This window comes from Herminiimonas arsenitoxidans (assembly GCF_900130075.1).
Taxonomy (GTDB): Bacteria; Pseudomonadota; Gammaproteobacteria; order Burkholderiales; family Burkholderiaceae_D; genus Oxalicibacterium; species Oxalicibacterium arsenitoxidans.
Genome location: NZ_LT671418.1, coordinates 2878566 through 3108101 on the forward strand (window position 1 = coordinate 2878566; position 229536 = coordinate 3108101).

A 229536-nucleotide genomic window follows, 5' to 3' on the forward strand; every position below is an offset into this window, starting at 1 on the left:
CACAGTCCGCGCTTTGTGACCGGCGACATGATGGCTTTGAGCGATGCTGCTATGTCTGGCGTTGGCATCGTGCAATTGCCAACGATGATGATTAGTGAGCAGCTGACCTTGGGCAAGTTAATCCGTTTGTTGCCGGAGTGGGCGCCGCGACGGGAAATTGTTCATGCAGTGTTCCCTTCACGACGCGGTGTGTTGCCATCGGTTCGGGCCTTGATAGATCATCTCGCAGAGCATTTTCAAGTATTAAACGAGGACTGATGTGGTTGCCGGATCAATCTGCGTGCAGAAATGGGTTGGTGTTTGATGGGCTGGGCTGAAAGTGTTGTCAGTCAGGTACTGCATAGTATGGAGTTGTACATTCTTATATTTGTGCGATGCGGTTGCTAATTGCATGTAAAAGAGTAGCAAATCGGCGTATCCAGCATTGTGATAAATTTTTCCTTTGTGTTTTATTTAACTTAAAACTAGTCCTGGAACTTCAGAAATTCGTTAAATGAGGGATTTTGTTTTTATGCTGCAATCTTTTCTATTCTTTTCGTTTTCCGTGCATTAAGATTTGAGAGTTACGTTTTCATATTTTTACATTTCCATGCTTGAGATTTATCATTTGATCTGGCATGGAGTGCTGTACTCTTGTTATAAAAATAACTGGCGCATGGCTGCACAAGCCGGTTGCCTCGATCCGATTAATACTCTAGCCGTTTAAGCATGCTTCCAAAGCGTAACGATTCATCCGATAACCAGTTGTCTAGCTTGATGGAAATTGCTGGTGAGCTCGTGTTGCGACTCAACACGGCAGGCGAGATACTTCACGTCAGTAAGCGTACCAACGATGTGGTCGGCCATGGATCGTCGTTGGTAGGCATGAAGCTGTTTGAGTTAGTACGTTTATCCGATCGCCACGCGATCGAAGCCTCGTTGCGACAAGCAATTGCCTCCCTTGAGGTAACACGTGTCAGCGTGCAGATGGCAACGCGCGCGGTGTTGCGTTGGTTTGAGCTGCAATTGAGCGCTTATGAAGGCGATGACGGAATCGAGGTTCTGGTTGTCGGTCACGATATATCTGGCCAGCAAGCGACCGAAGAGCGTTTGCGCCACATGGCCACGCACGATGAGTTAACTGGCTTGCCGAATCGCTCTTTGTTGGCGGATCGTTTGCGCATGGCAATTGCACAGTCACGCCGTACTGAGCGTGGCTTTGCGGTCGTTGCGCTGGATCTTGATGGCTTCAAGAAGGTGAACGATGCTTTGGGGCATCCGGTTGGCGATGCTTTGTTACGCGTCGCGGCTGTTCGTTTACGTGAGACCTTGCGGGATGTCGATACCTTGGCGCGCGTTGGTGGCGATGAATTTGTCGCGGTGCTGCACGGTGCCGTGGATGAAGTGGAAATCCAAAACGTGGCGCGCCGTATGATTGCCGCGATGCAGTTGCCGTTTGAAATTGACGGCAATGCACTGTATGTCAGCACATCCATAGGTGTCGCGATTTATCCTGCGCACGGCGAGACTGAGGTCAAACTGTTGGCGCACGCCGATACTGCGATGTATCGTGCGAAGGAAACCGGCAAGGCACGCTGCATTATCTATAACCACCTGAATTTCAATCAGGTTGAGCATGATGTGACGATGGAAGCGGCGATGTTTGAAGCCGTCAGAAATGGCGAATTCCTGCTGCACTATCAGCCCATCGTCGATGCACGCACACGCCAAATCATGGGTTTTGAGGCATTGATGCGCTGGATGCGTCCTGATGTCGGTCTGGTTCCGCCGAATCAATTCATTCCTATGGCGGAAAACAATGGCCTGATCAATCTGCTTGGTGCATGGGCGTTGAAATCGGCATGCGTGCAATTAAAACGCTTTGAAGAAGCCGCCGGCCGGAAGCTTTATGTATCGGTCAATGTCAGTCCGCGCCAATTCCGCAGCGACCAGTTTCTCAGCATGATGGATGATGCGATTAAATTGTCAGGTCTGGAAGGTAGTCAACTGTTGTTGGAAATCACCGAAGGCATTCTGATGTCGGATCCAGAGCATGCCGAAGCCTTGCTGACGAAAATCGCATCGCGCGGCGTGCGTATTGCGATTGATGATTTTGGTACCGGTTATTCATCGCTGGTTTATTTGAAGCGATTCCCGATTGCGGCGCTCAAGATAGACCGTGCTTTTATCAAGGATTTGCCTGACTCCATCAAGGATGCGGCGATCTGCAATGTGGTTCTCAGTCTTGCCAATCACCTGAGCTTGTTGACGGTAGCGGAAGGCGTAGAGAACGAGCGACAAATGGAATTTTTATCTGCACAGGGTTGTTCTCTGATTCAAGGTTTCCATACCGGCTATCCATTATTGCCGGACGCCTTGATCGATATTCTGAAAGCAGATGCCTTGGCTCTGCAAAATTAACCCGCCAAGACACAAGATACTGATTCATGATGAAACAAATTAGCCCATCGATTAATCCTGAGAAAACACTGGATTTGCTGTGGACGCGTGTCCGGCAGCGTGGTGATTTACCTGGATTCTCCAAGGTCGTAACGGCGATCGTCGGCGCCATGCAAGGCGAAGATGATCGTGAATTCAATATGACCAAAACGGTCTTGTCCGATCCCGCGTTGACGCAACGTGTGCTGCGTTTGGCGAACAGTGCCATGTATTCAGCGTTTGGGCAGGGCATCAATACGGTGTCGAAAGCAGTGATCGTATTGGGCACAGAAACTATCGGCCATTTGGCGCTGGGTTTGAAGTTGATCGACGGCTTGTCGGCGGCTTCGCTCGGTACGTCATCGGACACTCGCAATGAAATGGAAAAGGCAGTCTTGGCTGGGCAGATTGCGCGCCAAGTTGCATCCTCCACGACCCGACGTGATACCGAAGAAGTTGTCGTTTGCTCGATATTGCATTCGCTGGGACGTTTGATGGTGTCCTTCTATTTGCCTGACGAATGGTTAGAGGTGCAGGCGCGTGCAGTGGACAACGGTATTTCGGAAAACGAAGCCGCATACGATGTGCTTGGCCTTGGACTGGATGAAATAGGTCGATTAATCGGTAAGCGCTGGGGTTTGCCGAGTGGGCTGGTCGCGAGTTTGAAAGATATGCCGCCACGTGCGGATATCGGCGTGTCGCATGAGCCTTTGGAGCATTCTGAGTGGCTGGCGGCAGTGTCGACTATGTCCACGCGCTGTGCCGGCGTGTTGTGTGAGGATGACGATACTGCCGCGGTCGATTTGACTGAAATTGCAGAAAATTATGCGGAAATGCTGGGCCTCGATTCTGCGGTGGTTCTTTCCGCTGTCGATGCTGCGCAAAAAGTTGCGGAAGACGAGTCTCTATTAGCGGGGCAGGGCAAACAGACTGACGAGCCGGAAGCGCAACTATCTTTGCCTTTGGGTAAGCCTGCGGATTCGATCAATATTCTCAAGCGTGGTGTGGGAGATATGCGCGATGAAGTCGCAACAGCCAGCACCGGTCAAGTCATGACCGTAGCGTTGGAGACTGTATATCAAGGTCTGGGTTTGAGTCGCGCTATTGCCTTTTTGCGAAATCATGATGAAGGCAAGTATGTGGCGCGTATGTGTTTTGGCGATTGTTCGGAAGAGTTGTTGCCGCGCCTGACATTCAAGGATGCGTATCAGCCGGATGTTTTCCATGCCGCCTTGGCGAACGACAAGATGATTTTCGTCGAAGATGCGCAGGCGCCAGGATTCATGAATAAATTGCCGCGCTGGTGGCGCGATGAGTTATCTGCGTCGCGCAGCTTTGTCATCTTGCCTTTGATGGTGAATTTCCACCCAGTAGGATTCATGTACGGCGATTGGGATAATTCTTTGCCTGCAGCCAAGATCGCACCGCAGGAAGTTGTCTTGCTGGATGAGTTGCGTGCACTGGTGGTCAAAGCGATCGAATATCGCAGCAAATTGGAGCCATCCTGGACGCGTGCAATGCGCTAATCCTGTTAAGCAGGGCAATATCGGGATAAAAAACAACCATTGGGGTCAGAGTCGATTTAAGATGATCTAAATTGACTTCCCATGGTGACCTATGGCCCGGCTCCCTCGCCTTGTTATTCCCAATCAACCGCATCACGTTATCCAAAGCGGTAATGACGGATTGGTCATTTTCCGCGACCTCGCTGATCACACCGCATTTCTGAGTCGCCTGAAAGATGCTTCCCGTCAATTCAAGGTCGCCATTCACGCCTATGTGTTAATGCCTACGCATCTGCATTTATTGCTGACGCCTAGTGATGCAGACGGTTTGGGCAAAATGATGCAGTGGATAGGCCGCTCTTACGTTCCTTACTTCAATCAAAAATATTCGCGCACCGGCACGCTGTGGCAGGGTCGTTATAAAGCGACGGTGATCGATCCTGAGCACTATTTCATGACTTGTTCTGCCTACATTGAGTTGAATCCAGTACGCGGCGGGATAGTGCATACGGCGGGCGAGTACCTGTGGTCTAGTTATCAACACCATATCGGGATTCGGCCTGATCCTATTATTTCCGACCATCCTTTGTATTGGTCATTAGGCAATACGCCGTTTGAACGCGAAGCTGCCTACAAGGCGCGTGTGGAAAATGGGGTGAATGAGGATGAGGTGCGCCGCCTGACGGAGGCGACTTTGAAAGGCTGGGCTTTTGGCTCGGAGCAATTCCAGTCATCACTGGAGAAGCAGGTGGCGCGGCGCGTTCGCCCGGCAAAGCGAGGTCGTCCAGCAAGCAAACTGGCTGAGGATCGCACCAAAATATACTAAGCCCCACGTCGAATTGGCATAATTTGGTGCAAAATCCTTTACTCTGTCCCCATTTAATTCTTCGTTAAAATTTGTGGTTATTTTAATTTACTCTGACCCTAATTATTGATGTTGAATTTAGCGTTGCGCTGCACTATCCTTCAGGCTCATTGAAAAGTAGTGGAGAAGGCTATGCACGCGCAAGGTTTGTACGATCCGGCTAATGAACATGATGCTTGTGGCGTAGGTTTTGTCGCCCACATCAAAGGCAAAAAGAGCCATTCTATTGTTGAGCAAGGTTTGCTCATCCTCAAAAATATCGACCATCGCGGCGCTGTTGGTGCCGACAAGCTGATGGGCGACGGTGCCGGTATCTTGATTCAGATCCCGGACCAATACTATCGCGAAGAAATGGCGAAGCAGGGCGTCACCTTGCCGCCAGCAGGTGAATACGGCGTAGGTATGGTTTTCCTGCCTAAGGAAAACGCTTCCCGCATCGCTTGCGAACAAGAACTCGAGCGCTCGGTGCTGGCTGAAGGTCAGGTCGTTCTGGGTTGGCGCGATGTCTTGGTCGACAAAGAAATGCCTATGTCGCCGACCGTACGTGAAAAAGAACCTGTCATTCGCCAGATATTCATCGGTCGTGGTCAAGACATCATGGTCACCGATGCGCTGGAACGCAAACTGTACGTGATCCGTAAAGCTTCCGGTCACGCGATTCAAGCATTGAATTTGTTGCACGGTCAGGAATTCTTCGTGCCATCGATGTCGGCACGCACCGTTGTCTATAAAGGTCTGCTGCTGGCTGACCAAGTCGGCGAATACTATAAAGATCTGCAAGATCCGCGCTGCGTTTCCGCGTTGGCCTTGGTGCATCAACGTTTCTCGACCAACACTTTCCCTGAGTGGCCATTGGCTCACCCATATCGTTTGCTCGCGCATAACGGTGAGATCAATACCGTTAAAGGTAACTTCAACTGGATGCGCGCACGCGAAGGTGTGATGAAGTCGGCCGTGTTGGGCGACGATCTGAAAAAACTTTTCCCGTTGATCTATGAAGGTCAGTCGGATACCGCATGCTTCGACAATGCGCTTGAACTGCTGGTGATGGCTGGTTATCCAATCGCGCAAGCGATGATGATGATGATTCCTGAAGCGTGGGAAAACCACACGACGATGGATGACAACCGCCGCGCCTTCTATGAATACCACGCTGCGATGATGGAGCCATGGGACGGCCCAGCTGCGATGGCCTTCACTGACGGCCGCCATATCGGCGGTACTTTAGATCGCAATGGTTTGCGTCCAGCGCGTTACATCGTGACCGACGACGATCTGGTCGTGATGGCATCGGAATCTGGCGTATTGCCAATTCCAGAATCCAAAATCATTCAGAAATGGCGCCTGCAGCCAGGCAAGATGTTCCTGATCGATCTGGATGCTGGTCGCATCATCGACGACAAAGAACTGAAAGATACTTACGCGAACGCCAAGCCATACAAACAATGGATTGAATCGGTACGTATCAAGCTCAACGAACTGAATAAAGAAGCAGCAGAAGCCAAGCCGACCACGGCCTTGCTCGATTTGCAGCAAGCATTCGGCTATACACAGGAAGATTTGAAATTCCTGATGTCGCCTATGGCTATCACGGCAGAAGAAGCAACCGGCTCCATGGGTAACGATTCGCCGTTGGCTGTCATGTCGAACAAGGACAAGACGCTGTACAACTACTTCCGTCAGTTGTTCGCGCAAGTCACCAACCCGCCTATCGATCCGATACGCGAAGCGATGGTGATGTCGCTGGTTTCCTTCATCGGCCCTAAACCTAACCTGCTCGACACCAACAACATCAACCCACCGATGCGTTTGGAAGTGTCGCAGCCTGTGCTCGACTACGCGGATATCGCCAAGTTGCGCAACATCGGCGCACACACTGGTGGCAAGTTCAAATCGCATGAGCTGAACATTTGCTACCCGACCGCATGGGGCAAGGAAGGTATTGAAGCGCGCCTGGCTTCGCTGTGCGCGCAGGCAGTCGATGCAGTGCAATCCGGCCACAACATTCTGATCATCTCCGATCGCAAGATCGATGAAAATCACGTCGCGATTCCAGCTTTGCTGGCAACCTCGGCTATCCACTTGCATCTGGTCAGCAAAGGTATGCGTACCTCGACCGGTCTGGTGGTTGAAACCGGTTCGGCACGTGAGACACATCACTTTGCATTGCTCGCCGGTTACGGCGCAGAAGCGATTCATCCATACCTCGCGATGGATACCGTCAGCGCAATGGCAAAAGGTTTGCCAGGTGAGTTGTCGCCAGAAAAAGCCATCGCCAACTTCCAGAAAGCCGTCGGTAAAGGCTTGATGAAAGTTATGTCGAAGATGGGTATTTCGACCTATATGTCGTATTGCGGCGCGCAGATTTTTGAAGCCATTGGCCTCAACAAATCGCTGATCCAGAAATACTTCAAAGGCACATCGTCGAACGTTGAAGGTATCGGTGTATTTGAAGTGGCAGAAGAAGCCTTGCGTCTGCACAAGTCGGCATTCAGTGCTGACCCAGTACTCGCGCATTCACTCGACGCTGGTGGCGAATATGCATACCGCGTACGTGGTGAAGAGCACATGTGGACGCCGGATGCGATTGCAAAACTGCAGCATTCGACCCGTGCCAACAACTTCAGCACATATAAAGAGTACGCACAGATCATCAATGATCAATCGAAGCGTCACATGACACTGCGCGGCTTGTTCGAATTCAAGTTCGATCCAGCTAGCGCTATTTCTCTGGATGAAGTTGAGCCAGCAAAAGAAATCGTCAAACGTTTTGCTTCCGGCGCGATGTCACTGGGTTCGATCTCGACTGAAGCGCATGCAACCCTCGCGATTGCGATGAACCGTATCGGCGGTAAATCGAATACCGGCGAAGGCGGCGAAGATACCAAGCGTTATCGCTCGGAACTGCGTGGCATTCCTATCAAGGACGGTTCGACCTTGGCATCGGTCATCGGTAAAGACGTGGTTGAAGTTGATATGCCATTGTTGCCAGGCGACTCTTTGCGTTCGAAGATCAAGCAAGTTGCATCAGGTCGTTTCGGTGTCACTACCGAATACCTGACGTCGGCTGAACAGATTCAGATCAAGATGGCGCAAGGTGCAAAACCAGGCGAAGGCGGTCAGTTGCCAGGTCACAAAGTGTCCGAGTACATCGCACGTCTGCGTTTCTCGGTACCTGGCGTAGGTTTGATTTCGCCGCCGCCGCATCACGATATTTATTCGATCGAAGATTTGGCGCAGCTGATTCACGATTTGAAGAACGTCAATCCGCAAGCTTCGATCTCGGTCAAACTGGTGGCAGAAGTTGGTGTCGGTACAGTTGCAACCGGTGTAGCCAAAGCGAAAGCGGATCACGTTGTGATTGCTGGTCATGATGGCGGTACTGGTGCATCGCCATTGTCATCGGTCAAATATGCTGGTTCGCCGTGGGAATTGGGTCTGGCTGAAACACAACAAACACTGATCTTGAATGGTTTGCGCACACGTATACGCGTACAGGCTGATGGTCAGATGAAAACCGGCCGTGACGTAGTCATCGCTGCGCTGTTGGGTGCGGATGAAATGGGCTTCTCGACAGCGCCGCTGGTCGTTGAAGGCTGCATCATGATGCGCAAATGCCATCTGAATACTTGTCCGGTCGGCGTTGCTACGCAAGATCCAGTCTTGCGCGCCAAGTTCTCCGGCAAGCCTGAGCACGTGGTTAACTACTTCTTCTTCATCGCTGAAGAAGCACGTCAAATCATGGCGCAATTGGGTATTCGTACATTCGACGAACTGATCGGCCGTGCTGATCTGCTCGACAAATCGAAAGCGATTTCGCATTGGAAAGCCAAGGGCCTGGATTTCAGCCGCATGTTCTATCAACCTGCGGTGGCTGAAGGCGTTGCACGCTATCACACCGAAGGTCAGGACCACGCTTTGGAAAAAGCGCTGGATAACAAATTGATCGCACAAGCCAAGGCTGCGATTGAAAACGGTGAAAAAGTTTCGTTCATTTCGCCGATCAAAAACGTCAACCGTACTGTGGGCGCAATGTTGTCCGGTATGGTCGCGAAGAAATACGGTCACGAAGGTTTGCCTGACGACACCATCCACATTCAGTTGCAAGGTACTGCAGGCCAATCGGCTGGCGCGTTCCTCGCACACGGTATTACGTTGGATCTGGTCGGCGAAGGTAACGATTACGTCGGTAAAGGTTTGTCGGGCGGTCGCATCATCGTGCGTCCTAACACCGAGTTCCGCGGCCGCGCAGTAGAGAACATCATCAGCGGTAACACCTTGTTGTACGGTGCGGTTGCTGGTGAAGCCTTCTTCAACGGCGTTGCAGGTGAACGTTTTGCGGTCCGTAACTCCGGCGCGATTGCCGTGGTCGAAGGTACTGGCGATCACGGTTGTGAATACATGACAGGCGGCACGGTTGTTGTATTGGGCGAAACCGGACGTAACTTTGCTGCTGGTATGTCGGGCGGTATCGCGTATGTCTACGATCCAAAAGGCGATTTCGCGAGCAAGTGCAATATGGCGATGGTTTCTCTGCATGCAGTGCAGACCGCGGCCGAACAGGAAGACAAGGCAGAACACAATTCCTGGCATAGCCATGTACGTGGTGCTGATGCGCAAACCGATGAAGCAATTCTCAAAGGTTTGATCGAGCGTCACTTCAAGTACACCGGCAGCACACGTGCACGCGCGCTGTTGGACGAGTGGAGCACCGCACGTAGCAAGTTCGTCAAGGTATTCCCATCGGAATACAAACGCGCATTGGCTGAGATGCATGCTGCCAAGGCTGAGCAGGCAGTGTCAACCAAGGTCGCTGTGTAAGACTGCATAAACACAGTCAACAAACGATGTCATGGCCCGATTGCATAGCGATCGGGCCGAAACGAATGGTTTAGAAGGCGAGAGAAACATGGGAAAGATTACCGGCTTTATGGAATTTCAACGCTTGAAAGAAGCAAGCGAAGAGCCGCAAAAACGTACCAAGCATTACAAGGAATTCACCGTTCATTTGAGCGATGCGGAAGCAAAAGTGCAAGCTACACGCTGCATGGATTGCGGTATTCCGTTTTGCAATAACGGCTGCCCGGTCAATAACATCATTCCTGACTGGAATGATCTGGTGTTTAGCGGCGCATACAAGCAAGCGCTGGATACCCTGCATTCGACCAACAACTTCCCTGAATTTACCGGTCGCATTTGCCCGGCACCATGCGAATCCGCATGTACCTTGGGCATCAATGAAGATCCGGTCGGTATCAAATCGATTGAGCATTTCATCATCGACAAAGGTTGGGAAAGCGGCTGGGTTGTGCCGCAACCACCTAGCGTGAAGACCGGCAAGAAAGTGGCTGTCGTCGGTTCCGGTCCTGCCGGTATGGCCGCTGCACAGCAGTTGGCACGCGTCGGCCACGATGTCACCGTGTTCGAGAAAAACGATCGCGTCGGCGGTTTGCTGCGTTACGGCATCCCTGACTTCAAGATGGAAAAATCGCACATCGATCTGCGCGTCAAACAGATGGAAGCTGAAGGCGTGAAATTCCGTACCAGCGTCTTGGTCGGCAAGGATTTCCCTGCGAACATCATCAACTGGGCGAAAGAAACCATCTCGCCAGAGCAGATCAACAAAGACTTCGATGCAGTCATCATCGCTGGTGGTGCAGAACAGCCACGCGATTTGCCAGTTCCAGGTCGTGAGTTGAAGGGCGTGCATTTCGCGATGGAATTCCTGCCATTGCAAAACAAGGTCAATGCAGGCGACAAGATCAAAGATCAATTGATGGCAACCGGCAAGCACGTGGTTGTGATCGGTGGTGGTGATACCGGTTCCGATTGCGTCGGTACCTCGAATCGTCATGGCGCTGCATCAGTTGCGCAATTTGAATTGCTGCCGCAGCCACCGGAAGAAGAGAACAAGCCTATGGTCTGGCCTTACTGGCCAACCAAGCTGCGCACTTCGTCTTCACATGAAGAAGGTTGTGAACGTGATTGGGCCGTAGCGACCAAGCGTCTTGAAGGCAAAAACGGCAAGGTTGAAAAACTGATCGCCGCACGTGTCGAATGGAAAGATGGCCGCATGCAAGAAGTGCCAAATTCGGAATTCGAAATGAAGGCTGATCTGGTTTTGTTGGCAATGGGCTTCGTTTCGCCAGTGGCGCAAGTGTTGGATGCTTTCGGTGTCGACAAGGATGCACGCGGCAATGCCAAAGCGACTACGGATGGCGAAGCTTGCTACCGTACATCAGTCGACAAGGTTTTTGCCGCAGGTGATATGCGTCGCGGTCAATCGTTGGTGGTGTGGGCGATCCGAGAAGGACGTCAGTGCGCACGTGAGGTTGATGCGTTCTTGATGGGCGAATCGGTACTGCCGCGCTAAGCAGCAATCTTTTTGTACAGAAAACCCACTGCGTCGCAAGATGCAGTGGGTTTTTTTACAACGTTTGGTGTATGTAAGCTGCCCAAAAGAAATGGACGCGGGAGCGTTTTCGTTTTCTGCACTACAATTATGACATTGCAAAAGAAATACTCCCCTAGTGCCTAATCTTGTTGAAATCCGCGATCTACATTTTGGCTATGGTGAGCGTCCGATACTGTCGGCGCTCAACATGGATTTCCCGCGCGGCAAGGTTATTGCCGTTATGGGTGGTTCCGGCTCAGGTAAAACAACCGTTCTGCGTTTGATCGGCGGTCAGTTGCAGCCGCAATCAGGCCAAGTCGCGGTCGATGATCAAGTTGTCCATAAGCTGGAAACCAAAGCGCTGTATCAGTTACGTCGCAAGATGGGCATGCTGTTTCAGCATGGCGCGCTCTTTACCGATATCTCGGTGTTCGAGAACGTTGCCTTCCCGTTGCGCGAACATACGGACTTATCCGAAGAGTTGATTCGCGATCTGGTCTTGATGAAGTTGCATACAGTTGGCTTGCGCAATGCTGCACAACTGATGCCAGCCGAAATTTCCGGTGGCATGGCGCGTCGCGTGGCATTGGCGCGTTCGATTGCGCTTGATCCGCAACTCATCATGTATGACGAACCGTTTGCCGGCCTTGATCCGATTTCGATGGGTATGACGGCCAATCTGATACGCAAGCTCAATGATGCTTTGGGTTCGACCACGATTTTGGTGTCACATGATGTGCATGAGTCGTTTTCGATTGCCGATTATGTGTACTTCCTGTCGAACGGCGCGATTGTCGCGCAGGGTACGCCGGCAGAAATGACCGCATCCAGCGATCCGTATGTGAAGCAGTTCGTCAATGCCGAACCGGATGGTCCGGTGCCATTTCATTATCCAGGCAAGTCCCTGGCTGACGATTTGGGCTTGGGAGTGCGCTCATGATTGTTTGGTTTCTAGAGACAATCGGGCGTTTGGTGCGCGAGTTTGTTGTCAATCTTGGTTTCGCTACACGTACTTTCTTCGGCATTCTTGGTGCCTCCGGCAGTCTGTGGCGTCGGCCGCGATTGGTGGTGAGCCAGATTCATTTTATTGGTAACTATTCGCTGGTTTTGATCGCGGTTGCCGGTTTGTTCGTTGGTTTTGTGCTGGGCTTGCAAGGTTATTACACACTGAATAAATACGGTTCCGAGCAGGCGCTGGGTTTGTTGGTTGCTCTGTCGCTGACGCGTGAGTTGGGACCGGTCGTGACTGCCTTGTTATTTGCCGGTCGTGCGGGCACTTCGCTGACAGCAGAAATTGGTTTGATGAAGGCTGGCGAGCAATTGTCGGCGATGGAAATGATGGCGGTTAATCCGCTGCAGCGCGTGTTGGCACCTCGTTTCTGGGCTGGCGTGATTGCAATGCCGGTGTTGGCGGCGATTTTCAGCGCGGTCGGCATCATGGGCGGTTATATCGTCGGCGTGAAATTGATAGGCGTCGACGAAGGTGCATTCTGGTCGCAAATGCAGGGTGGCGTCGATGTGGTGAATGACATCCTGAACGGCGTGATCAAAAGTATCGTATTTGGCTTCGCAGTAACATTTGTTGCCTTGTATCAGGGATATCAAGCACAGCCGACGCCGGAAGGCGTTGCTCGTGCAACGACGCGCACAGTGGTAATCGCATCGTTATCGGTGCTGGGGCTGGATTTCCTGATGACAGCGTTGATGTTCAGTTAAAGGGTGTGGAGCGGGCATGGCACTTTTCAATTAGAATGTGCGCCCCCTCAACGCTTTGTTCGTGTGAATGGATGAGGATGATCTATTCTTAAGAAATAGCGCTTTCTCCCATATTTGAGGTATCTGTTTATGCAACGAAAATCATTAGACTTATGGGTTGGCCTTTTTGTGCTGCTGGGCGCTGCTGCTTTGTTCTTTCTGGCGATGAAAGCCGGGAATATGAGCTCCCTGTCATTCGAGCAGGTTTATCCAGTTGTCACGCGATTTGACAATATCGGCGGGCTGAAGCCACGCGCGCCGGTGAAAAGTGCTGGCGTGGTAGTTGGGCGCGTAGCCGACATCTCGTTTGACGATAAAAGTTATCAGGCAACCGTCACGTTGAATATTGAAAGCCGCTATCTTTTCCCAAAAGATAGCTCGGCCAAGATTTTGACTTCGGGCTTGCTAGGCGAGCAATACATCGGATTGGAACCGGGCGGTGATACGGTCAATTTGGCAGCAGGTGACAGAATTACAATGACGCAATCGGCGATGGTGCTGGAGAACTTGATTAGTCAATTCCTCTTTAGCAAGGCAGCCGAAGGGAAAGAAGATCAAAAATGAAAAATATAAGCAAAACACTTGTGCTGGTTTCAGCATTGTTTCTGAGCGGATGCGCGACGACGAACACTAATACGCCGGGCGATCCATTGGAAGGCTTCAACCGTACAATGTTCGACTTCAACGATACCGTTGATCGCGTTGCCTTGAAGCCGGTAGCGACTGCATACCAGGATGTGTTGCCATCGTTTGCACAAACGGCAATCGGCAACTTTTTTGGCAACCTCGGTGATGTCTGGACGATGGTTAACAATTTCCTGCAAGGGAAAGGCGAAGCCGGTATGTCTGACGTGATGCGTGTGGCCGTCAACAGTACTTTTGGTCTGGGCGGCATGCTCGATATCGCATCCGAAGCCGGTATTCCAAAGCATAAAGAAGATTTTGGTCAAACCTTGGGTCGCTGGGGCGTGCAGTCAGGTCCTTATGTGGTCTTGCCACTTTTTGGTCCATCGACGTTGCGTGATACCGCTGCATTGCCAGTCGACTTCTATGGCGATGTCTGGACATATGTAGACTCGGTTCCTGTACGTAACAGCGGTTACGTCGTGCGTGCCATCGACCAGCGGGCAGCGGCGCTGGGTGCGACTAATTTGCTGGAAGATATCGCAATTGACCGTTACTCATTCGTGCGCAGTGCTTATTTGCAACGCCGCGAGAGCCTCGTGAATGATGGCAAGATCAAGGACGATGCGCCGGATACCAACAAGCCTTTAGCACCATAAAGGAGAGTTCTTGTGCGGTGCTGGTGGCGGCTGATTTTGTTACCAATCGTTTCGCGCTTGAACCCGACGTGTTAAAACCGGTCGAAATGCCTGTAAACAACGATGTCGCATCGTTTTCATGATGTGGCAATGTTTCCACGGCAATAAGTAATTCCTGATTGAATCGGAGAGAAATGAATATTTTTAAAAAATTATCGCTGGCGCTGATAGCGTTGACCTTTGCGGGATATGCCGCTGCACAAGATGTGGAAGCGCCTGATGTATTGATCAAGCGCATTAGTGAAGATGTGATGGCGACTGCGAAGGCAGACAAGGCTATCCAGAGCGGTGATTCGCGTCGTATTCAGCAACTCGTTGATGAAAAGATTCTGCCTTACGTTGATTTCCAGCGTATGACGGCATTGGCTGCTGGTCGTTACTGGCGCGATGCCACGCCGGATCAGCAAAAGCAATTGACGACAGAATTCCGCAGCTTGCTGATGTACACCTACTCTGGTGCCATTGCACAGATCCGTGATCAAAAGCTGGAATATCGTCCATTGCGCGCCAGCCCATCTGATACGGAAGTCATCGTGAATACGCAAGTTTTGCAACCGCGCGGTGAGCCGATTCAGTTGAGCTACCGTTTGGCAAAATCACCTGCCGGCTGGAAAATTTATGACGTAAATGTACTCGGCGCATGGTTGGTCGAGACATATAAAGGCAGCTTTGCTGCAGAAATCAGCAAATCCGGTATCGATGGCTTGATCAAAACGCTGTCGGATAAAAACAAGAAACTTGCCGGCAGTATGGCAAAAACAGCTAAGTAATCATCAGTATGTTTCAACCCGGCGAATCGCTCACCTTCAATAATGCCCAAGTAATATTGGCAAATGGCTTGCAGGCAATCGCCGGCGGGCAGACGGTGATCGACTTCTCCAATGTCGTGACTGTAGACTCCTCTGCGGTTGCGGCGATGCTGGTTTGGCGGCGCGCGGCAACCGCGCGTGCCGCATCACTGGCTTTCAATAATTTGCCGGCTAATCTGAGCAGTCTGATTTCTTTGTACGACGTCAAGACCTTGCTCGATGCCAGCCTTCCGCGCGCAGATCTGCCACATCATTGACCTTTTGTTAAGGTCGTCTCCCTCGCACGCGCCTCATCCGCATCCTAATCCAGCGTTCCATAGCGAAAATCCAATATAATCAAGGGTTTCGCCATTCGGTTAGCGCGAACTGCGCTTCGATCAGCGTTTTATTTTCCGTAAAGTGTCATTAGCCACCATGGCTGCAATTCAAATAAATAATGTCGAAAAAAGCTATCGCGCTCTGAAAGCGTTGAATGGCATTTCACTGTCTATTGAAGAAGGTGAATTTTTCGGCCTGCTCGGCCCTAACGGTGCGGGCAAGACTACATTGATTTCCATCATTGCCGGCTTGAATCGTGCGGATTCGGGCAATGTCACCATCCACGGGCATGATGTCGTCAGCGACTATCGCCAGGCGCGCAAACTGCTCGGCGTGGTGCCGCAGGAATTGGTATTCGATCCTTTCTTTACCGTGCGCGAGACTTTGCGCATGCAATCCGGCTATTACGGCTTGAAGAATAACGATGCGTGGATAGATGAAGTCATGCATCACCTTGACCTGACCGGCAAGGCGGACGCGAATATGCGCGCGCTGTCGGGCGGCATGAAGCGTCGTGTACTGGTAGCGCAAGCCTTGGTGCACAAGCCGCCTGTGATTGTGCTGGATGAACCGACTGCCGGTGTCGACGTTGAGTTGCGCCAAACTTTGTGGAAATTCATTTCACGTCTTAATCGTGAAGGGCACACCGTCGTCCTGACCACGCATTATCTGGAAGAAGCGCAAGCCTTGTGCAATCGCGTCGCGATGTTGAAAGCGGGGCAAGTAGTTGCCTTGGATACGACTTCGACCTTGATTAAGCGTATCTCCGGATCGCAACTGGTCGTGAAGCTCGCTTCGGGCACGTTGCCTGACGAACTGAAAGAACTGGTGTCGCATCCGGAAGAACTGATGTTTGGTAATAAATACACTTTGCGTGTGAATGATTACAGCGACGTTGAACCGATACTCGCCAAGCTGCGTTTGGCTGGCGTGGTGATAGAAGACATGCAATTGCAACAAGCGGATCTGGAAGATGTCTTTATCCAGATCATGGAAGGTGAGAAATGATCGGCTTCCAGACACTGTTTTATAAAGAGATGCTGCGCTTCTGGAAGGTCGCGACGCAGACTGTTGCTGCTCCTATTCTGACGGCTGTCTTGTATCTGTTGATCTTCGGCCATGTGCTGGAAGATCATGTGCAGGTATATCCGGGCGTGAAATACACAGCCTTCCTGATCCCTGGTTTGGTGATGATGAGTGTTTTGCAAAACGCATTCGCCAATTCGTCTTCGTCACTGATTCAATCGAAGATCACCGGCAATCTGGTATTCGTTTTGTTGCCGCCGCTGTCGCACTGGGAATTGTTCAGTGCGTATGTAATGGCTGCAGTCGTGCGCGGTCTAGTCGTAGGGACTGGCGTGTTTATCGTCACCGCCTGGTTTGCGGATATTACGTTTGTTGCGCCATGGTGGATTGCGATTTTTGCGATACTTGGTGCGGCGATGCTGGGCACCATGGGTTTGATTGCTGGTATTTGGGCTGAAAAATTTGATCAGCTTGCAGCGTTTCAAAATTTCCTGATCATGCCGGCGACGTTCTTATCAGGGGTATTTTATTCAGTGCATTCCTTGCCGCCATTTTGGCAAACGGTCTCGCGTCTGAATCCGTTCTTTTACATGATAGACGGCTTCCGTTACGGATTTTTTGGTCAGTCCGATGTGAATCCGCTGATCAGTTCTACGGTCGTTGCATTTTTCCTGGTGCTGCTGGCAGGTGTCGGTATGTCGCTCCTGAAGAGCGGTTACAAACTGCGCCATTAACACTCGCGTGCACCCTATTTATTCATCCCATCATCACCATATTAGATAAAGGCAGAATCATGTTGCCCACACCAGAATTAGTTAAAAGTTATATCGCCGCCGGACTGGATTGCTCGCATCTCGAAGTCAGTGGCGATGGCGCACACTTCGAAGCCGTGATCGTGTCACATGCATTTGCTGGCAAGCGTTTAATCCAGCGTCATCAATTGGTATACGCCGCATTGGGCGATCGCATGCGTGAAGAAATTCATGCTTTGTCGATGAAGACACTGACGCCTGAAGAATTCCAGAAGTAAGACTCACCTATCTGAACGGATACGCTTTAAATGGATAAGCTCTTAATACAAGGCGGTCATCGCCTCTCCGGCGAAATCGCTATTTCCGGCGCGAAGAATGCGGCATTGCCGATCTTGTGCGCAGGTTTGCTGACGGCCGATGCTGTGCAATTGAGCAATGTGCCGAAGCTGCAAGACGTGGCGACGATGTTGAAGTTGTTGCGTCAAATGGGTTTGCAGGCAGAGCAGGACGGCGACAAGGTGACGTTGAACGGTAGCGCTATCGACAAGCTGGAAGCGCCGTACGAGATGGTGAAAACCATGCGTGCGTCGATTTTGGTGCTCGGGCCTTTGCTGGCACGCTTCGGCGAGGCAAAAGTATCGCTGCCCGGCGGTTGCGCGATTGGCTCGCGTCCGGTCGACCAGCACATCAAGGGCTTGCAGGCGATGGGTGCCGAAGTCACGATAGAAGCCGGTTATATTCACGCCAAGGCGAAGAAGCTCAAGGGTGCGCGTATCGTTACCGATATGATTACCGTCACCGGTACTGAAAACCTGCTGATGGCAGCGACGCTGGCAGATGGCGAAACAATTTTGGAAAACGCTGCGCGCGAACCGGAAGTTACCGATCTCGCACACTTGCTGGTCGCAATGGGTGCGAAGATCGAAGGCATAGGCACCGACCGTCTGGTGATCCAGGGCGTAGAGCGCTTGCATGGCGCATCGTATGCAGTGATCCCGGACCGGATTGAGACTGCAACCTTTATGTGTGCAGTCGCTACCGTCGGTGGTGACGTTACTTTGCGTAATGCGCGTACTGATACGCTGGATGTAGCTTTTGATAAATTGCGTGAAACGGGTGCGATTTTGACTTCCGGCGATGATTGGATCCGTGTCCAAATGGCATCGCGCCCTAAAGCCGTGAGCTTCCGTACTACCGAATACCCGGGCTTTCCGACCGATATGCAGGCGCAATTCATGGCGATGAACTGTATCGCTGAAGGCAGCAGCCGCGTGATTGAAACGATTTTTGAAAACCGCTTCATGCATGTGCAAGAGATGAATCGTCTCGGCGCCGCCATCACGATCGAAGGCCATACTGCAATCATCACGGGCGTCGACAAGCTGGTCGGTGCACCGGTAATGGCAACCGATCTGCGCGCATCTGCCTCGCTGGTCATCGCTGCATTGGCGGCAGAAGGCGAAACACTGATAGACCGCATTTATCATCTGGATCGCGGTTACGATCGCATGGAAGTCAAACTCTCCGCCGTCGGCGCACATATTCAGCGAGTGAAATAATGACGCAAGAAACACAACAACTGACACTGGCGCTATCGAAGGGCCGCATCTTCGAAGAAACCCTGCCGCTGCTGGAAGCTGCCGGCATCAAGGTCACCGAAGATCCGGAAACGTCGCGCAAGCTGATACTGCAAACCACTGATGCCAATGTGCGTGTGATTATCGTGCGTGCATCGGATGTGCCGACTTACGTGCAATACGGCGCAGCTGATTTTGGCGTGGCCGGTAAAGATGTTTTGCTGGAGCATGGCGGTGAAGGTTTGTATCAACCCATCGATTTGAATATCGCGAATTGCCGCATGTCGGTCGCGGTCAAGGATGGTTTTGATTACGAGAACGCAGTGCAACAGGGTGCGCGTTTGCGCGTGGTCACCAAGTATGTACAGACTGCACGTGAGCACTTCGCGGCCAAAGGCGTACACGTCGATTTGATCAAATTGTATGGTTCGATGGAGCTGGGCCCGTTGGTTGGTCTGGCCGATGCGATCGTCGATCTGGTCAGCACTGGCAGTACCTTGCGCGCCAACCATTTGGTCGAAGTCGAACACATCATGGATATTTCATCGCGACTGGTTGTGAATAAGGCAGCCTTGAAACTGAAGCGTGAGCGCTTGCAGCCTATACTTGAAGCATTTGAAAAAGCATCGAAACGTTAATCTTGAGTTGACGCTTTTAATTGATGTTTGTAATTGATATTGGAATAACGGAATTCGATTCCACATGGCTTGATTGAGAAAAATGATGTCCATACAGATACGCAAATTTGATTCCACGCATCCCGACTTCAAGTCGCAACTTGCGGCTGTGCTCGCTTTCGAGGCGAGCGAAGATGAAGCGATAGATCGCGCCGTGCAACGCATTCTTGAAGACGTCAAGGTACGTGGTGACGTGGCTGTGCTTGAATACACCAAGCAGTTCGATCATGTGAGTGCAGACAGCATGGATGTATTGGAAATCAAGAGCGATGCATTGCAAGCGGCACTGGCGCAATTGTCGCCAGTACGTCGCGCTGCTTTGCAGACGGCGGCAGATCGCGTGCGTGCGTATCACGAGCGCCAAAAAAATGCGATTGGCTCCGATGGTTTTACTTATACCGAAGCTGATGGCACTGTACTTGGTCAAAAAGTGACGCCACTGGATCGCGTGGGTATTTATGTGCCGGGCGGTAAGGCTGCGTACCCATCATCGGTATTGATGAATGCGATTCCGGCCAAAGTGGCTGGCGTGCAAGAAGTCATCATGGTGGTGCCTACGCCGAATGGCGTGAAGAATGAATTGGTGCTGGCTGCTGCTGCGATGTCTGGCGTTGATCGTGTATTTACCATCGGTGGCGCGCAAGCAGTTGCGGCACTGGCTTACGGCACCGCTACGATCCCGCAAGTCGACAAGATCGTTGGTCCGGGTAATGCTTATGTTGCTGCCGCCAAACGTCGCGTGTTCGGTACAGTCGGCATCGACATGATTGCAGGGCCATCCGAGATACTGGTGATTTGCGACGGCACCACCGATCCAGATTGGATCGCGATGGATCTGTTTTCGCAGGCCGAGCATGATGAGTTGGCGCAATCGATTTTGATCTGCCCTGATGCCGACTATATCGAAGCAGTTGCAGCCAGCATCAATCGCCAATTAGCCGACATGCCACGCAAGGATGTGATCGCTACTTCGCTGACGAATCGTGGCGCGATGATCAAGGTACGCGATATGGATGAGGCGTGTGAAATCGCCAACCTGATTGCAGCCGAACATCTGGAAATTTCAGCCGAAGATCCACAGCAGTGGGCGGACAAGGTTCGCCATGCAGGTGCGATGTTCCTTGGCCGTTTTTCTTCCGAGTCGCTGGGTGATTATTGTGCTGGTCCTAACCACGTATTGCCGACTTCGCGTACTGCACGTTTTTCTTCGCCGCTGGGTGTGTATGACTTCCAGAAGCGCTCCAGCATTTTGCATGTGAGCGAAGGTGGTGCGCAGACGCTGGGCAAAGTTGCCGCAGAACTCGCGTACGGCGAAGGTTTGCAAGCGCATGCGCGTTCCGCAGAATATCGACTGAAATGAAGATCATTCGGACTCAGCGATGACAGATTGGCGCGATCGCATATTCTGTGAAGATGCGCTGGCTGGTCTGGCGCGTATTCCCGATGGTGTGATCGACGTGATCATTGCTGATCCGCCGTATGGTTTAGGCAAGGATTACGGCAACGATTCCGACAAGCTGGATGCAGATGCTTATCTGCAATGGATGGAGCAGTGGATAGATGCTGCCATCCCCAAGCTCAAGGCTAACGGCAGTTTCTATATTTTCCTGACCTGGCGTTATTCGCCGGAAGTATTCGTCATGCTGAAGAAGCGCATGACGATGCTGAATGAAATTGTCTGGGATAGGCGCGTGCCATCCATGGGCGGTGGCACGCGCAAGTTTTCTTCGGTACATGACACCATCGGTTTCTTCGCCAAGGCCAAGGATTACTATTTCGATCTGGACGCTGTACGTATTCCTTACGATGCGGAAACCAAGAAGGCGCGCTCACGCTCCATCTTCGTTGGTGCCAAATGGCTGGAAATGGGCTACAACCCGAAAGATGTCTGGAGCGTATCGCGTCTGCACAAAGAACATCGCGAACGTGCCGACCATCCAACACAAAAGCCGCTGGAAATTATCGAGCGCATGTTGAAAGCATCTTGTCCACCCGGTGGCGTTGTCCTCGATCCTTTCATGGGGAGCGGTACGACGGCAGCGGCGGCCAAACGTTGTGGTCGTCACTTTGTCGGTTTCGAATTGAATGCAGAATATTGCGACTTGATCGAAAAACGATTGGCTGCGCTGACGCCGGCAATTGAAGAAAATGTGGCATCACCAAGTGAAGACCTTGGAAAAGTGTCAGAAGAAATCTGATCAATATGACATTTAAATTCTTGGTAATGCCTGTTTTCAGCTGATTCTGCGCTTTGTGAGCGATAAAAATCGCGAGGATGCGCCCAATCGAGGCTGGAACGCAAAGTACACACCGAAATGTGGGTAAAATGCATGTGTTGCCGGAAAGTTGTTGAAGGTTTACCTTAGACGCTAGACGAAACACCTAATATCTACATGCTGTCCCAGCATCACTCTCACCGTTACTACTGGTTGTTAATCGAATATGTCTACGCCACGCACTGCAGAAATCACGCGCAATACCAACGAGACGCAAATCCGCGTTGCGATCAATATCGATGGTACCGGTCAGCAAAAGCTGAATACCGGCGTGCCTTTCCTTGATCACATGCTGGATCAGATCGCGCGTCATGGCTTGATCGATCTTGATATCGATGCCAAAGGTGATTTGCATATCGATGCGCATCACACGGTGGAAGACGTCGGTATTACGCTGGGCCAGGCATTTGCCAAAGCCATAGGCGACAAAAAAGGCATCCGTCGTTACGGTCACTCCTATGTGCCGTTGGATGAAGCCTTGTCGCGCGTCGTGATTGATTTCTCCGGTCGTCCTGGCTTGGAGTTCCACGTGCCGTTCACACGCTCGATGATCGGTACCTTCGACGTCGATCTGACGCATGAATTCTTCCAAGGCTTCGTCAATCACGCCTTGGTATCCTTGCATATCGATAATTTGCGTGGCGAAAACGCACATCATCAGTGCGAAACCGTATTCAAGGCATTCGGCCGCGCATTGCGCATGGCTGCTGAACTGGATCCGCGTTCCGTTGGTACGATTCCATCGACCAAAGGCAGTCTGTAAGCTGCTCGCGGCCTGCAAGAACGTTTCAATTCACTGAAGTTTGAATCAACCGGTATGAACAAAATAGTTGTAGTGGATTACGGCGTGGGCAATCTGCGCTCAGTCGCACAAGCCTTGCGTCAAGTTGCTCCGGAGGCGGATGTGCGGATTTCGGGCGAAGTTAGTGATATCCGTGCTGCTGATCGACTGGTTTTGCCAGGGCAGGGGGCGATTCCGGATTGCATGCGTTCCTTGCAGGAATCTGGTGTGCAGGAAGCATTGCTGGAAGCTGCGCGTAACAAGCCTTTATTCGGTGTGTGCGTCGGTGAACAACTGATGCTCGATTGGAGCGAGGAAGGCGATACGGCTGGCCTCGGCTTGTTTCCCGGCAAGGTTGTGAAATTCCGTTTTGATCAGCAATTGCAGGAAGATGGTTCACGTTTTAAAGTCCCGCAAATGGGCTGGAACCGTGTGCGCCAAGCGCAGTCTCATCCTTTGTGGAATGGAATTGCTGACGACAGCTACTTCTATTTCGTGCATAGTTATTACGCTGTTCCTGCGGATCGTGCGCATATCGTTGGCGAAACGCCGTACGGTGCACCATTTTGCAGTGCGATTGCGCGCGATAATATTTTCGCGACACAGTTTCATCCGGAGAAAAGCGCCTCAGCCGGACTGCAGCTCTACAAAAATTTTGTTCATTGGAATCCGTAAGCTTTTGTTCTAAATCGCTTTCTTTTCTATCTAAAACCTCACACTCCAAACGTATCCATGCTGCTCATACCTGCCATCGATCTTAAAGACGGTCACTGCGTTCGCCTGAAACAAGGCGATATGGACCAAGCTACCGTATTCTCCGAAGACCCAGCCGACATGGCGCGGCACTGGTTGGAACAAGGTGCGCGACGTCTGCATCTGGTTGATTTGAACGGCGCATTTGCCGGCAAGCCGAAGAATGAATCGGCCGTCAAATCGATCTTGCAGGCCGTACGCGAATACGCGGACAAACACGGCATTGAAGAAATCCCAGTCCAACTCGGCGGCGGGATACGTGATCTGGATACGATTGAGCGCTACCTTGATGATGGTTTGAGCTACATCATCATCGGTACTGCGGCAGTCAAAAATCCAGGTTTCCTGCACGATGCTTGTAGCGCTTTCCCTGGTCAGATTATCGTCGGTCTTGATGCCAAAGAAGGCAAGGTTGCAACCGATGGTTGGAGCAAGCTGAGCGGTCATGAAGTGATCGACCTGGCGAAAAAATTTGAAGATTACGGTTGTGAATCGATTATTTATACCGACATCGGCCGCGACGGCATGATGGGTGGTGTGAACATCGAAGCCACCGTCAAGCTGGCACAAAGCATGACGATTCCTGTCATTGCCTCTGGCGGCGTGCACAACATCAAGGATGTTGAATCATTATGTGCAGTGCAGGACGAAGGCATCGAAGGCGTGATTTGCGGTCGTTCGATTTACGAAGGCACGCTGGATTTGCGCTCGGCGCAGGATAGAGCAGATGAGCTGAGTGGCTTGGAACCGGAAGCAGACGAATGACATTGGCAAAACGCATCATCCCTTGTCTTGATGTGACCGCAGGTCGTGTCGTCAAGGGCGTTAATTTTTTGGAGTTGCGCGACGCCGGTGATCCGGTTGAAATCGCCAAACGCTACGATGGTCAAGGCGCGGACGAGATTACTTTTCTCGACATTACTGCCACTTCGGATGGTCGTGATTTAATCCTCGACATCATCGAGGCAGTCGCTTCGCAAGTCTTTATTCCATTGACGGTAGGTGGCGGTGTGCGCGCTGTTGATGATGTACGTCGTTTGCTGAATGCTGGTGCGGACAAGGTTGGCATTAACAGTTCGGCAATCAGTAATCCACAACTGGTGTTCGACGCATCGCAAAAATACGGCTCGCAATGCATAGTCGTTGCCATCGACGCGAAGAAGGCATCGGATGGTCGCTGGGAAGTGTTCACACATGGTGGTCGTAAGGCAACCGGTCTGGATGCCATCGAGTGGGCGAAAAAAATGGAAAGTCTGGGCGCAGGGGAAATTCTGCTAACCAGTATGGATAGAGACGGCACCAAGATTGGTTTCGATCTGGATCTGACGCGTTCGGTATCGGACGCGATCAGTATTCCGGTGATTGCTTCCGGTGGTGTTGGTGGACTGCAAGATTTGGCTGATGGCGTCAAAATCGGACGCGCAGATGCAGTGTTGGCCGCAAGTATTTTCCATTACGGGCAGCACACAGTGCAGGAAGCCAAGCGTTTCATGGCAGATCAAGGTATTCCAATGAGGTTGGTATGAGCAGCAATGCAAAATGGCTGAACAAGGTTAAGTGGGATGAACATGGCTTGGTGCCGGTTATCGCGCAAGAAGTAGGTAGTAACGACGTGCTGATGTTCGCGTGGATGAATCGTGATGCCTTGGCAAAAACCATAGAGACGGGCGAAGCCATCTATTGGAGCCGCTCGCGCAAGAAGTTGTGGCACAAAGGCGAAGAGTCCGGCCATACACAAAAAGTGCACGAAGTCCGTCTTGATTGCGATGAGGATGTGGTCTTGCTGAAGGTTGAGCAAGTCGGCGCGATCGCCTGCCATACCGGACGTCATTCCTGTTTCTTCCAGAAATTTGAAGGCGACGCGAAAGAGGGCGACTGGGAAACGGTCGAACCTGTGCTGAAAAATCCGGAAACGATATACAAGTGAAGGCAAATCAGCAATGAGTGAAACCTTGAAACGTTTGTCGGAAGTGATTGAATCGCGTAAGCCGGCAAACGGTGGCGATCCAGAGAAATCGTATGTAGCGCGCTTGTTCAGCAAGGGCGACGACGCGATTTTGAAAAAAATCGGTGAAGAAGCAACAGAGCTCGTCATGGCTGCCAAGGATGCGCGTGTCGGTGCTGATAAATCCAAAGTCTTGTATGAATGCGCTGACTTGTGGTTTCACTCGGCAGTGTTGCTGGCACAATTCGATTTGACGCCGCAAGACGTCCTCAATGAGTTGGCACGCCGCGAAGGTATTTCCGGCATTGAAGAAAAAGCAGCACGCAAAGCTGACTAATTATCATCGCATCTGATACGCTGGTGTTGAGATTCAACCACGATGGAGTTTCATTTGGATAATTGTATTTTTTGTAAAATTGCTGCGAAACAAATTCCCGCGCAAATCATTTATGAAGACGACGATATGCTCGCCTTCAACGATATCAATCCGGCTGCGCCTGTTCATTTTCTGATTGTTCCTAAAAAACATCTGGCAACATTGGCTGATTGCACGACAAATGATGCTGCTTTGTTGGGTAAAATATCGCTGCTCGCACCGAAGTTGGCGCAAGAGTTGGGATGTGGTTACAGCATGGACGAGAAGGGCGTTGCCACAGGTGGTTTTAAAACGCTGTTCAATATCGGGCCGGATGGTGGGCAAGAGGTGTACCATCTACATATGCATGTGATCGGCGGACCACGTCCGTGGCGCAGATCGTTGGCTTAAAAAAAATAATTCTGGATTCAGGGCGGCGACGCTTACAAGGAGAAGATGATGGGTTCATTTAGTATCTGGCACTGGTTGATTGTGCTGGTCATTGTGATGCTGGTATTCGGCACCAAAAAACTTGGCAATATGGGTTCAGACGTCGGCAAGGCTGTTAAAGGTTTCAAGGACGGCATGAAAGGCGAGGACGACAAGCCAGCCGCTCAGAACGCTGCACCATCACAGGTTGCAGACAAAGGTACAGTTGACGTTGAAGTGAAAGAGAAGTCGAACAGCTGATCATCTTGTGTGTAAGGACTCGGCTCATCGCCGTTCTGTTACGCACATTATGTTCAGCCTATCGCTAATCGTATGATCGATATCGCCTTCTCCAAGCTTGCGATCATTGGTGTTGCGGCACTGGTTTTCATCGGACCGGAAAAATTGCCGAAAGTGGCGCGTATGGCGGGCACTTTGTTCGGTCGTGCGCAACGCTACATCAATGATGTGAAATCCGAAGTAAGCCGCGAGATGGAACTGGACGAATTGCGCAAAATGCATCAAGACGTGCAGGATGCTGCCAGCGATGTCGAGCGGTCCATTACGCAGAATGTATCTCAGGTCGAAAGCAGCTTGCATTCTGCCTGGGATGATTCGGATACGAACCTCAATTCATTGATGGAGCCGCCGACTTTCGATCAGTCATCGGTCAAATCGAAAAATTTCCGCAGGAAAAAATTGGCGCATACCTCGGCTATACCGTCCTGGTACAAGCGTCAAAGCGGACAAAAATCGCGGGTTATTTCCGGCGCTGCGCGTATGGCAAAACACACGCCTGCGAATGCGCGTAAATCATCGCCTTTTTTTAGCTGATCTATCCGACGCACCTTACCTGTTGTGTCGGTTTATATGCCACTATCCAATTCCCGGGTACATGAAATGAATGTCGTCGCGCCACAATGACTGAAGAAAAGAACATGACTGGTAACGAAGATTCGTTCATTTCTCATTTGATCGAGCTGCGCAGCCGGCTGATGAAAGCCTCCATCGTGGTGATCGTGATATTCCTGTGCCTGATGCCGTGGGCTGGTGATATCTATGATTTGCTGGCGCGGCCGATGATGCATGCCTTGCCCGAAGGTAGCAAGATGATCGCGACTGGCGTGATCACGCCTTTCCTGATTCCGGTCAAGGTAACGATGCTGGTGGCCTTCCTGATCTCTCTGCCGTGGGTGTTATACCAACTGTGGGCATTTATTGCGCCTGGTCTGTACACACACGAGAAGAAGTTGATTGCGCCGCTAGTGGTGTCGTCGTCGGCGCTGTTCGTTGTTGGCGTGGCATTTTGCTACTTCTTCGTCTTTGGCGTCATCTTCCACTTCATTAATAATTTCGCGCCAAAATCGATTTCGGTTGCGCCAGATATCGATAGCTACTTCGGTTTTGTCATGACGATGTTTATCGCCTTTGGTCTGACCTTCGAAGTGCCGGTGATTGTGATTGTGCTGGTGCGTATGGGTTTGGTGTCAGTCGAAAAGCTGAAGCAAATCCGCCCTTACGTGATCGTCGGTGCGTTTGTTATTGCCGCAGTGGTAACGCCACCGGACGTCATGAGTCAGCTATTGCTAGCGGTGCCTTTGTGCCTGCTGTATGAGGTGGGTCTGTTGCTGGCGCCAATGTTCGTGAAAATCACGCAGGCACCAAAAGAATCCGAATCGATGTAACTCAAGCTTGGCGCAGCCAGGCTATCAATGGGTAAGCATCCTTGAAGCCTGATACCAGTGCCTTTTCCAGATCAGCGACCTGCTTGATCTGGAATTCATTCCAGACAATAAAGCTTTTCAACTTGATGTATTCAAGATGCGGTGCATCTACATCGAAGCCTTTGGGCGGACGTATCAATTTCCCTTCCTGCTGCAAATCGCCGTAAGTCTGTACCAGTGCTTTGTTTTTCAATAGTTTGGCAAATCCAGTCTTGTCTGCGATTACGTGCTGACGTATGGCGCGTAAGCGGTCAGGTGGTGGCATCCATTCGCCACCAGCAATCAGCAAGGTGCCAGTCTGGTCGATGTGGAAGTAGTAAGTTGGACCACCGCCTTGACTAGGTTTTTTCAGGCCGCTTGCATTGATTGCGGCAGAAAAATGCGTTTTGTACGGGATTTTTTCTTTGGAAAAACGCATGTCGCGGTTAATGCGAAACAGCGCTTTCTTCGGATTGCAGCCCGCAACGGCCGGATCGAATTTGCTGATATCGCGGATCAACTGCGTTACCAATTCGAGAAATTCCGCACGCAGAATATCGTAGCGCGGCTTGTTCATGACGAACCATGCCCGATTATTGTTCTCGGATAGTTCGGCTAAAAATTGCGTGAGATCGCGAATATGCATGGTGCGTGTTACCTGTTATTCCTCGGAGCGTTGCGGCGCTTTGGGCCGCATGCCTATCGTGACATTGAGGACGTTTTCCTGATTGCGGCGCAGTACAGCTATCTTGGCTTTGGTGCCAGGAGCAAGTTGCGCGATCTGATTGAGCATGTCTGCCATATCGGCAACAGCTTTGCCTTCTACCGAAATCAGTATGTCGCCCGGCTGCATGCCAGCTTTGTCTGCCGGGCCACCTTTCAAGACGCCGGCAATGATGGCACCTGAGCTTTTCTTCAAACCGAAACTCTCGGCCAACTCTGGCGTGATGTCTTGTGGTTCAACACCGATATAGCCGCGTACAACGCGACCATTCTTGATGATCGCATCCATGACCGATTTGACGGTACTCACAGGGATGGCAAAGCCGATCCCGAGTGAGCCACCGCTACGGGAATAGATTGCAGTGTTGATGCCAAGCAGATTGCCATTGGCATCGATCAATGCACCGCCGGAGTTGCCGGGATTGATCGCGGCGTCAGTTTGGATAAAGTTTTCAAACGCATCCAGAATGCCTAAGTGATTGCGGCCCAGCGCTGAGATGATGCCCATCGTGACCGTTTGGCCAACACCGAATGGATTGCCGATTGCGAGGACGACATCGCCAACACGCGCTTCTTCAACGCGACCGAGCGTAATCGCAGGCAGATTATCCAGATTGATTTTGATGACGGCCAGATCGGTTTCTGGGTCGGCACCAACGACTTTGGCTATCGCTTTGCGGCCATCGGTCAGTGCAACTTCGATTTCATCTGCTGCTTCGACTACATGATTATTTGTGAGGATGTAACCTTCTGCGCTGACAATCACACCGGAGCCGAGGCTGACCTGTTTGTCTTGCTGTTCATCAAAACGATCGCCGAAGAATTTTCGGAAGAAGGGATCGTCCATGAACGGGTTTTGCGATGGGGTCGCGGTTTTACTGGTAAAAATATTCACCACCGAAGGCATCGCTATTTTTGCAGCATCGCGGAATGAGCCTTGCGTCGGCGCTGCATTCAATGGCGCTTCGAGCATGGGCACTGATGTCGTGCTGCGCACCTTTTGTGTTCCGCCCAAGACGCCGCTTGCCCATTCAGGCTTCAAGGTCGTTACAATGAATAAAATTGCTAAACCGACAGTTACGGTTTGCGCAAACAACAGCCAAAGACGTCGCATAAAAGGTAGGAAAAGTGGATCAGAAAACGATAGATAGAGACGATCTCGCCAAATATCTAGCTAGAACGCTTGATATTACCCGTTTTCGAGATTTTTGCCCAAACGGCTTACAAGTTGAAGGGTGCAGATCGATTAAAACATTGGTCAGCGGTGTCACGGCCAGTGTTGCTTTGCTTGAAGCTGCATTGGAAAAAGGTGCCGATGCAATTCTTGTACATCACGGTTATTTTTGGCGTGGTGAAGATATGCGCGTGATCGGACAAAAGCATCGGCGCTTGAAGATGTTGTTGACGCATGATGTGAATTTGTTTGCCTATCATTTGCCGCTCGATATGCACCCAGAGTTTGGCAATAACGCGCAATTGGCACGTCGATTGGGTTTGCGGGCTGAGTCGCGTTTTGGCGAAGATGATTTGGGCTGGCTTGGGACGATGTCCGATCCTGCACTTGTTTCGGTAGGCGATCTTGCCATGCAAGTTGAGAAGCGCTTGGGCAGAAGGCCATTGATCATCGGTGATCCAGCTCAGAGGTTGGGTCAAATTGGGTGGTGTACGGGTGCTGCGCAAAGTTTGCTTGGTGATGCCATTGCTGCGGGTGCCAATGTTTATTTAAGCGGAGAAATTTCCGAGCCGACGGTGCATCTGGCGCGCGAAAGCGGTGTCGCCTATCTCGCATGCGGTCATCATGCGACCGAGCGTTATGGCGTCCAGGCTTTGGGCGAACACTTGGCAGCGACATTCCATATCAATCATCACTTCATCGATATCGATAATCCTGTTTGAAATATTTCGTGTTGATCGATTGCAAGATATGAATGAATGTCGCAAGTGATCATGCCGCATAGCAATTTGCTATGGTATAACTACAAATATTGGCAAAAAATACAGGGCATGCAATTCTCGCGTGTCAGGGCATAGATAGGAGTACAGATCAATATGCTGGAACCGGTAGCCGATGGGCCGATCACTGTGTTGGTTGTTGAGGATGACGCTGTTACGCAGCGCGCCTTGTGTCTCGCAATTGGCAAAGAGCCATCACTCAAACTGCTTGATGCGCTGAGTTCGGTAAAATCCGCATTGGCGTGGTTGGAACTACATTCCGCCGATCTCTTACTGGTTGATCTTGGTTTGCCGGACGGTTCCGGTATCGACATCATCCGTTTTTGCGCGCAACGTTATCCTGCGTGCAATATGATGGTCATCACGACTTCCAGTGATCAAGATAGCGTGCTCGATAGTATTGAGGCGGGTGCATCTGGTTATGTATTAAAGGATGTGGACCGTTTGGATGTTGCGCGCTCGCTACTGGATTTGCATGCAGGCGGTTCGCCTATCAGTCCGATGATTGCACGTAAAGTGCTGGGTCGCATGCGTGACGGGAAAGCGCCAGTTGATGTCGTGAATGATCAGAATGCAGATGATCAGGTATCTTTGACTAAGCGCGAATCAACGATTCTTGATTTGATTGCGCGTGGTGATAGTTACGGAGAAGTGGCGCGCCAACTTTCTCTTTCTGTTGGCACCATACAAACGCATATCAAAAACATTTACGATAAATTGTCCGTGCATTCACGCGGTGAGGCCGTGTATGAGGCAAATCGTCGTGGTTTGCTGCAAATGGATCAATTGAAGTCTAAAAGATAAAGCGTAAAACGTTGTTTGTTTACCACTCGTCTTGTCTGCCTACATTTCATAAAAAAGCCGCCAAATTTGGCGGCTTTTTTATTTATTTCTTCAGTGAATCGCGAATTTCGCGTAACAGCAAAACATCTTCAGGCGTTGCTGCTGGGGCTTCTGCCGGCGGATCGTTCTTTTTCAACTTGCTCAGCAAACGCACCATTTGGAAAATGATGAAGGCAAGAATGATGAAGTTCAGCGCAATTGTAATGAAATTGCCGTAGGCGAGGACTGCGCCCAGTTTTTTTGCCTCGACCAGCGTCAAGTGCGGATCCTGATTGTTCAGTGCAAGGTAGTAATTACTGAAATCCAAACCACCGAAAATTTTGCCAACAATCGGCATGATGATGTCTTGTACCAGCGAATCGACTATCTTGCCGAATGCGGCGCCAATTATGACTGCGACAGCCAAGTCGACTACATTTCCCTTGACTGCGAAAGCCTTAAATTCCTGCATCATGCCCATGGCAATCCTCCGTTTAACTTGTTTGTAAAAGTGCAATGTGCCAATGTATCCTAATTTTTAGCGCTATAAACGTCAAATTAAATTTCCTCTTTTTTGTGCAAATTCGATGGATAATGCGACGCAAATAAGCCGATGCGGCAACGGGATGCTCCAAAAGTTCCGTAAAAATTGACTTTAAGCATGTCTATTTGCTTTAAAACAAGCGTTAGCTCCGTTATAATCTAAGGTTGCTAGAAGTTTCGTACACATTTCGCATTTTGACTGATTGGGGTTGGTATGAGTAACGAAAAGCAGGTCGACTCTGGTCGACGGGGCTTGCTCGTCGCTACGTGTGCGGCGGGTGGCGTGGCTGGATTAGCCACAACTGGTATGTTGGTCTCAACTTTTCAGCCGTCCGAGCGAGCAAAAGCCGCTGGTGCGCCAGTTGAAGTTGATATCGCAAGCCTAGCCCCAGGTGAGATGAAAACTGTAGAGTGGCGCGGAAATCCAGTCTGGATTTTGAAGCGTACGCCAGAGCAAGTGGCGGAGCTTGGAAAATTCGATGCTGAACTTGCCGACCCCGAATCTGTACGAACACAATTTTCGACCACGCCAGAGTACGCAATGAACGAATGGCGTTCACGGCAAAAGGATCTGCTGGTCGTTGTTGGTATCTGCCCACACTTGGGTTGCTCGCCAACAGCCAAATTCCAGACTGGTGCACAACCATCGTTGCCGGACGACTGGCATGGTGGCTTTCTCTGCCCGTGCCATGGTTCGACTTTCGATCTGGCCGGTCGCGTCTACAAGAACAAGCCTTCGCCAGACAATCTTCAGGTTCCGCCATATATGTTCGAAGGCGACACCAAGCTGGTTATCGGCAAAGATGAGAAAGGTGAGGCGTAATCATGGCTTTCCACGAAAAACAACTCCCTGCCGATGCACCGATTGCTGACAAAGCATTGAACTGGGTAGATGCCCGTTTCCCTTTGTCATCGACCTGGAAAGCGCATCTCTCCGAATACTACGCTCCAAAGAATTTCAACTTCCTCTACGTTTTTGGCTCACTCGCACTGTTGGTGCTGGTCATCCAAATCGTTACCGGCATTTTCCTCGTCATGCATTACAAACCGGACGCAACGCTGGCGTTTGCTTCGGTTGAATACATCATGCGCGATGTGCCTTGGGGCTGGCTGGTGCGTTATATGCACTCGACCGGTGCGTCGGCATTCTTCATCGTGGTGTATATCCACATGCTGCGCGGCCTTTTGTACGGTTCGTATCGCAAACCACGTGAACTGGTCTGGTTGTTCGGCGTTGCGATCTTCTTGTGCCTGATGGCAGAAGCGTTCTTTGGCTATTTGCTGCCATGGGGCCAAATGTCGTATTGGGGGGCACAAGTTATTGTTAACTTGTTTGGTGCGATCCCATTCATCGGTCCTGACTTGTCTTTGTGGATCCGTGGTGATTACGTCGTCTCCGATGCAACTCTGAACCGTTTCTTTGCATTCCACGTGATTGCAATTCCACTGGTCTTGATTGGTCTGGTTGTGGCGCACATCGTTGCTCTGCACGAAGTAGGTTCGAGCAATCCTGATGGCGTTGAAATCAAGGAAAAACTGGACGCAAAAGGCGTTCCGCTCGACGGCATTCCATTCCATCCTTATTACTCGGTGCACGATATTTTCATCGTGACGATTTTCTTGTTCGTGTTCACTGCTGTTGTGTTCTTCGCGCCGGAAATGGGTGGTTACTTCCTCGAGTACAACAACTTCGTTCCGGCTGATCCGCTGAAAACGCCGCCGCATATTGCGCCAGTTTGGTACTTCACGCCGTTCTACTCGATACTGCGTGCGACCACTTCGGACTTCATCATTTGGCTGGTAGCAGGTGTTGCTGCTTATGTCGCACTGATCATTCTGAAAACCCGTCTGGCAAGCAAGTTCAAAATTGCTGCAGCGGCAATCGGTTTGGCAGTGATCGCCGGCATGTTCGTCTTCGATGCAAAATTCTGGGGCGTAGTGTTGATGGGCGTATCGGTCATGATCATGTTCGGTCTGCCATGGTTGGATGTGTCGCCGGTCAAATCAATTCGTTATCGTCCTACCTGGCACAAATACGTGTACATCGTGTTCGGTATTGCCTTTGTCGTTCTCGGTTATCTGGGCGTGCAACCACCAACAGCTGTTGGTACTGCAATTGCACAGGTCGGCACCTTTATCTATTTTGGCTTCTTCCTCTTGATGCCATGGTGGAGTGCCATGGGAACATTCAAGCCTGTACCGGATCGCGTTGTTTTTCATCCGCACTAAGCCGCAAAGGGATAAGAGAATCATGACATTGATGAAAAAACTGATCGCGGCTTTGGTGCTGTTGCCAGGCTTGGTGCTGGCGTCGGAAAGTGATTTCCCGCTGGATCATGCACCAGACCGTACCAAAAATCTCGCTTCGTTGCAGAACGGCGCCAGACTTTTTGTGAACTACTGTTTGAGCTGCCACTCCGCATCGTCATTGCGTTATAACAAGTTGCAGGATCTCGGTCTGACCGAAGAGCAAATCAAGAATAACTTGCTCTTCACCTCGGACAAGATCGGCGGCATGATGACGATTGCAATGGCACCGAAAGATGCCAAAAACTGGTTTGGTGCGGTACCACCAGATTTGTCGGTGATCGCACGTGCCAAGGCTTCTGGCGCTGGTACTGGTCCGGATTGGCTGTATACTTATCTGCGTTCGTACTACAAAGACGACACACGTGCGACGGGCTGGAACAATATGGTGTTCCCGAACGTCGGTATGCCTCATGTTCTGTGGGAACTTCAGGGCATACGTGATGCCAAATTCGTAGATGAAAAAGATCCACATGACCCAAACAAGGTTGTGCACAAATTTGCCGGCTTTGAGCAAGTCACACCGGGGACATTGACCCCGTTGGAGTACGATACAGCTGTTGCCGATCTGGTGTCATTTATGACCTGGATGGCTGAGCCGGCACAAAATACCCGGAAACGCCTCGGCGTCTGGGTATTGATGTTTCTGGGTGTATTCATCGTAATCACCTGGCGCTTGAATGCTTCCTATTGGAAAGATATCAAGTAATTTTCTTGCCCGCAGTTTGCGGGGTTTGTTTTAGGGTGAGCCGTAAAACGTCTCACCCTTTTGTTTCTAAGGAACTATAAAAATGATGGTTCTCTATTCGGGTACAACCTGCCCATTCTCTCAACGTTGCCGCCTGGTTCTGTTTGAAAAAGGCATGGACTTTGAAGTTCGCGACGTAGATTTGTTCAACAAGCCGGAAGATATTTCGACGATGAACCCGTACGGCCAAGTGCCGATTCTGGTTGAACGTGATTTGATTTTGTATGAATCGAACATCATCAATGAATACATCGATGAGCGTTTCCCGCATCCACAATTGATGCCGGCAGATCCATTGATGCGCGCGCGTGCACGTTTGATGTTGTTCAATTTTGAAAAAGAATTGTTCATCCACGTTCATACGTTGGAAAACGACAAAGGCCGTAGCGGCGAAAAAATTCAGGAAAAAGCACGTAACGAAATTCGTGATCGCCTGACAACGCTTGCACCGCTGTTCTTGAAGAACAAGTACATGCTGGGTGATGAATTCTCGATGCTGGACGTTGCAATCGCACCGTTGCTGTGGCGTTTGGATCATTACGGTATCGAGTTGTCGAAAACCGCTGCACCGCTGATGAAATACGCAGAACGCATCTTCTCGCGTCCTGCTTATATCGAAGCACTGACACCTTCTGAAAAGGTTATGCGCCGTTAAAAATTGCGTCGTGTTGTTCCGATGATGTCTGTTGAGTGAAAGCTTGTATTTCAATCAACGACATCGTTAGGGTTTCATGGCACACTTTTTAGCCGTGTAGAGCTGATCGCAATCATGTCTGAAACTTCAACAAAACCTTATTTGCTGCGTGCCATTTACGAGTGGTGCACAGACAATGGCTACACGCCGTATATGGCTGCGGTAGTGGATGGCGCGACACGTGTGCCTATGGAATTCGTCAAAAACGGCGAAATCGTGCTCAACATCAGCTTCAGTGCAACCAGTGGCTTGAAGATGGAGAACGATCTCATTCGTTTTAGTGCGCGTTTTGGCGGTGTCTCACGTGATATTTCTGTGCCTGTCGATAACGTCGTTGCCATTTATGCGCGTGAAAACGGGCAAGGTATGGCGTTTGAAGCGAGTAATAAGTCGAGCGATGAGCAAGCTGATGATGCCGATGCCGCACCAGCAGATCAAGCTCCTGCGTCTTCTGCGCCTGCATTAACCTCAGTTCCGACGGCACAAAACAAGCCGAATGACAAAGATGAGGACGATGCTGGTTCAGACGATGTGCCAGATCCACCAAAAAAAGGTGGAAGACCTACACTTACTCGCATCAAATAGAGTATAATTCTGCTCTGCAAAAAGTTTAGCCGACTTAGCTCATTTGGTAGAGCAGTTGATTTGTAATCATCAGGTGGCCAGTTCGAAACCGGCAGTCGGCACCAAATAAAAGCCCTTTATAGCGCAAGTTATAAAGGGCTTTTTCTTGTCCGTTCACTTCCCATAGCGTGCAGATTTCGGTCTTGTGCTGATCTGCGGATAGAATGAAGCCATTCATTTATTCTGCAATGGCTCCATGAAATCACGTTCCTTCATTTTCCCTTTACTGATCGCATCTGCAGCCTCGCTGGTGCAGGCACAGGAAGTACAGATCGTCAAAATCGGACTGGCCGCACCGCTGACCGGGCCGCAAGCCTTTTATGGCAAGGATAGCCAGAATGGTGCGCGCATGGCGGTGGATGAATTGAACGAAAAGAAACTCATCGTTGACGGGCGACAGCTGCGATTTGAATTGTTGTCCGAAGATGATGCTGCGGATCCCAAGCAAGGTGCGGCAGTCGCGCAACGCTTTTGCGATCTGCATGTGAATGCGGTGATCGGGCATACGAATTCTGGCACTACCATCCCGGCTGCGCGGATTTACAACCAATGTGGCTTGCCTAATCTGACGCCGTCTGCGACCAGCCCGGAACTGAGCAAGTTCGGCTACAACACCACCTTCCGCATGCTGGCAAATGACAGTACATTGGCGCAGGCGATTGCAGCCTATACGGTGAATGTATTGAAACTCAAGACGGTGGCAGTGATCGATGATCGCAGTGCTTACGGTCAGGGACTGGCTGATGCGTTCAAGACGGCATTGCGTAATACGCCGGTGACGGTAGTGACGCAGCAATACACCAATGACAAGGCGGTTGATTTCAGCGCGATCCTGACTGCGGTCAAAGCACTTAATCCGGATGGTATTTTCTTTGGTGGCATGGATCCGCAAGGTAGTGCGATGTTGCGGCAAATGGAGCAGCTAGGCCTGACGCGGCAAAAATTCCTGGGTGGCGATGGTATCTGCACGCAGGGTATGGAGCAGCGTACCGCAAGCTTGAAAATTCAGGACAATGTGGTGTGTGCACATAGCGGCATTGCACTGGATCGTACGGCGGCGAGCCGTGATTGGAAGAAGCGTTATGACGCAAAATTCCCGGGACAATTCCAGATGCATGGCCCGTATTCCTACGACGCTGTGCTGGCTGTCGCCAAAGCCATGCAGGCTGCCAATAGCATAGAGCCGCAGAAGTATTTGCCGGCGATGAGCAAGGTGCATTTTGCTGGCGTGATGTCGAACGTGCAGTTTGATGCGCGGGGCGAGATCAAGAATCCGACCATCTCCGTCTACACCTACCAGGATGGCAAACGTCGACTGGCGAACTGAAACAGTTGAATTGAGTCAGTCCTTCAGACCGTTCCAGCGTGGCGTCAGGCTATGTTGGATCTCGAATAAATCCAGCACGCGTCCTACTGTGTGATCGACCATTTCCGCAATCGATGCAGGGCGGTGATAAAAACCGGGTAGCGGCGGAAAGATGATGCCGCCCATTTCCGTGACGGCAGTCATATTGCGTAGATGCGCCAGATTGAATGGCGTTTCACGCACCATCAGTACCAGACGACGGCGCTCTTTTAAAACGACATCGGCCGCGCGTGAGATCAGGTTGTCGGAGAAACCGTGGGCTACTGCAGCGAGTGTCTTCATCGAGCAGGGCGCGATGATCATGCCATCGGATTGAAAAGAACCGCTGGCAATAGCAGCGCCTACATCGCGCACGTTATGCACGACATCAGCCAGCGCTTCCACATCCTTGCGCTTCATATCGAGTTCTTGATGCAGATTCAGCACGCCTGCTTCGGATATCAGCAGATGTGTTTCCACATCTGCGATATCGCGTAGCACTTGCAACAGACGTATGCCGTAGATGACGCCGGTAGCGCCGGTGATGGCGATGATTAATCGCTTCCGGCGTGGCGCAGTGATAGCGTCAGCAGACGCTGTCACATCAGGCTTTCAACAGGGCTTGCAGTTCGCCAGATGCAAACATCTCGTTCATGATGTCGGAGCCGCCGATAAATTCACCGTTGACGTACAACTGCGGTACGGTAGGCCATTTCGAATAGTCTTTGATGCCTTGACGGACTTCAGCATCATCCAGCACGTTGACCGTAATCAGATCGGTTACGCCACTTTCTTTCAGCAATGCAATCGCCTTGCCGGAAAAGCCGCACTGTGGAAATTGTGCCGTGCCCTTCATGAATAAAACGACTGGATTTTGGGTTACGGTTTCTTTGATCCAGGATTGTACGTCGTCGCTCATTGCTGCCTCACTGTAAGTTAATGCGCCATTATAAGAAAAACCGGGGAAACTTGCTGCTTATCCCTTCAGTTTGGCAAAAGCTGCTGCCATTGCGCTACCGCTGTCTGGCTGACGGCTCTGCTGATTCTGGTGTTGTGACAGGCGGCGACTGTCATTACGATCAGCGCGCTGCTCTGGTTTGCTGCCAGCCACCGGTGCGGAATCCGACAAGCGCATTGTCAAAGCGATACGTTTACGCTTCTCGTCAACTTCCAGCACTTTCACTTTGACAACTTGTCCGGCCTTGACCACGGTGTGCGGATCTTTGACGAAGGTGTTGGACAGCGCCGAAATATGTACCAAACCATCCTGATGCACGCCGATATCGACGAAGGCACCGAAGGCAGCGACGTTGGTGACCACGCCTTCCAGAATCATGTCCGGGCGCAAATCCTTGATCTCTTCCACGCCATCCTTGAAGGTGGCGGTGGTGAATTCCGGACGCGGATCGCGGCCTGGTTTTTCCAGCTCTTTCAGGATATCGGTGATGGTCGGGATACCGAATTTTTCATCCGCGTATTTGGCCGGGCTCAACGACTTCAAAACCTTTTCATCGCCGATGATGCTCTTCACATCTTTTTTGATATCGGCAAGGATTTTTTCCACCAGCGGATAGGATTCTGGATGGACTGCCGATGCGTCCAGCGGATTCTCGCCTGACATCACGCGCAAGAAACCTGCCGCTTGTTCAAACGTTTTGTCGCCCAAGCGTGGTACTGCGCGCAGATCGGCGCGCGAGGTAAACATGCCTTTCATATCACGATAGCTGACGATGCTTTGCGCGACGCTATTGTTTAAGCCCGATACGCGCGCCAACAGCGGTGCAGAAGCAGTGTTGACGTCTACACCTACCGCATTCACGCAATCCTCAACAACGGCATCCAGCGAGCGCGCTAATTGAGTCTGGCCGACATCATGCTGATATTGACCGACGCCGATAGACTTCGGATCGATCTTCACCAGTTCCGCCAATGGATCCTGCAAACGACGTGCGATGGAAACCGCGCCGCGTATCGAGACGTCCATATCCGGCAATTCGCGCGAAGCGAATTCGGATGCTGAGTACACCGACGCGCCGGCTTCGGACACCACGATCTTGGTCAGCTTCAATTCTGGACGCATCTTGATCAAGTCTTGCGCCAGCTTGTCGGTTTCGCGCGAAGCAGTACCGTTACCGATCGAGATCAGTGCGACTTTATGTTTCTCGGCCAGTTGTGCCAGCGTATGCAGCGTGCCATCCCAGTCGTTGCGTGGTTGATGCGGATAAACGGTGGCGGTATCAACGACCTTGCCGGTGGCGTCGACAACTGCGACTTTGACGCCGGTACGCAAGCCAGGATCCAAGCCCATCGTTGCACGTGGGCCAGCTGGCGCTGCCAGCAGCAGCGCTTTCAGATTCAGTGCAAATACATTGATCGCTTCGACTTCCGCTTTTTCACGCAGATTAGTCATCAGCTCTGTTTCCAGATGCATGAAGACTTTGACGCGCCAGGTCCAGCGTACCGTGTCGGCCAGCCATTTATCTGCCGGGCGGCCTTGGTTGCTGATGCCGAAACGAGAGGCGATACGACCTTCGCATGGATTGTGTGGCGCATCCCATTTCGGTTTTTCTTCTTCTGTGTCTAGGCGCAAATTGACGTTCAGCATTTCTTCGCGGCGACCACGGAACATGGCCAGTGCGCGGTGCGATGGGATGGTGCTGATGGTTTCCGAATAATCGAAATAATCGGAGAACTTCGCGCCGGCATCTTCTTTGCCTTCAACCACTTTGGATTCAACGATGCCGTGTTCAGTGATGTATTCACGCAAGGCTTGCAGCAGCGCTGCATCTTCGGCGAAGCGTTCCATCAAAATTTGGCGCGCGCCGTCGAGCGCTGTTTTGGTATCGGCGACACCTGGATTGTCGATGCCGTCTACTGTGAAAGCAGGTTTCAGATATTTGACGGCTTCTTCTTCCGGATTCAGCATCGGGTCTGCGACCAGTGCATCGGCCAATGGCGTCAGGCCGGCTTCCACTGCGATCTGCGCTTTGGTACGGCGTTTTTGTTTGTACGGCAGGTACAAATCTTCCAGTCGTGTCTTGTCTTCTGCGTGCATGATCGCGTCGAGCAAGACTGGTGTCATTTTGTTTTGTTCTTCGATAGAGGCAACAATCGCAGCGCGTCTATCTTCCAGTTCGCGCAGATAGCGCAGGCGCTCTTCCAGCAAACGTAATTGAATATCGTCGAGGCCGCCTGTTGCTTCTTTGCGGTAACGCGAGATAAACGGCACGGTTGCACCTTCATCCAACAGGGCAATGGCAGCAGCGACCTGGATAGGTTTAGCGGCAAGTTCGAGGGCGAGACGTTGTTCTATGGAAGGCAGCATGAATAATCAGAGTAAAGAAAGACGACGAGCGCTAGATGATACGCAATTGACGCGAATGCGCCAGTCTTGACAGCAGAGAAAAACCCGGAGGAATAAGCAGACGTTTTCTATGTTGCAACTATTCGGGGGAATGCATACGACGCGAGGGGCGTCGTATGCAAGGCGGAAGCGACTGAAGGGATGCGTGTGTTTATTTCAAGGAAAAATCCACGCGACTTGCTTTGGCTGCAGCAGCACCGTCTTTCGCCGCCGCGCCACCGGATTTGGAGGCAAGGATGAAAATGCGGTCTTCAGGGATCTTGCCGGTTTGCAGCAGCCAATCCTTGACGACTTGCGCACGACGATTGCCGAGCGCAGTCAGATCATCATCGCTAACGGTGGCGTTGGTGACCATCAGTTTTTCCATCTCTTCCACTGGCAAATCTTTTTGCAAACCGACCATATTGCGCGGTTTAGGGAATTTCTCATCGCTATACACGCGTTTCAGTAGAGCGGGATATTCCTGCGGTGTGACTGTCAGGCTGTCCAGATCGCCGGATTGACCACGTGCCACCATGTCTTTCAATTTCAGTGCGCGTACTTTGCGTGTGATGGATGCGTGTTTCAAACCTTCACGATCAGCTTCTGGATCGGTGCGGCCGGTGATTTCCAGTTTCAATGCTGGACGGTCTGTCAGCATTTTTGCCATGGTCTTGAGTTTGGTTTCACCAGCATCGTTGATGGTGGCGAAGCCCGGAGCGAAATCCAGATTCGATAATTCTTCGCCGCCACCAAACAATGAACCCAGTAATGCAAATGGTGCCGTGACTGCTTTGGTGATGACATTGACGATGACTTTGATGATGATGCCGCCGATCGAAAATTGCGGATCGTCGAGTGAACCACCGATAGGCAGATTAATGTCGATCACGCCATTACGATCGCGCAGCAATGCCAGTGCAAAATGCACCGGTAGATTGGTCGCGGTCGGACTCTCGACCTTGTCGCCTAGTGTGAGCTGTTCCAGAATCAAACGATTCTGTGCGCTGAGTACGCGATCTTGAATCTTGTAGGCGACTTCAAACGAGAGTTTGCCTTTCTCTATGCCATAGCCGATGTAGCGGCCGGAATACGGCGACAGCGGTGCCAACTCCATGCCGTGTACTTCCGCCTTGAGATCCATGGTCAGATCGCCTTTGAGCGGGTTGATGGTGCCGGCAACGGCGAGTGGTGCGCTATTGACCTGACCTTTCAAGTCGACGTTGGCATTGCTATTGGCATCGGACGATAAGCCGGTAACGACGCCGCCGAATTTCATCAGGTTGGCGGTGTAATTCGGTTTGATGAAGTTATCGGTAAAGCGTACTTGACCACCTTGCAGGGTCAGCTTCTTGATTTTGATAGGCGGAATGTCGCTGGCCTTTTTGACTGGCGGCGGCAAGGTAACGGTGTTTTTATTCGCAGCGACGGGTGGTGTAGCCGGTGCTGCTTTGTGCTCTTCCGTTACGCTTTTCTGACCGGTAGCTTCATTGATTTTCACATCTTGCAAATTGATACGGCCAGTTGGGTCGATGATGATGCGCGCGAAGAAGTCGCTGAGCGCAACTTGATCTATGCTCAATGAGAATGGTGCAAGTTTCACATCCATGCCGCCGAAGTACAGCGATTTCCAGCGCAGGAAATCATTGGTGCTGAGTTTGTCCACTGTGGCTAGATTGCCCAGCGTGAGATCGCCCTTGAAGCCGCCGATCAACGCATCGCCTTTGCCCTGATCGATTTGCAGTTTGCCTTTGCCGGAGATGTCGGCGCGCGTCAGCAGTATGTTGACCTGATCAGTGAAGTAAGGCTGCAGCTGCATGATGTCCACGCTCTTGAAATCCAGCGCGAGATCGGTGTGCAAAGGCGTCATGCCTACGCTGCCGTTGACGGCGAGTTGGCCGTTCTTGTTGACTGAAGCTTTCAGGTCTATCTGTCCACGCGCATTCGGTTTGGTGGACAGATTTTGCAAGGACAAGGCCAGCGGGTCGATGACGGTGACGGCTGGTTTTGGCAAGCTGCGATCTTCCAGACGTGCAGACCAATTCGCGATGCCGACTTTGTTGATGTCTACGGTGTAGGCCGCATCATTGGTCTGGGCTGCTGCTTTGCTTTTTGTCGTAGCGTGTGTCTCGCTGGTTTTATTGCTTGCGCTTGTCGCACTGCGTGGTTTGCCTTGCTGCAAAGAGAAGCCGGCTTGATTGGATGTGACCTCATCGACGATCACGGTTTTCTTGCTGGTGTCGACTTCAACCTTGCGTACCGTCAGATTGAATTTGTCTATGCTGGCGAGTACAGGGCGCGCCGCTTGTGCATCGGCATAACGCAAAGCTGCATTGCTGATGTCTAGCTCTCCCAGCGCAAAGGTAAAGGCGGCAGGAGCTTTGGGCGCGGTAGCAGCGGGAGGTGCTGTTGCTGCGGGCGCAGCTTCAGCTTTCGCCGTTGCCACAGTTTTGGATGGCGCTGGTGGCGTCAGCAGATTATCAAAATTAAACTGGCCGTTTGCATTGCGTGCGATATCCGCTTCGATGCCGTTGATCGCCAGCTTGGCAACTTCAAAGCGTTCGCTCAAGACTTTGGCATTGTCCAAGGTGATCGCCAACTCTGGCAGCTTGACTATTGATTTGCCATTTTGGTCATCGAGTTGCAAGGACTTCAGTTTGATATTGCCGCTCAGGAGCAGGGCCGGAGCCTTGTCTTTTTCCTGACGGAAATTGGCGGTCATGTGCAGGTCGAGCTTGGCGCTAGGCACCTTGAAGTGCGGCGTGCCAGGCACGTATTTCAGATAGCCGGTCAAATCCACATCGTCGAGATTGAGATCGACGACGGCATCGACCGGGTCGGCAAATGGATGTGCCTTGCCTTTGATCAGCAGTGGCGAACCGTTGACGGTGGCGCTCAGCAAAGGCTCGACAGTGACTTCAACCTGCGACGGCAGCGATGAAATGAACGGTACGCCTATCTTCAGGTCGGCAACGTGATGAATCGTTTGCGCGGGTTTGTCATTGAGTTCGATGCGCCCTTTATCTACTTCGATATTGAAGACGGAAAAGCGTGCCGGTTCAGGCGATGGCGGCTGGCTGTTGATCAGCTCGATGATGTCATCGATGTTGTAGTGAGTTGCATCCTTGCGCACCAGATGGACGTAAGGCGCGCTGAGCTGTACTTGCTTCACGACTGGAGCAAAGCGCAGTATCGATTTATACGAGGCATTGACCATCAGCTTCTCGAAGCTGGCGAAGACGACATCGCCTTCCGGCTCCATCAACTTCATGTCATGGATGGTGACGCGCATCGCGTAGGGGTTGACCTCAACCTTGCCTATCGTGGTCTGGCGATGCAGTTTTTCCGTGATCAGTTTTTCTGCTTGCGATTTGATGATGCCCGGCAAGGCAAAGAAGCCGAACAGGCCGATCAACACCACAAATAGGACAAGCCCGATGAGGGTGCGCCGAACTACCGGTTTACCCGAGAAATTGCGAGCGGATTGCGCTAGCTGCTGAGTGCGTGAGTTTGGCATGGGAGTTCAGCATAAGCCGGAGTGATGGGTAATTCGATTCTACCAGTCGGATGGGCGAAATGTTGCTGATTTGAATACGTTGAATGTGAGCTTATGCAAACGCTCCAACGGAGGGGGAAGCCGTGCTGATAGTGGGATTTCGGGCAGAGGGCGAGTGCGGAGAGAGACTGGAAATGCAAAAATTGAGCGCGTTCTGCGCCCAATTTTCAGCGTAGGCTTACTTTTTGTCGGGGAAGCGGTAAACCTCACCAGAATCCGCGCCCGCATCCCGCTTGCCGGCGCGTAAATCCCGATAGACTGCCGCGCGCATGATCAACATGGACACAACTGGTGCCGTTAGCATGATGAAGGCAGAAATAATCAGTTCATGTATCACCAGTCTGGACTGCAATACGCTGAAATACAGCATGGATGCGATTAGCAGGCAGCCCGCGCCTAGCGTCACCGTGATGGCAGGGCCGTGAATACGCTGATAAAAGCTGGGTAGACGCATCAAGCCTAGCGCGCCGATGAAGATGATGGCGCCGCCGAGGATCAGCAACAAGGCAACAATGAGAGCTGCCCATGCCGGCAGGTTTTCAAGTCCGTTCATTCAATAATCTCCCCGCGCATCAGGAATTTGGTCAGGGCTATGGTCGATACAAAGCCCAGCAGCGCAATCATCATCGCCGCCTCGAAATAAATCAGGTCGCCAAAGCGTATGCCCAGCATCAATGCCAACAGCATGGCGCACATCCACAAGGTGTCCAGTGCGAGCACACGGTCATGTGCAGTCGGGCCGATCAGCAGCCGGACAGCACAGAACAGCATCGCCAGGAGGATGCAGATGAGGGCGAATTGGACAGCCCATCCCAGCAGTATCGTCATGTGCACATTCTCCTATTCAAAAACTTCAATCAGCGGCTTTTCATAGCGCGTCTTGATCGTATCTATCCACCACTGTTCGTCATGCAGATCGAACACATGCAGTGCCAGTTCGTGGCTGTCCGGCAGAATCTCTACCCATACCGTGCCCGGAGTTGAATTGATCAGGCACGACAACAGCGCTAGGCCGTAGGGATCGCGGATGTCGAGCGGAACCTTGATGAATTGCGAATTCAGTTTGCCTGGACGGGGAGACAAAATGAGCCAACTGACGTTGAAGCAGGAACGCACAATTTCGACCAGCGCCATTCCTAACAAGCGGAGCAGCGTGAAAGGCTTGGATAGTCGCGGATAACCCAAGGGTTGCAGTCGCTGTGTCAACAGTGGCATCGCAATGGCGAAAATTGCTCCCAGTAATACTTGTGCTGGTTCTATGCTTTCATTCAGCAGCAGCCAGAACAGCAGCAATACGCATGACATCATCGGTGAAGGTAGCCAACGCTTCATGGGCGACTCCCTTCGTTTTGGATGCGCGATACAGCCGGTTCGGAAATAACCCGATCTATGTATTGCGCAGGTCTATGCAAATCGTTGCTGGTACGTTCCAGATAGGCGAAGACCGGCCCTGCTTGTATGGTGAGTACTACGCATAGCAAGAGCAGAACACTGATAGGCAGCACTTCCGTTACATGCAGGCGCGGTGAAGTGATTGCGCCTGATGCCCAGAATGTTCGTACGCCAAAACGCATCAGCGAAATAATTGCAGCAAAACCCGACAGCACGATCAGTACCATCAAGGCCCAAGTGGCCGAGGTAATGACGATGCTGCTCGAATCAGGATTGAGCAGCGCATGGAACAAACCGAATTTGGCGACAAAGCCAGACAAAGGTGGCAAGCCGGCGATGATCAAGGCGCAACCAGCGAAGGCCAGACCAAGAAAGGCCATCGCGCCCGGGATGCCGACACCGGCGGTTTCTTCCGGTTTTTCTTCAATCGCAAATGCTTCCATCGTCAACGCCAACATATTCGCGCCGGGTGAGCGTATGCGCTCCACCAGTTCGATCAGCAAGACAAAGGCCGCCATCGCCATGGTGGAGCCGATTAAGTAATACAGGCCGGCAGTAACCAGCGAGGCTTGGCCATAACCGATGACGGCCAGTAGCGTGCCGGAAGACGTGATGGCGCCATAACCAGCTATGCGTCCCAGGTTTTCGCTGGCAAGCATGCCGGCGGCACCGAACACGATAGTAGCCATGCCTCCCCACAGCAACGCGTCATAACCATAACCGGCTACTGCGCCAGCATCCGGTGAAAAGATCAGCAACCACAAACGAAGAATGACGTAGGCACCGACTTTGGTCATCAGCACCAGCATGGCAGCGACCGGTGGAGATGCCGCTGCATAGGTAGTTGGTAGCCAAAAACCGAGTGGCCACATTGCACTCTTCACGAGGAAGGCGATGGCAAGTATCGCGACACCGATTTTCAAGAAGACCAGATCGCTCGCTTCGACCTGCGGCAGACGTGCTGCCAGATCGGCCATATTCAAGGTGCCGGTGCTGGCATAGATCAGCGCAACGCCGATCAGGAACAGCAGCGATGCCGCCAGATTGATCGCGATGTATTGCATGCCGGCGCGTATGCGGGCGGTGTTATAGCCGTGCAGCACCAGACCATAAGATGCAGCCAGCATGACCTCAAAGAAAACGAAGAGGTTGAACAGATCGTGCGTCAGGAAGGCGCCGTTAATTCCCATCAACAGGAACTGGAACAGTGAGTGGAAATGCACGCCTATGCGACTCCAGCGCATCATCGAATACAGTAGCGCCGCGGTAGCGAGCAAGGCCGTCAGCAACAGCATTAATGACGCGAGACGATCGGCGACCAGCGAGATACCGAATGGTGCAGTCCAGTTCGCAGCCAGATATACGCCTATGCCATCGACCCAATGTCCACTGTCCGTCAGTTGTATCAGCACGACGGCAATCACGAGTTGCAGCAAGACAGAGGTCAAATTCACGAAGAATTTGAACTGATGGCGACTTTCATTGATCAGGATCAGCAGCGCGCCGCATAGCAGCGGCAACAGTACCGGCAAAATGATGAGATGTTGCATCCAATCCAGCTTCATTAATCAGACTCCTCACCATCGACGTGATCGGTGCCGGTCAAGCCGCGCGAACCAATCATCACGACCAGATACAGCGCCGTGGTGGCAAAGCCGATCACAATCGCCGTCAAGACCAGCGCTTGCGGCAATGGGTCACTGAACATTGCCGGGTCGGGCGCGGTGCTGCCCAGCGTCAGTGGCGGACGATTGACCCACAAGCGCCCCATGATGAAGATGAATAGATTGACTGCATAAGACATCAGCATCAAACCAGTCAGTACCTGGAAGCTGCGCGGACGCAGAATCAACCAGATACCTGATCCAAACAGTACGCCTATGGCGAGAGAGATAACAATTTCCATCAGACGGCCCCTCGCTTGTTGCTTGCAGCAGGTTCGGACGCGCCGCCCTGTTGCGGACGTCGGCTACGTATAGTTTGATGTGCCAGCGCGACCAGAATCAACATGGTTGCACCGACCACCACCACGAACACGCCGAGGTCGAAGAAGAAGGCACTCGGGACATGAATTTCACCGAGTACAGGCAAGTTTAAATGTGCGGTATGGCTGGTCAGGAATGGATAACCAAACAGCAGCGCACCCAATCCAGTCAGACAGGCAATGACCAAGCCAAACGAAAGCCAACGCAGTGGACGCAGATGCAAATGCGATTCCACCCAGGTTGTACCCGCCAGCATGTATTGCACGATGATGGCGACCGCAAAGATCAATCCGGCAACGAAGCCGCCACCCGGTAGATTATGTCCGCGCATGAAGAAGTACGCGACGATCATGCCCATGAATGGCAGCAGGAAGCGCAGATAAACACCAGGAACCATCAAGTAACCGCTCTCGACTTGTTCCACTGGTGTTTGTCGCGCGGCTGGATCGATGTCGTTGATTTGCTGTTCTGGCGGCGCCATGCTTTCGGGCGAAGGGCGGAAGCGACGCAACAGTGCATAGACCGTCAGGGCCACAATCGAAAGTACGGTGATTTCACCCATCGTATCGAAGCCGCGGAAGTCCACCAGCAAGACGTTGACAACATTGGAGCCACCGCCTTCCGATAGCGCGCGCAACAGGAAGAAGTCACCTATGCTTTTTGGTTGCGGATGCGTTAATACGGCATAGCTGACGGCAGCGATACTCAGCCCGCCGACGACTGCCAGCGCCAGATCGCGTGAGCGATGCAGCCAGACGGTACGCGGTACTTGCATATTGAGTTCTTTCGGCACCAAACGGCGTGGCAGCCAACGCATGCCGAGCAGGATGAGTACGGCGGTGACGGTTTCCACCATCATTTGCGTCAATGCCAAGTCGGGTGCTGACAACCACAAGAAGGTCATGCTGACCACTACGCCTGTACCGCCAACCAGAATCAGTGCAGCGAGTCGGTGATATTTCGCCTGCCATGCCGCCGAGACTGCGCATACGCAACCTATGAACCACATCGTGGCAAAGAGCGGATCGATATTTGCAAACGATGCTGCATTCAATGTCGGCAGCGGTCGCACCATCAACAAAGGCACGCCTATCATCGCGGCCATCATCAGGAATAACTGTGGTTGCAGACGGCGCGTACCTAGCCATTTCACCAGGAAGGCTGCGCCTGAGGACAGACGAAGCATCGCGGTTTCATACACTTGTGCGCCGCTGAAATGTCGGAACAGCGGCACGCTATCCCTTGAAGCCAGGTAGAAGTAGCGGCGCAAGATGATGTAAAACAGAATCCCGCCGCCCAGTGCGATGAAGCTCATCAACAGCGGCAAATTAAAGCCATGCCACATGCCCAGATCGTACTCAGGGGTTTGCACGCCAAGTACGGAGACGACAGCGCTATTCAAAAATGGTTTGACGCTCAAGCCAGGAGCAATGCCGACAATCAGGCAGAGCAGTACCAGCAGCTCAACCGGGAAACGCATCCAGCGCGGCGGTTCGTGCGGTGTTTTTGGTAGGTCCTTAGGTAATTGACCGAAGAAAACGCTGATGAAACGCAGCGAATAAGCCACGCTGAAAATTCCCATCGCTACTGCGGCATACGACATCCACCAGTTTTCTGTGCCGCCTACGTGCAGAGTTTCGGCAAAGAACATTTCTTTCGACAGAAAGCCGTTGAGTAGCGGTACGCCAGCCATCGAAGCACTGGCAACAATCGCCAGCGTCGCCGTAATCGGAATCGCATGGCGCAAGCCGCGCAGCACGCGCATGTCGCGTGTACCGGTTTCATGATCGATGATGCCAGCCGCCATGAACAATGATGCTTTGAAAATCGCGTGATTCAGCGTATGGAAAATTGCCGCTACCACGCCCAGCGGCGAGCCGATGCCGAGCAATACTGTGATCAAGCCCAGATGGCTGATGGTGGAATACGCCAGCAAGCCTTTCAGATCGTGCTGGAAAATCGCAACGAAGGAACCAATCAGCAGCGTGGTCACGCCAGCGCCAGCGATGAGCCAGGTCCATTCTTCGGTCCCGGATAATGCAGGCCAGAAGCGTATCAACAGAAAAACACCTGCTTTCACCATCGTCGCGGAATGCAGATAGGACGATACCGGTGTAGGTGCTGCCATCGCGTGTGGCAGCCAGAAATGGAAAGGGAATTGCGCACTCTTGGTCAGCGCGCCCAGCGCCACCAGCACCAGCGCTGCTACATACCAGTCATGTGCACGTATTTTGTCGCCAGCGGCTAATACAGTATCGAGATCGTAGCTGCCGACGATGTGCCCCAAAATTAGTACGCCGCACAGCAAACATAATCCGCCCGCAGCCGTGACGGTGAACGCCATACGCGCGCCACGTCGCGCATCGATACGATGGTGCCAGTAACCGATGAGCAGGAATGAAGTCAGGCTGGTCAATTCCCAAAAGACCACCAGTTGAATCAGATTGCCGGACAGGACTACGCCCAGCATCGACCCCATAAATGCCAGCAAGAAAGCGAAGAAGCGTGGCACCGGATCTTCCGGTGACATGTAATAACGTGCGTACAGCACCACCAGCAAACCGACACCCAGTACCAACATCGAGAACAACCAGGCCAAACCATCCATGCGCAATGCGAAGTCCACGCCTTGCATAGGCAGCCACGCAGCGTGGTAGCGCACTATTTCGCCGTCACCGACTTGCTGATATAGATACGCCGATATGAGTAAACCGTATAAAGCGATGCCGCCAGCCAACAGAGATTCGCGGTTACGCGCATTGGCAGGCATGCAGGCAGCGATCACGCTACCGATAAAGGGAACGATGACGAGGGAGAGTAAAGGTAAGGAGTCTGGAATAAGTCTATACATGCGCAGGAAAACATTCAGGAGAAATGGCGAGTCGGGTTATAGCCGCGACCGGCGGACCGTATGTGTTCAAGATGTTAAAGGCATAGGCATTTATTCCATCAGGTTGAGTCAAAGTCAGTGTTCTAATTCGCCATTCGATGGACATCATCTCCATCAAGGCTGTTTGATCAGGCGGCAGCACGCTGGAAAATCGACATGTGTACATGGACAATCCCACTTTGTACGCGAACGAGCGGCAAGGAAGTCTAAGCAGAAAATGAAACCATCACTTCTCGCTTGAACCTGCTGCATGAACGAATCAAAATTTAATGCACAAGAAAGTCAAAACGGCTGCACAGCATGAGCAAAATTCTTGCCTGCTTTTGCTACGCGCACCGCAAGTTCATTTTGCACTTGCAATTCGCATGTGCAAAATTACCTTGTATTTCTTCCTTGAACATCCTGAACGTATCTGGATACACATGGCGTTGTACCGACGGATGGTCGCCATTGGCCCATCTGGTACTGACCGGTGGTCAGCATGTCTACTCGTGCGCGCGCATGTTGCGCACCGCTTATAAAATCTTGTTGCCGATTTTTTCAGCCCGTCAATAATAACAGACTTGCTTTGTGTGCTTGCGCGCAACTTTTTGTTGCGGTGCACAGATTTCATCGTTGGTGATGATGTGTGTTTCGTTTTGTATGTGCAATCGTGTTTCTGATTTGCAAAGCCTGACGTTGGATTGCATCCACTTCAGAACGCTTCATATCGCGGCGATGCGCTCGCGAAAATTTCAATTCAGGTATGCTACGTACAGCATGGAATGCTTCTGCAAAAGAAACATTCCATGCGAAGGTTTAACGCAACAGCGGTCCTAGCGTACCGATGACGATAGTCACCAATCCGAGTATCAAATTAATGCCTACCAGTTTGCGGATCGTGGCCATTGCGGCTCCGCCGGCTTTCCATTCCTGTGCTGCGACTGCACGTAACAGGCGACGGTAGGGCGCGAAAAAGATGTGTGCAAAGATCAGCATCATGATGATGCCGAGCACGAACATCAGGGTGACGTAAAGCGGTGGCTTGCCCATCAAGGCCATCATATACATCCCGCTACCGAGTATCAGTGCGACCGAAACCCAGACCCACGCGAAGAACTTGGAAAATACACCCGCCAGCAAAGTCAGGCGTTGTGGCGGTTCCAGTACGACAGCTGCGGTAGGGCGCAGTGCGTTATGAGCGAAGAACATGCCGCCGACCCAGACGGTGAATCCGAGTATGTGTAAGAATTTCGCGATGATCATGAGGTTCTCTTTGATGAAATGATATTGAGAGCCATAGGGTAGCCGAAGGTGTGCGGATTACAAAGAAAATTGAATAGCACGCTGCGCCCTTGCTGTCGTCGTTAATGCGCAGTTGTAGTAATAAATACATGGGAAGTGGATTCCCACATCCTGTTTTTGGAGAAATGAATGTTTGTTTGGTTTGAAAAAATGCTGCACCCGTATCAGGAAGATGAGCTGACTCCGCCGCCGAGCGGGTTCATCGCATTTGTCTGGACGTGTACCAAAGGTGCGCGTCGTTATATTGCGGCCATGACGTTGCTGACTGCAGCCATAGGCGCATTTGAGGCGTTGTTGTTCGCGATGATGGGACGCATTGTTGATTGGCTCAGCACGGTGAAGCCGGCATTGCTGTGGACGCAGGAGCGAGGAAGTCTGTTGATGCTGGCTGGCGTGATTACACTCAGTATCGTATTGGTGGCCTTGCAGACGCTCTTCAAGCATCAGGCATTGGCTGGTAATTTCCCTATGCAGTTGCGCTGGAATTTTCATCGCTTGATGCTGAATCAAAGCATGGGTTTTTATCAGGATGAATTTGCCGGACGCGTTGCTGCCAAAGTTATGCAAACGGCATTGGCCGTGCGCGATGTCTGCATGATCATGGGCGACATCCTGGTGTTTGTGATTATTTATTTCGTCACACTGGTGAGCGTGGTCGGCACCTTCAATCTGTGGATGCTGGTGCCTTTCTTGAGCTGGGCGGTGTTGTATGGCGTGGCCTTGCGTTACTTCGTGCCGCGTTTGAGCCGTGTCTCCAGAAAGCAAGCGGATGCACGTTCGCTGATGACTGGTCGCATCACCGATGCGTACACCAACATCGGCACGGTTAAATTGTTTTCGCATGCGGGGCGCGAAGCGAGTTATGCGCGCAATGCGATGCAAGAGTTTTTGGCGGCCGTGCATAACCAGATGCGTCTGGTCAGTGGCTTTGAAGTCGTGAATCACGCGCTGAGTATGCTGCTGATTCTGAGTACTGCAGGCGTGGCACTGTGGTTGTGGACATTGGGCGAGGTTGGCGTCGGTGCGGTGGCGGCAGCGACCGCGATGGCTTTGCGCCTGAACGGTATCTCGCATTGGGTGATGTGGGAAATGGCAAGTTTGTTCGAGCAAGTCGGTACGGTACAGGACGGTATCAATACTTTGTCGCGCGCGCATGCTGTGACGGATGCGCCTGATGCCCAGCCTCTGCATGTAAGCAAGGGCGAACTGCATTTTGAAAATGTCAGCTTTGCTTACGGCGGCACGCGTCCAGTGATTGAGCAACTGAATTTGACGATACATCCGGGAGAAAAGGTTGGTCTGGTTGGTCGTTCGGGCTCCGGTAAATCCACCATCGTGAATCTGTTGTTGCGCTTTTACGATCTGGAGGACGGTCGGATTCTGATCGATGGTCAGGATGTTGCGCATGTGACGCAGCATAGTCTGCGTGCGCAGGTCGGTATGGTGACGCAAGATACATCGTTGCTGCATCGTTCTGTGCGCGACAATATTTTGTATGGACGTCCAGACGCGACAGATGCGGAAATGATCGCGGCAGCCAAGCGTGCAGAAGCGCACGAATTCATTCTGACGCTGAGTGATGCCAAAGGACGTACTGGCTACGATGCGCATGTGGGCGAACGCGGTGTGAAACTGTCTGGCGGTCAGCGCCAGCGTATTGCGATTGCACGCGTGATGTTGAAGGATGCGCCGATTCTATTATTGGATGAAGCGACTAGCGCGCTGGATTCAGAAGCGGAAGTGGCGATTCAAGCCAGCTTGTATCAATTGATGGAAGGTAAAACGGTGGTGGCAATTGCCCATCGTTTGTCCACGATTGCTGCGATGGATAGATTGATCGTGCTCGATAAAGGCGAAATCGTCGAGGAAGGTTCGCATCGCGACCTATTGGCGCAGAACGGTTTGTATGCGCGCTTGTGGGCGCATCAGAGTGGTGGTTTTCTGGGTGAGGAAGATGACGATGAAGAAATTGCGGTTAACGCATAAGTTGTCTTGAGTTCGTGATGTAAAAAAATCCGGTGTGACGGTTGGGCTTTTGCAAGCCAACCATCACACCGGATTTTTATTTATGCGTGCTGCAATCCAGCTTATGCCATCAGGAGTGAATTCAGGATGGCGTGAGCTCTGCTTCAGTGATGGATTTTTGTTTGCCTACCATCAGCAAAGCAACCAAGGTCAACAAGGCCGCACCGGAAAGATAAACGCCGACGTAAGACAGGCCGTAATTGGTCGCGAGCCAGGTGGCGATATACGGAGCCAACGATGCGCCTATGATGCCGCCCAGATTGAACGTCAAGGAAACACCGGTGTAGCGAATTTCTGTCGGGAATAATTCAGACAACATCGTACCCAGTGGGCCGTATGTCATGCCCATCAGCGCCAATCCGAGCGAGAGGAAAACTGTCACACCGACCATGTCGTTGGCTGTAAACATAGGCGCGATCAGCAAGCCGAAGAATGCAATCGCGACGGATACCAGAATCATCGTGATGCGTCGGCCATATTTATCTGCCAGCAAAGCGGAGATAGGAATCGTCAGTGCAAAGAATACGACGGCAAACAATTGCAGTATCAGGAATTGCTTGCGCGAATAACCGAGCGCAGTCGTACCCCAGCTCAATGCAAATACCGTCATCAGATAGAACAGCACAAAGGTTGCGGTGGCGATGATCGTGCCTAATACCAAGATGCGGCTGTGCTCACGGAATATGGTGGCCAGCGGTACTTTGACGCGCTCGTTCTTATCCAATACTTTTTGGAAGACTGGTGTTTCAGTAATCTTCAAGCGTACATACAAACCGACCAATACCAACACTGCGCTGGCAAGGAAAGGAATACGCCAGCCGTAGCTGAAGAATTGTTCATTGGTCAGTGTTTCACTCAACAACAGGAAGATACCGCCGGAGAGGAAGAAGCCGAGTGGAGCACCCAATTGCGGGAAGCAACCATACCAGGCGATTTTGCCCGGCGGTGCATTCTCGGTCGCCAGCAATACCGCGCCGCCCCATTCACCACCCAAGCCCAAGCCTTGACCGAATCGGCACAAAGCCAGCAGCAAAGGCGCCCAGGTACCGATGCTTGCATAAGTTGGTAGCAAGCCGATGACCACGGTGGATATACCCATCGTCAACAGCGCTGCCACCAGCGTTGCCTTGCGGCCTATGCGATCACCGTAATGACCGAAGACGGCAGAACCGACTGGGCGCGCGAAAAATGCGATCGCAAAAGTCGCCAGCGACTGCAGCATGGCCGCAGTCGGACTCGACGATGGGAAGAATAGTGTGGGAAATACGAGAACTGCCGCAGTGGCGTAGATATAAAAATCGAAAAATTCAATTGTTGTGCCGATCAGACTGGCAAACAACACGGTGCCCGGCGAATTTTTTTTCTCGGCACCGGCGTTACTTTGACTCATTATTACTTTCCTTCTTCCCTGATGATTATCCGCACTGCGGATTACTTGCTTAACTGATCGCTTTGGCCGCTAGTCACGCCATGTGCCTGCTGATCGGCATGATAGGAACTGCGTACCATTGCGCCGACAGCCGCATGGGCGAAGCCCATTTTGTACGCTTCTTCTTCATACATTTTGAAAGTATCGGGATGAACGTAACGACGCACTGGCAAGTGGTCGCCGCTAGGCATCAGGTATTGACCGATCGTCAGCATGTCCACATCGTGTGCACGCATGTCACGCATGACTTGCAATACTTCTTCGTCGGTTTCGCCGAGGCCGACCATGATGCCGGATTTGGTAGGGGTGTTTGGATGTTGCGCCTTGAAGCGTTTCAACAGATTCAATGAGTATGCGTAATCGGAACCTGGGCGCGCTTCCTTGTACAGGCGCGGTGCGGTTTCCAGATTGTGATTCATTACGTCTGGTGGTGCTGCATTGAGGATTTCCAGCGCGCGATCCATACGACCACGGAAGTCTGGTACCAGAATTTCGATACGGGTATTCGGCGACAGTTCGCGGACGCGGCGTATGCATTCGGCAAAGTGACCAGCACCGCCGTCGCGCAGATCGTCGCGATCGACTGAAGTGATGACGACGTAATTCAGACGCAGCGCGGCGATAGTCTTGGCCAGATTTTCTGGCTCATTGACGTCGAGCGGATCAGGACGGCCGTGACCGACGTCGCAGAATGGGCAGCGGCGTGTGCACTTGTCACCCATGATCATGAAGGTGGCAGTGCCTTTGCCGAAGCATTCACCGATGTTAGGGCAGCTTGCTTCCTCGCAGACGGTGACGAGGTTGTTGGCACGCAGGATGTCTTTGATTTCGTAGAAGCGGGTCGATGGCGATGCCGCCTTGACACGTATCCAGTCAGGTTTTGGCAGCCGTTCCATCGGGATCACCTTGATAGGGATGCGTATGGTTTTGGCTGCGCCTTTTTGCTTTTCGCTTGGGTTGTAGGCGGGCGTAGAAGGTGTGGACGCTTCTGGATTGCTATCGATTGTCATTAGGCTGGTCGCTCTTTATCAGGTGTCGCTATGTCAACGCTGGGTGCGGCGCTGGATAACAACGCGTGGCGCCGACGTTCGTCTTTGCCACGATGAAAATGGATATTACGGGTACAAAGCGGTGATACAGCAGAGTCTATCGAGACAGGCTCTTGCTCAATTTTTCTGCCAGTGCATTTTGCACGGCACTAAGTGTCGTCTGCGCGCCCAGGCTTTGCATATCTATGGTGGCCAGGTCTTCATAACCGCAGGGATTGATCCAGGTAAACGGAGTCAAATCCATCGCAACATTCAGCGAGACGCCGTGATACGTGCAACCGTTGCCCCGTATCTTCAGGCCGAGTGCAGCGATTTTGGCGCCTTGCGCCGGTCCATCCGACAGATAAATGCCGGGTGCGCCGGGTTTGCGTTCGCAGGCAAGATTATACGCTGCCAGCGTATCTATCACCGCCTGTTCGATTTTATTGACCAGTTCTCGAGCGAAGAGGCGAGCATCGGCCTTGTGGCGGCGCAGATCCAGTAATAGGTAAATGACAACTTGGCCGGGGCCGTGATACGTGACTTCGCCGCCGCGGTCGGTTTGTACTACCGGGATATCGTGTGCATTGAGCACATGCGCCGTATCGGCTGCGAGGCCTAGCGTGAAGACAGGTGGATGCTCGACGACCCACAGTTCGTCAGCGGTTTCTGCCGTGCGTGCATCGGTAAATGCGCGCATGGCGGCAAAAGTGGTTTCGTAAGCTTCCAGTCCACGCTGCAGAACAATGGGCTGGTTGAGAGCGGACATATCCACTTGCTTAGAGGACGTACTTCACCATAGGGTGCGACGACAACGCACGGTATAGATTGTCGAGTTGCTCGCGGCTGGTGGCGCGTACCGTCACGGTCAGCGACAGATAGTTGCCAGCCGAAGACGGGCGTTGTTCTATCCGGCCTTCGTGGAATTCCGGGTCGTGAATTGTCACCAGTTCAACTATCGTAGGTACAAATTGATCGTGCGTCAGGCCCATGACTTTGATGGGGAAGTCGCTAGGATATTCGATCAGGCTTTCGGTTGGGTCTAGTGGTTCTGTCATGATGAGTTGCTCTTGAATATTGCCGTTCGTGCAAGAGAGCACAAAGGCCGGTAATAAAAATGAAACGAGAAATCAGGCGAATTTGGCTTTTTGGTAAGCCTTGTATAGTTTTTGATAAATGGGGCCGGGTTTGCCGTTTCCAATGGTTTGGTTGTCGATGCTAGTCACCGGCAGTACTTCCTTGGAGGCGGATGACAATAATACTTCGTCGGCAGCAAATACTTCGTCGCGGCTGATGCGGCGAGCCTGAAACGCAATATTATCCGCCGCGCACAGCTCTTCTATCAAGCCGTAGCGTATGCCTTCCAGTATGAGATTGTCTTTGGGCGGGCCCAAGAGTACATCGTTTTTGACGATCCAGACATTGGAAGCTGATCCTTCGGTCAAAAAACCATCGCGAAACTGTATAGATTCAATCGCATCATTCTCCGCTGCATTCTGTGCGGCCAGTACATTGCCCAGCAAGGAAATGGACTTGATCTCGCAATGCAGCCAGCGCTTGTCTTCCATGGTTACGCAGGCAACGCCATTTGCGCGTGCTTGCGCCGATGGCAAGGTGAGCGGATTGCTCATGATGAATACAGTGGGCGTCAGCTCGATATTCGGAAAAGCATGGGTACGTTTGGCTACGCCGCGCGTGACTTGCATATAGACCAGTTGATCATCTGCCGGATCAGCGCGGATAACTTTTTCTACCAAACCCAGCCATTCTTGCTCTGTATATGGATTGTCTATGCCTATGGAATTGAGGCCGCGGAACAGACGTGCCAGGTGTTGCGTGGGGCGAAATGGTTTACGCTCATAGATGGGAATGACTTCGTAGATGCCATCGCCAAAAATAAAACCGCGATCCAGTACGGAAATTTTCGCCTCGGAGAGAGGTGTCATGATGCCGTTCAGGTAGACGAGTGGATCGTTGTCCATGGCAGCTTTTCCCATCAGTGTTGAGAGGCTAATTTTGGCACAAACACTAAAGCGGCGTTTCCCTATCGCGGCAAGCGCTCACGATGAAGCAGTTTGACGTATAGAAACTTGCACAAACAAAAACGGCAGGATCAACATGAAGTTGAGCCTGCCGTCAGATTATTACGTATGGTCAACCCATACTCATGTCGTCAATCAATGCACCCACAGGCGGATCGAATCCAGTGCGCGACCGAACAGGCCGGCTTGACCAACTTGCTCCAGCGCGAGGACTGGCAATTCGGAAACAACTTTGCCGTCAGCCGACATGATTTTGATGGTGCCGACTTGGCTGTTCTTGTCGATAGGCGCGACCAGTGGATCTTTGCGTGCCAAAACTGGTTTCATTGAATTGGCTACACCTTTTGGTACGGTGATAAAGACATCGCGGGTGAAGCCGATCTTGATGCTGTTTTGTGTGCCTTTCCAGACATTAGGCGTAGCGATAGGCTCGTTCTTCGCATACAGCTTGACCGTGTCGAAGTTCTGGAAACCCCAGTTCAACAGTTTTTGGCTTTCTTGTGCACGTGCCTGATCGGAAGCGGTGCCGAGTACAACGGAAATCAGACGACGTTCGCCGGTGCCGTTAGGACGTTTCGCGGTCGAAATCAGGCAATAACCCGCACCTTGCGTGTAGCCGGTTTTCATGCCGTCCACAGTTGGGTCCAGCCACAGCAAGCGGTTGCGGTTAGGTTGCTTGATGTTGTTGTAGGTAAATTCTTTGGTCGAATAAATCTTGTAGAACTCAGGATGATCGTTGATCAGGTGCGATGCCAGTATCGACAAATCACGTGCGGTCGAATAGTTGCTGGCGCTAGGCAAGCCGTGCGGATTGGCGAAATGGGTGGACTTCATGCCCATACGTTCGGCTTCACGATTCATCAGCGAGACGAAGGCATCTTCGGTGCCGGCGACTGCTTCGGCAATTGCCACAGCAGCATCGTTACCGGATTGCACGATCAGGCCGTACAGCAGATCGTTGACCTTGACTGGTACGCGCGGTTCGATAAACATTTTCGAGCTGCTTGGATCGACTTTCCACGCATTGGTGGAAATCGTGATCATTTGATTCAAGTCCAGTTTCTTGTCCTGAACTGCGGTGAACGCGACATAAGCCGTCATCAGTTTGGTCAGCGATGCCGGTTCAATGCGCATATCAGGCTCATTTGATGCGAGCACCTGATTGCTGGTTGCATCCAGCAATAACCATGATTTGGCATTGATGGTAGGCGAAGGAACACTTTGGGCAAAGGCGGTGGAAAGCGATAGGACGGTAGCAGCGACGGCCGCAAGTAATTTTTTCATTGGACTCTGTGGTGGATGCTCGCAAACTGGGTGCGAGCGTCGATTTGGAAAAAGTTATCGGATTATAGCGCTGCGCAGTTGCGCTGATCGATGAACATTTATCGATACATGCGAATTAACGCAGCCACATTTCGACAACGTGATTCTTGATATGTTGCAATTTTCGATTAAAAAAATGATCGCAGCCCGGAACCACCAGTACCGGCAGGTCTTGCGGGCGTGCCCAGTCGAATACATTTGTCAGCGGAATCGTGTCGTCCTGCTCGCCGTGGATCAGGATGGTTCCAGCTGGAACCGTAGGCAGCGGCCATTTTCCGGCTGCTGTGCCAACTAGTACCAAGCGTTCAGCAGACGTGCCTTGTGCTTCCAGGCGTTTTTGCAATTGCGCCTGAACAAAGGTGCCGAAGGAAAAACCAGCGAGTGCAAATGGCAAGTCTGGATATTGTTCTTGCATGTGTGCCAACAGTTGCGCCATGTCGTCGGTTTCACCTGCGCCGCCATCGTGTGTGCCGCCCGATGCGCCGACGCCGCGGAAGTTCATGCGTGCTGCGGCATAGCCGAGTGTGACAAAGGAGCGCACCAAGGTATGCACGACTTTATTGTCCATGGTGCCACCGAAGAGCGGGTGCGGGTGCGCCACCAGCGCGAAGCCGCGTGGTGCATCCGCCGGCAGATCCAGTGCGCACTCGAGTGAACCGGCGACGCCTTGCAATGAGAAATATTGTGTTTGTGCGTTCATGGTTTAACGGTCTATGACGATAGGTGCGATTGCGGCAACACTGGCTGCGTGCTGCGCTTTAGATTTTCAGGCGTTCGACAATTTTGCCGCCGACCAGATGGACGTCGATGATTTCATCGATATCTTCATTGTCGACGTAGGTGTACCAGGTGCCTTGCGGATAGATCACGAGAACCGGTCCTTCTTCACAGCGGCCGAGGCAGCCGGATTGATTGACGCGTACGTCACCGCTACGGCTCAAGCCTAATTCCTTGACGCGTGCTTTCAGGTGCCTCTGTGCGGCATGAGCGCCTTTTTCGGCACAACATTCGCGGCCATCATCGCGTTGATTCATGCAAATGAATAAATGCTGGCCAAAAAACTGTTTATCTTCAGACATGAAATGGGTGTGCGCGTTAAAGAGCGAAATGATACACCCGCATCATTTTCGCTTCACGCGATGGATAGAATGTAGCAAGAACCATAATCCTGCGCATGGCCACAACAGCGAGAGAAATTGTGCCGCGCCATTGAAGTTAAGGAATTTTCCTTGCGACCAGGTTTCCAGTGTCGCGACAAAATAAGGATTGGCTGGCGCGATATTGACGGCGATGAGGCTGACGATCAGCAGAAATACAGCTGCACGCCTCTGCCAGGTCGACGACAGGAAAGCTAGACCAGTCAACAAGGCGAGGCCCAGCAGCAAGCCGCCTTGTGCGCCAGGTGTGAGCCAGATAAAGGCCGTGTCTGGTGTAAAGAAAATAGCGGTGGCGAGTGCTTTCACAGCCAAGGCGGACAGCAATAATGCAAGCACCAGTACCAAACGCGGTGCCTTGTCGCGCAACATGCAGAGCAGTGCGAGCAAGACGCCGCTGGTACTGCAAGCGGTGATGATGGCTTCTGCCAGCCAGTATTGTTCTGCGGTGAGTTGTATGCCGTTGCGTAAAAAGCTGCTTAGATCAATCGGCGTTGCCAGCCAATCCGACAACCAATCAGAAAAAATCGGCAGCAATTGCCCATTCCCGAACAAATAGCTTTGCGGATAAATCTGTGCCAACGGCCATAGCGCAAAAATGGTCAGACCACGGCTTGCTTCGGCGGTAAACCAGCGATGCCGCAAGTGACGCAAACGGCTGCGTTCCAGCATGAGATGGCTGGTCGCACTGCCTATCAATGCACCTATCAATGCACCGACACTGTTGGTGAGTAAATCCAGATTCGATGCAACACGACTAGGCAAGAACGCTTGCGTGGCTTCCATCGAGCCAGACAGTACGATGCCGAGGAGCGCCGCCAGCACAATTGCCAGCGTGCGCCGGATCTTGGGATACAGCGCATAGACGGTCAGAATGCCGAGCGGAATATAGCCCAGAATGTTGGTAACCAGATCAAAGCCGGTCCAGTAACGTGGCGGAATGGGTGCAAACAAATACGTTTGCAGCGGTACGCCCACGTCTTGCCAGCCTGTGAATGGATACAGACTGGCGTAGACAATCAGAAACAGATACGCCAGCAAGCCACCGCGCGAAAACGTCGATGCTTGTAATGCCGGCGCCTGCGCAGGATTTATTTTTTCGGTGGAAGTGTCGCTAACCATACTGCCATTTCATTAATGATTGCATCGCTGACCTTGGCGAGTGCAGCAGCACCGCCTTGTGCGTCTGCGCTCGCAGCGGGAAGCTGCTTGATAAATGTTTTTTGCGCGCGCAGGTTACGGCCATCGAACAGCGATGCACGTACCGCGATATGCGCGCTGCTGCTATTTGCGCTCTCGAATAGCTGGGAAAAATCATCTGCTTCTATCCGCAGCACCGGCAGATTGATGGCGCCATCGGATGCCGGGACGACGATGCCGCCGGCTTGAGACAGACGCGCTTTCAGCCGTTGTGAAAATAATTGTGCCGGTGGCATCGCCCATTGGCTATTCGCGTATGGACGCGGTTGCTGATTATTGGCGTAGTTGAGTCGATAAAACATCATCTGACTATCGAGCCAGGACGGTGCATGTATGTCGGCCACGCTGATAGCAGGCAAGTCTGATGCGCTTGCCGCATGCTGTGCCGGCAAAGGGCCGAGATCATACAGCGTCATCGACGGCGCATTAGTGGCGCAACCGCTGAGCAAGGCGCTACCAGCCAAGACAAGTGTAATGAATAGCCTGCGTGTGATGGTCATCATCGGAATCCTTGTGCAGTGATCTTATGGTGCCGGTGCGCTGAAACCCGCTTCACCCGGGCCAGGTTGCGCGCGACCGGGGCCGAACAGAATACCTTGCGGACGCTGGTTAAATGTTTCCAGTGTGCGATTCAATGAACGCATGGAGGTACGTGTTTCGTCTATCAATGGTGTCGCCTGATATTCAACCACGGATGCCGCCGATCCGACTTTATTGACTGCGTCGTCAAAGCCGCTGAGCGGTCCATCGGGCGCATTCAGTTTGTTGGTAACCCGCAGTGCGTCATCGGATAATTTATTGATGGAATTCAATGCGGCATCAGCCTTGTTGGCGAGCGCAGGTAATTTGTCCAGCGTAGGTTGCAACTGTTGTGGAATTTGTCCGACCTTGTTCGCGGCGGCACTCACATCAGTGAAAGCACTCAGAATATTTTTCTGATTTTGCTCGGACAGCATCACGTTGAGCTTCGATGTTATCTCTTCCGTTTGCTTGAGAATTTCCAGGCCGCGTAGTTGCAAGGTATCAAGCAGGCTGGCGCGTAATGTGATCCGTGCAACCTTGTTCTTCGAAGACGGCATCAATGTCGGTTGTGTATCGTCGTCGTCCAATTGCACGTAAGCGAGGCCGGTTACACCTTGGTAATTGAGTGTGGCAAAAGTGGAGTGCGTGATCGGTGTGTCTTTCGATACGCTGAAGCGAATCAGAATCTGGCCTGGTTTTTTCGGATCAAACATGACAGCATCGACGCGGCCTACATCCAGCCCGCGATAACGCACGCCGGCCTGCGGATTGAGGCCGGGAACGGATAGAGTTGTGGCGATTTCGTAAGGCACACGTTCTACGCGATCCTGATTGAACCAGAGCGCGATCAACACGGCAGCGATCAAAAGAACGATGGTGAAAATGCCCGCCATCAATGCATGAGCTTTATTTTCCATAATTGATCATTAGAGTGTATGCGACTCTCCTCCCTGAAGGTTTTCCTGCTTGGAGGGCAATGCCTCGAACGCACGTTGTCCGCGCTCGCCACGGAAGAAGGTTTCAATAAACGGATGCTTGAACTCAACTACCTTGTCCGGTTTGCAATAAGCAATGATGTGCTTGTCGGCCAATACGGCAACACGCGATGACAATGAAAATAAGGTATCCAGATCGTGCGTGACCATCACAACGGTCAAGTGCATTTCATCGCGCAGTTCACGTATCAGATTGACGAAGCTTTCCGACGCGTTGGGGTCCAGACCGGCAGTGGGCTCATCCAGAAAAACCAGCTCCGGCTCCAGCGCCAAGGCGCGTGCCAATGCGACGCGCTTGATCATTCCGCCTGATAAATCCGATGGCATCTTCAGCGCATGTTCCGGGCCTATGCCTGCCATTTGCAACTTCATCAATGCAGCATCGCGTATCAATTGCTTGGGCAATACGCGTAATTCGCGCATCGGTTGCGCCACATTATCGAAGACAGTGAATGCAGAAAACAACGCGCCTTGCTGGAACAGCATACCCCAGCGAGTGCGTAACTGCTGCAGACGTTGTGCATTGATGGCGTTAATGTCCTCACCAAATATGCGCACAGTGCCGCTGGCTGGACGTGCCAAGCCCAGCATTTGTCGTAGCAATACGGTTTTTCCCGAGCCGGAGCCGCCAACCAGCGAGACGATTTCCCCCTGATTGATGCTCAAGTTCACATGTTCATGCACGACCACATCGCCGAATCGCGTGCTCAGATTCTTGATCTGAACGATAGGTGTTGCTTCGGTCTGAGTCGTGGTCGTATCCATTAGAAACCTACTCCGGTGAAGACGATGGCAAAAACCGCATCCGCGAGAATCACGACTGTGATGGCAGTCACTACAGAGATGGTCGTACCTGCACCCAGACTTTCTGTATTCGGCTTGATGCGCAAACCAAAGTGACAGGCCACCAATGCAATCAGGCTGCCGAATACGACGCCTTTGCCCAGACCTATCCAGTAATTAGCGAGAGGAACCGCATCTGGTAGCTCACGCAGAAAATATTTGTACGACAAGCCTAACTCCATATTGGCGGCAACCATGCCACCGATCAAGGCCATGGCATCGGTCCATATCACCAACAACGGCATCGAGATCGCCAGCGCAATCACTTTAGGCATGATCAAGCGATAACCGTGCGGTAGTCCCATTACCAGCATCGCATCCAGTTCTTCCGTTACGCGCATGACGCCGAGCTGCGCCGTGATTGAGGAGCCGGAGCGACCGGCGACCAGAATCGCCGCCAGCAGTGGTCCCAGTTCCCGAATCACGCTCATGCCGAGTATGTTGACCAAAAAGATATCGCCGCCAAATTGATGCAATTGTTGTGCCGATAGATATGACAGCACGACACCGATCAAAAATCCCACCAGCGCAGTAATTCCCAGCGCCTGATATCCGGTATGAAAAATATTCGCGGAAATTTCTTTCCACGGTCCACGTTGCGGTTGTTTGAAGAATTGGCCGAGATCCATCGTCAACTGGCCGATCAGGCTGATAAAGCCGATCAGATGATCCAGCATATTCAGCTTGAACTGGATCAGCGTACACAGCGAGTACCAGTGATTCTTGGGCGGCCTCTTCATGACCAGCGGGCCGGTTTGTTCCAGTCGCCGAAAGAAGTTTTCGTATTGCGGCGCGAGCGTTAGTTGCGCCGGGCGTTTTTTGCCCCAGGCATTCCACAACAATTGCGCGCCTATGTAATCGAGCGCGTCGATCTGCGATAAATTCCAGTGCGCTTTATCTGCATTGCGTACGGACTGCAATGCGGCGGTAATTTTTTCCATCGCGCCGGGATGCGTCAGCGCACGCACTTGCCACGATCCAGCTGCGGTCACAGTAGCCGGGTCGTTCTGCGTGTAGCTGAGAGTGGGCGATGCGAAGTTATGCATGCAGGCAAGTGTAAGGGAGAATAGAGTTTGCGTCACGCCAGTGGCCGAACGCTACATATTTGGCGCAGAGTTCCGTTTCACAGGTGCAAGCATCCCGCTACAATGTGCACATGACATTTTTTCCTTCAGCACAAAGACTGGCCAGCCTGTGCGACTCCAGTGCGCAAAACATCGCGATTGATATCGTCGCAGAAACAGGCTCTACCAATGTCGATCTACTGGCAAATGTGCAGCATCTGCAGCAACCGACCTTGTTATGGGCGCAGACGCAGACGGCAGGAAAAGGCCGTGCCGGCCGTAGCTGGTACGCATCAGCCGATACGGCACTGACTTTTTCTCTGGCATGGAAATTCACCTTGCCGGTGCAAGAACTGATCGGTTTGCCCTTGGCGGTTGGTGTCGTGATTGCAGAAGCATTGCGTTCTTTGGGTGTAGCTGCGAGCTTGAAGTGGCCTAACGATGTATTAAAGGATGACGGAAAATTAGCCGGCATCTTGATTGAAACGGCAGTCGATAAAGCAGATCGGTTCTCGACATGGGCGATCATCGGCGTGGGTATCAATATTGCACAAGCAGATGGATTAAGCGCGCAAACGGGCCGTGTGGTCGCTGATGCGCCGGAGTTGGCGTCTGAGCGGGAGCGTGCGATGGCGGCATTATTGAATGGCTTTGCACAGGCTTTGCCTTTGTTCGAGCAAAATGGATTTACATCTTTTGTCGCAGCGTGGAACGCACTGGATGCCTATGCCGGCAAGCAAGTGAATATTCTCGATCAAGGGAAAATATTGCATAGTGGTCATGCCGCTGGTGTCGATGAAACAGGGCGCTTGTTGCTCGATACCGCGCACGGCCGCATCGCCATCGTGGCTGGCGATGTCTCGTTGCGGATCAAGGAGGATTGAGGCGATGCTATTAATAGTCGATGCGGGTAATACGCGTATCAAATGGGCACTGGTTGATCGATCTGCCAGTGATCAAACACCAGGCCATTGGCTGCAATCGGGTAGTGTCGCGCGCACGGATGCGCATCTGCTGGCGGATGCGTGGCGCGGTTTTCATATTGGTCGCGTCATGTTGTCGAATGTGGCTGGTCAAGAGTTGCGTGGTGAGCTGGAAAATGCAGTGCTGCACGTACTCGGTACCAGACCCGTGGCGCTGGAGTGGTTTACTTCTGCGGCGGAGCTGGGTGGTGTGCGTAATCTGTACCTGAATCCAACGCAATTGGGCGCTGACCGTTTTGCCGCAGCGATAGGTGCACATGCCTTATTCCCGAATCGCCCTTTGGTGGTGGCGACTTGCGGCACGGCGACTACAGTGGATGCGGTGAGTGCGGATGGTCATTTTATCGGCGGCATGATCTTGCCGGGATTGGGTTTGATGGCGACTTCGCTGGCGAAAAACACGGCGCAATTACCGCAAGTCGCTTTGCAAACCAGTTTGACGCAACCGTTCGCAGATAATACAGATGCCGCGATCGTCAGCGGTTGTCTGGCGGCGCAGGCTGGTGCGATCGAGCGTGCGATGGCGGCGCAAGCACGGGCGTATCCAAATGAGACAGTCTCTTGCATTCTGGCTGGCGGCGCGGCAGACTTGATTGCACCGCATCTTTCGATAGCCTACACACGTGTCGATAATCTGGTGCTGATCGGCTTGCACAAGGTAGCAACCCAACATTCTCCAACATGCTAAAAATTCTGTTCGGCTCATTGTTACTGATTAACGGCGGCTTGTTCGCCTTTCAGCAAGGCTATCTGGATAGCTTGATTCCTCCTAGCCATGAGCCGACGCGCCTCAAGCAGCAATTGAATCCGGATCAACTCAAATTAGTTCCTTTGGCTAGCGATAAGCCAGTGACTGAAAAAGTTGCGACTGCCGAGCCTGAAAAAACTCCTGAGCGCGTGGAAAAGGTTGCGGAAGTATTGGCCTGTACCGAGATAGGTAACTTTGATGCAACGGAAGCTAAAAACTTCGAAACGAAACTGACAGCATTGGCACTCGGTGATCGTTTGGCACGTCGCCCGATTCAAGAAAATGCGCGCTATATGGTCTACATCCCGCCGTTAGCGAATAAAGAAGCAGCAGATAAAAAAGCCGGTGAACTCAAGCGTATGGGAGTGGATGATTTCTTCGTGATTCAGGATCACTCTGCCTTGCAGTGGGGCGTGTCGCTGGGTATTTTTAAATCGGAAGAAGCTGCGCGCAACCATCTTGCTGCGCTGAATCAAAAAGGTGTGCGCAGTGCCCGTGTAGGCACACATAGCGTAGCCGCCAATAAATTCGCCTTCCAGCTGCGTCGTATTGATGCGGCGACCAAGAGTGGTGTGGACAAGATCAGAGAAGGTTTTCCACGGCAGGAATGGCGCGAGTGCAGTAATCCGCCTGCAGCTTGATTTGGCAGGCTTGGCTTTGAGCGAGTCAGAGTTGGGCGGAGTTATCTTTTTCTAACGAGCGCCGCGCACGTAAGGCAGCTAGACAATCCGGACACATGCAGGTTTTGGCATTGCCGCTTGTATCACGCACTACGCTGCTGATTGCCGCAGTCGGCAAGGCGGTGCACCAGCAAGCTTCTGTTGATGTTGTATCGACCATCCCACATGAGAACGTCGCGTTGCATTGTGAGCAATAGCTCATTTTTCTTTCGATTCTGTTGGATCAATTGACGGTAATTTTCGCATCGCCTTGCGTAGTATCGCCATCTGTCCATTGAAGGTACGACAAGCGTCGCAGACCAGCAAATGTAGGCGCATGCGCAAATGCTCAATCATCGTTAACGGACGATCCAGTTTTTCCGATGCCAGTCTGTGTACTTCTTTGCAAGTGGGAAGTCCCATGCCAATTCCAGTGGTGTTGCGTTATTTAACGGGTTGCGGCTGATTGCCGAACCAGTTCAGATCCAGACATTCGCGCAAGCGTAGCCGCGCACGATACAAGATCACCCATGCATTAGACGTGGAAATATCCAGTTCCTTACAGATTTCCTCGGTTTCCAGTTCCAGCCATTCGCGCATCATGAAGATGCGTGCTGTCTTGGCCGGCAGTTTCTCCAGGCAAATTTCCAGTACTTTGAAGAAGTCCTGTTCCTGCAAACTGGCCGCCGGATCACCCCAGGAACGTGGCATCTCTTGCGTATGACCATTTGCGGTGAACAGTGCATCGATCATGTCGTCGTCAGATTGATCGTCCTGCGTGGCTATCTGGCGCATGCGTTTGCCAGCACGCAGGGCGTCGATGATCTTGTATTTCATGATGGCGGTCACATAGGTGCGCAATGACGACTGCCCGGAAAAACTGTCTGGCTTCTCCAGTACGGCGATCAAGGCATCCTGCACTACGTCTTCTGCCAGCGCCTGATCGCGTAGCTGCAAGAGCGCGAAGCGCATCAAAGCAGGACGTAGCGACTCTAGTTCAGTGGCCAGCGTAGAGGATAAATGGGCGGTCATTGCTTGTGGTTTTGTCGTTTGAGCAATACAGCTGTGGAATATTCCTGGGGATTCCGGCAAAGAGCCAAGAAATGAATTGGCATTCCCTGTAAAATCGCGGTCAATCCATTTTAGAACCTCTCACGACCAACTTGACCGATATGAATGCTGATCTTACTGTAGTTTCGCCGCAAATACAGGCGCAAATTCTGGCCGAGGCGCTGCCGTATATCCGCAAATTTCACGGCAAAACGATTGTCGTCAAATACGGCGGCAATGCGATGACCGAAGAGCGCCTGAAGCACGGCTTCGCGCGCGACGTGATTTTATTGAAACTGGTTGGCATGAACCCGGTCGTGGTGCATGGCGGCGGTCCGCAAATCGATAACGCGCTGAAAAAAATCGGCAAGCAAGGCACCTTCGTGCAAGGCATGCGCATCACCGACGAAGAAACGATGGAAGTCGTGGAATGGGTGTTGGGCGGCGAAGTGCAGCAAGATATCGTCATGCTGATCAATCACTACGGCGGCCAGGCTGTCGGCTTGACCGGCAAGGATGGCGGCTTGATCCGTGCTCGCAAGATGAAGATGCCGGACAAAGAAAATCCAGGCCAATTCCTCGACATCGGTTTTGTTGGCGATATCGAAGCGATCAATCCAGCGGTCGTGAAAGCGCTGCAGGACGATGCTTTCATTCCTATCATTTCGCCTATCGGTTTCGGTGATGATGGCCAGGCTTACAACATCAATGCCGACGTCGTAGCTGGCAAGATCGCGGAAATCCTGAAAGCTGAAAAGCTGATCATGATGACCAATATCGCTGGTGTGCAAGACAAGCAGGGCAATCTGCTGACCGATTTGTCCGCACGCGAAATTGACGAAATGTTTGAAGACGGTACGATCTCCGGCGGCATGTTGCCTAAGATTTCTTCCGCACTGGATGCAGCGAAGTCTGGCGTTAATACCGTGCACATCATCGATGGCCGTATTGAGCATTCGCTGTTGCTGGAAGTGCTGACTGAACAAGCTTTCGGTACGATGATACGTTCGCACTAATTCAGATTTCTGTTTATTGAAAAGAGTGTCTTCCGCAAGGTCGACACTTTTTTTTATTTGTCAGGTATGGAGCTTTCCGATGCAATATTTTTCTTGATGTATCAAGGCGTCAGCAGTCGTACATCAAATTGCTGCTTGCCATTCCAGATACCCTTTACTTGCTGTCCCGTGATGGTGAGGCGCATTGTCGCTTGGGTAGAGCTGTTTTCGACATATTCCTGCAATGTGATTTCATTGCCGCTCATGCTGCCGCTAAGATCGATAGGCTTTCTGTATTTTTCATAAAAGTAAACGCCGCTTATTGAATCATCAGGTAGTCGATTCAGCAGCATGATAATCGCGTTATTTCCCAGATGGCCGCGCAATACCTGTCCGTACACGCCGGTCGCTCTTTTTGTTCCTTCACCCAGGAAAACGGATTTGCCGTAGGTACTCAGATACGGCTTTAACGATGCATAGGGCAGGGCACGCACGATATCGCCCACATCATCCAGCGCACGCATGGCGTGATTGCTGCAACGTTCTGCCTTCATATTGGCATGGTCTTGTGTGAATTCCCATATGTAATAGGAAAACGCGGATGATACATCTGCATCCGATCCAGCGGCTTGTTCTGCACAAGTGCGATTGAGGGCCAGACGGCCTTCCAGATCATCACGATCTTCTGCGCTCGCGTCCTTTTGTTTCTTGAGTTGCTGACTTTGTTTTTCCAGAGCACTCAGTTGCTGCAGGTAACGAGTATGTTTTTCCTTGTTCATTTGCTTGGATAGCGCTTGCATACCATCTGCAGTGAATAGTTCGTCTGGAATCAACATGCGACCTGTAGTCAGATCGAAGCTGTAAGAGACTTGATATTCCTCGCAGTAGGCACCGCATCCATCAATAGCGAACGCTACCGTCAACAGACGACTATCCTTGCGAGTGATGGAAAAATGCTGGCTGGCGATACCCTGCAGGGAAAGTCCATCGCTTGCGCCCAGATATTTCCCCATTTGCCGAGGAGAGAGTGCATTGAATTGTCCGATATAAAGTCGGTCATTGATATTGGCACCAAGCGCTTTGTCATTGGTAAAGACAAAAGGCATCAAGATGTCGCCGCTGGGTTCGGTCGTTTTGCTGTCGTTGGCGATTTTGACAGTAAGTGATTGTATGGTGATATCGGGCGCAGCTTGCGCCGTGCCAATCAGGAAAAGCAGAGAAGTAATGAATAGGCGCATACCAGTTTTTCCAAATCAAATGGCATATCAATAACGTGATCATACATTCACATTAAAAGCTAACCCATCCATTTAAAAAGGTGTGTCGACTATTGAGTCGGCACACCTTTTCGTTTTTGTTAAATATGCTTAAAACCGCAATCTATTCATTCTATTGTTCTATATGCCAATTCCCTGTCAGATTACATCTGCGCGTACAAGGCATTGCCTTCGTATTGCGCCAGCCACTTCTCAAACTCTGCCGCAGGTAATGGGCGAGAAATCATAAAGCCTTGTGCAATATCGCATCCCAGATCTGCCAGCAGTTTGTAAGCACTTTGATCTTCCACACCTTCTGCGATGGTTTTCATCCCCATTTTGTGCGCCAGCGTTACAGCGGCTTCTACGATGTGCACTGCGCCTTTATCGTCGGGTAGTCTGCGTACAAAAGATTGATCGATCTTGATGAGAGAGATGGGGAGTTGGTGCAAATACTGTAATGAAGAATAGCCAGTGCCAAAGTCATCAATGGAGATGGTGATCTTCGCATCCGCCAAACGACTTAATTCCACAATGGTGCGCGCGATATCGGTCATCAGGGCACCTTCCGTGACTTCCAGTTCCAGTGATTGACCGCTGACACCATAGCGTTGCAGAAGATGCAGAACTAGATCTGAGAAGCCGGGTTGCAGTAGATTGCGCGGCGAGATGTTGACGGCGATAGGGAGATGTATATCGTGCTGCCGCCACTTCACTATCTGTTCCATGGCCTGTTCCAGCGCAAACTCGGTAATCAGATTAATGAGTGTGCTTTGCTCTGCGCGCGGGATAAAAATTGCGGGAGGGATGTTGCCACGTTCAGGATGCTTCCATCGCATGAGCGCTTCCACGCTGTGAATTTCGCCGGTCTTGATGGAGATCTTCGGCTGGTAATGCATGGACAGTTGCCCTTCCTTGAGGGCGCTCATCAGATTGCCGAGGATGGATAAATTTTCCTTTGCAAAATTACTAATTTCCGGACTGTAGGCAACGCAATCCAGGACTTTCTCATTGGCGGAGATCAAGGCTGATTCTGCTCTTTGCAGATACTGCTCGGGTGCTTGTATTATCTTGTTGAAGGTGACGTAACCTAGTCGTGAATCGACATGAATTGGAATGTCGTTGAATTGGTATGGTTGCTGTGCACCTTTCACCAATTCTGCGAGCAGGGATTCTATTGCTTGCACATCGCGGTTTTCTATCAGGATGCCTAGTTGCTCTGGATCGATGCGATAGACCTGCGCTTTGTCTTGCAAGATGCTTTGGTAGCGATGCGCTGACTGCTGAATGACTGCTTCGATAATGTCGAAACCAAATGCCGATTTCAACTCCATCGCATTTTGCAGTGAGACCACAACAAGTACATGCAGGTGCGAGGTATTCTTTATTTTGGGAATGTCGGATAGCGATTCCAGCAATGCATTGCGATTTGGCAGTTGGGTGGCAGCATCATGGCGGGCTATCCATTTCAAGTGCCGCAGATAAGACCTGACGCTATCACTGGCACCGCCGCAGGCCATCCCTACCAACATGAAAAATCCGGTTCGGTAGAGCCAGTTGATAGTGTTTTGCTGTTCTCCGGTAGCGACATCGATGGGCATAAAAGGCCCTAAGGTAATGCCGCCTATCAGTCCTACGATCAATCCGCCACGCACGCCGAATATGAATCCAGACAGCAGAATGGCCAGATACATCGAGTGCGAATAAACAAATTTAATGCCGCCAGTGGCGTAGACGAGGACATAAATGCCGACAATCATCACGGCAAGCAAGGGGGCCACGGCGATACGTATGGCGCGGAGATGTGCGCCTAACCATTCGAACAATTGCATTGTGCTCATCAGACATTCCTTCAAGAGGCAACATCATGAATCTGGACAGGCTATTTCTTTTGAAAAAGGTTGATCGTTTTGCTGGATAGCGTGCTGGAATCGATATGGCTGAATAGGGTGGCAGAATGCGTGCGCATATTGCATTGATGAAACTCTTCAATGCATGTTGCCACGAGAAAATTATTTAAGCAATTAGTGATTATTTTGATAATCATTTTTGCCGCATGACGCTGGTGCAGGAAGGCAAAAAGAGAGCTTCAATATATTCTTTGCACTTCGTAACCGCGTTTTTGCAGCAGCTTGGGCACGCCTTTTTCACCCAGCAAATGCAAGGCGCCGACTGCCACAAAGCTCACTTTGTCGGTTTTCAATAGGGCTTCCACTTTGTTCGCCATATTGGGATTGCGTTTATCCAGCAAGACTTGTTGCAGGAATCTGTCGGAGGCATTCTCACCTTTTTGCATTTCAAGTAACGCATTTTCCAGCGCCTTGGCATCTGCGATTTGCCATGCTGCGATCAAGGCGAGTGCTTTTTTCATCGCCTCGCCATTGGCCAGCTCGGTCAGGTTTTCTTTCAGGTATTCCTCTTGCTCGACATCGCTCATGCTGTCGAACAGCGAGAGTTGATAGTCGGCTGTTTCCAGTTCTTGTATCGGTTTGTTCTGTTTTTGCGCAATCGAGATAAAGTATTTTTCGATACCTTGCTCGGTTGGGAAGCCATTACGCGCCATTTCTTGTACGAGTAGCAGATTGGCGACCATCCACGGTTTCATCCGCGCGACGTTTTCAAATGGAATGCCGACACGCTTCAGCGCTTGCCGTAATTGCGCACTGCCATCAGCGGATAGATGTTGGTTAATCGTTTGTCCATCAGGATAAATGCCGTGTCGCATGACGGCCACGCGCATGGCTTCGGTATCGCGGATATCAACTTCGATTACCAGTTTTTTTGCATCGGATAATGCGCGTGTCACTTGTGGTTCGAGTGGGTAGAATGCTGTTTGACCGACGTGTATGGTGCCGAACAGATAGCTGACATTACCGCGATAAGTAGCGCGATACAGCGTACCGCGTTGCGGCGCTGTGTTTTTCTGTACAGTTGACGTTACTGTTTGTGTCGCCGCTTTGTCGGCTTGTGCGCTTGCCGTGTACAGGCTTAACAGTGCGATAAAAATAAAAACGATATTACGACGCATGCAACTTCCTTAAATATATGAATACCCGGTACAAAAAACGATGTCTAAGCTGACCTGGCTGTTCGATCTGGATAACACGCTGCATAACGCATCGCATGCGATTTTCCCCGCGATCAATCTCAATATGAATGCGTTTATCGCTCAGGTATTGGACAAGGGCGGTTTGGCTTCGGATGAGGCGGCAGTGAATGCCGCGCGCGTCACTTATTGGCAGCGTTATGGTGCGACTTTGCTCGGTATGGTAAATCATCATCAGGTGCGGCCCGAGGATTTCTTGCGCGAGGCGCATCGATTTGACAATTTGGCGACGATGATACGGGCTGAGCGCGGCTTGGCGCGTTTGTTGCGCCGACTGCCGGGTCGCAAGATATTACTGACGAATGCACCGCGTCGTTATTCGCGCGATGTGTTGCGGCATCTGGGTTTGCATCGTCATTTTGCCAAACACGTACCTATCGAAGCGATGCGCGTACATGGCCGCTTGAAGCCTAAGCCATCGAAACAAATGCTACGCAAATTGCTGGCCAGGGAGCGTATCTCCGCACATCGTTGCGTGTTGGTGGAAGATACTGTCAGCCATTTGAAAGGTGCCAAGGAATTGGGTATGAAAACCGCCTGGATTACCCAATATCTGGCCAGCGATTCGAGCAAGCAGGCGCTATCTGGCTATCACGCAACAGTAGGCTGCACAAAACGCCCAATTTATGTCGATGTCAAAGTAGAATCCGTAGGGCAACTATTCAAACAGTTGCATCGATTGCGCTAGCGGGAACACATTTCGTCCTTACTTGCGAGATGAGTTGTAGATTGCTTACCTACTTATAAAAACTATTATGGCAACCATGAAACCAGGCGAACGTAAACTGCAGATACTCCAGACATTGGCAACAATGCTGGAGCAACCAAAAGGCGAGAAAATCACCACCGCAGCATTGGCAGCACGGCTGGAGGTATCGGAGGCTGCGCTGTATCGGCATTTCGCCAGCAAGGCGCAAATGTTCGAGGGTTTGATTGAATTCATAGAATCGACCGTCTTTGGCCTGATCAATAAAATTACCGAACAACAGGAAAACGGCTTGTCGCAAGTGCAAGCCACCATCATTATGCTGCTCAATTTTGCCGAACGTAATCCCGGCATGACGCGCGTGATGATAGGTGACGCTTTGGTGAATGAAGATGAGCGTCTGCAAACGCGCATGAATCAATTCATCGATCGCATCGAATTGGCGATCAAGCAATCGCTGCGTGTGGCGGCAACGCAAGGACAGGCCAGCGAAGCGGAAGTCACGGTGCGCGCTAATCTGATCACGAGTCTGGTGCTTGGGCATTGGCACCGTTTTGCGAAAACAGGTTTTAAGCAAAATCCATCGGCTCATGCTTCGGCGCAAATAGCGATGTTGCTGGCTTGAATCCGGATACGACGTTCTCTTTTTAGAGCAGCGTCGTATCTGTCTGTTTTTCCATAATATTGTGCGTTCCGGGAGTGTCTTGCCTGTGTGCATAGACTGGCGCTGAGCGTGCCTGAAAATATCCTGCCGTACTTGGTCGTACAATAGCGACTTGCTTCACATCCTTCTCGATTTATGTCCTTGTTTGCTCCTGCCGATTCTTCTCACGCTTGTTTTGCCTTGCTCGACGATGTCGATGCCAGCGCGGCCGGTGCGCGTTCACGCTTTTATTCCGACCATGTCGGCACCTTAACGTGTCGACATGTGGAGCAACTGCCGGACTTGTTGCAAGAGATGCAGCAGTTCTTGCAGCAGGGCAGGTTTGCAGTCAGTTTGTTCACTTACGAGTTGGGGGCGGATTTGCATGGCATTCCTGCGCATGCAGGCGATCAGCCTTTGGCTGAAATCCTTGTGTTCGAACGTTGCGATCATCTGGCGTCTGAGCAAGTACGAGCGTGGCTGGCGCAGCATACGCAATCGCTACATGCGGGCATCGCCAATGTGCATGCGGATATTGATGAAGCAACCTTCTGTGCTGCGATTGCGCGCATACACGATTACATCGCAGCAGGCGACACCTATCAGGTGAATTACACCTATCGCCTGCGCTTTGATGCTTATGGTTCCTTGCATGCCTTGTACAGTCGTTTGCGCGAACGTCAGCCGGTGCCGTATGGTGCGCTGATTGCATTGCCGAATGGGCGTGCCGTGTTGTCTTTATCGCCGGAATTATTCATGCGGCATGACGATGGCGTGCTCACCGTGCGACCGATGAAAGGCACTGCAGCAGCCAGTGGTGATCCGCAACAGGATGCACAGGCTGCACATGCACTGGCATCCGACGCCAAGAATCGTGCAGAAAATCTGATGATCGTTGATCTACTGCGCAACGATCTGGGACGCGTCGCTAAAGTCGGTTCGGTCACGGTGGATAAACTGTTTGATGTGCAGCGTTACAGCAGCGTCTTGCAAATGACATCGACGGTACACGCGCAATTGCGTGATGACACCACCTTGCCAGAAATATTCGATGCGCTATATCCATGTGGCTCGATTACCGGTGCACCCAAACATCGCACGATGCAAATCATTCGTGAACTTGAGCCGAGTCCACGCGGTATTTATACCGGTGCGATAGGCTGGTTCGATCCACCAGCATCAACACAAAGCATCGGTAATTTTTGTTTGTCGGTGCCGATACGCACTTTGCAATTGCAGCCGCAGAATGCGAATGGCATACGTCCGGGCGAAATGGGCGTAGGCGCTGGGATTGTGCATGATAGTGTGGCCGCAGATGAATATGAAGAATGCCGGCTCAAGGCGAGTTTCCTGATTGGGATGCCAGGCGAGTTTGAATTATTTGAAACCATCTATGCGACGCACGATCAGGGATGTCGTTATCTGGATAGGCATCTGCAGCGTTTGCGTGCGTCGGCGACTTACTTCGGTTTTGCTTTTGATGAAGAGAAAATACGTGCAAGTTTGAGTGAGGCTTGTGCATATTTGGCAGCAGGCGTGGCTCATCGTTTGCGTTTTGCATTGAAGCAGGACGGCGATAGTGCGATTCAGACTGCAGTTTTATCTCAGTTGGAGACTCCGGTAAAAATACTATTGGCAGAACAAACAACGACGGCCAATGATGTTTTCTTGCGTCACAAAACCACGATACGTACCGAGTACGACGCAGCATGGCGTGCTGCCGAGCAGCAGGGCGCTTTCGATAAATTGTTTTGCAATGCGCAAGGGCAGGTCACCGAAGGTGGGCGTAGTACGCTCTTCATTAAATTGCATGGCCGCTGGTACACGCCACCTTTAAGCGCAGGCCTTCTGCCGGGTGTAATGCGTGGCGTTTTACTCGACGATCCTGAGTGGAATGCGCAAGAAAAAATCTTGACGCTGGATGATGTGCGCAATGCAGAAGAGATAGTGGTCTGCAACGCATTGCGCGGGGTGTTGCCAGCCGTGATCGACTGGACGACATAATTCTGTAGCAGCGCTTGTTATGCGGGCAGCGTCACCTTGAAGCAGCTGCCCGGTACATCGCGTCCGGTACATACAACTTCACCGCCATGTGCTCGCGCGATTTGCTGCACCAGACTTAAACCTAATCCCACACCACCTTCACGTTCGCTGGCACCAGGCAGACGATAGAACGGAGCGAAGATGTTTTCGCGCTCTGCGATTGGTACGCCGGGGCCACCATCGCACACTTGTAAAACAATCTTGTTGTCGACTTTCGCCAGTGAAACGTCTATCGGCGTGCCATTGCCATAGCGCTTGGCATTTTCTAACAGGTTACGCACCATGCGGCGCAGCAGTCGGGCATCGCCGGGAATTTCTATCGATTGCGTATCGAGTTGCGCGTCTATGCGCGCACATTCTTCAGCAACTAGTGCAGTCAAATCGATTTTTTCAAATGTCTGACCGACAGTGGTAGTCGCATCGAGACGACTGGCGAGCAGGATTTCATCAATCAGTTGATCAAGTTCACCGATATTGCGCTTGAGTTCGGTGCGCATTTCCGGTTGTGCATCGGCTGCCATTAATTCGACCGCCATGCGTATACGCGCCAATGGTGAACGCAATTCATGCGAGGCATTCGCCAGCAAGGCCTTTTGCGCATCCACCAAGGCCTCGATACGTGCCGCAGAGCGATTAAAACTGGTGGCGAGTCGTCCTACCTCATCTTTTCCTTCGACCGCGATACGGGTCGATAGCTGGCCTGCGCCCAATGCTTCTACGCTGGTTTGCAGACGTTCCAGCCGACGCGTCAATCGACGCACAATGGGATAAGCGCCTATACCCATAGCCAGACCGATGATGACTAATGTGGTGAAGAAGCTGAACGGCGGTTTTCGGCGTCCCGGATGCTGGCCGACCAGCCAGCGATCATCCGGCAATTTGACGGCGAATACCGGCGGTCCGCCGCCCATCCAGCCGCTGGTGACTTGCGACTCATCGAGTGGTGGCAGTTCACGACCGGCAGTAGCAATTTTTTCGCGATGGGCAGAATACAGCGCCAGATCGGCACGCATGCGCGATTGCCAGCGCGACAAGGCTTGCTGTTGTTCTTCGTTACTGGCGTCAGGCGGTGGCAAGACATCGGAGGCAATCGCGGCAAACGATTCCAGACTAGGACCGATCTGGCGTGAATCGGCGTTGATACGCCATGCGGCAGCGAACAACAGTCCTGCCACGGTCAGGCTGATCAGCATTGCCAGATAAATACGGATGTATAGCCGGTGCGACCAGCTAAAACGTCCGCGTATTGCTTGTTCAGACATCCTGCGCCTTTGCAAATACATAGCCTGCACCACGCACGGTGATGATGCGTTTCGGCTGTTTTGGGTCATCTTCGATGGCTGCACGCAGACGGCCGATGTGCACGTCGATCGAGCGATCGAATGCTTCCAGCGGTTCACCCTTGACGGCATCCATCAATTGTTCGCGCGATAAAACACGCCCGGCGCGATCAGCCATCGCAGCGAGCAGATTGAATTGATAAGACGTAACAGGCTTCTCTTGATCGTCCAGACGTATGACGCGTGCATCCAGATCGATTTCCAAACGGCCGAAACGCAAAATGCGTTCATTGCTTGCAGCAACGCCTTGTTGGCGGCGCAAGACGGCACGCAAGCGTGCCAGCAGTTCGCGTGGCTCAAATGGTTTGGGTATGTAATCGTCGGCGCCAAGCTCAAGACCGACTACGCGATCCATAGGGTCACCTTTAGCGGTCAACATGACTATCGGCATAGAGCCCAGTGGTTGTGGTTGTGTGCGGATTTGTCGACAGACATCGAGTCCGTCAGCATCCGGCAGCATCAGATCGAGCAATACGATGGAAAACGCTTGCGTCGCCGCGGCTTGCTGCAATTGATGCAGTCCCTCCTTGGCGGTACCGCTATGCGTAACCTCGAACCCGTTCTGGTTCAGGTAAGTGGCAACCATGCTGGCTAGGCGCTGGTCGTCTTCGATCATGAGTAGGCGTTGGGTCATTTGGCTAGTGTAACGCGGAGTGTTGCAATGAGTCGCGCCTGCATCCAATTTTATGGAGACAGGCGCGCTCATTACGCAGAGCCCGTTTTACTGAGCGGCTGGTGCAGGTGCTTGTGGAGCAGCGCCTGGGCCGCGGTCAGGACCATGGCCGTGACGTGGGCCATGACCAAAACGGTGACCGAAGCCAGGACCGTGCTTGCTCAGTTGCTCAACTGCTTTCACGCGCTGTGCTGGCGTCAAAACTTCTGCCGCATCTGCAAACGCTTGGCTCATGCGACGCGAACGTTGATCAGCCAGTTTTTGCTCGGTTTGACGTACTTGTTCGATTGCCTTGCGATCGATGGTCGATTGTGCCAACAATTTCAGACCTTGTGCATGTGCGGCACGGCTTTGTTCGTGCAATGGGCGCAGATCGGTGAATGCAGCCTTGGCAATCGCATCAAGCTTTGTTTTTTGTTCAGGTGTGGCATCTGGTACCAGACGGCTCAGCATACGGTCAAAGCGTTTTCCTGCATGTTCAGGATTCATCTTGTCACGATGGTCAAAGTGTTTTTGTTGCGTCGTGGTTTGCGGTGCCTGGCCTTCTTGTGCGTAGCTGACGCCAGCGAAGGAAAGGACGCTGACGATAGCAGCAGTTGCACCGACCATCATTAAGCGGCGACCGCGCGATGCAGTTTGAACTGACGCAATAGTCATTTTGTTCAGTGGGGTTTGCTTGTTCATTTAAAGCTCCTTTGTCTATCAATGGTGCCGGCTGTTCTGTGCTGGCATGTTGATACTTTAGGAGAGCACTGTTGCGCAATCGCATGCGAGCCGTAAAGTTATGTAAAGGCTGAATCAGCCCTTGTTGGTGCGTTCATTACCCTGCTTATTCCTGATATCGGTATTGCGCACCAGTTTGGGTGGAGTAAATCATCTTTATTGGATATGGCTACTTTGGCAGCGATCGTATAGCGCTTGGCACAGCTTTTGCACCGAATAAATAGTGCGGCGCATGGTGTCGCCCACGATGTTTGCCTTAGTCAAAGAATAATAAGGAATAAAAATGAACAGGCGTCACTTTCTCCATGCCAGCTTACTGGCCAGTTCCACCTTGTTGGTCGGTGTTTATGCAAAGGCCGATGCACGTATAGTCAACATCAACGATGCAATCAATAAATCAGGTCGCCAGCGCATGCTGTCGCAACGTTTGGCCAAATCCTATTTGCAGATCGGGCAGTCCATCGATTTGCCGCGTTCACAGAAAATATTCACGCTATCGATGGCCTTGTTTGAGCGCCAATTGGCCGATCTCGAATCGTACGCACCTACGCCAGAGAACAAGGCAACGCTGGCTGATTTGAAAAAAACGTGGGGACGTTACAAAGAGGTATTGATAACGAATCCACCGAATCAGCAAGACGCCAAATCGGTCATGACGATCAATGAAGAAGTGCTGGCATTGGCGCATGCAGCTACGCTGCAATTGGAAAAATTATCGGGAAGCACGGCCGGACACCTCGTCAATATCGCTGGACGGCAACGCATGCTGTCTCAACGTATGGCGAAATTTTATCAAGCGATCAATTGGGGTGTGGCTTCATCGAATGCCTTGGTTAATCTGGCCAAGGCACGCGATGAATTTTTGACTGCGATGGCAGAATTGTCGGCTTCACCGAAAAATACCTTGCTCATCAAACAGGAAATTACGCTGGCTCAGCAGCAATGGTTTTTCTTCGACCAGGCATTGAAAAGCAGTGCGATCAGCAACGATAGCAAAGTGCGTTTCGCTACCAATGTCGCGACCAGCAGCGAGCGCATACTGGAGACGATGGACAAGATTACTGGCTTGTACGAGCAATTGGCGTGAGCGAATTGCGCGTGCTGTCGTCAGTTTGTGCTGATTGTTGGCGTGGTGTTTAGTGTGCTTGCCCACACACGCTGCAATTGGCATTGCGTGCGATCTTGATGCTGCTCCATTCCATCGTGCGCGCATCCAGCAATAACAAACGTCTAGCCAGCGACTCACCAATTCCTGCGACCAGCTTCAATGCTTCTGCCGCTTGCATGCTACCTATGATGCCGACGAGTGGCGCGAAGACGCCCATGGTGCCGCAATTCACTTCTTCAAATTCCTGATCTTCCGGGAACAGGCAAGCGTAGCAAGGTGCGTTGCCGCTGCGTGGGTCGAACACGCTGATCTGACCATCGAACTTGATCGCAGCACCCGATACCAACGGCACGCGATTGGCAACGCAGGCACGATTGATCGCATGACGGGTTGCAAAGTTGTCGCTGCAATCGAGCACGACAGACGCATTGCGCACCAGCTCGTTCAAGCGTTCACCTGATACCCGTTCTTTTAACGCGACGATATTAATGCTGGGATTGATGTCTTCCAGTGTTTGCTTGCCGGAGTCTGCCTTTGGTCGACCAACACGTTCCGTCGTGTGCAGAATTTGGCGCTGCAGATTGGTCAGATCGACGGTGTCGTCATCCACCAGCGTGATGGTGCCTATGCCTGCAGACGCGAGATAAAACGCCGCAGGTGAGCCGAGACCACCTGCGCCTATGATCAATGCATGCGCTGCCAACAGTTTTTCCTGGCCCTCGATATCGACTTCATCGAGCAGGATGTGGCGTGAGTAGCGCAGTAGTTGGTGGTCGTTCATAAATCATCCGTGATGCTGATACAGGAATAAAAATAATCGGAACAATCAAAAAAAGCCGCATCGCTGCGGCCTTTTTTGTGAGCGATGACGATTACTTCTTGTCGCCGTTTTTCGGTTCTGCTTTTGGTTCTGTTTTCGGTTTGTTGATGCTAGGTTCTTCTTTCTTAGCTTCAGCTTTTACTTTCGACAGAACAACTGGCAAGCCTTTCAAGTGATTCAAGGCTTGCGTCAACTGGAAGTCATCCGCGCTGCCGAATTCCAGTGGCTTGCGTTTTTTCTCCAACGCAGCGAGGCGCGCTTCTTCTGCCGGAGCATCGACGTCAGCATGGACTTCAGGTCCTTTGTCTTTGTCGTTGCTCAGATGCTTTTGCAAATCCGCTTCACGCAGACGCAGGCCATTCAAGCCATCGCCATCTGCTGTTTCATCGACCATCAGATCCGGCACGATACCTTTGGCCTGGATCGAGCGGCCGTTAGGTGTGTAGTAGCGAGCGGTAGTCAGCTTGACTGCCGTATCGGCAGACAATTGACGTATGGTTTGCACCGAGCCTTTACCGAAGGTTTGTGTGCCCATGATGGTGGCGCGTTTGTAATCCTGCAATGCGCCGGCCACGATTTCAGATGCCGATGCGGAGCCGGAGTTGACCAGCACGACCATAGGGATTTTCTTCAATGCTTCCGGCAGTTTCGCCAGTGGATCGCCGACTGCGCGCGTTGCATAGAATTCGCGACGTGCGTAGAAGGTTGCCTTGGAGTCCGGCAACTGACCATTGGTGGAAGTGACGACTACATCCTTAGGCAGGAAAGCTGCGGAGACGCCGATGGCGCCTGGCAACACGCCACCCGGATCGTTACGCAGATCGAGTACCAAACCTTTCAGATTTGGATCTTGTGCGTACAGTGCAGCGATTTTCTTCGCCATGTCATCCACGGTTGGTTCCTGGAATTGCGAGACACGCAGCCACGCATAGCCAGGTTCTACCATTTTCGCTTTCACGCTTTGCACGCGGATTTCCTGGCGTGTGATCGTGATGATGATAGGTTTGTCTTCGTCCTTGCGGGCGATGGTCAGAGTGATCTTGGTGTTGGGTTCACCGCGCATCTTTTTGACGGCTTCATCCAGTGTCATGCCTTTGACAGGCGTGGAATCCAGACGGGTGATCAAATCGCCTGCCTTGATACCGGCGCGATAAGCTGGTGAATCTTCAATAGGGGAGATAACTTTGACGTAACCGTCTTCCATCCCGACTTCGATACCCAAGCCAACAAACTTGCCTTGTGTGCCTTCACGCAATTCCTTGAATGCTTTCTTGTCAAGGTAGGCGGAGTGCGGGTCGAGTGAGGAGACCATGCCGGAAATGGCTTCGGTCAGCAGCTTCTTGTCGTCGACCGGTTCTACGTAATCCGATTTGATGAGCCCGAATACTTCGGATAACTGACGTAATTCTTCTAGTGGTAATGGCGTACCGGTGGCATTTTTCTGCGCCATCGCATCCAGTTGTGTCCCCATTACGATCACGCCGGCAATCATGCCTAAGCCGACTAGTCCGATATTTTTGAGTTTCGTTCCCATGTTCACCTAATAGTTACCCAACCGAGTGGGTCAAACGCGCGGCCTTGGTGCCGCATTTCAAAGTATAAACCTGATTGTTCATTACCGCCGCTATTACCTGTATTGGCGATGATATCGCCTGCCTTGACGGTATCGCCGGCATGTTTCAACACGGATTGATTATTACCGTAAATCGTCATGTATTGGCTGCCGTGGTCAACGATGATCAAATTGCCAAATCCACGTAGCCATTCGGCGAAAACGACGCGACCAGCAGCAACGGCTTTGACGTCCGTACCTTCGGCAGCCCGAATAAACAGACCTTTCCAGCTAGGACCATCGCCGCGCTTGCTACCGAATTTGGCAGTCAGATCGCCACGTACCGGCAAGTGCAAACGTCCACGCAAAGCTGCAAATACTCCGTCTTGGACGCTGGCATCGGGTGTGAGTTCATTCCGGCCCATTGATTTAGCTGGCGGTTCATCGTCTTCAATCGCATCCGGGTTGGAAATTTTTCCGTTGGAAGCACGATTGTCTGGGGTAGTGCGGGTTTTGGCTTGTGCCAGACGTTTTTCTCGGGCCGCCTTGGCGCGTGCTGCTTGTTCCTGGCGACGTTTTTCTGCCGCTGCGGCTTCAGCCTTGCGCTGTTCCTGGATCAGGACGGCCAGTTTGTCGACCAGACTGGAAAGGCGGCGTTCGTCGCGTTCGATATTGCCGGCTTCCTTGCGTTGGGCGGTGAGTTTGTTCGACAGTTGTGCGAGCAGGGTGGCGCGCTGGGCTTTCTCTTTTTGCAGGATGGCGTGCTGATCGCGCGCTTCGGTCGCAATTTCATCCAGTTCTTGCTTGGCGTTTTGTACTTCTGCCTGGTTTTCTTCGATGGCTTGCAAATTGGCGCGTAGCGATTCGATCAAAGTCGCTTGCGCGCGCGAGACGTAGCCCATGTATTGCAGCTCACGATTGATGCGATTCGGGTTGTCGCCGGACAGCAGCAGCTTGATGCGGTCTTCATTGCCGGCGATGTATTGCTCGCGCAGCAGTTTGGCGAGCTGGTTTTGCTGGGTCTCGACGATTTTTTGCAGCGCGGCTTGTTGTTTGGATAAGTCGTTCAGCTTGGCTTCGGTTTGTCGCTGTTCCTGGGCCAGATCGCTCAGGGTGCGTTTGGCGTCGGAAATGGCTTCTTCCGATTTGGCTAAAGCGTCGGCGGCATAGCTTTTTGCGGTTTCTGTCTTGTCTATGCTGCGTTTAAGCGTATTGAGCTTTTGCCGCAGATCGGCGCGTTCGCTCTCGGCGACCTTTTTTTGCTTGCTGCGGTCGGTGGCTTTTTGTGCGTGCGCGCTAGGCTGAGCGGCTAAGAACGTGGCCAGCAAAGCGCCGATGACCATGAAACGCATGCCCGGCCATCGTTGCAGGTATTGACTGACGGGCATGGTTTTACTGTATTTAATACGAGATAGCAGTGATATCGGCACGGAGTTTAGGCAGTTTGCCCGTGGCTGGCAGCAGCTTTGACGGCCGCGTCCAACGATGCTTGATCGCCCAGATAGTAGTGACGGATAGGTTTCAGGTTCTCATCCAGTTCGTACACGATAGGGCGGCCATTCGGGATGTTCAGGCTGACGATATCCTCATCGCTGATCTCGTCCAGTATCTTGATCAAGGCGCGCAAGCTGTTGCCATGCGCCGAAATGACGATCTGTTTGCCTGCGAGTATGGATGGCACGATAGTGTTTTTCCAATACGGCTCGACGCGGATCAACGTGTCTTTCAGGCATTCTGCCAACGGAATTTCTTCGCGCTTCAGATTGGCGTAGCGCGGGTCGTCGTACGATGTCCGCGGATCGGCCGGATCCAGTGGATCAGGCGGGATATCGTAGCTGCGACGCCATGTCATGACTTGATCTGCACCGAACTTGGTGGCGGTTTCCGCCTTGTTCATGCCTTGCAGGGCGCCGTAATGGCGTTCGTTCAGATGCCAGTCGCAGACGACCGGTATCCACATCAAATCCATTTCGTCCAGCGTTAGCCACATGGTGCGGATAGCACGTTTGAGGACGGAGGAATAAGCGAGATCGAACGTAAAGCCTGCTTCACGCAGCAATTTGCCGGCATGTTTGGCTTCGGTACGACCTTTTTCTGTCAGATCGACATCAGCCCAGCCGGTAAAGCGGTTATCGAGGTTCCATGTGGACTCGCCGTGACGCATCAATACGATTTTATACATGGCTCAAGTAGATAAATAATGGTTTTTTGATGCAAAATGCCGAATCCGAATTGTATTCGGTCTTCTATTTTATAATGCGAACACTCTTTCAACTAATTGGAACACCGTGAAATTCATCATTGATAACATTTTCCTCATCGGCATCGTACTGGTCTCCGGTGGCGCTTTAGTCCTCCATACCCTGCAACGCACAGGTGCCAAAGTTACTGCATTGCAAGCAACTCAGATCATTAATCAAGGAAAAACGTTGATTCTTGATGTGCGCTCTGCAGCTGATTTCGCTGCCGGCCATATCCGTGATGCGAAAAACATTCCGTTGAAAGAATTGAAAGGCCGCGTGGCTGAATTGGAAAAATTCAAAGCTCGTCCGGTGATTGTTGTCTGTGCCAAGGGCTTGCAATCGACCAAAGCAACCGCACAACTGAAGAAAGAGGGTTTCACCGAAGCCACTAGTTTACTCGGTGGGCTGGATGCTTGGCAATCGCAAGGTTTGCCGGTCACCAAGTAAAGAGGAAAAATTATGACTGCGCATGTAGTGATGTATAGCTCAGGCGTCTGCCCGTATTGCACGATGGCAGAACGCTTGTTGGCGGCCAAAGGCATAGATAATATTGAAAAAATCCGTATCGATCTCGATCCCGCACAACGTGTGGCGATGATGGAGAAGACCGGACGCCGTACTGTGCCGCAAATCTATGTCGGCGAAACCCATGTTGGCGGTTTTGACGACTTGAACGCGCTGGAACGTCAAGGCAAGCTGGATGCCTTGCTGCAAAGCGCGTAAGCGTATAAATTCCACTATTCGCAAGTAAGCAGGAGGGCGCTGCCCTCCTTATTTAATCTCAATGAAAGTGCTTCATGGCTGACGAAAATCTGCAACCTGTATTCCAGATCCAACGTGTTTACCTGAAGGATCTGTCGCTCGAACAACCGAATTCCCCAGCTATTTTCCTGGAACAGGAACAACCTTCGATCGAAGTCGCGGTTGATGTTGGTGCGCAGCCACTGGCTGAAGGTATTTTTGAATCGTCCGTGACCATCACGGTAACGGCCAAGATCAATGACAAGATTGCCTTCCTGGTAGAAGGCAAGCAAGCCGGTATTTTTGAAATTCGTAATATCCCGGACGAACAACTCGATCCATTGCTTGGCATCGGTTGCCCGAACGTGATCTACCCGTACTTGCGTGCCAATATCGCGGATGCAATTACGCGCGCTGGTTTCCCGCCTGTACATCTGTCGGAAATCAATTTCGAAGTGTTCTATCAGCAACGTCTGGAAGCCTTGGCGCAACAGCAAGCTGACAGCAGCTCTGGCATCGTAATGGCCGACGGTTCGGCAGCAAGACACTAAGTTTTTCAATATGCCTGCAGGAGCGTGTTAAACGCACCTGCAGCGCTTCAGACAATTCCGAAGGTGATCCACATGAAATGGTCTGCTCCTCTTTTCTCCGTCCTGTTTGTTGCCGTACTGGGCACGAGTGCGGCTCATGCCGTTGAATACAAATCGGTAGGTGCTAATCCTGCGGTCTTGTATAACGCACCATCTGAAAAAGGTCGCAAAGTATTCGTGGCACCGCGCGGTATGCCGGTAGAAGTCGTGTTGACGCAAGAAGGCTGGAGCAAGGTGCGTGACGCCGCTGGCGATCTGGCATGGGTAGAGGCCAAGACACTCACTGCAAAACGCAATGTAGTCGTGACCGTTGCCAACGTTAAATTGCATGCTACTGCGGATGATGCTTCTGCCACAGTATGTACTGCAGACAAAGGTGTGTTGCTGGAGTTGGCTGCCCCACCGTCTGGAGGCTGGGTCAAGCTCAAGCATCGTGATGGTCAAATTGGTTTTGCCAAAGTCAGCGAAGTGTGGGGCGAGTAATCGTCTCTGTCATATCTGATGGCATCGCATTGTTGCAGGCTTTGTTATCCAATGACGGCTGTTCGTCTTTTGCCTGTTAGTATTCTCTCAATCTTGGTCACCAAATCCACCGCATGAATATCTCAATACTTGGCGCAGGCGCATGGGGCACTGCCTTGGCGATGTCGCTGGCTGATCGCCATTCCGTTGTGCTGTGGGGGCGTGATGCCGCCGTCATGCAGGATGCGGAAACGCGTCGCGAGAATTCAACTTATTTGCCAGGATTTCGTTTTCCAGACAGCTTGTCTGTGAGTTCGGATCTAGCCGCAGCGATTGCGCATGTTGGATCGGATGGCTTGTTGCTGGTTGCGACTTCGCTGTCTGGCTTGCGGCCGCTGGCGACGCAATTGAAGTCGTATGCGATTCCAAACTTGGTTTGGTTATGCAAAGGCTTCGAGGAAAAAACGCATCTATTACCGCATCAAATCGTGCATGAAATATTGGGTAACGATATTCCTGCCGGTGCTTTATCCGGCCCGTCTTTTGCACAGGAAGTAGCACGCGGTTTGCCATGTGCATTGGCGATAGCCTCCGATAATGCGGCATTGCGTGAGCGTGTTGTCAGCGTAATGCACGGACAGACTATTCGCATTTATTCGACTGACGATTTGATCGGGGTCGAAGTTGGCGGCGCAGTCAAAAATATCCTTGCGATTGCCACCGGTATTATCGATGGCCTGGGATTGGGCTTGAATGCACGTGCGGCACTGATTACGCGCGGCTTGGCAGAAATTACACGCTTCGGTGTTGCGCTGGGCGGCCGTGTGGAAACCTTCATGGGTTTGGCTGGTGTCGGCGATTTGATTTTGACCTGTACTGGCGATTTGTCGCGTAATCGCAAGGTCGGTTTGGGTTTGGCGCAGGACAAGAAGTTGGATCAAATCGTGCGCGAGCTAGGTCATGTGGCAGAAGGTGTGCGTTGCGCGCAAGCCGTGCGTGGATTGGCGGCTGAGCATGGTGTGGATATGCCGATTACCAATGCTGTTGCCGGTGTATTGTTTGAAGATGACTCGCCACGTGAGATGGTGAAGCGCTTGCTGTCACGTGATTCGCGTGACGAGACTGCGGCCTGATTTTCCAGCATCGCCGCTCGGCGATGCTTTCAATTCCACATCAATGCTGCAATAGCAGTGTCAATAAAACCGACGAGTCTTCCAGCGCATGCAGGGAGTGCGGTTCGCCGCCTGCCAGATAGACCAATTCACCAGCGCGCAAGATTTGCGTAGCCTGATGCGCGTGTAATTCGATAGAGCCTTCCAGACATTGAATTGTGACAGCGCCGGGCACCTTGTGCTCAGGCATGCCTTTGCCACGCGGGAGTACCAAGCGCATCAATTCAAGTTGGGGTGTTTTAAACAGGGCGTTCGAGACGGCGCTGGAGATGCGCGTGCCGAGTGGGCGTATGTCGATCAATTGGCCAGATGTTGCGTGCGGTAGAGCCATGATGTTCTCCTCAAGCTTGTTATCACGCGTGTGAAATGAGCGTCCCTCGTTTGTTATAACAAACAAAACGCGCCGGATCAATCGACAATCCGATAGTCGATTGATTCAGTAGGGTATTGGGAGTGTGTTGCTGATTACTGCTCTTCCGGTTCCGATAACTTGGTTTTCAGCAAACGTTTCTGCTCTTGCCGTTGCCCGGAAATGGATTTTTGATGTGCACCGCCCACGCGTTGTTTGGCTGCGAGCGCGACGTGATTGCGCGGTTTCAGCGCTTGTTGCGAAGGCTCTATGCGTATCGTGAGCTTCTGTCGTTTGGCGAGTGCTTTATTGGCCATGGCATTTATGGAGCGCATGGTGTTGCCATGCGCTCCATTCGATTACAACACGTAACGTGACAAATCTTCATTCACTGACAACGCGCCCAGTCTTTCATTGACGTAGGCGGCATCGATAGCCAGCGTCTGTTCCGGGCTATCCGTGGCGGAAAACGAGATTTCTTCCAGCAATTTTTCCATCACTGTGTATAAGCGGCGCGCACCGATATTTTCAGTTTTTTCATTCACTGAATAAGCGATTTCTGCCATGCGCTGTATGCCGTCTGGTGAGAATTCGATTTTCACACCTTCAGTAGCCAGCAAGGCTTCGTATTGCTTGGTCAGGCAGGCGTCGGTACTGGTCAGTATGCGTTCGAAATCGGCAATCGACAATGATTCCAGTTCCACGCGTATCGGGAAGCGACCTTGCAGTTCCGGGATCAGATCCGATGGTTTGGCCAGATGGAAAGCGCCAGATGCAATGAACAAGATGTGGTCGGTCTTGATCATGCCGTACTTGGTATTGACGGTCGTGCCTTCAACCAATGGAAGCAGATCGCGTTGTACGCCAGCGCGCGAGACATCAGCACCACCGTTTTCTGAACGGGTCGCGATCTTGTCGATTTCATCGAGGAAGACGATGCCGTTTTGTTCAACGTTGGTGATGGCTTTTTGCTTCAGTTCATCTTCGTTGACCAGTTTGCCGGCTTCTTCTTCGATCAAGAGTTTCATCGCATCCTTGATCTTGATCTTGCGTGTTTTCTTGCGGCTAGCACCCACGCCGGAGAACATCGATTTGATTTGCTCGGTCATTTCTTCCATGCCGGGCGGTGCCATGATTTCCATCGTTGGGCCGGCTTCGGCCAATTCGATTTCGATCTCGGTATCGTCCATGGTGCCTTCACGCAAACGCTTGCGGAAAGTCTGACGTGTGGCGTTACCAGTAGTTGGCGCGGTGTCAGAAGGAGTAGTTGACGACGACGGATGGAAACCGAAATCGCGTGCTGGCGGTACCAGGATGTCGATGATGCGATCTTCCGCCGCATCTTCAGCGCGTGCACGTACTTTGCTCTTCTCTGCTTCGCGTGTTTGCTTGATGCCGATGTCGATCAGGTCGCGAATGATGGTGTCTACATCGCGGCCTACATAGCCGACTTCGGTAAATTTGGTGGCTTCGATCTTGATGAAAGGTGCATCAGCCAGCTTGGCGAGGCGGCGTGCGATTTCGGTTTTGCCGACGCCGGTCGGTCCTATCATCAGAATGTTCTTGGGTGTGATTTCGTGGCGCAGAGGCTCGGCGACTTGCTGACGACGCCAGCGGTTACGCAATGCAATCGCGACGGCGCGCTTGGCGCGGCCTTGTCCGACTACATGTTTATCGAGTTCTGAAACAATTTCCTTGGGTGTCATGTTCATGATGTTTTTTCGCAAAATGGTACGGTCAACACGTTAATCCAGCGTTTCTATCGTGTGCGACAGATTGGTATAGATGCAGAGTTCACCGGCTATCGTCAGTGATTTTTTGACGATTTCCAGCGGTGACAGATCGGTGTTTTCTTGCAAGGCTTTGGCGGCCGATTGCGCGTAAGTACCGCCTGAACCGATCGCGCCTATGCCGTCGTTTGGTTCCAGCACGTCGCCGTTGCCGGTGATGATCAGTGTGGTTTCATGATCGGCGACCAGCAGCATGGCTTCCAGACGACGCAACATGCGGTCGGTGCGCCAGTCCTTGGCCAGTTCGACCGAGGCGCGCATCAAGTGGCCCTGATGCTTCTCCAGCTTGCTTTCAAAGCGCTCCAGCAGGGTGAAGGCATCTGCGGTGCCGCCGGCGAAGCCGACCAGTACCTTGCCGTTATAGACCTTGCGTACTTTGCGCGCAGTGCCCTTCATGACGATATTGCCTAATGTGACTTGGCCATCGCCGCCGAGCGCAACAATGTTGCCGCGCCGCACTGACAAAATGGTGGTGCCGTGAAATTGTTCCATGCTTGCCTCTGTAATGAATGGGCTGAGGTTATGAGTCATCGCGCTAAAAGCGGATACTCACGAAAAAATGGGGACGGACTATGCGATTACAAGTCGAAATTGTGCCGTGATCTTGCAGAGATCTTAGTTTTTGCGCGGGACGATGCGCACGGCTTCTGTTATTCCCATGACATCACATAAGGCGATGATGAAATGATTGGCGCTATACAGTTCTATGGTTTTGCCACTGTTGATCAGCGGGAGTAAATCGCCGAACAAGCGTCCTGCCGCGTTGAAATCCATGCGCGTCAGCTGTGTGCAATCCAGTATTACGGGATTATGTGTGTGTGCATACACAGTGATGTTCTTGCCCAGTGAGTCGGTGCGCGCGTCGATCACGACCGGCATCATGAAATGATCAAGCCGTTCGTCATCCGGTGTGGCGGACTCTTCCGCATCGGTCACCACCTTGTTTTGCGGTGCGATAAAGGCTGGCGGCGATACTTCAAAGGTGATGCAGTAATCGATGCTGGTTTCTTCGAAATCGGATTCGCGATTCAGCAGGCGCAGGATTTCGAGCAACAGCAGCCATGGCGCTTCAGTTTCATCACGTCGGCCTACTTGCAGAATCGTGCGGATTTTTTCCGCCAATTCAGGTGCGCCGACCAGGATCAGTTTGTGATTGGATTTCTGCAAGCGCTTCAGGATGTTTAACAGCAAGCCACAGCCGACTGGATGGACTTCTGCCACGCGTGCAAATTCCAGCTTGAGCACATCGCTCATCTCTACCAAGTTCTTGATGCGTTCCAGTTGCTTGATGATGCTGGCGTCGAGTTTGCCGGAGAAGGCAACGCTCGGTGTGGTGCTGGTGCGCGCGACAGCCGCTTTGGGCGTTTCGGTCGCGCTGCTTTCTACCCATGTCGGCGGCGACATTTCAAACTTGTTGGCGTATTCGATAGACAGGTTTTCAAACAAGGCGCGTTGGCCTGTGATTTGATAAAGATCGAATAACATGCCCCACACGGTCAGCGGTGTGTTGCCGAGCGCCTCTTCTGCGATGGCATTTAATAATACTGGTTCGACCAGATCGGTTTGGCCGTTGGCAAACAGGATGGCGGCTTCTTCAATAACAGGCGCTGCTTCCGATTTGGAAATGGCGACCGGTCCGATGACTGTTTCTGCGCCCAGCAAAAATGCAGTGCTGGCACCCATGATATCGGGCAGCATCGATGGCTGGTCTAATTGTGGAGGTGTTACGGTTTTGGGCTTGCTATTGATCTGTGTATCTGGTGCACGCGTGTTGGTATTGAGAAACTGACTTGGCGGTCCAGGCATGGTGTTGCCGCTGAACGGCAAGGGTTTGACGAACTCCGACGACATTTCCGATTCGATGGCATCGATCTTCATGGCGGTCGCATGCGCGGCTTTGCGCTGCACCTGTTCGTTTTCGCTTTTTGCGTTAACGCGAGCCGTATTGCTGTCACGTTTCTTTTGCGAAGATTCCGCTTCAGTCGGCTTTCGTGCCGGCTGGCGGTCCTTCTTGCCAAATAGCGAAAAAATCCCCACGTCTATCCTGATAAGCAATGGCGTGCAATTTTAATAAGTACGCCAAGTTGTTAAGACGCCTCTTTGGAGGCAGTGTTAAAAATCCGCTTAAAGGTAACACAAAGCGACCCGCCGATTACAGTGGGTCGCCTTGTATAGGCAAAAATTTGCGTTAGCGATACAACATGTTTTAAGGACTGGTTTTAAAAACTGGTGCGCACGCCAATGATCAGGTTTCTGCCCGGCAGCGGCGCTACTTCACGCAGTACCGAAGTTGACAGGCGGATATCGTCGTTCAGCAAATTCTTGACGATGGCAAACCAGGTAATCGGCATGGCATTGTAGTTTTGCGTGTAGGACAAATTGGCATCGACTTGCGTATAGGACGGCGTGACGAAATCTTCGAAACTTGCCAGCCGGTCTTGCTTCTCTGCATGCAATACCTTCAGGCCGGAGCGCCAGTTGCCTTCGCGATAGCCGATTTCCGCGCCGAAGCGTGTAGTTGGTTGCAAAGGCAGATTGCCGGCGCCGGTCAAGGTGCCGCGTGAGGTATCGGCAAAACCGCGCCACGACAAACCGTTGCCGCGCAGGTTGTAGCTGACTTCTGCTTCTATGCCGCGTATGACGGCGTCGTTTTGCGACCAGAAGCGCTCCATGAATTCGCCAGTTGGATCGACAGCACCTGTGTCATCGACGCGTGTGCCATCGGTACGGCCGTAGACGTAGTTCTTCACGTTATTTTGGAAGACATTGGTTTTCCAGCGGATCAAGCCTTCGGTTTTTTGCAGGCTCAATTCAATATTGTGCGAGGTTTCCTTGCGCAGATTGGCATTGCCGATATCGAAAGTTGCTGTCGATTCGTGCGGGCCGTTGGAATACAGTTCTTCAATCGCCGGTGCGCGTTGCGCCACCGAGCCAGTCAAGCCCAGGCCATAACCTGGGGTGAAGGTCCATAAGCCGCCGAGCGAATACGAGCCCAGGTTGAAGTCACGTTGTACCAGGCCGGATGTGGCATCAGGTTTGCGTTTGACTGATTCGATACGTGCGCCTGCACTGACGCGGAAGGGGCCAAAATCACGCTCTTCCAGCAGGAAGCCGGCAATCGATGTGCTCTTGGTAATCGGTACTGTTTCCGGTCCGCTGCCATCGGCCGCCAGCGCGGAGAAGGTCGAGTTTTCCGTTTGCAGGCCGAAGCTGCCGCGCCAGCCTGCAATAGGTTTATGCGTCAATTCCCAGCGGGTTTCCGTTGCATTGTTTTTGAAGTCGGTGGACGGTGTGCCATCTGCCTGATTCTCTGTGTGCTTGTAATCGGTGTGGCCGATCTTGAAGCGGAAGGATTCGAAGTTGCTGAACGGTTCCTTGATCAAGCCATCGATATCGTAGCGATTTTGCTTCAAGGTGATGAAGGATCTTTCCGCTGTGGGGATGCCGTAGCGATCATCGTTGACCCCGACCGATGCACCTATGTGTCCCCAGCTTTGAATATACGAGGCACCGAAGCCAACGCTGTTGGAGCGTGCGAAGGAATTGGGCAATTTGCCTGAACCTAAACTTGGATCACTCAGGCTGACATTGCCGGGGATTTTGTAATCTTTTGCATCCCGTGCATTGCCGTCCACATGCAGGCCGATGTCGCCCGCTGCGCCATCGATGGAGAAGGACATATTCTTCATTTGATCCGCGGTGCCGTAACGTACTTCTGCATCACCGGTCGGCTTGGCATTCAATACGGTCGGGATGCGGTTGTTGATGATATTGACGACGCCGCCTATCGCGCCGGAGCCGTATAGCAATGCTGCCGGGCCACGCAGAATTTCGATTTGTTGTGCAGTCGATGCTTCACCAGCGACTGCATGGTCATTCGACAGACTGGACGCATCCATCACCGACATACCGTTTTGCAGAATCTTGACGCGTGGACCTTCCATGCCGCGAATGATGGGGCGCGATGCGCCTGCGCCAAAAGCTGAGGCAGAGACGCCGAGTTCTTGCGATAGCGTATCGCCTAATGAGTTGCCGAGTTTCTCGCGCAATTCATCGCCGTACAGCACCTTGGCGGGTGCCATGATTTGGGCGTTTTCATCATTGCCGAATGGCGTTGAGGTGACGACGACAGCAGGCAGTGTTTGCTCTGCCGACTGAGCTAGAGCGGATGCGGATAAAGATGCGAGCGCGGATAGGACGGCGCTTGCCAATAGAGTGCGTTGGGCGATCATGATACTTCCTTGAAAACAAATAAAGACGAGCGCAAGCCGATAGCATGGCAATCGGATGCGGCAGGAAAGGAAACTCAGTTACACCCGTGGCGGTGCGCGGGAAGAGAAGTGGCAGAGTAGCGGAGCGTCCCACGAGATATAGGCCGCCCATAAAGCGAGGACCTGTACGCTGGTTTGCAGTACAGGGGCGAATGGTAACAATGGTGCGCTGTCGGCCAGCGCCATGCCATCGTACAAGGTACAGGAGTGCGATTTATCGCCGGCGTATTCGAGGTCGGGTTCGGCGATGCCTTGATCTGCGACGTGGGCGATCAGGTGGTGATTACCGGCCCAATCCGCATGTTCTATCCGATGGCGCATGCCCATCCACTGCGCAAACAGCACGACCACCACCAGCAATGCAGCGAAGCAAAGACGGCGGTTAGAGGCGGCAGGTGACGAGTATGCGGATTTCACGAAATGATGTTTATTTATTCGATGCCAGTGTTGCGTTGCTCATGCGGTAGTACAAGCCCATAGGATCGTCTTTCATGATTTCCATCTTGCCGGAAACGATGATGGGTTCTAGCGTGTACTTGACCGGTGTTTTGGACTTTACTTCGACGACGCCTTCCGGTCCGGCTGGCAGGCAGAAGCTGCAGCTTTGCGGTACTAGCGAAATCAGAAAGTGTTTTTGTTTCTCGCCCGGTTCCAAGGGCATCATGAAACCTTGCACCTTGATTTCCTGATTGTTCAGCGCGGCAATATCCTTGCTGAATTCAGGCAAGATGCGATTCTTTACTTTCACTTGCTTGACCTTGGCCAGCGTGCTCCACGAAGTCACGCCCTTGATGTCATACAGCACCGGCATTTGTCCTGGCGTGTCGCCGACACCGGGTGGCGCGACATGTTGCTGACCTTGCTGCGGCGCAGTCGATGACCCCGCGGCGAAGGCTAGGGCCGGTGCCAGCAGGGCGAGTAGCAGAATGCGGGAGGTGGGGCGCATGATCATTTCATCAAGTAATCGTAAGAACATCAGGTAGCTCATTGTACTGGGCGTGTTATGACGACTGGGAAAAAATGCTTAATGCACATGACGCATGCCGCACAACTTGCCGAGAGCCAAACCTTTGCAGGCGGCAGCAAGTTCCGCATGGCATACTTTTTCATCCTTGCCCTTGCTGATGCAGCGCGCTGCTGCATAGTGTGCGGCAGCGATTGCCTGATGCTGGGCTATGACGTCTCTCTTGTGTTCGCTGTCTTTTGCATGAGCAGAAAAAGCCCAGAGCGCGGTGCAAGTGATCAGTAAATATTTCATATCGACCTCAGAATTTAATGTGACAGAGTACTGGCAATGTCAGTGCGATAAGCGCGCAGTGCCGGTAGCAGTGCGGCAATTAATCCGGTGCCTAGTGCCAGTAGCAATAGCCACACTTCATCCACACTGAAAATAAAGCCGGAGAGCGACAGATTTTGATCTTCGCTCAGGATGCGTCCCAATACTTCGACTGCAAGATGTCCCAACAGCCAGCCGAGAGCTGCGCCTATCAGCGCCAGCAAGATGCCTTCTATCAACAGCAACATGAATAATTTGGACGGCGGCGCACCTAGCGTACGCAAGATGGCGAGATCGGCTTTGCGTTCTTCCAATGCGTTATATAACGCGACAAACATCGACAGCGCCGCAGACAACAGCACAATGCCAGCGATGCCGCGCAAGACATCGATGCCGACACCTAGCATGCGGAACAACTTGGCGGCTTCCAACGCTGGTTGCGCTGCCTGCAATTCGCTTTGACTATTGATGAAGCGGGGCATGGTGATGGCCGCCAGCGGTGATGCGTACTGAACTAGCAGGGCAGTCAATTCACGCGATTCATCCATCGCTTCTTTTTCTTGTGCATCACTGGCATCGAGACCGTGCGTTTTGTCGTGCACGTGCCATACCGATGCGACCGGCGTCAGGATTAAACGATCCAGTACAGTGCCTGTTGGCTGCAGTATGCCAACAACTTGAAAGGCGGCATCTTCATGTACTTCGCCTGCTTTGGACAAACCGTGTGAGCCAAAGAATTCGGCACCTATCTTCGCGTTGGTGCGCTTTGCTGCCTGCGCTCCGAAGACGGCTTGCATGGGCGCATCGAATATTTTTCCTTGTGCAATCGCACCCTGGTAATGCGCGATGTAATCGCTATTGGTACCAACGATGCGGTAGCCGTGATAGCTATCGCCCAGTGCCAAGGGCATGACTTTCTTTACCATGCGATTTTGCTGCAGCTGCGCTTCTGCGGCCAATGGAATATTGCCGGTTGGCGTATCGACATGATAGATGGATGACAGGATCAATTGCAGTGGCGAACCTTTGGCACCGACAACCAGATCGATACCTTCTGCATCACGCAGTGCGTTATCGGCGAGTTGCGTTGAGGCAGACAGGACGAAAGTCATCATCGCGATGCCGACTGCCATCAGCAGCATATTCAAAGTGCTGGATAACGGCTTGTGTCGCAGCGACTTGAGCGCGAGCGTAAATGCGTTCAGCGCCATCAGACGGATACTCCGGGCTGAGTTGCGGATAGCCGTAAAACTTTTGCCTGTGGCAAAGCATTAAGCACGCGCGCATCGTGTGTGGAAATAATCAGGGAGGCACCTATCTCAGCCACTTGCGCAAGCAGCAAGGCGATGGCGGTGTTGCATGCCTCGTCGTCCAGATTGGCGGTTGGTTCATCGGCCAGCAGCAATTGTGGGCGATTGAACATCGCGCGTGCCAATGCCACGCGCTGGCGTTGTCCCTGGCTTAATTGATGCGGCTTTGCTTTTGTCTTGTCTGCTAGTCCAAGTGCATTCAACAATGCATCGGCGCGTACCGTATCGTTTAACTGTCCGCTGGCATACGCGGACAAGAGAATGTTCTCGTGTGCGTTCAGGCTGGGTATCAGTGCAAGCTTTTGCGGGAGGAATCCTATGGTTTTGCCGCGCCATTGATCTGCCGCGCGTGAAGTCAGCGACGACACATCGATGCCGGCAACCTGCAAAGTACCTGTTTGCGGTGTCAGAATGCCCGCGATCAAATGGAGCAAAGTAGATTTGCCACTGCCGGACGGTCCGATGATGATCGCGTGTTCTCCCTGCGCCAGCGAAAACGCGGGAACAACTAAATGGGGTATGTGCGCTCCGGCATAGCGGTGCGTCAGGTCGGATATTTGCAACATGGTTGCATTCTACAAAAAAACAAAGCGCGCGGATAGTGTGCCGCGCGCTTTATTGGCAGATAGGTTGCGAGAACCTATCGATTCAGACTGGAATCAGTCGCCGTACAGTTTTTGTTTCAGTTCGCGACGTTGCTGTGCTTCCAGCGACAGCGTTGCGGTAGGACGAGCCAACAAGCGTGGTACGCCGATAGGTTCGCCTGTTTCTTCGCACCAGCCGTATTCGCCAGAATCAATGCTGACCAACGATTGCTGAACTTTCTTCAACAACTTGCGTTCACGGTCACGTGTGCGCAATTCCAGAGCGTGTTCTTCTTCAATGGTGGCGCGATCAGCTGGATCGGGTACCAGAACGGTTTCACGCAGATGTTCGGTCGTTTCGTCGGCGTTTTTCAACAAGTCTTTTTCAAGTTGCTTCAGGCGGTTTCTGAAAAATTCGAGTTGAGCCTCATTCATGTAATCCTTTTCGCCCATCTTCATGATTTGCGCTTCGGTTAACAGTTCGGTGTCGCTTGCGACTGATGTTGATTTGCTTGATTTGGTTGCCACTGCGCTTGCCTTCAAAACTACGGGTTTTTCAATTTTATCTGCGGGTCTGGAGACAGTCTTGATGCTACTGCTGGTTCCGGACCGAGATGCGTCTTTATTCGGTTTTGCTGTCGCGGCTGTTGTCGACTTGCTGACGGTTGCCGTGACTTTTTTTACTGGGCTCGCTGTCTTTTTGGCTGCCGGCTTTGCTTTCGCTACTGGCTTTGCCAATGGTTTAGCACTTTTTACAGCGCTGGATTTTACTGCCGCCACTTTCGTTTTAGCAGTAGCTTTGGGTGATTTTACCGCACTCTTTGCCAGTGGTTTTTTTACCGCTTTGGCTACTGGCTTAGATGCCGGCTTGACCGCTTTGTTCACGGTCTTGACGGCTTTGCCTGCGACTGTTTTCGCAGGTGATTTTTTTGCGGATGCCTTGCTGACAGGCTTTGCACGAGTAGTCGCTGCAGCCTTCTTCGGGGCAATTTTTTTTGCGCTTTTTGCAGATTTTGTGACGGTTGCGTTCATAGTCCCTTGTCCTCAATGAACTTTCCCACACTCGGATCTTATCGTGCCCTGCGTGCGAGACTCACACCTTTAGCATCACCCAGGCCCTTATCCCCTGGACTCAAAACCACGGTAGTTTATACCAAACATTGTTCTAATCCGAAAATAAACGTTGCTTTCGGAAGATTCTGTCCAATAAATACCATTTTGTTGGAGCGTGTTTCGTTTTCGCCCCATTTGCTGCCTATGTCTGTACCCATGATTTGGTGCACGCCCTGGAACACGACTTTGCGGTCTGCGCCATCCATCCACAGTACGCCTTTGTAGCGCAGCATGCGCGGGCCGAAGACTTGCACCAGACCACCAAGGAACTCATCCAGTTTTTCTGTATTGAAAGGGCGATCGCTTTTGAAAACGAAGGCGGAAATATTATCGCTGTGATGTCCGTGATGGTGGTCGTGATGATCATGTTCACAGTGCGCATCGCAAGCGTGATCGTGCTCATGATGATGTTCATGCGTATGTTCTTCGGCAGCAATGAAGTCGGGATCAATTTCCAGCTTGTCGTTGAGATTGAAGCCGCGCAAGTCGAGTACATCGGCGATTGCTACGCGGCCAAAATCGTTGGTGCCTATGGGCGCGCGTGGATTGATGCGTTTGATGCGTTCGGTCAGCACTTTCAATTCATCGGCACTGACAAGATCGGTCTTCGATAGCAGCAACTTGTCCGCAAAACCGATCTGACGTTGCGCTTCTTCAAAAGTGTCTAATTGATGCATCGCATGCTTGGCATCGACTACGGTGATGATGGCGTCGACCAGATATTCAGATGCGACTTCTTCATCGACGAAGAAGGTTTGTGCGACCGGACCGGGATTGGCGAGACCGGTAGTTTCAATCACGACGTGATCGAATTGCAGTTCGCCGGCATTGCGTTTTTGCGCCAGCGCAGTCAACGCAAGAATCAAGTCGCCGCGTACGGTGCAGCAAATGCAGCCGTTGTTCATCTCGATAATTTGTTCTGTGCTGTCTTGCACCAGAATTTCATTGTCGATATTTTCCTGGCCGAATTCATTTTCGATGACGGCAATCTTGAAGCCATGCGGCTCTTGCAGTATGCGATTGAGCAGTGTGGTTTTGCCTGCGCCGAGAAAGCCGGTGAGTATGGTGGTTGGTATCAGTGCCATGTTATTTAATCTTTAGTGAGCGCAATCTGCACACCATCCTTTGATGGTGAGTTCGATCTCGTGACTTTGGAAACCTTTGCCTAGTGTGTCTTGCATCACGCTTTGCAATTGTTGGCGCAGCGTTGCAGTAGGTGAATTCGACTTGGCATCGGTGGCGAACAATTTTTCATCGATGTTATCGATACAGAATACTTTGGCGCAACGCGTACATTTGAAATGGCCGTGTTGATGTTGCTGCGCGTGATTCTTGTCGCCGTGTTCGTGATGTTCTATGCCCGCGTTGTAGCGAAAGACGCGATCGTCGCCGGCAATCTTGTGTGCTAGTCCGGCGTCGGTCAAACAGTCCAGCGCGCGATAAAGCGTGACGCGATCCATATCAACCAGCTTGTCTTGCACGTCTTGGTGCGACAAGGCATACGGTGCGCCGAGCAAGGAGGCCAATACCTTGATGCGCGCATCGGTGGCGCGTACGGATGTTTCGCGTAACTGGCTTTCAGCCAATGCCGGATAGTCTGGAGCGGCGGATTTTTTCATGATGATGCTGATTCAATTAAATAGTATGTTGATTATGCCGTAAATTTGCAATTGAGTTGCAAACTGCGTAATTATCGACACGTTTTATGAGCGTGGAGTAGTGATGGGATGCCGCAGAATGGTGTTGCGGTTTGTTAAGCAGGTTTCTTTTTCGCACGAGGGTGAGCGGCATCATAAACTTGCGCCAGACGCTGAAAATCGAGGGAGGTATAAATTTGCGTCGCAGAGATCGATGCATGTCCCAGCATCTCTTGCACGGCGCGCAGGTCGCCGGAAGATTGCAATACATGCGAGGCAAAGGAGTGGCGCAATACATGCGGGTGGACATCGGTCGGCAAGCCTATCGCTTGCGCATGTGCCTTTAGGCGCAGTTGAATGACGCGTGCCGAAACGCGCGTGCCGCGTTCGCTCAAGAATAGCGGATGCGGGTCCAGTTTCACCAGCGTATTGCGTATCGCCAGCCAGGACGCAAGCGCATCCATGGCTGCTTGTCCTATAGGCACGCTGCGCATCTTGTTGCCTTTGCCGGTCACCATTACTTCATGTGCGTCGAAATCTATCCAGCCGGCAGAAGTGTAGCGATTCTCCTGCGCGTAACGTACATCCAGTCCTACTAGTTCCGATACACGCAAGCCGCTGGAATACAGCAACTCAAACATCGCGCGATTGCATAGTTGCATGGCTGAGTTTGCGTTTTTGCCGGGCCGTGTTTCTGATACCAAGCGCACTGCATCATCTGCAGCCAATGCTTTCGGCAAGGGTTTGTTGCGTTTGGGTGCCTTGATGCCATCGACCGGATTGGAGGTGATGGCGTTTTGTTCTGAGAGCCAAGTGAAGAAGCCGCGCCACGCTGATAATTTGCGTGCAATGGAACGCGCATTCAAGCCTTTGGCATGCAGTTGCGCGGTAAATTTTCGGATCTGGAAGTGCGTGACGGAAGCGAGTGAGGCATTGCTGTCGCTTGCCGTCGCGTATGCAATCAATTCCAGCAAATCGCGACGGTAGCTGACGGTAGTCAATGGTGCCAGTTGGCGCTGGCTGATCAGGTTATCGAGATAACCGTCGAGGTAAGCGTGATTGGCTGCAACGCTCACGATGACATTTAGTCGAGCATGCTCGACAAGGCGGCGCTGGCAGTTTGGCCGATATTCGTCAGGAAATCGGTTGCCATGTCCGAGGTGAAGCGATGCGCATCAGGCGAGCCGAGTACCAACAGGCCAAACGCTTCCGGTGCATTGTCCAGACGCAGAGGCAAGAGAGCGACTGATTGTATCGATGGCGCATCTTCCAGCCACGAAGCGGCTTCAAAATCGTTGTTGCTGCCGCAGAACGGTGTGGTCAATCCGTTGGAGAATAAACGCGAATCAGCAGAAACCGAGGCAGCAAACCATGTGTGGGCAAATTCTTCCGATACACCCCACAGACGCAGCGTAACGTGCGGTACAGAGAATGCTTCTTGCAGACCGACAGTCAGCGTGTGCGGCAAATCGACATCGTTGCGCGCTTTCAACAGTGCGCATGTCCATGTATGGAATTTATGCGCGATCTCATCGTTTTGCTGACCGATGCGCATCAGCTCTGCCAAGCGTAATTCCATGAGCTTGTGCTTTTCACGCAAGACGTCCATTTGGCGTTCTTGCAGCGACAAGGTGCGACCACCGAGCGGGCTGGATAATTTGATTTTGGACAGCAACTCCGCATGTTCTTCAAAAAAGTGCGGGTGATCCAGCAAATAGTCGGCGACGGTGTTGGAATCCAGGGGAGCAGTCATTTGTCGTGTGATATTGAATAAGTTTGGTGGGAGCACGCCGCATAGGCGCGCGTTATCTGGCAATGATTTTAACCGACAACCGCGTGCGAAAAACAATCGCGTGCATTAGCGGTCAAATCTCGATTTCGCCTTCGAAGACGGTTACGGCGGGGCCGGTCAACATCACAGCTGATTCGCCACCTGCCCACGCGATAGCTAATTCGCCGCCGCGCGTCTCTACTTTGACAGGCGTGTGGAGCAAACCACGACGGATGCCGGCGACAACGGCTGCGCATGCGCCGGTGCCGCAAGCCAGCGTTTCACCTGCGCCGCGTTCGAATACGCGTAATTTGATGTGATGCTGATCGACGATTTGCATGAAGCCGGCATTCACGCGTTTAGGGAAGCGCGGATGATTTTCGATCAGGACGCCGTCTTCTCGTACCGGTGCTTCTTCCACATCGGCAACGACTTGCACTGCATGCGGATTGCCCATGGAGACGACGGAAATCCAGTAGGTTTCACCCTTGATGTCCAGCGGCCACACAGTATCGTTACCTTCTGCCTTGCACAGCAGATCGGTGGTGTTGAAGGGCACATCTTCCGGCGTCAGTATTGGTGCGCCCATATCGACGGTAATTTGCCCGTTGGCTTCCAGTCGTGGCTCGATGATGCCCGACATGGTTTCAACCTTTATGGCGTGTTTATTGGTGAGTTTCTTGTCGGTTACAAATTTGACGAAGGCGCGTGCGCCATTGCCGCATTGTTCAACTTCGCCGCCATCGGCGTTATAGATGCGATAGCGAAAATCAACGCCTGCGGCTTGTGGCTTCTCCACTACCAGCATTTGATCGGCACCGACGCCGAAGCGACGGTCTGCCAGATGTTGCCATTGTGCAGGAGTGAAAGCTATGGCTTGGTTGATGGCATCAATCACGACGAAATCATTGCCTGCGCCGTGCATTTTTGTGAATTTGAGTTTCATGTGTCGATTATAGCTGTGGCTTGCGAGCGCGATGAATGAAAGCGATTAATCAGCTGGCAGTGTGTCGTCAGGGCTGTTTTTGGCATAAACGCTGGGTTCACCCGGAGGGCGCGTTTTGAAACGTTTGTGCGCCCAGAAATATTCAGCCGGTGCTTCACGTATACGTTCTTCGATGAAAGCATTCATTCTGCGTGTGGCTTCGACGATATCGTCACCGGGATAATCCGTCCATGCCGGATAGAAGGTGGTTTTCCATCCCTGGTAGTTCGGCAAGTAAGTGGTGATCATAGGCACGACATTGGCTTTGGTCGCTGCAGCGATGCGCGCCGGTGCTGTCAGCGTGGCTGCAGGGATGCCGAAAAATGGCACGAATTCGCTATCGCGCACGCCGAAATCCATATCCGGCAACATGATAAAAGGTAGGCCTTCGCGCATCGCGCGGATGATGGGTTTGACGCCTTTGTCGCGTGATAGCAGCGTGACTGGGCGGAAGCGTGAACGGCCTTTCAATAGTGCTTCATCGATCAGCTGATTTTTCTGGCGCGAGTAAATCGTACAAACTGAAAAATGTGAATTCAGCACCAGCGCAATGCCAGGAATTTCCAGGCAAACGAAATGCGGACACAGCAAGATGGTCGGGCCGGATTCGAGTACTTCGAACGGGATGCCGGGTTCGACATGGATCAGACGTTTTAGACGTGCTTCCGACGCCCACCACAAGATGCCGCGTTCCAGTGCACTACGCGCATACGCTTGGAAATGTTGTTTGGCGATGGCTTCGCGTTCCGCTTCACTTTTTTCTGGGAAGCACAGACGCAGATTGGTTAGCGTCACGTGACGGCGAGACTTCATGAGGATATAGAGCAGCGAACCGAGCGCTTTCCCTATACGTCCCAAAATCGGCAGCGGCAGCCAGTGCAGCAGCCACATCACAATAATCAGCGCTCTCATACTTGTTCTCCGGCGGGAGTGACGCCGGCTGGCGTTTTATAGCGGTTGTAGCTCCAGATGTATTGCGCCGGGCAGCGCGCAATCAATTTTTCCATCGCCAGATTGATGGCACGTGCTTGTTGTTCCGGCGTATCGCCTAGCGTTTCTTCAAACGGTACAAAGCGAATCACGAAGCCGCGGCCGTAAGGCAGGCGTTCAGCGTAAGACAGAATGATGGGTGCATGACTCATAGTGTGCAGCTTGGCTGACAAGGTCATGGTGTAGGCTGGTTTGCCGAAAAAATCTGCCCATACACCTTCGCCGTGTTGCGGCACCTGATCTGGCAACAAACCGATGGCCTGGCCGTTCTTCAATGCTTTCAATAAAGTACGCACACCGGATAGATTGGCTGGCGCCAAATGAAGATTTTCACGCGCACGCGCGCCTTCGATCAGTGGTTGCAATGCAGACTTGCGTGATGGGCGATATAACGCGGTCAATGAAGTTTGTGTGGCAATGGCTTGCGCAATGATTTCAAAACAACCCAGATGCGGCGTCAGGAAGATCACGCCGGTTTTTGCGTCCAGCGCGGCTTGCGCCAGTTCCCAGTTTTCTATCGTCGCGGTACGGAGTACGCGGGCGGGAGCCGCACACCAGACGAAGGGCAATTCGAGTATGCCTTTACCGGACTCATTGATTGCCGCAGATAAATGTTGCTGATAGCCGGCACGCGTGATGTTGTCTTTCAGGCGTTTGCGATAAGCAGGAGACGCCAGATAAACCAGCCAGCCCATTGCGATGCCGATCGGATGCAGCACCGATAAAGGCAGAATAGAGAGCAGACGGAAGAGGGAAACAAGCATACTGGCCGTTAAATAAGAAGGTCTTAATAAGACCAAAAGTGATAAGTCTGCTAAGGCAAAGCGGGGCAAAAACTGGGCAAATTGCCGAATTTTTTCAAGAGGCGTAAAATAGCACAAAGTAGCAACCGCCGAGTTAATGACAACTTGCGAGGCGGTATATAAATTTCGCTAAAGCGTCGCAGGCTCAATTAGGTTGACCGCGACTTAACCAACTTAATAAAGTACTAAGGAACCTGCGATGGCTAATGATTTTCTGTTTACCTCCGAATCCGTCTCTGAAGGCCACCCAGACAAAGTGGCCGATCAAATCTCCGATGCGATCCTTGATGCGATCTTTCAACAAGATCCTAAAGCACGCGTAGCGGCAGAAACACTGTGCAACACCGGTTTAGTTGTTTTGGCGGGTGAAATTACCACCTTCGCCAACGTCGATTACATCGAAATCGCACGCCAAACCATCAAACGCATCGGTTACGACAATGCCGACTACGGTATCGACTACAAGAGCTGCGCCGTGCTGGTCGCGTATGACAAGCAATCGCCTGACATCGCACAAGGTGTGGATGAAGGCGCTGGTATCGACCTCGACCAAGGCGCTGGCGATCAAGGCTTGATGTTCGGTTACGCTTGCGATGAAACGCCAGAATTGATGCCGGCTGCGATTCACTACGCGCACCGTATCGTTGAACGCCAATCGGAATTGCGCAAAGATGGTCGTCTGCCATGGCTGCGCCCGGATGCAAAATCACAAGTTACCTTGCGTTATGTCGATGGCCGTCCTGTTTCCATTGACACCATTGTGCTCTCGACACAACACGCGCCAGAAATGCAACACAAGGAAATCGAAGAAGCCGTCATTGAAAGCATCATCAAGCCTGTCGTACCGGCTGAATGGTTGAAAGATACACGTTTCCTGGTCAATCCAACCGGTCGTTTCGTTATCGGTGGTCCGCAAGGCGATTGCGGTTTGACCGGTCGTAAAATCATCGTTGATACCTACGGCGGCGCAGCTCCGCACGGCGGCGGCGCATTCTCCGGCAAGGATCCTTCGAAAGTCGATCGTTCCGCAGCATACGCAGGTCGTTATGTAGCGAAAAACATCGTGGCAGCAGGTTTGGCTGAGCGCGCACAGATCCAGATTTCCTACGCAATTGGCGTGGCTAAACCGACTTCGGTTATGGTCACCACCTTTGGCACAGGCAAAATCAGCGATGAAAAAATCGCTCAATTGGTACTGGAACACTTCGATCTGCGTCCAAAAGGTATCGTGCAAATGCTGGATCTGTTGCGTCCGATTTACCAAAAAACTGCAGCATACGGCCACTTTGGTCGTGAAGAGCCAGAGTTCACTTGGGAACGTACCGACAAGGCCGCAACTCTGCGTGCAGCAGCCGGTCTGTAATAATTAGTCTGTAGTGTTGTGCGATGGTCGGATAAAATTCTGCAAAGAATTAATCCGACCATTTTGTTTTTTGAGGCGTTGATGCATATCGCAAATCTTGTCAGGCAGCTCCTTATCCCGTTTGTCCTTGCGTTCGGGATAGCTTTGCCTGCCAGTGCGACTGCCACTTCGCCAGTTTCTACGCCAGTTCATCCAGCTGATTGGTGCAAGCGCTTGGTCGTACGTCTGCCTGGCGTGTCCAATGCGATGTGCCAGCAAAGCGAATTGTTGCCGACAGGAGTGAATTCGCTGCAAGGTTTTCCTTTGCTGGCGCGTCAGATTCCTGCTGTCAAAAAGGGTAAGCGTAGCCAGCCACCATTGCGTGTATTGCTGATGGGTGGCATACACGGCGATGAATTGACTTCGGTTTCTGTTGTGTTCCGTTGGCTGCAATGGATGCCTACGGCCGCAGCGCAGCAATTTGAGTGGAGCGTGGTGCCTGTCGTTAATCCTGACGGTTTATTGGCGCCCAAAGCCAAGCGGGTCAACGCCAACGGCGTTGATTTGAATCGTAATTTCCCGACGCCGGGTTGGCAGCAGGATGCGCCGCGTTACTGGGCTGCGCGTACCAAAAAAGATCCGCGTCGCTTCCCTGGTTCTGCACCTTTGTCCGAGCCGGAAAGTCGCTGGGTACATGACGAAATGGTACGTTTTCGTCCTGACGTGATTATTTCCGTGCATGCACCGTTCGGCGTATTGGATTTCGATGGCCCGGCACAGCCGCCGCGTCGTTTCGGCCGCCTGTTATTGAATCGTGTCGGTGTTTATCCCGGCTCTTTGGGTAATTACAGCGGCATACACAAAAATGTTCCGGTAATTACCATCGAGTTGCCGAACGCACAAAAAATGCCATCGGATGCTGAAGTGAAGCGTATCTGGCTGGATATGTTGCGCTGGATCACGGAAAACGTGGAATCTCAGTCTGAATCAGCCAAGCTGCATTCAGTTTCTCTACCTCCTACCGCGCCACTGAAGAAATAGTTTCCTTTCTGCATGGCTGTAGAAGGTGGTCGCAGGCGTTTTTTTCGATTAAAATGGCACCCGCATCAAGGAGCGTTGCGACAGATCGTTCGATCTGCCAGGCTTGATGCGGTCAGTACATGCAACTGCGCTCACGTTTCTTTTTTTCTAACGAAAGGAGGGCGTGATGAACGCCGCAGTAATGACTTCCTCTACTAAATTTTCCGATTACGTAATCGCCGACTTGTCCCTGTCAGTTTGGGGTGACAAGGAAATTCGCATCGCCGAAACCGAAATGCCAGGCCTGATGGCCATCCGCGAAGAGTTCGCCGCAGCGCAGCCTTTGAAGGGCGCACGCATCACCGGTTCGATCCACATGACGATTCAAACCGCCGTGCTGATCCAGACACTCGAAGCTTTGGGCGCACAAGTGCGTTGGGCGTCGTGCAATATCTATTCGACACAAGATCACGCTGCTGCAGCGATCGCTGCTGCCGGCACACCAGTATTCGCGGTTAAAGGCGAAACACTGGACGACTACTGGGAATACACCCACCGCATCTTTGAATGGCCAAACGACGCTAAAGGCGCAGCGGTTTATTCGAACATGATTCTGGATGACGGCGGCGACGCAACCTTGTTGCTGCACCTCGGTACACGTGCTGAAAAAGATGCATCGGTATTGAACAACCCAGGTTCCGAAGAAGAAATCTGCCTGTTCAATTCGATCAAGAAACATCTGGCAGTGGACGCGACCTGGTACTCGAAACGTTTGCCGCAAATCCTCGGCGTGACCGAAGAAACCACCACCGGCGTGCATCGTTTGTACCAAATGCACAAGGAAGGCAAACTGGCTTTCCCTGCGATCAACGTTAACGATTCCGTTACCAAATCCAAGTTCGACAATCTGTACGGCTGCCGCGAATCGCTGGTTGACGGTATCAAGCGCGCAACCGACGTCATGATCGCCGGTAAAGTAGCAGTCATCGCCGGTTACGGTGACGTCGGCAAAGGTTCGGCTCAAGCAATGCGTGCATTGTCGGCACAAGTCTGGGTGACTGAAATCGATCCTATCTGCGCACTGCAGGCTGCGATGGAAGGTTATCGCGTTGTGACGATGGAATACGCTGCTGAACACGGCGACATCTTCGTTACCTGTACCGGTAACTACCACGTCATCACGCATGACCACATGGCCAAGATGAAAGACCAGGCGATTGTCTGCAACATCGGTCACTTCGACAATGAAATCGAAGTTGCTGCGTTGAAGCAATACACATGGGAAAACATCAAGCCGCAAGTCGATCACATCATCTTCCCTGACGGCAAGCGCATCATCTTGCTGGCAGAAGGTCGTCTGGTTAACCTCGGTTGCGGTACTGGTCATCCGTCGTACGTGATGAGCTCGTCGTTTGCGAATCAAACGATCGCACAGATCGAGTTGTACGCGAACACGAAAAACTACCCAGTCGGCGTCTACACGTTGCCTAAGCATCTGGATGAAAAAGTCGCGCGTCTGCAATTGAAGAAACTCAATTCACAGTTGACGACTCTGACTGACGAGCAAGCCAATTACATTGGCGTGCAGAAAACTGGTCCTTACAAGCCAGAGCACTATCGTTACTAAGCAGTTGCAATAGACGTCGCTAAACAAGCAGTCGTTTTGCCAGAGCCGCTCCGTTTTTGATAAAAATGGAGCGGCGATTTCCTGAAGTTCAATTTTGAAAACGGAGAAATCGTATGCGTTTAATCCTCATCTGGGCAATCAATGCAGCGGCGCTGTTTGCGCTTCCTTTCTTAATGTCGTCGATCAAGGTCGACAGTGTTGGTGCGGCGATACTCGCGGCGCTGGTGCTGGGCTTGGTGAACACCTTGATACGTCCTCTACTCGTATTACTGACTTTGCCTGTCACCTTGCTGACGTTGGGCTTGTTCATCTTCGTCATCAACGGATTGATGTTCTGGGCGGTGTCTGAGTTGGTGGGCGGCTTCCATGTTGCCGGCTTCTGGGCAGCGGTTGGCGGTGCGATTTTGTACAGCATTATTTCGTGGATACTGTCCGCGCTTTTACTACAAGAAAAATGAAACAACAGAATTTCAGCATAGAGTTCTTCCCGCCGAAGACACCGGCTGGTGTGGAAAAACTGCGGGTCACCTGCGCCAAGCTGGCCGAGTTGAATCCGAAATATTTCTCGGTCACCTTTGGTGCCGGTGGTTCGACGCAGCAAGGCACACTGGAAACGGTGCTGGAAATCCGCCGTGCCGGTCACGACGCTGCGCCGCATTTATCCTGCCTCGGCAGCTCGCGTGAAAACCTGCGCGCGATCCTGGCAGAGTTCAAATCGCATGGCATCAAGCGCATTGTCGCCTTGCGCGGCGATTTGCCTAGCGGCTATGGCGCTATGGATATGTCGTCCAGCGAGTTCCATCATGCGAACGAACTGGTTGAATTCATCCGTGCCGAAACCGGCGACTGGTTCCATATCGAAGTCGCGGCTTATCCAGAGATGCATCCGCAAGCGAAGTCGCCACAGGATGACATCGCCAGCTTTGTACGCAAGGCAAAGGCCGGTGCCGACTCAGCGATTACGCAGTATTTCTACAATGCGGATGCCTATTTCCGTTTCGTCGATGATGTACGCAAGGCAGGTACGGATATACCGGTTACTGCAGGCATCATGCCTATCACCAATTATTCGCAGTTGATGCGCTTCTCGGACATGTGTGGCGCGGAGATTCCGCGTTGGGTGCGTCTCAAGTTGGCCAGCTTTGGCGATGATAGTGATTCGATACGTGCATTCGGCCTGGATGTCGTGACCGATTTGTGTGAGCGTTTGCTGGCAGGTGGTGCGCCGGGCTTGCATTTCTACACATTGAATCAAGCGGCGGCAACGCACGCGATCTGGTCGCGCTTGAATCTATCGCAAAAGTAAGCTGCAAGATTTGGAAGTATGTTTGGAGTACAAAACGATGCCCTGTACCGGTTCACGGTCACGGCATCATTTTTATTTCAGGGCTGGAAAGTACCTTCTTCCGTGATCACCATATCCAGCGCAATGTCATACACCTCATTGGCAAAATCGACTTCTCCAAACGCATAAGCGACGCCTAGCGTACGCGGTCTGGGTTGCTGCGCCAGGGTCCTATCGTAAAAACCGCCGCCGTAACCGAGGCGAAAGCATTCAGCATTAAAACCCAAGCAGGGGATCAGCAAGGCTTGCGGCTGTACAAGCGCATTCTCCGCGACGGGCACGCTGGTGCCGAATCTATCCTTGTGCAAGGCCTCGCCCGGTGTCCATTGCACGAACTGCAGGGGCGTCGTGTCACCGACGATTATGGGCAATGCCAATTGCACACCTTGCTCACTTAAGCTGGCATACGCCTGATGCAAATCTGGTTCGCCGCGCATAGGCCAATACACGCCCAGCGTGGCTGGCTGCTCGGTGCGCCACCATTGCAGGATTTTGGTGCCTATGCGGCGATCAAAAAGCTGGCGTTGATCAGGAGCAAGGGCAGTGCGTGCTGCGAGTAGTGTGCGGCGTAGTTCTAGCTTATTTTGCATGGGTACGGGAATGGCATCGCGTGCTATTCTAGGTGGCATAGCCATCCAGTATAAGCAGGATAAAAAGAGGGGTCACGAAATTCATGTTTTCGAATAAATTATTGGCGCGAGTCATGTTGCTCGCCGCATCTACATTGTTTCTGCTGCCGGCAGCGCATGCACAAAAACGCCCGGCCGGTTTCGCCAGCGATGACGATGCCTTCTTGGCATTGCGTGATGCATCCCGTCGTAACGATGCTGCGCGCGCGAGTGATATCGCCTCCAGACTGGGCAGCTATCCGATTCCTTCCTATGTCGATTACTACCAGCTGAAGCCGCGCATCAAGGATGCCTCCGCTACCGAGATACAAGCCTTTTTGACACGCTATAACGGCAGTGCAATTGCCGACCGCTTGCGCAACGATTGGTTGTTGGAGCTCGGCAAGCGGCGCGATTGGGTGACTTTCGACGAGCAGTATCCACAGTTTGAATTGAATGACGACACACAACTGAAGTGTTATGCCCTGATGTCGAAGGCCTTGAAAGGCGTGAATGTTGCCGCCGATGCACGTGCATTGTTGACGGTGCCTAAGAATTACGGCGAAGGTTGTATAGCCCTGATTGGTACCTTGATGGACAACGGTCAGTTCAACGAAGATGATTTGTGGGCGCAAGTGCGCTTGGCAGCAGAAACCGGCTCGACCGACTTCGTACGTCGTTTGGTGCCGTTTACCGGTATCGATGATGGCTCTTTGATTACGGCGATGGAAAAACCGGCATTGATTACTTCGCGCGGCGTGGGTTTTCGCCGGGTGAGGCATGAAGTGTTCATCGTCGCTTTGGGGCGTATTGCAAAAAACAATCCGGCACAGGCTGCCGATATCCTGTCCAGTAATACATTGCTGCTGAACAAAAAGCAGGAAGGATTGGGTTGGGGGCAGATCGCTTTGCAGGCATCGATGAAGTTGATGCCTGAGGCCGCTGATTATTGGCGCAAGGCTGGCAATGCGCCGCTATCGCCGGAAGCACATCAGTGGAAGATACGTGCCGCTCTGCGCGCTGGCGACTGGAAGCTGGTCAAGCAAGGCATAGAAGCGATGCCACCAGCTTTGCGTGATGACTCAAGTTGGACTTACTGGTTGGCGCGTGCCTTGCGTGAAGAAGGCAAGAAAGATGAAGCCAACGCATTGATGCAATCGATTGCATCGCAAACCAATTTCTACGGGCAGTTGGCGTTGGAAGAGCTGGGCCAGAAAATCACGATCCCACCACGCGCTGCTCCTGTGACGGAAGAAGAAGTTGCGCCTATGGCAGCCAATGCCGGATTCCGCCGCGCTTTCAAATTCTTCGATCTGGGTTTGCGCTTCGAAGGTTACCGCGAATGGAATTGGGAGCTACGCAGAATGAACGAGCGTCAGCATCTGGCAGCTGCCGAGTTTGCGCGTCGTAGTGAAGTGCTGGATCGCATGGTGAATACCTCTGATCGTACCAAGATAGAAGTCGATTTCACACAACGTTTCCCTGCACCTTATCGCGAGATCATGCGCACGGCGACGCAAAAAGTGGGCTTGGAAATGGCTTGGGTGTACGGTCTGATTCGCCAGGAATCGCGCTTCGTCATGGATGCACGTTCGCATGTTGGTGCCTCCGGCTTGATGCAATTGATGCCAGCCACTGCACGTCACGTCGCGAAGAAAATCGGCATGACTGATTTCGCACATAGTCAGGTGAATGAGATTGAGACCAATATCATGTTGGGTACCAGTTACTTGAGCATGGTGTTGAACGATCTGGATGGCTCGCAAACAATGGCGACGGCTGCGTACAACGCTGGCCCTGGTCGTCCGCGTGCATGGCGCTCAACCTTGACACGTCCGGTGGAAGGCGCGATTTTTGCAGAGTCGATTCCATTCTCGGAAACGCGTGATTACGTGAAGAAAGTATTGTCTAACGCGACTTACTATGCGGCGATGTTCGAGAACAAGCCGCAATCGTTGAAAGAGCGTTTGGGCAGTGTTGCTCCGAAGTCGTTTGTCGCTAGCGATTTGCCATAAACTGGTTTTGCCGTACTAGTAATGTTCCTTTTCGAAATTTATGCAAACAACAGAACTTGATCCTGCGTTATCGCAAACACTCAGTAACGCTGAAAAAGGCGGCTTGAAACTGGTGATCGCCAATAAAAATTATTCGTCCTGGTCCATGCGGCCATGGGTGGCGATGACGGCGTTCAATATTCCGTTTCAGGAAATTTCCTTGTTGCTGGATCGTTCCGATACGACTGCGCAAATTGCGCATTACTCATCGGCTGGCCGTGTGCCGATACTGATTGCGGGCGATACGACGATTTGGGATTCGCTGGCGATTTGCGAATATCTGGCCGAGCAATTTCCGGAAAAGAAAATGTGGCCGGAAGATGTTGCTGCACGCGCGTTGGCACGTTCGATTTGTGCGGAGATGCATTCCGGCTTCACCGGTGTGCGCTCTGCCATGTGGATGAATATCCGTGCAAAATTTCCCGGCAAAGGTCGCACGATAGAAGCGCAAGCGGATATCGGTCGCATCAGCGAGATCTGGGAAAACTGTCTTGCACTATCCGGCCCTAGCCAATTCCTGTTTGGCGAATTCTCGATTGCCGATGCTTATTTCGCACCGGTCGTGATGCGCTTCCGTACGTATGATGTGGTGTTGGCACCGGCGTTGGACGCGTATGTAGAACGTGTTGCTGCGCATCCTGCTGTTGCACAATGGATTAACGGTGCATTGGCAGAAGTTGATCACATCGATAAATACGATATCTATCCAGACTGAATTCGATTGGACATGAAGACTTACATCGTCGGCGGTGCAGTACGCGATGAATTACTCGGCGTGCCGGTCAAGGATCGCGATTATGTCGTGGTCGGTGCAACGCCGAAGGAAATGATTGCGCAAGGCTATACACCGGTCGGCAAAGATTTTCCTGTCTTCCTCCATCCTGTTACACACGCAGAATATGCGCTCGCACGTACCGAGCGCAAGACGGAACCTGGTTATAAAGGCTTCGTCTTCCATACGGATGCCAGCGTCACACTGGAAGAAGATTTGATCCGACGTGATCTGACTATCAATGCGATGGCGAAGGATGAGAGCGGCGCGATCGTCGATCTGTTCAATGGACAGCGAGATATAGAACAACGGATATTCCGACATGTGTCGCCAGCTTTTGCGGAAGACCCAGTGCGTATTTTGCGCATCGCACGTTTTGCCGCACGCTTCCCGCAATTCTCGGTCGCAGCAGAAACCAATGCACTGATGCAAACGATGGTGGCAGCAGGCGAGGTCGATGCGCTGGTGCCTGAGCGTGTCTGGCAGGAGTTGGCGCGCGGCTTGATGGAAATCCAACCGTCACGCATGTTTGCAGTGCTACGCGATTGCGGTGCGCTGCAGCGCATTCTGCCGGAGCTGGATGTGTTGTGGGGTGTGCCGCAGCCTGAGCAATATCATCCTGAAATCGACACCGGCGTACATGTGATGATGGTGATTGATTATGCGGCGCAGACCAAGGCTGATTTGCCTATACGGTGCGCAGCCTTATTGCACGATCTGGGCAAGGGTGTCACGCCACCGGAGCTGTGGCCGCGTCATCATGGGCATGAGATGCATAGCGTGAAGCTGGTGGATGCCGTGTGCAAGCGTTTGAAGATTCCAAACGAGTGTCGTGATCTGGCTTTGATGACGGCGCGTGAACATGGCAATGTCGGCCGTGCGCTGGAATTGCGCGCCAAGACTATCGTGACTTTATTTGAGCGTTGCGATGCCTTCCGCAAGCCGCAACGTTTTATTGATATGTTGTCTGCGTCGGAATGCGATCATCGCGGTCGTACCGGTTTTGCAGATAAACCATTTCAGCAGAAGGTTTATCTGCAATCTGCATTAAACGCTGCGCAAACGGTCAATGGTGGTGAGATTGCCGAAGCGACGCGACTACGTTATCCGGATCAGGCGCAACGCATTCCGGAAGCGATACATGAAGCGCGCGTGCATGCGGTTGCGGCGGCGATCGAGAGCTTATCTTCCGATTGAGTCTCGATCGCTAGATGAACAATGTGCGTTGATGACGCACTGTACATTTATCGGATGAAGCGTCCGTCTCTACCTATCATCGTCAATTCAACGAATTCGCTACCAGTGTGATCGGTTGGTGTATAGGTAATGGTTACTCCGCCTAGATCGACTTTTTGTATCGATTCCAAAGCGCGAATGAATTTCTCTCTCGTCAGGTCGCGACCTGCACGTTTCAAACCCTCGACCAATACCTTGGCGGCCACAAAACCTTCCATCGCGGCGTAAGACACTGTGGTGTTGTGAGCTTTTGCCGCTGCGCTGAACTCTTTGCCCAATCCGGTTGACATCAAATTCGGTGCCGGCGTGATTTGTGACACGATGATGCCGGTACCGATAGCTCCAAGGTCCTGCACGAAGGACTGGGATGAATTGTTCGATAGCGTCATGATTTGCATCAGGCCGCCTTTGGCACGTATAGCCTTGATGACTTCAATCGTATTGGCTGATGAGCTGACGATGATCAAGGCGCTCGGATTGGCCTTGATGACGGCGTCTGCCGTGGCTGCATAGTCAGGTTTGACGCGCGGAAATGACGCAATGATAGTGGGCGTTATATTGTGTGTATTCATCGCACTGACGAAGCCAGCCAGCCCGTCTTTGCCAAATGAATCATCGACGTGCAGCAAGCCTATGCTTTTTGCACCGCTGGTTACAAAATGCTCCACACCTTTTTTCACTTCATCCTGATATTTTGCGCGCACGTTGAATATCAGTGGCTGCGTGGGTGTATGAAAAATCATGGCACCTGTGCTGGGCGCAACCAAAGGAACCTTGTTGGCCACCATGAGCGGCAGTATGGCTTCGGTGTGTGGTGTGCCGCGATTCAGGAACAAGGCGAATACATGTTCTTTCTTGATCAGTGACTCGGCATTGGCGGCAGCCAGCTTGGGATCGAATTTGTCGTCCAGTGTGATGAGTTCGATTTTTCTGCCATTCACGCCGCCGCGGCTATTTACTCCGGCGAGATAGGCGTTGGCACCTTCATTCATTTCTTTGACTGGTGCTGCAATGGTGCCGGTCAGGCCTATGGTTTGACCGATCAGGATTTTGGTATCGGTCACGCCATCTTCTGCATAAAGCTGGCAGGAAAAGTTGACGAGAATCAGGCCGACAATAAACGTGCGCAAACGACTAACCATGCTCTATTTCCTCCTTGGGTGGCCGTTTGCACATCGATATGCGTTGGGCTCAATTATTGTGATTGTGCTTTAGCATGCCATATCTATGGGATGAGGCAATGAATTTTCCATCGTTGCGTATTGATTTCATGTCTTTTTGATAAAAATTGAGACGAATGCCATAAACAGGGCATTGCGGGAGAGGCAGGAGTAAGCAGTGCCGCCGATGAGGCGCGATGGTAATCCGAGTTAATCGGATCAAGTCATAGGAACATGGCGCCGCGTGGACAGCACGTAAGCACGTAACTCACTACGTGTTACAACGCCATCATTGTTGGCATCGATCTTCTCGAAATTTTCCACGATCAAAGCCATTTTGGCTGCTTTGGCTTCGGACTTGGTAATGCGTTGAACAGGTGCGATGACCTTTTGTGAGGCTGCCTTGTCCTGCGCATGTTTGCTTTGATAGGCTTCTGCGGATAGCTGCGCAGCCGTAGCATTGACGACCATCAGCGCTATCGTCAGAGCGATAAGCTTGATTTTCATTTTATTACTCCCCTTACAAGCACGAATACGTGTTTGGTAGTCTCCATTGAAAGATTATTCTGGTGACTTTGCCAATTCATTTACGCCTTGTTACATTTGACTTGGGGCAATATTCATTTTCCTCATAAGAATCCAAGAAAGGATTCGTTTGTAGGCATGATTTTCCTGCGTAATCTGAGAACGTTAGCCCTGCTGGATGCTTGCAGCAGAGCTAACAGCTCAGATTGGAGGAATGTATGGATTTGCTTGATTCGATCACGGCAGCGTCTGCCGCCGCGGTAGTGATCGCAGCGCTGCTCTATCGTTTATGAACGGCAGAGTCATGCGCTGCAAATTAGAACTTGGGAATATGCAGCGTTTTGCTGATCATCAGCGTGCCGGACAGCACATACAGCAGCGCAAATGGATGTAACTCCCACGAAGCGATCATCCAGGCGCCACCATAAATCGTTTGCCCAACAAGTTCGTGCGATGCCAGCCATGCCAGGATGCCGGTGATGATGACGCTGGTCGGTATGGGTGTTCCTTCGAAATAAGCGACCTTATCGCCGCCTTCGGACAAACTCTCAGCGGTGACGTTATAGCGTGCCAGACGGCTTACGCCGCAGCAGACGAAGTAAATCATCGCAACCCAGTCCCAGCCGCCGGTCAAGCCAGCGGCAAAGCCCAGTGCTACCGGTGCCAGGCCGAATGAAATGACATCCGCCAAAGAATCCAGTTCGCGTCCCATTGCGGAATGCTGACGCCGCCAGCGTGCAATTTTGCCGTCCAGTACATCGAATATGAAGGCGGCAGGTGCCATGGCTGCGGCTGCGTAAAAATGCGTCAGCGACTGACTTGCCATGTACAGCATGGAAAAAAATACGGCCGCCACACCGCAGGCTGCGTTGCCTAGTGTAAAGAAATCAGCAAGATGAAAACCGCGCAACATGGAAAAATGCTTGCGAGGCGTGTTGGGTGAGGCCATTACCGTCTCTCTGTGTAGGAGTTATTTGATTGGATTGCCGACAAGATTAACGAGTGGCGGGTGTCTGACTGGCAAGTATGTCATTGAATTAAATGATTGTGCAGAGAAATAGTTGGAAACCCAATCGATGGGAAATGCCTTTATTCCACATATTGCAATCATGTAATTTTGATTCAGCATAAGTCGGATACCGTACATACGGAGGTGAATCGGCATCCTATATTGAGTTTTTATCCAGCAGGAGGTCATATGCTATTCACTCAAAGTTTGCTCCGCAAAGTGTGGAAATATGCACTAGGCGCGTCTCTTTTTGCCGTCAGTCTCTTGTTCGTTTCAACCACGGCGACTGCAGCCGACAAGGCGGTGAGCGCGTATCAGCAAGAGCGTGCAGCCTGCCAATCTGCCTCGGATCGTAAGGAATGCTTGCGAGATGCCGGTGCCGCGCTCGATGCCTCGAAACACGGGCAATTGACGAGCGGGGATGCGGGGCTATATGAAAGAAACGCTTTAATGCGTTGCAAAGCCTTGCCGGAATCTGATCGTCAAGATTGCGTGCGACGCGTACATGGCGAGGGACAAGTATCCGGTAGTGTGTCCGGCGGCGGTATTTTCCGCGAAACGAAAACTATCATCGTTGATCCTCCTCCGCAGCCAAACGTGATACCTGAGCAACCCAAATATCGCAATATGCCCGCGCCTATGCCTATGGAACCACAAGGCAATGGCATGCGTTAATGTGCATAAGGTGTAGAGTGTTTGAAACATAGACGTCAGTCTGAGTGCTGACGTCTATGTCTAGTGATGGGAGCGCATCATGCTGTTATCCAGAAATCATTTCAAATCTCTGTCATCTGATGGCCATTCCGTTGAGCGTGGATTGTCACCGTTCGCTGTGTTGAAGAGTTTCTTGCTGGAGTTATTGGCGACGTATGCCAGATCCAAGTCTTGATCAAGCTCTTAGCCGTTTTCTTGCGCGATGAAATTTTCATATCCACGTGCGCGCAATGCACAGGCAGGACACGTGCCGCAGCCATATCCCCAAGCATGCAAGGCACCGCGCTCACCCAGATAGCAAGTGTGTGTTCCTTCGCGTATCAGATCGACCAGGGGCGGGCCGCCTAGATCCTGTGCCATCTTCCACGTCTCGGCCTTGTCTATCCACATCAGCGGTGTTTCCACCTTCAGACGCGTTGCCATGCCGAGATTGAGTGCAACTTGCAGTGCTTTCATCGTATCGTCGCGGCAATCCGGGTAGCCGGAAAAATCTGTTTCGCACATGCCGCCAACCAAGACATCCAGACCGCGGCGATAAGCAACCGTCGCGGCTACCATCATGAAAAGCAAATTGCGACCGGGCACAAAGGTATTGGGCAGGCCGTTTTCCATCATCGCGATTTCTACATTTTGCGTGAGTGCGGTATCGGATATTTTTGAAATCAGCGACAGATCGATCATGTGATCCTCGCCCAGCTTGTTATCCCATTCCGGTGAAAACGCGCGCAGCTTTTGCAGCACACTGGGGCGTACTGTCAGCTCGATCGCATGTCGCTGACCGTAGTCAAAGCCGATTGTTTCAACCTTGGCATAGCGCGAGAGCGCCCATGCTACGCAGGTAGTGGAATCTTGACCGCCGCTGAACAGTACCAGTGCGCCATCTGCAGAACTCATGTTTTCCTTCATCATCAAAATCGGTGACTGGTTCGACGTGAGCGAACCGGTCTTAAAGCAGAATTATATGTGTTGATTGTCTATCGATCTTGCATGCTTACGATAGTGGCGTGACTTTGGTCAGCGTCTGTTCGATGAAGTCGCCTTCAGGTTCGGTAATACGCACGCGCGCCGGATACCATTGCATGGAAGGTGCAAACCAGATGTCGAGTTTTTGTTCCGAACTGCCGTCCTTGATGACTTTGCTGACTTTCACGGTATTCAAGTCGCCTAAAGCCGTGTTGATTTTTTCCGCTTTGTTGACCTTGAAGGTCCAGGCATCAGCATCTTTTTGTCCCGCGACGATGAGAGGGATGGTAGCGCCGGCTTTGAATTTATTCGGTGTGCTGCGCGCGATGGTGGCTAGTTGCCATACAACGCTATTGCGATCCTGCTCGCCGCCCTTGATCGGATAGCTGGCGTCAGATGCGCTGAATGTAATGGTTTTCGTGTCGCGATTGAATGTTGCTGTCGTAGGGTCTTTGCGATAGCGTTTTTCGGTTGAGGTCGATGGAGCGAGACCGTATGTATCTATGCCGCCTTCACTCTTTGCTTCCAGTATTTTTCCGAGCAGCATGGCTCGTGTTTCACTTGTGATGGAGTAATTATTTTTGTCTGCAGTCCAATGGATGGTAGCTGTGCCATTGAGTTGCAAGCCGCGCTGATTGGCAGTAATTGCATAATTCAGATCGGCAGATGGCGGCAGGTTGAATGCACGTTTGGCCGACGTTTGTGCAAGTACAGCACCAGTTGATGTGGCAATAACGCATGCCAGCAGCATGGATTCTAGATTGCGGGAAAGAGTGCGCTTCATTGGGTCACCAAAAAAGTAAGTGTGAAAATGTCTGACTAGGGTACAGAGGAAACGTTCAGCTTGCTGAGCGTCATGTCGAGATAGTCGCCGTTGGCTTCCGTATAACGCAATCGGACTGGGTACCATTGCTGCTGTGGGGCAAGCCAGATATCCAGTTTTTGATCGTAGGAACCATTTTTCGGTGAGCGTACTACGTGCCATGTATTTGTGCTGACGCCGTCTATCTGAATTTCTTCCTGACCAACTACCAGAATGTGCCACGTTTCTGCATTGCGCGTGCCAGCCACAAACAAGTCTATGCTGGCGCCGGGCACGAACTTCGCAGGATCGCCGCGCCCTATGCCCGCCAATTGCCAAATGATGCTGGCTCTATCCTGTTCGCCGCCGGTGCGTGGGTACGATAGCGTGGAGGCGGAAAAGCTGATGGTGTTACGTTCGCGATGGAAGTGCGTATTGGTTTCTGATTTGCGGAAACGTTTTTCGCTATACAGCTCTGGCACGATGCCGATGTCTTCGATAGTGCCGGTACTTTTGAAACGTAATGCGGTAATGAAGAGTATGCCGAAATCGCCATCTACCGTATATGTGCTGCCATTGTTATGCCAACTGATAGTGCCGCTGCCATACATGGGCGCACCTTCCTTTGGTGTTTTTTGTATGTCGTATTTCAGCTCGGCTGAGGGCGGCAGATCGATGGTGTAAGACACTGCGTTTGTTTTTTCCTCAGGCGGATTGCTGGCCGCCGGCGTCGTATCCGTTGTGCTCGCTTCTGTATCGCTCGTATCAGTTGTGTGCGGATCGTTGCTTGCCGTGGCGATATCTGCGGCGGGAGCGGCAATTTCTGCTGGTGGTGCTACTGGCGGTGGCGCGACCGGACGCGGCCGTGGTTTTGGCTTGGGCTTCACAGCGGCAACGATAACCGGTTTAGGAATAATCGGTGCTTCCAACGTTGCATCAATCACGAGGGCATCGTCGGGTGCACTGGTCGATGGCAGATGAATGAAGCCACGCGCCCAACTGATGACGATCCAATGCAGCAATACAGATGCAATCAAGATAAATAGCCAGCCCATGGAGAGCCGCACGCGCTTGGCGCGTTGCTGGCTGGGCGGTATATCTGTCGTCATGGTCGCTAGTGTAAACGCAACGCCTTAGCTTGGGTGTGCCAGCACGCGTGTATCGCGCCGCGTAAAATGGGCGCTTATGGATGGTTTAAGAAGGTCGCAGATTGAATATTTCAGGTAAAAAAATTGTCGCGCTTGCATTGCTCCTGTGCGCCAGCGTGATCGCAGGCGCAGCAGAGCCGATCAAGATAGGCATGATAGATGGTATGTCCGGCCCTTTTGCCAATGCGGGAGAAGCGGTGGCGCGTAATCTGCAATTGGCGATAGAGACAGTCAATGCGCGTGGCGGCGTTAAATTGCCGGATGGCAGACATCCGCTGGCGCTGGAAATTTTTGATAACAAACTGGGTGTTGAAGAGTCCTTGATCGAATTCAAACGCCTGACCGACAAACACATTCCCTTCGTGGTGCAAGGTAATAGCTCGGCCGTTGCGGCGGCGCTGATAGACGCCGTTGCTAAACATAATCAGCGTGTGCCGGATAACCGTGTCTTGTTCCTCAATTATTCTGCCGTCGATCCGGCGCTGACGAATGAGAAGTGCAGTTACTGGCATTTTCGTTTCGATGCCAATGCCGATATGCGGATGAACGCATTGACCGAAGTGATCAAAGGCGATGCGCGTGCCAAGCGTGTTTATCTGATCGGGCAGGATTACAGTTTCGGCCGTTTGGTAGCACAAGCTGCACGCAGCCAGCTTGCAGCCAAACGTCCAGACATCGTGATCGTCGGCGATGAGTTGCATCCTATCGGCAAGATCAAGGATTTCGCACCGTATATCGCCAAAATCAAGGCGAGCGGTGCCGATGCTGTCATCACCGGCAATTGGGGCAATGATCTGACTTTATTGGTCAAGGCGGCGAAAGAATTCGGTTTGAATACCAAGTTCTATACGTTCTATGGCAATGGCTTGGGTGCGCCTGCTGCGATAGGCGATGCGGGTGTGGATCGTGTGCGTGCAGTGGCGGAATGGCATCCCAATGCCGGCGATGGTGTCGTCAATTCAGCCAGTGATCGTTTTTACAGCGCGTTCCGCCAGCGTTATCCGCAGGCCAAGGACGACTATGTGTTTTTGCGCATGCACGTGATGATAGAGATGCTGGTAGCTGCGATGGAAAAGGCCAAATCGACAGAGGCGAATGCAGTCGCCAAAGCATTGGAAGGTGGGCATTATCAAAATGCCTTCCACGATGCGACGATGCGCGCTGCTGACCATCAATTGATACAGCCGCTGTATGTATCGGTGATGCGTAAAAAATCGAATGGCGGCATACGCTTCGATAACGAAGGCAGTGGTTACGGATTCAAGACGGAGCTTTATCTGCCAGCAGCCAGTACCGCTTTGTCGACGAGTTGCAAAATGCAGCGTCCACCGCGTTAGAAATTCGGACGCTAGCCATTATCTGCTACGCTGCACTTATTCCCGAGTTGGTTTTCTTGTCGCAAGATGTTCTTCTGGAGGTTTATCGTGACGCAGCCTAATATGCCCAATCTTCCAGGCTTCGATGCCATGGCCGACACGATGGAGTTCGTCAAGAATATGTGGGGCGGGATGAAAGCGCCAGCGGCCGGCATTCCCGGCATGGTCATGCCCACGTTGTCGGTGGAAGAGATCAACAAGCAGATCGCCGATTTGAAGGCGGTAGAAGCGTGGTTGAACGCAAACATGACGATGCTGCGCGGCACGATACAAGCGCTGGAAGTGCAAAGCGCAACGATCTCCACTTTGCGCACCATGGGTGAAACGTTTGGCGCCAACATGCAAGGAAGCCCCGCAACGCATCCAGCAGCTGCTTCTGCAAGCGTCGATCCTTTACAGGCGAGTGCAGCATCTGCTGCTGCATCAACCGCATGGTGGACGACGTTGCAGGAACAATTCAATCAAACGGTAAGCAGCGTGATGTCCGAAGAGAATGCGGTGCAGAAGAAAACAAAGCCGCAGGCAGCACAACCTAAAACCACATCCACGGCAGCGAAAAAAACTGCCGCAAAATCGGCAGCAAAGCCACGCAAAAAACGCACACCTGCTGACTAATCTTGACGGCTTATGTCGGTTTGGCGGCAGTGTTAGACGTGCCTGATACGCGCAGATGTTTGGCAAGCCAGATGGTGGCAATGCCGCATGCGACCGCGATATAGCCGACGGTGTTGTAGTGTTCGACCTGTCCGCTAGGCGTGCGTGTCATGATGAAGCCGGCGACGAGCGTGGCGAGGCCAGATGCCAGCATCTGCACCGATGAGATCAATGTCATGAAGGTGCCGCGTACATGTGCTTCAGGTACGGCGCTCACCATCGCCATGCCAGGCACCATGCGGCCCGGTACCAAAATAAAGAAAATCGTCGAGTTGATCAGCACCAGCCACCAGGCAATCGGTCCCATATGCGTCGTGATCAATAGCGGAATGAAGGATGCCAAGGCCACCACCTGGAACACCTTCAGCTTGCCGTATTTGTCTGCCATCCGGCCGATCAACTGAGAAGTAAAAAATGTCGCCGCGCCACCACATAGATAAATGATAGTAAGGAATGATTCCGGCATGCCGACATTGCTTGTCAGATAAAGCGGGATATACGGAATGACGGTAAAGCCCGCCATCATCATCAGCGCAATGAAAGCAAATCCAGTTAAGTGGCGTGGTTCTTTAGCGACAGCAAAGATTTGCTGAAAAATATTCCCGACGCGTTTTCTTCCCAGATGCGCGGTCAGATTCGGCAGCAATTTATAACCGATGATCCAGAATACGCTCGATAGTAAAACGATGAAGAAGAAGGGCGCGCGCCAACCCAGCGTAGTGAAATAAGAGGCCAGCAACAAGCCCAAAGGCACGCCGGCAACTGTCGATATCGAGAACGCCGCCATCACGGTTCCCAGCGCCTTGCCGCGTCGCTCAAACGGAATCACATCCGCCACCATGGTTTGCACCAAGGCACCCAGAATGCCACCGAATGCACCGGCCAGCGCGCGTGCAATCAACAGCGAAGTGTAGTTGGGTGCGAGACCGCAGCACAGCGTGGCGATGATGAAGCAGGTGTACAAGGTCAGCAACAACTTGCGTCTATCAAAACGATCGATATAGGTTGCGGCGAGCAGACTGGATGCTGCCGCAGCAAACGTATATGAGGACAGCAGCAAGCCGAATTGATGCGTATCGATATGCAAGAGGCGGATCAGCTGCGGGCCGAGCGGCATCATGATCATGAAATCAAGAATGTGCGTGAACTGTATGCCGGCGATGGTCAGCAGGAACAGACGTTCATTTTTGACGACAGGTGTATGTGTGGTGGAGTGCAAGAAAGCCTGATGGTTATTATTTTGATAAAACGAGTCTTGAGAATTCAGCGAAGCGAAAAGTGCACTGAGGTTGTTGAATGACCTCTGGATAGATCAGCTTGCTGTAAGCGCTAGTCTAATGCTTTTTCTCAAGTGACGTGGCTGATGCCAAATTGGCCCTCATACAAACGCGAGTATCGAGTAGACAACATTCTTTTCTATCCGTAAGCTGTGACGGTCACAGCGCATGTGTAGTTATTCCTTATATTCCGCGTCCCATCACAAATCAAATGTCATGAGCCTGCTCAACTGGTCTCTTTTCTTTGCTACCAGTTCGATCTTTACGCTCTGGGTCATGCGTTGGGGTGGTGCTGAATGGATGGAGGGCTGGAAGTCTTTTTTCTTCATAGACTGGTTTCGTTCTTCGCTCTGGAGTGCGGAACAGATCAAGCTGTATTTTTTGCTGCTTTGGTTGTTGCACGTAATATGGTTTGTCGTGGGCATATTCATACCGATGGCGCGCGCTTTTCCATGAGATCGCTGATCATCATGTCTCGCGCTGTATCTACTACAGGCAAATAAATTATTAAAAATAGAGCTGCATCGTATGCAGCCACTGATGCATTGATCAATCCAAAAACAATTATTGAGGGGCAGGCATGATCTGGTTTTTTACTTATGTTCTCGCGGGTGCGTTTGTTGGCGTGTTGGCAGGCCTGCTTGGGATAGGTGGCGGCATGACGCTGGTGCCTATCATGGCCGCATTATTCGCTGCACAGCACTTTGCACCGGATCATGTGGTGCACATGGCGCTGGCGACTTGCATGGCATCGATTGTCTTTACGTCCGGCTCCAGTGTGCGCGAGCATCTTAAATTCGACGGCGTGGATTTTAATATCGTCAAACGCATGACGCCGGGTTTGGTTGTCGGCAGTTTGCTTGCTACCTCTATCTCTGCTTGGATTCCGCAACGACATTTGGCGCTGAGCTTTGCCGTGATTGTGTTCTTTGGCGCGACGCAAATACTGTTGAATAAAAAACCGAAAGCAGCGCGTTCGTTGCCTTCGGCGTGGCCGCTGTTTGGTGTTGGGCTGATTATCGGAATTATCGGTGGTTTGGTTTCCGCCGGTGGTGCATTCCTCACGATCCCGTTCATGTTGTGGTGCGGTGTTCCTATGAAGAAAACCATAGGAACCGGCGCCATGATGGGCATACCCTTGGCCATCGTTGGCACAATCGGTTATGTGATTTCGGGCTGGAATGTTCCGGGTTTGCCGGACGATGCGGTAGGTTTTATTTCTACCATTGGCTTGGCCGGCATCGTTTGCGGCAGCGTGTTTACCGCACCTTTTGGTGCGCGTCTGGCGCATCGTTTGCCGGTACCAGTTTTGAAACGCATCTTTGCCTGCCTGCTGTATGTGCTGGCGGCGAAGATGTTGTGGACCTACTGGTAAAAGTGTAAGGCGTTGCTTGGCAGTCGCCAGACAACGCATAGGTATCAGTTCTTGCGCGAGAATTTCTCGGCGAGCTGACTTAATTTCTCGGCGCGCATGCGATCGGCTTCTTCTGCTTCACGTTGCTTGGCGGCAGCTTTGCGCTGTGTTTCTTCCGCTTGTCGCTGTGCTTTGCGTTGTTCCGCATTCTTCTTGAAGCGTTCTTTCAGCGTCGTCGTGGCATGTGTGCGGTGCACTTCTGTCACTTCATCAGCATTGCTGCCATCAAGGTTGAAACGTACAGTCGCTTTTTCCATGCCTTTCAGATAACGCAGGGAATTGGTATGTATGCCGAGTGCGGTGCGCAATGATTTGCGGCTGACATCGGGCATTTGTGCGATCAGTTGCTTGTCGATGCCGATGGCCAAGGGCAGGTATTCGCCGAATACGGTGAATTTTTCCTGAAGTTCCTTAAGCAAGGTACGTGCGGATTGAATTGGGTTAGGCGTAGATTCGGTAGTCGTCATTAACAGCAGTCGAGCAATGGATAAGCTTAGGGTTCGCAGGATATCACGATGCTGCGGTATTGCCTGTAATTGTCTCTTTTTTATCTGGATTACCGCTGCCGGTTTCTCGCGTAGCGTGTACAGTGCGGCATGATTTATCCATTCATGAATGAGATGCAATGATGTACGAAGATGACGAAAACGAGCGGGATGAGCCGATAGAGCGGCCATGGATAGTCTTAAAAACCACCTACGATGTGGAAGCATGGATCGATCATCAAAACCGCAATATTCAGTATTTGATTAAAAACGGCAAAGCGAGCGGCTGGGGTATTTGCTTTTGTCTGACTGAGGGCGGAGATATTTTTCTGCACACGACATCGGAGGGCGATGTCTTGCTGGATGTGACGCCTGAAGCTGAATGGGTCACGCCGCTGATCGCTGCGGTTGCGCAAGTAGAAGCCTCAGCTACACAAATCTGGCATTTGCCGGGAGATCGTCTGACGCAGTTGGTGCTTGGCTTGAGTAGTTTGATCGCAACGACAAGATTGGTCGTCGATCATAATTTCAATCGTAAAAAGTACTAAACGCCTAAACGACAAGTTTACCTGCAGAAAAACAAAGGGCGAATCAGCCATGCTGGTTCGCCCTTTGACTTATCTATTACGAACTGAAACGATCGCTGAGCAGCGATCGTTTCTAACTCACGCTGTTGCTTCCTTGTGGTGACGCTTACTCAAGTAGTTACCTACGATGACAACGCCAATTGCAAGTACCAAGCCTGGAATGCTCAAGTGAGCGCTGCCGAACAAGGCGATTTCGTGGTGCGGGATATTGGCTTCGATCCACGGCGTAACCGCTGCATCGGAGAACAACATTTCGCCAGCCAGATAGCCCAGCAATGCCGCACCCAGCGTGATGATGACTGGGAATTTTTCCATCAACTTCAACACTAGTGTGCTACCGAATACGATCAACGGTACGCTGATAGCCAGACCGATGACGAGCAAGGTGACATTGCCGTTGGCTGCAGCGGCAACGCCGAGCACGTTATCGAGACTCATGACCAAATCGGCGATCAGAATGGTTTTGATGGCGCCCCACAGGTTGGAGTGGCCTTCAATATTCTCTTCGCCGCCATCTTCGGACAGCAATTGCACGCCGATGTAGAACAGCAGAACTGCGCCGATTAACTTCAAGTACGGCAGCGTCAGTAATTGCAGAGCAAAAATGGTCAAAACGATACGCAGGATAATCGCCGCTGCACTACCGTAAAGAACGGCCATTTTCTTTTGTTTTGGTGGCAGGGACTTGGCTGCCAAGGCGATGACAACGGCGTTATCGCCGGACAACACGATGTTGATCAAGATGATGTTGCCGAGTGCTGCCCAAAATGCTGGAGATCCTAGTAATTCCATGTCTTCCTCAAGGTTTGTTGAATTAAAGTGGCGGTCGACTTACGACTATGTTGTTGTCTGCCATCGGACGAATCCGACGCCATCTTTTGGCCACTACAAGCGCTAATGCGTGCACATTTCCTGGTGGTTCAATGCATGGAGTTCAAGCTTCAATATAGAAGACTTCAACCCAGACTGGAAGGGACGTTTTTGCTATGCAATTAACGTCTCTACGCAGGCGCAGGTTAGCTCGGAAGAACTTAAAATTACGTGATATTAACGTTAGTTTTCCGTTAAAACTGATTGGAAGTGGATGCGGAAAATACTACCCCCTTGCGGCCTGTCGTCGTGCTCGAGCTTGGCGCCCAAGTATTCGCAGATACGTATGGCCAAAGCCAGGCCGAGACCGGAGCCGGCTGAGCCTATCAGTGCCGGTTGTGAGGGGTCGTTCTTGAGGCGTGCGCGGATAATGTCCGGAACGCCGGGGCCGGTGTCCTCCACCAGCACACTGTGGTCCTGGATGGAGACGACGACTGAGCCTTCATCGGTATATTCGCAGGCATTGCGGATCAGGTTGCCGATGGCCGACGACAGTAACTCCTTGCGTCCAAATACCGAGAAATCCTTGCCTTCCTGGAAGTGCAGGCTGATAGGCCGATCCCTTACCAAGGGCTGGCCACGCTCTATCTCTGATCGGATTACTTCGGAAATGGAGGTTAACGGTCGGTCTATGGTGTCCGGGCGTCGTGCCAGCAGCAAGAGCACACCGACGCAATTGGTTGCCTCTTTGGCAGCGCGCAATATGCGTTGGGCGGGTGCGTGTAGCGCCGGTTGTGTGGCAGTTTGTTCCACCAGCAGCTCGGACGCGCCGATGATAATCGTCAAGGGTGTGCGCAGTTCATGGCTGACGTCGCCAGTGAAGAAGCGCTCACGTGCCAGAAATTGCTTGAGTTCGGCAGTATGCGCAGCGAACGAGCGCGCCAATATGCCTAATTCATCCTGATTGTTGAGTAATGGCAATTCTGCCTTGCTCTTTTTATCCATGACCGCTGCTGCCAGCTTGATGATGGGATCAACAAAGCCGCGCGCGATAAAGGTGCCGAGAAAGAGGGACAGGGCGACAAAGCCGAGAAAGCCGGCGCCGAGCATGGCGTAAATCACGTGCTCGATGTTTTTGTATTCGCTGGCGCGATCAAGCACGACGTAAGTGCCTTCTGCATCCTGGCCGACCAGCAAATGCACGGTCTGGCCGTCGAAGGTTTTCTTTACGACGCCTTGTGGCAGATCGCGCAGTTCTGGTGGGATATCGGGGCCGTGATAGAAGTTGACGTCAGACGGCATTTCTACCGGCATGCCGGCCGCATGTCGCGGTGATGCCCATGCCGCGATGCTGCGCAGATGTTCGTCAACCAGTAAATCCTCTATGCCGACTATGGCAACAGAGGCAATAACGCCAACGAATGTACAAACTGCCAGTGCGAAAAAAAGATAGGCGACGACTATGCGCCGCCGTATCGTACTAGGGCGTTTCATCCGCTTCTACCAGACGATAGCCGATACCTTGCACCGTCTTCAGCATGGCGAACGGGTGTGCTTTATCCAGTGCATGTCGCAACGCATGGATGTGGGTGCGCAGCGCATCGCTATCAGGCGGATGATCTCCCCATACTTCCAGTTCCAGCGTTTCCCGCGAGACGACTTTAGGAGCTTCTTTCATCAAGCAGGTCAGGATCTTGAATCCGGTTTTGGTCAGCGAGATAGGAATGCCATCGCGTTTGACTTGGTAGGTCGAGGTGTCGAATACCAGATTGCCGACGCTCAGGAAGTTCGTGCCCTGGTTCTTGCCGCGGGCGCGACGCACCAATGCTTTCAGGCGTACTTCCACTTCCAGCAGCGAGAATGGCTTGACCAGATAATCGTCTGCGCCGCTGTCAAAGCCGGCAACTTTATCGTCCAGCGTATCGCGCGCGGTCAGCATCAACACCGGCGTGTCTTTTTGCAATTCGTCGCGCATTTTGCGGCATAAGGTCAGGCCGTCGATACCGGGCAATTTGATGTCGAGTATGACGGCATCGTAGTCATGCTGTGCTGCGAGTGCGAAGCCTGCATATCCGTTTGCGGCGGAGTCGAGTACATAGCCGCGCGGCTCAAGAAATGCATACAGATTCGCGACGATATCGGCATTGTCTTCAATGATCAGAATGCGCATGGTAGTGGGGGCGATTGCTCGTCCGTTATCTCTTAATTTTGGGCGTGTCTGGAAAATCACTCAGTCGTGCAACCTGAGGAACGGCTTTTTGAATCAGCTTGTTTAAAGCATCGTCATTATGCCTGCGCGTGCTGCGTATCGCAGCATTTTGCAGAAAATCGTCTTTTACATCCGTATCAGCCACACGACAGACTAGATTCCCCGTTTGTGCATGTGGTTTAAGGCTGTGCTTTTTGCACGAGCGCTTTTTCTATCTCAGTAACCAGTTTTTTGTCTTCTGGCGTTACTTTTGAAGGATAACTGTCTATGACTTTACCGTTGCGATCCAGCAGGATTTTATGGAAGTTCCATTTCGGCGTGGTCGCGCCCGCTGCCATCAGTCCTTTATAAAAAGGATTGCTGTTTGGCCCGATAACCGAGGTTTTGGCAAACATCGGAAATTTCACGCCGTAGGTGTTGTAGCAAAACTCAGCGATTTCTTTATTGGCACCTGGTTCCTGCTGGCCGAAATCGTTGGAGGCAAAGCCGAGCACCACCAAGCCTTGCGCTTTGTATTTGGCATAAAGCTGTTCCAATCCTTCGTATTGCCCGGTAAAGCCGCAATAACTTGCCGTATTGACGACCAACAGCACCTTGCCTGCGTACTGGCAAAGGTTCTGTGGTACTTCATCCTGCAAGCGATTAACGGAGTAATTTAGTGTCGCAGGGCAGGCCGCAGGTGCCGCGGCAGGAGTTTGTGCCATTGCATGCGTACCGATGCCCAGGCCGCTTAGAAGTACGCAACGCAGAAGCAATCGTATGAATTTATTTGTCATGACCAGGCCAATTGAGTGTGTGTTGATGTAGATCATATTGCACCAAGACGCAGGGTTTGTCATGGAGCGGAAAAAATTGCCTATTACCATGTGCTAAGTGAAAAACAGATTGAATTCGGCCTCAGATAGTTTAAATTTTTAGTAATTAAGGACTGATTTTTGCGTTCGATTTCAACGTTAAGAAAACATTAAAAAAGCAAGTAACGGCGCGGGATAGACGCGTTTTCGATACTTGAAAAGAATCGAATCAGGCAATGTTTTTCCAGAGAAATGCGGGCCTGTTTAGTCCCAGATACTGGGTGGGCGGTGGATTTCTTGGTAGAATCAAGGACTTAACTCAATTTTTAAGGCGCGTATGCTGTACCCAGAATTGTTTAAATCGCTAGAGCAAGTTCGCTGGAACATGGAAAAAGACATTCCATGGGATCAGTTCGACGGCTCCAAACTGACCGATGAGCAGGCACAAACGATCCGCATGAATGCGATTACCGAGTGGTCTGCCTTGCCTGCAACCGAAATGTTCTTGCGTGACAATCGCGGCGACAGTGACTTTTCCGCATTTATGTCGGTTTGGTTCTTCGAAGAGCAAAAGCATTCCTTGGTGCTGATGGAATACCTGCGTCGCTTCCGTCCTGAATATGTTCCGACTGAAGAAGAGCTGCACAACGTACGTTTCGAATTCGATCCAGCGCCAGCGCTGGAAACATTGATGATGCATTTCTGCGGCGAAATCCGTTTGAATCACTGGTACCGTTGCGCCTCCGATTGGCACACAGAGCCTGTCATCAAGCAAATCTACAAAATCATCAGCCAGGATGAAGCACGCCACGGCGGCGCTTATCTGCGCTACATGAAAAAAGCATTGGTAGAAGTCGGCGATACAGCACGCGCCGCCTTTGCGAAGATCGGCGTCTTGATGGCTTCAGCCCGTCGTACGGAAAAACCATTGCACCCGACCAATCTGCACGTGAACCAATCCTTGTTCCCGAACGATACGGTGCAATCGCGTTTGCCTGATCCGGAATGGCTGGAGCGTTGGCTCGACGGTCAGATCAAGTTCGACAGCGAATGGGAAAAGAAAGTCGTGGATCGCATTCTGCACAATATGTCGCTGTTGTTCGAGCGTACCTTTGGTACCGTGCAGGAACTGAATCGCTATCGCAAGGAAGTCGTGACGCGTATCGCAGCTGCACAACCAGTCTGAGTTCGCATCATTCGATTAAAAAGCCGCAAGCATGTTTGCGGCTTTTTTTATGTAAAGGAAAAACTATGCAACGTCGCACAATCTTGCAAGCCTTGGCGCTGGTCGGTATGGTTCCGGCGATCTCATTCGCCAAAGCAAGTCAGCCGGTGATTAATGTATATAAAAGTGCGACCTGCGGTTGCTGTACCGAATGGATTACGCATCTGGAAAAAAATGGTTTCAAGGTAAATGCGCACAATGTGCCGAATACTGCAGCCTATAGAACCAAATTTGGCGTGCCGCAAGCACTGGGCAGTTGCCACACAGGCGTGGTCAATGGTTATGCGCTGGAAGGCCATGTGCCGGCGGCTGATATCAAGCGCTTGCTGGCAGAAAAGCCGAAGGCCAAAGGATTGGCTGTTCCTGGCATGCCGATGGGATCGCCTGGGATGGAAGTAGAGGGCGAGCCGGCCGATGCTTATGATGTCGTGCTGTTTCAGGCGGATGGCTCATCCAGGGTTTACCGACACTATGCCGCCAAGTAATACTGCGGGTTGAGACAAATAAAAAAGGACGTTTAAAAACGTCCTTTTTTTATTCGGGATTGCCGTGATGACGATCAGTGGTGGTGATGTTCCATGCTGTCGGTTTCTTCGCTTTTCTTCTTGCCGTCTTCTACAAAGATAGATGTTTCTATCTTCCCGGCTTTTTTGAAGGTCAATGTCAGTGGGAGTTTGTCGCCCACTTTGAGCGGTGACTTCAAGCCTATCAACATGATGTGATAACCGTCGCCCGGTTGCATCGCTATTTTTTCCTTGGCTTTGATTTCCAGAGTGCCGACTTCGCGCATGCGCATCACATGGTCTGCTGTCATCGACATGGTGTGGATTTCTACCGATGCCGCCACTGGTGATTTGGCTGAGATCAAGGTGTCGGCGCTATTGCCCTTGTTTTCCAATGTCAGATAAGCGCCGCCGCTGGTTTGACCTGCGACTGTGGCGCGTGCATAAGGATGGTCGACAGAGATATCGCCGACGCGATAGTCGTGAGCAACAGCAGCTGTACTGATTGCGAATGTAAGGACGGCGAAAGAAAGTTGACGCAGGTTCATGAGATTCCTTGGGTGAGGATACAGCCGGCTTCGGAGGTCAAAAGAGTGTGCTTATCGTAGCCTAAAACAAAACGATGCTTATTGGCCACCGGCAAAATTGTTTTGTCGCCACGCTTCATACACGACGACTGCAACGGTGTTGGATAAATTCAGACTGCGATTATCTGGCCGCATCGGTAAACGTATACGTTGCGATGGTGGAAAGGATTCGCGCAAGCTGGTTTCCAAGCCTTTGGTTTCCGAACCGAAGACAAAAATATCGCCAGGTTGGAAAGCAAGATTGGCAAATGGTGTCGAGCCATGTGTCGTCATCGCAAACATGCGTGCCGGATTCAGTGGCTGCTCGGCTGGGAATGACTCCAGAAATGCTTGCCAGTTGCTATGCACCTTCATTTGCGCGTAGTCGTGATAATCGAGGCCGGCACGACGCATCTTGGCATCATCAAGTGGGAAGCCTAGCGGTTCGACCAAATGCAGTTGCGCGCCGGTATTGGCACACAGGCGAATGATGTTGCCGGTATTGGGTGGGATTTCTGGTTCAACCAGTACAACATGAAACAAAGTGATTCTCCTCATCAAGCAGGTCGCCAGTTTATTGCGAAAGCGGGCAGGTGGCTTGGGTTTTTTACGGGATACCAGATGGCGGCTTTATTTCGGCGGTGTTCTGGCGAAGACGAAGTTGGTGACACGGCTTGCACCATATCGCTTCAAGGTTGCGGCGATTTCATTCAATGTCTCTCCAGTTGTCAGGACATCATCCACGATGCCTATATGCTGGCCGCGTACCAGTGCGGCCGCTTGCGGTGACAGAATAAAAGCGTGGCGAATGTTCTGGTGTCGTTCGGCTGGTGGCAGTAGCGCTTGCATAGCAGTGTCGTGCGTGCGCTCTAGCAACTGTGGCTCCAGTGGAATGGCAATCGCATGAGATAAGGGTTTGGCAATTTCGAGTGCCTGATTGAAGCCGCGTTCGGCCAATCGTTTTTCGCCTAGCGGGACGGCCGTCAATAAGGTCGGCATGGCAAATGCGCGTTCGCGCAAGATTGCATCCAGCATCAGACGAGCAAACAAAGGTGCCAATGCCAGGCGATTACCAAATTTGAGCGCGAGTACCAAATGGTCGATAGGCGCGGTGTAATCGCTGGCCACGATGGTGGCGTCGAAGGCGCGCGGATTGCGCAGGCATTCGCCGCATTGTTGTGGTGCTGTTGTCGTATGCGCAAGCGGCGATGCGCATAGTCTGCAGCGCGACGGATGGCGGCTAAAGAATTGTGCGGCGCAGTCTTGGCACAAAGCCGTCTCATCGGTGATGCCGCAGAGCGCACACGACGAAGGAATCGCCGCCGGGAGGCGTCGAATGATGTGTCGGGACCAGTCAAGAAAACGATAAAGCATCGCGCAATCCAGCCTTCCTACGTGTAAGCGTGTAAACTTGCGCGCATTATCTCATTGAAGCATTTCATTACTCGTGTCCGCCCATCCTCCCCAGCCCGACTCCAAACTCAGTGCGCCGATAGACTTGAATCGTGTGCGTACACTGTTCAGTGATCCTGCGCGCATTATTGATTCCAGCTTCTTGCGACGCGAGATTGCTACTCGTATGCATGAACGTTTGGCGCTAGTCAAAATTTCACCTGAGCACGTGCTGGATGCCGGTTGCGGCGAAGGTGCGGATCTGACGACCTTGCAAAAACGCTTCCCGCAGGCAGTCATGCTTGGACTGGATGCGTCGCCAGCGATGCTGGCTGCGGCGCAGGAAAGTCAGGTTGCGGCCTTATCGTCTATGAACCGCTTGCTGCAGCAATGGCTGCCGGCCAGCATGGGCTTGGGCAAGGACTCGAGTGCAAGTCTATTGTGCGGCAATTTTGCGCGACTTCCACTGGGCATCAATGCAGTCGATCTGGTCTGGTCCAATCTGGCGCTGCATTGGCATCCGCAGCCGGATCAGGTGTTTGTCGAATGGCGAAGGGTATTGCGTCAGGATGGTTTGCTGATGTTTTCCTGCTTTGGTCCCGATACATTTAAAGAACTGCGTGCCGCGTTCGCGGCGGCTGATGATGAGCCACATGTGTTGCCATTTGTGGACATGCATGATTTTGGTGACATGCTGGTTAATGCCGGTTTTTCGACGCCGGTGATGGACATGGAAACGCTGACCGTGACATACGGCACGGTAGAAAAGCTACTGGAAGACGTGCGTGCCTTGGGCGGCAATCCGCTGGATACCCGACGCAGAGGACTGCTTGGTAAAAAGGCATGGCAACGAGCGGTGGATGTGCTGGAGCAAAGTCGCGGCGCGGACGGGAAAGTCCCGCTCACCTTCGAAGTTGTCTATGGGCACGCATTTCGTCCGGCGCCACGCGCAACAGCAAGTGGCGAGTCAATTATCCGTTTTGATCCACCAAAAAGATAAAAATATTTGCCAAATAGACATCAATTTTGCGCTTCGCACAATTGAAAAAGGTTTCTCCTGGATAATTAAAAGCACTCATCCAGTTTTCGTATTTGCAGCACTTGAAACGCGCGAAAAGCACTTAAACAAGGGGCATGGCCATTTGTTTTTATGCTTGATAACAAAACCCTTTCCATCTTATACTTCGACGGTTTTGCGTGCACTTGGCGTTCAAGTGGCGTGTGATGGCTAACTGATAATGCTTGCTGCAACATAATCGCTCGATATTTCCGCGACGATTTGCTGGGATTGCGTTGGTTTCGGCCGAAAAGCGCAGCAATTCAAGTTAGTACGTTATTAATACAAAGATCGATCCGCCAGCGAAGCGGCATCGACTGATAGGTCGGAATTCCTCGGTATACGTGTTGCACGTGGGGTGATTTTGACGAAATACAAGAAAGAGGCGCGAGTTCATCTATGAACTGCGTTAGGAGCTGGGGCTTGCATTTGTGCCCGGTGGTTAAAACAGAATTCTTATTTGGGTTTTTGGGGAAATCATGAAACATGCGAAGCGCCTTCAATCTTTGATGCTCGGTGCGTCGTTCCTGGCGGCTGGTTTGCCGTCTTGGGCGGTAACCGATAGTCCCGGCGGACCTGCAGTGCGTCAGCTCAATTTTCACGAGCCTGTAACGCAAATCGCAGAGCAAATCTATTCACTGCACACATTAATGCTGATCATCTGTCTGGTGATCTTTGTTGCTGTGTTCGGCGTCATGTTTTATTCGATCATCAAGCATCGCAAGTCGCTCGGTCATAAATCGGCCACTTTTCATGAAAGCACCGCGGTTGAGATCGCGTGGACCATCGTCCCTTTCCTGATTGTTATCGGTATGGCACTGCCTGCGACCAAGACAGTCGTGGCGATGAAAGATACCTCCAATGCAGATATCACCATTAAAGCCACTGGTATGCAGTGGAAATGGGGTTACAACTATCTGAACGGTGAAGGCGAAGGCATCAACTTCCTGTCGAATCTGTCCACCCCACGCGAGCAAATCACCAATTCCAGCATTGCTAAAAACGAAAACTACCTGATCGAAGTCGACAATCCAGTCGTCGTGCCGGTCAACAAGAAGATTCGTATTGTTCTGACCGCCAATGACGTGATACACGCATGGATGATTCCTGCGTTCGGCGTCAAGCAAGATGCGATTCCTGGTTTTGTACGCGACACCTGGTTCAAGGCCGAGAAAATCGGTACTTACCGTGGTCAGTGCGCCGAGTTGTGCGGTAAAGATCACGCCTTCATGCCTATCGTTGTCAATGTCGTCAGTGACGAAGACTACAAAGCATGGGTAGATGGCAAGAAAAAAGAAATGGCTGCCAATGCGGATGATCCTACCAAGACATGGACGGTAGATGAACTCGTGCAGCGCGGCGAAAAAGTCTACACAGCCAACTGTATCGCTTGCCATCAGGCAAACGGTAAAGGCGTACCCGGCAGCTTCCCTGCACTGGATGCGTCCCCGATTGTTACCGGACCGAAAGCAGCCAACATCCATATGGTGATGGAAGGCAAGGGTGCGATGCCTTCATGGAAGCCTGTGTTGTCGGATACAGAGATCGCTGCGGTGATTACCTATACCCGCAATCACTGGTCCAACAAGGCTGCGGAAAACATTGTCCAACCAGCAGAAGTGCTGGCTGCGCGTAAGTAATTGAATCGGGAGACAGAGATGAGTACAACCGCAGTCGATCACGCACACGATCACTCGCACGACCACGACCATGCGCACGATCATCCGCATGGCTGGCGTCGTTGGGTATACGCGACTAACCACAAGGATATCGGTACGCTCTACCTGTGGTTTTCGTTCGTAATGTTGTTGTCCGGTGGCTTCTTGGCGATGTTGATACGCGCCGAGTTGTTCCAACCTGGCTTGCAATTGATGCAACCGGAATTCTTCAATCAACTGACCACCATGCACGGCATCATGATGGTGTTCGGCGCGATTATGCCGGCCTTCGTTGGTTTCGCTAACTGGATGGTGCCACTGCAAATCGGCGCATCTGATATGGCGTTTGCACGGATGAACAACTTCTCGTTCTGGTTGTTGCCACCTGCTGCGATTCTGCTGGCCGTGTCCTTCCTGGTTCCTGGTGGCGCGACTGCTGCTGGTTGGACACTGTACGCACCGCTGTCGACCCAAATGGGTCCTGGTATGGACATGGCAATTTTTGCCCTGCATATCATGGGTGCATCGTCGATCATGGGTTCGATCAACATCATCGTCACTATCTTGAACATGCGCGCGCCTGGCATGACCTTGATGAAGTTGCCGATGTTCTGCTGGACCTGGTTGATTACTGCTTACTTGCTGATCGCTGTGATGCCGGTTCTGGCTGGCGCGATTACCATGACATTGACCGATCGCCATTTCGGCACATCGTTCTTTAATGCTGCTGGTGGCGGTGATCCAGTCATGTATCAACACATTTTCTGGTTCTTCGGACATCCAGAGGTGTACATCATGATTTTGCCGGCGTTTGGCATCGTTTCGCACATCATTCCTACCTTCGCGCGCAAGCAGTTGTTCGGCTATGCATCGATGGTGTACGCAACAGCTTCCATCGCGATTCTGTCGTTCATGGTGTGGGCGCATCACATGTTCACCACCGGTATGCCGGTGACTGCACAGTTGTTCTTCATGTACGCAACGATGCTGATTGCGGTACCGACCGGCGTGAAGATTTTCAACTGGATCGCAACGATGTGGCGTGGTTCGATGACATTCGAAACACCTATGTTGTTCGCAATCGGCTTTATCTTCGTGTTCACGATGGGTGGTTTCACCGGCCTGATTCTGGCTGTGACACCGATCGATATTCAACTGCAAGATACGTATTACGTTGTTGCCCACTTCCACTATGTGTTAGTGGCTGGTTCCTTGTTTGCCTTGTTCGCTGGTTTCTATTACTGGGGACCAAAGTGGACGGGTTACATGTACAACGAAACACGCGGCAAGATCCATTTCTGGGGCTCGCTGATTTTGTTCAACGTCACCTTCTTCCCTATGCACTTCCTGGGATTGGCCGGTATGCCACGTCGTTACGCTGATTACCCAGCGCAGTTCACCGACTTCAACATGATCGCGTCGATAGGTGGTTTGGGCTTCGGTTTGATGCAGGTTTATTTCTTGTTTGCAGTTGTGATCCCGTCAATCAAAGGCGGCGTTCCTGCATCAGATAAACCATGGGAAGGCGCAGAAGGTCTGGAATGGACTGTACCTAGCCCAGCACCGTTCCATACATTTGAAACTCCTCCAACAGTAAAATAAACGGAGTGGCAGGCGTGAGCCTGCCACATTGCGATGTCGGATCATAAGACGGAACAGAAAAAGCGTAACCTGCGGACGGCCCTGATACTTGGGGTAGTCGCAGCGATGTTCATGTTCGGTGTAATCGCAAAACGCTTGTGGTTTGTTTAGGGTAAAGATGGAAAACCAGACAGAAGATACTAAGCACAGCAAGTTGAATGCCCAGATGTTTGGCAAACTGGTTGTGATTGCTGTGATGATGTTTGGTTTTGGTTACCTGCTTGTTCCCATTTATAAGCAGATTTGTGAAATTACTGGCGTCAATATCCTCACCTCGCAAGAGATGAAGGTAAAACCGATCGATAATTCGCAGGTCGACAAGAGCAGAACGATTACAGTTGAGTTTGATGCCAATACACAAGGCCCGTTTCGTTTTCGTCCGACGGTCAATAGCATGCAAGTGCATCCGGGCGAAATGGCTCAGGTGGTGTATGAGGTAGTCAACACGCAAGCGCACAGCGTAGAAGCACAGGCAATTCCGAGTTATGCACCGCAGCAAGCTGCAGCGCATTTCAAGAAAGTCGAATGCTTCTGCTTCCAGCAGCAAACGCTGGAAGCGAGTCAGGCGAAGCAGATGCCGGTAGTGTTTTATCTGGATCCGGCTTTGCCCAAGGATGTGAAGACGATTACCTTGTCGTACACATTCTTCGAGATAGCCGGACGCGAAAAGAAGGCAGAATTAAAATCGGCAGTGGCAGGATAATAGTAAAAGAAGAAGTCGGCCGAGCAATCCAAGCCGATAGTCGAAATGAAATTTATCGCGTTGCCTGTGACATAGTTTGATTTGTCCTTGCAGCGTCACTATTTGAATTTTGGGAGATGGAGATGAGTGCTCAACACGCGAATGCGCCTTACTATTTCGTGCCTGGTCCTTCCAGATGGCCAGTGAGTGCCGGGGTTTCTTTACTCGTCATGATGCTAGGTGCATCAGGCTGGGTGAATGACGCTGCCTGGGGACCTTATGCAACGGCTGCTGGTTTGCTCGGCTTCCTCGTTGTGCTGTACTTCTGGTTCGGCGATGCGATCTCGGAATCCGAAGGCGGCATGTACAACAAGCGCATCGATGCATCCTATCGCTGGAGCATGAGCTGGTTCATCTTCTCCGAAGTCATGTTCTTTGCAGCATTCTTCGGCGCCTTGTTCTACGCACGCAGCATCGCGATGCCTTGGCTCGGCGATCTGGATAACAAAATCCTGTGGCCTGATTTTGCGGCACATTGGGGTAACGTTGGTCCAGCCGGCACAGTTGAGCCGTTCACGACGATGGGGCCATTCTGGATTCCAACAATCAATACAGCTCTGTTGTTGTTGTCGGGCGTGACGCTGACTATTTCTCATCACGCGATTCGTGAGAATCATCGTGGCAAGACAGCTTTCTGGCTGGCAGCAACCATTTTGTTGGGCGCGATCTTCATGGGCTTCCAAGTCTATGAATATATGCACGCTTACAGCGAACTGAACCTGAAATTGACTTCAGGTGTCTATGGTTCGACCTTCTTCCTGCTGACAGGCTTCCACGGCTTCCACGTGACCTTGGGTGCAATCATGCTGAGCGTCGTGTTGTACCGCGTACTGAAGGGACACTTCACTGCAGACAATCACTTTGCTTTTGAAGGTGCCGCTTGGTATTGGCACTTTGTCGACGTGGTCTGGCTCGGTTTGTACGTCGTGGTCTACTGGCTGTAAGTCACGCTGGCAGTATTAGCGAGATATAAAAAAGCCGCACCTCGGTGCGGCTTTTTTACGATTGAAACGAGATGTTGCGTGTCGTGCAATCAGAATTAAATAGAGCGAGAAATTAGCGTATGCCGGTCGGTTGTATCAAGCCGAATCGATAGGCAACTAGTACCAGAATAAAGAGCGCGATAGAAAATCCGACGCGCATAGTCAGCGCCTTGACGGTGCGGTTACTTTTGCCTTTGTCCTTCATCAAGAAGAACAAGGCTGATCCCAGGCTGCCGAGGATCAAAATAAAAGCAATGGCGACTATGATTTTCATGGCAATGATGGATGTGTTCGCTGTCTGACAGAACGCTGCCACCCGATGCAGGATGTGTTGAGTAAAGTGACATTGTAATGCGATTCACCTTCCGATTTAGACTCATTCCATTTGTTGCTGCAGCCATTGCGGTGGCCATCGGTTTGTCCTTGGGGCAATGGCAAACGCGGCGTGCGGCTGAAAAAATTGCCATTGAACAAAAACTCCAGATACGCCAAGCTGCGCCAGCACTTCAGTTAGGCGACATCACGCCACATTCCGATGAAATTGAATATCGCCGAGTCCTCGTTAAAGGTGAGTTTCTACGCGATTGGCCTATCTATCTGGATAACCGCCCGCATAACGGTGTGGCCGGATTTTATTTGCTGATGCCGTTTAAAATTGCGACTAGCAATCTGTACGTATTGGTTGCGCGTGGCTGGGTTCCGCGCAATGCTGCAGACCGAACCAAAATGCCGCCGCTGGTTACGCCAGAAGGAATGATAGAGATCGAGGGCACGGCACGGCACGATATCGGGCATGTCATGCAGCTTGGCGCAGTGGATGCGCCACGCCCACATGCGATTGTGCAAAATCTCGATATCGCCAGTTTTGCGGAGGCCAGCCAATTAAAAATGGCGCCGATACTTCTTGAGCAGTTGAGTGATACGAAGGATGGTTTGGTGCGTGATTGGCCTGTGCCATCTAGCGGTGTGGAGAAACATCGTGGTTATGCATTTCAGTGGTACGGATTGGCTGCAATGGCCTTCATTTTTTTTGTTGTGACAGGAATTCGACGTGGAACCAAATAAAAACAAGGGACGCTGGAAGTTATTCGCCGTGGTTTTGGTCTGTGCGGCACCGATTATTCTGTCGTACTTTACGTATTACGTGATCAAGCCGCAGAGTCGTACCAATTACGGTGCACTTATAGACCCGCGTGAACATCCAATACCAGAGCTTGGTGCGATGACCTTGGACAAGAAGCCGACTACGCTTGATGCCTACCAAGGGAAATGGGTCATGTTGCAGGTGAGCGATGCTGATTGCGAAGCTTCGTGCGAAAAGAAATTGCACGATATGCGGCAGTTGCGTCTGGCGCAAGGCAAAGAGATGGAGCGTATCGAACGTGTCTGGCTCATTACAGATGACAAGCCACTGGATACCATCTTGATTCGTGAATTCGATGGCACCGAGATGTTGCGCGTCAAAGCAGATGTCGTGCGTGCATGGTTGCCAGTGGAAGAGGGAACTAAAGTGACTGATCATATCTATATGATCGATCCACTTGGACATTTGATGATGCGTTTCCCTAAAGATGCTGATCCAAACAAGATCAAGAAAGATTTGTACAAACTCTTAAAGGCTTCTGCAATTGGCTGATTCCGGCATGCTGTTTCAACTCGCAAGCAAAGGCATACTGGTTGCCTTGCTGGCGTTCGTCATCGTGTGGTCTTCCAAGGACCCAAACAAATACCGCAAGCTGGTATGGGTGACTTTGTTTCTCACATTTGACGTGATCATGTTCGGTGCTTTTACGCGACTGACGGATTCTGGTCTCGGTTGTCCTGACTGGCCAGGTTGCTACGGTCATGCCAATCCTCTGCAAGCGATGGAGCACATTCGTGCGGCAGAAGCATTGATGCCGGATGGCCCTGTCACAGTCATGAAGGCCTGGGTGGAAATGATCCATCGCTATCTGGCGATGGGTATAGGCGTGTTGATCATCGCTATCGTGGTGATTTCGTGGCGCTTCTGGTTGCAGAGCGGTCGCACGATACAAAAATTCTCGCCACATTTCCCAGTCGCATTATTAGTGTTCGTCTGCATACAAGGTGCGTTCGGTGCGTGGACTGTGACGATGAAACTGCAGCCAGTCATCGTCACGATACATTTATTGCTAGGCATGACCTTGCTGGCGATGTTGACTTGGGTAGGCGCAAGGCAAAAGGAGCATGCGCCGGTTGATAGCAGTGCGTATGCCTTGCGGATCCCCGCGTTGATCGCTTTGATTTTGCTGGCAGTACAGATTGCCTTGGGCGGTTGGGTCAGCACCAATTACGCAGCTTTGGCTTGCAGCGATTTTCCGCTTTGTCATGGTGCGGTGATCCCGCAGATGGATTTTGAAAACGGCTTTACGCTCTGGCGCAGCTTGGGTATGACGGCTGATGGCGAATATTTGCCATTCCCTGCATTGACGGCAATTCACTGGACGCACAGAGTGTTTGCTTTCGTTGTGGTCGGCTATATCGGCTGGGTTTGCTACAAGGCGTACAAGATAGAAGGTTTGCGCGTCACCGCGCGTGCTGTTCTGGGTGCGTTGGCATTGCAGATCACTATCGGTATTGCAACAGTGTCATTGAAATGGCCGTTGGCATTGGCGGTTGCGCACAATGGTTGTGCAGCGCTGCTTGTCCTATTGCTGGTCATGTTAAACTACAAGGCTAGAATTCCCGGTAATGCCGGGCACAATCACGCGTCGGATCAGATTGATTCACGCCCGCCGGCAGTATCGAACAACAACGCATGACTACTCTGACAGCTTCCCAAAATCGTATTGCCCAATATTGGGCCTTGACCAAGCCGCGTGTGACGCAGCTTGCAGTTTTTTGCGCCGTCATCGGCATGTTCTTGGCAACGCCTGAGTTGCCGAGTTGGAAAATTGTTGTTGCTGCAACGATAGGCATCTGGTTGTTGGCTGGTGCTGCATTTGCCATCAATTGCCTGGTGGAGCGTGAAATCGACTCGCGCATGGCGCGTACCGCACGTCGTCCTATGGCGCGCGGCGAAATTACCGTGCTGCAAACGCTGGTTTTTTCCGGCGTGATCGGTGGTGCCGGCATGTGGGTGCTGTACAACTTCGTCAATCCGCTGACGATGTGGCTGACCTTTGCCACTTTTGTCGGTTACGCAGTGATTTATACGATCATCCTCAAACCAGCGACGCCGCAGAATATCGTGATCGGTGGCTTGTCTGGCGCGATGCCGCCAGCGCTCGGCTGGGCTGCGGTTGCCAACGATCTGCCTATGCAGGCGTGGATACTGGTCTTGATTATCTTCATCTGGACGCCGCCGCATTTCTGGGCACTGGCTTTGTACCGTCGCGATGAATATGCGAAGTCGGGGCTGCCTATGTTGCCAATCACGCATGGCACGGCTTTCACCCAGTTTCATATCTGGTTGTACACGATTGCTTTGGTGGCAACGACCATGTTGCCATTTGCAGTTGGCATGAGTGGATTGATTTATCTGGTTGCGGTTGCGATTCTTGATGCGATTTTTGTTTGGTACGCGTGGCAGGTGTATCGCCATTACACCGACATGATTGCGCGCAAGATGTTTGCATACTCGATCATCTATCTGTCGCTATTGTTTGCGGCCTTGCTGGTCGATCACTATTTGAGATTTTAAAAAATGCGTTTTCGTTCCCTACTGATCATGTGTGCTGCTGTATTTGCTTTGAGTGCTTGCAGCGATAAAGCAAAACCTGTTGTGTTCAATAACACCGATCTCACCGGTTTGGGCTACGCGAAAGATTTTTCGCTGCACGATCACAATGGCAAGCTGCGCACTTTGGCAGATTTCAAAGGTAAAGCAGTCGTCGTGTTTTTCGGCTTTACGCAATGTCCTGACGTTTGTCCGACGACCATGATGGAAATGTCGAATGTGATGAAAGAGCTGGGACCGGATGCTGATCGCGTGCAGGTTCTGTTCGTAACCGTCGATCCTGAGCGTGATACCGCAGCTTTGCTGGCGCAGTATGTACCGGCATTTGATCCACGCTTCCTCGGTTTGCGCGGCGATCTGGCAGAGACTGAAAAAACTGCTAAAGAATTCAAAGTGTTTTATCAAAAAGTACCAGGCAAAACACCGGGTAGTTACACCGTCGATCACACTGCGGGCAGCTATGTATTTGATCCAGAAGGACGAATCCGTTTGTTCATACGGCACGGGCAGGGCATAGAACCTATCGTGCAGGATCTGAAGACTTTGCTGGCAGAGAAAACCTAAAAGACAGACATAAAAAAAGGCGCTCGTAAGAGCGCCTTTTTTGTTCGCTGTTGTCTACTTAGGAGTAGGCGGCCAGCGAGCCTTTCATTTTTTTCAGAGCGACTGCCTCGATCTGGCGTATGCGTTCAGCCGATACGCCGAACTCATCTGCCAACTCGTGCAGCGTTGCGCCCGAACCATCATCGTTTGCCAACCAACGTGCTTCGACAATACGACGTGAGCGTGGGTCCAGTTTGCCTAATGCGCTAGACAGACCTTCGGTTTGCAGGCGATCGAATTGTTGCGACTCCAATACCTTGGTCGGTTCCTGCATGTCCGAAGACAGATAGGCGATAGGTGCAAACTTGTCGTCTTCATCGTCGGTAGGCGCTTCCAGTGCAATATCGCGACCGGACAGACGTGTTTCCATTTCGATGACTTCTTCACGTTTGACGTTCAAGGTTTTCGCCAATGCGTCTACTTGATCCGGAGTCATGGAATCCAGGCCGGTTTTGTGGCTGCGCAGATTGAAGAACAACTTGCGTTGTGCCTTTGTCGTTGCCACTTTCACCAAGCGCCAGTTTTTCAGGATGTACTCATGCATTTCAGCCTTGATCCAGTGCATGGAGTACGAAACCAGACGTACGCCTTGATCCGGATCGAAGCGTTTCACGGCTTTCATCAAGCCGATATTGCCTTCCTGAATCAGATCAGCGTGCGGCAAGCCGTAACCCAGATAGCCACGAGCGATCGATACGACCAAGCGCAAATGCGACAGCACGAGTTTTTGCGCAGCGCCGAGATCGTTCTCGTCGCGCAGGCGGCGTGCCAAAGACATTTCCTCTTCGTGCGTCAGCATAGGCAGGCGATTGACCGCCGAGATGTAAGCGTCAATATTGCCCAGCGCGCCAGAAAAGCCCAAAGCCAGCATATTGCTGTTTGGGATCAATGCGGTCGATGCAGATGCTGCTTTCATGCGTTCTCCTTGCTAAATTTCATTCAGAAGCTGATTTGCTGTCATAGAGCAAAATCATTTACAGGAGCTATATTAGCACTCTCTTTAAATGAGTGCTAATGAGGGTTTTATACTGCTCTCATAGCTTAAATGCTATTGCATGTCTGATCACAATTGCACTTTTCTTGTGGGAATTAGAGCCTGATTATGGGCGGAAGTTGCGCGAGGAATACGATTTCTGATGAAGATTTACATTTCTTTACAGAAAGAAAAAGGGCCTGAAAAGGCCCTTTTTTGTATGTGCTGAATGTTGGCGTCAGTGGGCGCTCACATGCGCGTATTACGCCAGACGCGCTAAATGGCGCTGCACCGACAATAACGCACCGATCAAGCCAAGGAAGGCACTGGCGGCAAGCAGGATCAGCGTGGCGATGAGATCCAGTGGCGCCAAGCGGAACTCGGATGCGTATAAACGGGCGAAGTCGGCGATAGCCGCGTTCAAGGGATTCAGGGCCACGGCAACCGCGATCAGCGCAACTGCCCCGGCGATCAGGCCTAGCAAGGCGCCGGTGTAATAAAACGGCCGACAAATGAAAGAATCGGTCGCGCCGACCAGACGTGAGACTTCGATTTCTTCGCGCTGCGTCATGACTTGCAAGCGGATGGTGTTGAAGACCACTGCGACGACGACGACGGCCAGCGTGGTAGCGAGGAAGATCAGGATCAGGCGCATGACTTGCAGCAAGGCCGCCAGACGTTCTACCCAGGCGGAATCGATTTGTACATATTCGACGCCGCTCAGCGCTTTCAGTTTTTCAACGATAGCAGTGATTTTCTTGGCGTCGCCGTCATTTTGAAAGCCGGTCATTTTGACGACGTAAGCATCAGGCAAAGGATTCGCACCCAGCGTGGTGATGGCATCGTCCAGGCCAGTTTTGTCTTTGAGCGTGCTGAGCGCTTTTTCGCGCGGGATGAATTCCAGTTTGACTGGATGCTTGGCTTCTTGCGCAATGCGTTTGATTTCAGGGCCGACGGCAGTCGCACGTTCGCGCGAGGCATCCATCGCCATGAAAATGCTGATTTCCGGTTGCACAGCCAATTGTTCGGAGACGGGACGCACGTTTTCCAGCAAAGTTAATCCGGCAAAGGGCAGCGCCAGCGCAATTGAAACCACCAATACGTTCAGCAGGAAGTTGCCCGGCGTTTTGAACAGGTGACGGAAAGCATCGCCTAGCGCAAAGCCATGTTGTCTGAGCCAGCTATTCATGCGGACACCTGCGGAGCTGTCGGTGCTGTTCTGCGCCAGCTTTCGATAATTTTTCCATGATCGAGATAAATCACGCGAGTCGCGGTATCGAGAAATTGTTCGTCGTGGGTAGAGATCAGGCAGGTCACGCCGACTGCATGAAAGGCCTTGAGCGCATCCAAGACCTTGTTGGCGCTTTCGCGATCCAGATTGGCGGTCGGTTCGTCAGCCAGTATGATTTGCGGGCGATTAACGATGGCGCGGGCGATGGCGACGCGTTGTTGTTCACCGCCGGACAAGGTCAGTGGTGCAGAAGATGCCTTGTCGAGCAGGCCGACTTTATCCAGCGCTGCACGGGCGCGACGCTCGGCATCGGCACGTGATGCGCCACAGACGATCAGCGGCAGCATGACGTTAGCCAATACATTGCGATCCGACAGCAAGCGTTGCTGCTGGAAAATCAAACCGAGATTGCGGCGCAGATACGGCATGCCGGATGATTTGATGCGACTGATGTCGTGGCCGCTGACGATGATCGAACCTTCGCTCGGTCTTTCCATCGCCGCAATCAATTTCAGTAGCGTGGATTTGCCGGCACCGGATGGGCCGGCCAGAAAGACCAGTTCACCTTTGCCGACCGACAGTGTGATGTCGGACAGCGCGGTCACATTCTGTGTATATTTTTTCGAGACTTGGTGGAATTCAATCATCGATATCGTTAGCCCAATAGAGCTTCTACAAATTCCTGTGCATTGAAAGGCTGTAAATCTTCGATCTGCTCACCGACGCCGATGAAGTAAACCGGGATCGGTCGTGCGCGTGCGATGGCAGCCAGTACGCCGCCTTTCGCGGTGCCGTCGAGTTTGGTGACGACCAAACCTGTCAGCCCCAAAGCATCGTCGAAGGCTTTGACTTGTGTCAGCGCATTTTGTCCTGTGTTGCCATCTATGATCAACAGGATTTCATGCGGTGCGGACGACATGCCTTTGGCCATCACGCGTTTAATCTTTTTCAACTCTTCCATCAGATGGAGTTGTGTCGGCAGGCGTCCTGCCGTATCAACCATCACGACATTGGTACCGCGTGCCTGTGCCGAATGCACGGCATCGAAGGCGACGGCGGCCGGATCACCTGATTCCTGCGCGATCACGGTCACATTGTTGCGCTGGCCCCAAACCGTCAATTGTTCACGTGCTGCGGCGCGGAAGGTGTCGCCGGCGGCCAGCAATACCGATTGGTTGTGCGCCTGCAGATGTTTGGCCAGTTTGCCTATGGTGGTGGTCTTGCCCGCACCATTGACGCCGGTGATCATCATGACCAGCGGTTGGTGTTGGCCCAGGACTAGCGGTTTTTGCAAAGGCGTCAGCATTTCCAGCAGCAGGATGCGCAAGGCGGTTTTCACCTGCGAGGCTTCGGTCAGTTTTTCATTCTTGACCTTGCGTTTGAGCGCATCCAGCAGGAATTGCGTGGCGTCGACACCAGCATCGGACATTAGCAGCGCCGATTCCAGTTCCTCGTACAAATCGTCGTCGATCTTGGCGCCGACGAATAAAGTCGTCAGATTGGATGACGTTTTGGAAAGGCCGACCTTCAGTCTGGCCATCCATGATTGCTTTTGCTCTACCGGCGTAACGGCGGCGACGATTTCTGCCGGTGGCTCGATTTCCAGCGGTGCAGGTGCAATCAGCGGCTCGGAAGCTGGAGGTGTCTGGTGTTCGTTCGCAGGCGCTGGCGGTACTTGCGGTACCGGCGCGGGTTCTTGCGGTTTTTTCTTGAAGAAACTAAACATCGGGAATGGGGTCAGAACAGCGGTCAGAGGCGCTTGCCGGTGTATTGCAGGCAAGCGGATACAATCGACGTATTCTATCAGAGCGAAGGTCATCAAATTGAGTATCAGAGCAATGCTGTTGGCGGTAACCATCGTTTTAGCGCCGGTATGGGCAAATGCCGCACAAACTGAAGAGTTCACGCTGAAGAACGGTATGAAGATCATCGTCAACGAAGATCACCGTGCACCTACGGTAGCGCACATGATTTGGTACCGGGTCGGTTCTGTAGATGAGCGCAATGGTGTCACCGGCGTTGCGCATGCGCTGGAACACATGATGTTCAAGGGCACCAAGAAATTGAAACCGGGCGAATTCAGCAAGCGCGTGGCGCAACTCGGCGGTCGTGAAAATGCTTTCACCAGCAAGGATTACACCGCTTACTTCCAGCAAATCGAAAAATCCAAGCTGGAAGCCGTAATGGCGCTGGAAGCCGATCGCATGGCCAATCTGGTATTCGACAAGGATGAGTTTGCGAAAGAAATCCGCGTCGTGATGGAAGAGCGCCGCCTGCGTACTGACGATCAACCGACCGCGCAGTTGTACGAAGCGCTGGTGGCGACCACGTACGCGGCACATCCATATCGCAATCCCATCATAGGTTGGATGGACGATTTGCAGCACATGACGGTCAATGATGTGAAGGCTTGGCATGACGCATGGTATGCACCGAACAATGCAACGATGGTGGTGTCCGGCGATGTCGATGCGAAACAGGTTTATGCCTTGGCAGAAAAATATTTCGGCCGTTATCCAGGCAAAACACTGACGCGTACCAGACCGCAAAATGAGCCACCGCAAAATGGCATCAAGCGTGTCACCGTCAAAGCTCCTGCAGAGAATCCATATATCGTGCTGGCATTCAAAGTACCGGCCTTGCGCGATATCGAGAAGGATGAAGATCCTTACGCATTAAGCGTATTGGCGGCAGTGCTGGATGGTTACGACAATGCCCGTTTGACGGCCAAGCTGGTACGTACTGACAGAGTGGCCAACGATGTTGGCGCTTCGTATTCCGGCATTGCACGCGGGCCTGTGTTGTTTATGCTCGACGGCACGCCAGCGCAAGGTACAACGACAGAACAGTTGGAAAAACAATTGCGTGCAGAAATCGATCGGATTGCCAAAGAAGGCGTATCTGAAGCTGAGTTGAAACGCGTCAAAACGCAATTGATCGCTGCTCAGATTTACAAGCGTGATTCCGTGTTTGGGCAGGCAATGGAAATAGGCCGGATGGAAATGTCGGGTTTTTCCTATCAGGACACTGACCGCATGATCGAAAAACTGCGCGCCGTTACACCGCAGCAAGTGCAGACAGTTGCGCAGAAATATTTTGGTGACGATGCCTTGACGGTAGGTACCTTGGTGCCGTTGCCGCTCACCGAGAAAAAAGCTGCGCCTGCACCTAGCGGTTTGCGTCATTGATCGCGCATGCTTCATCCCACATTGTTTGCCAAGAACAAAAACGTATCCGGAGTCTCGATGTTTAAATTAATTGCCAGCCTTATGTTGTGTGCTGCCTGTAACGTGTCTTACGCTGCGTTGCAGATTCAATCCTGGACTTTGAGTAATGGCGCACGCGTGCTGTTTGTTGAAAACCATACGATACCGATGCTGGATGTGAGTGTCGATTTTGATGCTGGTTCGCGTCGCGATCCTGTCGGTAAATCCGGTACGGCTTCATTGACGAACGCGATGTTGGCGCGCGGTGTGCGAGAAGTAAAGACGCAGAACGGTAATGAGCCAGCATTGAGCGAGGCGCAAATTTCTGATGCGTTTGCCGATACGGCTGCGCAGCGTGGCGCGCGCCTGGATGATGATCGCTCCGGCGTGAGTCTGCGTACTTTGGTGAGCGAGCGCGAGACGTCGGTGCCATTGCTGGCACGCTTGCTGGCTTATCCGAGCTTTCCGGAAGAGTTTCTGGCACGCGACAAAGCACGCATCATTTCCTCCATCAAGGAGAGTATGACCAAGCCGGAAGCGATTGCGGATAAGGCATTCTCACATTTGTTATACGGCACGCATCCGTATGGACAAGAGCCGGACGTGGCGTCGATCACAGCAATTACACGTGACGATATCCTGGCATTCCATGCCCAGCATTATGTTGCTAATCGCGCAGTGGTCGCGCTGATAGGCGATGTAACGCGCGCCGAAGCTGACAAGATTGCACAGGAATTGACGATGCGTTTGCCGCAAGGCGAGCCTTTGCCTAAGTTGCCTGCGGTAGTGATTGCGAAAGGGACGGAAGAACGGATTCCGCATCAAGCATCGCAAGCGCATATTCTGATCGGCATGCCAGCCTTGGCGCGTCATGATCCAGATCATTTTCCATTGACGGTTGGTAACTATGTGTTGGGCGGTGGTGGCTTTGTCTCACGGCTGATGCAGCAAGTGCGTGAGCAGCGTGGTTTGACTTACGGCGTCAGTAGCTATTTCAATCCAATGGCTCAACTTGGGCCGTTCCAGATAGGCTTGCAGACGAAAAAAGAACAAGCCGATCAAGCCTTGCAAGTCGTACGAGATACAGTCGCAGGATTTTTGCGTGACGGCCCGACGGAATCTGAATTGAAAGCGGCGAAGGATAATTTGATCGGTGGTTTTTCTCTGCGTATCGATAGCAACAAGAAGATTTTGGAAAATATTGCGGCGATAGGTTTTTACGATTTGCCGCTGGATTATCTGGATACCTGGACCGCGAAGGTCGCGGCAGTATCGACAGATCAGATCAAGGCTGCGTTTAATCGCAAAATTCAACTGGATAATTTATCAACTGTCGTTGTCGGCGCTGATAAATAAGCGTTCTTGCTGGCGTGCGTGGGTGGGACTCATTACAATCCACGCTGCACACACTTTCCCATGGTCGATTCAGTTCGCCATTGCTCCTCATGCCCAAGAAGCCGAATACCAAACCTGCCCCTAAACACAAGCCACGTCCGGCGATGACGCATCAGGTGCGCATCATAGGCGGGCAGTGGAAGCGCACGCCTTTGCCTGTGCTCGATGTTGAAGGTTTGCGTCCTACGCCTGATCGCGTACGTGAAACAGTCTTTAACTGGATCAATCATTTGATCGACGGTAGCTGGAGCCGGACCAAATGTCTGGATTTGTTTGCCGGTACCGGTGTGCTGGGTTTTGAGGCGGCGAGTCGTGGTGCAGAGCAGGTTGTGATGGTAGAAGTGCATACGCCAGCCGTCAGACAGCTAGAAGCGACCAAGGAAAAATTGCATGCTGACCAAGTCAGCATCGTGCGCGGCGATGCCTTGTCAGTTATGCAAGGCATGCAAGGGCGTGGTGCGGCAGGGCAGTTCAATCTGATTTTTCTGGATCCGCCGTATAACCAGAACTGGCTCGCCAAAATGTTGCCCTCATGTGCGCAATTGCTGGCGAAAGACGGCCTGATTTATGTCGAAGCAGAAGAGTCATTGGTGACGGATACGCCACCAGACTGGCTGGCAGATTGGGATGTCGTGCGTGCAGATAATGCCGGCATGGTTTTTTATCATCTTTTGCAAGCAAAAAAATTGCCGGAAGTTCAGGCATAATGCGCTTTCAGTTATTTGCGGTGTCCCTAGCGCCTTGTTGCGCTATATAGGAACTAGCAGCAAAACATATCTTTGCTACTCATCCGGCGCATGCGCCGTGCTTTCCGCGAGCTGACAACCACAGCCACCCTACGGAGCCACAATTGGTTACAGCCATCTATCCAGGAACATTCGATCCACTTACGCGCGGTCATGAAGATCTGGTGCGTCGCGCATCGGGTTTGTTCGACAAGTTGATCGTCGGTGTTGCTGACAGCAAGAATAAAAAACCATTCTTTTCGCTGGAAGAGCGCCTGACCATTTCCAATGAGGTCTTGGGTCACTATCCGAACGTGCATGTCGAGAGTTTTTCCGGTTTGCTGAAAGATTTCGTGCGTCGTCATGATGCACGCGTGATTGTGCGCGGCTTGCGCGCGGTATCCGATTTTGAATATGAATTCCAGATGGCAGGCATGAATCGCTATTTGTTGCCGGACGTCGAAACGCTGTTTTTGACCCCGTCTGATCAGTATCAATTCATCTCTGGTACGATAGTTCGTGAGATTGCCGCACTTGGTGGCGATGTGTCGAAGTTTGTTTTCCCATCGGTCGATAAATGGCTGAAAGAGAAAATCGCGGCACAGAAGTAAGTTGGAACTGAGGTTGTTATGGCTTTGCTGATCACTGATGAATGTATTAATTGCGATGTATGCGAGCCTGAGTGCCCGAACGACGCAATTTACATGGGCCAGGAAATCTACGAGATAGATCCGACCAAATGTACCGAATGCGTCGGCCACTTCAGCCAGCCGCAGTGCCAGGAAGTTTGTCCGGTTGAATGCATACCCTTCAATCCGGCATGGCGCGAAAGCAAGGAAGAGCTGCAAGCCAAATACGAGCGTTTGCAGGCGGAACTCAAAACAACTTCATCAATATAAAAAGGGACCGTGGGTCCCTTTTGTTTATCTATTAGCGATCTCGGTGAGATACCGTTAGTTGGTATGCATGACTTTGTTGCGGCCGCTTTCTTTGGCTTGATACAAGGCTTGATCTGCCTTGGCCAATAATTGCTGTGCGATTGCCGCAACTTCACTTTGGCGAGCTGTCGCATCTACACTGGCGACACCGATAGACACGGTAGAGTTTATCTTTTCACCGGTCGTCAATGCGATAGGCTGGTTGCTGACGCTGGCACGTATCCGCTCTGCCACGGCAATGGCGGCATCGAGTGAGGCATCGATTAACAAGACCACAAATTCCTCTCCGCCGAATCGACCGAGCGCATCGCTCAAGCGCAGTTCTGCCTTGATGCGTGCGGCGATTTCACACAGCACTTCATCGCCACCCTGATGGCCGAAATTATCATTCACCCTTTTGAAGTGATCCAGATCGATATACATGGCTGATAGCGCGTAGCCATGGCGACGCGTACGGCCAGCTTCTTCCAGCAGGCGACGCTCAACATAGCGGCGATTGTTCACGCCAGTCAGCGGGTCGGTCAGGCCGATATGTTGCAAGCGTTCATTGTTGATGACGTTTTCGACGCAGATCGCGACGATGGAGGCGCGATGTTGCAGAAAGTCGCTCGCCATATTGGACGTAAAGCGCAGCGGATCGAGGCTGCCGAGACTTAGCCAGCCTATCAATTGATTGCGCCGTATCAGCGGCAGTATCGCAACGCTGGACGGCTTCAAGACCACATCTGGAAACAGGCGGCGATGATGCATCGTGTTGTACGGACCTAGCGATGGCTTGCGGGCTGGATGCGTTATTTCATCGATGCCGTCTTTTTGGTCGACAAACAGCAGATTTGGATAGTTGCTGACGTCTATGCGCAGATCGGTCAGGATGCGACGGATTTCTGAATCGGGATCGATGAGCGAGAGCGTGATGACATCCAGCTCAGATGCCTCAGTCAGCGTATCGAATACGCTGTCTATCAATTCCTGGAAAGTGTTGGCGCCGATGAACTTCAGGTCGAATTCCTGATAGCGCTGCATGATCTGCTGATTGCGATGCGCTTGCTCCAGCAGTAGTTTTAGCTGGGTGCGTAACTGCGAATTTTCGGTAACCAGCTTGTTCGGCATGGACGTCAGGTCAGAACTGCGATGGATGTGAGTGCCGTAAAGAATACGTGGAGCATACTACCTTGATGCTTACTCCATAGCAATTTTTGTACGCACTCAGAACGCTAATTCGACATCCACATTTTGTCCGACACGTATAACAGTACCTTCGCCGTTGAGCAAAACAGCGTTCATGCCGAAGGTGATGCTGCCATCGACTTTAGGATTGGCGCGATAAGTGCCGAGTATGTCCAACGGATCGGCGCTGAATTCGCCAGTCGCCTGATCTACCGAAGGCATAGGGCAGCGCGGGCAGGGTTTGACCGGCTTCAATGCTGCTGCGCCAAGCTGGTAAGAGGCAGCAAAATCTTCTTCAAATGGTGCGATATCGCTGAACACCAGATTAGGGCGGAAGCGATTCATAGGTATAGCGCTGCGTCCTTGTGCAACCAGCTTTTCGTTCAAATCTTCTAGTGAGCCTGAGCCGATGACCAGCATAGGAAAGCCGTCCGAGAAGAGCGTAGGTACATCTGCACCTTCGGTCCATTCCTTGTTCGAATAGCGTTTTGCGTCAGGGTGAAAGCGAACCAAGCGGCATTTCACGCCCAGTGCATTGGAAAACCAGAGTGCTGTGGTGTCGTCGCAATCGTAGGCATCGACTTGGTCATCCCATACTTGTACGCGTATGAGTTTTTCATCTTCCGGGGCAGGCAGGCCTAGCGGTACTTCCAGACGCAACATGCCGGGCGAGCGCAGTTCCAAAGTGTCGGCCTTGATACGCGGTGCGATCAAGGCCATTTTCGGATATTCGCGCTGCGTCAAGGCATCGCCGTTCTCATCGACGATCATCCATTCGCGGTCATAAATCTGCTCGCTCATCAAACCGGCAGGCGTCAGCGTTGCCTCGCGCAGCGAGATGCCAGCGCAGGATTTGATCGGGTAAAGATTCAGTTCTGTCAGGATGGGCATGGATGAGAGTTGATACGTAGTGAGGTGAGGCTGCATCGGGCTCGATGCAGCCAGGCCGGATTAGACGTTGAACAGGAAGTTCAAAACGTCGCCATCCTTGACGATGTATTCCTTGCCTTCAGCACGCATCTTGCCGGCTTCCTTCGCACCGTTTTCACCCTTATAGGTGATGTAGTCTTCGTAGGAAATGGTTTGCGCACGGATGAAGCCGCGTTCGAAATCGGTATGGATCACGCCCGCTGCTTGTGGTGCTGTGGCACCAACCGGGATGGTCCAGGCACGAACTTCTTTTACGCCGGCAGTGAAGTAGCTTTGCAAGCCCAGCAGTGAGAAACCGGCGCGGATCAAGCGATCCAAGCCTGGTTCTTCCATGCCCATGTCGTTCAGGAATTCTTTTTTGTCGGCATCTTCCAGTTCGGCGATTTCTGATTCGATCGCGGCGCAGATCGCGACGACTGGTGCGTTCTGCGATTTGGCGTAAGTCGTCAATGCGTCGAGCAGAGGATTGTTGGTGAAGCCGGTGTCGGACACATTGCCGACGTACATCGCTGGCTTGGCCGTAATCAGGCACAGCGGCTTGATCAATTCCATTTCTTCACTGTCGAGACCCATCGCGCGTACTGGCTTGGCTTCGTTCAGATGCGGCATGATGCGTTCCAGAATCGCGACCAGTTTGCTCGCGTCCTTGTCACCAGAGCGTGCTTTTTTATTTTCGCGGTGTATCGCTTTTTCGACTGTGCCCATATCGGCCAGTGCGAGTTCGGTTTGAATAACTTCGATGTCGTCCAGCGGATTGATCTTGCCGGCAACGTGGATCACGTTGTCGTCTTCAAAGCAGCGTACGACGTTGACGATGGCATCGGTTTCGCGAATGTGCGCGAGGAATTGATTGCCCAGGCCTTCGCCTTTGGATGCGCCAGCTACCAAGCCGGCGATATCGACGAATTCAACTGTAGCCGGCAGGATGCGCTCAGGTTTGACGATTTCTGCCAATGCCTGCAAACGTGGGTCAGGGACTTCCACCATGCCGACGTTAGGTTCAATTGTGCAAAACGGATAGTTCTCAGCAGGGATGCCGGCCTTCGTGAGTGCATTGAATAGGGTAGATTTGCCGACGTTAGGCAGGCCGACGATGCCGCATTTGAGACTCATGATATGTGCTTTGCTGAGAGATGAATTAACCCGCTATTTTACCGTACCGGCATCGCTTGCCGGGATTTAAGGTCTGATAGCGAATAGATGTTATTTGTTGGTGTGCAATTGCATGGTGGCTGCTTCGAATTTTCCTTCGCACAACAGCGGGATGATATCCAGACTTTTGGCGATGGCTTCATCGATCAAGGGTTGTTCTTCCTTGCGTGGTCTGTGCAGAACGAAATCGACGACGGCTTGTTGCAGATTCAGCGTGCGCGGATGGCCGATCCCTATGCGCAAACGCCAGTAATCCTGCGTGCCGAGCGCAGCAGTGATGTCTTTTAGTCCATTGTGACCACCGGAGGAGCCGCCTTTTTTTAGTTTGGCGACGCCGGGCGGAATATCGAGTTCATCGTGTGCGACCAGAATTTCATCCGGCATGATTTTATAAAATCGTGCGAGCGCACCTACCGATTGACCTGAGCGGTTCATGAAGGTTTGTGGTTCCAGTAGCCAGACTTCTTGCCCGGCGATGATTGTTTTGGCGACGAAGGCATTGTATTTGGACTCGCGCGACAGATTACAGCGCGGCGTATTGCGCGCCAATTGATCGACCAGCCAGAAGCCGGCGTTATGGCGGGTTTGTTCGTATTCCTGGCCGGGATTGCCGAGACCGACGATGAGGCGTATAGGCATGGCGTCGTGAAAATTGGAAAACCTGATTATCGTGGATGAAACGCGATTGTGTTCGATTGCAGCATAAAAAAACCCGCCACAAGGACGGGTTTTTCAATTGCCCGGCGTAAGCCCGGCAATATTTGCTATTACTTCTTGTCAGCTGGTGCAGGAGCAGCAGCGGCCGAAGCAGCAGCGGCTGCAGCAGCGTCAGCTTCTGCTTCCACTTTGCCGGCAGGAACCGAAGCGGTAGCGATCGTTGGGTTGTCTTCACCACCGTGGATAACAGCAGAAACGCCTTTTGGCAATTTGATGTCAGCTAAGTGGATCGAGTGACCAACTTCCAGAGCAGCCAGATCAACTTCAACGAATTCTGGCAGGTTGCTTGGCAAGCAAGAGATGTCCAATTCGGATGCTACGTGGCTGATGATGCCGCCGTGCAGTTTAACTGCGGGGGAGATCTCAGCGTTCACGAAGTGCAGAGGCACTTTAACGTGAATTTTTTGTTTAGCATCAACGCGTTGGAAATCAGCGTGCAAAACGAGTTGTTTGTACGCGTGGACTTGGAAGTCGCGCAACAAAACTTGTTCTACTTTGCCATCAACTTCCAGGTCGAGGATCGACGAGTGGAAAGCTTCTTTTTTCAATGCGTGGTACAGAGCATTGTGGTCGAGCGAGATATTCACTGGTGCTGCTGTACCGCCATAAACGATACCAGGTGTGAGGCCTGCAATGCGCTGGCGGCGGCTCGCTCCGGTCCCCAGGTCATTACGTGCAAATGCGATTACTTTCATGATGAAACTCCAAATATGCAGGATGAAAAATCATCTTGCGGTTAAATCCCCCGCGACCAGGGAATTTTTAAAGTGGATGCAGCAAAACTGCATCCGGTTTCGAACATCAGCTTGAAACTTGTACTGATATTCTTGCCTGCGCCCGGAGGCACAGGTTTTAAACGTTCTTAGTCGGCAAACATCGACATGACGGAATCGCCAGTGCTGATGCGCTTGAAGGTTTCTGCCAACAAGGATGCGCAGGATAACACGCGGATCTTAGGGCAAGCCTTGGCAGCTTCAGACAATGGGATGGTGTCGGTGACAACCAATTCATCCAGCGGTGAGTTCGTGATGCGATCGATCGCAGGGCCGGACAAAACTGGATGTGTGCAGTAAGCGATAACTTTCTTCGCGCCGCGTTCCTTCAATACTTCTGCTGCCTTGGTCAAAGTGCCTGCGGTATCGACCATGTCATCCATGATCACGCAGTTGCGGCCTTCGACTTCACCGATGATGTTCATCACTTCGGAAACGTTCGCTTTAGGGCGGCGTTTGTCGATGATGGCCAGATCGCAATTCAAGCGTTTTGCCAAAGCGCGGGCGCGAACTACGCCGCCGACGTCTGGGGAAACAACCAGCAAGTCATCGTGATTCTTGGTAACCAGATCGCTCAACAAAATCGGCGATGCATAAATGTTATCAACAGGAATATCGAAGAAGCCCTGGATTTGATCTGCATGCAGATCCATGATCAGAACACGTTCAACGCCTGCTTCTTGCAGCATGTTGGCGACAACTTTTGCCGAAATCGCAACGCGTGCTGAGCGTGGGCGGCGATCTTGACGCGCATAACCGTAGTACGGGATGGCGGCGGTGATACGGCCAGCCGATGCGCGTTTCAGTGCATCAACCATCAACATGATTTCCATCAAGTTGTCATTGGTCGGTGCGCAAGTTGATTGCAGAACGAAGACATCTTTACCGCGGACGTTTTCGTTGATTTCAACAACGATTTCGCCATCGGAGAATTTGGATACAACAGCTTTGCCGAGCGGGAGACCGAGATGCTTGACAACGCCCAAAGCCAGATCCGGGTTTGCGTTACCGGTAAAAACCATCAGGTTTTCGAGTGCCATGGAAATCCCTGCTTGCAGTCGTTAGAAAGGTGGAAAGCCGCCAAAACTCGACGATGACGTCTTGTGTTGGCGGCTTGCTTGTGTGCTTCTTACTCTTGATGTAATGGCAGGGGAAGAAGGATTCGAACCTTCGAATGCTGGAATCAAAATCCAGTGCCTTAACCAACTTGGCGATTCCCCTACGCAACCTTGTGTTTGCCGTTGCATCTTCGCTATCAAAGCGGCGGATGCAGCGACTAACTAATCTGGTGTTACGACTGCTGCAAATAAGCAAGCGGATGATGCGTGATCGCTTTGGCTTTCCAGGATTTCCATTTTGCCGGTACTGTTGCCAGTACTGCATCAGCTTGGTGCTCTTGCTCAAATGGGCAAAACACGCAAGCGCCGGAACCTGTCATTCTCGCATCTCCGTATTGTTGCAGCCATTTTATGGCTTCAGCAATCGGTGGAAACAATGTTGCAGCCACGACTTGCAGGTCGTTTTTACCGAAGCTTTCTTGAGCTCCGGAAAAGTCCGATATTTTGACGGGTTTTGTATCCCGTGTCAATTCACTTGATGAAAATATCTGCTGAGTTGGTACGGATACCCCAGGTTCGATGACGACAAACCAGGAATCCGGCGTTTCTACCGGTAATAAAGCCTCGCCTATACCCTCGGCAAATGCATTGCGGCCGAATAAAAAGAAGGGGACATCCGCGCCTAATTGCAGGCCGAGCGCCATTAATTCTGCACGTGTTAATCCGGTTTGCCATAAATGATTGAGTACCAGTAGGGTAGTTGCCGCATCTGAGGAGCCGCCGCCCAGACCACCACCCATAGGAAGATTTTTCTCGATGGCGATATCAGCACCCAAAACTTTGCCCTGCATTTTGTCCGCTGTTGCTGCTTGCAATAATTTTGCGGCACGTACGATCAGATCACTCTCGGCGGGTACGCCGGCCAATTCTGTGGTGCGACGAATAACATTATCTTCGCGCGTAGAGAAATGCAGCACATCGCCGCGATCGATCAATTGAAATACGCTTTGCAGCAGGTGATAGCCATCGGCGCGCCGTCCGGTGACGTGCAGGAATAAATTCAGTTTTGCCGGAGCGGGGCAGTGATTGAGTGTTTGCATCATTTCTTTAGCTAGCGGGTATTTATTGTGTTTGCCAATTGTCGATCACGATGCGGATGGCGACTTTACCGGCTTGTTCGGTCTGACGCTCGAGGTCTATGCGTTTCGGCCGACTTTGCGCTGGAGTCTGATTATCATCTTGCCAGCTCAGGTATTGAATGCGCCAGCCATCGCGTGTGGTCACGTTGGTATTGCCAGGCGTAGCGACAAATGGCGCATTGTTTGCATCAATGGCAAAGCCTTGCAGCCAATTGCGCAAGCCGGAGATAGGCAGCGGCCAACCCAGTGTTTGGGTAATCAGTAGATCCACATCGTTTGCCGTAATCGGTGTTTTACCAGCTTGCGTCAAGGTTGCGCTATCCGGTGTGACAGCTATCGTTGCCAATACTTGTCCCAATGGCGACAAGATGGCAATGTCGCTGCGATCCTTGCTTTGATTCCAGGTGAAGTTGCCATGCAGGGCTTCATCCTGATCATTTTTTTGATATTGCACAGACAGGCGGCCATCGAGCGCCAGTGCATCCTTGTATGTGCGTTGCACAGAAGTCTGTCCTGCAAGATTGCTGCTGTCGGCCTGCGGGGTAAGGTTGGCGCAACCAGTCATTAATAAAGCAGACAGCGCAATGGCGATGCTCAGCTTGCGCGTGACGGTGTGTGCGTTTGTGTGTGCATGCATGGATGGGAATGTGTGGATAATCATCATGGGATGCGAGGGTGATCCAGGCTAGTGCTGATTAATTGCCTTGTGGCTCACGGAATTGTAGGTGGGCTTGCTGCCGTTCGGAATGCAGGTAGTGAGTCTGTAAAAATGATTTGACGGCCTAGGCCGTCAAATCACATTGCTCACAATTGGGCACGCAGGCGCGTCAATGTGCTTTTTAACAGATCGCTCTTAGGATCTTTTTGATTCGCATCACGCCATAATTTTTGCGCATCTGCTTTTTCGCCTTTTACCCACAAGACTTCGCCCAGATGTACGCCGATTTCGACGTCAGGTCGTATCGCGTAGGCGCGGCGCAGATAGCTTTCTGCTTCTGGCAGATGGCCCTGGCGGAATAATACCCAGCCCATGCTATCCATGATGAATGGGTCTTCCGGCGCGATCTTCAGCGCTTTTTCGATGAGCGTACGCGCTTCCTGCAAATGGATATTGCGATCGGCAAACGAGTAGCCGAGCGCGTTATAGGCGTGTTGATTATCCGGCGCGAGGCGGATGATCTTGCGCAGCGAGGTTTCCATCAGGTCGTAGCGATTTGCTTTTTCCGCCAGCATGGCGTGGTCGTACAGCAAGCCGGTATCGTCAGGGAAACGCTTTAAACCATTGTTCAGAACGGTCATTGCTTCCGGGATGCGGTTGGCATCACGCAGCAACTGTGCGTCGGCAACGATGATTTGGATTTGTTCGCGCTGGCCTTCCGGTTTCAAATGGCTGAGCAGATTGCGAGCGCCATTGATATCGCCAGTACCGGCCATGATTTGTGCGCTTCTGATTTGCGCAGCGAGATAAGCAGGGCCAGGCTCGACCTGCGCTAGCCATTTGAGCGCTGCCGGGTAGTCCTTACGATCTTCTGCAATTTGCGAGAGGATCAGCAAGGCTTGCACCGGATCGCGATCATCGTCTGGGCTGTCTTCCAATGCTTTCAGGTATGCGGTCAGGTATTTTTCTGCGGCAGGGATGTCATTGGTCTGTGCGCCGAGGATGCCCATCGCATACAGTATCGTCAAATCGTTGGGATTGGCTTGCAACAGGATGTCGAATTGCGCGCGTGCCTGATCGTATTGCTTGTCGTCGATCAGGATTTTTGCGTAAGCGATACGTACATCACGCGATTTCGGATTGTCTTTCAGGAAATTGGACAGGATTTGCAATGCTTGCGCGCGATCCGGCATCGATTGCGCGACCATCAGGACGGCAATTTCCAGATCCGGCTTCATCTTGAGTGCTGTTTGAGCTTCAGTGCGTGCACGTACGATGTCATTTTTGGCAAAGGCGCTTTGTGCCAATGCAATGTGAGTTTCGACCAAATCTTGATAAGGCGTTGTGATTTCTTCCAATACGGCGAAAGCAGCGTTTTTATCTTTGGTGCTACCTAGCAGACGCTGGATTTGCAGGATGAGCAAGCCGCGTGCTTGCGGACTGGCTTCGCGCAGGCGCTCGACAAAGATCGGTTTGGCTTCCTTCAGATTGTCGCCAAGGACGACCAGACCGAGATAGAACTGGTTGGCTTCATCCGAGTTGGGTGCCAGTTCGTGCCACAAGCGAACGGCTGACAGTGCTTCGCCGACTTGCTTGGCGTTCAGTGCAATTTCTGCTGCGCGTCGTGCCAAGCGTGGATCGCGTGTTTCTTGTGCGGTGGAGAGCATCGTTACATAGGGCAACTGCCAATCACCACGCTGATAAGTCAGCTCGGCACGTAACAATTTGTACATCAGTTCGCTAGTCAGCGGAACGGATGGTAGCGGGTCATCAGCCTTGTTGCTGGCGGCTTTTTTTTCGGCAGAAGGTTTGGCGACGATCGGCGTCTGCTCGTCTTGAGCAATAGGTTTGTCTCGCGCTTGTACTTGCGCCAAGGGTTGAGCCTGCAGATCGGCACCAGCCGAGAACAGGACTGACAGCGTTACAATGACAAGGGCATTTTTCAATTGAAGTCCATGCAAATAGAGCAAGCTTTTATTCTACGCTCAACCGTCGTGCAATGCGCTACCTCGGTAGCATTGTTTAAATCATCAAGGAAACCGCAGTCGCCATGCCTGAATTACCTGAAGTTGAAGTAACGCGTCGCGGCGTTGCCCCGCATCTGGAAGGACAAATCGTTACCGGTGTGGAGTTGCGCCATACCGGTTTGCGCTGGCCATTCCCCACTGCCTTATCGCAGACCTTAGCCGGACATACGGTGCGTAGTACGGGTAGACGCGGAAAATATCTATTGGTTCATTTTGATCATGGCACGCTGATTATTCATTTGGGTATGTCTGGTCATCTGCGTATCTTGCCGTCGGATGTACCGCCCAAGAAGCATGATCATTTCGATTTGCAAGTCGGGAGTCAGGTTTTGCGCTTGAGCGATCCCCGTCGATTCGGTGCGGTGTTGTGGCATCCCGCCGCAGATGGTGCGGTGGAAAATCATTTGCTGCTGCGGACGTTGGGCGTCGAACCGCTGGAAGAATTGTTTACTGCGCAATGGCTGTATCGTCAAACGCGTAGCCGCACTTCTGCAATCAAGCAGGTGTTGCTGGCCGGCGACATCGTTGTCGGTGTCGGAAACATCTATGCATCAGAGAGTTTGTTCCAGGCGCGTATCAATCCCAAGACGCCGGCGCACCGTATCGGCCTGGTGCGTTATGAGCGTTTGGCTGAGGCGATACGCCAGATCTTGGCTGCTGCTATAGAGCAGGGTGGCAGTACTTTGAAAGATTTCATCGGGGTAAACGGGCAGTCCGGTTACTTTCAGCAAAACTATTTTGCCTATGCACGTGCAGGGGAGCCTTGCCGTATTTGCAATACACCGATCAAGCAAATCGTGCAGGGCCAGCGCTCGACCTTTTACTGTCCAAATTGTCAAAAGTAGGTAGCAGTGCTAGTGTCGCTCTGGGCGCACGTCATAAAACAAGATAAAAGAGGTTCACGTGAGTAATCTGGTGCAAAAGTTTCAGGAATACAGTGACTGGCGCAATGGCGTCAAAAGCGCACTGGAACGCTATCGCGATTGCGTGGATGTTGGCGACCTGTCTGATAGCGCCAGCGATCAGCGTTTTCTGCAAACGCTTTCTCGCCTGAATGAAGATAAATTATCGATTGCCTTCGTCGCTGAATTTTCGCGCGGTAAATCGGAGTTGATCAACGCGATTTTCTTTGCTGATTACGGTCAGCGCATTTTGCCGACCTCTGCCGGTCGCACCACGATGTGTCCGACCGAATTGCTGTATGACGAAACTTTCCCGCCTTCGATACGTTTGCTGCCGATAGAAACGCGTGCCGAAGCGCAATCGACCAGCGATTTCAAGACACAGAATCAAGTGTGGACTGTATTGCCGCTCGATACTTCGTCTGCGGACGGCATGTTGGAAGCCTTCAAGCAAGTCAGTTTGACCAAGCGCGTACCGATAGAAGAAGCGGCGCGTTACGGCTTGTACGATGAAACCGATCTCGACATGGTGATGGCAGTGGATGACGAAGGCATGGTGGAGATTTCGCAATGGCGTCATGCGATCGTGAACTTCCCGCATCCTTTGTTGCAACAAGGTTTGGTCATCGTCGATACGCCGGGTTTGAATGCGATCGGTACTGAACCTGAGCTGACGTTGAACTTGATCCCGAATGCACATGCAGTGCTATTTATTCTGGCTGCAGATACCGGCGTGACCAAAAGCGATATCGATATCTGGCGCAATCACATTGGCGGTACGGGTGCCGGTCGCATGGTGGTCTTGAACAAGATCGACAGCATGTGGGATGAGCTGCGTACACCTGCTGAAGTCGAGCAACAGATACGCATGCAAGTTACCAGCGTGGCGCAAACGCTGGATCTGTCCGAGCGCCAGATATTCCCGGTCTCTGCGCAAAAAGGCCTGGTTGGCAAAATCAACCTTGATGCACCGTTGCTGGCCAAGAGTCGTTTGCCTACGCTGGAAAACGCATTGTCCAACGAGCTGCTACCGGCCAAGCAAGACATCATCCGTACGCAATTGATGGCAGAGGTCAATGAACTCACTTCGTCCAAGCAAGCCTTGCTGTCGTCGCGTGTGCGCAATGTGGTGGAGCAATTGATCGAGCTGAAAAGCTTGCGTGGCAAGAACCAGAATATCTTGCAACATATGATGAAGCGCATCGATATGGAGAAAACGGAATTCGATGGCAGCTTGTTTAAATTACAGGCGACGCGTTCCGTATTCGCACGCTTGTCGACGGAAGTGTTTACGCATCTCGGTATGGGTGTGTTGAAAGACAATATCAACAAGACGCGCGATGCGATGGAGAAAAGTAAATTCTCTTCAGGCTTGCGTCAGGCGGTCAGGGAATTCTTCCAGCAGGCTTTGCACAACCTGGATTTGTCTTCGCAAAAAACGGATGAAATCGGCGAAATGATGGCGGTCATGTACCGCAAGTTTTCGACCGAGCATGGTCTGGCCTTGTCGACACCGATGCCGTTTTCGCTGGAAAAATACAGCAAGGAAATCTTGATGATCGAACAGCTGTATCACAAGCAGTTCGGTGCAGCGACCATCCTGACTACGCCACAAGTGGTGTTGATGCAGAAGTTTTTCGACTCCATCGCATCGCGTGTCAAACAAAGCTTCTTGCAAGCCAATCGTGATGTGGAAGCCTGGTTGAAAGTAGTAATGGCACCGCTGGAGGCTCAAATCGGTGAGCACAAAGTGCAATTGAAGCGTCGCAAGAAATCGATAGAGAAAATCCACGTAGCCACTGATAGTCTGGAAGAAAAAGTGCTGGCATTTGAGCAAATGCAATTTGAGTTGGATACGCAACGCGCAGCATTGACGCGTTTGGAAAATGAATTGAAGACGGCGATCATGGCGCAGTTGGATTCTTACAAAGCGGCGGCCTAGATCTAGATGAAACGTGTAGTCAGTGAACAAAGCAGTGCAGCAGTCTCCCCGGATAAATTATTAAAGGAAGCGGCTGCAACATTAGCCGATCCGAGTTTTTCCCTCGATGTGATTACATGGCAAAAGCAGTATGGTCGCCATGCCTTGCCTTGGCAGAATACGCGGGATGCGTATCGCGTCTGGTTATCAGAGATCATGTTGCAGCAGACGCAAGTTGCGGCGGTGATTCCGTATTACCTGCGCTTTCTTGAAACCTTTCCTACAGTCCAGTCGTTAGCCGCCGCATCCTCGGAGGAGGTGATGTCGCATTGGAGCGGATTGGGCTATTACTCGCGTGCGCGCAATTTGCATAAATGCGCGCAGACGATAGTTACTGAATACGGTGGTGTCTTTCCTAGCGATCCTGCGTTGCTGGAACAGTTGACGGGCATAGGTCGTTCAACGGCGGCGGCAATTTCTGCATTTTCCTACGGTACGCGCGCTGCGATTCTGGACGGTAACGTCAAACGCGTATTCGCACGCGTGTTTGGCGTTGAGCGTTATCCAGGTGAGAAAGCGGTTGAAAATGAAATGTGGTTGCGCGCCGTCGCCTTGTTACCAGAGAGTGACGTAGAGGCGTACACGCAAGGCTTGATGGATTTGGGCGCAACCTTGTGCACACGCAATCGTCCATCTTGCCAACGTTGTCCCTTGGCGCATCGCTGCGTGGCTTATGCGAGCGGCCGCACCAATGAACTGCCGGTACGCAAACCGAAAAAAGCCGTGCCAGAAAAAGAGACGACGATGTTGCTCATCGTGGATAAGAATCAAGTCTTGCTGGAGCAGCGTCCGGATAAAGGAATTTGGGGCGGCTTGTTATCGCTGCCGGAAATCGCATCTGAGACAGACGGAGACGCTACACATTTTGATGCAGCCTTGGCACTGGCGATTGCACCATTCGGTGTGAGCGCATCGTTGGAAAAGTTGCCTATGTTTACCCACGTGTTCACACATTTCAAACTGCATGTGACGCCGTATCGCATAGCATTGGCGCGTCGCCTGGAACGCGCTGGACAAGACAATTACGTTTGGTATCCAGCAGATAAGATGGTTGATGCGCCATTGCCAGCACCGGTTAAGAAGTTGTTGCTTGCAGTATTTCGCGAGCCGGATTTGTTGTCCTGATAGTCTTGCTTCAGATGATTTGATGCTGTTGCAAGTATTGCTGAATGATCGTCAAGCGGGTTTGCGGATCGTTTAGCTCTAATAATTTCTGCCGTGCTTTCAACGGTATCGGCAGAATCTCACTCCATCGATTTGCCACCCAGCCTGCATCGTTCAGATGCAGCGTTTCTGCAAACGGACTTTCAAAATCCGGGCCTTGTTCGGCTCGACCTTTGACATTGATGTCGTGGATGATGAGCTTGAGTGTATCGGCGCAGGGTTCATATTGTTTCGTCACTAAGCTAGGGCCGTCGTGGTCTAGCATCTCAACGCGCGCTTCCAGATGCTGATCCTTGTGTACGCGTGTTTCCAGAATGCGAAAGCGTGCGCCACCTTCCGTGCGCAATAACAGTACACCGAGTTGCGGTGCATTCCAGTCTGTGATGTGTGCGAGGCAACCGACATTTTCCGGCTCAGCGGCCGTACCGACTTCCTGGCCCGATTTGATCAAGACTACGCCGAATGGCGATTCGCGCTTCATGCAATCGCGCACCATGTCGACATAGCGCGTTTCAAAAACCTTCAGCGGGAGTATGCCGCCCGGGAACAGGACGGTATTGAGGGGGAAGAGCGGAAGCCAGTGTTCGTTGTCAGACATGGTGGAAAGCGTGTCAGTAATGGGCGAAATGCAGCTTGCTTGTACTGGTTTAGACAGCCCTGAGATCAGCTCAGTTCGCGATGGCGCAATATGACATGCTCATGGGCGCGAAAATATTCGGCAAGTTGCTCAACCATGTAGACAGAACGATGTTGACCGCCAGTGCAACCAATGGCAACGGTCAGGTAACTGCGATTATCATTCTTGAAAGCAGGCAGCCATTTTTCAACAAAACCGCGTATATCCGCCAGCAATGCAGTGGCATCAGGCTGCGCTCGCAAGAACTCTTGGACCGGTGCATCGCGACCCGTCAAAGGGCGTAAAGCCAGATCGTAATGTGGATTAGGCAATACCCGTACATCGAATACCAGATCGGCATCGAGTGGCACGCCGAATTTGAAGGCGAAGGATTCGAACAATAGTGTCAGAGGCGATCGATCCGTTTCCATCAAAGCCTTCAGCCATGCGCGCAATTTGTTCGCGTTCATGCCGGAGGTGTCGATCACATGGCTAACTTCTTCTACGCCGGACAACATTTCGCGTTCTTCGCGTATGCATTCCGTCAGCGTACGTCTATCAGCTGCGGCATCACTGGTAAAGCCACGATGCGAGAGTGGATGGCTGCGTCGGGTTTCAGAAAAACGTGCGATCAATGAATCCGTCTTGGCTGTCAGGAATAGTACTTTGACATCGTGCCCTTGACTTTGTAGCCAGGCGATATCGGCCGGCAAACCGATCAGAGAGCTTGCACTGCGCGCATCCATCGCGATGGCCAACTTATCCGCATGTTCTTCGATGCGAGTGGCAACTAGCGCGCGTAGCAGCGTAGGTGGAAGATTGTCGACGCAAAAATAACCTGCGTCTTCGAGGGCATTAAGCCCGACAGATTTGCCGGACCCGGAGATTCCAGTGATGAGAATGATGCGCATGCGGCCATGATACCGCAAGCACAAGAGGAAGGTTGTGACACCACAACTTTGCGGTTTTTATTCGTCGCTTTCCATCGCTTTTTGCTGACGTACCATGAAGTCTTTCAAGGTATCGATGCCGCGCAATTGCAAAATGGTATTGCGTACCGCCGCTTCCAAAAGAACTGCCAGATTTCGACCGGCTTCAACTGGAATGACGACTTTGCGTATCGACAGGCCGAGGATTTCTTCGCTCTGCGACGGCAGTGGCAAGCGTTCATAACTTTCTTCCAGCGTGCTGCGACGAACCAGATGTACGATCAGCTTCAGACGCATCTTGCGGCGTACCGCAGTCTCGCCAAAAATCGTACGGATATCGAGCAAGCCCAGGCCGCGTACTTCCAATAAATTTTGTAGCAGTGGTGGGCAACGACCTTCAATCATGTGTGGTGCGATGCGCGCAAACTCGACTGCATCATCGGCCACTAGGCCGTGATTGCGTGAAATCAATTCCAGGCCCAGCTCGCTTTTACCGAGGCCGGATTCACCGGTAATCAATACGCCTACACCCAGCACGTCCATGAATACGCCATGCATGGTGATGCGTTGCGCCAGCTTTTTCGACAGATAGACGCGCAGGTAATCGATGACTTGCGCAGCAGGCAAGGGAGTCGAGAACAAGGGAATATTCTTGTCGTCGCAAATCTCCATGATGTTGGCTGGCGTTTCCAGACCTTGCGCGATGATGAAAGCAGGTGGTTCGCCGGCGACCAGCTCAGCGGTGTGATGAGCGCGGCCATTTGGCGACAGACGCTGGTAGTACTCGACTTCTTGATGGCCGAAGACTTGGATGCGGCCCGGGTGAATCAAGTTCAAGTGACCGACTTGATCCGCTGCCGATGTCGCATCGCCGGAGATCAGGCGCTCGCCACCGGGAAATCCCGCAAACCATCCTAGCTGTAGCGATTCACGGTTGTCGTCGTAGAGTTGCTGGATGGAGAGCGGTGTCGGTAGTGGCATGGTGGACGCAGGCAGGGACAGATACGCACCGGGAAACAGTGCGGCGGTTAGTTGGTGTTTTGCAGACTAGGTTGCCACGTGATCAGGCGCGCATGCACAGCCGCTGGATCTTCGATAGTTGCAAGCAAGTTACGGAATGTTTCATCGGAAAACATTTCTGCCAGTTCGGACAGAATTTCCAGATGTTGTTGCGTCACGTGATCGGGGATCAACAGAAAGATCAGCAGATTGACGGGCTGGCCATCTGGCGATTCAAACGGGATAGGTTGTGCCAGACGAACGAAAGCAGCCAACGGCGCTTTCAATCCCTTGATACGACCATGTGGCACGGCAACGCCATGGCCAAGGCCGGTCGAGCCAAGCCGTTCGCGCGCGAACAGATTGTCGGAGACGACGGAACGGGCAATGCCACAGTTGTTTTCGAAAATTAAACCAACCTGTTCAAACGTACGTTTTTTGCTGGATACGTCCAGATCAAGGACTACGTTGGCAGGGGGGAGAATTTGACTTAAATGGTTCATGGTGCGACGCACAAAAAAAGGACTCTGCGAGGAATTATAGGCCTATTCGATGGCAATAGGGCCTGAATCGGGAAAGCTGAGTGGGTGCTGGCCTGTCTGTTGCAGATAAGACGCACCTTTTTAAGGCGGCTTGCCATAGCTATTGCTTTTTTATTTTTTGATGAGTCGATTAAAACATAACTAGGTGGAATTTGTAAGGCTGCTCGCTTACTAATGGATCTATTGCTTATCGTGCAAGCTCTGAATCAAGCCTTTCAAATACAGGCCGCGAGACAGTAATTTCCACGTGATCATGCGTGTGATGAGTGCAATATCCAGTACGGGGCGGAAATGGCTGGCACGTGCATGTACTGCGTAGATTGCTGGAATTTTGACCGGTACGCTGCGGATGCCCAGACGCGCTGCTTCTATCAATATTTCGCTTTCGAATACGAAGCATGATGATTTTTGATGATTTATCTTGAGATGTTCCAGCAAGTCGATCGGATAAATGCGAAAGCCGGACTGGCTATCGATGATGCGATAACCCGCTGCCCATGAAATCCAGAAGTTTGCGAACTGGTTGGCGTTGTAGCGTGCGCGCGGGATATTTTCTTTTTCGTGCAGGCGCGATCCGATCACAATGGCGTTTTCTGCTGTGCGAAAGCGATCAATCAAGCGTGGAATATCTTCAGGGCGATGCTGACCATCGCCATCTAAGGTGATGATGCCCAGGCGTGCATGCGTACGTGCCACTTGCATGCCATCCCACAAACTTGCCGCCTTGCCTTCATTGCGTGCGTGGCGCAGCAGGGTGATATCCAATCCGTCCAGCGCATCGACAGTGTTATCTGATGAGCCATCATCGACTACGATGACATGGCGGACATAAAGCAAGGTGCGTTCAACCAGATCGCGGATAGTCGCACCTTCGTTAAATGCCGGAATAACGACCGCGAAATCTTCCTTCGGATTGGTCGTGGTCATCACGCCATCGCTCCATTGATCGAAATGATTTGCCCGGAAATGTAGGCAGCGTCATCTGATACCAGGAATTTGACCAAGGAGGCGACTTCATGTGGTTGACCCGCGCGTTTCATGGGTACGATCTGATCAATTGCCGTTTGTAGAAATACATCCTGCGTCATCGGCGAGGCGATAATGCCAGGCGCAACGGCATTGACTGTGATGCCGCGTGAAGCCAGTTCAAGTGCCAGCGATTTTGTTGCACCATGCAGGCCAGCCTTGGCTGCAGCGTAATTGGCTTGTCCGCGATTACCCATGATGCCGGCGATAGACGACATATTGACGATGCGGCCCCAGCGCGTTGCCATCATGGCGAGCAATAACGGTTGTGTGACGTGGAAAAAACCGTTTAGTGAAATATCGATCACGCGCATCCATTGCTCGGATTCCATGCCGACCATCAAGGCATCGTCATGTGTTCCTGCATTGTTGACGACGATCTGAATTGCGCCGTCTTTCAGTAGCTCTTCTAATGCATGGCTGGTTGCCACGGCATCGGTGACGTCGAAGCTGCTTGATTGTGCACTGTGGCCGGAAGCTATGAGTTCCTTTACCAATTCATCCGCTGCTGCCGGATTACTATGCGCGTGCACAATGACGTGTATGCCTTCAGCGGCAAGCTGACGGCAGATGGCGGAGCCGATCGCGCCACTACCGCCTGTGACGAGTGCGCGTTTCATGCAGATTCTCCTTCGAGTACAACGGCGACACGACCTTGGACCAGGATTTTTTCCTGTGCGGAAAGTGTAAATTCGTAAATTGAGCGTCCGCTTTCGCTGATCAGCTTTTTTGCATCTACGATCAGGTCGTCGCTGATCGTATCCAGTCGTGCTATGGACCAGCTTACATCTTTTGCATTCGCCAGATAACCTGCGCGCGATGCATGTGGATTATCTGCCAGCAAACCACCATGTACAGCAATTGCCTGCGCGCCATATTCAATGCCGCATACCGCCATTAAGCCATCTGCACTACGCAAAGGATGTTGTGGATCGCGATGGCTGATGGCGGAGCAGCGGATGTGATGGTCGTCCCACGATATTACTTCGTGCAGCAGGCACATAGAACCCTGATGCGGAATCAATGCCGCGATATCGATGTGCGTTTTCATGGCTGTATTGTGACCATTAAGCTGCGATTGAGGTAATCGAGATAGACGGTTTGTGCCGCAGGAGTTGCCAACGCTGCCAACAGAGGAAGGCCATGTGCAGCCGGATTGCTCAGGAATGAGGCCGGCAAATCGGCAGGCAAGGCTGTGGCTGCGCAATGCTCAACCAAAGCTATCTGTAATTTGGCCATCGTTTTATCAGTACGCTGATTCGTCAGCAGCAAAGAGATTGCGCAGTCCAGTGCGGTTGGGCGCAATGCTGCAAATGGTTCTGGGAAGCGCATGTCGTATGCGGTCATCAGGACGTCTTGCTGCTCATCGATGGTTTGTACAGCGGCTTCCAGCAATGCTGCGGGAAATGTATCGTCGAATGCGCAGATCGTCGTCGATGCCTGCGTCAATCCGGCAGCGATGCTCCAGTAGCCGGATGCTGCGTTATGGACAGAGTTGGCAAAACGGATCGGAGAAACGTCCGGTTCTTCTTGCGCCAAACTATCAGCGATCTGATGGATGATCTGTCCGTCGCCGTCGGAACTGGCAAATACACAGGAAACAGGGCGTGTCGTTTCAGTGGTGTGTGTAGCAAGTGCTTCGCAAGCCGAGCTCAATGCGAGGCGGGCAGAAGCAATGCAACGTCGTCTTTCGGTAGCAGGCAGTATGGCTGGGGCAATTGTTGGCAGTTCGCGCCAGACGTAAGGCGTGCTGCCACTGAGGATGGGTTGTGCTTCTACCCATCCGACCATACCGGGAGCAATGACTCCTACGCTTTCGATGAAGACTTCAATCATGCGCGCGGCTTCCCAAATAAAAGACTGCAGTTGGTACCGCCAAAACCGAATGAGTTGCTGACTACATTGTGCAGTGTTGCCTTGCGGTTGCTCTGTATAAAATTTGCGCGTAACAAGGGATCTATTTGCTGTGTATTCGTGGCGCCCGGTATCAGACCATGTTGCAGACAGAGCAGGCTGATAACCGCTTCCACGATGCCGGCTGCGCCTAGCGTATGGCCGGTTGCACCTTTGGTAGAACTGCATGCAACTTCAGTGCCGAAAACGGCAACAACGGCTACATCTTCCGAGGCGTCGTTGCTGGGAGTGCCGGTGCCATGCAGATTGATGTAATCGATATCAGTTGGCGATAAGTCTGCCCTATTGAGCGCGGCTTGCATCGCTTGTTGTGCACCTAGTCCTTGCGGATGCGGTGTAGACATGTGATAAGCATCGCTCGACTCACCGTAGCCCAAGAGCGCCAGTTCGCCGTGTTGTTCTTTTTCCAGCAAGGCAAAACCAGCTGCTTCACCGATAGAAATGCCGTTGCGATCCTTACCCCAAGGGCGACACGGTTGCGACGAAGTCAGCTCAAGCGCAGTAAAGCCATAGAGTGTTGACCACGATAATGAGTCAACGCCACCGACCACGACGGCATCGCATAAACCTTGCCGAATGAGCCGTGCAGCACTGGCGAATACTTTTGCGCTGGAAGAACAGGCGGTGGAGATCACATAAGACGGGCCGCTGACAGCGAGCGATAGTCGTACAAAATCTGCCAGTCCGAACAAATTATGTTGTTCGCGAAAATGCATGGATGCAGGCCAGACACCATGCGTTTTATGGAAACGAAACGCGATTTCCGTTTCAAAATTACCGGAGGTTGATGTGCCGAGAATGACGCCAACGCGATCCGCACCGTATGCGGTTTTGGCGCGCTCAACGGCAGAAACGAACCCGTCTTGTTGCAAACCGATTTGTGCCAGGCGGTTGTTGCGGCAATCGTAAGCGGATAAGGCAGCAGGAATTTTTTCCTGTTCTATGCCTTCGACACGACCTATCCAGGTGGAAATCGGGTTTTCCTGGAAATCATTTTCGCGCAGGCCCGAGTGTTCTGATTGCAACGCATGCAGCGTTGCCTTCAAGCCGTGTCCCAACGCGCTGGATGCGGTAAAGGCGGACAAATAGATAGGTTGCAAGATCAAGTCCGTGGGCTGAAAGTGCTGGCGATTATAGCAAAGCGCATCATGCTATCCCGGTACGCGTTGGGCGCGCCAGTAAATAGGCGCAGACCATACTCAATACTGCACCGATAGTGACGGTTTGTCCGATGGCATGCAAGACGGGCAAGCTGGATAAGGTCAGTGTGCCAAATGACAGGAAAGTCGTCAGGCCGCAAGTAATCAGCGATAGATGATTGCGCTGAGTGTCGTCTGCGCTGGTTTCTTCACGGTTGAAGAAGATGGAATAATTCAAGCCTATTCCTATGACCAACAGCATGGAGACCAGATGGAATAGCGTCAATTTCTCACCCAAGACGATGACAGTCACGGCGATACTAAGTATCACTGCCGAGATGACCGGATAGAGCACGCGCAGTGTAAGTCGCCATGAACGCAGGCTGACCAATAGCAGCAACGTAATCAAGACCATACCGAATGCGGATAAATGCAGCGCTTCATCACGATAGGTACTGATCAGGTGGCCGGTATCGTCTTTCAGGTCAATGGCGCGCAATCCTTTTTCTTGCAAGGCGGGTAACGCTGCTTGCAGACGAGCTGGATCGCGTACGCCGCTCAAGGTGATCAATGCGACTGCACCTTGTTTGTCATCTAGTAGCAATGAGCGAACCTTTAAGCCGAGTGAACTGTGGTCGAGATCTTCTGCTTTCAGCAGTGCTTGCTGCTTTGCGGCTGCAATATCCTTGATGAAGGGAGTGAATGCATCGCTACGGAATGGTAGATCTACCAGCGCCTGTTGCAAGTTATTTGTAAGTTCCTTGTCGTTCGGCAAAGCTGCCTGGCGTTGCATTTGTAGGGATGCGCTGGGTAAATAATTGGCAGCCATATCGAAGCCGCCGATCACGCCTTCGTCTACCAATTTCGACAAATCCGAACGTACTTGTTCGCTTTGCTGCAGTGCTTGCTCACGATCCTTGCCTGCAGCAACGAGTAAGTAACGCACATCCGGTGCGCCTAATTGGTTGCGTAATTCCTGATCCAGTTTCTTTGCCGAGGCGGAAATGGGGCTCAAACTCGCCAGATCGTCGTCCCATAATTGCTGACGTTGCACAAACAGTGCGGCGAGAGAGATGAATACCAAAGGCAGCACCAGCACACGCCAACGATTGCCTGGCGATAATTTGATAGGCAGGTGTTCCAACTTGCGTGAAGTGAGCGTAGAACCTGCAATGACGGGCAACACGAAATAAGTAGTCAAACCGGCGACAGCAACACTGACCAGTGACAGCAAGCCCAATTGTGCCAATCCAGAGAAGCTCGATAGCAGCATCGCAATCGAGCTGAAGGTTGTGGTCAGAATCGCCAGCCGCAGCGTTGGTCCGACGCGTAGCAAGGCATTGCGAACAGGTTCGCCGCGTGCAGTGTGGAGGAAGGCGTAATTAGGATAGTCGACAGCTTCCCCGATCAGGGTAGCTGCGAATGCCAGCGTAATACCGTGCACGCCACCAAATACCAGTGATACCGCAGCGGTGCCGATCAGCAGGCCTGATATCGCTGGCACATACGCCAGCATGGTCAAACCGATGGAGCGGTAGGTCAGCCATAGCACCAGCAATACCAGCGTTGAGGCAATCACTGATAAGCGCCATGAATCACTTTCTATCAGTTTGCGTGATTCTGCGGCGAAGACGCCGGTGCCGGACAGCAAGAGCTGCGCCTGACTTTTTTCTTCTGTTGCTGCATTGGTGAATTGTTGGCGTATGTTTGTGAGGATGTCTTGTTGTGCGTTGACGTCCATGCCGGACGCGGCCGTTTGTGCGATCAATAATGCGCGGCTGTTATCTGTCGCAAACCATACGCCATCGTGCATGCTGATTTGCGCAGCTGGTGTCCATAGAGAAAAAATACGTGCCACTTCGCCGGTCGGGTCCATCGGAATCAACTGTTTGGCAAAGGAGCCACCTTGCGAGGACAGCATTTGCGCGCTGGCTTGCAATGAGGTTTTTAATGCAGCGACATCGAAATGATTTTCCGTGATTGCAGGGCTGAGCAGATATCGGTAGCGCAGCAAGATATCGCGTTCATTTGTCAGCGCATTGAATTCTCCGTTATGGACGAAGGTAATGCGCTGATCTTGACGCATGGCATGCGCCAGATTGCGGCTCAGGTTTGCAAGTTTTTCCGGTGTGTCGCCCTCGATGCCGATCAGGATCAGGCGTGAGGCAGGACCTTCGCGTAATTGATCCAGCAGGAGTTGTTGCGTGCGATCAGGTGCGGTCGGTAAAAAACCGGTTAGATCGGTATAGATCTTGGTATGTGCGACAGCTATCCACGCGCTGAAAGCGAGCAGCAATAACCAGCATGCGACGATAGCCTTGTTGCGCAACTTAATCATGTTGAATTGTCATGATGGAACGGTCGCCACCAGCTTCTAATATATCGACCAATGTCATACGATTACCCATTCCTTCTATGCGCAATATCTTGACGTTTTCGCGCATGGCATCGTCTGATGGCGACAGAGTGAGTGTCCAGCGTGCGGCGCTTCCTTCGAGCCTAACATCGTAGAAGCGCTGCAGTGTTTTCAAATCGCCGGCCAGCGTCGCACGTATGCTTTCAACAAATGCCCAGATGGGTGGATTGCTTTGCAGGCGGATGCTGCGCTTTTTATTGGTGACATTGTTTTGCCAAGTGAGTTGATCGCCTTCGACTGTGATGACTTCATCTTGCGGCGACAACGCATGTTTTTCGACAAAGCCAGGACGACGATAGGTGAGCGTGCCGCTTGATTCCAGTGGCGCCTTCAACAAGGCGAGTGTTTTCTTTTCAGTAAAACGACTTTGACTCAACTCCACTTTCGCCATTGTTTCCATCAATTGCGGCAAACCCCAGGACTGGGCCGAAGCACAAAGCGGAGAAAAGAAAAACAGGCATGTCAAAAGAAGGCGTGCGGGATTAAGCATGGCGATTTATTTCCAGTAATCGAAAAAATTGAACCAGTTGAATGGCGCCAGACGACAGTAATGAGCCAACCTATCTGCATAGCGTTGCGCCCACTCATTGATGCGTTGCTGACGCTGACTGCGATCAACTGCCGGGTCGGCTTCGAAGATTTCAAAGTGCAGATCATAGCGTTTGCCTCCCTGATACAAGCCGAAGAACAGTATGACCGGCGCTTTCAAAATGGCTGCCAATGCAAATGGCCCTTGCGGCAAGGTGATCTGACCGTCGAGAAAATTACATTCGACATTTTTTGTACTTTTAAATGTACGGTCGCCAAGAATGCCGACGATTTCGCCGCGTTCTATGCACTCCTGCACTTTCAGCAGGGTATCGGCTTGACCTAATGTTATGACACCAGGTTGAATTGCCGGGTTCAAATTGCGCAAGATACTGTTCAATTTTTCTGCATGTTCGTCATGCATGAGTACGTTGACGGGTAAGGACTGGTCGAACATGCCGAGTGCCCGCAGTACCTCAAAACTACCCAGATGCGAGCCGAGCATGATGCAACCCTGTCGACGCAATAAAGGTGCAACAGCGTCATAGCCGTGTATGCGAATATCGAAATAGTGATGCTGCCCTGACAGCAGATAAATACGATCGTGAATAGTGCTGGCAAACGTATGGTAGTGCCGCACTACATCTAGCCAGCGCGGTTTGTGCGGCAACACTCGGCGCAGGTAATTGAAGGAACTACGACGTGCGCTACCAGAGAAAATAATGAAGTATGCGCAAATCGGCAGCAGAAAAATACGGCCGAAGCGACGGCCTAATTTGAGCGTTACCCACGCGAGCGCTTGCATGGCAAACAGGCTGCCGCGCTCGGACTGATCTAACCAACCCTTAGCCATGTTCAGCACCTTGCAATTGCAGCAGGCCGTTGGCGATCAGTGTTTGCTCGTAATGAATCGCGAACTTGAGTGTTTGTGTGACAGTTGTGCTGAAGCTGATGACATATTCCTGTCCTGGTTTCAGCGGAGTATGAAATTTCACCTGCTTGACGCCATTTATGTGGGCATGAGCGCTGGCAATGCTCACAACCTCAGATAACAGCAATAAACCCGGCACGATAGGATTGCCTGGGAAATGCCCTGCCAGTGCAGGATGGTCGGGCAGTACTGTGCCGATGTGACGCAGAGTATTGATATCTTTTGTCCTTGCACATGTTTGGGCAAGTGCAGTGAGTGCTGCACGCGTTAGTTTGCCATTCGCATCGCGCGGTAATCGCTCAACCTTGAAAATCGGACGCGGGATAAAAACAGGATCGATTTGCAGGCGTAATGCCGCGATGACCTGTGCGCTTGTCAGACTATCCGATACAAAGAAAGCGCTTAATCGTTGCTCAACATGCGTGTTGCTACTGTCGGATTCAGCTTGAAAAAATACACCATCAGTCATGCCCTCAATCGCCAACAAGACTGCGTTCAGCTTGACCAATGAGGTGCGCTTTCCGGCAATTTTGATCATATCTGTCAGCCTGCCTTGCAGACTGAAGTGTCGTGCATCATATTGAACAATGCTATCAGATAATGCAAAAGAGGGCAGCGCACGTGGGCCTTCAATCCATGCATTTTTTTCATCGTGGCGTAACTGAATGTCAGTGCACAGCGTCCATTTTTCATCTTGTGCCGGACGACGTGCAGCAATCATTCCAGCTTCGGTGCAGCCATAAATTTCATGCAGCGGTAAGTGCAGTAAATTTTCGATTGCCAATGCGTTTGTTTGATCCAAAGGCATTGTGGCTGAGATGACGCCAGTGATGCCGGGAATATATTTATCTTCCGTGACACATGCACGCAAGTGCAAAGGCGTTGTCATCAACCACACAGCTTGATCGACTTCGCTGACAGCCTGTTCAATATCGGCTGGCAGGTGAGGGCGCGCATGATGAATCATGCAGCCCCATTGCAGTGGATAAATGATGGTGCTTTCCATGCCGAACATATGTTGCGGCGCGATGGTTCCCACGATGCAGGAACCAATAGCTGGCGCAAACGCATATTGCAATTGATCTGCGCCCTGAATCCACATACCCCAGGTCTTGGCATGGGCAGTCGCTGGTCCAGTGCTTCCTGATGTGAACAATATCGCGGCAATTTGATCGGCTGGTATCGTGGGGATTGCATACCCCTGCGTATCGTCAGTTACTGGTGCTGAGCGTATGTCGAAGCCGGCAAGACTTGATGGAAATGCTTGATCGGACAAGTAATAACTGTCCTCATAATCCGTGGCGATTTGGGTCAGTACGTTTGTGGCGCGGCTCGACGGCAGGAGCGTTATCTGTTGTCGCAACAGTGCAGCTGCAAAACCGAGTAAAAAATAATAACGGTCTTCGCACAAGTTGATGGCGTATTTTGCTTGTGGAAATTGTGCAGCGAGTGCGGTTGCGTGATGGATAAATTCCTGCGCTGTCACGATACGGTCGTGCACATAGGCCAAAGGCGTATCTGCATCGAAATGACGTAGTAAGGCGAGTGAGCCGGAATAGTTGTTCATCGCTGTCGACGCATCCAGAAAGGGCCGGATTTGATCAAGAGCCATGCAAGATTCAAGGGATTTGCATGTGGCTGATCGGGGAAACGTTGCAATCGGAAAAAATATTCACCGATGAACAGAATGCTTACCAATACATAGCTGATTAGGCTGGTGAATATTGCCCACCATGCAGTTTTACCAGATAAGGCCAGCAACGTTGCAACCGCCGCCATTGCGATGAAAAGGGTGGTCCAGATGATGGTCAGTTTGCGTGTGTAATCAGCAATCGGTGTCGGTAAATCGGGTTCATTTATTTTCAAGAATTGTTGCCGTTCAATTTGTGCGAATACGCTGATCAAAGGCATACGTCCCTTGCGCAAAGTGCTGCCGAACAGCCATGCGAGCCAGAGATTGAGTAAGGTCGGTAAAAACAGAAGAGCTGCATGAGGAAGATCCGGGCGCAGCAATAAGGCCCAATGTGCCAGCAAGGGATAGCTGAGCACGAGCCCGGTTATGGCCAATTTTCGTAAAGCCTGAATGGACATGGGCGCGGGCAACGGCAGGTGCTTGTTATTTGGCGCGATGTTGATCGATATGACTGGCCAAGGCATGCAAGGAAGAAAAAATGTGCGCATTTTTTTCATCGTCAGAACGCAGCTTGACGCCATATTTTTTCGATACGGTCAGAGCAATCTCGAGCACATCTAGCGAGTCCAGGCCAAGATCGGTGAACAGCGATTGCGCAGGATCGATCTCTTCCGGTTTGATTTCGAGATTGAGCGTATCGACGATAAGTACAGCCAGTTCGCTTTCGAACGCAGTTTTTTGATTCATGATTTCTTGAGATGGTGGCTGCCGTCTGACATCAGGTGGCTATCCAATCTGTTTCCTGGTTAAAGTTTTGGTGCGGCAAGACTGCGCTGATCAAATCCTGCGCCCAAAATATGCATGCAGCGTATCTATGCTTATAAGGAGTCGTTCGATCCGGAATGGTTCATGCTTGCACCTTATCTCTGAGTGATATGAGGCAAGCAGGAACCCGCATTTTTATCTATGAATATGGCGCAGAACAGCGCCGGCCGGGCATTTTAACGGTAGCTGTCAGACGTGACAAGCTCGCCGCAGAATAGCATCGTTTATGTTGCTTAAAGACACTATTGTCGTGCGTTACGCGCATTTGAAGGTTGCTTGCCAGTACTGAAATTGCTGCGCCACGGATTGATATCCAAGCCACCGCGACGGGTGTAGCGCGCATAGACGGCAAGTTTGTGGGGTTTGCATTGACGCAGAATGTCCATGAAGATGCGTTCCACGCATTGTTCGTGGAATTCATTGTGCTCGCGGAAGCCAATCAGGTAATGCAGCAAGCCTGCCTGATTGATTTGCGGGCCGACATAATGTATCTGTACGCTGCCCCAATCCGGTTGACCGGTCACCAGGCAATTCGATTTCAGTAGATTTGAAACCAGTGTTTCCTCCACTACTGGTTCATCGAATGTCGCCTGTAACAGAGATGCGTCTGGCGAATAATCTGATACTTCAATATCCAGACGATCCAGCAACATGCCTTCGAGTTCACCTATCGCTACTTTGGAAAAGTCTTCCGGTAGCGTTAGCGTAATTTGCACCGGTGCGCCAAAACCTGCCGACAAATCTGCGCGCAGTAATTCCAGCAAGGCGTCGGTGCCGCCCAGCTTGGTTTGATTGAATGAATTCAGATAAAGCTTGAACGATTTCGATTCGATGATGTTGGGCGAATCGGCAGGCGCCATGATTTTGGCGATTGCTATTTGCGGTTTGCCGCGCATGTTCAGCCACGATATTTCGTAGGCGTTCCAGATGTCGACGCCGAAGAAGGGCAGGTCGCCGGTGAGGCCTAGTTCGTCGCGCTTGCCTTGGCGTGGAATCGGGAAGAGCAGCGACGGGTCGTATTGCGTCTGATAAACAGACGGTTTGCCGAGCGGCGATGCTTCTGGTTGGTGTGACTTGGTCATGGCAGCAGCTTTTACAAAAACAATTTATATGCAGGGTTGTCGCTCTCATCCCAATGGCGATAACCCAATCCCGCGAGCGAGGCGCGGAAGGCTTTCATTTCTTTTTTCGGTACTTGCAGGCCGACCAGAATGCGGCCCACGTCGCTACCCTGATTGCGGTAGTGGAACAGGCTGATATTCCAGTTCGGCGCGACGCTATCGAGGAAGCGCATCAAGGCACCTGGACGCTCCGGGAATTCAAAGCGATACAGCAATTCATCTTGCGTCAAATCGCTCTTGCCACCGACCAGATGACGAATATGACCTTTAGCCAGTTCGTCGTGCGTCAGATCCAGCGTTTTGAATCCGTTTTTTTCAAAATGTTTTGCGATCTTGCCAGCTTCATCGCGATCGGCGATTTGCATGCCGACAAAAATATGCGCCTGATTCGCATCGCTGATGCGGTAATTGAATTCAGTCACATTGCGCGGACCAACCAGTTCGCAAAAACGCTTGAAGCTGCCGCGTTCTTCCGGAATAGTCACAGCAAACACGCCTTCGCGCGCTGCGCCTATATCGGCCATTTCCGCCACGAAGCGCAAGCGATCGAAGTTCATATTGGCGCCGCTGGCAATGGTGATCAGCGTTTCATTTTTCAGCGGTTTTTTATTGGAGCGCGCACGTTCGAGGTATGCTTTTGCACCTGCTACTGCTAATGCACCGGAAGGTTCCAGGATGCTGCGCGTATCCTGGAACACATCCTTGATGGCGGTGCAGACTTCATCGGTATTCACTACGATGACTTCGTCCACATATTGTTTCGCCAGGCGGAAGGTTTCTTCGCCGACCAGCTTGACGGCTGTGCCATCTGCAAACAGACCAACATCGGACAAGGTCACGCGACGACCGCTGTGCAGGCTGCGTGCCATTGCATCGGAGTCTGTGGTTTGCACGCCTATGATTTTGATGTCAGGTCGTACCGTTTTGACATACGCGGCCACACCAGCGATCAGACCACCACCGCCGATAGGAACAAAAATCGCGTGTATAGGACCTGCGTGCTGGCGCAGAATTTCCATGCCGATGGTGCCTTGACCAGCGATGACATCAGGATCGTCGAATGGATGGACGAAAGTCAGCTTGAGTTTTTTCTCCAGCGTCAGCGCATGTTGGTAAGCGTCCGAGTAAGAGTCGCCGAACAGCACGACTTCGCCGCCGCGTGCTTTGACTGCTTCAACCTTGACCGATGGCGTGGTGGTTGGCATCACGATGACGGCACGGCAGCCAAGTTTGGTTGCAGACAGCGCTACGCCCTGGGCGTGATTGCCGGCAGATGCGCAAATCACGCCACGCTTCATCTGCGCCGGCGGCAGGTTTGCCATCTTGTTGTATGCGCCGCGCAGCTTGAAGCTGAAGACGCTTTGAATATCTTCGCGCTTGAAATAAATTTGATTGCCCACACGCTGCGACAGCGTTGGTGCCAGCTCGAGTGGTGATTCCACGGCGACATCGTAGACGCGCGCGGTTAAAATTTTCTTCAGATAGTCGGTAGTCATAGGTGTCAATATCAGGGGCGCGCGTGAAAACAGGGTTTGTGTTCATGCAGTGCAGCACATCATTATAATGGACGCCCTTTGTTGCGCAGTATTACCTTTGGCTCGCCGGTTGGTGTGCTTAATCCGATTCTCTTCTGCAGATGAGCCCTAGATTTGAAGAAATTTACCCGACAAAAACATGATTGACGCTGCCGTACAGTGGTTGCTGGTGACGTTGGCTGCGCCGCAGGTCGGGCTGTTTTCGGTATTTGTCATCAGTTTCGTCTCTGCGACCTTGTTGCCGCTGGGTTCCGAACCGGCCGTCTTTGCGGTCGTCAAGGCCAATGCCGATCTGTTCTGGCCGGTGCTGTTGGTGGCGACAGCGGGTAATACCTTGGGCGGTATCGTCAATTACTGGATGGGTTTGGGGGCTAAACAGGTTTTTGCCAAGGAAAGGCAAACGCGCTGGTTCGGCTGGTTAGAGCGATTTGGCGCAAAAACCATGCTGCTGGCCTGGCTGCCAGGCATAGGCGATCCACTGTGTCTATTGGCCGGCTGGCTGAAACTCCCGTTCTGGCCATGCGTCTTGTATATGGCGATAGGTAAATTCCTGCGCTATCTGACGATGACCTGGATACTTCTTTATATCCCTGATGGGTTTTGGCGATATCTGGGAAATTTGTTTTAAGACTCGGACTATCGCCTTCCTTCGCTCTGAAAATCCTGTCTAAAAAGTATCTTTTCGGCTTTTGTTGTATCTACGGTGGGCAGGCATGTTGCACCGCAATCAGCTAAAATGCTTATTTAGCGTTAATTCAAAATTGACCCACTGATGAACGCCCCAGTACATATCCAGACTCTTTTGGCCGATGGCCCCGGCGGTGCTGTTCCTACCCGCTTGCGTGAAATTCCCTATAACTACACCTCGTTTTCCGATCGCGAAATTGTCATTCGCCTGCTAGGCGAAGAGGCTTGGGCCTTGCTCGATGAGCTGCGCGGCGCCAGACAAACTGGCCGTTCCGCACGGATGTTGTACGAAGTATTGGGCGATATCTGGGTCGTACAACGCAATCCCTATCTGCAAGACGATCTGCTGGATAATCCCAAGCGCCGTCAGGCATTGATTGATGCTCTGCATCATCGCTTGGTCGAAGTCGAAAAACGCCGCATTACCGATTTGACTGTCTCTAGCGATGAAAATGCATCCCGTCGCGGTGCTGCCGTCGAAGCGCTGTTGCAATCCGCCCGTAAGGCAGTGACTGCCTTTGGCGAAGAATTCCGCCGTACCTATGATTTGCGCAAACGCACAAACAAGGTCTTGGGGCGCTATACCGAAAAAGACAATATCAAGTTTGATGGCTTGTCGCGCGTCTCGCACGTGACCGATGCCACGGACTGGCGCGTTGAATATCCGTTCGTTGTGTTGACGCCGGATAGCGAAGATGAAATGGCCGGCCTGGTCAAAGGCTGTATCGAACTCGGTCTGACCATCATCCCACGTGGCGGCGGCACCGGTTACACCGGTGGCGCAGTGCCGCTGACACCGATGTCGGCCGTCATCAATACCGAAAAACTCGAAGCCTTGGGCGCGGTCGAAATGACCATGCTGCCTGGTGTCGACCGCGAATACGCGACGATTTATTCAGGCGCAGGCGTGGTGACCAAGCGTGTTTCCGACGCTGCTGAAAAAGCCGGTTTTGTATTTGCAGTCGATCCAACTTCGGCTGAAGCTTCCTGCATAGGCGGCAATATCGCCATGAATGCAGGCGGCAAGAAAGCCGTATTGTGGGGCACTGCGCTCGACAATCTGGCGAGCTGGAGGATGGTTGATCCTAACGGCGACTGGCTGGAAGTCACGCGTCTGGAGCACAACCTCGGCAAAATTCACGATGCGCCATTAGCCAAGTTCAAGCTGGAATGGACGCATCCGAGCGAGAAGGGCAAAGTCAATCAGCCCTTCAAGACAGAAACGCTGGAAATTGTTGGCCGCACCTTCCGCAAGGAAGGTTTGGGCAAGGACGTTACCGATAAATTCCTGTCCGGTTTGCCGGGCGTACAAAAAGAAGGTTGCGATGGTTTGATCACATCTGCACGCTGGATTTTGCACAAAATGCCTAAGCACACGCGTACGGTTTGTCTGGAGTTCTTCGGTCATTCGCGCGATGCGATTCCATCCATCGTCGAGATCAAGGATTACCTCGATGCTGAAACCAAAAAAGGCGGCGCGATTCTGGCCGGCCTTGAGCATCTGGACGAACGCTATCTGCGCGCAGTCGGTTACGCCACCAAATCCAAGCGCGGCATTCTGCCGAAGATGGCTTTGTTCGGCGATATCGTCGGCGATGATGAAAACGCAGTAGCGCAAGCAGCGTCGGAAGTTGTACGTCTGGCGAATACACGCGTCGGCGAAGGTTTTGTTGCCGTCAGTCCGGAAGCGCGCAAAAAATTCTGGCTCGATCGTGCGCGTACAGCCGCCATCTCTAAACATACCAACGCCTTCAAGATCAATGAAGACGTCGTGATCCCGCTGGATCGCATGGGTGAGTATTCGGACGGTATTGAACGCATCAACGTTGAATTGTCGATCAGAAACAAGCTGCAATTGCTGGACGAATTGCATGCTTTCTTTGTCAAAGGCAATCTGCCGCTGGGCAAAGGTGACGACGCAGACGGTGACGACATTCCGGCAGCAGAATTGCTGGAAGACCGCGTACATCAAGCTGATGAATTGATCGCGGCTACACAGGCGCGTTGGTCATACATGTTGGCTAATCTCGACAAGTCCTTGCGTGATGCAAAGGATGAAGTGGTCGCGCTTGGTTTGGAAAAACTGGCCCCTGCATTTGAAGAGCGTTTGATTGCACAGCCGAATGCCACACTGTTTGATGTGATTCAGGATCGCACTGTACGCGTGTCCTGGAAAACAGAAGTGCGCCTGCCTTTGCGCCAGATTTTCAGCGGTGCATCGTTCCGCCTGATTCTGGAAGAGGCAACGGCTATCCACAAACGTGTATTGCGTGGTCGCGTATTCGTCGCGCTGCACATGCATGCGGGCGATGGCAATGTGCACACCAATATTCCAGTCAATTCCGATCACTATCAGATGCTGCAGGATGCGCATGCCGCTGTGGCACGCATCATGAAATTGGCGCGGTCGTTGAATGGTGTTATTTCTGGCGAGCACGGTATCGGTATTACCAAACTTGAATTCCTGACGACTGAAGAGTTGGCCGATTTCCGCTCGTACAAAAAACGCATCGATCCGGAAGGCCGCTTCAACAAAGGCAAGCTGATGGACATGTCGGAGCTGAGCGCAGATTTGCGCAATGCTTACACACCATCGTTCGGTTTGATGGGACACGAATCGCTGATCATGCAGCAAAGCGATATTGGTGCGATTGCCAATAGCGTCAAGGATTGCTTGCGTTGTGGTAAATGCAAACCGGTATGTGCGACACATGTGCCGCGCGCCAACTTGCTGTACTCGCCGCGTAACAAGATTCTTGCTACTTCGCTGCTGGTGGAAGCTTTCCTGTACGAAGAGCAGACTCGTCGTGGCATCTCGATCAAGCATTGGGAAGAGTTCGAAGACGTCGCTGATCACTGCACGGTTTGCCATAAATGTCTGACGCCTTGCCCGGTCGATATCGACTTCGGTGATGTGTCCATGAATATGCGCAATCTGCTGCGCAAGATGAACAAGAAGTCCTTCAATCCTGGTACTGCGGCATCGATGTTCTTCCTGAACGCAACCGATCCGGCGACCATCAATGCGACGCGTCAGGTCATGATAGGTTGGGGCTACAAGGCGCAGCGTTTCGGTCACGACATCTTGAAGAAGTGGGCGAAGAAGCAGACTTCCGCGCCGCGTGCGACTGTCGGCAAACCGCCGATCAAGGAACAGGTCATCCACTTCATCAACAAGAAGATGCCGGGTAATCTGCCGAAGAAAACCGCGCGTGCCTTGCTGGATATTGAAGACGACAAAGTCGTGCCTATCATCCGTGATCCGAAGACCACGACGATGGATACCGAAGCCGTGTTTTACTTCCCGGGTTGCGGTTCCGAACGTTTGTTCTCGCAAGTTGGTTTGGCGACGCAAGCGATGTTGTGGAATGTCGGCGTGCAGACGGTTTTGCCACCGGGTTATCTGTGCTGCGGTTATCCGCAACGTGGTTCTGGCAATTACGAGAAGGCTGAAAAGATCATCACCGATAATCGCGTGCTGTTCCATCGCATGGCGAACACGCTGAATTACCTGGATATCAAAACCGTCATCGTTTCTTGTGGCACTTGCTACGATCAGTTGCAGGGTTACGAATTCGAGAAGATATTCCCAGGCTGCCGCATCATCGATATTCATGAATATCTGATGGAAAAAGGCGTGAAGCTGGAAGGTGTGAACGGCGTGCGCTACATGTATCACGATCCTTGCCATAGCCCGATGAAGTTGCAGGATCCGTTGAAAACGGTGAACAGCTTGATCACGACCGTCGATGCGCAAAAAATCGAGAAGAACGATAGATGCTGCGGCGAGTCCGGTACTTTGGCCGTGACACGTCCTGACATTTCAACGCAGGTGCGCTTCCGCAAGGAAGAAGAGATGACCAAAGGTGCAGATAAATTGCGCGCCGACGGCTTCACTGGCGACGTCAAAATACTGACTTCCTGTCCATCTTGCCTGCAAGGTTTGTCACGTTACAACGACGACTCTGAAACGACTGCCGATTACATCGTGGTTGAGATGGCCAAGCATTTGCTCGGACCGAACTGGTTGCCTGACTATGTCGCACGTGCCAATAACGGCGGCATCGAACGCGTGCTGGTGTAACGATGGCGACTTGCGAATTATGTGATGAAAGCGGCGGGGAAATTCTCTTCCGCAATGAGCAACTGCGTATCGTTCTGATCGCAGATGCGAATTACCCTGGCTTTTGTCGTGTGATCTGGAATGCGCACGTCAAGGAAATGACCGATCTCAAACCGGAAGAGCGCTCCGCCTTGATGAAGACGGTATGTCAGGTTGAGTCGGCATTGCGGGAAGTGATGCAGCCGGAGAAAATCAACTTGGCAGCGCTTGGCAATATGGTGCCGCATCTGCACTGGCACCTGATTCCGCGTTTTACCGACGATGCGCATTATCCGAATCCTGTCTGGGCAGTAGCACAGCGTCAGACTGCGGAAGATATATTGGCAGAACGCCGCGCCTTGTTACCAGCATTGCGCGAGGCAGTAGTACGATACGTTTCGTGCACCGCCTGACAGTGCCTGATAAATACACGGGCAAGCAATAATTCCATTACGCAGGTAGTCGCCTGCGCCTTATCCCTGAACGAGAGACGATCATGGCTGGTTCCAAACAAACACCTCCTGCACCACAACCTACCGGTTTGACGGTGCGCAAACAATCGCGCGTACTGGAAATCGAGTTCGATGATGGAGCAGCATTCTCACTGCCATTTGAATTGCTGCGCGTATGGTCGCCATCGGCCGAAGTGCGTGGCCACGGTCCAGGGCAGGAAACACTGCAAACCGGCCAGCGCAATGTCGAAATTACGGCAGTCGAACCAGTTGGTAATTACGCGATCAAGCCATCTTTCTCCGATGGTCACGATACCGGCATCTTTTCGTGGGAGTATTTACACCACCTCGGCACCGATAAAGATGCTTTGTGGGAAGACTATCTGCGCCGTCTGGAAGCGGCAGGTTTCACGCGCGAAAGCGGGCGCGATGCACCTATGAGCAAAGAAGTTGTTAGCGGCTCAGGTTGCGGAAGTCATTGATTTCATTCGTTTCGCGAGCAAATCCGTGATCGAATTTACTTGTGTTATCAGCAAGCAAAAATAATTTTTTAACGTTTTCTTCACATCTTTGTATAATGTAATTGGCCAGCTATGACAAATTCCACACATTTCGGTTATCAAACCGTCGCTGAAGAAGAGAAAGTCCACAAGGTCGCGGAAGTGTTTCACTCCGTTGCGGCCAAATATGACGTGATGAACGACTTCATGTCGGCGGGTCTGCATCGTTTATGGAAGACATTCACGATTGCGCAGGCTGGTGTGCGCCCCGGTTTCAAAGTGCTTGATATTGCCGGTGGCACGGGTGACTTGGCCAAGGCGTTTGCGCGCCAGGCTGGTACGACCGGTGAAGTTTGGCTGACTGACATTAATGAGTCGATGTTGCGTGTCGGGCGCGATCGACTGTTGAATAAAGGCTTGATTACCCCAACATCCTTATGTGATGCGGAGAAATTGCCTTTCCCCGACAACTATTTTGATCGCGTCAGTGTCGCTTTCGGTTTGCGCAATATGACGCATAAGGATGTGGCGCTGGCAGAAATGCGGCGTGTCTTGAAGCCCGGCGGCAAGTTGCTGGTGCTGGAGTTCTCGAAGGTATGGGAACCGTTGAAGAAGCCGTATGACGTTTATTCGTTTTCAGTGTTGCCGTGGTTGGGCAAGCGTATTGCAGGTGATGCCGAGAGTTATCGGTATCTGGCTGAATCGATCCGTATGCATCCGGACCAGGAAACACTGAAGAAAATGATGCAGGATGCTGGGCTTGAAAGAGTCGAGTATTTTAATTTGACAGCCGGCGTGGCCGCATTGCACACCGGTATTAAACTCTAGGAGACGAGCATTATGAAAAAATTACTTTTGGCAGTCGCAGTGATGGTCAGTTCGATGACCTTCATCGCTGTGGAAGCAGAAGCCAAGCGTATGGGCGGCGGCGGTTCCTTCGGTAAGCAATCGCAAAGCTTCCAACGTCCGGCACCGGCGCAATCGTCGTCAGCTGCAGCTTCCAAGCCTGCGGCAGCACCTGCTGCGGCTGGTGCAGGCGCGGCGGCTGCAGCCAAACCTAGCATGATGCGTAACATCCTCGGTGGCGCATTGCTCGGCTTGGGTCTGGGCGCATTGTTGTCGCATCTTGGTATTGGTGGCGCATTGGCAGGCATGATCAGCACCATTTTGATGGTTGCTCTGTTCGCTTTCGCTGCGATGTTCATCTATCGCATGATCAAGAACAAGAGCGCTGGCAATCAAGCTGGTGGCTTGCAACCTTCGTTCCCGAACAATTTCTCGGAAAAGAGCAGCACGCCTGAAATCGGTTCACGTATCGATCAGTCCTACGGTCAACCTTCGGCTCTGCAATCGGCAGCGCCTATGGCATCCGGTTCGTCGTTCGGTACGGCAAATGACGCTGGCAATGAATTGCCTCCTGACTTTGACGTGCAAGCGTTTGTTCGCAATGCAAAAACTTACTTCATCCGCCTGCAAGCGGCGTGGGACAAAGCTGATATCAACGATATCCGCGAGTTCACCACACCAGAAATGTTTGCAGAAATGAAATTGCAATTGCAAGAACGCGGTGCAACACCAAACGTTACTGACGTTGTTTCGCTCGAAGGCGAATTCTACGGTGTAGAAACCGTAGGCAACGATTACATCGCCAGCATCAAGTTCACCGGCCTGATCAAGGAATCGGAAAGTTCGCCTACAGAGCCATTCACCGAAGCCTGGAACTTGTCCAAGCCAGTCAATGGCAACGGCGGTTGGGTGTTGGCTGGTATTCAGCAACTGTAAGCAATAACTGTAATTCAGTCGTACTCACGCCCGGCGCGTGCTGATTATCTGAGTAGGAGCAATATAGATAGTTAGCGCCGCCGGGCGGCAAACTGCTAAACTTGAAGCCGCCTGTGAATGGTCACCGGCGGCTTTGTTTTTTTACGATGACTTCTTTTTCTCCTGCCTATATTTTCCCTGCGGCTATCAACCATCTGCTTGCGCAGGAAGCGTGGGCGCGCGCCAAATTGATGCCGCATGCAGGCAAGATCGCTGTGCTGGATGGCGGCGTGCTGGCCATGCGTTTGAAAGTGACGAGCGATGGCATGCTGGAAGCGGCGATGGCGGATGAAGCGCCTACCGTGACGATACGCATGCAATTATCCGATCTGCCGCTCATCATGCAGAATCGTGAGCGCGCGTTCTCGTATGTGAAGGTGGAGGGCGATGCCGATTTTGCCAATACGATTTCGCAATTGAGCCAATCGCTGCGCTGGGAAGCAGAAGACGATTTGAGCAAGGTAGTCGGCGATATCGCTGCGACCAGAATTGTGGCCGGAGCGCATTCTGCATTGAACACCGCCAAATCGCTGCACCAGTCTGTCAGCGAAAACGTAGCCGAATATTTTCTGGAAGAAAATCCCATGTTGATCCGCCCGCAAGCCGTGTCCGACTTTACCGGCGAGGTAACCAAACTACGCGACGATGTAGCGCGACTGGCCAAACGGATAGAAAAACTGAAGGGTCGCAATCAATGATCTTGAAATTCCTCCGCGTGTTTAAAATCCTGCGCGTCGCGATTCGCTACGGGCTGGACGAAATTGCCATGTCCGGTTTGGCGATTCCGCGTACCGCCAAGTTGTTGAATCAAATCATGTTCTGGCGCGATCTGTCTGCACCGCGTGGCGTACGTTTGCGTATGGCGCTGGAAGATCTCGGCCCGATTTTCGTCAAGTTCGGTCAAGTGTTGTCGACACGCCGCGATTTGATGCCTATCGATATCGCTGACGAACTGGCGCGTCTGCAAGACCGCGTGCCGCCGTTTTCGTCCGAACTGGCGATTGCACAAATCATCAAATCATTGGGCGCACATCCAGATGTGCTGTTTGCCCAATTCGATCCTGAACCGGTGGCATCGGCGTCAATTGCACAAGTCCATTTTGGTCGTTTGAAAAACGGTAGAGATGTTGCGATCAAGGTGCTGCGTCCTGGCATCAAAAAGTCTATTGATGATGACGTCGCCTTGATGCACATCGTGGCTGGTCTGGTTGAACGGATGTGGGCCGATGGCAAGCGTTTGAAGCCGAAAGAAGTGGTCGCCGAGTTCGATAAATATCTGCATGACGAACTGGACCTGATGCGCGAAGCGGCAAACGGTAGCCAGTTGCGCCGCAATTTTGCCGAATCGAAGTTGCTCGTTGTGCCGGAAATGTTCTGGGACTATTGCTCGACCTCCGTCATCGTGATGGAGCGCATGATAGGTATCCCGATTTCGCAAACAGATCGTTTGGTCGCAGCCGGTGTCGATTTGAAAAAATTATCGCGTGATGGCGTGGAGATATTCTTCACGCAGGTATTCCGTGATGGTTTCTTCCACGCCGATATGCATCCGGGAAACATTCAGGTATCGATCGCACCGGAAACTTTCGGTAGTTACATCGCACTGGATTTCGGCATCGTCGGTACGCTGAATGATTTCGACAAGGATTACCTGTCGCAAAACTTCCTCGCCTTTTTCCGTCGCGATTACAAGCGTGTTGCAGAAGCGCATATCGAATCCGGTTGGGCGCCGAAAGAAACGCGCGTTGATGAATTGGAATCCGCAGTACGTGCATGCTGCGAACCGATATTCGACCGACCGTTGAGCGAGATCTCATTCGGCCAGGTTTTGCTGCGCCTGTTCCAGACTTCGCGTCGCTTCAATGTCGAAGTGCAACCGCAACTGGTTCTGCTGCAAAAAACATTGTTGAACGTCGAAGGATTGGGACGCCAGCTCGATCCAGAACTGGATTTGTGGAAGACCGCCAAGCCGTATCTGGAAAACTGGATGAATGAGCAAGTCGGCTGGCGTGGCTTGTGGGAAAACCTGAAGGCGGAAGCACCGCGCTACAGCAAGTTGTTGCCGCAACTGCCACGCCTTGCACATCAAGCCTTGACGCAGGCTTCACAGCCGCAGCAAGACAATACGGAATTGATGAGACGATTGCTGGAAGAGCAGAAACGTACCAATTTGTTATTAGGTGTCGCCGTCTACTTTGGCGGCGGTTTGATTGCTGGTGGCATATTGACGCTGGTGTTTTTCTCTTTTTCTGGGTGATGATAGGGTGCACGATCAACAGTTAGTTATTGTTCGCGGTAAGAAGGTTTTGCCACTATAGTGATATACGTGTTTTTGTTGAGCGCGCCTTGCTTCATGCCAAGTTCCATCAGGTTTCTATCGGATTGGACTGCTAAGTGATGTACCTGTTTTAGATCATTTACACGTGAGCTAACTATGCATCTCAAGTCTTTTCTTTTAGGGCTATTCGTTGCCGGCTCTATATTGCTGTTTGGTTGTTCTTCATTCTCAGGGCAGTCAAAAGTGCGAGAAGCCTTGCTTGGCTGCTGGTATGGCGAAGATCTTCAAGCCAACCTTGAGCGCCGCGTAGGCTGGCTGATAGAGCGGAAACAAGATGGGACGTTCACGGTTGAGTTCCGCTCCCTGGGTGAGCAGCATTTGCCGATTCAGACCGAAGAGGGTTACTGGTCGCTCACAGGCAATACTTACACCACGATCACGGACACAGTTGCCGGTGACAAGGTGGATGCATCCAATCCTCAGTACACAGATGTGTACGAAATCAAATCGAAAAAGGGTGGCGAGATGAGCTATTACCATCCTGGTACGAAGCAGACTTTCACCGCGAAAAAAGTTGCCTGCGACTACAAAGCTCCCTAATTTTCCACTGAGTATGGGCGTCCTTTAGGGGCGCTATTTGTCCAGCGCTATGACGGAGTAAGCGATATCTAAGGAATGGCATGTTAGACCTCTTAATTTTTAGATAAGAGATCATTCTTGGGTAGTTCTTTAAATATTTGTATTTGCTCCGTTCACATACAAATTCAGCACTCTATTTTTTGCTGCCATTTTTAGGACTCGGGCCTGCTATTTGCTACAATTGCCCCGGTTTTTAAATCCCTGTAATCCCTTGCAGCCCGCCCCAGGACAAGATGGCGCTCCTCGAAATTCGTAATCTCACTCGCCGTTTCGGCGATAACACTGTAGTCGACAACATCAGTCTTTCGATTGAGGCTGGCGAGTTCTTTACTCTGCTTGGCCCTTCCGGCTGCGGCAAAACTACGCTCTTGCGCATGATTGCCGGCTTTGATGAACCGGATGCAGGTCAAATCCTGCTCGATGGTGTTGACTTGACTGGCGTACCGCCTGAACAGCGTCCAGTGCGCACCGTATTCCAGAATTACGCCTTGTTCCCGCATATGACGGTCGCGGGCAATATCGCTTTTCCCTTGGAAATGGCGAAGACGCCGAAAGCCGAAATCCAGAAAAAAGTCGATGAAGCGCTGGAAGATGTGCGCTTGCAGGGGTTTGCTGAGCGTTATCCGCATGAACTATCCGGCGGTCAGCGTCAGCGCGTCTCGATAGCGCGTGCGTTGGTGACGCGTCCTAAATTGCTGTTGTTGGATGAACCTTTGTCTGCACTCGACGCGCAATTGCGCGAACAGATGCAGATCGAGTTGATCAACCTGCAAAAAGAAGTCGGCATTACCTTTATTTATGTGACGCACGATCAGGCGGAAGCGTTGGCCTTGTCGCACCGGATTGCGGTGATGAACAAAGGGCAGGTCGAGCAGCTGGATGAACCTACGCGTATTTACAGTTATCCGCGCAGCCGTTTCGTCGCTGACTTCATCGGTACCTGCAATTTGTTCGATGGCGTCGTCACGCAGATAGACGGCAATATGATGTGGCTGGATGTGCCGGGCATGGGCGCGGTAAAAGCATTTACAGCGCCGGGCGTGGAAGTTGGTAGCAAGGGCACGATTGCGTTGCGGCCAGAGAAAACTCAGGTCAGCGCCGAAATCGTGCGCGGCGTGCCGGATGAAAATCACTTCGATGGCTACGTCAAAGAGTTGCTCTATATGGGCGGCGTGACGGTGTATATCGTTGAGACTGAAGGCGGTGTGCGTATCGAAACCATGTTGGCCAATTCTGCCATCGGTCGTCCGCGTTTCTTTGAAGTCGGCGATGCAGTCGATGTCGCATGGCGTGTCGATGCTGGCCATTTCTTGCCTGAAGCGACTCATGTCTGAGAAAGTGGCAAAAGCAGCGCGCAGCAATGTGGCTGGCAGCAAGTCAGGACTGGCACGTTGGTTGATCAGCGGGCCGCCGCTGCTGTATCTCCTTTTCTTCTTTGCCGTACCTACGCTGATCATGGCGTTTGCGGCATTCCGCTTCCCTGGTGATTACGGTGGACTGGCTCCTTTATTCGATGAGAGCGGTGCGCTTGATCTGACGCTGGAAAGTTTCACGCCATTTTTCACCGACTTTGTTTACACCGCGATTTTCCTGAAATCGTTTATGTTCGCGATCATCACGACGCTGGTGTGTCTGACGATGGCATATCCATTGGCTTTGCTGATCGCACGCAGCCCGCAGAAGTGGCGCAACTTGCTGGTGCTGTTGGTGATCTTGCCGTTCTGGAGCAACTTCCTGATTCGTATTTATGCGTGGATGATTTTGCTTGGCCCGCAATCGGCTCTGACGCGCGGTTTGAATGCAGTGCTAGGTGTGTTCGGTATTGAACCGGTGACCTTGCTCTATAGCGCGTTCGCTGTGATCGTCGGTCTGGTGTATGTGCATTTGCCGTTCATGGTTTTGCCCTTGTACGCGAATCTGGAAAAACACGATCCTGCCTTGCTGGATGCCGCACAGGATTTGGGTGCTGGTAAGTGGCAGACTTTCTGGCGCATTACCTTCCCGTTGTCGCTGCCTGGTATTTATGCTGGCGCAGCCTTGGTCTTTATTCCGGCGCTGGGTATTTTTGCCGTGTCCGATATTCTGGGCGGCACCGGCGGCATCATGATCGGTAATGTCATCAAGCAGCAATTCCTCGATTCGCGCGATTGGCCTTTCGGTAGTGTGTTGTCCATTATGTTGACGGTTGCTGCATTGGCTGCGGCTGGCCTTGCTGCCTTGCTGGCGCGTCCGCGCAGGAGGCAACATGCATAAGCGCGGACATTCGATCTGGCTGATTTTCACGGCGGTGCTGGTCTACGCTTTCCTGTATGTGCCGCTGGCGATAGTGGTGGTCTATTCCTTCAACGATTCGCGTCTGAATGCGGAATGGGTAGGCTTTACGCTGGATTGGTATCGCAAGCTGTTTGCCAATGAAGAGATGCTGCGTGCGGCTGGCAACTCCTTGATCATTGCGTTGGTTTCCAGTGCGGTATCGACGCTGCTGGGAACGATGGCGGGCTTTGCCTTGCATAGGTACAAGATACGCTTACTGCAAGTATTGGTACTGACACCGATTGCGATTCCGGAGATTCTGGTTGGCGTATCGCTGCTGATTTTCTTCGTGATGCTGAATCTGACTTTGGGCATGCTGTCGATTACTCTGGCACATATTGCATTCAGCCTGGGCTTCGTCGCGATTGTGGTACGTTCACGCTTGAGTGGCATGGATGAGAGTTTGACCGAAGCGGCGCGCGATTGTGGTGCGACGCCATGGCAGGCTTTCCGCCGCGTGACTTTGCCTTTGATCATGCCGGGCGTGGTGGCGGGGGCATTGATGGCGTTCACATTGTCGATAGATGATTTTGTTATTACCTTCTTTACTGCTGGTGCGAATACGTCGACCTTGCCGCTGCAAATCTATTCGATGATCAAGATTGCGGTCACGCCGGAAGTGAATGCCGTATCAACACTGTTGATGGCATTGACCTTGCTTCTGATTATTGTCGCATCCAAATTGTCGCCAAACGCCTTCCGTTCCTGATTTTTTTCTCTAGGTCTGCCATGAAAAAATTACTCGCCATTCTTTCTCTATCGCTGATTGCTGTCTCCGCGCAAGCACAGGGGAAGTTGCATCTCTATAACTGGAATAACTACATCGCGGCAGAAACGGTGCAACGCTTTGAAGCCGCGTGCAAATGCCAGTTGGTGCAAAGCTACTACGGTGACAATGAAGAGATGCTGGCGAAGCTGGCAGCGGGCGCTAAAGGTTACGACTTGATCGTGCCGACCGGTAATGCCTTGCAATCGCTGATCAAGCAGGGTGCTTTGCAGCCTATCGACAAGAGCAAACTGCCGAATTTCAAGAATCTGAATCCGCAATATCTGAATACCGATTTCGATAAGGGGAATCAGTATTCGGTGCCGTATGCGTACACGATCACGCTGCTCGGTTACAACGAGCAAAAGATGAAGGAATTGGGTATTCCAGTCGATAGCTGGGCGGCGATTTTTGATCCAGCTATTTTGGCCAAGATCAAAGGCAAGGTAACCGTGCTGGATTCGGCTAATGAGTTGATGGCTGCTGCCTTGAAGTATCTGGGTTACTCGGTCAACGATACCGATGAAAAACACTGGCAGGAAGCCAAGAACGTGATCCTGAAAGCCAAGCCTTACTGGGCTGCATTCAACGGTACCAGCTACATCAAGGGTTTGACGGTGGGCGATATCTGGCTGGTGCACGGTTACTCCAGCGATATCTTCCAGGCGGATCAGGATGCACAGAAAGCCGGTCGTAAATTCCGCATCCGCCACGCTTTGCCGAAAGAAGGCGCTGCGATGTCACTGGATAGCCTGGTGATTCTTAAAGATGCGCCACGGCCTGATCTGGCACATCAATTCATCAACCTGATTCTGGATGGCAAGAACTCGGCCGAGTTGACGAACATGATAGGTACCGGCAATCCGAATAGTGCTGCCTTGCCTTACATCAAACCGGACATCGCCAAGAACAAGGAGATTTTTCCGGACAAGGCAGAATCGGCCAAACTGGAAATGTTGAAAGATTTGAACAGCAAGCAACGCCGCGCACTGAATCGCATCTGGACCGAAATCCGTGCCAAGTAATGGCACGCTTGATCGGTGTGCGATCTTTGCAGGGTTGAAAGTCGTATGCTGAAAGTGATAGCGCAGGATTTTATCCGGCACGAGTTTATAGAGACGGTACGCCCCTTGTACCAAGAGTTGATTGAAAAGACGCGGCAAGAGAAGGCTTGTATTTCGTACAATCTTTTCATCGATCAAAAAGATCCCGGTCATTTTGTCTTTATCGAAGAGTGGCCAGATCGACAAGCTTTGGATACGCATTGTCAGACCGAACACTTCCGGCGCCTGGTTCCGCTGATTGATAGTTACCAGCGCCAGGCAGGCACTTTCCTCTTGATGGATGCCTTTTAAGGCGCAAGCGGTATCAGGCGGGGCGCTGCAGTTACAAGTCCTCGGTAAATCGGGGCAGAAAACCTTTATAATTCAGGGTTTTGGATGATTTTTGCGGGAATTTTTTCATGCCGATTTATGCGTACCGCTGTGAAGCGTGTGGTTTTGCCAAAGATGTATTGCAAAAGATGTCTGATGCGGTGCTGACCGATTGCCCGACTTGCGGCAAGGCGACTTTCAAAAAGCAGCTGACCGCAGCTGGCTTTCAGCTCAAGGGCACGGGTTGGTATGTGACTGATTTCCGTGGTGGGCAGGGCGGTACGACTGCGCCAGCCGTTTCCACTACTGCTGCCAGCGATGCACCTGCGGCCAAGTCAGAAAGTGCTGCCGCGCCAAGTGCGCCACCTGTTGCAGCGCCTGCTGCTAGTTCAGCAAGCAAGTCTGACTCTTGATGAATTCTTCGCGCCGGAACCATCCGGCGTGATTCTTACGGTAGAAAATCATGCGTAAATATTTTGTTACCGGCTTACTGATACTTGTCCCACTCGCGATTACCTTGTGGGTGTTGAACCTGATCGTCGGTACGATGGATCAGTCTCTGCTGCTGTTGCCGGCACGCTGGCGGCCGGAAGCATTGTTCGGTTTTGCCATTCCTGGTCTCGGCACGATCTTGACGCTGCTGATCATTTTCCTGACGGGTTTGGCGACACGTAACTTTATTGGTAATCGTGTAGTGGCTTTGTGGGAATCGATCTTGCGCCGCATCCCGGTGTTCAATACGATTTACTCCAGTGTCAAACAAGTTTCGGACACCCTGTTTTCGTCATCCGGCAATGCCTTCCGTAAAGCTTTGCTGATCGAGTATCCGCGCAAGGGCGCATGGACGATTGCCTTCCTGACCGGCGTGCCGGGCGGCGATGTGCGTAATCATCTGGTAGGCGACTATGTCAGCGTGTATGTGCCGACTACGCCGAATCCGACTTCAGGTTTCTTCCTGATGGTGCCGCGTGCAGAAACAGTAGAACTCGATATGAATGTCGATGAAGCATTGAAATACATCGTCTCTATGGGCGTCGTTACTCCGGAACACTTTGAAAAGAAACTCATCGTTGATCCGAATCAAGCGCAAGCGAACGATACCCCACAATAATTAACGATCGCGTACTACAGCGATTGCATCAAAAGAACCTGAAACTGGAAATTCACTATGTCAATGCGAACTCATTACTGCGGCCTTACCTCCGAAGCACTTCTTGATCAAACCGTCAGCCTGTGTGGCTGGGTACATCGTCGTCGCGATCACGGCGGCGTGATCTTCATCGATTTGCGTGACCGCGAAGGCTTGGTCCAAGTCGTTTGCGATCCTGATCGCGTCGATGTATTCAAAGTTGCAGAAGCTGTACGCAATGAATTCTGCCTGCGCATCACCGGTGTCGTACGTAACCGTCCTGACGGCACCAGCAACAGCAATCTGACTTCAGGCAAGATCGAAGTGTTGGCGCATGAAGTCGAAGTGCTGAACGCATCCGTCACGCCGCCATTCCAGTTGGATGACGACAATCTGTCGGAAACCACACGCCTGACACATCGCGTATTGGATCTGCGTCGTCCGCAAATGCAAAACAATCTGCGTCTGCGTTACAAGGTCACAATGGAAGTGCGCAAGTTCCTCGATGCGCAAGGCTTCATCGATATCGAAACACCGATGCTGACCAAATCGACGCCAGAAGGCGCGCGCGATTATCTGGTGCCATCGCGTGTGAACGCAGGTCACTTCTTCGCGTTGCCGCAATCGCCGCAATTGTTCAAGCAATTGCTGATGGTTGCCAACTTCGACCGTTACTATCAAATTACCAAATGCTTCCGCGACGAAGATTTGCGCGCTGATCGTCAGCCTGAATTTACCCAGATCGATTGCGAAACATCGTTCATGAACGAACAGGAAATTCGCGATCTGTTCGAAGGCATGATTCGCTTGGTCTTCAAGAACTGCCTCGACGTTGAATTGCCTAACCCATTCCCAGTAATGGATTACGCGACTGCAATGGGCATGTACGGTTCAGACAAACCAGATATGCGCGTTAAGCTCGAATTCACCGATCTGACCAACATCATGAAAGATGTTGAGTTCAAAGTGTTCTCCGGCGCAGCCAATATGGAAAATGGTCGCGTAGTTGGTTTGCGTGTGCCAGGCGGCGGCGCGATGCCACGTTCCGAGATCGATGCTTACACACAGTTCGTCGCGATCTACGGTGCTAAAGGTCTGGCTTACATCAAGGTCAACGAGAAGGCCAAAGGCCGTGACGGCTTGCAATCGCCTATCGTCAAAAATATCCATGATGAAGCATTGGCAAAAATCATCGAAGCAACCGGCGCGCAAGATGGCGATCTGATTTTCTTCGGTGCCGATAAAGCAAAAATCGTCAACGATGCTATCGGTGCTTTGCGTGTCAAAGTTGGTCACAGTGATTTCGGCAAAAAGAACGGTTTGTTCGACGACGAATGGCGTCCATTGTGGGTAGTCGACTTCCCTATGTTCGAATACGACGAAGACAATCAGCGCTGGTCGGCAACCCATCATCCTTTCACCGCGCCTAAAGACGGCCATGAAGACTTGATGGAAACCAACCCGGGCAAATGTATCTCCAAAGCCTACGATATGGTCTTGAACGGCTGGGAATTGGGCGGCGGTTCGGTTCGTATTCACCGTGCTGATGTACAGAGCAAAGTATTCCGTGCATTGAAGATCGGTGCAGAAGAAGCGCAACTCAAGTTCGGCTTCTTGCTCGACGCATTGCAATACGGCGCGCCACCACATGGTGGTCTGGCATTCGGCCTGGATCGCATCGTCACCATGATGACTGGTGCAGAATCGATCCGCGACGTGATCGCCTTCCCGAAAACCCAACGTGCACAATGTTTGTTGACGCAAGCGCCATCGGAAGTGGACGAAAAGCAATTGCGCGAATTGCACATTCGTTTGCGCAATGTCGAACCTGCTGTGAAAGCATAAAGTCGTTTTTACGGCATAATCAAAAGGCGCGGAATTCCGCGCCTTTTTTCATTTCCATCCCTGTATCGTTTGCCGTTTGAAAGAAACGATTTGCAATGACTGTGTCTTACAAAATTCCCGAATCCGTATTGGTCATCATCCATACCGCCAATCTGGATGTATTGTTGATAGAACGTGCGGATAAGCTCGGATTTTGGCAATCTGTGACGGGTTCCAAGGATGTGGCGGACGAGCTTTTGCTGGAAACGGCGATACGGGAAGTGGGCGAAGAAACCGGGATTGTTGTACAGAATCTAGCTACACAAGCAACATCGCCGCTCCAACAAGGTGCGTTGTCATCTTCAGTTGTTCCACTGGAAAATCTGCAGGATTGGCAACTTTCCAATGTTTACGACATCTATCCGGTGTGGCGGCATCGTTATGCGCCCGGCGTGACGCAAAATACCGAGCATGTGTTCGGTTTGCTGGTGCCGCGTGACATACCGATCGTGTTGGCGCCACGTGAGCATTTGAATTTTGTATGGCTGCCGCACAGAGAGGCGGCGGATAAGTGTTTTTCATCATCGAATGCCGAAGCAATTTTGCAGTTACCGAGGTACCGCAAGCTTTGACCAGATTGTTTTTCATCTGATGGATGCCGATTCTGATTTTATTTCGTAGTTAGGCCATACAACAGCATGAAACTTCGCATTACGACTTACAACATTCACAAAGGCGTATCTTCCTTTGGCCGCCGCTCGCGCGTGCATGCCTTGAAGCAGGCGATCAGCGCAATGCAATCGGATGTCTTGTTTCTGCAAGAAGTGCAGGGACGACACGATTTGTATGCCTTGAAGCACGCTACCGATTGGCCTGAGCTGTCGCAGCAGGATTTCCTGGCTGGCGATTCACATGAATGCGCGTATGGCATGAATGCGGTGTATGACCATGGCCATCACGGCAATGCCTTGCTGAGTTGCTTCCCCATCCTGTCATCGCATAATCAGAATATTTCCGATCATAAGTACGAGTCGCGTGGCATCTTGCATTGCGTAGTACGTACGCCGGAAGCGGACGTGCATTGCTTTGTGATTCATCTGGGTTTGTTTGCCGGTAGCAGAAAACGTCAGACCGATGCCTTGATCGATGCCGTATCCAGTTCTACTCCTCCTGATGCGCCGCTGATTATTGCCGGCGACTTCAACGATTGGGGTAATCATTTGAGTGAAGAATTGCGCGTACGGCTGGGTGTGACGGAAGTGTTTGATGAAAATATTTCCAGACGTGGCTTTGGCACTTATTTGCGTCAATTGAGTGGTCGTGGTCCCAAGATACAGCCTGCACGTACTTTTCCAGCGGCTATGCCATTTCTGCAACTGGATCGGATTTATGTGCGCGGTTTCAAAGTAGAATCAGCGGAAGTCTTGCACGGTGCGATGTGGGCCAAGTTGTCTGATCATGCGCCCATCGTTGCGACCTTGGAGCTGAAGTAGGATATGGTTGAATAGGCCGTCAATAGAGCGGCAAGCGCGTATGGAAGATGTAGGCGCGCTTTAGAAAACAGTTGGCACAGGTAACGCCTGTGTATCCGACGCACCATTCATAGCAAGGCATTCCCATTTATGCGTCCAGTCAGTTTTGTCGGTAACAACGATATCCAGCTCCTGCACTGCGGCGGAGAGTATTTTCCTGCGCTGATCAAAGCCTTTGATGCAGCCGTGCAGGAAATTTATCTCGAGACGTATATTTTTGCTGCTGACGATACTGGCAACGAGATCAAGGCTGCACTGGCACGCGCGGCACAACGTGGCGTGATCGTGAATGTGCTGACCGATTGGCTGGGTACCGGCAATAAAGAGTCGGCATTACTGGATCGCGAATTTAAAAAACTGGGGATAGAGCATCGCAGCTTTAATCCCTTGTTTATCCGTGGCATCGCCCGCATGCATAGAAAAGTCTGCGTAGTGGACAGGCAGGAAGCTTTTCTTGGTGGCTTGAATATCGTTGACGATATGCATGATGATGGCGATGTGAATATCGCATTGCCGGCACCACGCTGGGATTTTGCCGTACGCATTACCGGCCCCTTGGTTGCCAACATACATTGGGATGTTGCGGTGCAATGGGCGCGCCTCGGTAGTTTGAGTTGGCGTACGCGTTGGGCAACTTTCAAAGAACAGCGTCAATCTCAACCTGGCGATGCACGCGAACCTATGGTGGCTGGTCTGGTGATGCGCGACAACTTACGCAATCGCCGCACGATACAAGCTGCGTATCTGAAAGCTTTGGGTAGCGCGCGCCATTCCGCATTACTAGCCAATCCATACTTTGCACCCGGGCGTAAATTGCGTAACGGTCTGGCGTCTGCTGCACGGCGCGGTGTTGATGTCACGCTTTTGTTGGGCATAGGGCACTATCGTTTTCAGGATGTGGTGGCACGCTCCTTTTATCGCGGATTATTGAAGGCTGGCGTCAAGATAGTTGAATATCGCAAGACGCATTTGCATGGCAAGGTAGCTGTGATTGACGACACTTGGTCTACCGTCGGTTCGAGCAATTGCGATGGCTTCAGCCTGTTCCTGAATCAGGAAGCCAACGTCGTGGTGCTTGATACTAAGTTCGCACAAAACCTGCGCGCGCACATAGAGCAGGGCATAGCCGATGGCGTGGTGATGAACTGGAAAGAGTACGAAAGCATCCCTTTATATAAACGCCTTTTTTATCACGCAGCCTATTTCATTTATAAAAATCTCATGCGCGTGATGACGTGGGGAAAATCGAACGAGTAGTGCAGGCAATAGTTTTTCACTTCGCTTGAATTCCTTTTCATGCTGCCTGGTTTTTCAGACCGTGGATCGCGGCAGAGGCGGTCGCCGGCGTGCGATTGAAAATAGATTTACACTATTGAATCTTAAGTGGCGCTGATAGGCATTGAATGAGTAATTCAATGTTGTCGGCGCCACAATTATTTCGACGTCCGATAAGCGGGTTGGATAAAAATGGTCAAGCAGAATGGCGATGTTGTGAATCAGGACGCAATAGAGAGTGACGGCTTGCCAATTGCCGAGCGACGCTGGGCGATAGTCTCGGTCGCTATTGGTGTTGCCATGGCATCGCTGGATACGGCGATTGCCAATACGGCTTTGCCGGCGATGGCCAGTCAGTTGGGTACAACGCCGGCTGATTCTGTGTGGATCGTGAACATCTACCAACTCGCGATGGTGGCGACCTTGCTGCCGTTTGCTGCGCTGGGTGAAATTCTGGGCTATCGCCGCGTTTGTATCTTCGGCCTGGTTCTCTTTACCTTGGCATCCTTGGCCTGTGCTTACGCGTGGTCCTTGCCGACACTGGTCATTGCTCGCTTTTTCCAAGGTGTGGGTGCCAGCGCCATCATGGGCGTTAATACCGCTTTGTTACGCTCGATTTATCCAGCCAAGATGCTGGGGCGTGGCTTGGGTACGAATGCGCTGGTGGTGGCGGTAGCGTTTGCAATTGGGCCGACTGCTGCATCCTTAATCCTGTCCGTGGCGCCTTGGCCTTGGCTGTTTGCGATCAATGTGCCGCTGGGTCTGCTTGCGTTCTTTTTGGCGCGCAGAGTCTTGCCGCATACGCAGCGTGCGACGCATAAATTCGATTTCTTGACGGCGCTTTACAACGTGGGTGCCTTCGGCCTGTTGATTCTTGCAATAGGCGAGGGCGCGCATTTGAGTGATGCTAGAACGGTTGCGCTGGAAGTCGTGGGCGCCTTGATTTTCTTTGCTCTGCTATTGCATAGACAGAGAGGTCATAGCGCGCCAATGTTGCCGGTCGATTTGTTCCGCCGCCCATTGTTTGCGCTTTCTTCATTCACAGCGGTGTGTACTTTTGCGACGCAAAGTCTGGCCTTCGTTTCTTTGCCGTTTTATTTTGAAGCAGTGCTGGGTCGTTCTGCGGTGGAGACGGGATTCCTGATTACACCGTGGGCGGTACTGGTTGGCATCATGGCACCAATTGCGGGACGCCTGAGTGATCACTATCCGCCGGGCATGCTGGGTGGAATTGGCTTGTCGGCATTGTCGGCCGGTATGGTCTCGCTGGTTCTGATCTCGCCCGATGCAACGACCTTCGATATTTGCTGGCGTATGGCAGTGTGCGGTATCGGTTTTGGTTTCTTTCAGGCGCCGAATCTGCGTGCGATCATGAGTAGCGCGCCGCCTGCACGTGGAGGCAGTGCGAGCGGTGTGGTGGCTACGTCACGTTTGATAGGTCAGGCATCAGGTGCAGCATTGGCGGCATTTTGCTTCACCATTTCCAACGCGCATGGCGAAATCCTTGCGCTGAGTTTGGGTGCTGGTTTTGCGGCTATTGCGAGCATTGCGAGTTTCTCGCGTTTGTTTGTGCAGCAGGTTAAATAGGCGAGTGTATCGGCGTGATCTTCAGAACGTGCGATGGATGTCTATGTAATAAACATGTATGAATAAAAAAGAGCGTATGCATCGCCTGTTATCGCGATACATACGCTCTTTTTATTTCATCTATCTAGATGTTTAGCCAAGCACCTTTGAAGACGATAGGTCCGGTTGGGCCATTCGGATTAGGTGAGCCGCCTTTCGGCTCCAGTGTGACCGCCAGCAAAGGTGTGGTTTCCGGCGTTGTTCCTTCAGGCAGTGGCAAGGTGATGCTGCCATCGCTTGCGATCAAGCCGAGCGAGCGTGGTGGACCTTCCTTAGGCACGGCCCACAGTTCCAGACTCTTGTCGGCAGCTATCGTTTGCTGTTTCACGAGCTTGACCACCATTTTCTTGAGGGAGGCATCGCCGGTGACCAGCGCGATCGCTTGTGCCTTATCATCAGCCAGCATCGCGACATAGGTCGGTGCTGCCGGTGGTGTAAGTTCTGGCTGTTTGGTGAGTAATACAGCGATCAGAATCGTGGCGAGTGCAGTAGATGCCATGCCAAGACCGCGCCAGAAACTCAAATCCTCGCGTAAATTCAGCCAGAATGATTTCTTGCTCTGGTGCCCTGTTTTTTGCAATCCGATTTCTTTGGAGATGGCGCGCCATACTTCCGGCGACGGGTGTGCCGGCGTCGCAAATTCTGACATCGGATTCAGTCTGTCCTGCCATTCCGTAATGGCGAACCTGAGTGCGGCATCGTCATCCAGCCATGATTCAAGCCGACGGCGTGCGCCGCCCTTCAATGTGCCGAGTGCATATTCGGCTGCGAGCATTTCGCGCAGCGTTGCATTTTGTCGGACGGTCTGCCGAATACTCATACGCCCTCCAGTTTGGTCAGGCACAGACGCAGACGTTCCAGTCCGCGACGTACCCAGGTTTTGACGGTGCCTATTGGCAATGCCAATTGTGTGGCAACTTCGCTATGCGACAGATCGTGATAAAACGCCAATGCAATTGCTTGCCTGTGCATGCTTTCCAGTTTGGCGAAACAGCGCGCCAAGGCTTTCGATTCATCCGATATCTGCAAGGCCTCGATCGGGGTTGGATCGATACTTTCCAGTGCGTCCATCACTTCCTTGTCAAAATTATCCGCATCAATCTCCACCGCACTATCCAGGCGGCGCAAGGCGTCGAATGCCTTGTTGCGCACGATTGTTGTCATCCAGGTCATTGGTGCTGCCAAACCAGCTTGATAGCCGGCGGCATTGTTCCAAATGCTGACGAAACTTTCCTGTATGACTTCTTCCGCGAGTTCGCGCTTAACTAATATACGCAGCGCGAAGCCAAACAGTTTCGACGATGTTGCATCGTAGAGCGAACGGAAGGCGTCGCTGTCCTTGCGGGCTGTTGCCGCCAGCCATGTTTTGAGTTGTCGGGTGTCAGTTGTCAATTTTTGTCCCTTTCAAGACCTTGAATCTGGAAGGCGATGGTGTATTGATAACGTTTCTGGCTTGCATTTTAATCATGCGCAGAACGCAGATTACCCCATGACAGCTGGCGGTACGTATTTTTTACGTCTGATGATGATTTTATTGTCCGCGCCCGGCATCGTGACTTTTTGCATAGAATGGTGTTTTCCAATCCAGCTAGAAATCAGTCTTCATGAGTATGGAAAATGTACGTATCGATAAGTGGTTATGGGCGGCGCGCTTCTTTAAAACGCGAACTCTGGCGACCGATGCGGTCGATAATGGCAAGGTAAAGCTGGATAGGGATCGCATCAAGCCGGCACGCGGCGTTAAATGCGGCGATATCTTGCAGATCGATAATGGCGCAACCGAGTGGGAAGTGCTGGTGCAGGCTTTGTCCGATGTGCGCGGTTCGGCCGAAATGGCGCAGAAGCTGTACGTGGAAACGGAACAAAGTTTGGCCAAGCGGCAGCAGGAAGCGGAGAAACGCAAATTCTTCAAGGAGCCGGGTTTGACAATCAAGGGGCGACCGACCAAGCGCGATCGACGCCTGCTGGACAAGACGAATCAATAGTTTGAGAAGGGCGGAGCCAAAGCCGCTGTCATGCGCTAGTATTCAACTAGCAAATCAATAATCAGCCGCGAGGAGACATAGATGGGTCAATACATTGCACCGTTACGTGATATGCAATTTGTGCTGCACGAATTACTACATGTCGAAGATGAGTTGAAGGTTTTACCCAAGCATGCGGACATCGATGCCGACATCATCAACCAGGTGCTGGAAGAAGGCGGCAAGTTCACTTCAGAAGTTCTATTTCCGCTGAATCATACCGGCGACCGCGAAGGTTGCAAGCTCGATACCGCCACGCACGAAGTTACCCCACCCAAAGGTTTTAAAGCCGCCTACGAGCAATATGTAGCTGCCGGCTGGCCATCGCTGACCTGCGACCCCGAATACGGCGGCCAGGGCTTGCCTATGGTCTTGCAGAATTCGTTCTATGAAATGCTGAACTCGTCGAACCAGGCGTGGACCATGTATCCGGGTTTGTCGCACGGCGCGTATGAGTGCTTGTATGCACACGGCACCGAACAGCAAAAAGCGCTGTATTTGCCTAAGCTGGTTTCTGGCGAATGGACCGGCACCATGTGCCTGACGGAAGCGCAATGCGGTACCGATCTCGGCCTGTTGCGCTCGAAAGCTGAACCGCAAGCGGATGGCTCTTACAAAATTACCGGCAGCAAGATCTTCATCTCGGCCGGTGAGCACGATATGGCGGCAAACATCTTGCACCTAGTGCTCGCACGTTTGCCGGATGCGCCAGAAGGTACCAAAGGTATTTCGCTCTTCATCGTGCCTAAATTCCTGCCGGATGCTGATGGCAAGCTGGGCGCGCGCAATCCTATTTTCTGCGGCGCGCTAGAAGAGAAGATGGGCATCCACGGTAACGCTACCTGCCAGATGAATATCGATGGTGCGACTGGCTGGTTGATAGGCGAGCCAAACAAAGGCTTGAATGCGATGTTCGTGATGATGAATGCAGCGCGCCTCGGCGTCGGCATGCAATCGCTGGGTTTGACTGAAGTCGCGTATCAGAACGCCTTGATCTACGCGAAAGATCGCCTGCAAATGCGCAGTCTGACCGGTCCGAAGGCAACCAACAAACCAGCTGATCCCATCATCGTTCATCCCGATGTCCGTCGCATGTTGTTGACGGCCAAAGCTTATGCTGAAGGTGGTCGTGCATTCAGCTCCTACGTTGCGCTGCAGATCGATAAAGAATTGAATCACCCAGATCCAGCGGTGCGTGCAGAAGCAGTCGATGAAGTTGCGCTGCTGACGCCTATTATCAAAGCCTTCCTGACTGATAACGGTTGGATCTCCACTTCCGAAGCGATGCAGGTGTATGGCGGTCACGGCTTTATCTCCGAATGGGGCATGGAGCAATACGTACGCGATTCGCGCATCAACATGATTTACGAAGGTACCAACACCATCCAGTCATTGGATTTGCTGGGTCGAAAAATTTTGATGGATAACGGTGCCAAGCTGCGCAAATTCGGCGCGAAGATACAGGCTTTCGTTGAAGAAAATGGCACCGATGAAGCGATGTCAGAATTCATTACGCCGCTGGCTGATCTGGCTGACAAAGTCACCAAGCTGACGATGGAAATCGGCATGAAGGCTTTCCAGAACCCGGATGAAGTCGGTGCTGCGGCCGTGCCGTATCTGCGTGTAGCCGGACATTTGGTCTATGCCTACTTCTTCGCGCAGATGGCAAAGATTGCATTGGCGAAGCAGGACGACAGCGATCCATTCTACAAATCGAAACTGGGCACCGCGCGTTTCTACTTCGCGCGGCTGCTACCGGAAACCGCGATGCTGATCCGTCAGGCGCGTTCCGGTTCCGCCAGCCTGATGGCGCTGGATGCCGAATTGTTTTGAGCTTGAAACAAACACATTGCGATTAAAACTAAGCGTACGCATCACTCATTGAGAGGTTTAGGTATGTCAAATTTCATCGTCAAAAAAGTCGCTGTATTGGGCGCTGGCGTGATGGGCGCACAAATTGCCGCGCATTGCGTGAATGCCAAAGTGCCGGTCATATTGTTCGATCTGCCAGCCAAAGACGGCAACAAGAACGGCATCGTATTGCGTGCCATCGAGAATCTGAAAAAACTCAGCCCTGCGCCGCTGGCCAATGTCGATTACGCGGCATTGATAGAAGTAGCGAATTACGAAGATGATCTGGAAAAGCTGAAAGAGTGCGACCTGATCATCGAGGCCATTGCCGAGCGCATGGACTGGAAGCACGATTTGTATAAAAAGGTCGCGCCGCATATAGCTGCCCATACGATCTTTGCATCGAATACATCGGGCTTATCGATTACGGAATTGTCGAATGGCTTTGATGCGAATTTGAAAGCGCACTTCTGTGGTGTGCATTTCTTCAATCCGCCGCGTTATATGCATCTGGTGGAATTGATTCCGACGGTAGCAACCAAGCCGGAGATTCTGGATCAACTGGAAGGCTTCCTCACTTCGACTTTGGGTAAGGGCGTAGTACGTGCCTTCGATACACCTAACTTCATCGCTAACCGTGTCGGTATCTTCGGCATGCTGGCAACCATGCATGAAGCAGAGAAATTCGGCCTCACCGTCGATGTTGTGGATGATTTGACCGGCAGCAAACTGGGTCGCGCCAAATCGGGTACTTTCCGCACCGCTGACGTGGTTGGTTTGGATACGATGGCGCACGTGATCACGACGATGCAGAATACGCTGCAGAACGATCCATTTTTCCCTGTGTATAAAACACCGGACGTTCTCACCAAGTTGATAGGCGGTGGTGCACTCGGACAAAAAGCGGGCGCCGGTTTCTATAAAAAAGTCGGCAAGGATATCTTGCGCATCGACCCGGCCAAGGCGGATTACGTCGCAGGCGGTGGCAAGGCAGACGATCTGGTTGCGCGCATTCTGAAAGAAAAAGATCCAGCCAAGCGCATGAAGGCGCTGCATGATTCGACCAACCCGCAAGCACAATTCCTGTGGGCGATCTTCCGCGATGCTTTCCACTACATCGCAGTGCATCTGGAATCGATAGCCGACAATGCACGCGATGTTGATTTCGCCTTGCGTTGGGGCTTTGGCTGGAACAATGGTCCGTTTGAAACCTGGCAAGCCGCCGGTTGGCAGCAAATCGCAACCTGGGTCAAAGAAGATATCGATGCAGGCAAGGCGCTCAGCAATGCACCATTGCCAGCTTGGGTGTTCGATGGACGTGATGGCGTACATGCAGCCGACGGTTCATGGTCGCCTAAGCAAAAGAAAAATATCCCACGTTCGAATCTGCCGGTGTATCAACGTCAGGTCTTCCGTGCTGCACTGGTTGGTGATCAAAGTACGAATGGTCGCACGGCTGGTACGACAGTTTTTGAAGATGAATCGGTACGCATCTGGCATCAGGATGATGAAGTGCTGATTCTGTCCTTCAAGACCAAGATGCATGTGATCGGTGCTGGCGTCACCGCAGGCATCAAGAAAGCGATAGAAGAAGCAGAAAAGAATTACAAAGGTCTGGTGATCTGGCACGCGGATGCAGCCGAAGGCGGCGCGTTCTCGGCTGGTGCTGATCTGCAATCGATGCTGCCGCTCTTCATGTCTGGCGGCGTCAAGGCGATCGAGCCGGAAGTCGTCAAACTGCAGCAGGCACATCAGGCATTGAAGTATGCGAATGTACCGGTAGTCGCAGCAGTCGCTGGCCTCGCACTCGGTGGTGGTTGCGAATTGATGCTGCACGCAGCCAAACGCGTGGCATCGATAGAGTCCTATATCGGTCTGGTCGAAGTTGGTGTCGGCCTGATTCCAGCCGGTGGCGGTTTGAAGGAAGCTGCAGCACGCGCGGCGAATGATGCGCGTGGTAACGACATCCTGCAATTCCTGAAAAACTATTACATGAATGCGGCAACGGCAGCCGTGTCACGTTCAGCGCTGGAAGCGCAAACCATGGGCTATCTGAAGAGCGACGACATCATCGTCTTCAATGCGTATGAATTGCTGCACATTGCGAAAACACAGGCACGCGCGATGTTCGATGCCGGTTATCGTGCTCCGCGTAAAGCCTTGGTGCCTGTGACCGGAAAGTATGGCCTGGCGACGATAGGCGCGCAGTTATTGAATATGCGTGACGGTGGTTTTATTTCTGCACATGACTACAAGCTCGGCATGATGATCGCAGAAGTGGTGACAGGCGGTGAAGTGGAGCAGGGCAGTCTGGTCGATGAACAATGGCTGCTCGATCATGAGCGCAAGGCGTTTATGGAACTGCTGAACAATCCGAAAACCCAGGAACGCATCATGGGAATGATGCAAACCGGTAAACCAGTGCGTAACTGATCAGGAGCATAAGATGAGCAAACAACTTCAAGATGCCTACATCGTTGCCGCGACCCGTACGCCTATCGGCAAGGCGCCGCGCGGGATGTTCAAGAACACGCGGCCGGATGATTTGCTGGTACATGCATTGCAATCGGCTTTGGCACAAGTGCCTTCCCTAGATCCGAATCTGATCGAGGATGCGATAGTCGGCTGTTCCTTCCCGGAAGCAGAGCAGGGTTTGAATATGGCGCGCATGGCCGTGCTGCTGGCAGGCTTGCCCAAGACAGTTGGCGGCGTGACGGTGAATCGTTATTGCGCGTCTGGCTTGACCGCGATTGCGATGGCGGCGGACCGTATTCGTGTCGGTGAAGCCGATGTAATGATCGCCGCTGGTGCCGAGTCCATGTCCATGGTTCCTATGATGGGTCATCATCCTGCCATGAATATGGGCATCTTCAAGGAAGAGAACATAGGCATGGCGTACGGCATGGGTCTGACTGCCGAACGCGTCGCGACGCAATGGAAAGTAACGCGTGAGGCGCAGGATCAGTTTGCGCTGAACTCGCACCTGAAGGCTTTAGCAGCGCAGCAAAGCGGGGAATTCAATAATGAAATGACGGCGGTCGAGATCGTCGAACGTTTCCCTAATCTTTCGAGTGGGCAGATCGACGTCACTACACGCCTCGTGAATATGGATGAAGGCGCACGTGCCGATACCAATCTCGAAGCGCTGGCTAAACTACGTCCGGTGTTTTCGCCTAAAGGTTCAGTCACAGCCGGTAACAGCTCGCAAACCTCGGATGGTGCGGGCGCGCTGATTTTGGTCAGTGAAAAAATCCTCAAGCAATTCAATCTGACACCGCTGGCGCGCTTCGTTTCGTTTGCAGTACGCGGCGTGCCGCCGGAAATCATGGGCATAGGGCCGAAGGAAGCAATTCCTGCCGCCTTGCGTGCCGCCGGCCTGAAGCAGGATCAGATGGACTGGATAGAGTTGAATGAAGCCTTTGCGGCGCAAGCGCTAGCAGTTATCCAGGATCTCGGCCTGGATCCATCCAAGGTTAATCCTATGGGTGGTGCGATTGCTCTGGGTCATCCGCTGGGAGCAACTGGCGCGATCCGTTCCGCTACTGTCGTGCATGCCTTGCGTCGCAAGAATCTGAAGTACGGCATGGTAACGATGTGCGTGGGAACAGGTATGGGCGCGGCAGGGATTTTTGAAAAAATGTAGTTGTCGTCTCATCTAATAAAAAGCCGCATGACTTCTGGTCTTGCGGCTTTTTATTTGCCTGATTACTTTTTCGTATCTATTGAGCCATTCGATTTCATATCTCCTCAACATCGCCCTTTGTTTGCAATTCATTGCACAACTATGTGGCATACCTCTTAATAATTCTCTGCATTTTTCACCAAAAGCGGGACCGGTTTTCAGTTTTAACCGTGTTTACCACGTGGCACGATAACTGCTATGTCAGTTTAAAGGGCGACTCGCGATATGTCGCTTTTTAAGAATGCACAATGTGGTATGCCACATAAATTATTTGGTGGCGCTGAGTAGGTTTTCTAAATGCAAGACTGAATTAGGAATGGAATGATGAAGAAGATAGAACGCAAGAAAAGCATGGTCGGTCAGTTGAAGATTGCAGCGATGTTAGTCATGAGTGGTATCGCATTGGTCGCTGCAAATACCGCAACCGCACAAGAGCCGAAAAAGATTCGCTTTGCACTTGACTGGGCCATGCAAGGACCGCAAGCACCATTCCTGATTCCACATGCTGATGGTTGTTATACAAAAGCTGGTCTGAATGTTATTACCGATCGCGGTTTTGGTTCCGGTGACACTGTTACCAAGGTCGCGAGTGGTGGTTATGACGTTGGATTTGCAGACATCAACGCAATGATTGAGTACAACGCAAAACATCCAGAGTCGAAACTTATTTCATTCTTCATGATTTATGACGGGAATGCTTTGTCGATTGCAAGTCGCAAAGATAAAGGCATCACCAAGCCGTCTGATCTGGTTGGCAAAACAATTGCAGCACCTGCCGGCGATGCTTCGCGCCGACTTTTCTCTGCACTGGCCAAAGCAAACAATGTCGATCCTGACTCCGTTAAGTGGATCAACGTGGCTCCAGAGCTGCGGGAAAGCATGTTGGTGCGGGGAAGTGTAGATGCCATTAGCGGCGCCGCATTCACGGTCTACATGGGATCAAAAGCTGGTGGCCTCAAAGATGACAACATCGTCATGCTGCGATACCCAGAATACGGTGTATCTCTCTATGGCACGGCACTGGTGGCGAAACCTTCGTTTGCAGCCGCAAATGCAAAAGCACTGACATCCATGGTTGAGTGCATTGCACAAGGTATGGCTAAAAGCATCCAGGATCCCGAATCCGCAATTGACGCTTTGTTAAAACGCGAACCTTTGACTGATAGAAAGATTGAAATGGAGCGCATGAGACTGTCCTTCGACTGGTCTATCGCCACTCCATGGGTACGCAAGCACGGCATGAGTCAAATCGATCCTGTGCGCATGAATAAGTCACTCGTTGAGGTTGGGACTGCACTGGATATACCGACACCAAATGCCAAGGATGTCTATACCGATGCATACCTGCCGGCACGCTCCAAACTGATGATCACCAAATGACCACGCAATTAGAACAAGTCGAGGATCAAGGCAGACCCTTGGTTGAGATGAGCGATGTTTCCCTTACCTATGGCGAGGGAGACGATGGTCTGCTGGCTCTTCAGGGTGTCGATTTGAATATTCAGCAAGGTGAGTTTGTTGCCTTGGTGGGGCCGTCTGGTTGCGGAAAATCGACGATGCTGAAATTGATTAGCGGACTGCGGTTAGCGAAATCGGGTGCTGTTGTTGTGTCCGGTCGTGAAGTTGATCGTCCATTGAAGTTTGTTGGTATGGCATTCCAAAGTCCAGCGCTGCTGCCGTGGCGAAACATTCTGAGTAATGTGATGCTGCCATTAGAAATCGTCGAGCCGCATTGCCGCACCTTTAAAAAAGATCTGCCGGTCAATACTGAGCGTGCGCATGCTCTTTTCAAAAAAGTAGGTTTGAAAGAAGTCGCGCATCGATATCCATGGCAACTATCCGGCGGCATGCAACAACGTGCTTCATTGTGTCGCTCTTTGATACATGAGCCGAAGCTGCTGTTGCTTGATGAACCTTTTGGCGCTCTGGATGCTTTCACGAGAGAAGACTTGTGGGATACGTTGAAGGCATTGTGGAGTGAGCAAGGATTTACGGTTGTTCTCGTCACGCATGACTTGACTGAGGCGACTTATCTGGCTGATACCGTTCACGTATTTTCACAGCGACCCGGTCGCATTATTCATACACGAAAAATCCCTAACGAATGCAGACGCACGCGGGATGATCGTTATACCGCCTTGTTTGCAGAAGAGGTCGCGAGCTTGCGTGAGTTTGTTGGTCATGCGCAGGAGGCTCACTCATGAACCGCGTAAAAATTCGTCATGCTCTTGCGCCATGGCTTACTGCATTGGGTTTGTTTTTCCTGTGGGAGTTTGCTTGCCGTGCATTTGCAGTGCCTGAAATGATCCTGCCTGCACCCAGCCAGATTATTCACTCCATGGTGCAGTATTGGTCGGTCATTCAAGCCGAAGCACTGCAGACTCTCTTCACGACTCTTGTAGGTTTCGCGCTCGCGATTGTCTTCGGTGTGTTGCTTGGTGTGTTGGTGGGTGCCAGTCCAGAAATCTACCGAGCCATCAATCCGCTCATGATTGGATTTAATTCCATCCCCAAGGTGGCCATCGTCCCCGTTTTAGTGATGTGGTTCGGCATAGGTACGGTCCCGGCAGTGCTATGTGCATTCCTCACTGCGTTCTTCCCGATTGCGGTCAATGTCGCTACAGGGATTGCACATTTAGAACCAGAACTTGCAGATGTCTTGCGATCCCTGGGCGCTACTAAGTCGGTCATTCTAAAAAAAGTGGCATTGCCGCGCGCGCTTCCTTATCTCTTCGCCTCTTTGAAAGTTGCCATTACATTGGCATTCGTCGGTTCAGTTGTGTCGGAGATGGTCGCAAGTAACGCCGGTATTGGTTACCTATTACTGAATGCCAGTTCTTCATTCCGTGTGCCATTGGTATTTGCCGCGTTGATCGTGGTGGGCATCATGGGAATTCTGATGTATGCGATATCAGATTTCATCGAGCGTCGTTCCACATCTTGGGCAAAACGTGGAGAGTAATTCTATGCCCGTCCTGTAATACAGCAATAACGCTGTTCATCTTTTAGGGAGTTTCCAATGAAGTTAATAAAACATGCTGCCATAGGCAGCGTGCTAGGCCTTGTCGCGTCTGCATTTTCAATGAGTGCCTTTGCACAGAGTAATGTGCAAGTCGGCGGTATGGTGGATGTCTACGCTGGCTCCATCAAACGCAGCGGTGATGCTGCGAGCACATCAGTGGTCAATAGTAGTGGCATGCAAACCTCATGGTGGGGTTTCAAGGGCACGGAAGAACTTGGTGGCGGCTTGCAAGCGCAGTTTGCGCTGACCGGTTTTTTCCGTCCTGATGTTGGTGGTATGGGGCGCAACAACACGGACACGATGTTCGCGAGAGATGCCAACGTAGGACTTTCTGGTTCATTTGGCCGTGTGTCATTGGGACGTGATCTTGCGCCTAACTTTGTTCCGACACTGACTTTCAATCCATTCGGTTCCTCGTTCGCCTTTTCGCCGCTGGGCTTGCATACGCAGACATCTTCAAGCCGCTATCGTGGCCAAGCCTGGTCGGCAACTGTATCCGGCGATACTGCCTGGAGCAACGAGATCATGTACGTTACGCCGCAACTCGGCGGATTTACCACCAGCTTGTTCTTGCAGCTTGGCGAGCAGGCCGGGAAGTCGGGCAAGAATAATTACGGCGTGAATACCATGTATGCCAAAGGACCGCTCTCTTTCGGCGGCTATTTTCAGTCTGTCAAAGTAAGCAATCCGGTTGATTCCGTTACCACAGGTGATTCACGTGTTTTCACGTTTACGCCTTACAACCAAGTGACTGGAGCGACCTATACTCTGGCCGCGTCCAAGAATGACACCTGGTTTGTTGGTGGTGCTTATGACTTGCAGTTTATGAAGCTGTTTGGGACGCTGAACTATTCAACGACCAAGCTGATTGGGGCTGTTGACGATAGTAAATACGATTTGAAATCGAATACGGTTCAATTGGGTGTCAGTGTGCCTGTAGGCAAAGGTTCTGTATTGGCCTCCTGGGCGCGAACCAATGTCAAAGCAGAAGGAGATTTCACGGCGGTGTTGGGAAGCTCAGACGTAAGGTCGTCTATTGTGCGCAATACGGCTTCGCTGGGATATGACTACTTCCTCTCCAAGCGTACGGATGTGTATACCGTTGCCAGTTACGACAAGCTGACAGACCAAGCTAGTGGTATTAGCTTTGGTGTAGGCATACGCCAGCGCTTCTAATATATACATCGGGGCAGTGCAGTCGTGCTGCTCCGATGAAATGCTTATTTCCAGTATTCATAAAAAATTTGACTGAGCACTGCAATGAAGTTTTGTCACAGAGATGCTCGAGTCAAATTATTCCAAGTGACATTGAGTCCATTACTCCAGTCCTTCTCATTTATTCAACTGCCATCAATGTAATGCACTCAAGTGGTGCGATTGCGCACCAGTGCGACACGATGCGCTTTCATTCAGTACACACCTAAGTTTCAGTCTAGCGTTGGTCAGCATTTTGTTAATCAATCGTACAAGAAACGTAGTGGCACAGACCTTGCTATGACGTAGTTAAGCTTGTACACAAGAAGGTATTCTAATTACCGATCTGGTGTTGGCAGGCCGAACGTGAGCTTACTCGTCAACTTTAAAAGGATCAGCCATGCACTCTCGCAGAAAATTTATTGCCACCCTGATTGCCGCATCGTTTGCATACGCTGCAGGCTCTACTTCAGCGCTGGCCGCGGATCAGGTGATTCGTGTTGGTACGCTCAAACTGATGCACGGCATCACGCCTTACTTCTACGATAAGTTCACGCCACCGGGCTACAAGATAGAAGTGATTCCATTCGAGACACCGACTGATGGCAAGAATGCAGTCGCTACCAAGTCTGTCGATTTCGGCACCTATGGTTTGGCAGCAGCAACGCTGGGTGCCGCAGCCGGCGAACCTATTGTGATAGTCGCAGCACAATGCAATCGCGGTATGGCGGTGGTGGCACGTGCTGATAGCAAGATCGCTTCTATCAAGGATTTGAAAGGCCACCGCGTTGGCATATTGCCGGGTTCTACACAGGAGGTCGTGATTCTCGATCGCTTGAAACAAGAGGGTATGACGGTCAAGGACATCACGCCGGTACGCGTGTCCTTCAGCGAAATGGCATCCGCGCTTGAGCGCGGCGATATCGATGCCTTCGTCGGTGCAGAACCTGGTCCATCGATCAGCGTCAGCCGCGGCATTGGCAAGATTGTCGAGTATCCGTATTCAACACCGACCGGCACCGTCAACATGGTCATGACTACGCATGCAGACAACATCAAGAACAAGCAGGAACTGATCAAGGTGTTCTTGAAGATCCATCGTCAGGCAACTGAATACGCAATGGCGAATCGTGCTGCCTTTGTATCCATGACAGAACAGAAGCTGGGTCTGCCGGCCAAAGTAGCGGAACTGGCTGCACCTAACGTTGAGCTGACATGGAAATTGGATGATGAATGGATCAAACGTGCCAAGTATTACGGTTCGCAAATGCTGGATAAAAAACAGATCCGCCAATTGCCTGATTACGGCACTTTCATCGATGCCAGCTTCAATCAGCAAGTCAAGTAAGTAACAAGTTAAGCAAGCATTATCTGGAAGGATTTATCGTGGAACAAACCGTCGAGTTACCAATGAAAATTGTCAGGCCGGATGTGTGGCCGCGCATCAAGCGTTGGCTGACTCCGTTGATCGTGCCGCTGCTGTTGTTGGTGGGGTGGCATTTTGGTGTGAAGCTGTCCGGTACTCGGCTCATTCCTTTGCCGAAAGAAGTCGGCCTGATGTTGTATGACTTCGCATTTGGCGGGATCTACGATGATGCTTTCAGTGCAACGCTGCCATTGCATCTGTGGAAATCGGTCACGCGCGTCTACGGTGGTTTCTTCGCTGCTGCGCTGGTCGGTATTCCACTCGGTTTGCTGATAGGCCGCATCAAGGTGATACGCGATTTGTTTGATCCAACCTTGCAATTGCTGCGTCCGGTGCCGGTAACGGCATGGTTGCCACTGTCGATGATTTTCTTCGGCATTGGTCCTAACGCTGCGATCTTCCTCGTATTCCTTGGCGCGTTTTATCCGATAGTGTTCAATACGACGTTTGGCGTGAAGGCAGTTGATAACCGTTTGTTTGAAGCGGCCTTGATGCTGGGTTGTAACGGCTCATCCTTGTTCCGTCAGGTGGTGTTGCCGGCTGCGATGCCATCCATCTTGAATGGCTTGCGCCTCGGTCACGGCTTTGCCTGGATCTTGATCGTAGTGGGTGAAATGACCGGCGTACCGGAAGGTCTGGGCGCAGTGATCATGGATGGTCGCATGTTGTCGCGTACCGATCTGGTGATCGCCGGCATGGTTGTCATCGGCATAGTCGGTTACAGCACGGATCGCATATTGGTCGCCATCAATAACTATTTACTCAAATGGAGCCCGCAACATCATGTCTGATACTTACTCCGAACGTCGCCCGCTGCCGGCGATAGATATCAAAGGCGTCAGCAAGGTTTTCTCTATCGGTGGACAAACCGTGCAGGCTTTGCGTGAAGTGAACCTGACCATCAACAAGGGTGAATTCGTTTGTTTGATTGGTGCTTCCGGTTGCGGTAAATCGACACTGCTGCGCATCATGGCTGGCTTTGAAACGACGTCGTCCGGCAGCGCCAATATGTATGGCATGCCTATCGATGGACCTAGTCCTGAGCGCGGCATGGTGTTTCAGGATTACGGCTTGTTCCCATGGCTGACGGTGAAAGAAAACATCGGCTTTGGTCAGCGCCAACGCAATCTGCCGAAAGCCAAGCTGGAAGAACTGTCGGCTTACTACACCGATATGGTGGGCCTGACCAAGTTCGCCAATTACTATCCGGGGCAATTGTCCGGCGGTATGAAGCAACGCGTGGCGATTGCACGTGTGCTGGCTAATGATTGCGAAGTGTTGTTGATGGATGAACCTTTTGGCGCACTTGATGCATTAACGCGTGAAAAATTGCAGCAGGATTTGCTGGAAATCTGGGAGCGCACTAAAGTTACCGTGGTCTTCGTTACACATGCAGTAGAAGAAGCGGTGATGTTGTCGGATCGCGTCGTTGTGATGACAGCCGGTCCCGGCCGCATTGAAGAAGACATCAAACTTGAGCTGGCGCGCCCACGTGATATTACTGCGGTTCAATTCAATGAAATACGTCGCGATATCACGCAATACCTGACCAGCCATGTGTCGAGCAAGGTCGCTGCATGAGTTTGGTTTGACATGCCCGCAGGTGAGAATTCACGCTACCATTGCACAGGATTCCCGCCGTCGCGGGAATAACAGCCTGATTGAATAGGAAAGCATGACACCGATTTATCGCGGGATGGATCAGGCAGCGCTAGACGCTGGTTATAACAACTCTTTGGCAGTGGCGAATAGCAGTGCGCTGTTGGCGGATTTTGACCAGCGTAGTGCTGCCTTGCGTGCCGAGTACAGCAGCCATCTGGATTTGCGTTATGGTCAGGCAGAGCGTAATCGCATCGATTACTTTGCCGGCGACCAGCCGGGGCCTTTGTTGATTTTTATCCACGGTGGTTACTGGCAAATGCGTGCGAAGGAAACTTTCAGTTTTCTAGCGGCGGGGCCTTTGGCACACGGCATGCACGTAGCGCTGGTCGGTTATACGTTGGCACCGGATGCTACTTTGACAGAAATTGTGAGTGAAGTACGCGCATCGATTGCATGGCTGAGAAATCATGCTGCCGATTTTGGCGGCGATCCGAATCGAATGATTGTGTCAGGCTGGTCTGCCGGTGGTCACTTGACGGCGATGTGCATGGATGAGCCTGGCGTCATCGGTGGCGTAGCGATCAGTGGTATTTACGATCTGGCACCAGTACGTCTTTGCTACCTGAACAATAAGTTGCAATTGAGTGATGACGAAGTGCAGTCTCTCAGTCCTTTGTCTTTACCTTTGAGCTTGCATCCGCTGGTCTTGATGTACGGCTCCGACGAGTTGCCTGAACTGCAAAGGCAATCGGAACAATTCGGCGCAGCGCGCAGTGGCTTGCCTGGCAAATTGGTGCCGTTGGCGCAACGCAATCACTTTACGATCTTGAACGAATTGGCCGCACCTGATGGTGCGATCACGCGCGAAGTTTGTGCGCTGGCAGGCATCAAGTAGATCCGGCCTTTTTATGAGCGCTGTACGGGCTCTTCCGAATGGAAGCGTTGGCGGTAATCGGCAGGACTGATACCTAATCGTTTGGAGAAGATGCGGCGTAAGGTGGCGGCATTAGTGAGGCCGCAACGACGTGCGATGTCACTCAAGCCGAGGTCAGTCGCTTCCAGATAGCGGCGTGCCGCATCGATGCGCGCATCGTTGACGAAGTTCATCAAGGTCAAACCGGTTTCCTGCTTGAAGATACGCGAGAGATTGCGTGCGCTCATCTGCATGGCTTCTGCAATGCTCAACAAGGTATGTTCGACCTCCAGATTGTCGAGCACATAGCTTTGCACTGCAGCGATAGGTGTATCGTTTTCTACTTGTGCTTCCAATAGCGGGCTGAATTGCGATTGCCCGCCTGCGCGTCGCAGATATACGATCAGATACTTGGCAACATCAAGTGCCATCTGCTTGCCGAAATCCTCTTCTATCAATGCCAGCGACAGATCTATGCCAGCCGTCACGCCTGCAGTGGTGTAGAGCACATCGTCCTTGACGTAAATGCGATCCGGTTCCACCTTGGCCTTGCGGAACATGCTGGTCAGACGCGCTGCATCCATCCAGTGTGTAGTCACCGTTTTGCCATTGATCATGCCGGCGGCACCGAGTGCGAATACGCCGTTGCAGATGGCACCTATGCGGCGGCAGTTTTCGCCTTGCGCAGCCAGCCAGTCGGTTAGTGTGGTGTCTTCCAGTATGTCGAACACGCCCAGCCCGCCCGGCACGATCAGCGTATCGAAGTGCGGGCAAGGATCGAAGATGGTGCGATCCGGCATGATCGTCAATCCGCTGGATGACTGTATCGGTCCGCGTGTGGTCGCGATGGTCAGAATTTCATATTCACAGTCACCGCCGCTGAGTACTTTTACTTCGGCAAAGGCATCGCTGGGTGCTGCAATATCCAGCATCTGGAAGCGTGGGAAAACGACGAGGCCGACGGTTATTTTGCGCATGAGGAATGATGAACGGAATACGTATGAAGGGCAGGAATTAAATATCTGTGCAAATCATACCTGATGCCTTGTGCGTACATCCTTTCCATTGGTTTGTGAGTCAAGGTGATGATGGATGTGAAAAAGCGCCTTGCGGCGCTTTTTCGTGAAGCAAGTCAAATTAATTAGACAGCCTGCGCTTCATGCATTTCTGCAATCTGCTGTGCGTTATAACCAAGGCTGGTCAATACCTCATCCGTATGTTCGCCAAGCAAAGGCGACTCTGTAATTTCTACCTTGTTGGCCGACATCTTGATCGGACTGCCGACGGTCAGATATTTGCCGCGTACCTTGTGATCGACTTCGACGATGGTTTCGCTTCTACGCAAGGATGGATCGTAGGCGATTTCTTTCATCGACAATACCGGGCCGCATGGAATGTCGAACTTGCGGAAGATTTCAATCGCTTCAAATTTATCCTTATCTTTGAGCCAGTCTTCGATGTAGGCAAAGATATCGAAAATCTTGTCCTGACGCGCCAACGCTGTCATGTATTCAGGATTGTCTATCCACTCTTCCTTGTTGATGGCGCGACAGGTTTGTGGCCATGCAGTGCCTTGTATCGTGAAGTAGATATAAGCATTCGGATCATTCTCCCAACCTTTGCACTTGAGTACCCAACCCGGATTGCCGCCACCGCCTGCATTGCCACCGCGCGGTACGACGTCGGTGAAGGTGCCATGCGGATATTGCGGATACTCTTCCAGCACGCCGGTTCTTTCCAGACGTTGCTGATCGCGCAGTTTGACGCGGCACAGATTCAACACGGCGTCTTGCATCGAGACCGCCACTTTTTGTCCGAGGCCAGTGTGGTGGCGCTGTTGTAATGCTGCGAGTATGCCTATGGTCAAATGCATGCCGGTGTTGCTGTCGCCGAGTGCGGCACCGCTGACAGTCGGTGGGCCGTCCCAGAAGCCGGTCGTCGTGGCTGATCCACCTGCGCATTGCGCGACGTTGTCGTAGACCTTCAAGTCTTCATAGAAATGGCCTTCATTAAAACCTTTGACCGAGGCCAGGATCAGGCGTGGATTCAGCTTCTGTATGTGTTCCCAGGTGAAACCCATGCGATCCAGTACGCCAGGTGCAAAGTTCTCCACCATGATGTCGGATTGCTGGATGAGTTTTTCCAGTACTTCCTTGCCTTGCGGTGTCTTGGTATTGAGCGTCAATGATTTCTTGTTGCAGTTCAGCATGGTGAAATACAGCGCATCAACACCAGGGATGTCTTGCAGCGAAGTGCGGGTGGCGTCGCCTGAGCCGGGACGTTCCACCTTGGTCACATCTGCGCCAAACCATGCGAGCTGCTGAGTGCAGGACGGGCCTGCCTGCACATGCGTGAAATCGATAATCTTGATGCCGTCGAGAGCCTTACTCATGATGCATATTCCTTTTCTCTATCGTTAATTTGTCCGCAGAGACTGGTCCATTTGTGGCCGAAATTTAATTTCTGTTCATAGCCTGAATGTCGAGGTTTGCGGATGAATGCCGCCAGTTTTTAACAACGCTGTATGAGGCTGATTTGGCGTGTTTTACTGGTTGTTAACGATGATGCCTAGGCTTTTTTATCGTTTCCACGTCTATTTTTCAGTTGGCTGTGTGGATCATGTATAGGTGAAAACTTGTACCTATATATGGCTTTTTTTGATTAAATGATTAAATCAAGCCAAGCGTTGGATGCGAGGAATACTGCAGATGACAACAATGAGGCGGCAGGCAAACTCGACAGCTTGCGTGCAACTCAGGATTTTTTGAAGGCGGCAAAGTTTGCGCGGTACTGCATGGCGGTGATGCCTAGACGTTTGATAAAGACATTGCGCATCTGGTTGGCATTATGGAAGCCACATAGATAGGCGACTTTTTTCATCGGATCATTATTCGATTCCAGCAAGGCACGCGCTGCATCGAGACGCGCGCTTTCGATAAACTCCGCTGGCGTTATGTTGGTATCGCGGACAAAGACGCGGGCGAAATTGCGCGGACTCATAGACACGATGTTGGCAAGTATATCTACCGTCAATTCCTGATCCAGATGCGCCAGCACATATTGCTGGACGATGCTGACAGGAGAGCTTTCTTCTACGTATGACGTCAGGTAAGGGCTGAACTGGGATTGACCACCTCTACGCTGCATGAATACCACCAGACGTTTAGCGACATTCAATGACACTTCTGCGCCGTAGTCATTGGAGAGCAGATAGAGCGAGAGATCTATTCCGGCAGTGACGCCGGCAGACGTATAGAGATTGCCATCCTGTAAAAAGATGCGGTCTGTATCCACCTTCGTTTTAGGGAACATGCGAGCCAGCGTGGCGGCATCGTTCCAGTGCGTGGTCACGGTCTTTTCGTCGAGCAGGCCAGCATGTCCGAGCAGGAATGCACCGTTGCAGATGGAGCCGTATTTTGCAGAGCGCAGCGCGGTATCACGCAACCATGTCAGCAGCGCTTCATCACGCGGATGTTGTGGCAGCTCAGGGCCGCCTGCTACCAGAATCAAGTCAAACGACTCGCTCACTTCGCTGTAGTGTCTGTGCGCAGCAATAGGCAGGCCGTTCGAACATTGCATCAGTCCGTGTGCGGTGCCTATCACTTCCAGATGATAGCGATTGTTGTGCGCAAGAAATCGGTTGGCTTCGGAAAACACATCCAGCGGGCCGGAGATGTCGAGCGCTTGCACGCCGGGGAAAACAAGTATGGCGACAGTGGGCATGTCTATGTCCTTTTTTGATGGCATCACGATACAGCGATTGCCCGCATTGCGTATTTTGATGAAATCGCAATGGCAGAATTTACGCCAAGCTTGTCAGCTTATCGTGCCATGCCATCGTTGGTTTTGTCGCTCTTGCTCCGCATAATTTCTACAGGTTCAGTGCACCTCGTTGTGAGGTATTTGAGTTTGTATTTTTATCAGGAGAAGAATGATGGAATCAGTGGTGTCCAATGCGAATGCTGAACGAGTCGGCCCGGCATTTTCAGTAGATGGCATGTTGCAGGCGAGAGCGAAAACGCGTGAAGCGATACGCACCATTTCTGCTTTAGTCAAACCAGGAATGGTAGAGGAAGATGCGGTGGATATGGCGAAGCGAACCTTGATTGCATCAGGGCTGGAATTGACCTGGCATCCTACGCGCATACGCTTTGGCAAGAACACGATGAAGGCGATGAAGCAGGCATCCGAACCAGGCGTGATCTTGCAGGAGAACGATATTTTCTTTATCGATATGGCGCCTAGGTTCGAAGCATGGGAAGGTGATGGCGGCGCTTCTTTTATCGTCGGCAAGAATGAAGAATATGCACGCTGCGCGACAGATGCCGAAGCCATCTTCCATGCGGTACGCAAAATGTGGCTGACCGAAAAAGCCAGCGGTCACGCACTGTACGAATACGCGGAGCAGCAAGCGAAGAGTCTGGGCTGGGAATTGAATTTCGATTTGCCGGGTCATCGCGTGTCGGACTTCCCACATGCGGCGATACACACCGGTTCATTGGCAGATTTTGATGCCACACCGTCAGCGATGCGCTGGATACTCGAAATTCACATTCGTCATCCAGAGAAACAGTTCGGTGCATTCTTTGAAGACATGCTGCTGGATGACGACAGCTACCGCAGATAAATTACGCCGATAGCTGTGCCGCCAGTCGTGCTTGATGCAGCATCTGGATTGTGATCTTCTTCACTTCGGATTGACTGAGTGCGATGTGGGCGCGCAGCAAATCCTTGGCTTGCGTAGTGCGTTTTTCGATGATGGCACGCAGGATGTGCGCGTGTTCGGTGTAGGTCACTTCGATGCGCATTTCTTTCGTGAATTCCAGTCGTCGGATCACGCGTATGCGTTCGGTAATGTCGTGATGGATGCGTGCCATTTCTACATTGCCGCTGGCTTCTACCAATTGTTCATGGAAGCGTTCATCGTGCACCGATAAAGTCGGTACGTCGGTGATGCGCTCTGCTTCAGAGACGAGCCAGATCGCGCTTAATTCCTGCAAGAGCGGCGGGGAATCTGGCATAGAGCAGAGTTGTTCGACTGCGGCACATTCCAGCACACTGCGTACGTCATACAGTTGCTCGAACATTTGAAAATCAAATGGACGTATCTGCCAGCCGCTCTTGTGCAGGACTTCCACATAGCCTTCGCGCTGCAAACGGAATAGTGCTTCGCGCACCGGCGTGCGGCTCATTTGTAGACGCTCGCTCATTTCGTTTTCACTGAAACGATCACCGGGCAGAAAGTGGAAGTCGAAAATGTCTGCCTTCAGCTTTGCATAGGCTTGCGTAGCAAGGCTGTCGGGCAGAACTTTCGCAAATTTTAGCTTGGGAATCATGGCGCTGTTTTTCCTAGAAAAATCGTCTATGCAGCCTTGTTGCAATATGCGCGCCAGCCGCCGTATGCGGTGATGTCTTGTGCGCTTTCCAGTGCATAGGGTTCGCAGATAAAGCCCTTGACCTGTCGGCCGTCACTTAATTCCAGTGTGCCAATTCCCAGTGGCGCAGGAACGCCCGCGACAAAGGAGCCAAAGGCGGCGAGCGGTATATCCCAGAGTTCAACAATGATAGGAGCACCGTTCTCGCTGCGTGCCAGACCAGGTTTGGGCGGGACGGTTTGCGCTAGTGCATACAGCCGATAGCTGTCAGACGTCTGCGTGCTTTCAACCAAAACGGCATGGCGCTCGGTCAATTCGCGATTCAAGGGCATACCGGTCAGATGCGCGCCGACGACGGCCAGACGCAGATGGCCGGCAGCCGGTCCCGAGATCACAGGCGATGCATTGGGTGCAATGAATGGCTGCTTGGTCGCGCCGCGCGGCAAGGCGGTCAGTGCTTGGCACTGTTTGCCGAATGCTGCCAACGCATGATCCGACCAGGCCGGACCGATCAGCGTCAGCCCAAACGGCAAGCCATCGCTGCGGAAATTGGCCGGTACCGCCAGCGCGCACCAGTTCAATAGATTGACGAAGTTGGTGTACTTGCCCATGTGGCTGTTGCGACGTATGGGATCGGCGGCAACGTCACTGATTTTGTAGTGCGTAGGTGCGGTCGGTACCAATAGTGCATCGACTGATGCAAGTATCTTGTCTGCCTGACGCTTCAGATCTGCCAATTTGTATTGTGCATTGAAGGTATCTGCCGCAGAAAATTCCTTGGCGCGGAAGATGATGTCGCGCACAACAGGATGGATGGCATCCGCATGTTCCTTGGCGAATGTTTCGATGGCCGCATAACGCTCGGCAACCCACGGACCGTCGTACAGCAAGGTGGTGACTTGGTCGAATAATGAAAAGTCGAGTGGAATACATTCCGCGCCAGTTTCCTTGATGCGTGCCAGTGCTTGCGCGTATGCCTGTTCTGATTGCGCATCGCCATAAAATTCCGGCTGGGCAGGAATGCCGAAGCGTGGTTTGGCCGGCAAAGAAGTCATCACATGGTCGGGACGCGCACGCGAATAACCATCAGCTTCATCGAAGCCGGATGCCTGCTGGAACACCAGTTCTGCATCAGCCACGGTGGTGGCAAATATCGATACGCAATCCAGCGTACGGCAGGCTGGCACCACACCGCGGCCGCTGATCGCGCCTACTGTCGGTTTCAAGCCGACGATATTATTCAAGCCAGCCGGTACACGACCTGAGCCTGCGGTATCGGTGCCGAGTGAAAACGCGACCAAGCCACGTGCGACTACCGAAGCGGAACCGGAGCTGGAGCCGCCGGAGACATATTCTGGATCGAAGCTGTTCGGTACCGCACCATATGGCGAACGTATACCGACCAGACCGGTGGCAAATTGATCGAGATTGGTTTTGCCGATAACTATTGCACCAGCATCCAGTAAGCGTTGTATGACGGTGGCATGCTGGGTCGGGATGTAAGCGAACTCAGGGCAGGCGGCGGTGGTGCGTATGCCGCCCACATCAATATTGTCCTTGGCTGCAAACGGTACGCCATACAGAGGCAGCGACGATAGATCAGGCAAGGATTTGCGTCTGGCTTCCAGCGCTTGTAGTTGCGCGTCGAGGTAAGGCTGATTGATCAGGCTGATCCACGCGACATCGTCTTTTTGCAAGCTGTCGAGCAAGCGGGGTAACAAGGTCGCCGGTGTGTCGCCGTTGTTATATGCAGTTTGCCAATCGCTGATAGTCCATCCAAGCATTTTGAATACTCCCATGTATACAAGTTTGTATTTGACATAGCATGAGTCATGCCAGCGTTAGAACTGATG

At 52.0% G+C, this 229536-nt stretch carries 234 protein-coding genes, 2 tRNA genes and 1 riboswitch (1 of these 237 cut by a window edge); of the genes, 122 read left to right on the top strand and 114 right to left on the bottom strand.

The window, feature by feature from the left end; genetic code table 11:
• The 29 genes from BQ6873_RS13590 to tatC form a co-directional block, all read left to right on the top strand.
• On the top strand, positions 1-258 hold the end of the coding sequence (locus BQ6873_RS13590; protein WP_076594139.1) for a LysR family transcriptional regulator. Its footprint begins 648 nt before the window's first position; 258 of the gene's 906 nt are visible here — the last part of the coding sequence; its start codon lies beyond the left edge, outside the window; it ends in the stop codon at positions 256-258.
• A 450-nt stretch (positions 259-708) separates the two neighbouring features.
• On the top strand, positions 709-2400 hold the full coding sequence (locus tag BQ6873_RS13595) for a putative bifunctional diguanylate cyclase/phosphodiesterase (protein WP_083664471.1): 1692 nt from the start codon (positions 709-711) through the stop codon (positions 2398-2400).
• A gap of 26 nt (positions 2401-2426) precedes the next feature.
• Positions 2427-3944 carry an HDOD domain-containing protein gene (locus tag BQ6873_RS13600; RefSeq protein ID WP_076593113.1) on the top strand — a complete coding sequence of 506 codons (1518 nt, stop codon included), beginning with the start codon at positions 2427-2429 and terminating at the stop codon, positions 3942-3944.
• A gap of 91 nt (positions 3945-4035) precedes the next feature.
• On the top strand, positions 4036-4749 hold the full coding sequence (locus tag BQ6873_RS13605; RefSeq protein WP_076593114.1) for a transposase: 714 nt from the start codon (positions 4036-4038) through the stop codon (positions 4747-4749).
• Between the two features lie 171 nt (positions 4750-4920).
• Complete coding sequence (locus BQ6873_RS13610) at positions 4921-9609, top strand: glutamate synthase-related protein (RefSeq protein ID WP_076593115.1); 4689 nt, start codon at positions 4921-4923, stop codon at positions 9607-9609.
• Between the two features lie 88 nt (positions 9610-9697).
• Positions 9698-11161 carry a glutamate synthase subunit beta gene (locus BQ6873_RS13615; protein ID WP_076593116.1) on the top strand — a complete coding sequence of 488 codons (1464 nt, stop codon included), beginning with the start codon at positions 9698-9700 and terminating at the stop codon, positions 11159-11161.
• Between the two features lie 157 nt (positions 11162-11318).
• Positions 11319-12122: an ABC transporter ATP-binding protein gene (locus BQ6873_RS13620; protein WP_076593117.1), complete on the top strand. Its 804-nt coding sequence runs from the start codon at positions 11319-11321 to the stop codon at positions 12120-12122.
• Positions 12119-12898, top strand: coding sequence for a lipid asymmetry maintenance ABC transporter permease subunit MlaE (mlaE, locus tag BQ6873_RS13625; RefSeq protein WP_076593118.1), 780 nt, complete (start codon positions 12119-12121; stop codon positions 12896-12898). The genes BQ6873_RS13620 and mlaE overlap by 4 nt, the downstream gene beginning before the upstream one ends.
• A 129-nt stretch (positions 12899-13027) precedes the next feature.
• Positions 13028-13501: an outer membrane lipid asymmetry maintenance protein MlaD gene (gene mlaD, locus BQ6873_RS13630; protein ID WP_076593119.1), complete on the top strand. Its 474-nt coding sequence runs from the start codon at positions 13028-13030 to the stop codon at positions 13499-13501.
• Positions 13498-14220, top strand: coding sequence for an MlaA family lipoprotein (locus BQ6873_RS13635; RefSeq protein WP_076593120.1), 723 nt, complete (start codon positions 13498-13500; stop codon positions 14218-14220). Before mlaD ends, BQ6873_RS13635 begins: the two co-directional genes overlap by 4 nt.
• A gap of 173 nt (positions 14221-14393) precedes the next feature.
• The gene (locus tag BQ6873_RS13640) at positions 14394-15029 is read left to right on the top strand and encodes an MlaC/ttg2D family ABC transporter substrate-binding protein (RefSeq protein ID WP_076593121.1); all 636 of its coding nucleotides are present in this window, start codon (positions 14394-14396) and stop codon (positions 15027-15029) included.
• An 8-nt stretch (positions 15030-15037) separates the two neighbouring features.
• Positions 15038-15325 carry an STAS domain-containing protein gene (locus tag BQ6873_RS13645; protein WP_076593122.1) on the top strand — a complete coding sequence of 96 codons (288 nt, stop codon included), beginning with the start codon at positions 15038-15040 and terminating at the stop codon, positions 15323-15325.
• Between the two features lie 157 nt (positions 15326-15482).
• Entirely contained in the window at positions 15483-16394 is a 912-nt protein-coding gene (locus BQ6873_RS13650) for an ABC transporter ATP-binding protein (protein WP_076593123.1), read from the top strand.
• Positions 16391-17146, top strand: a complete 756-nt coding sequence (locus BQ6873_RS13655; protein ID WP_076593124.1) for an ABC transporter permease — start codon at positions 16391-16393, stop codon at positions 17144-17146. Before BQ6873_RS13650 ends, BQ6873_RS13655 begins: the two co-directional genes overlap by 4 nt.
• 59 nt (positions 17147-17205) lie before the next feature.
• On the top strand, positions 17206-17442 hold the full coding sequence (locus BQ6873_RS13660; RefSeq protein ID WP_076593125.1) for a BolA family protein: 237 nt from the start codon (positions 17206-17208) through the stop codon (positions 17440-17442).
• Between the two features lie 30 nt (positions 17443-17472).
• The gene (murA, locus tag BQ6873_RS13665) at positions 17473-18723 is read left to right on the top strand and encodes a UDP-N-acetylglucosamine 1-carboxyvinyltransferase (RefSeq protein ID WP_076593126.1); all 1251 of its coding nucleotides are present in this window, start codon (positions 17473-17475) and stop codon (positions 18721-18723) included.
• Entirely contained in the window at positions 18723-19379 is a 657-nt protein-coding gene (gene hisG / locus BQ6873_RS13670; protein WP_076593127.1) for an ATP phosphoribosyltransferase, read from the top strand. The genes murA and hisG overlap by 1 nt, the downstream gene beginning before the upstream one ends.
• Positions 19380-19464: 85 nt before the next feature.
• Positions 19465-20778, top strand: a complete 1314-nt coding sequence (hisD, locus tag BQ6873_RS13675) for a histidinol dehydrogenase (protein WP_076593128.1) — start codon at positions 19465-19467, stop codon at positions 20776-20778.
• Between the two features lie 19 nt (positions 20779-20797).
• Positions 20798-21616 (top strand): DNA-methyltransferase, encoded by an 819-nt coding sequence (locus tag BQ6873_RS13680; protein WP_076593129.1) that lies wholly within the window; start codon positions 20798-20800, stop codon positions 21614-21616.
• Between the two features lie 244 nt (positions 21617-21860).
• The gene (gene hisB / locus BQ6873_RS13685) at positions 21861-22457 is read left to right on the top strand and encodes an imidazoleglycerol-phosphate dehydratase HisB (RefSeq protein ID WP_076593130.1); all 597 of its coding nucleotides are present in this window, start codon (positions 21861-21863) and stop codon (positions 22455-22457) included.
• A 54-nt stretch (positions 22458-22511) separates the two neighbouring features.
• Positions 22512-23150, top strand: a complete 639-nt coding sequence (gene hisH, locus BQ6873_RS13690) for an imidazole glycerol phosphate synthase subunit HisH (protein WP_076593131.1) — start codon at positions 22512-22514, stop codon at positions 23148-23150.
• A 57-nt stretch (positions 23151-23207) separates the two neighbouring features.
• On the top strand, positions 23208-23993 hold the full coding sequence (hisA, locus tag BQ6873_RS13695) for a 1-(5-phosphoribosyl)-5-[(5-phosphoribosylamino)methylideneamino]imidazole-4-carboxamide isomerase (RefSeq protein WP_076593132.1): 786 nt from the start codon (positions 23208-23210) through the stop codon (positions 23991-23993).
• A complete protein-coding gene (gene hisF / locus BQ6873_RS13700; protein ID WP_076593133.1) occupies positions 23990-24754 on the top strand; it encodes an imidazole glycerol phosphate synthase subunit HisF in 765 nt (254 codons plus the stop codon). The genes hisA and hisF overlap by 4 nt, the downstream gene beginning before the upstream one ends.
• Complete coding sequence (gene hisI / locus BQ6873_RS13705; protein ID WP_076593134.1) at positions 24751-25155, top strand: phosphoribosyl-AMP cyclohydrolase; 405 nt, start codon at positions 24751-24753, stop codon at positions 25153-25155. Before hisF ends, hisI begins: the two co-directional genes overlap by 4 nt.
• 13 nt (positions 25156-25168) lie before the next feature.
• The gene (locus BQ6873_RS13710) at positions 25169-25510 is read left to right on the top strand and encodes a phosphoribosyl-ATP diphosphatase (protein ID WP_076593135.1); all 342 of its coding nucleotides are present in this window, start codon (positions 25169-25171) and stop codon (positions 25508-25510) included.
• Positions 25511-25564: 54 nt separating this feature from the next.
• The gene (locus BQ6873_RS13715) at positions 25565-25939 is read left to right on the top strand and encodes a histidine triad nucleotide-binding protein (protein WP_076594141.1); all 375 of its coding nucleotides are present in this window, start codon (positions 25565-25567) and stop codon (positions 25937-25939) included.
• Between the two features lie 48 nt (positions 25940-25987).
• Positions 25988-26218 carry a Sec-independent protein translocase subunit TatA gene (tatA, locus tag BQ6873_RS13720; RefSeq protein WP_076593136.1) on the top strand — a complete coding sequence of 77 codons (231 nt, stop codon included), beginning with the start codon at positions 25988-25990 and terminating at the stop codon, positions 26216-26218.
• A gap of 72 nt (positions 26219-26290) precedes the next feature.
• Positions 26291-26791 (top strand): Sec-independent protein translocase protein TatB, encoded by a 501-nt coding sequence (gene tatB / locus BQ6873_RS13725; RefSeq protein WP_076593137.1) that lies wholly within the window; start codon positions 26291-26293, stop codon positions 26789-26791.
• Between the two features lie 104 nt (positions 26792-26895).
• Complete coding sequence (gene tatC, locus BQ6873_RS13730) at positions 26896-27642, top strand: twin-arginine translocase subunit TatC (protein ID WP_157889171.1); 747 nt, start codon at positions 26896-26898, stop codon at positions 27640-27642.
• A gap of 1 nt (position 27643) precedes the next feature.
• On the opposite strand, the gene BQ6873_RS13735 is transcribed toward tatC, so the two are convergent.
• Together BQ6873_RS13735 and BQ6873_RS13740 are read right to left on the bottom strand one after the other, a co-directional pair.
• The gene (locus tag BQ6873_RS13735; RefSeq protein ID WP_076593139.1) at positions 27644-28306 is read right to left on the bottom strand and encodes a DUF2461 domain-containing protein; all 663 of its coding nucleotides are present in this window, start codon (positions 28304-28306) and stop codon (positions 27644-27646) included.
• Between the two features lie 15 nt (positions 28307-28321).
• The gene (locus BQ6873_RS13740; RefSeq protein WP_076593140.1) at positions 28322-29497 is read right to left on the bottom strand and encodes a Do family serine endopeptidase; all 1176 of its coding nucleotides are present in this window, start codon (positions 29495-29497) and stop codon (positions 28322-28324) included.
• 14 nt (positions 29498-29511) lie between these two features.
• On the opposite strand from BQ6873_RS13740, the gene BQ6873_RS13745 reads away from it, so the two are divergent.
• Together BQ6873_RS13745 and BQ6873_RS13750 are read left to right on the top strand one after the other, a co-directional pair.
• Complete coding sequence (locus tag BQ6873_RS13745) at positions 29512-30279, top strand: Nif3-like dinuclear metal center hexameric protein (RefSeq protein ID WP_076593141.1); 768 nt, start codon at positions 29512-29514, stop codon at positions 30277-30279.
• Positions 30280-30432: 153 nt separating this feature from the next.
• Positions 30433-31140 (top strand): response regulator, encoded by a 708-nt coding sequence (locus tag BQ6873_RS13750; protein WP_076593142.1) that lies wholly within the window; start codon positions 30433-30435, stop codon positions 31138-31140.
• A gap of 82 nt (positions 31141-31222) precedes the next feature.
• Here the strand turns inward: BQ6873_RS13750 and mscL are convergent, their stop codons facing one another.
• A complete protein-coding gene (gene mscL, locus BQ6873_RS13755; RefSeq protein WP_076593143.1) occupies positions 31223-31639 on the bottom strand; it encodes a large conductance mechanosensitive channel protein MscL in 417 nt (138 codons plus the stop codon).
• Positions 31640-31915: 276 nt separating this feature from the next.
• Between mscL and petA the strand changes: the two genes are divergently transcribed.
• From petA to BQ6873_RS13790, 7 genes are all read left to right on the top strand, one after another.
• Positions 31916-32524: a ubiquinol-cytochrome c reductase iron-sulfur subunit gene (gene petA / locus BQ6873_RS13760; protein WP_076593144.1), complete on the top strand. Its 609-nt coding sequence runs from the start codon at positions 31916-31918 to the stop codon at positions 32522-32524.
• On the top strand, positions 32524-33930 hold the full coding sequence (locus tag BQ6873_RS13765) for a cytochrome b (protein WP_076593145.1): 1407 nt from the start codon (positions 32524-32526) through the stop codon (positions 33928-33930). The genes petA and BQ6873_RS13765 overlap by 1 nt, the downstream gene beginning before the upstream one ends.
• 22 nt (positions 33931-33952) lie before the next feature.
• Positions 33953-34717 (top strand): cytochrome c1, encoded by a 765-nt coding sequence (locus BQ6873_RS13770; protein WP_076593146.1) that lies wholly within the window; start codon positions 33953-33955, stop codon positions 34715-34717.
• A gap of 82 nt (positions 34718-34799) precedes the next feature.
• Positions 34800-35411 (top strand): glutathione S-transferase N-terminal domain-containing protein, encoded by a 612-nt coding sequence (locus BQ6873_RS13775; RefSeq protein WP_012081111.1) that lies wholly within the window; start codon positions 34800-34802, stop codon positions 35409-35411.
• A 114-nt stretch (positions 35412-35525) separates the two neighbouring features.
• Positions 35526-36035, top strand: a complete 510-nt coding sequence (locus BQ6873_RS13780) for a ClpXP protease specificity-enhancing factor (protein ID WP_076593147.1) — start codon at positions 35526-35528, stop codon at positions 36033-36035.
• Between the two features lie 28 nt (positions 36036-36063).
• Positions 36064-36139: transfer RNA gene (locus BQ6873_RS13785), tRNA-Thr, on the top strand.
• 131 nt (positions 36140-36270) lie between these two features.
• The gene (locus BQ6873_RS13790) at positions 36271-37401 is read left to right on the top strand and encodes a branched-chain amino acid ABC transporter substrate-binding protein (protein ID WP_076593148.1); all 1131 of its coding nucleotides are present in this window, start codon (positions 36271-36273) and stop codon (positions 37399-37401) included.
• A 15-nt stretch (positions 37402-37416) separates the two neighbouring features.
• Here the strand turns inward: BQ6873_RS13790 and BQ6873_RS13795 are convergent, their stop codons facing one another.
• The 10 genes from BQ6873_RS13795 to BQ6873_RS13840 all read right to left on the bottom strand — a co-directional run bounded on the left by BQ6873_RS13795 (position 37417) and on the right by BQ6873_RS13840 (position 50546).
• The gene (locus tag BQ6873_RS13795) at positions 37417-38022 is read right to left on the bottom strand and encodes a UbiX family flavin prenyltransferase (RefSeq protein ID WP_076593149.1); all 606 of its coding nucleotides are present in this window, start codon (positions 38020-38022) and stop codon (positions 37417-37419) included.
• 1 nt (position 38023) lies between these two features.
• Positions 38024-38338 carry a Grx4 family monothiol glutaredoxin gene (grxD, locus tag BQ6873_RS13800; protein WP_076593150.1) on the bottom strand — a complete coding sequence of 105 codons (315 nt, stop codon included), beginning with the start codon at positions 38336-38338 and terminating at the stop codon, positions 38024-38026.
• A 57-nt stretch (positions 38339-38395) separates the two neighbouring features.
• Entirely contained in the window at positions 38396-40744 is a 2349-nt protein-coding gene (locus BQ6873_RS13805; protein WP_076593151.1) for a Tex family protein, read from the bottom strand.
• A gap of 190 nt (positions 40745-40934) precedes the next feature.
• The gene (locus tag BQ6873_RS13810) at positions 40935-44279 is read right to left on the bottom strand and encodes a DUF748 domain-containing protein (protein WP_076593152.1); all 3345 of its coding nucleotides are present in this window, start codon (positions 44277-44279) and stop codon (positions 40935-40937) included.
• Positions 44280-44496: 217 nt separating this feature from the next.
• Positions 44497-44871 (bottom strand): monovalent cation/H(+) antiporter subunit G, encoded by a 375-nt coding sequence (gene mnhG, locus BQ6873_RS13815; protein ID WP_076593153.1) that lies wholly within the window; start codon positions 44869-44871, stop codon positions 44497-44499.
• Positions 44868-45146 (bottom strand): K+/H+ antiporter subunit F, encoded by a 279-nt coding sequence (locus tag BQ6873_RS13820; RefSeq protein WP_076593154.1) that lies wholly within the window; start codon positions 45144-45146, stop codon positions 44868-44870. The genes mnhG and BQ6873_RS13820 overlap by 4 nt, the downstream gene beginning before the upstream one ends.
• Before the next feature lie 12 nt (positions 45147-45158).
• Positions 45159-45650, bottom strand: a complete 492-nt coding sequence (locus BQ6873_RS13825; protein WP_076593155.1) for a Na+/H+ antiporter subunit E — start codon at positions 45648-45650, stop codon at positions 45159-45161.
• Positions 45647-47275 carry a monovalent cation/H+ antiporter subunit D gene (locus tag BQ6873_RS13830; RefSeq protein WP_076593156.1) on the bottom strand — a complete coding sequence of 543 codons (1629 nt, stop codon included), beginning with the start codon at positions 47273-47275 and terminating at the stop codon, positions 45647-45649. Before BQ6873_RS13830 ends, BQ6873_RS13825 begins: the two co-directional genes overlap by 4 nt.
• Positions 47275-47616 (bottom strand): Na+/H+ antiporter subunit C, encoded by a 342-nt coding sequence (locus BQ6873_RS13835; protein ID WP_076593157.1) that lies wholly within the window; start codon positions 47614-47616, stop codon positions 47275-47277. Before BQ6873_RS13835 ends, BQ6873_RS13830 begins: the two co-directional genes overlap by 1 nt.
• Positions 47616-50546, bottom strand: coding sequence for a monovalent cation/H+ antiporter subunit A (locus BQ6873_RS13840; protein ID WP_076593158.1), 2931 nt, complete (start codon positions 50544-50546; stop codon positions 47616-47618). The genes BQ6873_RS13835 and BQ6873_RS13840 overlap by 1 nt, the downstream gene beginning before the upstream one ends.
• Before the next feature lie 339 nt (positions 50547-50885).
• Here BQ6873_RS13840 and BQ6873_RS13845 point away from each other — a divergent pair, with 339 nt between their 5' ends.
• Entirely contained in the window at positions 50886-51140 is a 255-nt protein-coding gene (locus tag BQ6873_RS13845) for a hypothetical protein (RefSeq protein ID WP_076593159.1), read from the top strand.
• Positions 51141-51383: 243 nt separating this feature from the next.
• Here BQ6873_RS13845 and BQ6873_RS13850 read toward each other — a convergent pair whose 3' ends face one another.
• A complete protein-coding gene (locus BQ6873_RS13850; RefSeq protein WP_076593160.1) occupies positions 51384-51830 on the bottom strand; it encodes a CopD family protein in 447 nt (148 codons plus the stop codon).
• A gap of 168 nt (positions 51831-51998) precedes the next feature.
• On the opposite strand from BQ6873_RS13850, the gene BQ6873_RS13855 reads away from it, so the two are divergent.
• The gene (locus BQ6873_RS13855; protein ID WP_076593161.1) at positions 51999-53855 is read left to right on the top strand and encodes an ABC transporter ATP-binding protein; all 1857 of its coding nucleotides are present in this window, start codon (positions 51999-52001) and stop codon (positions 53853-53855) included.
• Between the two features lie 121 nt (positions 53856-53976).
• Here BQ6873_RS13855 and BQ6873_RS13860 read toward each other — a convergent pair whose 3' ends face one another.
• The 13 genes from BQ6873_RS13860 to BQ6873_RS13920 all read right to left on the bottom strand — a co-directional run bounded on the left by BQ6873_RS13860 (position 53977) and on the right by BQ6873_RS13920 (position 65476).
• Positions 53977-55284, bottom strand: coding sequence for an MFS transporter (locus tag BQ6873_RS13860; RefSeq protein WP_076593162.1), 1308 nt, complete (start codon positions 55282-55284; stop codon positions 53977-53979).
• A gap of 41 nt (positions 55285-55325) precedes the next feature.
• Positions 55326-56333 (bottom strand): lipoyl synthase, encoded by a 1008-nt coding sequence (lipA, locus tag BQ6873_RS13865; protein ID WP_076593163.1) that lies wholly within the window; start codon positions 56331-56333, stop codon positions 55326-55328.
• Positions 56334-56469: 136 nt separating this feature from the next.
• Complete coding sequence (gene lipB / locus BQ6873_RS13870; RefSeq protein WP_076593164.1) at positions 56470-57120, bottom strand: lipoyl(octanoyl) transferase LipB; 651 nt, start codon at positions 57118-57120, stop codon at positions 56470-56472.
• Between the two features lie 10 nt (positions 57121-57130).
• Positions 57131-57409: an HP0495 family protein gene (locus BQ6873_RS13875; protein ID WP_076593165.1), complete on the bottom strand. Its 279-nt coding sequence runs from the start codon at positions 57407-57409 to the stop codon at positions 57131-57133.
• A gap of 72 nt (positions 57410-57481) precedes the next feature.
• Positions 57482-58333, bottom strand: coding sequence for a D-amino acid aminotransferase (locus tag BQ6873_RS13880; RefSeq protein ID WP_076593166.1), 852 nt, complete (start codon positions 58331-58333; stop codon positions 57482-57484).
• Positions 58334-58528: 195 nt separating this feature from the next.
• Positions 58529-59677, bottom strand: coding sequence for a D-alanyl-D-alanine carboxypeptidase family protein (locus BQ6873_RS13885; RefSeq protein WP_076593167.1), 1149 nt, complete (start codon positions 59675-59677; stop codon positions 58529-58531).
• Between the two features lie 115 nt (positions 59678-59792).
• A complete protein-coding gene (locus tag BQ6873_RS13890) occupies positions 59793-60416 on the bottom strand; it encodes an alpha/beta hydrolase (RefSeq protein ID WP_076593168.1) in 624 nt (207 codons plus the stop codon).
• A gap of 58 nt (positions 60417-60474) precedes the next feature.
• Entirely contained in the window at positions 60475-60795 is a 321-nt protein-coding gene (locus BQ6873_RS13895; RefSeq protein WP_076593169.1) for a (2Fe-2S) ferredoxin domain-containing protein, read from the bottom strand.
• 42 nt (positions 60796-60837) lie between these two features.
• Positions 60838-61992: a VanZ family protein gene (locus BQ6873_RS13900; protein WP_076593170.1), complete on the bottom strand. Its 1155-nt coding sequence runs from the start codon at positions 61990-61992 to the stop codon at positions 60838-60840.
• Positions 61962-62570, bottom strand: coding sequence for an ABC-type transport auxiliary lipoprotein family protein (locus tag BQ6873_RS13905; protein WP_076593171.1), 609 nt, complete (start codon positions 62568-62570; stop codon positions 61962-61964). Before BQ6873_RS13905 ends, BQ6873_RS13900 begins: the two co-directional genes overlap by 31 nt.
• 24 nt (positions 62571-62594) lie before the next feature.
• Positions 62595-63509 (bottom strand): MlaD family protein, encoded by a 915-nt coding sequence (locus BQ6873_RS13910; RefSeq protein WP_076593172.1) that lies wholly within the window; start codon positions 63507-63509, stop codon positions 62595-62597.
• Positions 63510-63518: 9 nt separating this feature from the next.
• Entirely contained in the window at positions 63519-64352 is an 834-nt protein-coding gene (locus tag BQ6873_RS13915; RefSeq protein WP_076593173.1) for an ABC transporter ATP-binding protein, read from the bottom strand.
• Complete coding sequence (locus BQ6873_RS13920; protein ID WP_076593174.1) at positions 64352-65476, bottom strand: MlaE family ABC transporter permease; 1125 nt, start codon at positions 65474-65476, stop codon at positions 64352-64354. Before BQ6873_RS13920 ends, BQ6873_RS13915 begins: the two co-directional genes overlap by 1 nt.
• 110 nt (positions 65477-65586) lie before the next feature.
• On the opposite strand from BQ6873_RS13920, the gene BQ6873_RS13925 reads away from it, so the two are divergent.
• From BQ6873_RS13925 to BQ6873_RS13935, 3 genes are read left to right on the top strand one after another with little or no spacing between them, the layout of a single operon-like run.
• The gene (locus BQ6873_RS13925) at positions 65587-66378 is read left to right on the top strand and encodes a biotin--[acetyl-CoA-carboxylase] ligase (RefSeq protein WP_076593175.1); all 792 of its coding nucleotides are present in this window, start codon (positions 65587-65589) and stop codon (positions 66376-66378) included.
• 4 nt (positions 66379-66382) lie between these two features.
• Positions 66383-67165, top strand: coding sequence for a type III pantothenate kinase (locus BQ6873_RS13930; RefSeq protein ID WP_076593176.1), 783 nt, complete (start codon positions 66383-66385; stop codon positions 67163-67165).
• On the top strand, positions 67159-67866 hold the full coding sequence (locus tag BQ6873_RS13935) for an SPOR domain-containing protein (RefSeq protein ID WP_076593177.1): 708 nt from the start codon (positions 67159-67161) through the stop codon (positions 67864-67866). The genes BQ6873_RS13930 and BQ6873_RS13935 overlap by 7 nt, the downstream gene beginning before the upstream one ends.
• Before the next feature lie 25 nt (positions 67867-67891).
• Here BQ6873_RS13935 and BQ6873_RS18455 read toward each other — a convergent pair whose 3' ends face one another.
• Genes BQ6873_RS18455 through BQ6873_RS13950 form a run of 3 tightly spaced genes read right to left on the bottom strand, consistent with a single transcriptional unit; the run spans position 67892 to position 68916 of the window.
• Positions 67892-68107, bottom strand: coding sequence for a cysteine-rich CWC family protein (locus BQ6873_RS18455; protein WP_076593178.1), 216 nt, complete (start codon positions 68105-68107; stop codon positions 67892-67894).
• Positions 68104-68307 (bottom strand): zf-HC2 domain-containing protein, encoded by a 204-nt coding sequence (locus BQ6873_RS13945; protein WP_076593179.1) that lies wholly within the window; start codon positions 68305-68307, stop codon positions 68104-68106. Before BQ6873_RS13945 ends, BQ6873_RS18455 begins: the two co-directional genes overlap by 4 nt.
• A 21-nt stretch (positions 68308-68328) precedes the next feature.
• Complete coding sequence (locus BQ6873_RS13950; RefSeq protein WP_076593180.1) at positions 68329-68916, bottom strand: sigma-70 family RNA polymerase sigma factor; 588 nt, start codon at positions 68914-68916, stop codon at positions 68329-68331.
• A gap of 140 nt (positions 68917-69056) precedes the next feature.
• Between BQ6873_RS13950 and argB the strand changes: the two genes are divergently transcribed.
• Positions 69057-69950, top strand: a complete 894-nt coding sequence (gene argB, locus BQ6873_RS13955; protein ID WP_076593181.1) for an acetylglutamate kinase — start codon at positions 69057-69059, stop codon at positions 69948-69950.
• A gap of 101 nt (positions 69951-70051) precedes the next feature.
• Here argB and BQ6873_RS13960 read toward each other — a convergent pair whose 3' ends face one another.
• From BQ6873_RS13960 to BQ6873_RS13970, 3 genes are all read right to left on the bottom strand, one after another.
• A complete protein-coding gene (locus tag BQ6873_RS13960) occupies positions 70052-71167 on the bottom strand; it encodes a hypothetical protein (protein ID WP_076593182.1) in 1116 nt (371 codons plus the stop codon).
• Positions 71168-71349: 182 nt separating this feature from the next.
• A complete protein-coding gene (locus tag BQ6873_RS13965; RefSeq protein ID WP_076593183.1) occupies positions 71350-73026 on the bottom strand; it encodes a putative bifunctional diguanylate cyclase/phosphodiesterase in 1677 nt (558 codons plus the stop codon).
• 248 nt (positions 73027-73274) lie between these two features.
• Positions 73275-74213 carry a TraB/GumN family protein gene (locus BQ6873_RS13970; RefSeq protein ID WP_076593184.1) on the bottom strand — a complete coding sequence of 313 codons (939 nt, stop codon included), beginning with the start codon at positions 74211-74213 and terminating at the stop codon, positions 73275-73277.
• Positions 74214-74253: 40 nt separating this feature from the next.
• Between BQ6873_RS13970 and BQ6873_RS13975 the strand changes: the two genes are divergently transcribed.
• The 3 genes from BQ6873_RS13975 to pabB all read left to right on the top strand — a co-directional run bounded on the left by BQ6873_RS13975 (position 74254) and on the right by pabB (position 77644).
• Positions 74254-74979, top strand: coding sequence for a pyrimidine 5'-nucleotidase (locus BQ6873_RS13975; protein WP_076593185.1), 726 nt, complete (start codon positions 74254-74256; stop codon positions 74977-74979).
• 67 nt (positions 74980-75046) lie between these two features.
• Complete coding sequence (gene slmA, locus BQ6873_RS13980; RefSeq protein ID WP_076593186.1) at positions 75047-75622, top strand: nucleoid occlusion factor SlmA; 576 nt, start codon at positions 75047-75049, stop codon at positions 75620-75622.
• 174 nt (positions 75623-75796) lie between these two features.
• A complete protein-coding gene (pabB, locus tag BQ6873_RS13985; RefSeq protein WP_076593187.1) occupies positions 75797-77644 on the top strand; it encodes an aminodeoxychorismate synthase component I in 1848 nt (615 codons plus the stop codon).
• Positions 77645-77661: 17 nt separating this feature from the next.
• On the opposite strand, the gene BQ6873_RS13990 is transcribed toward pabB, so the two are convergent.
• From BQ6873_RS13990 to BQ6873_RS14000, 3 genes are all read right to left on the bottom strand, one after another.
• Positions 77662-78945 (bottom strand): HAMP domain-containing sensor histidine kinase, encoded by a 1284-nt coding sequence (locus tag BQ6873_RS13990; RefSeq protein WP_076593188.1) that lies wholly within the window; start codon positions 78943-78945, stop codon positions 77662-77664.
• Entirely contained in the window at positions 78938-79657 is a 720-nt protein-coding gene (locus BQ6873_RS13995; protein ID WP_456237241.1) for a response regulator, read from the bottom strand. The genes BQ6873_RS13990 and BQ6873_RS13995 overlap by 8 nt, the downstream gene beginning before the upstream one ends.
• Before the next feature lie 87 nt (positions 79658-79744).
• Entirely contained in the window at positions 79745-80380 is a 636-nt protein-coding gene (locus BQ6873_RS14000) for a Spy/CpxP family protein refolding chaperone (RefSeq protein WP_076593190.1), read from the bottom strand.
• Positions 80381-80702: 322 nt separating this feature from the next.
• Between BQ6873_RS14000 and BQ6873_RS14005 the strand changes: the two genes are divergently transcribed.
• Positions 80703-81506, top strand: a complete 804-nt coding sequence (locus tag BQ6873_RS14005; protein WP_076593191.1) for a type IV pili methyl-accepting chemotaxis transducer N-terminal domain-containing protein — start codon at positions 80703-80705, stop codon at positions 81504-81506.
• Between the two features lie 49 nt (positions 81507-81555).
• Here the strand turns inward: BQ6873_RS14005 and BQ6873_RS14010 are convergent, their stop codons facing one another.
• From BQ6873_RS14010 to gpmA, 4 genes are all read right to left on the bottom strand, one after another.
• Positions 81556-82308, bottom strand: coding sequence for a HesA/MoeB/ThiF family protein (locus BQ6873_RS14010; protein WP_076593192.1), 753 nt, complete (start codon positions 82306-82308; stop codon positions 81556-81558).
• Between the two features lie 91 nt (positions 82309-82399).
• Entirely contained in the window at positions 82400-83881 is a 1482-nt protein-coding gene (locus tag BQ6873_RS14015; RefSeq protein ID WP_076593193.1) for a S41 family peptidase, read from the bottom strand.
• 2 nt (positions 83882-83883) lie between these two features.
• Entirely contained in the window at positions 83884-85242 is a 1359-nt protein-coding gene (locus BQ6873_RS14020; RefSeq protein ID WP_076594142.1) for a murein hydrolase activator EnvC family protein, read from the bottom strand.
• Between the two features lie 92 nt (positions 85243-85334).
• Positions 85335-86081 carry a 2,3-diphosphoglycerate-dependent phosphoglycerate mutase gene (gpmA, locus tag BQ6873_RS14025; protein WP_076593194.1) on the bottom strand — a complete coding sequence of 249 codons (747 nt, stop codon included), beginning with the start codon at positions 86079-86081 and terminating at the stop codon, positions 85335-85337.
• Between the two features lie 106 nt (positions 86082-86187).
• On the opposite strand from gpmA, the gene BQ6873_RS14030 reads away from it, so the two are divergent.
• The 5 genes from BQ6873_RS14030 (at position 86188) to BQ6873_RS14050 (ending at position 89068) form a co-directional block, all read left to right on the top strand.
• Entirely contained in the window at positions 86188-86589 is a 402-nt protein-coding gene (locus BQ6873_RS14030) for a rhodanese-like domain-containing protein (RefSeq protein WP_076593195.1), read from the top strand.
• Between the two features lie 12 nt (positions 86590-86601).
• Complete coding sequence (gene grxC, locus BQ6873_RS14035; RefSeq protein ID WP_076593196.1) at positions 86602-86865, top strand: glutaredoxin 3; 264 nt, start codon at positions 86602-86604, stop codon at positions 86863-86865.
• A gap of 74 nt (positions 86866-86939) precedes the next feature.
• Positions 86940-87434 (top strand): protein-export chaperone SecB, encoded by a 495-nt coding sequence (secB, locus tag BQ6873_RS14040; RefSeq protein ID WP_076593197.1) that lies wholly within the window; start codon positions 86940-86942, stop codon positions 87432-87434.
• Positions 87435-87506: 72 nt separating this feature from the next.
• The gene (locus tag BQ6873_RS14045; RefSeq protein WP_076593198.1) at positions 87507-87956 is read left to right on the top strand and encodes an SH3 domain-containing protein; all 450 of its coding nucleotides are present in this window, start codon (positions 87507-87509) and stop codon (positions 87954-87956) included.
• Positions 87957-88069: 113 nt separating this feature from the next.
• Positions 88070-89068 carry an NAD(P)H-dependent glycerol-3-phosphate dehydrogenase gene (locus BQ6873_RS14050; protein ID WP_076593199.1) on the top strand — a complete coding sequence of 333 codons (999 nt, stop codon included), beginning with the start codon at positions 88070-88072 and terminating at the stop codon, positions 89066-89068.
• 40 nt (positions 89069-89108) lie between these two features.
• Here BQ6873_RS14050 and BQ6873_RS14055 read toward each other — a convergent pair whose 3' ends face one another.
• From BQ6873_RS14055 to BQ6873_RS14145, 19 genes are all read right to left on the bottom strand, one after another.
• Positions 89109-89438 carry a cupin domain-containing protein gene (locus BQ6873_RS14055; RefSeq protein ID WP_076593200.1) on the bottom strand — a complete coding sequence of 110 codons (330 nt, stop codon included), beginning with the start codon at positions 89436-89438 and terminating at the stop codon, positions 89109-89111.
• 134 nt (positions 89439-89572) lie between these two features.
• Entirely contained in the window at positions 89573-89791 is a 219-nt protein-coding gene (locus BQ6873_RS14060; protein ID WP_407928055.1) for a hypothetical protein, read from the bottom strand.
• Positions 89792-89815: 24 nt separating this feature from the next.
• Complete coding sequence (hslU, locus tag BQ6873_RS14065) at positions 89816-91168, bottom strand: ATP-dependent protease ATPase subunit HslU (protein WP_076593201.1); 1353 nt, start codon at positions 91166-91168, stop codon at positions 89816-89818.
• Positions 91169-91201: 33 nt separating this feature from the next.
• Positions 91202-91738: an ATP-dependent protease subunit HslV gene (gene hslV, locus BQ6873_RS14070; RefSeq protein ID WP_076593202.1), complete on the bottom strand. Its 537-nt coding sequence runs from the start codon at positions 91736-91738 to the stop codon at positions 91202-91204.
• A gap of 123 nt (positions 91739-91861) precedes the next feature.
• Positions 91862-93283 (bottom strand): STAS domain-containing protein, encoded by a 1422-nt coding sequence (locus BQ6873_RS14075; protein WP_076593203.1) that lies wholly within the window; start codon positions 93281-93283, stop codon positions 91862-91864.
• A 182-nt stretch (positions 93284-93465) separates the two neighbouring features.
• Entirely contained in the window at positions 93466-95478 is a 2013-nt protein-coding gene (locus BQ6873_RS14080) for a TonB-dependent receptor (RefSeq protein WP_076593204.1), read from the bottom strand.
• Between the two features lie 78 nt (positions 95479-95556).
• Complete coding sequence (locus tag BQ6873_RS14085; protein WP_076593205.1) at positions 95557-95934, bottom strand: hypothetical protein; 378 nt, start codon at positions 95932-95934, stop codon at positions 95557-95559.
• Between the two features lie 10 nt (positions 95935-95944).
• Positions 95945-96463 (bottom strand): DUF3299 domain-containing protein, encoded by a 519-nt coding sequence (locus tag BQ6873_RS14090; RefSeq protein WP_076594144.1) that lies wholly within the window; start codon positions 96461-96463, stop codon positions 95945-95947.
• Between the two features lie 78 nt (positions 96464-96541).
• Positions 96542-96775 carry a hypothetical protein gene (locus tag BQ6873_RS14095; RefSeq protein ID WP_076593206.1) on the bottom strand — a complete coding sequence of 78 codons (234 nt, stop codon included), beginning with the start codon at positions 96773-96775 and terminating at the stop codon, positions 96542-96544.
• Between the two features lie 14 nt (positions 96776-96789).
• Positions 96790-98004 (bottom strand): ABC transporter permease, encoded by a 1215-nt coding sequence (locus BQ6873_RS14100; protein WP_076593207.1) that lies wholly within the window; start codon positions 98002-98004, stop codon positions 96790-96792.
• Positions 98004-98669, bottom strand: a complete 666-nt coding sequence (locus BQ6873_RS14105) for an ABC transporter ATP-binding protein (protein ID WP_076593208.1) — start codon at positions 98667-98669, stop codon at positions 98004-98006. Before BQ6873_RS14105 ends, BQ6873_RS14100 begins: the two co-directional genes overlap by 1 nt.
• A gap of 93 nt (positions 98670-98762) precedes the next feature.
• Positions 98763-99719, bottom strand: coding sequence for an RNA polymerase-binding protein DksA (gene dksA / locus BQ6873_RS18470; protein WP_231949349.1), 957 nt, complete (start codon positions 99717-99719; stop codon positions 98763-98765).
• 116 nt (positions 99720-99835) lie between these two features.
• Positions 99836-100885 (bottom strand): CobW family GTP-binding protein, encoded by a 1050-nt coding sequence (locus tag BQ6873_RS14115; protein ID WP_076593209.1) that lies wholly within the window; start codon positions 100883-100885, stop codon positions 99836-99838.
• 12 nt (positions 100886-100897) lie between these two features.
• Positions 100898-101419: a Fur family transcriptional regulator gene (locus tag BQ6873_RS14120; RefSeq protein ID WP_076593210.1), complete on the bottom strand. Its 522-nt coding sequence runs from the start codon at positions 101417-101419 to the stop codon at positions 100898-100900.
• 134 nt (positions 101420-101553) lie between these two features.
• Positions 101554-102513 carry a tyrosine recombinase XerC gene (gene xerC / locus BQ6873_RS14125; protein ID WP_076593211.1) on the bottom strand — a complete coding sequence of 320 codons (960 nt, stop codon included), beginning with the start codon at positions 102511-102513 and terminating at the stop codon, positions 101554-101556.
• An 8-nt stretch (positions 102514-102521) separates the two neighbouring features.
• Positions 102522-103190: a DUF484 family protein gene (locus BQ6873_RS14130; RefSeq protein WP_076593212.1), complete on the bottom strand. Its 669-nt coding sequence runs from the start codon at positions 103188-103190 to the stop codon at positions 102522-102524.
• 112 nt (positions 103191-103302) lie between these two features.
• On the bottom strand, positions 103303-104154 hold the full coding sequence (dapF, locus tag BQ6873_RS14135) for a diaminopimelate epimerase (protein ID WP_076593213.1): 852 nt from the start codon (positions 104152-104154) through the stop codon (positions 103303-103305).
• A 45-nt stretch (positions 104155-104199) separates the two neighbouring features.
• Positions 104200-105105: an LpxL/LpxP family acyltransferase gene (locus BQ6873_RS14140; RefSeq protein ID WP_076593214.1), complete on the bottom strand. Its 906-nt coding sequence runs from the start codon at positions 105103-105105 to the stop codon at positions 104200-104202.
• Complete coding sequence (locus BQ6873_RS14145) at positions 105102-105947, bottom strand: lysophospholipid acyltransferase family protein (RefSeq protein WP_076593215.1); 846 nt, start codon at positions 105945-105947, stop codon at positions 105102-105104. The genes BQ6873_RS14140 and BQ6873_RS14145 overlap by 4 nt, the downstream gene beginning before the upstream one ends.
• Before the next feature lie 238 nt (positions 105948-106185).
• Here BQ6873_RS14145 and metK point away from each other — a divergent pair, with 238 nt between their 5' ends.
• The 5 genes from metK to metF all read left to right on the top strand — a co-directional run bounded on the left by metK (position 106186) and on the right by metF (position 111281).
• Positions 106186-107349, top strand: a complete 1164-nt coding sequence (gene metK, locus BQ6873_RS14150; RefSeq protein WP_076593216.1) for a methionine adenosyltransferase — start codon at positions 106186-106188, stop codon at positions 107347-107349.
• Between the two features lie 81 nt (positions 107350-107430).
• Complete coding sequence (locus BQ6873_RS14155) at positions 107431-108369, top strand: M14 family zinc carboxypeptidase (RefSeq protein ID WP_076593217.1); 939 nt, start codon at positions 107431-107433, stop codon at positions 108367-108369.
• Between the two features lie 61 nt (positions 108370-108430).
• Positions 108431-108509, top strand: a riboswitch (S-adenosyl-L-homocysteine riboswitch).
• A gap of 26 nt (positions 108510-108535) precedes the next feature.
• Positions 108536-109975 carry an adenosylhomocysteinase gene (gene ahcY / locus BQ6873_RS14160; protein ID WP_076593218.1) on the top strand — a complete coding sequence of 480 codons (1440 nt, stop codon included), beginning with the start codon at positions 108536-108538 and terminating at the stop codon, positions 109973-109975.
• 113 nt (positions 109976-110088) lie between these two features.
• The gene (locus BQ6873_RS14165; protein WP_076593219.1) at positions 110089-110433 is read left to right on the top strand and encodes a phage holin family protein; all 345 of its coding nucleotides are present in this window, start codon (positions 110089-110091) and stop codon (positions 110431-110433) included.
• Entirely contained in the window at positions 110430-111281 is an 852-nt protein-coding gene (metF, locus tag BQ6873_RS14170) for a methylenetetrahydrofolate reductase [NAD(P)H] (protein ID WP_076593220.1), read from the top strand. Before BQ6873_RS14165 ends, metF begins: the two co-directional genes overlap by 4 nt.
• A 77-nt stretch (positions 111282-111358) precedes the next feature.
• Here metF and BQ6873_RS14175 read toward each other — a convergent pair whose 3' ends face one another.
• A complete protein-coding gene (locus BQ6873_RS14175; RefSeq protein ID WP_231949351.1) occupies positions 111359-111949 on the bottom strand; it encodes a 5-formyltetrahydrofolate cyclo-ligase in 591 nt (196 codons plus the stop codon).
• 44 nt (positions 111950-111993) lie between these two features.
• Here BQ6873_RS14175 and BQ6873_RS14180 point away from each other — a divergent pair, with 44 nt between their 5' ends.
• From BQ6873_RS14180 to BQ6873_RS14190, 3 genes are read left to right on the top strand one after another with little or no spacing between them, the layout of a single operon-like run.
• Positions 111994-113943: a lytic transglycosylase domain-containing protein gene (locus BQ6873_RS14180; protein ID WP_076593221.1), complete on the top strand. Its 1950-nt coding sequence runs from the start codon at positions 111994-111996 to the stop codon at positions 113941-113943.
• 40 nt (positions 113944-113983) lie between these two features.
• Positions 113984-114697 (top strand): glutathione S-transferase family protein, encoded by a 714-nt coding sequence (locus BQ6873_RS14185; RefSeq protein WP_076593222.1) that lies wholly within the window; start codon positions 113984-113986, stop codon positions 114695-114697.
• 12 nt (positions 114698-114709) lie between these two features.
• Positions 114710-115951 carry a multifunctional CCA addition/repair protein gene (locus tag BQ6873_RS14190; RefSeq protein WP_076593223.1) on the top strand — a complete coding sequence of 414 codons (1242 nt, stop codon included), beginning with the start codon at positions 114710-114712 and terminating at the stop codon, positions 115949-115951.
• Positions 115952-115998: 47 nt separating this feature from the next.
• Here the strand turns inward: BQ6873_RS14190 and BQ6873_RS14195 are convergent, their stop codons facing one another.
• From BQ6873_RS14195 to BQ6873_RS14205, 3 genes are all read right to left on the bottom strand, one after another.
• The gene (locus tag BQ6873_RS14195; protein WP_083664475.1) at positions 115999-117132 is read right to left on the bottom strand and encodes an ABC transporter substrate-binding protein; all 1134 of its coding nucleotides are present in this window, start codon (positions 117130-117132) and stop codon (positions 115999-116001) included.
• A 237-nt stretch (positions 117133-117369) separates the two neighbouring features.
• Positions 117370-117657 (bottom strand): EF-hand domain-containing protein, encoded by a 288-nt coding sequence (locus tag BQ6873_RS14200; protein WP_076593224.1) that lies wholly within the window; start codon positions 117655-117657, stop codon positions 117370-117372.
• Between the two features lie 334 nt (positions 117658-117991).
• Positions 117992-118624, bottom strand: coding sequence for a CDP-alcohol phosphatidyltransferase family protein (locus tag BQ6873_RS14205; protein WP_076593225.1), 633 nt, complete (start codon positions 118622-118624; stop codon positions 117992-117994).
• 249 nt (positions 118625-118873) lie between these two features.
• Here BQ6873_RS14205 and BQ6873_RS14210 point away from each other — a divergent pair, with 249 nt between their 5' ends.
• Together BQ6873_RS14210 and BQ6873_RS18365 are read left to right on the top strand one after the other, a co-directional pair.
• Positions 118874-119359 carry a hypothetical protein gene (locus BQ6873_RS14210; protein ID WP_076593226.1) on the top strand — a complete coding sequence of 162 codons (486 nt, stop codon included), beginning with the start codon at positions 118874-118876 and terminating at the stop codon, positions 119357-119359.
• A 79-nt stretch (positions 119360-119438) separates the two neighbouring features.
• The gene (locus BQ6873_RS18365; protein ID WP_269457246.1) at positions 119439-119573 is read left to right on the top strand and encodes a hypothetical protein; all 135 of its coding nucleotides are present in this window, start codon (positions 119439-119441) and stop codon (positions 119571-119573) included.
• Between the two features lie 8 nt (positions 119574-119581).
• On the opposite strand, the gene queC is transcribed toward BQ6873_RS18365, so the two are convergent.
• From queC to BQ6873_RS14225, 3 genes are all read right to left on the bottom strand, one after another.
• Complete coding sequence (gene queC / locus BQ6873_RS14215; protein WP_076593227.1) at positions 119582-120292, bottom strand: 7-cyano-7-deazaguanine synthase QueC; 711 nt, start codon at positions 120290-120292, stop codon at positions 119582-119584.
• A 97-nt stretch (positions 120293-120389) separates the two neighbouring features.
• A complete protein-coding gene (locus tag BQ6873_RS14220) occupies positions 120390-121145 on the bottom strand; it encodes a DUF3108 domain-containing protein (RefSeq protein ID WP_076593228.1) in 756 nt (251 codons plus the stop codon).
• Between the two features lie 35 nt (positions 121146-121180).
• Entirely contained in the window at positions 121181-122272 is a 1092-nt protein-coding gene (locus BQ6873_RS14225) for a DUF3108 domain-containing protein (RefSeq protein WP_083664476.1), read from the bottom strand.
• Between the two features lie 101 nt (positions 122273-122373).
• On the opposite strand from BQ6873_RS14225, the gene BQ6873_RS14230 reads away from it, so the two are divergent.
• On the top strand, positions 122374-123648 hold the full coding sequence (locus tag BQ6873_RS14230) for a branched-chain amino acid ABC transporter substrate-binding protein (protein ID WP_083664477.1): 1275 nt from the start codon (positions 122374-122376) through the stop codon (positions 123646-123648).
• Positions 123649-123735: 87 nt separating this feature from the next.
• Entirely contained in the window at positions 123736-124302 is a 567-nt protein-coding gene (locus BQ6873_RS14235; protein WP_083664478.1) for a PhaM family polyhydroxyalkanoate granule multifunctional regulatory protein, read from the top strand.
• Between the two features lie 10 nt (positions 124303-124312).
• Here BQ6873_RS14235 and BQ6873_RS14240 read toward each other — a convergent pair whose 3' ends face one another.
• On the bottom strand, positions 124313-125560 hold the full coding sequence (locus tag BQ6873_RS14240; protein WP_231949353.1) for an MFS transporter: 1248 nt from the start codon (positions 125558-125560) through the stop codon (positions 124313-124315).
• Positions 125561-125834: 274 nt separating this feature from the next.
• Here BQ6873_RS14240 and BQ6873_RS14245 point away from each other — a divergent pair, with 274 nt between their 5' ends.
• Positions 125835-126074 (top strand): hypothetical protein, encoded by a 240-nt coding sequence (locus tag BQ6873_RS14245; protein ID WP_076593231.1) that lies wholly within the window; start codon positions 125835-125837, stop codon positions 126072-126074.
• A gap of 124 nt (positions 126075-126198) precedes the next feature.
• Complete coding sequence (locus BQ6873_RS14250) at positions 126199-126993, top strand: sulfite exporter TauE/SafE family protein (RefSeq protein WP_076593232.1); 795 nt, start codon at positions 126199-126201, stop codon at positions 126991-126993.
• 44 nt (positions 126994-127037) lie between these two features.
• Here the strand turns inward: BQ6873_RS14250 and BQ6873_RS14255 are convergent, their stop codons facing one another.
• Entirely contained in the window at positions 127038-127499 is a 462-nt protein-coding gene (locus tag BQ6873_RS14255) for a ProQ/FINO family protein (protein WP_076593233.1), read from the bottom strand.
• A 158-nt stretch (positions 127500-127657) separates the two neighbouring features.
• Here BQ6873_RS14255 and BQ6873_RS14260 point away from each other — a divergent pair, with 158 nt between their 5' ends.
• Entirely contained in the window at positions 127658-128065 is a 408-nt protein-coding gene (locus BQ6873_RS14260; protein ID WP_076593234.1) for a hypothetical protein, read from the top strand.
• 117 nt (positions 128066-128182) lie between these two features.
• On the opposite strand, the gene BQ6873_RS14265 is transcribed toward BQ6873_RS14260, so the two are convergent.
• The 4 genes from BQ6873_RS14265 to BQ6873_RS14280 form a co-directional block, all read right to left on the bottom strand.
• Positions 128183-128896, bottom strand: coding sequence for a TerC family protein (locus tag BQ6873_RS14265; protein ID WP_076593235.1), 714 nt, complete (start codon positions 128894-128896; stop codon positions 128183-128185).
• A 261-nt stretch (positions 128897-129157) separates the two neighbouring features.
• On the bottom strand, positions 129158-130408 hold the full coding sequence (locus tag BQ6873_RS14270) for a sensor histidine kinase (RefSeq protein ID WP_076593236.1): 1251 nt from the start codon (positions 130406-130408) through the stop codon (positions 129158-129160).
• Positions 130395-131084 carry a response regulator transcription factor gene (locus BQ6873_RS14275; protein WP_076593237.1) on the bottom strand — a complete coding sequence of 230 codons (690 nt, stop codon included), beginning with the start codon at positions 131082-131084 and terminating at the stop codon, positions 130395-130397. Before BQ6873_RS14275 ends, BQ6873_RS14270 begins: the two co-directional genes overlap by 14 nt.
• A 218-nt stretch (positions 131085-131302) precedes the next feature.
• A complete protein-coding gene (locus BQ6873_RS14280; protein WP_076594150.1) occupies positions 131303-131899 on the bottom strand; it encodes a glutathione peroxidase in 597 nt (198 codons plus the stop codon).
• Between the two features lie 355 nt (positions 131900-132254).
• Between BQ6873_RS14280 and BQ6873_RS14285 the strand changes: the two genes are divergently transcribed.
• Complete coding sequence (locus BQ6873_RS14285) at positions 132255-133103, top strand: ferritin family protein (protein WP_076593238.1); 849 nt, start codon at positions 132255-132257, stop codon at positions 133101-133103.
• Between the two features lie 65 nt (positions 133104-133168).
• Complete coding sequence (locus BQ6873_RS14290; protein ID WP_076593239.1) at positions 133169-133627, top strand: DUF411 domain-containing protein; 459 nt, start codon at positions 133169-133171, stop codon at positions 133625-133627.
• A 74-nt stretch (positions 133628-133701) separates the two neighbouring features.
• Here BQ6873_RS14290 and BQ6873_RS14295 read toward each other — a convergent pair whose 3' ends face one another.
• The 3 genes from BQ6873_RS14295 to BQ6873_RS14305 all read right to left on the bottom strand — a co-directional run bounded on the left by BQ6873_RS14295 (position 133702) and on the right by BQ6873_RS14305 (position 135585).
• Positions 133702-134193, bottom strand: coding sequence for a copper chaperone PCu(A)C (locus BQ6873_RS14295; protein WP_076593240.1), 492 nt, complete (start codon positions 134191-134193; stop codon positions 133702-133704).
• Positions 134194-134271: 78 nt separating this feature from the next.
• Complete coding sequence (gene trmL, locus BQ6873_RS14300; RefSeq protein ID WP_076593241.1) at positions 134272-134754, bottom strand: tRNA (uridine(34)/cytosine(34)/5-carboxymethylaminomethyluridine(34)-2'-O)-methyltransferase TrmL; 483 nt, start codon at positions 134752-134754, stop codon at positions 134272-134274.
• Positions 134755-134841: 87 nt separating this feature from the next.
• On the bottom strand, positions 134842-135585 hold the full coding sequence (locus tag BQ6873_RS14305; protein WP_076593242.1) for a ComF family protein: 744 nt from the start codon (positions 135583-135585) through the stop codon (positions 134842-134844).
• 73 nt (positions 135586-135658) lie between these two features.
• Between BQ6873_RS14305 and BQ6873_RS14310 the strand changes: the two genes are divergently transcribed.
• The 5 genes from BQ6873_RS14310 (at position 135659) to BQ6873_RS14330 (ending at position 141645) form a co-directional block, all read left to right on the top strand.
• Positions 135659-136603, top strand: a complete 945-nt coding sequence (locus tag BQ6873_RS14310) for a methyltransferase domain-containing protein (RefSeq protein ID WP_076593243.1) — start codon at positions 135659-135661, stop codon at positions 136601-136603.
• A 536-nt stretch (positions 136604-137139) separates the two neighbouring features.
• Positions 137140-138300: a cytochrome c oxidase subunit II gene (gene coxB, locus BQ6873_RS14315; protein ID WP_076593244.1), complete on the top strand. Its 1161-nt coding sequence runs from the start codon at positions 137140-137142 to the stop codon at positions 138298-138300.
• A gap of 18 nt (positions 138301-138318) precedes the next feature.
• Positions 138319-139920 carry a cytochrome c oxidase subunit I gene (gene ctaD / locus BQ6873_RS14320; protein ID WP_076593245.1) on the top strand — a complete coding sequence of 534 codons (1602 nt, stop codon included), beginning with the start codon at positions 138319-138321 and terminating at the stop codon, positions 139918-139920.
• Between the two features lie 157 nt (positions 139921-140077).
• Positions 140078-140662: a cytochrome c oxidase assembly protein gene (locus tag BQ6873_RS14325; RefSeq protein WP_076593246.1), complete on the top strand. Its 585-nt coding sequence runs from the start codon at positions 140078-140080 to the stop codon at positions 140660-140662.
• 122 nt (positions 140663-140784) lie between these two features.
• Complete coding sequence (locus BQ6873_RS14330) at positions 140785-141645, top strand: cytochrome c oxidase subunit 3 (protein WP_076593247.1); 861 nt, start codon at positions 140785-140787, stop codon at positions 141643-141645.
• A 112-nt stretch (positions 141646-141757) separates the two neighbouring features.
• Here BQ6873_RS14330 and BQ6873_RS14335 read toward each other — a convergent pair whose 3' ends face one another.
• A complete protein-coding gene (locus tag BQ6873_RS14335; RefSeq protein WP_076593248.1) occupies positions 141758-141958 on the bottom strand; it encodes a twin transmembrane helix small protein in 201 nt (66 codons plus the stop codon).
• A 77-nt stretch (positions 141959-142035) separates the two neighbouring features.
• Here BQ6873_RS14335 and BQ6873_RS14340 point away from each other — a divergent pair, with 77 nt between their 5' ends.
• Genes BQ6873_RS14340 through BQ6873_RS14360 form a run of 5 tightly spaced genes read left to right on the top strand, consistent with a single transcriptional unit; the run spans position 142036 to position 145948 of the window.
• Positions 142036-142749 carry an SURF1 family protein gene (locus tag BQ6873_RS14340; RefSeq protein ID WP_076593249.1) on the top strand — a complete coding sequence of 238 codons (714 nt, stop codon included), beginning with the start codon at positions 142036-142038 and terminating at the stop codon, positions 142747-142749.
• Entirely contained in the window at positions 142736-143320 is a 585-nt protein-coding gene (locus BQ6873_RS14345) for an SCO family protein (RefSeq protein ID WP_076593250.1), read from the top strand. Before BQ6873_RS14340 ends, BQ6873_RS14345 begins: the two co-directional genes overlap by 14 nt.
• Positions 143321-143327: 7 nt before the next feature.
• Entirely contained in the window at positions 143328-144467 is a 1140-nt protein-coding gene (locus tag BQ6873_RS14350) for a COX15/CtaA family protein (RefSeq protein ID WP_076594151.1), read from the top strand.
• Positions 144464-145348: a heme o synthase gene (gene cyoE / locus BQ6873_RS14355; protein WP_076593251.1), complete on the top strand. Its 885-nt coding sequence runs from the start codon at positions 144464-144466 to the stop codon at positions 145346-145348. Before BQ6873_RS14350 ends, cyoE begins: the two co-directional genes overlap by 4 nt.
• Positions 145349-145351: 3 nt before the next feature.
• Entirely contained in the window at positions 145352-145948 is a 597-nt protein-coding gene (locus BQ6873_RS14360) for an SCO family protein (protein WP_076593252.1), read from the top strand.
• A 58-nt stretch (positions 145949-146006) separates the two neighbouring features.
• Here the strand turns inward: BQ6873_RS14360 and rpoH are convergent, their stop codons facing one another.
• The 4 genes from rpoH to ftsY all read right to left on the bottom strand — a co-directional run bounded on the left by rpoH (position 146007) and on the right by ftsY (position 149917).
• Positions 146007-146903, bottom strand: coding sequence for an RNA polymerase sigma factor RpoH (gene rpoH / locus BQ6873_RS14365; RefSeq protein ID WP_076593253.1), 897 nt, complete (start codon positions 146901-146903; stop codon positions 146007-146009).
• Positions 146904-147222: 319 nt separating this feature from the next.
• Positions 147223-148149, bottom strand: coding sequence for a permease-like cell division protein FtsX (gene ftsX, locus BQ6873_RS14370; protein WP_076593254.1), 927 nt, complete (start codon positions 148147-148149; stop codon positions 147223-147225).
• Entirely contained in the window at positions 148146-148838 is a 693-nt protein-coding gene (locus BQ6873_RS14375) for a cell division ATP-binding protein FtsE (RefSeq protein WP_076593255.1), read from the bottom strand. The genes ftsX and BQ6873_RS14375 overlap by 4 nt, the downstream gene beginning before the upstream one ends.
• 8 nt (positions 148839-148846) lie before the next feature.
• Positions 148847-149917, bottom strand: coding sequence for a signal recognition particle-docking protein FtsY (ftsY, locus tag BQ6873_RS14380; RefSeq protein WP_076593256.1), 1071 nt, complete (start codon positions 149915-149917; stop codon positions 148847-148849).
• 91 nt (positions 149918-150008) lie between these two features.
• Between ftsY and BQ6873_RS14385 the strand changes: the two genes are divergently transcribed.
• From BQ6873_RS14385 to BQ6873_RS14405, 5 genes are all read left to right on the top strand, one after another.
• The gene (locus BQ6873_RS14385; protein WP_076594152.1) at positions 150009-151379 is read left to right on the top strand and encodes a M16 family metallopeptidase; all 1371 of its coding nucleotides are present in this window, start codon (positions 150009-150011) and stop codon (positions 151377-151379) included.
• 57 nt (positions 151380-151436) lie between these two features.
• Positions 151437-152753, top strand: coding sequence for a M16 family metallopeptidase (locus tag BQ6873_RS14390; RefSeq protein ID WP_157889173.1), 1317 nt, complete (start codon positions 151437-151439; stop codon positions 152751-152753).
• Positions 152754-152842: 89 nt separating this feature from the next.
• Complete coding sequence (gene rsmD / locus BQ6873_RS14395; protein WP_076593258.1) at positions 152843-153499, top strand: 16S rRNA (guanine(966)-N(2))-methyltransferase RsmD; 657 nt, start codon at positions 152843-152845, stop codon at positions 153497-153499.
• Positions 153500-153642: 143 nt separating this feature from the next.
• Positions 153643-154128, top strand: a complete 486-nt coding sequence (gene coaD, locus BQ6873_RS14400; RefSeq protein ID WP_076593259.1) for a pantetheine-phosphate adenylyltransferase — start codon at positions 153643-153645, stop codon at positions 154126-154128.
• Between the two features lie 18 nt (positions 154129-154146).
• Entirely contained in the window at positions 154147-154416 is a 270-nt protein-coding gene (locus BQ6873_RS14405) for a YfhL family 4Fe-4S dicluster ferredoxin (RefSeq protein WP_076593260.1), read from the top strand.
• Positions 154417-154470: 54 nt separating this feature from the next.
• On the opposite strand, the gene BQ6873_RS14410 is transcribed toward BQ6873_RS14405, so the two are convergent.
• The 10 genes from BQ6873_RS14410 to BQ6873_RS14455 all read right to left on the bottom strand — a co-directional run bounded on the left by BQ6873_RS14410 (position 154471) and on the right by BQ6873_RS14455 (position 163995).
• Entirely contained in the window at positions 154471-155565 is a 1095-nt protein-coding gene (locus BQ6873_RS14410) for a DUF484 family protein (protein WP_076593261.1), read from the bottom strand.
• A 96-nt stretch (positions 155566-155661) separates the two neighbouring features.
• Positions 155662-156513 (bottom strand): MOSC domain-containing protein, encoded by an 852-nt coding sequence (locus BQ6873_RS14415; protein WP_076593262.1) that lies wholly within the window; start codon positions 156511-156513, stop codon positions 155662-155664.
• 60 nt (positions 156514-156573) lie between these two features.
• Positions 156574-157665: a redox-regulated ATPase YchF gene (gene ychF, locus BQ6873_RS14420; RefSeq protein ID WP_076593263.1), complete on the bottom strand. Its 1092-nt coding sequence runs from the start codon at positions 157663-157665 to the stop codon at positions 156574-156576.
• Positions 157666-157755: 90 nt separating this feature from the next.
• Positions 157756-158343, bottom strand: coding sequence for an aminoacyl-tRNA hydrolase (gene pth / locus BQ6873_RS14425; RefSeq protein ID WP_076593264.1), 588 nt, complete (start codon positions 158341-158343; stop codon positions 157756-157758).
• Positions 158344-158471: 128 nt separating this feature from the next.
• Positions 158472-159116 (bottom strand): 50S ribosomal protein L25/general stress protein Ctc, encoded by a 645-nt coding sequence (locus BQ6873_RS14430; protein ID WP_076593265.1) that lies wholly within the window; start codon positions 159114-159116, stop codon positions 158472-158474.
• 167 nt (positions 159117-159283) lie between these two features.
• Entirely contained in the window at positions 159284-160234 is a 951-nt protein-coding gene (locus BQ6873_RS14435; RefSeq protein ID WP_076593266.1) for a ribose-phosphate pyrophosphokinase, read from the bottom strand.
• A gap of 104 nt (positions 160235-160338) precedes the next feature.
• Positions 160339-160415, bottom strand: a tRNA-Gln gene (locus BQ6873_RS14440).
• Between the two features lie 70 nt (positions 160416-160485).
• Positions 160486-161355: a 4-(cytidine 5'-diphospho)-2-C-methyl-D-erythritol kinase gene (ispE, locus tag BQ6873_RS14445; RefSeq protein ID WP_076593267.1), complete on the bottom strand. Its 870-nt coding sequence runs from the start codon at positions 161353-161355 to the stop codon at positions 160486-160488.
• 19 nt (positions 161356-161374) lie between these two features.
• Positions 161375-162055, bottom strand: a complete 681-nt coding sequence (gene lolB, locus BQ6873_RS14450; RefSeq protein ID WP_231949355.1) for a lipoprotein insertase outer membrane protein LolB — start codon at positions 162053-162055, stop codon at positions 161375-161377.
• 140 nt (positions 162056-162195) lie between these two features.
• Positions 162196-163995 (bottom strand): tetratricopeptide repeat protein, encoded by a 1800-nt coding sequence (locus tag BQ6873_RS14455; RefSeq protein ID WP_076594154.1) that lies wholly within the window; start codon positions 163993-163995, stop codon positions 162196-162198.
• A 104-nt stretch (positions 163996-164099) separates the two neighbouring features.
• Between BQ6873_RS14455 and mutM the strand changes: the two genes are divergently transcribed.
• Genes mutM through mutY form a run of 3 tightly spaced genes read left to right on the top strand, consistent with a single transcriptional unit; the run spans position 164100 to position 168084 of the window.
• Positions 164100-164921: a bifunctional DNA-formamidopyrimidine glycosylase/DNA-(apurinic or apyrimidinic site) lyase gene (gene mutM, locus BQ6873_RS14460; RefSeq protein WP_076593268.1), complete on the top strand. Its 822-nt coding sequence runs from the start codon at positions 164100-164102 to the stop codon at positions 164919-164921.
• Positions 164922-164979: 58 nt separating this feature from the next.
• Complete coding sequence (locus BQ6873_RS14465; protein ID WP_173830604.1) at positions 164980-166920, top strand: dynamin family protein; 1941 nt, start codon at positions 164980-164982, stop codon at positions 166918-166920.
• A 6-nt stretch (positions 166921-166926) separates the two neighbouring features.
• The gene (gene mutY, locus BQ6873_RS14470; RefSeq protein ID WP_076593269.1) at positions 166927-168084 is read left to right on the top strand and encodes an A/G-specific adenine glycosylase; all 1158 of its coding nucleotides are present in this window, start codon (positions 166927-166929) and stop codon (positions 168082-168084) included.
• Between the two features lie 10 nt (positions 168085-168094).
• Here the strand turns inward: mutY and BQ6873_RS14475 are convergent, their stop codons facing one another.
• The 17 genes from BQ6873_RS14475 to ilvA form a co-directional block, all read right to left on the bottom strand.
• Positions 168095-168721, bottom strand: coding sequence for an LON peptidase substrate-binding domain-containing protein (locus tag BQ6873_RS14475; RefSeq protein WP_076593270.1), 627 nt, complete (start codon positions 168719-168721; stop codon positions 168095-168097).
• Positions 168722-168786: 65 nt separating this feature from the next.
• Positions 168787-169650 (bottom strand): RNase adapter RapZ, encoded by an 864-nt coding sequence (gene rapZ, locus BQ6873_RS14480; protein ID WP_076593271.1) that lies wholly within the window; start codon positions 169648-169650, stop codon positions 168787-168789.
• Between the two features lie 57 nt (positions 169651-169707).
• Complete coding sequence (gene hprK, locus BQ6873_RS14485; RefSeq protein ID WP_076593272.1) at positions 169708-170649, bottom strand: HPr(Ser) kinase/phosphatase; 942 nt, start codon at positions 170647-170649, stop codon at positions 169708-169710.
• Positions 170650-170696: 47 nt separating this feature from the next.
• Positions 170697-171170: a PTS sugar transporter subunit IIA gene (locus BQ6873_RS14490; protein ID WP_076593273.1), complete on the bottom strand. Its 474-nt coding sequence runs from the start codon at positions 171168-171170 to the stop codon at positions 170697-170699.
• A 219-nt stretch (positions 171171-171389) separates the two neighbouring features.
• Positions 171390-172136, bottom strand: a complete 747-nt coding sequence (locus tag BQ6873_RS14495; RefSeq protein WP_076593274.1) for a glycosyltransferase family 2 protein — start codon at positions 172134-172136, stop codon at positions 171390-171392.
• Positions 172136-172855, bottom strand: a complete 720-nt coding sequence (fabG, locus tag BQ6873_RS14500; protein ID WP_076593275.1) for a 3-oxoacyl-ACP reductase FabG — start codon at positions 172853-172855, stop codon at positions 172136-172138. Before fabG ends, BQ6873_RS14495 begins: the two co-directional genes overlap by 1 nt.
• The gene (locus tag BQ6873_RS14505; RefSeq protein ID WP_076593276.1) at positions 172852-173286 is read right to left on the bottom strand and encodes a hypothetical protein; all 435 of its coding nucleotides are present in this window, start codon (positions 173284-173286) and stop codon (positions 172852-172854) included. Before BQ6873_RS14505 ends, fabG begins: the two co-directional genes overlap by 4 nt.
• Positions 173283-174071: a beta-ketoacyl synthase chain length factor gene (locus BQ6873_RS14510; RefSeq protein WP_076593277.1), complete on the bottom strand. Its 789-nt coding sequence runs from the start codon at positions 174069-174071 to the stop codon at positions 173283-173285. The genes BQ6873_RS14505 and BQ6873_RS14510 overlap by 4 nt, the downstream gene beginning before the upstream one ends.
• Positions 174068-175249 (bottom strand): beta-ketoacyl-[acyl-carrier-protein] synthase family protein, encoded by a 1182-nt coding sequence (locus BQ6873_RS14515; protein ID WP_076594156.1) that lies wholly within the window; start codon positions 175247-175249, stop codon positions 174068-174070. Before BQ6873_RS14515 ends, BQ6873_RS14510 begins: the two co-directional genes overlap by 4 nt.
• Before the next feature lie 46 nt (positions 175250-175295).
• Positions 175296-177626, bottom strand: coding sequence for an MMPL family transporter (locus BQ6873_RS14520; RefSeq protein ID WP_076593278.1), 2331 nt, complete (start codon positions 177624-177626; stop codon positions 175296-175298).
• Complete coding sequence (locus BQ6873_RS14525; RefSeq protein WP_076593279.1) at positions 177619-178194, bottom strand: LolA-related protein; 576 nt, start codon at positions 178192-178194, stop codon at positions 177619-177621. Before BQ6873_RS14525 ends, BQ6873_RS14520 begins: the two co-directional genes overlap by 8 nt.
• 6 nt (positions 178195-178200) lie before the next feature.
• Complete coding sequence (locus tag BQ6873_RS14530) at positions 178201-179085, bottom strand: LpxL/LpxP family acyltransferase (RefSeq protein ID WP_076593280.1); 885 nt, start codon at positions 179083-179085, stop codon at positions 178201-178203.
• Complete coding sequence (locus BQ6873_RS14535) at positions 179078-180775, bottom strand: AMP-binding protein (protein WP_083664481.1); 1698 nt, start codon at positions 180773-180775, stop codon at positions 179078-179080. The genes BQ6873_RS14530 and BQ6873_RS14535 overlap by 8 nt, the downstream gene beginning before the upstream one ends.
• The gene (locus BQ6873_RS14540) at positions 180727-181254 is read right to left on the bottom strand and encodes a COG4648 family protein (protein ID WP_076593282.1); all 528 of its coding nucleotides are present in this window, start codon (positions 181252-181254) and stop codon (positions 180727-180729) included. Before BQ6873_RS14540 ends, BQ6873_RS14535 begins: the two co-directional genes overlap by 49 nt.
• 25 nt (positions 181255-181279) lie before the next feature.
• Entirely contained in the window at positions 181280-181543 is a 264-nt protein-coding gene (locus tag BQ6873_RS14545) for a phosphopantetheine-binding protein (RefSeq protein WP_076593283.1), read from the bottom strand.
• Between the two features lie 320 nt (positions 181544-181863).
• Complete coding sequence (gene queF / locus BQ6873_RS14550) at positions 181864-182703, bottom strand: NADPH-dependent 7-cyano-7-deazaguanine reductase QueF (protein ID WP_076593284.1); 840 nt, start codon at positions 182701-182703, stop codon at positions 181864-181866.
• A gap of 11 nt (positions 182704-182714) precedes the next feature.
• Entirely contained in the window at positions 182715-184238 is a 1524-nt protein-coding gene (gene ilvA, locus BQ6873_RS14555; protein WP_076593285.1) for a threonine ammonia-lyase, biosynthetic, read from the bottom strand.
• Positions 184239-184416: 178 nt separating this feature from the next.
• On the opposite strand from ilvA, the gene BQ6873_RS14560 reads away from it, so the two are divergent.
• The 21 genes from BQ6873_RS14560 (at position 184417) to BQ6873_RS14660 (ending at position 206555) form a co-directional block, all read left to right on the top strand.
• Positions 184417-184905 (top strand): YqaA family protein, encoded by a 489-nt coding sequence (locus tag BQ6873_RS14560; protein WP_076593286.1) that lies wholly within the window; start codon positions 184417-184419, stop codon positions 184903-184905.
• A gap of 144 nt (positions 184906-185049) precedes the next feature.
• Positions 185050-189048: a DUF3683 domain-containing protein gene (locus BQ6873_RS14565; protein WP_076593287.1), complete on the top strand. Its 3999-nt coding sequence runs from the start codon at positions 185050-185052 to the stop codon at positions 189046-189048.
• Positions 189049-189050: 2 nt separating this feature from the next.
• A complete protein-coding gene (locus tag BQ6873_RS14570; protein WP_076593288.1) occupies positions 189051-189479 on the top strand; it encodes an HIT family protein in 429 nt (142 codons plus the stop codon).
• Between the two features lie 83 nt (positions 189480-189562).
• Complete coding sequence (locus BQ6873_RS14575; protein WP_076593289.1) at positions 189563-190000, top strand: gamma-butyrobetaine hydroxylase-like domain-containing protein; 438 nt, start codon at positions 189563-189565, stop codon at positions 189998-190000.
• A 111-nt stretch (positions 190001-190111) separates the two neighbouring features.
• Positions 190112-190846: a bifunctional demethylmenaquinone methyltransferase/2-methoxy-6-polyprenyl-1,4-benzoquinol methylase UbiE gene (ubiE, locus tag BQ6873_RS14580; protein ID WP_076593290.1), complete on the top strand. Its 735-nt coding sequence runs from the start codon at positions 190112-190114 to the stop codon at positions 190844-190846.
• A gap of 12 nt (positions 190847-190858) precedes the next feature.
• A complete protein-coding gene (locus BQ6873_RS14585; RefSeq protein ID WP_076593291.1) occupies positions 190859-191800 on the top strand; it encodes a Tim44 domain-containing protein in 942 nt (313 codons plus the stop codon).
• Between the two features lie 146 nt (positions 191801-191946).
• Complete coding sequence (locus BQ6873_RS14590; RefSeq protein ID WP_173830605.1) at positions 191947-192537, top strand: ubiquinone biosynthesis accessory factor UbiJ; 591 nt, start codon at positions 191947-191949, stop codon at positions 192535-192537.
• On the top strand, positions 192534-194096 hold the full coding sequence (ubiB, locus tag BQ6873_RS14595; protein WP_076593292.1) for a ubiquinone biosynthesis regulatory protein kinase UbiB: 1563 nt from the start codon (positions 192534-192536) through the stop codon (positions 194094-194096). Before BQ6873_RS14590 ends, ubiB begins: the two co-directional genes overlap by 4 nt.
• Before the next feature lie 177 nt (positions 194097-194273).
• Positions 194274-194717 carry a hypothetical protein gene (locus tag BQ6873_RS18070; protein WP_157889174.1) on the top strand — a complete coding sequence of 148 codons (444 nt, stop codon included), beginning with the start codon at positions 194274-194276 and terminating at the stop codon, positions 194715-194717.
• Positions 194718-194989: 272 nt separating this feature from the next.
• The gene (locus BQ6873_RS14605) at positions 194990-196090 is read left to right on the top strand and encodes an ABC transporter ATP-binding protein (protein WP_076593294.1); all 1101 of its coding nucleotides are present in this window, start codon (positions 194990-194992) and stop codon (positions 196088-196090) included.
• Entirely contained in the window at positions 196083-197009 is a 927-nt protein-coding gene (locus BQ6873_RS14610) for an ABC transporter permease (RefSeq protein ID WP_076593295.1), read from the top strand. Before BQ6873_RS14605 ends, BQ6873_RS14610 begins: the two co-directional genes overlap by 8 nt.
• Positions 197002-197778 carry an ABC transporter permease gene (locus tag BQ6873_RS14615; protein ID WP_076593296.1) on the top strand — a complete coding sequence of 259 codons (777 nt, stop codon included), beginning with the start codon at positions 197002-197004 and terminating at the stop codon, positions 197776-197778. The genes BQ6873_RS14610 and BQ6873_RS14615 overlap by 8 nt, the downstream gene beginning before the upstream one ends.
• A 20-nt stretch (positions 197779-197798) precedes the next feature.
• Positions 197799-198860: a polyamine ABC transporter substrate-binding protein gene (locus BQ6873_RS14620; RefSeq protein WP_076593297.1), complete on the top strand. Its 1062-nt coding sequence runs from the start codon at positions 197799-197801 to the stop codon at positions 198858-198860.
• Positions 198861-198905: 45 nt separating this feature from the next.
• Entirely contained in the window at positions 198906-199190 is a 285-nt protein-coding gene (locus BQ6873_RS14625; RefSeq protein ID WP_076593298.1) for a putative quinol monooxygenase, read from the top strand.
• Between the two features lie 107 nt (positions 199191-199297).
• Entirely contained in the window at positions 199298-199621 is a 324-nt protein-coding gene (locus BQ6873_RS14630; RefSeq protein ID WP_076593299.1) for an FmdB family zinc ribbon protein, read from the top strand.
• Positions 199622-199671: 50 nt separating this feature from the next.
• Positions 199672-200319 (top strand): DUF502 domain-containing protein, encoded by a 648-nt coding sequence (locus BQ6873_RS14635; RefSeq protein ID WP_076593300.1) that lies wholly within the window; start codon positions 199672-199674, stop codon positions 200317-200319.
• Positions 200320-200376: 57 nt separating this feature from the next.
• Positions 200377-202182: an aspartate--tRNA ligase gene (gene aspS, locus BQ6873_RS14640; RefSeq protein WP_076593301.1), complete on the top strand. Its 1806-nt coding sequence runs from the start codon at positions 200377-200379 to the stop codon at positions 202180-202182.
• 95 nt (positions 202183-202277) lie between these two features.
• A complete protein-coding gene (gene nudB, locus BQ6873_RS14645; RefSeq protein ID WP_076593302.1) occupies positions 202278-202793 on the top strand; it encodes a dihydroneopterin triphosphate diphosphatase in 516 nt (171 codons plus the stop codon).
• Between the two features lie 66 nt (positions 202794-202859).
• Positions 202860-203654, top strand: coding sequence for an endonuclease/exonuclease/phosphatase family protein (locus BQ6873_RS14650; RefSeq protein ID WP_076593303.1), 795 nt, complete (start codon positions 202860-202862; stop codon positions 203652-203654).
• Between the two features lie 129 nt (positions 203655-203783).
• Positions 203784-204950, top strand: coding sequence for a cardiolipin synthase ClsB (gene clsB / locus BQ6873_RS14655; protein WP_076593304.1), 1167 nt, complete (start codon positions 203784-203786; stop codon positions 204948-204950).
• A 210-nt stretch (positions 204951-205160) separates the two neighbouring features.
• Complete coding sequence (locus BQ6873_RS14660; RefSeq protein WP_076593305.1) at positions 205161-206555, top strand: MFS transporter; 1395 nt, start codon at positions 205161-205163, stop codon at positions 206553-206555.
• A 124-nt stretch (positions 206556-206679) separates the two neighbouring features.
• Here BQ6873_RS14660 and BQ6873_RS14665 read toward each other — a convergent pair whose 3' ends face one another.
• Both BQ6873_RS14665 and BQ6873_RS14670 read right to left on the bottom strand, forming a co-directional pair.
• Positions 206680-207414: an anti-sigma factor gene (locus BQ6873_RS14665; RefSeq protein WP_076593306.1), complete on the bottom strand. Its 735-nt coding sequence runs from the start codon at positions 207412-207414 to the stop codon at positions 206680-206682.
• Positions 207411-207986 (bottom strand): sigma-70 family RNA polymerase sigma factor, encoded by a 576-nt coding sequence (locus tag BQ6873_RS14670; protein WP_076593307.1) that lies wholly within the window; start codon positions 207984-207986, stop codon positions 207411-207413. Before BQ6873_RS14670 ends, BQ6873_RS14665 begins: the two co-directional genes overlap by 4 nt.
• A 212-nt stretch (positions 207987-208198) precedes the next feature.
• Between BQ6873_RS14670 and BQ6873_RS14675 the strand changes: the two genes are divergently transcribed.
• The 12 genes from BQ6873_RS14675 (at position 208199) to BQ6873_RS14730 (ending at position 222290) form a co-directional block, all read left to right on the top strand.
• Entirely contained in the window at positions 208199-208579 is a 381-nt protein-coding gene (locus BQ6873_RS14675) for an RNA-binding S4 domain-containing protein (protein WP_083664482.1), read from the top strand.
• An 81-nt stretch (positions 208580-208660) separates the two neighbouring features.
• The gene (locus tag BQ6873_RS14680) at positions 208661-210451 is read left to right on the top strand and encodes an acyl-CoA dehydrogenase C-terminal domain-containing protein (RefSeq protein WP_076593308.1); all 1791 of its coding nucleotides are present in this window, start codon (positions 208661-208663) and stop codon (positions 210449-210451) included.
• A 63-nt stretch (positions 210452-210514) separates the two neighbouring features.
• Complete coding sequence (locus BQ6873_RS14685; RefSeq protein ID WP_076593309.1) at positions 210515-212902, top strand: 3-hydroxyacyl-CoA dehydrogenase/enoyl-CoA hydratase family protein; 2388 nt, start codon at positions 210515-210517, stop codon at positions 212900-212902.
• Positions 212903-212915: 13 nt separating this feature from the next.
• Positions 212916-214112, top strand: a complete 1197-nt coding sequence (locus tag BQ6873_RS14690) for an acetyl-CoA C-acyltransferase (protein ID WP_076593310.1) — start codon at positions 212916-212918, stop codon at positions 214110-214112.
• A 363-nt stretch (positions 214113-214475) separates the two neighbouring features.
• Positions 214476-215531 (top strand): ABC transporter substrate-binding protein, encoded by a 1056-nt coding sequence (locus BQ6873_RS14695; protein WP_231949356.1) that lies wholly within the window; start codon positions 214476-214478, stop codon positions 215529-215531.
• Entirely contained in the window at positions 215528-216355 is an 828-nt protein-coding gene (locus tag BQ6873_RS14700; RefSeq protein ID WP_076593311.1) for an ABC transporter ATP-binding protein, read from the top strand. Before BQ6873_RS14695 ends, BQ6873_RS14700 begins: the two co-directional genes overlap by 4 nt.
• Positions 216352-217113, top strand: coding sequence for an ABC transporter permease (locus BQ6873_RS14705; protein ID WP_076593312.1), 762 nt, complete (start codon positions 216352-216354; stop codon positions 217111-217113). Before BQ6873_RS14700 ends, BQ6873_RS14705 begins: the two co-directional genes overlap by 4 nt.
• Before the next feature lie 57 nt (positions 217114-217170).
• Positions 217171-218349 carry a porin gene (locus BQ6873_RS14710; RefSeq protein WP_076593313.1) on the top strand — a complete coding sequence of 393 codons (1179 nt, stop codon included), beginning with the start codon at positions 217171-217173 and terminating at the stop codon, positions 218347-218349.
• 418 nt (positions 218350-218767) lie between these two features.
• Positions 218768-219715, top strand: a complete 948-nt coding sequence (locus tag BQ6873_RS14715) for an ABC transporter substrate-binding protein (protein ID WP_076593314.1) — start codon at positions 218768-218770, stop codon at positions 219713-219715.
• A gap of 38 nt (positions 219716-219753) precedes the next feature.
• Positions 219754-220584: an ABC transporter permease gene (locus BQ6873_RS14720; protein WP_231949358.1), complete on the top strand. Its 831-nt coding sequence runs from the start codon at positions 219754-219756 to the stop codon at positions 220582-220584.
• Positions 220577-221374, top strand: a complete 798-nt coding sequence (locus BQ6873_RS14725; protein WP_076593316.1) for an ABC transporter ATP-binding protein — start codon at positions 220577-220579, stop codon at positions 221372-221374. The genes BQ6873_RS14720 and BQ6873_RS14725 overlap by 8 nt, the downstream gene beginning before the upstream one ends.
• Positions 221375-221468: 94 nt before the next feature.
• Complete coding sequence (locus BQ6873_RS14730; protein ID WP_076593317.1) at positions 221469-222290, top strand: alpha/beta hydrolase; 822 nt, start codon at positions 221469-221471, stop codon at positions 222288-222290.
• Between the two features lie 11 nt (positions 222291-222301).
• Here BQ6873_RS14730 and BQ6873_RS14735 read toward each other — a convergent pair whose 3' ends face one another.
• The 3 genes from BQ6873_RS14735 to BQ6873_RS14745 form a co-directional block, all read right to left on the bottom strand.
• Positions 222302-223285 carry a GlxA family transcriptional regulator gene (locus BQ6873_RS14735; protein WP_076593318.1) on the bottom strand — a complete coding sequence of 328 codons (984 nt, stop codon included), beginning with the start codon at positions 223283-223285 and terminating at the stop codon, positions 222302-222304.
• Between the two features lie 164 nt (positions 223286-223449).
• The gene (gene frc / locus BQ6873_RS14740; RefSeq protein WP_076593319.1) at positions 223450-224700 is read right to left on the bottom strand and encodes a formyl-CoA transferase; all 1251 of its coding nucleotides are present in this window, start codon (positions 224698-224700) and stop codon (positions 223450-223452) included.
• Positions 224701-225062: 362 nt separating this feature from the next.
• Entirely contained in the window at positions 225063-226031 is a 969-nt protein-coding gene (locus BQ6873_RS14745; RefSeq protein WP_076594160.1) for a GlxA family transcriptional regulator, read from the bottom strand.
• Positions 226032-226242: 211 nt separating this feature from the next.
• Between BQ6873_RS14745 and BQ6873_RS14750 the strand changes: the two genes are divergently transcribed.
• The gene (locus tag BQ6873_RS14750) at positions 226243-226935 is read left to right on the top strand and encodes a M24 family metallopeptidase (protein ID WP_407928057.1); all 693 of its coding nucleotides are present in this window, start codon (positions 226243-226245) and stop codon (positions 226933-226935) included.
• 1 nt (position 226936) lies between these two features.
• On the opposite strand, the gene BQ6873_RS14755 is transcribed toward BQ6873_RS14750, so the two are convergent.
• Both BQ6873_RS14755 and atzF read right to left on the bottom strand, forming a co-directional pair.
• Positions 226937-227644, bottom strand: a complete 708-nt coding sequence (locus BQ6873_RS14755) for a GntR family transcriptional regulator (protein WP_076593321.1) — start codon at positions 227642-227644, stop codon at positions 226937-226939.
• 26 nt (positions 227645-227670) lie between these two features.
• On the bottom strand, positions 227671-229467 hold the full coding sequence (gene atzF / locus BQ6873_RS14760; protein ID WP_076593322.1) for an allophanate hydrolase: 1797 nt from the start codon (positions 229465-229467) through the stop codon (positions 227671-227673).
• Positions 229468-229536 lie beyond the last annotated feature (69 nt).

Coding starts and splice junctions, on each gene's coding strand:
- BQ6873_RS14290 (WP_076593239.1), top strand. CDS start 133,169: ATGCAACGTCGCACAATCTTGCAAGCCTTGGCGCTGGTCGGTATGGTT.
- mlaE (WP_076593118.1), top strand. CDS start 12,119: ATGATTGTTTGGTTTCTAGAGACAATCGGGCGTTTGGTGCGCGAGTTT.
- BQ6873_RS14700 (WP_076593311.1), top strand. CDS start 215,528: ATGACCACGCAATTAGAACAAGTCGAGGATCAAGGCAGACCCTTGGTT.
- BQ6873_RS14475 (WP_076593270.1), bottom strand. CDS start 168,721: ATGTCTGACAACGAACACTGGCTTCCGCTCTTCCCCCTCAATACCGTC.
- rapZ (WP_076593271.1), bottom strand. CDS start 169,650: ATGCGCATCATTCTCATCACTGGAATCTCCGGGTCCGGCAAATCTGTC.
- BQ6873_RS14155 (WP_076593217.1), top strand. CDS start 107,431: ATGCATATCGCAAATCTTGTCAGGCAGCTCCTTATCCCGTTTGTCCTT.
- hisF (WP_076593133.1), top strand. CDS start 23,990: ATGACATTGGCAAAACGCATCATCCCTTGTCTTGATGTGACCGCAGGT.
- BQ6873_RS13850 (WP_076593160.1), bottom strand. CDS start 51,830: ATGATCATCGCGAAATTCTTACACATACTCGGATTCACCGTCTGGGTC.
- BQ6873_RS14115 (WP_076593209.1), bottom strand. CDS start 100,885: ATGGCACTGATACCAACCACCATACTCACCGGCTTTCTCGGCGCAGGC.
- BQ6873_RS14675 (WP_083664482.1), top strand. CDS start 208,199: ATGAGTATGGAAAATGTACGTATCGATAAGTGGTTATGGGCGGCGCGC.
- mnhG (WP_076593153.1), bottom strand. CDS start 44,871: ATGAACGGACTTGAAAACCTGCCGGCATGGGCAGCTCTCATTGTTGCC.
- BQ6873_RS14660 (WP_076593305.1), top strand. CDS start 205,161: ATGGTCAAGCAGAATGGCGATGTTGTGAATCAGGACGCAATAGAGAGT.
- BQ6873_RS14490 (WP_076593273.1), bottom strand. CDS start 171,170: ATGAACCATTTAAGTCAAATTCTCCCCCCTGCCAACGTAGTCCTTGAT.
- ahcY (WP_076593218.1), top strand. CDS start 108,536: ATGAACGCCGCAGTAATGACTTCCTCTACTAAATTTTCCGATTACGTA.
- BQ6873_RS14225 (WP_083664476.1), bottom strand. CDS start 122,272: ATGACGACAGATATACCGCCCAGCCAGCAACGCGCCAAGCGCGTGCGG.
- metK (WP_076593216.1), top strand. CDS start 106,186: ATGGCTAATGATTTTCTGTTTACCTCCGAATCCGTCTCTGAAGGCCAC.
- BQ6873_RS14280 (WP_076594150.1), bottom strand. CDS start 131,899: ATGACAAATAAATTCATACGATTGCTTCTGCGTTGCGTACTTCTAAGC.
- BQ6873_RS13600 (WP_076593113.1), top strand. CDS start 2,427: ATGATGAAACAAATTAGCCCATCGATTAATCCTGAGAAAACACTGGAT.
- BQ6873_RS14650 (WP_076593303.1), top strand. CDS start 202,860: ATGAAACTTCGCATTACGACTTACAACATTCACAAAGGCGTATCTTCC.
- queF (WP_076593284.1), bottom strand. CDS start 182,703: ATGACCAAGTCACACCAACCAGAAGCATCGCCGCTCGGCAAACCGTCT.
- BQ6873_RS14565 (WP_076593287.1), top strand. CDS start 185,050: ATGAACGCCCCAGTACATATCCAGACTCTTTTGGCCGATGGCCCCGGC.
- gpmA (WP_076593194.1), bottom strand. CDS start 86,081: ATGTATAAAATCGTATTGATGCGTCACGGCGAGTCCACATGGAACCTC.
- BQ6873_RS14575 (WP_076593289.1), top strand. CDS start 189,563: ATGGCTGGTTCCAAACAAACACCTCCTGCACCACAACCTACCGGTTTG.
- BQ6873_RS14005 (WP_076593191.1), top strand. CDS start 80,703: ATGAACAGGCGTCACTTTCTCCATGCCAGCTTACTGGCCAGTTCCACC.
- BQ6873_RS13680 (WP_076593129.1), top strand. CDS start 20,798: ATGACAGATTGGCGCGATCGCATATTCTGTGAAGATGCGCTGGCTGGT.
- BQ6873_RS14080 (WP_076593204.1), bottom strand. CDS start 95,478: ATGATCGCCCAACGCACTCTATTGGCAAGCGCCGTCCTATCCGCGCTC.
- BQ6873_RS14605 (WP_076593294.1), top strand. CDS start 194,990: ATGGCGCTCCTCGAAATTCGTAATCTCACTCGCCGTTTCGGCGATAAC.
- BQ6873_RS13915 (WP_076593173.1), bottom strand. CDS start 64,352: ATGGATACGACCACGACTCAGACCGAAGCAACACCTATCGTTCAGATC.
- BQ6873_RS14610 (WP_076593295.1), top strand. CDS start 196,083: ATGTCTGAGAAAGTGGCAAAAGCAGCGCGCAGCAATGTGGCTGGCAGC.
- BQ6873_RS13895 (WP_076593169.1), bottom strand. CDS start 60,795: ATGTCTGAAGATAAACAGTTTTTTGGCCAGCATTTATTCATTTGCATG.
- BQ6873_RS14195 (WP_083664475.1), bottom strand. CDS start 117,132: ATGGTTAGTCGTTTGCGCACGTTTATTGTCGGCCTGATTCTCGTCAAC.
- coxB (WP_076593244.1), top strand. CDS start 137,140: ATGAAACATGCGAAGCGCCTTCAATCTTTGATGCTCGGTGCGTCGTTC.
- BQ6873_RS14265 (WP_076593235.1), bottom strand. CDS start 128,896: ATGGAATTACTAGGATCTCCAGCATTTTGGGCAGCACTCGGCAACATC.
- BQ6873_RS14755 (WP_076593321.1), bottom strand. CDS start 227,644: ATGATTCCCAAGCTAAAATTTGCGAAAGTTCTGCCCGACAGCCTTGCT.
- hslV (WP_076593202.1), bottom strand. CDS start 91,738: ATGGAACAATTTCACGGCACCACCATTTTGTCAGTGCGGCGCGGCAAC.
- ispE (WP_076593267.1), bottom strand. CDS start 161,355: ATGATGCAAACACTCAATCACTGCCCCGCTCCGGCAAAACTGAATTTA.
- hisB (WP_076593130.1), top strand. CDS start 21,861: ATGTCTACGCCACGCACTGCAGAAATCACGCGCAATACCAACGAGACG.
- secB (WP_076593197.1), top strand. CDS start 86,940: ATGGCTGACGAAAATCTGCAACCTGTATTCCAGATCCAACGTGTTTAC.
- BQ6873_RS13905 (WP_076593171.1), bottom strand. CDS start 62,570: ATGACCATCACACGCAGGCTATTCATTACACTTGTCTTGGCTGGTAGC.
- BQ6873_RS14585 (WP_076593291.1), top strand. CDS start 190,859: ATGAAAAAATTACTTTTGGCAGTCGCAGTGATGGTCAGTTCGATGACC.
- BQ6873_RS13975 (WP_076593185.1), top strand. CDS start 74,254: ATGTCTAAGCTGACCTGGCTGTTCGATCTGGATAACACGCTGCATAAC.
- rpoH (WP_076593253.1), bottom strand. CDS start 146,903: ATGAAAGCAGCATCTGCATCGACCGCATTGATCCCAAACAGCAATATG.
- BQ6873_RS14180 (WP_076593221.1), top strand. CDS start 111,994: ATGTTTTCGAATAAATTATTGGCGCGAGTCATGTTGCTCGCCGCATCT.
- BQ6873_RS13810 (WP_076593152.1), bottom strand. CDS start 44,279: ATGCCAAACTCACGCACTCAGCAGCTAGCGCAATCCGCTCGCAATTTC.
- pth (WP_076593264.1), bottom strand. CDS start 158,343: ATGCCTATACGCCTCATCGTCGGTCTCGGCAATCCCGGCCAGGAATAC.
- hprK (WP_076593272.1), bottom strand. CDS start 170,649: ATGCCACTACCGACACCGCTCTCCATCCAGCAACTCTACGACGACAAC.
- BQ6873_RS13770 (WP_076593146.1), top strand. CDS start 33,953: ATGACATTGATGAAAAAACTGATCGCGGCTTTGGTGCTGTTGCCAGGC.
- BQ6873_RS14295 (WP_076593240.1), bottom strand. CDS start 134,193: ATGAACCTGCGTCAACTTTCTTTCGCCGTCCTTACATTCGCAATCAGT.
- BQ6873_RS14245 (WP_076593231.1), top strand. CDS start 125,835: ATGAGCCTGCTCAACTGGTCTCTTTTCTTTGCTACCAGTTCGATCTTT.
- grxD (WP_076593150.1), bottom strand. CDS start 38,338: ATGAGCGACGACGTACAATCCTGGATCAAAGAAACCGTAACCCAAAAT.
- BQ6873_RS14250 (WP_076593232.1), top strand. CDS start 126,199: ATGATCTGGTTTTTTACTTATGTTCTCGCGGGTGCGTTTGTTGGCGTG.
- BQ6873_RS14620 (WP_076593297.1), top strand. CDS start 197,799: ATGAAAAAATTACTCGCCATTCTTTCTCTATCGCTGATTGCTGTCTCC.
- BQ6873_RS14710 (WP_076593313.1), top strand. CDS start 217,171: ATGAAGTTAATAAAACATGCTGCCATAGGCAGCGTGCTAGGCCTTGTC.
- BQ6873_RS13900 (WP_076593170.1), bottom strand. CDS start 61,992: ATGGTTAGCGACACTTCCACCGAAAAAATAAATCCTGCGCAGGCGCCG.
- BQ6873_RS14635 (WP_076593300.1), top strand. CDS start 199,672: ATGCGTAAATATTTTGTTACCGGCTTACTGATACTTGTCCCACTCGCG.
- BQ6873_RS14120 (WP_076593210.1), bottom strand. CDS start 101,419: ATGAAAAAATCCGCCGCTCCAGACTATCCGGCATTGGCTGAAAGCCAG.
- BQ6873_RS13740 (WP_076593140.1), bottom strand. CDS start 29,497: ATGCGACGTCTTTGGCTGTTGTTTGCGCAAACCGTAACTGTCGGTTTA.
- BQ6873_RS14060 (WP_407928055.1), bottom strand. CDS start 89,791: ATGCGCTCCATAAATGCCATGGCCAATAAAGCACTCGCCAAACGACAG.
- BQ6873_RS13995 (WP_456237241.1), bottom strand. CDS start 79,657: ATGACCCAACGCCTACTCATGATCGAAGACGACCAGCGCCTAGCCAGC.
- grxC (WP_076593196.1), top strand. CDS start 86,602: ATGACTGCGCATGTAGTGATGTATAGCTCAGGCGTCTGCCCGTATTGC.
- BQ6873_RS13660 (WP_076593125.1), top strand. CDS start 17,206: ATGTTGCCCACACCAGAATTAGTTAAAAGTTATATCGCCGCCGGACTG.
- BQ6873_RS13950 (WP_076593180.1), bottom strand. CDS start 68,916: ATGACCGCCCATTTATCCTCTACGCTGGCCACTGAACTAGAGTCGCTA.
- rsmD (WP_076593258.1), top strand. CDS start 152,843: ATGCCCAAGAAGCCGAATACCAAACCTGCCCCTAAACACAAGCCACGT.
- BQ6873_RS13860 (WP_076593162.1), bottom strand. CDS start 55,284: ATGAGTCAAAGTAACGCCGGTGCCGAGAAAAAAAATTCGCCGGGCACC.
- aspS (WP_076593301.1), top strand. CDS start 200,377: ATGTCAATGCGAACTCATTACTGCGGCCTTACCTCCGAAGCACTTCTT.
- BQ6873_RS14205 (WP_076593225.1), bottom strand. CDS start 118,624: ATGGCCTCACCCAACACGCCTCGCAAGCATTTTTCCATGTTGCGCGGT.
- BQ6873_RS14045 (WP_076593198.1), top strand. CDS start 87,507: ATGAAATGGTCTGCTCCTCTTTTCTCCGTCCTGTTTGTTGCCGTACTG.
- BQ6873_RS14735 (WP_076593318.1), bottom strand. CDS start 223,285: ATGCGCAAAATAACCGTCGGCCTCGTCGTTTTCCCACGCTTCCAGATG.
- mutM (WP_076593268.1), top strand. CDS start 164,100: ATGCCTGAATTACCTGAAGTTGAAGTAACGCGTCGCGGCGTTGCCCCG.
- BQ6873_RS14695 (WP_231949356.1), top strand. CDS start 214,476: ATGAAGAAGATAGAACGCAAGAAAAGCATGGTCGGTCAGTTGAAGATT.
- BQ6873_RS13735 (WP_076593139.1), bottom strand. CDS start 28,306: ATGCATATTCGCGATCTCACGCAATTTTTAGCCGAACTATCCGAGAAC.
- BQ6873_RS13805 (WP_076593151.1), bottom strand. CDS start 40,744: ATGCTGCCTTCCATAGAACAACGTCTCGCCCTCGAACTTGCCGCTAAA.
- BQ6873_RS14275 (WP_076593237.1), bottom strand. CDS start 131,084: ATGCGCATTCTGATCATTGAAGACAATGCCGATATCGTCGCGAATCTG.
- lipA (WP_076593163.1), bottom strand. CDS start 56,333: ATGACAATCGATAGCAATCCAGAAGCGTCCACACCTTCTACGCCCGCC.
- BQ6873_RS13780 (WP_076593147.1), top strand. CDS start 35,526: ATGTCTGAAACTTCAACAAAACCTTATTTGCTGCGTGCCATTTACGAG.
- dksA (WP_231949349.1), bottom strand. CDS start 99,719: ATGAACGCAACCGTCACAAAATCTGCAAAAAGCGCAAAAAAAATTGCC.
- BQ6873_RS14390 (WP_157889173.1), top strand. CDS start 151,437: ATGTTTAAATTAATTGCCAGCCTTATGTTGTGTGCTGCCTGTAACGTG.
- BQ6873_RS14360 (WP_076593252.1), top strand. CDS start 145,352: ATGCGTTTTCGTTCCCTACTGATCATGTGTGCTGCTGTATTTGCTTTG.
- BQ6873_RS13935 (WP_076593177.1), top strand. CDS start 67,159: ATGCTAAAAATTCTGTTCGGCTCATTGTTACTGATTAACGGCGGCTTG.
- BQ6873_RS13710 (WP_076593135.1), top strand. CDS start 25,169: ATGAGTGAAACCTTGAAACGTTTGTCGGAAGTGATTGAATCGCGTAAG.
- BQ6873_RS13835 (WP_076593157.1), bottom strand. CDS start 47,616: ATGGAAATTGTTATCTCTCTCGCCATAGGCGTACTGTTTGGATCAGGT.
- BQ6873_RS14145 (WP_076593215.1), bottom strand. CDS start 105,947: ATGCTTGTTTCCCTCTTCCGTCTGCTCTCTATTCTGCCTTTATCGGTG.
- BQ6873_RS14325 (WP_076593246.1), top strand. CDS start 140,078: ATGGAAAACCAGACAGAAGATACTAAGCACAGCAAGTTGAATGCCCAG.
- BQ6873_RS14430 (WP_076593265.1), bottom strand. CDS start 159,116: ATGAAAGTAATCGCATTTGCACGTAATGACCTGGGGACCGGAGCGAGC.
- BQ6873_RS14730 (WP_076593317.1), top strand. CDS start 221,469: ATGACACCGATTTATCGCGGGATGGATCAGGCAGCGCTAGACGCTGGT.
- BQ6873_RS14545 (WP_076593283.1), bottom strand. CDS start 181,543: ATGAATCAAAAAACTGCGTTCGAAAGCGAACTGGCTGTACTTATCGTC.
- BQ6873_RS14130 (WP_076593212.1), bottom strand. CDS start 103,190: ATGACTGCTCCCCTGGATTCCAACACCGTCGCCGACTATTTGCTGGAT.
- BQ6873_RS14530 (WP_076593280.1), bottom strand. CDS start 179,085: ATGGCTAAGGGTTGGTTAGATCAGTCCGAGCGCGGCAGCCTGTTTGCC.
- BQ6873_RS14590 (WP_173830605.1), top strand. CDS start 191,947: ATGACTTCTTTTTCTCCTGCCTATATTTTCCCTGCGGCTATCAACCAT.
- BQ6873_RS14525 (WP_076593279.1), bottom strand. CDS start 178,194: ATGCTTAATCCCGCACGCCTTCTTTTGACATGCCTGTTTTTCTTTTCT.
- BQ6873_RS18365 (WP_269457246.1), top strand. CDS start 119,439: ATGCTGTTATCCAGAAATCATTTCAAATCTCTGTCATCTGATGGCCAT.
- BQ6873_RS18455 (WP_076593178.1), bottom strand. CDS start 68,107: ATGAGCTATTGCTCACAATGCAACGCGACGTTCTCATGTGGGATGGTC.
- BQ6873_RS14520 (WP_076593278.1), bottom strand. CDS start 177,626: ATGATTAAGTTGCGCAACAAGGCTATCGTCGCATGCTGGTTATTGCTG.
- BQ6873_RS13925 (WP_076593175.1), top strand. CDS start 65,587: ATGACATTTTTTCCTTCAGCACAAAGACTGGCCAGCCTGTGCGACTCC.
- ubiE (WP_076593290.1), top strand. CDS start 190,112: ATGACAAATTCCACACATTTCGGTTATCAAACCGTCGCTGAAGAAGAG.
- BQ6873_RS13910 (WP_076593172.1), bottom strand. CDS start 63,509: ATGGAAAATAAAGCTCATGCATTGATGGCGGGCATTTTCACCATCGTT.
- BQ6873_RS14185 (WP_076593222.1), top strand. CDS start 113,984: ATGCAAACAACAGAACTTGATCCTGCGTTATCGCAAACACTCAGTAAC.
- BQ6873_RS14050 (WP_076593199.1), top strand. CDS start 88,070: ATGAATATCTCAATACTTGGCGCAGGCGCATGGGGCACTGCCTTGGCG.
- BQ6873_RS14745 (WP_076594160.1), bottom strand. CDS start 226,031: ATGCCCACTGTCGCCATACTTGTTTTCCCCGGCGTGCAAGCGCTCGAC.
- BQ6873_RS14100 (WP_076593207.1), bottom strand. CDS start 98,004: ATGGCGCTGAACGCATTTACGCTCGCGCTCAAGTCGCTGCGACACAAG.
- BQ6873_RS14705 (WP_076593312.1), top strand. CDS start 216,352: ATGAACCGCGTAAAAATTCGTCATGCTCTTGCGCCATGGCTTACTGCA.
- BQ6873_RS13610 (WP_076593115.1), top strand. CDS start 4,921: ATGCACGCGCAAGGTTTGTACGATCCGGCTAATGAACATGATGCTTGT.
- mscL (WP_076593143.1), bottom strand. CDS start 31,639: ATGGGCATGATGCAGGAATTTAAGGCTTTCGCAGTCAAGGGAAATGTA.
- BQ6873_RS14535 (WP_083664481.1), bottom strand. CDS start 180,775: ATGGCTCTTGATCAAATCCGGCCCTTTCTGGATGCGTCGACAGCGATG.
- BQ6873_RS14410 (WP_076593261.1), bottom strand. CDS start 155,565: ATGCCGAACAAGCTGGTTACCGAAAATTCGCAGTTACGCACCCAGCTA.
- BQ6873_RS13840 (WP_076593158.1), bottom strand. CDS start 50,546: ATGTATAGACTTATTCCAGACTCCTTACCTTTACTCTCCCTCGTCATC.
- BQ6873_RS14435 (WP_076593266.1), bottom strand. CDS start 160,234: ATGGCACTCGAAAACCTGATGGTTTTTACCGGTAACGCAAACCCGGAT.
- atzF (WP_076593322.1), bottom strand. CDS start 229,467: ATGCTTGGATGGACTATCAGCGATTGGCAAACTGCATATAACAACGGC.
- BQ6873_RS14680 (WP_076593308.1), top strand. CDS start 208,661: ATGGGTCAATACATTGCACCGTTACGTGATATGCAATTTGTGCTGCAC.
- ubiB (WP_076593292.1), top strand. CDS start 192,534: ATGATCTTGAAATTCCTCCGCGTGTTTAAAATCCTGCGCGTCGCGATT.
- BQ6873_RS13855 (WP_076593161.1), top strand. CDS start 51,999: ATGTTTGTTTGGTTTGAAAAAATGCTGCACCCGTATCAGGAAGATGAG.
- BQ6873_RS13820 (WP_076593154.1), bottom strand. CDS start 45,146: ATGACGATACTGCTGGGATGGGCTGTCCAATTCGCCCTCATCTGCATC.
- BQ6873_RS14540 (WP_076593282.1), bottom strand. CDS start 181,254: ATGTCCATTCAGGCTTTACGAAAATTGGCCATAACCGGGCTCGTGCTC.
- BQ6873_RS14015 (WP_076593193.1), bottom strand. CDS start 83,881: ATGGGAACGAAACTCAAAAATATCGGACTAGTCGGCTTAGGCATGATT.
- BQ6873_RS13930 (WP_076593176.1), top strand. CDS start 66,383: ATGCTATTAATAGTCGATGCGGGTAATACGCGTATCAAATGGGCACTG.
- BQ6873_RS14630 (WP_076593299.1), top strand. CDS start 199,298: ATGCCGATTTATGCGTACCGCTGTGAAGCGTGTGGTTTTGCCAAAGAT.
- BQ6873_RS13750 (WP_076593142.1), top strand. CDS start 30,433: ATGCTGGAACCGGTAGCCGATGGGCCGATCACTGTGTTGGTTGTTGAG.
- BQ6873_RS13875 (WP_076593165.1), bottom strand. CDS start 57,409: ATGACAGAACCACTAGACCCAACCGAAAGCCTGATCGAATATCCTAGC.
- BQ6873_RS14715 (WP_076593314.1), top strand. CDS start 218,768: ATGCACTCTCGCAGAAAATTTATTGCCACCCTGATTGCCGCATCGTTT.
- BQ6873_RS13830 (WP_076593156.1), bottom strand. CDS start 47,275: ATGAAGCTGGATTGGATGCAACATCTCATCATTTTGCCGGTACTGTTG.
- BQ6873_RS13605 (WP_076593114.1), top strand. CDS start 4,036: ATGGCCCGGCTCCCTCGCCTTGTTATTCCCAATCAACCGCATCACGTT.
- BQ6873_RS14305 (WP_076593242.1), bottom strand. CDS start 135,585: ATGCTTTATCGTTTTCTTGACTGGTCCCGACACATCATTCGACGCCTC.
- BQ6873_RS18070 (WP_157889174.1), top strand. CDS start 194,274: ATGCATCTCAAGTCTTTTCTTTTAGGGCTATTCGTTGCCGGCTCTATA.
- BQ6873_RS14340 (WP_076593249.1), top strand. CDS start 142,036: ATGCGATTCACCTTCCGATTTAGACTCATTCCATTTGTTGCTGCAGCC.
- BQ6873_RS14090 (WP_076594144.1), bottom strand. CDS start 96,463: ATGCGCCCCACCTCCCGCATTCTGCTACTCGCCCTGCTGGCACCGGCC.
- cyoE (WP_076593251.1), top strand. CDS start 144,464: ATGACTACTCTGACAGCTTCCCAAAATCGTATTGCCCAATATTGGGCC.
- fabG (WP_076593275.1), bottom strand. CDS start 172,855: ATGAAACGCGCACTCGTCACAGGCGGTAGTGGCGCGATCGGCTCCGCC.
- BQ6873_RS13970 (WP_076593184.1), bottom strand. CDS start 74,213: ATGCGTCGTAATATCGTTTTTATTTTTATCGCACTGTTAAGCCTGTAC.
- BQ6873_RS13845 (WP_076593159.1), top strand. CDS start 50,886: ATGAGCAAAATTCTTGCCTGCTTTTGCTACGCGCACCGCAAGTTCATT.
- BQ6873_RS14570 (WP_076593288.1), top strand. CDS start 189,051: ATGGCGACTTGCGAATTATGTGATGAAAGCGGCGGGGAAATTCTCTTC.
- hisD (WP_076593128.1), top strand. CDS start 19,465: ATGTCCATACAGATACGCAAATTTGATTCCACGCATCCCGACTTCAAG.
- BQ6873_RS14210 (WP_076593226.1), top strand. CDS start 118,874: ATGCTATTCACTCAAAGTTTGCTCCGCAAAGTGTGGAAATATGCACTA.
- mlaD (WP_076593119.1), top strand. CDS start 13,028: ATGCAACGAAAATCATTAGACTTATGGGTTGGCCTTTTTGTGCTGCTG.
- argB (WP_076593181.1), top strand. CDS start 69,057: ATGAATGCTGATCTTACTGTAGTTTCGCCGCAAATACAGGCGCAAATT.
- BQ6873_RS13920 (WP_076593174.1), bottom strand. CDS start 65,476: ATGCATAACTTCGCATCGCCCACTCTCAGCTACACGCAGAACGACCCG.
- BQ6873_RS13775 (WP_012081111.1), top strand. CDS start 34,800: ATGATGGTTCTCTATTCGGGTACAACCTGCCCATTCTCTCAACGTTGC.
- BQ6873_RS13825 (WP_076593155.1), bottom strand. CDS start 45,650: ATGAAGCGTTGGCTACCTTCACCGATGATGTCATGCGTATTGCTGCTG.
- BQ6873_RS14625 (WP_076593298.1), top strand. CDS start 198,906: ATGCTGAAAGTGATAGCGCAGGATTTTATCCGGCACGAGTTTATAGAG.
- BQ6873_RS14095 (WP_076593206.1), bottom strand. CDS start 96,775: ATGAAATATTTACTGATCACTTGCACCGCGCTCTGGGCTTTTTCTGCT.
- hslU (WP_076593201.1), bottom strand. CDS start 91,168: ATGAACATGACACCCAAGGAAATTGTTTCAGAACTCGATAAACATGTA.
- BQ6873_RS13645 (WP_076593122.1), top strand. CDS start 15,038: ATGTTTCAACCCGGCGAATCGCTCACCTTCAATAATGCCCAAGTAATA.
- BQ6873_RS13640 (WP_076593121.1), top strand. CDS start 14,394: ATGAATATTTTTAAAAAATTATCGCTGGCGCTGATAGCGTTGACCTTT.
- hisH (WP_076593131.1), top strand. CDS start 22,512: ATGAACAAAATAGTTGTAGTGGATTACGGCGTGGGCAATCTGCGCTCA.
- BQ6873_RS13990 (WP_076593188.1), bottom strand. CDS start 78,945: ATGTCTGAACAAGCAATACGCGGACGTTTTAGCTGGTCGCACCGGCTA.
- BQ6873_RS14000 (WP_076593190.1), bottom strand. CDS start 80,380: ATGAACAAGCAAACCCCACTGAACAAAATGACTATTGCGTCAGTTCAA.
- BQ6873_RS14270 (WP_076593236.1), bottom strand. CDS start 130,408: ATGAAACGCCCTAGTACGATACGGCGGCGCATAGTCGTCGCCTATCTT.
- BQ6873_RS13890 (WP_076593168.1), bottom strand. CDS start 60,416: ATGAACGCACAAACACAATATTTCTCATTGCAAGGCGTCGCCGGTTCA.
- ftsX (WP_076593254.1), bottom strand. CDS start 148,149: ATGAATAGCTGGCTCAGACAACATGGCTTTGCGCTAGGCGATGCTTTC.
- BQ6873_RS14200 (WP_076593224.1), bottom strand. CDS start 117,657: ATGAAAATCAAGCTTATCGCTCTGACGATAGCGCTGATGGTCGTCAAT.
- BQ6873_RS14255 (WP_076593233.1), bottom strand. CDS start 127,499: ATGACGACTACCGAATCTACGCCTAACCCAATTCAATCCGCACGTACC.
- slmA (WP_076593186.1), top strand. CDS start 75,047: ATGGCAACCATGAAACCAGGCGAACGTAAACTGCAGATACTCCAGACA.
- BQ6873_RS14685 (WP_076593309.1), top strand. CDS start 210,515: ATGTCAAATTTCATCGTCAAAAAAGTCGCTGTATTGGGCGCTGGCGTG.
- BQ6873_RS13655 (WP_076593124.1), top strand. CDS start 16,391: ATGATCGGCTTCCAGACACTGTTTTATAAAGAGATGCTGCGCTTCTGG.
- BQ6873_RS14405 (WP_076593260.1), top strand. CDS start 154,147: ATGGCTTTGCTGATCACTGATGAATGTATTAATTGCGATGTATGCGAG.
- BQ6873_RS14055 (WP_076593200.1), bottom strand. CDS start 89,438: ATGGCTCTACCGCACGCAACATCTGGCCAATTGATCGACATACGCCCA.
- BQ6873_RS14505 (WP_076593276.1), bottom strand. CDS start 173,286: ATGAAAACGCACATCGATATCGCGGCATTGATTCCGCATCAGGGTTCT.
- BQ6873_RS14725 (WP_076593316.1), top strand. CDS start 220,577: ATGTCTGATACTTACTCCGAACGTCGCCCGCTGCCGGCGATAGATATC.
- BQ6873_RS14615 (WP_076593296.1), top strand. CDS start 197,002: ATGCATAAGCGCGGACATTCGATCTGGCTGATTTTCACGGCGGTGCTG.
- ctaD (WP_076593245.1), top strand. CDS start 138,319: ATGAGTACAACCGCAGTCGATCACGCACACGATCACTCGCACGACCAC.
- BQ6873_RS13635 (WP_076593120.1), top strand. CDS start 13,498: ATGAAAAATATAAGCAAAACACTTGTGCTGGTTTCAGCATTGTTTCTG.
- frc (WP_076593319.1), bottom strand. CDS start 224,700: ATGAGTAAGGCTCTCGACGGCATCAAGATTATCGATTTCACGCATGTG.
- ychF (WP_076593263.1), bottom strand. CDS start 157,665: ATGAGTCTCAAATGCGGCATCGTCGGCCTGCCTAACGTCGGCAAATCT.
- nudB (WP_076593302.1), top strand. CDS start 202,278: ATGACTGTGTCTTACAAAATTCCCGAATCCGTATTGGTCATCATCCAT.
- clsB (WP_076593304.1), top strand. CDS start 203,784: ATGCGTCCAGTCAGTTTTGTCGGTAACAACGATATCCAGCTCCTGCAC.
- BQ6873_RS14165 (WP_076593219.1), top strand. CDS start 110,089: ATGCGTTTAATCCTCATCTGGGCAATCAATGCAGCGGCGCTGTTTGCG.
- BQ6873_RS14010 (WP_076593192.1), bottom strand. CDS start 82,308: ATGAACGACCACCAACTACTGCGCTACTCACGCCACATCCTGCTCGAT.
- BQ6873_RS14665 (WP_076593306.1), bottom strand. CDS start 207,414: ATGAGTATTCGGCAGACCGTCCGACAAAATGCAACGCTGCGCGAAATG.
- ilvA (WP_076593285.1), bottom strand. CDS start 184,238: ATGACTACCGACTATCTGAAGAAAATTTTAACCGCGCGCGTCTACGAT.
- BQ6873_RS14350 (WP_076594151.1), top strand. CDS start 143,328: ATGCTGTTTCAACTCGCAAGCAAAGGCATACTGGTTGCCTTGCTGGCG.
- hisG (WP_076593127.1), top strand. CDS start 18,723: ATGACGCAAGAAACACAACAACTGACACTGGCGCTATCGAAGGGCCGC.
- BQ6873_RS14415 (WP_076593262.1), bottom strand. CDS start 156,513: ATGCCCATCCTGACAGAACTGAATCTTTACCCGATCAAATCCTGCGCT.
- dapF (WP_076593213.1), bottom strand. CDS start 104,154: ATGAAACTCAAATTCACAAAAATGCACGGCGCAGGCAATGATTTCGTC.
- BQ6873_RS13880 (WP_076593166.1), bottom strand. CDS start 58,333: ATGGACAACGATCCACTCGTCTACCTGAACGGCATCATGACACCTCTC.
- BQ6873_RS14260 (WP_076593234.1), top strand. CDS start 127,658: ATGATGTACGAAGATGACGAAAACGAGCGGGATGAGCCGATAGAGCGG.
- BQ6873_RS13790 (WP_076593148.1), top strand. CDS start 36,271: ATGAAATCACGTTCCTTCATTTTCCCTTTACTGATCGCATCTGCAGCC.
- BQ6873_RS14510 (WP_076593277.1), bottom strand. CDS start 174,071: ATGATTGAAGTCTTCATCGAAAGCGTAGGAGTCATTGCTCCCGGTATG.
- BQ6873_RS14140 (WP_076593214.1), bottom strand. CDS start 105,105: ATGAGAGCGCTGATTATTGTGATGTGGCTGCTGCACTGGCTGCCGCTG.
- BQ6873_RS14175 (WP_231949351.1), bottom strand. CDS start 111,949: ATGCCACCTAGAATAGCACGCGATGCCATTCCCGTACCCATGCAAAAT.
- BQ6873_RS14690 (WP_076593310.1), top strand. CDS start 212,916: ATGAGCAAACAACTTCAAGATGCCTACATCGTTGCCGCGACCCGTACG.
- BQ6873_RS14330 (WP_076593247.1), top strand. CDS start 140,785: ATGAGTGCTCAACACGCGAATGCGCCTTACTATTTCGTGCCTGGTCCT.
- BQ6873_RS14560 (WP_076593286.1), top strand. CDS start 184,417: ATGATTGACGCTGCCGTACAGTGGTTGCTGGTGACGTTGGCTGCGCCG.
- BQ6873_RS13885 (WP_076593167.1), bottom strand. CDS start 59,677: ATGAAAAAATTACTTGCGGCCGTCGCTGCTACCGTCCTATCGCTTTCC.
- tatA (WP_076593136.1), top strand. CDS start 25,988: ATGGGTTCATTTAGTATCTGGCACTGGTTGATTGTGCTGGTCATTGTG.
- hisI (WP_076593134.1), top strand. CDS start 24,751: ATGAGCAGCAATGCAAAATGGCTGAACAAGGTTAAGTGGGATGAACAT.
- tatB (WP_076593137.1), top strand. CDS start 26,291: ATGATCGATATCGCCTTCTCCAAGCTTGCGATCATTGGTGTTGCGGCA.
- lipB (WP_076593164.1), bottom strand. CDS start 57,120: ATGTCCGCTCTCAACCAGCCCATTGTTCTGCAGCGTGGACTGGAAGCT.
- BQ6873_RS13595 (WP_083664471.1), top strand. CDS start 709: ATGCTTCCAAAGCGTAACGATTCATCCGATAACCAGTTGTCTAGCTTG.
- BQ6873_RS14105 (WP_076593208.1), bottom strand. CDS start 98,669: ATGTTGCAAATATCCGACCTGACGCACCGCTATGCCGGAGCGCACATA.
- lolB (WP_231949355.1), bottom strand. CDS start 162,055: ATGATGATTATCCACACATTCCCATCCATGCATGCACACACAAACGCA.
- tatC (WP_157889171.1), top strand. CDS start 26,896: ATGACTGGTAACGAAGATTCGTTCATTTCTCATTTGATCGAGCTGCGC.
- BQ6873_RS14750 (WP_407928057.1), top strand. CDS start 226,243: ATGGAATCAGTGGTGTCCAATGCGAATGCTGAACGAGTCGGCCCGGCA.
- metF (WP_076593220.1), top strand. CDS start 110,430: ATGAAACAACAGAATTTCAGCATAGAGTTCTTCCCGCCGAAGACACCG.
- BQ6873_RS14335 (WP_076593248.1), bottom strand. CDS start 141,958: ATGAAAATCATAGTCGCCATTGCTTTTATTTTGATCCTCGGCAGCCTG.
- petA (WP_076593144.1), top strand. CDS start 31,916: ATGAGTAACGAAAAGCAGGTCGACTCTGGTCGACGGGGCTTGCTCGTC.
- BQ6873_RS14495 (WP_076593274.1), bottom strand. CDS start 172,136: ATGACCACGACCAATCCGAAGGAAGATTTCGCGGTCGTTATTCCGGCA.
- murA (WP_076593126.1), top strand. CDS start 17,473: ATGGATAAGCTCTTAATACAAGGCGGTCATCGCCTCTCCGGCGAAATC.
- BQ6873_RS14020 (WP_076594142.1), bottom strand. CDS start 85,242: ATGGTCATCGGCGCTTTGCTGGCCACGTTCTTAGCCGCTCAGCCTAGC.
- BQ6873_RS13965 (WP_076593183.1), bottom strand. CDS start 73,026: ATGAGCACAATGCAATTGTTCGAATGGTTAGGCGCACATCTCCGCGCC.
- BQ6873_RS14375 (WP_076593255.1), bottom strand. CDS start 148,838: ATGATTGAATTCCACCAAGTCTCGAAAAAATATACACAGAATGTGACC.
- BQ6873_RS14190 (WP_076593223.1), top strand. CDS start 114,710: ATGAAGACTTACATCGTCGGCGGTGCAGTACGCGATGAATTACTCGGC.
- BQ6873_RS13615 (WP_076593116.1), top strand. CDS start 9,698: ATGGGAAAGATTACCGGCTTTATGGAATTTCAACGCTTGAAAGAAGCA.
- mutY (WP_076593269.1), top strand. CDS start 166,927: ATGAAACGTGTAGTCAGTGAACAAAGCAGTGCAGCAGTCTCCCCGGAT.
- ftsY (WP_076593256.1), bottom strand. CDS start 149,917: ATGTTTAGTTTCTTCAAGAAAAAACCGCAAGAACCCGCGCCGGTACCG.
- BQ6873_RS14220 (WP_076593228.1), bottom strand. CDS start 121,145: ATGAAGCGCACTCTTTCCCGCAATCTAGAATCCATGCTGCTGGCATGC.
- BQ6873_RS14285 (WP_076593238.1), top strand. CDS start 132,255: ATGCTGTACCCAGAATTGTTTAAATCGCTAGAGCAAGTTCGCTGGAAC.
- queC (WP_076593227.1), bottom strand. CDS start 120,292: ATGAGTTCTGCAGATGGCGCACTGGTACTGTTCAGCGGCGGTCAAGAT.
- BQ6873_RS13650 (WP_076593123.1), top strand. CDS start 15,483: ATGGCTGCAATTCAAATAAATAATGTCGAAAAAAGCTATCGCGCTCTG.
- BQ6873_RS13960 (WP_076593182.1), bottom strand. CDS start 71,167: ATGCGCCTATTCATTACTTCTCTGCTTTTCCTGATTGGCACGGCGCAA.
- BQ6873_RS13945 (WP_076593179.1), bottom strand. CDS start 68,307: ATGGGACTTCCCACTTGCAAAGAAGTACACAGACTGGCATCGGAAAAA.
- pabB (WP_076593187.1), top strand. CDS start 75,797: ATGTCCTTGTTTGCTCCTGCCGATTCTTCTCACGCTTGTTTTGCCTTG.
- hisA (WP_076593132.1), top strand. CDS start 23,208: ATGCTGCTCATACCTGCCATCGATCTTAAAGACGGTCACTGCGTTCGC.